Annotated in this window: 200 protein-coding genes and 14 pseudogenes; 95 read left to right on the plus strand and 119 right to left on the minus strand. The window is 71.1% G+C overall.

Annotated elements, in window-relative coordinates; translation table 11 throughout:
* Window positions 1-675: 675 nt before the first annotated feature.
* Together ACF9IK_RS00005 and ACF9IK_RS00010 are read right to left on the minus strand one after the other, a co-directional pair.
* Entirely contained in the window at window positions 676-1296 is a 621-nt protein-coding gene (locus ACF9IK_RS00005; RefSeq protein ID WP_395292160.1) for a hypothetical protein, read from the minus strand.
* On the minus strand, window positions 1297-6165 hold the full coding sequence (locus ACF9IK_RS00010; RefSeq protein ID WP_395292161.1) for a DnaB-like helicase C-terminal domain-containing protein: 4869 nt from the start codon (window positions 6163-6165) through the stop codon (window positions 1297-1299).
* Window positions 6166-7702: 1537 nt separating this feature from the next.
* Between ACF9IK_RS00010 and ACF9IK_RS00015 the strand changes: the two genes are divergently transcribed.
* Complete coding sequence (locus ACF9IK_RS00015; protein ID WP_395292162.1) at window positions 7703-11617, plus strand: hypothetical protein; 3915 nt, start codon at window positions 7703-7705, stop codon at window positions 11615-11617.
* Between the two features lie 90 nt (window positions 11618-11707).
* Here the strand turns inward: ACF9IK_RS00015 and ACF9IK_RS00020 are convergent, their stop codons facing one another.
* The gene (locus ACF9IK_RS00020) at window positions 11708-12595 is read right to left on the minus strand and encodes a DUF6615 family protein (protein ID WP_395292163.1); all 888 of its coding nucleotides are present in this window, start codon (window positions 12593-12595) and stop codon (window positions 11708-11710) included.
* Window positions 12596-12916: 321 nt separating this feature from the next.
* Window positions 12917-16309, minus strand: coding sequence for a hypothetical protein (locus ACF9IK_RS00025; RefSeq protein WP_395292164.1), 3393 nt, complete (start codon window positions 16307-16309; stop codon window positions 12917-12919).
* Between ACF9IK_RS00025 and ACF9IK_RS00030 the strand changes: the two genes are divergently transcribed.
* Window positions 16308-16535, plus strand: coding sequence for a hypothetical protein (locus tag ACF9IK_RS00030; RefSeq protein ID WP_395292165.1), 228 nt, complete (start codon window positions 16308-16310; stop codon window positions 16533-16535). The two genes, ACF9IK_RS00025 and ACF9IK_RS00030, sit on opposite strands and share 2 nt — an antisense overlap.
* A gap of 122 nt (window positions 16536-16657) precedes the next feature.
* Here ACF9IK_RS00030 and ACF9IK_RS00035 read toward each other — a convergent pair whose 3' ends face one another.
* The 8 genes from ACF9IK_RS00035 to ACF9IK_RS00070 form a co-directional block, all read right to left on the minus strand.
* Window positions 16658-17848 (minus strand): hypothetical protein, encoded by a 1191-nt coding sequence (locus ACF9IK_RS00035; protein ID WP_395292166.1) that lies wholly within the window; start codon window positions 17846-17848, stop codon window positions 16658-16660.
* Between the two features lie 70 nt (window positions 17849-17918).
* On the minus strand, window positions 17919-19967 hold the full coding sequence (locus ACF9IK_RS00040) for a tetratricopeptide repeat protein (protein ID WP_395292167.1): 2049 nt from the start codon (window positions 19965-19967) through the stop codon (window positions 17919-17921).
* A 137-nt stretch (window positions 19968-20104) separates the two neighbouring features.
* Window positions 20105-20572, minus strand: coding sequence for a hypothetical protein (locus ACF9IK_RS00045; RefSeq protein WP_395292168.1), 468 nt, complete (start codon window positions 20570-20572; stop codon window positions 20105-20107).
* Window positions 20573-20623: 51 nt separating this feature from the next.
* Window positions 20624-21091 (minus strand): aminoglycoside phosphotransferase family protein, encoded by a 468-nt coding sequence (locus ACF9IK_RS00050; RefSeq protein WP_395292169.1) that lies wholly within the window; start codon window positions 21089-21091, stop codon window positions 20624-20626.
* Complete coding sequence (locus ACF9IK_RS00055; protein ID WP_395292170.1) at window positions 21060-21236, minus strand: hypothetical protein; 177 nt, start codon at window positions 21234-21236, stop codon at window positions 21060-21062. Before ACF9IK_RS00055 ends, ACF9IK_RS00050 begins: the two co-directional genes overlap by 32 nt.
* 203 nt (window positions 21237-21439) lie before the next feature.
* Window positions 21440-22789 (minus strand): AAA family ATPase, encoded by a 1350-nt coding sequence (locus ACF9IK_RS00060; protein WP_395292171.1) that lies wholly within the window; start codon window positions 22787-22789, stop codon window positions 21440-21442.
* The gene (locus ACF9IK_RS00065) at window positions 22786-24261 is read right to left on the minus strand and encodes a hypothetical protein (protein ID WP_395292172.1); all 1476 of its coding nucleotides are present in this window, start codon (window positions 24259-24261) and stop codon (window positions 22786-22788) included. Before ACF9IK_RS00065 ends, ACF9IK_RS00060 begins: the two co-directional genes overlap by 4 nt.
* Complete coding sequence (locus tag ACF9IK_RS00070) at window positions 24258-24470, minus strand: hypothetical protein (protein WP_395292173.1); 213 nt, start codon at window positions 24468-24470, stop codon at window positions 24258-24260. The genes ACF9IK_RS00065 and ACF9IK_RS00070 overlap by 4 nt, the downstream gene beginning before the upstream one ends.
* Window positions 24471-24536: 66 nt before the next feature.
* On the opposite strand from ACF9IK_RS00070, the gene ACF9IK_RS00075 reads away from it, so the two are divergent.
* Window positions 24537-25985 (plus strand): IS1380 family transposase, encoded by a 1449-nt coding sequence (locus ACF9IK_RS00075; RefSeq protein ID WP_395292174.1) that lies wholly within the window; start codon window positions 24537-24539, stop codon window positions 25983-25985.
* Here the strand turns inward: ACF9IK_RS00075 and ACF9IK_RS00080 are convergent.
* Entirely contained in the window at window positions 25961-27136 is a 1176-nt protein-coding gene (locus ACF9IK_RS00080) for a hypothetical protein (protein ID WP_395292175.1), read from the minus strand. The genes ACF9IK_RS00075 and ACF9IK_RS00080 overlap by 25 nt on opposite strands.
* Window positions 27137-27185: 49 nt before the next feature.
* Window positions 27186-28016 carry a hypothetical protein gene (locus tag ACF9IK_RS00085; RefSeq protein WP_395292176.1) on the minus strand — a complete coding sequence of 277 codons (831 nt, stop codon included), beginning with the start codon at window positions 28014-28016 and terminating at the stop codon, window positions 27186-27188.
* 125 nt (window positions 28017-28141) lie between these two features.
* Between ACF9IK_RS00085 and ACF9IK_RS00090 the strand changes: the two genes are divergently transcribed.
* Genes ACF9IK_RS00090 through ACF9IK_RS00100 form a run of 3 tightly spaced genes read left to right on the plus strand, consistent with a single transcriptional unit; the run spans window position 28142 to window position 32551 of the window.
* Entirely contained in the window at window positions 28142-29398 is a 1257-nt protein-coding gene (locus ACF9IK_RS00090) for a metallophosphoesterase family protein (protein ID WP_395292177.1), read from the plus strand.
* Entirely contained in the window at window positions 29395-32076 is a 2682-nt protein-coding gene (locus ACF9IK_RS00095) for an AAA family ATPase (RefSeq protein ID WP_395292178.1), read from the plus strand. The genes ACF9IK_RS00090 and ACF9IK_RS00095 overlap by 4 nt, the downstream gene beginning before the upstream one ends.
* Complete coding sequence (locus tag ACF9IK_RS00100) at window positions 32033-32551, plus strand: hypothetical protein (protein WP_395292179.1); 519 nt, start codon at window positions 32033-32035, stop codon at window positions 32549-32551. Before ACF9IK_RS00095 ends, ACF9IK_RS00100 begins: the two co-directional genes overlap by 44 nt.
* Before the next feature lie 68 nt (window positions 32552-32619).
* On the opposite strand, the gene ACF9IK_RS00105 is transcribed toward ACF9IK_RS00100, so the two are convergent.
* From ACF9IK_RS00105 to ACF9IK_RS00140, 8 genes and pseudogenes are all read right to left on the minus strand, one after another.
* Window positions 32620-33036 carry a hypothetical protein gene (locus ACF9IK_RS00105; RefSeq protein WP_395292180.1) on the minus strand — a complete coding sequence of 139 codons (417 nt, stop codon included), beginning with the start codon at window positions 33034-33036 and terminating at the stop codon, window positions 32620-32622.
* A 4-nt stretch (window positions 33037-33040) separates the two neighbouring features.
* A complete protein-coding gene (locus ACF9IK_RS00110) occupies window positions 33041-33871 on the minus strand; it encodes an IS5 family transposase (RefSeq protein ID WP_395292181.1) in 831 nt (276 codons plus the stop codon).
* Window positions 33872-33973: 102 nt separating this feature from the next.
* Window positions 33974-34417 (minus strand): annotated as a pseudogene (locus ACF9IK_RS00115) (NAD-dependent DNA ligase LigA); the annotation flags it as partial.
* Window positions 34418-34659: 242 nt separating this feature from the next.
* Entirely contained in the window at window positions 34660-35610 is a 951-nt protein-coding gene (locus tag ACF9IK_RS00120) for a hypothetical protein (RefSeq protein ID WP_395292182.1), read from the minus strand.
* A gap of 138 nt (window positions 35611-35748) precedes the next feature.
* Entirely contained in the window at window positions 35749-36342 is a 594-nt protein-coding gene (locus ACF9IK_RS00125; protein WP_395292183.1) for a DUF4291 domain-containing protein, read from the minus strand.
* 97 nt (window positions 36343-36439) lie between these two features.
* Window positions 36440-37726, minus strand: coding sequence for a hypothetical protein (locus ACF9IK_RS00130; RefSeq protein ID WP_395292184.1), 1287 nt, complete (start codon window positions 37724-37726; stop codon window positions 36440-36442).
* Window positions 37727-37728: 2 nt separating this feature from the next.
* Entirely contained in the window at window positions 37729-38064 is a 336-nt protein-coding gene (locus tag ACF9IK_RS00135; RefSeq protein WP_395292185.1) for a helix-turn-helix domain-containing protein, read from the minus strand.
* Window positions 38061-38186 (minus strand): hypothetical protein, encoded by a 126-nt coding sequence (locus tag ACF9IK_RS00140; RefSeq protein ID WP_395292186.1) that lies wholly within the window; start codon window positions 38184-38186, stop codon window positions 38061-38063. Before ACF9IK_RS00140 ends, ACF9IK_RS00135 begins: the two co-directional genes overlap by 4 nt.
* 389 nt (window positions 38187-38575) lie before the next feature.
* Here ACF9IK_RS00140 and ACF9IK_RS00145 point away from each other — a divergent pair, with 389 nt between their 5' ends.
* Window positions 38576-39754, plus strand: a complete 1179-nt coding sequence (locus ACF9IK_RS00145; protein WP_395298423.1) for an IS30 family transposase — start codon at window positions 38576-38578, stop codon at window positions 39752-39754.
* A 108-nt stretch (window positions 39755-39862) separates the two neighbouring features.
* Here ACF9IK_RS00145 and ACF9IK_RS00150 read toward each other — a convergent pair whose 3' ends face one another.
* A complete protein-coding gene (locus tag ACF9IK_RS00150) occupies window positions 39863-41047 on the minus strand; it encodes a methyltransferase domain-containing protein (RefSeq protein ID WP_395292187.1) in 1185 nt (394 codons plus the stop codon).
* A gap of 576 nt (window positions 41048-41623) precedes the next feature.
* Between ACF9IK_RS00150 and ACF9IK_RS37000 the strand changes: the two genes are divergently transcribed.
* A protein-coding gene (locus ACF9IK_RS37000) for an IS630 family transposase (RefSeq protein WP_428846362.1) occupies window positions 41624-42684 on the plus strand; the annotation gives its coding sequence in 2 pieces (ribosomal slippage) (window positions 41624-42071 and window positions 42071-42684; 1062 coding nt in all).
* 417 nt (window positions 42685-43101) lie between these two features.
* Here the strand turns inward: ACF9IK_RS37000 and ACF9IK_RS00165 are convergent.
* The 3 genes from ACF9IK_RS00165 to ACF9IK_RS00175 form a co-directional block, all read right to left on the minus strand.
* On the minus strand, window positions 43102-44364 hold the full coding sequence (locus ACF9IK_RS00165) for an ISL3 family transposase (protein WP_395292190.1): 1263 nt from the start codon (window positions 44362-44364) through the stop codon (window positions 43102-43104).
* 248 nt (window positions 44365-44612) lie between these two features.
* Window positions 44613-44831 carry a hypothetical protein gene (locus ACF9IK_RS00170; RefSeq protein WP_395292191.1) on the minus strand — a complete coding sequence of 73 codons (219 nt, stop codon included), beginning with the start codon at window positions 44829-44831 and terminating at the stop codon, window positions 44613-44615.
* A gap of 249 nt (window positions 44832-45080) precedes the next feature.
* Complete coding sequence (locus tag ACF9IK_RS00175; RefSeq protein ID WP_395292192.1) at window positions 45081-46148, minus strand: IS110 family transposase; 1068 nt, start codon at window positions 46146-46148, stop codon at window positions 45081-45083.
* Window positions 46149-46388: 240 nt separating this feature from the next.
* Here ACF9IK_RS00175 and ACF9IK_RS00180 point away from each other — a divergent pair, with 240 nt between their 5' ends.
* Window positions 46389-47537, plus strand: coding sequence for an ISAs1 family transposase (locus ACF9IK_RS00180; RefSeq protein WP_395292193.1), 1149 nt, complete (start codon window positions 46389-46391; stop codon window positions 47535-47537).
* 191 nt (window positions 47538-47728) lie between these two features.
* Here ACF9IK_RS00180 and ACF9IK_RS00185 read toward each other — a convergent pair.
* Together ACF9IK_RS00185 and ACF9IK_RS00190 are read right to left on the minus strand one after the other, a co-directional pair.
* Window positions 47729-48223 (minus strand): annotated as a pseudogene (locus ACF9IK_RS00185) (ISAs1 family transposase); the annotation flags it as partial.
* Window positions 48224-48278: 55 nt separating this feature from the next.
* Window positions 48279-49499 (minus strand): IS256 family transposase, encoded by a 1221-nt coding sequence (locus ACF9IK_RS00190; protein ID WP_395292194.1) that lies wholly within the window; start codon window positions 49497-49499, stop codon window positions 48279-48281.
* 121 nt (window positions 49500-49620) lie between these two features.
* On the opposite strand from ACF9IK_RS00190, the pseudogene ACF9IK_RS00195 reads away from it, so the two are divergent.
* Window positions 49621-49896, plus strand: a pseudogene (locus ACF9IK_RS00195) (transposase); the annotation flags it as partial.
* Between the two features lie 326 nt (window positions 49897-50222).
* Here ACF9IK_RS00195 and ACF9IK_RS00200 read toward each other — a convergent pair.
* From ACF9IK_RS00200 to ACF9IK_RS00215, 4 genes are all read right to left on the minus strand, one after another.
* On the minus strand, window positions 50223-51458 hold the full coding sequence (locus ACF9IK_RS00200) for an MFS transporter (RefSeq protein WP_395292195.1): 1236 nt from the start codon (window positions 51456-51458) through the stop codon (window positions 50223-50225).
* A 1599-nt stretch (window positions 51459-53057) separates the two neighbouring features.
* Window positions 53058-53897, minus strand: a complete 840-nt coding sequence (locus ACF9IK_RS00205; RefSeq protein ID WP_395292196.1) for an IS5 family transposase — start codon at window positions 53895-53897, stop codon at window positions 53058-53060.
* A gap of 375 nt (window positions 53898-54272) precedes the next feature.
* Complete coding sequence (locus ACF9IK_RS00210; RefSeq protein WP_395292197.1) at window positions 54273-54737, minus strand: hypothetical protein; 465 nt, start codon at window positions 54735-54737, stop codon at window positions 54273-54275.
* A gap of 124 nt (window positions 54738-54861) precedes the next feature.
* Complete coding sequence (locus ACF9IK_RS00215; protein WP_395292198.1) at window positions 54862-56505, minus strand: alpha/beta hydrolase; 1644 nt, start codon at window positions 56503-56505, stop codon at window positions 54862-54864.
* 579 nt (window positions 56506-57084) lie between these two features.
* Here ACF9IK_RS00215 and ACF9IK_RS00220 point away from each other — a divergent pair.
* The 3 genes from ACF9IK_RS00220 to ACF9IK_RS00230 all read left to right on the plus strand — a co-directional run bounded on the left by ACF9IK_RS00220 (window position 57085) and on the right by ACF9IK_RS00230 (window position 59680).
* A complete protein-coding gene (locus ACF9IK_RS00220) occupies window positions 57085-57462 on the plus strand; it encodes a transposase family protein (RefSeq protein ID WP_395292199.1) in 378 nt (125 codons plus the stop codon).
* A gap of 86 nt (window positions 57463-57548) precedes the next feature.
* Window positions 57549-58769, plus strand: a complete 1221-nt coding sequence (locus ACF9IK_RS00225) for an IS256 family transposase (RefSeq protein ID WP_395292194.1) — start codon at window positions 57549-57551, stop codon at window positions 58767-58769.
* Window positions 58770-59092: 323 nt separating this feature from the next.
* Window positions 59093-59680 carry an SMI1/KNR4 family protein gene (locus tag ACF9IK_RS00230; RefSeq protein ID WP_395292200.1) on the plus strand — a complete coding sequence of 196 codons (588 nt, stop codon included), beginning with the start codon at window positions 59093-59095 and terminating at the stop codon, window positions 59678-59680.
* Window positions 59681-59855: 175 nt separating this feature from the next.
* Here ACF9IK_RS00230 and ACF9IK_RS00235 read toward each other — a convergent pair whose 3' ends face one another.
* The gene (locus ACF9IK_RS00235; RefSeq protein ID WP_395292201.1) at window positions 59856-60356 is read right to left on the minus strand and encodes a hypothetical protein; all 501 of its coding nucleotides are present in this window, start codon (window positions 60354-60356) and stop codon (window positions 59856-59858) included.
* A gap of 146 nt (window positions 60357-60502) precedes the next feature.
* On the opposite strand from ACF9IK_RS00235, the gene ACF9IK_RS00240 reads away from it, so the two are divergent.
* Both ACF9IK_RS00240 and ACF9IK_RS00245 read left to right on the plus strand, forming a co-directional pair.
* Window positions 60503-61591, plus strand: coding sequence for an IS630 family transposase (locus ACF9IK_RS00240; RefSeq protein ID WP_395292202.1), 1089 nt, complete (start codon window positions 60503-60505; stop codon window positions 61589-61591).
* A 207-nt stretch (window positions 61592-61798) separates the two neighbouring features.
* Window positions 61799-62152, plus strand: coding sequence for a hypothetical protein (locus ACF9IK_RS00245; RefSeq protein WP_395292203.1), 354 nt, complete (start codon window positions 61799-61801; stop codon window positions 62150-62152).
* A 112-nt stretch (window positions 62153-62264) separates the two neighbouring features.
* Here the strand turns inward: ACF9IK_RS00245 and istB are convergent, their stop codons facing one another.
* The gene (gene istB, locus ACF9IK_RS00250; RefSeq protein ID WP_395292204.1) at window positions 62265-63038 is read right to left on the minus strand and encodes an IS21-like element helper ATPase IstB; all 774 of its coding nucleotides are present in this window, start codon (window positions 63036-63038) and stop codon (window positions 62265-62267) included.
* A gap of 59 nt (window positions 63039-63097) precedes the next feature.
* Here istB and ACF9IK_RS00255 point away from each other — a divergent pair, with 59 nt between their 5' ends.
* A complete protein-coding gene (locus ACF9IK_RS00255) occupies window positions 63098-63376 on the plus strand; it encodes a hypothetical protein (RefSeq protein WP_395298425.1) in 279 nt (92 codons plus the stop codon).
* Between the two features lie 40 nt (window positions 63377-63416).
* Here ACF9IK_RS00255 and ACF9IK_RS00260 read toward each other — a convergent pair whose 3' ends face one another.
* The 4 genes and pseudogenes from ACF9IK_RS00260 to ACF9IK_RS00275 form a co-directional block, all read right to left on the minus strand.
* Window positions 63417-64448 (minus strand): Mu transposase domain-containing protein, encoded by a 1032-nt coding sequence (locus tag ACF9IK_RS00260; protein ID WP_395292205.1) that lies wholly within the window; start codon window positions 64446-64448, stop codon window positions 63417-63419.
* A gap of 142 nt (window positions 64449-64590) precedes the next feature.
* Window positions 64591-66420: a group II intron reverse transcriptase/maturase gene (gene ltrA / locus ACF9IK_RS00265; protein WP_395292206.1), complete on the minus strand. Its 1830-nt coding sequence runs from the start codon at window positions 66418-66420 to the stop codon at window positions 64591-64593.
* A gap of 507 nt (window positions 66421-66927) precedes the next feature.
* Window positions 66928-68148 carry an IS256 family transposase gene (locus tag ACF9IK_RS00270; protein ID WP_395292194.1) on the minus strand — a complete coding sequence of 407 codons (1221 nt, stop codon included), beginning with the start codon at window positions 68146-68148 and terminating at the stop codon, window positions 66928-66930.
* A 294-nt stretch (window positions 68149-68442) separates the two neighbouring features.
* Window positions 68443-68814: pseudogene (locus ACF9IK_RS00275) on the minus strand (IS21 family transposase); the annotation flags it as partial.
* Between the two features lie 310 nt (window positions 68815-69124).
* Between ACF9IK_RS00275 and ACF9IK_RS00280 the strand changes: the two are divergent.
* Window positions 69125-70486 (plus strand): ISL3 family transposase, encoded by a 1362-nt coding sequence (locus tag ACF9IK_RS00280; RefSeq protein ID WP_395292207.1) that lies wholly within the window; start codon window positions 69125-69127, stop codon window positions 70484-70486.
* Here ACF9IK_RS00280 and ACF9IK_RS00285 read toward each other — a convergent pair.
* Window positions 70449-70571, minus strand: a complete 123-nt coding sequence (locus ACF9IK_RS00285) for a hypothetical protein (protein WP_395292208.1) — start codon at window positions 70569-70571, stop codon at window positions 70449-70451. The two genes, ACF9IK_RS00280 and ACF9IK_RS00285, sit on opposite strands and share 38 nt — an antisense overlap.
* Before the next feature lie 87 nt (window positions 70572-70658).
* Here ACF9IK_RS00285 and ACF9IK_RS00290 point away from each other — a divergent pair.
* Window positions 70659-70856 (plus strand): annotated as a pseudogene (locus tag ACF9IK_RS00290) (transposase); the annotation flags it as partial.
* Window positions 70857-72297: 1441 nt separating this feature from the next.
* Here ACF9IK_RS00290 and ACF9IK_RS00295 read toward each other — a convergent pair.
* The 4 genes from ACF9IK_RS00295 to ACF9IK_RS00310 form a co-directional block, all read right to left on the minus strand.
* A complete protein-coding gene (locus ACF9IK_RS00295; protein ID WP_395292209.1) occupies window positions 72298-73491 on the minus strand; it encodes an ISAs1 family transposase in 1194 nt (397 codons plus the stop codon).
* A 394-nt stretch (window positions 73492-73885) separates the two neighbouring features.
* A complete protein-coding gene (locus ACF9IK_RS00300; protein ID WP_395292210.1) occupies window positions 73886-74206 on the minus strand; it encodes a hypothetical protein in 321 nt (106 codons plus the stop codon).
* Entirely contained in the window at window positions 74199-74489 is a 291-nt protein-coding gene (locus ACF9IK_RS00305) for a hypothetical protein (protein WP_395292211.1), read from the minus strand. The genes ACF9IK_RS00300 and ACF9IK_RS00305 overlap by 8 nt, the downstream gene beginning before the upstream one ends.
* Before the next feature lie 180 nt (window positions 74490-74669).
* Window positions 74670-75047, minus strand: a complete 378-nt coding sequence (locus tag ACF9IK_RS00310; protein ID WP_395292212.1) for a winged helix-turn-helix domain-containing protein — start codon at window positions 75045-75047, stop codon at window positions 74670-74672.
* A gap of 361 nt (window positions 75048-75408) precedes the next feature.
* Between ACF9IK_RS00310 and ACF9IK_RS00315 the strand changes: the two genes are divergently transcribed.
* From ACF9IK_RS00315 to ACF9IK_RS00325, 3 genes are read left to right on the plus strand one after another with little or no spacing between them, the layout of a single operon-like run.
* Window positions 75409-77136 (plus strand): replication initiator, encoded by a 1728-nt coding sequence (locus ACF9IK_RS00315; RefSeq protein WP_395292213.1) that lies wholly within the window; start codon window positions 75409-75411, stop codon window positions 77134-77136.
* Complete coding sequence (locus tag ACF9IK_RS00320; RefSeq protein ID WP_395292214.1) at window positions 77133-77321, plus strand: helix-turn-helix domain-containing protein; 189 nt, start codon at window positions 77133-77135, stop codon at window positions 77319-77321. Before ACF9IK_RS00315 ends, ACF9IK_RS00320 begins: the two co-directional genes overlap by 4 nt.
* Complete coding sequence (locus ACF9IK_RS00325) at window positions 77321-78577, plus strand: tyrosine-type recombinase/integrase (protein WP_395292215.1); 1257 nt, start codon at window positions 77321-77323, stop codon at window positions 78575-78577. The genes ACF9IK_RS00320 and ACF9IK_RS00325 overlap by 1 nt, the downstream gene beginning before the upstream one ends.
* 92 nt (window positions 78578-78669) lie before the next feature.
* Here ACF9IK_RS00325 and ACF9IK_RS00330 read toward each other — a convergent pair whose 3' ends face one another.
* Both ACF9IK_RS00330 and ACF9IK_RS00335 read right to left on the minus strand, forming a co-directional pair.
* Window positions 78670-79158 (minus strand): hypothetical protein, encoded by a 489-nt coding sequence (locus ACF9IK_RS00330; protein WP_395292216.1) that lies wholly within the window; start codon window positions 79156-79158, stop codon window positions 78670-78672.
* Window positions 79158-81395, minus strand: coding sequence for a polymorphic toxin-type HINT domain-containing protein (locus tag ACF9IK_RS00335; RefSeq protein WP_395298426.1), 2238 nt, complete (start codon window positions 81393-81395; stop codon window positions 79158-79160). Before ACF9IK_RS00335 ends, ACF9IK_RS00330 begins: the two co-directional genes overlap by 1 nt.
* A gap of 66 nt (window positions 81396-81461) precedes the next feature.
* Between ACF9IK_RS00335 and ACF9IK_RS00340 the strand changes: the two genes are divergently transcribed.
* Together ACF9IK_RS00340 and ACF9IK_RS00345 are read left to right on the plus strand one after the other, a co-directional pair.
* Entirely contained in the window at window positions 81462-81845 is a 384-nt protein-coding gene (locus ACF9IK_RS00340; RefSeq protein WP_395295430.1) for a transposase, read from the plus strand.
* A gap of 20 nt (window positions 81846-81865) precedes the next feature.
* Window positions 81866-82870, plus strand: coding sequence for an IS3 family transposase (locus ACF9IK_RS00345; protein ID WP_395292217.1), 1005 nt, complete (start codon window positions 81866-81868; stop codon window positions 82868-82870).
* On the opposite strand, the gene ACF9IK_RS00350 is transcribed toward ACF9IK_RS00345, so the two are convergent.
* The 3 genes and pseudogenes from ACF9IK_RS00350 to ACF9IK_RS00360 form a co-directional block, all read right to left on the minus strand.
* Window positions 82865-83392 (minus strand): ricin-type beta-trefoil lectin domain protein, encoded by a 528-nt coding sequence (locus ACF9IK_RS00350; protein ID WP_395292218.1) that lies wholly within the window; start codon window positions 83390-83392, stop codon window positions 82865-82867. The genes ACF9IK_RS00345 and ACF9IK_RS00350 overlap by 6 nt on opposite strands.
* Window positions 83281-87246 (minus strand): annotated as a pseudogene (locus ACF9IK_RS00355) (ricin-type beta-trefoil lectin domain protein); the annotation flags it as partial. The pseudogene ACF9IK_RS00355 and the gene ACF9IK_RS00350, both read right to left, overlap by 112 nt.
* A 226-nt stretch (window positions 87247-87472) precedes the next feature.
* Window positions 87473-88465, minus strand: a complete 993-nt coding sequence (locus tag ACF9IK_RS00360; RefSeq protein WP_428846379.1) for an IS256 family transposase — start codon at window positions 88463-88465, stop codon at window positions 87473-87475.
* Between the two features lie 365 nt (window positions 88466-88830).
* On the opposite strand from ACF9IK_RS00360, the gene ACF9IK_RS00365 reads away from it, so the two are divergent.
* The gene (locus ACF9IK_RS00365) at window positions 88831-90279 is read left to right on the plus strand and encodes an IS1380 family transposase (protein ID WP_395292220.1); all 1449 of its coding nucleotides are present in this window, start codon (window positions 88831-88833) and stop codon (window positions 90277-90279) included.
* Window positions 90280-90442: 163 nt separating this feature from the next.
* Here ACF9IK_RS00365 and ACF9IK_RS00370 read toward each other — a convergent pair whose 3' ends face one another.
* The gene (locus tag ACF9IK_RS00370) at window positions 90443-91933 is read right to left on the minus strand and encodes a tyrosinase family protein (RefSeq protein WP_395292221.1); all 1491 of its coding nucleotides are present in this window, start codon (window positions 91931-91933) and stop codon (window positions 90443-90445) included.
* Between the two features lie 208 nt (window positions 91934-92141).
* Here ACF9IK_RS00370 and ACF9IK_RS00375 point away from each other — a divergent pair, with 208 nt between their 5' ends.
* Window positions 92142-92564, plus strand: a complete 423-nt coding sequence (locus ACF9IK_RS00375) for a hypothetical protein (RefSeq protein WP_395292222.1) — start codon at window positions 92142-92144, stop codon at window positions 92562-92564.
* Window positions 92565-93030: 466 nt separating this feature from the next.
* Here ACF9IK_RS00375 and ACF9IK_RS00380 read toward each other — a convergent pair whose 3' ends face one another.
* The 8 genes from ACF9IK_RS00380 to ACF9IK_RS00415 all read right to left on the minus strand — a co-directional run bounded on the left by ACF9IK_RS00380 (window position 93031) and on the right by ACF9IK_RS00415 (window position 100182).
* Window positions 93031-93624, minus strand: coding sequence for a DUF5134 domain-containing protein (locus ACF9IK_RS00380; RefSeq protein WP_395292223.1), 594 nt, complete (start codon window positions 93622-93624; stop codon window positions 93031-93033).
* Window positions 93625-93846: 222 nt separating this feature from the next.
* Entirely contained in the window at window positions 93847-94302 is a 456-nt protein-coding gene (locus ACF9IK_RS00385) for a DUF1775 domain-containing protein (protein ID WP_395292224.1), read from the minus strand.
* Window positions 94303-94604: 302 nt separating this feature from the next.
* Window positions 94605-95117 carry a hypothetical protein gene (locus ACF9IK_RS00390; protein ID WP_395292225.1) on the minus strand — a complete coding sequence of 171 codons (513 nt, stop codon included), beginning with the start codon at window positions 95115-95117 and terminating at the stop codon, window positions 94605-94607.
* A gap of 55 nt (window positions 95118-95172) precedes the next feature.
* Window positions 95173-95757, minus strand: a complete 585-nt coding sequence (locus ACF9IK_RS00395) for an NUDIX domain-containing protein (RefSeq protein ID WP_395292226.1) — start codon at window positions 95755-95757, stop codon at window positions 95173-95175.
* Between the two features lie 844 nt (window positions 95758-96601).
* On the minus strand, window positions 96602-97435 hold the full coding sequence (locus ACF9IK_RS00400; protein ID WP_395292227.1) for a type 1 glutamine amidotransferase: 834 nt from the start codon (window positions 97433-97435) through the stop codon (window positions 96602-96604).
* Complete coding sequence (locus ACF9IK_RS00405; RefSeq protein WP_395292228.1) at window positions 97432-98175, minus strand: amino acid ABC transporter ATP-binding protein; 744 nt, start codon at window positions 98173-98175, stop codon at window positions 97432-97434. The genes ACF9IK_RS00400 and ACF9IK_RS00405 overlap by 4 nt, the downstream gene beginning before the upstream one ends.
* Before the next feature lies 1 nt (window position 98176).
* Complete coding sequence (locus tag ACF9IK_RS00410) at window positions 98177-99295, minus strand: amino acid ABC transporter permease (protein WP_395292229.1); 1119 nt, start codon at window positions 99293-99295, stop codon at window positions 98177-98179.
* The gene (locus ACF9IK_RS00415; protein ID WP_395292230.1) at window positions 99280-100182 is read right to left on the minus strand and encodes an ABC transporter substrate-binding protein; all 903 of its coding nucleotides are present in this window, start codon (window positions 100180-100182) and stop codon (window positions 99280-99282) included. Before ACF9IK_RS00415 ends, ACF9IK_RS00410 begins: the two co-directional genes overlap by 16 nt.
* A 178-nt stretch (window positions 100183-100360) precedes the next feature.
* Between ACF9IK_RS00415 and ACF9IK_RS00420 the strand changes: the two genes are divergently transcribed.
* A complete protein-coding gene (locus tag ACF9IK_RS00420) occupies window positions 100361-101398 on the plus strand; it encodes a LacI family DNA-binding transcriptional regulator (protein WP_395292231.1) in 1038 nt (345 codons plus the stop codon).
* A 118-nt stretch (window positions 101399-101516) separates the two neighbouring features.
* Here ACF9IK_RS00420 and ACF9IK_RS00425 read toward each other — a convergent pair whose 3' ends face one another.
* Window positions 101517-101885 carry a profilin gene (locus ACF9IK_RS00425; protein WP_395292232.1) on the minus strand — a complete coding sequence of 123 codons (369 nt, stop codon included), beginning with the start codon at window positions 101883-101885 and terminating at the stop codon, window positions 101517-101519.
* 325 nt (window positions 101886-102210) lie between these two features.
* Complete coding sequence (locus ACF9IK_RS00430) at window positions 102211-102438, minus strand: hypothetical protein (protein ID WP_395292233.1); 228 nt, start codon at window positions 102436-102438, stop codon at window positions 102211-102213.
* A gap of 460 nt (window positions 102439-102898) precedes the next feature.
* Between ACF9IK_RS00430 and ACF9IK_RS00435 the strand changes: the two genes are divergently transcribed.
* Window positions 102899-103423: a MepB family protein gene (locus ACF9IK_RS00435; RefSeq protein ID WP_395292234.1), complete on the plus strand. Its 525-nt coding sequence runs from the start codon at window positions 102899-102901 to the stop codon at window positions 103421-103423.
* An 887-nt stretch (window positions 103424-104310) separates the two neighbouring features.
* Window positions 104311-105300: an alpha/beta fold hydrolase gene (locus ACF9IK_RS00440; protein ID WP_395292235.1), complete on the plus strand. Its 990-nt coding sequence runs from the start codon at window positions 104311-104313 to the stop codon at window positions 105298-105300.
* Window positions 105301-105474: 174 nt separating this feature from the next.
* Here ACF9IK_RS00440 and ACF9IK_RS00445 read toward each other — a convergent pair whose 3' ends face one another.
* The 3 genes from ACF9IK_RS00445 to ACF9IK_RS00455 all read right to left on the minus strand — a co-directional run bounded on the left by ACF9IK_RS00445 (window position 105475) and on the right by ACF9IK_RS00455 (window position 108396).
* On the minus strand, window positions 105475-105903 hold the full coding sequence (locus ACF9IK_RS00445; RefSeq protein ID WP_395292236.1) for a hypothetical protein: 429 nt from the start codon (window positions 105901-105903) through the stop codon (window positions 105475-105477).
* Between the two features lie 316 nt (window positions 105904-106219).
* A complete protein-coding gene (locus tag ACF9IK_RS00450; protein ID WP_395292237.1) occupies window positions 106220-106858 on the minus strand; it encodes a hypothetical protein in 639 nt (212 codons plus the stop codon).
* Between the two features lie 656 nt (window positions 106859-107514).
* The gene (locus tag ACF9IK_RS00455; RefSeq protein ID WP_395292238.1) at window positions 107515-108396 is read right to left on the minus strand and encodes an SDR family oxidoreductase; all 882 of its coding nucleotides are present in this window, start codon (window positions 108394-108396) and stop codon (window positions 107515-107517) included.
* Window positions 108397-108480: 84 nt separating this feature from the next.
* Here ACF9IK_RS00455 and ACF9IK_RS00460 point away from each other — a divergent pair, with 84 nt between their 5' ends.
* Window positions 108481-109059 (plus strand): TetR/AcrR family transcriptional regulator, encoded by a 579-nt coding sequence (locus tag ACF9IK_RS00460; RefSeq protein ID WP_395292239.1) that lies wholly within the window; start codon window positions 108481-108483, stop codon window positions 109057-109059.
* Between the two features lie 24 nt (window positions 109060-109083).
* Window positions 109084-109290, plus strand: coding sequence for a hypothetical protein (locus ACF9IK_RS00465; protein WP_395292240.1), 207 nt, complete (start codon window positions 109084-109086; stop codon window positions 109288-109290).
* 140 nt (window positions 109291-109430) lie between these two features.
* On the opposite strand, the gene ACF9IK_RS00470 is transcribed toward ACF9IK_RS00465, so the two are convergent.
* On the minus strand, window positions 109431-109964 hold the full coding sequence (locus tag ACF9IK_RS00470) for a hypothetical protein (RefSeq protein ID WP_395292241.1): 534 nt from the start codon (window positions 109962-109964) through the stop codon (window positions 109431-109433).
* A gap of 721 nt (window positions 109965-110685) precedes the next feature.
* Here ACF9IK_RS00470 and ACF9IK_RS00475 point away from each other — a divergent pair.
* Window positions 110686-112221: a hypothetical protein gene (locus ACF9IK_RS00475; RefSeq protein ID WP_395292242.1), complete on the plus strand. Its 1536-nt coding sequence runs from the start codon at window positions 110686-110688 to the stop codon at window positions 112219-112221.
* Window positions 112222-112275: 54 nt separating this feature from the next.
* Here the strand turns inward: ACF9IK_RS00475 and ACF9IK_RS37005 are convergent.
* Window positions 112276-112353, minus strand: a pseudogene (locus ACF9IK_RS37005) (ATP-binding protein); the annotation flags it as partial.
* Between the two features lie 57 nt (window positions 112354-112410).
* Here ACF9IK_RS37005 and ACF9IK_RS00485 point away from each other — a divergent pair.
* The 3 genes and pseudogenes from ACF9IK_RS00485 to ACF9IK_RS37010 form a co-directional block, all read left to right on the plus strand.
* Complete coding sequence (locus tag ACF9IK_RS00485) at window positions 112411-112698, plus strand: hypothetical protein (RefSeq protein ID WP_395292244.1); 288 nt, start codon at window positions 112411-112413, stop codon at window positions 112696-112698.
* A gap of 53 nt (window positions 112699-112751) precedes the next feature.
* Window positions 112752-113222 (plus strand): hypothetical protein, encoded by a 471-nt coding sequence (locus tag ACF9IK_RS00490; protein WP_395292245.1) that lies wholly within the window; start codon window positions 112752-112754, stop codon window positions 113220-113222.
* 139 nt (window positions 113223-113361) lie between these two features.
* Window positions 113362-113622, plus strand: a pseudogene (locus ACF9IK_RS37010) (IS630 family transposase); the annotation flags it as partial.
* Window positions 113623-114874: 1252 nt separating this feature from the next.
* Here ACF9IK_RS37010 and ACF9IK_RS00495 read toward each other — a convergent pair.
* Window positions 114875-116251: an IS1380 family transposase gene (locus tag ACF9IK_RS00495; protein ID WP_395292246.1), complete on the minus strand. Its 1377-nt coding sequence runs from the start codon at window positions 116249-116251 to the stop codon at window positions 114875-114877.
* A gap of 301 nt (window positions 116252-116552) precedes the next feature.
* Here ACF9IK_RS00495 and ACF9IK_RS00500 point away from each other — a divergent pair, with 301 nt between their 5' ends.
* Window positions 116553-116729 (plus strand): hypothetical protein, encoded by a 177-nt coding sequence (locus ACF9IK_RS00500; protein WP_395292247.1) that lies wholly within the window; start codon window positions 116553-116555, stop codon window positions 116727-116729.
* An 84-nt stretch (window positions 116730-116813) separates the two neighbouring features.
* On the opposite strand, the gene ACF9IK_RS00505 is transcribed toward ACF9IK_RS00500, so the two are convergent.
* The gene (locus ACF9IK_RS00505) at window positions 116814-117227 is read right to left on the minus strand and encodes a carboxymuconolactone decarboxylase family protein (RefSeq protein ID WP_395292248.1); all 414 of its coding nucleotides are present in this window, start codon (window positions 117225-117227) and stop codon (window positions 116814-116816) included.
* A 45-nt stretch (window positions 117228-117272) separates the two neighbouring features.
* Here ACF9IK_RS00505 and ACF9IK_RS00510 point away from each other — a divergent pair, with 45 nt between their 5' ends.
* Window positions 117273-117794 carry a MarR family winged helix-turn-helix transcriptional regulator gene (locus ACF9IK_RS00510; protein WP_395292249.1) on the plus strand — a complete coding sequence of 174 codons (522 nt, stop codon included), beginning with the start codon at window positions 117273-117275 and terminating at the stop codon, window positions 117792-117794.
* A gap of 426 nt (window positions 117795-118220) precedes the next feature.
* On the opposite strand, the gene ACF9IK_RS00515 is transcribed toward ACF9IK_RS00510, so the two are convergent.
* Window positions 118221-119480: an alpha/beta hydrolase family protein gene (locus ACF9IK_RS00515; protein ID WP_395292250.1), complete on the minus strand. Its 1260-nt coding sequence runs from the start codon at window positions 119478-119480 to the stop codon at window positions 118221-118223.
* 456 nt (window positions 119481-119936) lie between these two features.
* Between ACF9IK_RS00515 and ACF9IK_RS00520 the strand changes: the two genes are divergently transcribed.
* The 4 genes from ACF9IK_RS00520 to ACF9IK_RS00535 all read left to right on the plus strand — a co-directional run bounded on the left by ACF9IK_RS00520 (window position 119937) and on the right by ACF9IK_RS00535 (window position 124857).
* Window positions 119937-121877 carry a LodA/GoxA family CTQ-dependent oxidase gene (locus tag ACF9IK_RS00520; RefSeq protein WP_395292251.1) on the plus strand — a complete coding sequence of 647 codons (1941 nt, stop codon included), beginning with the start codon at window positions 119937-119939 and terminating at the stop codon, window positions 121875-121877.
* Window positions 121877-123079 (plus strand): NAD(P)/FAD-dependent oxidoreductase, encoded by a 1203-nt coding sequence (locus ACF9IK_RS00525; RefSeq protein WP_395292252.1) that lies wholly within the window; start codon window positions 121877-121879, stop codon window positions 123077-123079. Before ACF9IK_RS00520 ends, ACF9IK_RS00525 begins: the two co-directional genes overlap by 1 nt.
* Entirely contained in the window at window positions 123076-123789 is a 714-nt protein-coding gene (locus tag ACF9IK_RS00530) for a hypothetical protein (protein ID WP_395292253.1), read from the plus strand. Before ACF9IK_RS00525 ends, ACF9IK_RS00530 begins: the two co-directional genes overlap by 4 nt.
* A gap of 339 nt (window positions 123790-124128) precedes the next feature.
* Window positions 124129-124857: an SDR family oxidoreductase gene (locus ACF9IK_RS00535; RefSeq protein ID WP_395292254.1), complete on the plus strand. Its 729-nt coding sequence runs from the start codon at window positions 124129-124131 to the stop codon at window positions 124855-124857.
* A 954-nt stretch (window positions 124858-125811) separates the two neighbouring features.
* Here the strand turns inward: ACF9IK_RS00535 and ACF9IK_RS00540 are convergent.
* Entirely contained in the window at window positions 125812-126804 is a 993-nt protein-coding gene (locus ACF9IK_RS00540) for a hypothetical protein (RefSeq protein ID WP_395292255.1), read from the minus strand.
* 1 nt (window position 126805) lies between these two features.
* Window positions 126806-127198, minus strand: a complete 393-nt coding sequence (locus ACF9IK_RS00545) for a hypothetical protein (protein WP_395292256.1) — start codon at window positions 127196-127198, stop codon at window positions 126806-126808.
* A gap of 110 nt (window positions 127199-127308) precedes the next feature.
* Here ACF9IK_RS00545 and ACF9IK_RS00550 point away from each other — a divergent pair, with 110 nt between their 5' ends.
* Window positions 127309-130980, plus strand: a complete 3672-nt coding sequence (locus ACF9IK_RS00550) for a CHAT domain-containing protein (RefSeq protein WP_395292257.1) — start codon at window positions 127309-127311, stop codon at window positions 130978-130980.
* A 57-nt stretch (window positions 130981-131037) separates the two neighbouring features.
* Window positions 131038-131214: pseudogene (locus tag ACF9IK_RS00555) on the plus strand (transposase); the annotation flags it as partial.
* A gap of 125 nt (window positions 131215-131339) precedes the next feature.
* Here ACF9IK_RS00555 and ACF9IK_RS00560 read toward each other — a convergent pair.
* Both ACF9IK_RS00560 and ACF9IK_RS00565 read right to left on the minus strand, forming a co-directional pair.
* Window positions 131340-131780, minus strand: a complete 441-nt coding sequence (locus tag ACF9IK_RS00560; protein ID WP_395292258.1) for a hypothetical protein — start codon at window positions 131778-131780, stop codon at window positions 131340-131342.
* Window positions 131781-132071: 291 nt separating this feature from the next.
* Window positions 132072-132977: a LysR family transcriptional regulator gene (locus ACF9IK_RS00565; protein ID WP_395292259.1), complete on the minus strand. Its 906-nt coding sequence runs from the start codon at window positions 132975-132977 to the stop codon at window positions 132072-132074.
* 137 nt (window positions 132978-133114) lie between these two features.
* Here ACF9IK_RS00565 and ACF9IK_RS00570 point away from each other — a divergent pair, with 137 nt between their 5' ends.
* Together ACF9IK_RS00570 and ACF9IK_RS00575 are read left to right on the plus strand one after the other, a co-directional pair.
* Entirely contained in the window at window positions 133115-133939 is an 825-nt protein-coding gene (locus ACF9IK_RS00570) for a 3'(2'),5'-bisphosphate nucleotidase CysQ (protein ID WP_395292260.1), read from the plus strand.
* Window positions 133940-133979: 40 nt separating this feature from the next.
* Entirely contained in the window at window positions 133980-134576 is a 597-nt protein-coding gene (locus tag ACF9IK_RS00575) for an NADPH-dependent F420 reductase (protein ID WP_395292261.1), read from the plus strand.
* 153 nt (window positions 134577-134729) lie between these two features.
* Here ACF9IK_RS00575 and ACF9IK_RS00580 read toward each other — a convergent pair whose 3' ends face one another.
* On the minus strand, window positions 134730-135236 hold the full coding sequence (locus ACF9IK_RS00580) for an ArsI/CadI family heavy metal resistance metalloenzyme (protein WP_395292262.1): 507 nt from the start codon (window positions 135234-135236) through the stop codon (window positions 134730-134732).
* Window positions 135237-135384: 148 nt separating this feature from the next.
* Between ACF9IK_RS00580 and ACF9IK_RS00585 the strand changes: the two genes are divergently transcribed.
* Both ACF9IK_RS00585 and ACF9IK_RS00590 read left to right on the plus strand, forming a co-directional pair.
* Window positions 135385-135777, plus strand: a complete 393-nt coding sequence (locus ACF9IK_RS00585; protein WP_395298427.1) for an ArsR/SmtB family transcription factor — start codon at window positions 135385-135387, stop codon at window positions 135775-135777.
* A gap of 66 nt (window positions 135778-135843) precedes the next feature.
* A complete protein-coding gene (locus ACF9IK_RS00590) occupies window positions 135844-136308 on the plus strand; it encodes a hypothetical protein (protein WP_395292263.1) in 465 nt (154 codons plus the stop codon).
* A gap of 100 nt (window positions 136309-136408) precedes the next feature.
* Here the strand turns inward: ACF9IK_RS00590 and ACF9IK_RS00595 are convergent, their stop codons facing one another.
* Window positions 136409-137677, minus strand: a complete 1269-nt coding sequence (locus ACF9IK_RS00595) for an ISL3 family transposase (RefSeq protein ID WP_395292264.1) — start codon at window positions 137675-137677, stop codon at window positions 136409-136411.
* A 453-nt stretch (window positions 137678-138130) separates the two neighbouring features.
* Here ACF9IK_RS00595 and ACF9IK_RS00600 point away from each other — a divergent pair, with 453 nt between their 5' ends.
* Together ACF9IK_RS00600 and ACF9IK_RS00605 are read left to right on the plus strand one after the other, a co-directional pair.
* Window positions 138131-139324: an ISAs1 family transposase gene (locus ACF9IK_RS00600; protein WP_395292209.1), complete on the plus strand. Its 1194-nt coding sequence runs from the start codon at window positions 138131-138133 to the stop codon at window positions 139322-139324.
* Window positions 139325-139583: 259 nt separating this feature from the next.
* A complete protein-coding gene (locus ACF9IK_RS00605; protein WP_395292265.1) occupies window positions 139584-140810 on the plus strand; it encodes a hypothetical protein in 1227 nt (408 codons plus the stop codon).
* Between the two features lie 84 nt (window positions 140811-140894).
* On the opposite strand, the gene ACF9IK_RS00610 is transcribed toward ACF9IK_RS00605, so the two are convergent.
* Window positions 140895-141347 (minus strand): hypothetical protein, encoded by a 453-nt coding sequence (locus ACF9IK_RS00610; RefSeq protein ID WP_395292266.1) that lies wholly within the window; start codon window positions 141345-141347, stop codon window positions 140895-140897.
* Window positions 141348-141589: 242 nt separating this feature from the next.
* On the opposite strand from ACF9IK_RS00610, the gene ACF9IK_RS00615 reads away from it, so the two are divergent.
* The gene (locus ACF9IK_RS00615; RefSeq protein ID WP_395292267.1) at window positions 141590-142258 is read left to right on the plus strand and encodes a TnsA-like heteromeric transposase endonuclease subunit; all 669 of its coding nucleotides are present in this window, start codon (window positions 141590-141592) and stop codon (window positions 142256-142258) included.
* Entirely contained in the window at window positions 142255-143829 is a 1575-nt protein-coding gene (locus tag ACF9IK_RS00620) for a hypothetical protein (protein ID WP_395292268.1), read from the plus strand. Before ACF9IK_RS00615 ends, ACF9IK_RS00620 begins: the two co-directional genes overlap by 4 nt.
* A 106-nt stretch (window positions 143830-143935) precedes the next feature.
* Here ACF9IK_RS00620 and tnpA (ACF9IK_RS00625) read toward each other — a convergent pair.
* Window positions 143936-144293, minus strand: a pseudogene (tnpA, locus tag ACF9IK_RS00625) (IS200/IS605 family transposase).
* 71 nt (window positions 144294-144364) lie between these two features.
* On the opposite strand from tnpA (ACF9IK_RS00625), the gene ACF9IK_RS00630 reads away from it, so the two are divergent.
* Both ACF9IK_RS00630 and ACF9IK_RS00635 read left to right on the plus strand, forming a co-directional pair.
* Entirely contained in the window at window positions 144365-145270 is a 906-nt protein-coding gene (locus ACF9IK_RS00630; RefSeq protein WP_395292269.1) for a transposase, read from the plus strand.
* 15 nt (window positions 145271-145285) lie between these two features.
* Window positions 145286-145813 carry a transposase gene (locus tag ACF9IK_RS00635; RefSeq protein WP_395292270.1) on the plus strand — a complete coding sequence of 176 codons (528 nt, stop codon included), beginning with the start codon at window positions 145286-145288 and terminating at the stop codon, window positions 145811-145813.
* A gap of 144 nt (window positions 145814-145957) precedes the next feature.
* Here the strand turns inward: ACF9IK_RS00635 and ACF9IK_RS00640 are convergent, their stop codons facing one another.
* Window positions 145958-146086 carry a hypothetical protein gene (locus ACF9IK_RS00640; RefSeq protein WP_395292271.1) on the minus strand — a complete coding sequence of 43 codons (129 nt, stop codon included), beginning with the start codon at window positions 146084-146086 and terminating at the stop codon, window positions 145958-145960.
* 25 nt (window positions 146087-146111) lie between these two features.
* On the opposite strand from ACF9IK_RS00640, the gene ACF9IK_RS00645 reads away from it, so the two are divergent.
* On the plus strand, window positions 146112-147326 hold the full coding sequence (locus ACF9IK_RS00645; RefSeq protein ID WP_395298428.1) for an RNA-guided endonuclease InsQ/TnpB family protein: 1215 nt from the start codon (window positions 146112-146114) through the stop codon (window positions 147324-147326).
* Between the two features lie 58 nt (window positions 147327-147384).
* Window positions 147385-147561: a hypothetical protein gene (locus ACF9IK_RS00650; protein WP_395292272.1), complete on the plus strand. Its 177-nt coding sequence runs from the start codon at window positions 147385-147387 to the stop codon at window positions 147559-147561.
* A gap of 168 nt (window positions 147562-147729) precedes the next feature.
* Here ACF9IK_RS00650 and ACF9IK_RS00655 read toward each other — a convergent pair whose 3' ends face one another.
* On the minus strand, window positions 147730-148962 hold the full coding sequence (locus ACF9IK_RS00655; protein ID WP_395292273.1) for an alpha/beta hydrolase: 1233 nt from the start codon (window positions 148960-148962) through the stop codon (window positions 147730-147732).
* Window positions 148963-149065: 103 nt separating this feature from the next.
* Between ACF9IK_RS00655 and ACF9IK_RS00660 the strand changes: the two genes are divergently transcribed.
* Window positions 149066-150109 (plus strand): ArsR/SmtB family transcription factor, encoded by a 1044-nt coding sequence (locus ACF9IK_RS00660; protein WP_395292274.1) that lies wholly within the window; start codon window positions 149066-149068, stop codon window positions 150107-150109.
* Here ACF9IK_RS00660 and ACF9IK_RS00665 read toward each other — a convergent pair.
* Complete coding sequence (locus tag ACF9IK_RS00665; protein WP_395292275.1) at window positions 150043-151455, minus strand: DUF2079 domain-containing protein; 1413 nt, start codon at window positions 151453-151455, stop codon at window positions 150043-150045. The genes ACF9IK_RS00660 and ACF9IK_RS00665 overlap by 67 nt on opposite strands.
* Window positions 151456-151618: 163 nt before the next feature.
* Here ACF9IK_RS00665 and ACF9IK_RS00670 point away from each other — a divergent pair, with 163 nt between their 5' ends.
* The 3 genes from ACF9IK_RS00670 (at window position 151619) to ACF9IK_RS00680 (ending at window position 155267) form a co-directional block, all read left to right on the plus strand.
* Window positions 151619-152299, plus strand: a complete 681-nt coding sequence (locus ACF9IK_RS00670; RefSeq protein WP_395292276.1) for a response regulator transcription factor — start codon at window positions 151619-151621, stop codon at window positions 152297-152299.
* Complete coding sequence (locus tag ACF9IK_RS00675) at window positions 152289-153842, plus strand: sensor histidine kinase (RefSeq protein WP_395292277.1); 1554 nt, start codon at window positions 152289-152291, stop codon at window positions 153840-153842. The genes ACF9IK_RS00670 and ACF9IK_RS00675 overlap by 11 nt, the downstream gene beginning before the upstream one ends.
* Window positions 153843-153998: 156 nt before the next feature.
* A complete protein-coding gene (locus ACF9IK_RS00680) occupies window positions 153999-155267 on the plus strand; it encodes an ISL3 family transposase (RefSeq protein ID WP_395292264.1) in 1269 nt (422 codons plus the stop codon).
* Between the two features lie 611 nt (window positions 155268-155878).
* On the opposite strand, the gene ACF9IK_RS00685 is transcribed toward ACF9IK_RS00680, so the two are convergent.
* Window positions 155879-156952 (minus strand): C40 family peptidase, encoded by a 1074-nt coding sequence (locus ACF9IK_RS00685; RefSeq protein WP_395292278.1) that lies wholly within the window; start codon window positions 156950-156952, stop codon window positions 155879-155881.
* A 379-nt stretch (window positions 156953-157331) separates the two neighbouring features.
* Here ACF9IK_RS00685 and ACF9IK_RS00690 point away from each other — a divergent pair, with 379 nt between their 5' ends.
* Entirely contained in the window at window positions 157332-158072 is a 741-nt protein-coding gene (locus tag ACF9IK_RS00690; protein ID WP_395292279.1) for a dienelactone hydrolase family protein, read from the plus strand.
* A 267-nt stretch (window positions 158073-158339) separates the two neighbouring features.
* Here the strand turns inward: ACF9IK_RS00690 and ACF9IK_RS00695 are convergent, their stop codons facing one another.
* Both ACF9IK_RS00695 and ACF9IK_RS00700 read right to left on the minus strand, forming a co-directional pair.
* Complete coding sequence (locus ACF9IK_RS00695; RefSeq protein ID WP_395292280.1) at window positions 158340-159197, minus strand: class I SAM-dependent methyltransferase; 858 nt, start codon at window positions 159195-159197, stop codon at window positions 158340-158342.
* A 581-nt stretch (window positions 159198-159778) separates the two neighbouring features.
* Window positions 159779-160699: a thermonuclease family protein gene (locus ACF9IK_RS00700; protein WP_395292281.1), complete on the minus strand. Its 921-nt coding sequence runs from the start codon at window positions 160697-160699 to the stop codon at window positions 159779-159781.
* A gap of 272 nt (window positions 160700-160971) precedes the next feature.
* Between ACF9IK_RS00700 and ACF9IK_RS00705 the strand changes: the two genes are divergently transcribed.
* Entirely contained in the window at window positions 160972-161550 is a 579-nt protein-coding gene (locus ACF9IK_RS00705; RefSeq protein ID WP_395292282.1) for a TetR/AcrR family transcriptional regulator, read from the plus strand.
* Between the two features lie 364 nt (window positions 161551-161914).
* Here ACF9IK_RS00705 and ACF9IK_RS00710 read toward each other — a convergent pair whose 3' ends face one another.
* The 5 genes from ACF9IK_RS00710 to ACF9IK_RS00730 all read right to left on the minus strand — a co-directional run bounded on the left by ACF9IK_RS00710 (window position 161915) and on the right by ACF9IK_RS00730 (window position 168600).
* Window positions 161915-162937 (minus strand): TolB family protein, encoded by a 1023-nt coding sequence (locus ACF9IK_RS00710; RefSeq protein ID WP_395292283.1) that lies wholly within the window; start codon window positions 162935-162937, stop codon window positions 161915-161917.
* Between the two features lie 99 nt (window positions 162938-163036).
* Window positions 163037-164302 carry an MFS transporter gene (locus ACF9IK_RS00715; RefSeq protein ID WP_395292284.1) on the minus strand — a complete coding sequence of 422 codons (1266 nt, stop codon included), beginning with the start codon at window positions 164300-164302 and terminating at the stop codon, window positions 163037-163039.
* Between the two features lie 2 nt (window positions 164303-164304).
* On the minus strand, window positions 164305-165201 hold the full coding sequence (locus tag ACF9IK_RS00720) for an alkaline phosphatase family protein (RefSeq protein WP_395292285.1): 897 nt from the start codon (window positions 165199-165201) through the stop codon (window positions 164305-164307).
* Window positions 165202-165354: 153 nt separating this feature from the next.
* A complete protein-coding gene (locus tag ACF9IK_RS00725; protein ID WP_395292286.1) occupies window positions 165355-166689 on the minus strand; it encodes a S8 family peptidase in 1335 nt (444 codons plus the stop codon).
* Window positions 166690-167583: 894 nt separating this feature from the next.
* Complete coding sequence (locus ACF9IK_RS00730) at window positions 167584-168600, minus strand: helix-turn-helix domain-containing protein (protein WP_395292287.1); 1017 nt, start codon at window positions 168598-168600, stop codon at window positions 167584-167586.
* Window positions 168601-168927: 327 nt separating this feature from the next.
* Between ACF9IK_RS00730 and ACF9IK_RS00735 the strand changes: the two genes are divergently transcribed.
* A complete protein-coding gene (locus tag ACF9IK_RS00735) occupies window positions 168928-170271 on the plus strand; it encodes an L-serine ammonia-lyase (RefSeq protein WP_395298429.1) in 1344 nt (447 codons plus the stop codon).
* Between the two features lie 58 nt (window positions 170272-170329).
* Here ACF9IK_RS00735 and ACF9IK_RS00740 read toward each other — a convergent pair.
* Window positions 170330-170518 (minus strand): annotated as a pseudogene (locus tag ACF9IK_RS00740) (hypothetical protein); the annotation flags it as partial.
* 184 nt (window positions 170519-170702) lie between these two features.
* Between ACF9IK_RS00740 and ACF9IK_RS00745 the strand changes: the two are divergent.
* Window positions 170703-171229 (plus strand): annotated as a pseudogene (locus ACF9IK_RS00745) (maleylpyruvate isomerase family mycothiol-dependent enzyme); the annotation flags it as partial.
* A 151-nt stretch (window positions 171230-171380) separates the two neighbouring features.
* On the opposite strand, the gene ACF9IK_RS00750 reads toward ACF9IK_RS00745, so the two are convergent.
* The 3 genes from ACF9IK_RS00750 to ACF9IK_RS00760 all read right to left on the minus strand — a co-directional run bounded on the left by ACF9IK_RS00750 (window position 171381) and on the right by ACF9IK_RS00760 (window position 173957).
* Complete coding sequence (locus tag ACF9IK_RS00750) at window positions 171381-171992, minus strand: helix-turn-helix domain-containing protein (protein WP_395292288.1); 612 nt, start codon at window positions 171990-171992, stop codon at window positions 171381-171383.
* A gap of 111 nt (window positions 171993-172103) precedes the next feature.
* A complete protein-coding gene (locus tag ACF9IK_RS00755) occupies window positions 172104-172571 on the minus strand; it encodes a MarR family transcriptional regulator (RefSeq protein ID WP_395292289.1) in 468 nt (155 codons plus the stop codon).
* Window positions 172572-172646: 75 nt separating this feature from the next.
* Complete coding sequence (locus ACF9IK_RS00760) at window positions 172647-173957, minus strand: SgcJ/EcaC family oxidoreductase (RefSeq protein WP_395292290.1); 1311 nt, start codon at window positions 173955-173957, stop codon at window positions 172647-172649.
* 97 nt (window positions 173958-174054) lie between these two features.
* Between ACF9IK_RS00760 and ACF9IK_RS00765 the strand changes: the two genes are divergently transcribed.
* A complete protein-coding gene (locus ACF9IK_RS00765; protein WP_395292291.1) occupies window positions 174055-174585 on the plus strand; it encodes a MarR family winged helix-turn-helix transcriptional regulator in 531 nt (176 codons plus the stop codon).
* Window positions 174586-174743: 158 nt separating this feature from the next.
* On the opposite strand, the gene tnpA (ACF9IK_RS00770) is transcribed toward ACF9IK_RS00765, so the two are convergent.
* Window positions 174744-175160 (minus strand): IS200/IS605 family transposase, encoded by a 417-nt coding sequence (tnpA, locus tag ACF9IK_RS00770; RefSeq protein WP_395292292.1) that lies wholly within the window; start codon window positions 175158-175160, stop codon window positions 174744-174746.
* Between the two features lie 25 nt (window positions 175161-175185).
* Between tnpA (ACF9IK_RS00770) and ACF9IK_RS00775 the strand changes: the two genes are divergently transcribed.
* Window positions 175186-176400, plus strand: coding sequence for an RNA-guided endonuclease InsQ/TnpB family protein (locus ACF9IK_RS00775; protein WP_395298428.1), 1215 nt, complete (start codon window positions 175186-175188; stop codon window positions 176398-176400).
* 15 nt (window positions 176401-176415) lie between these two features.
* On the opposite strand, the gene thpR is transcribed toward ACF9IK_RS00775, so the two are convergent.
* The 3 genes from thpR to ACF9IK_RS00790 all read right to left on the minus strand — a co-directional run bounded on the left by thpR (window position 176416) and on the right by ACF9IK_RS00790 (window position 178974).
* The gene (thpR, locus tag ACF9IK_RS00780; RefSeq protein ID WP_395292293.1) at window positions 176416-177033 is read right to left on the minus strand and encodes an RNA 2',3'-cyclic phosphodiesterase; all 618 of its coding nucleotides are present in this window, start codon (window positions 177031-177033) and stop codon (window positions 176416-176418) included.
* Window positions 177034-177211: 178 nt separating this feature from the next.
* Entirely contained in the window at window positions 177212-177628 is a 417-nt protein-coding gene (locus tag ACF9IK_RS00785) for a hypothetical protein (protein ID WP_395292294.1), read from the minus strand.
* Between the two features lie 164 nt (window positions 177629-177792).
* Window positions 177793-178974, minus strand: coding sequence for an FAD-dependent monooxygenase (locus tag ACF9IK_RS00790; protein WP_395292295.1), 1182 nt, complete (start codon window positions 178972-178974; stop codon window positions 177793-177795).
* A gap of 152 nt (window positions 178975-179126) precedes the next feature.
* On the opposite strand from ACF9IK_RS00790, the gene ACF9IK_RS00795 reads away from it, so the two are divergent.
* From ACF9IK_RS00795 to ACF9IK_RS00805, 3 genes are all read left to right on the plus strand, one after another.
* A complete protein-coding gene (locus ACF9IK_RS00795) occupies window positions 179127-179717 on the plus strand; it encodes a TetR/AcrR family transcriptional regulator (protein WP_395292296.1) in 591 nt (196 codons plus the stop codon).
* A gap of 365 nt (window positions 179718-180082) precedes the next feature.
* A complete protein-coding gene (locus tag ACF9IK_RS00800; RefSeq protein ID WP_395292297.1) occupies window positions 180083-180238 on the plus strand; it encodes a DUF6131 family protein in 156 nt (51 codons plus the stop codon).
* A 91-nt stretch (window positions 180239-180329) separates the two neighbouring features.
* Entirely contained in the window at window positions 180330-180797 is a 468-nt protein-coding gene (locus tag ACF9IK_RS00805; RefSeq protein ID WP_395292298.1) for a helix-turn-helix domain-containing protein, read from the plus strand.
* 77 nt (window positions 180798-180874) lie between these two features.
* On the opposite strand, the gene ACF9IK_RS00810 is transcribed toward ACF9IK_RS00805, so the two are convergent.
* Together ACF9IK_RS00810 and ACF9IK_RS00815 are read right to left on the minus strand one after the other, a co-directional pair.
* Window positions 180875-181477 (minus strand): ClpP family protease, encoded by a 603-nt coding sequence (locus ACF9IK_RS00810; protein WP_395292299.1) that lies wholly within the window; start codon window positions 181475-181477, stop codon window positions 180875-180877.
* 1 nt (window position 181478) lies between these two features.
* The gene (locus tag ACF9IK_RS00815) at window positions 181479-182117 is read right to left on the minus strand and encodes an ATP-dependent Clp protease proteolytic subunit (RefSeq protein WP_395292300.1); all 639 of its coding nucleotides are present in this window, start codon (window positions 182115-182117) and stop codon (window positions 181479-181481) included.
* A gap of 305 nt (window positions 182118-182422) precedes the next feature.
* Here ACF9IK_RS00815 and ACF9IK_RS00820 point away from each other — a divergent pair, with 305 nt between their 5' ends.
* Genes ACF9IK_RS00820 through ACF9IK_RS00830 form a run of 3 tightly spaced genes read left to right on the plus strand, consistent with a single transcriptional unit; the run spans window position 182423 to window position 184486 of the window.
* On the plus strand, window positions 182423-183178 hold the full coding sequence (locus tag ACF9IK_RS00820; protein WP_395292301.1) for an LLM class flavin-dependent oxidoreductase: 756 nt from the start codon (window positions 182423-182425) through the stop codon (window positions 183176-183178).
* Window positions 183175-183810 (plus strand): NUDIX hydrolase, encoded by a 636-nt coding sequence (locus ACF9IK_RS00825; RefSeq protein ID WP_395292302.1) that lies wholly within the window; start codon window positions 183175-183177, stop codon window positions 183808-183810. The genes ACF9IK_RS00820 and ACF9IK_RS00825 overlap by 4 nt, the downstream gene beginning before the upstream one ends.
* Window positions 183794-184486: an HAD family hydrolase gene (locus ACF9IK_RS00830; RefSeq protein WP_395292303.1), complete on the plus strand. Its 693-nt coding sequence runs from the start codon at window positions 183794-183796 to the stop codon at window positions 184484-184486. Before ACF9IK_RS00825 ends, ACF9IK_RS00830 begins: the two co-directional genes overlap by 17 nt.
* A 266-nt stretch (window positions 184487-184752) precedes the next feature.
* Here ACF9IK_RS00830 and ACF9IK_RS00835 read toward each other — a convergent pair whose 3' ends face one another.
* Window positions 184753-185052: a DUF4193 domain-containing protein gene (locus tag ACF9IK_RS00835; protein WP_395292304.1), complete on the minus strand. Its 300-nt coding sequence runs from the start codon at window positions 185050-185052 to the stop codon at window positions 184753-184755.
* A 351-nt stretch (window positions 185053-185403) separates the two neighbouring features.
* On the opposite strand from ACF9IK_RS00835, the gene ACF9IK_RS00840 reads away from it, so the two are divergent.
* Both ACF9IK_RS00840 and ACF9IK_RS00845 read left to right on the plus strand, forming a co-directional pair.
* A complete protein-coding gene (locus tag ACF9IK_RS00840) occupies window positions 185404-185823 on the plus strand; it encodes a hypothetical protein (protein WP_395292305.1) in 420 nt (139 codons plus the stop codon).
* Window positions 185824-185849: 26 nt separating this feature from the next.
* Entirely contained in the window at window positions 185850-186680 is an 831-nt protein-coding gene (locus ACF9IK_RS00845; RefSeq protein WP_395292306.1) for a polysaccharide deacetylase family protein, read from the plus strand.
* Window positions 186681-186826: 146 nt separating this feature from the next.
* On the opposite strand, the gene ACF9IK_RS00850 is transcribed toward ACF9IK_RS00845, so the two are convergent.
* Both ACF9IK_RS00850 and ACF9IK_RS00855 read right to left on the minus strand, forming a co-directional pair.
* Window positions 186827-188275 (minus strand): IS1380 family transposase, encoded by a 1449-nt coding sequence (locus ACF9IK_RS00850; RefSeq protein ID WP_395292307.1) that lies wholly within the window; start codon window positions 188273-188275, stop codon window positions 186827-186829.
* A gap of 119 nt (window positions 188276-188394) precedes the next feature.
* Window positions 188395-189066: a DUF4097 family beta strand repeat-containing protein gene (locus ACF9IK_RS00855; RefSeq protein ID WP_395292308.1), complete on the minus strand. Its 672-nt coding sequence runs from the start codon at window positions 189064-189066 to the stop codon at window positions 188395-188397.
* 350 nt (window positions 189067-189416) lie between these two features.
* Here ACF9IK_RS00855 and ACF9IK_RS00860 point away from each other — a divergent pair, with 350 nt between their 5' ends.
* The gene (locus tag ACF9IK_RS00860) at window positions 189417-189698 is read left to right on the plus strand and encodes a pyrimidine/purine nucleoside phosphorylase (RefSeq protein ID WP_395292309.1); all 282 of its coding nucleotides are present in this window, start codon (window positions 189417-189419) and stop codon (window positions 189696-189698) included.
* A 99-nt stretch (window positions 189699-189797) separates the two neighbouring features.
* Here the strand turns inward: ACF9IK_RS00860 and ACF9IK_RS00865 are convergent, their stop codons facing one another.
* The 4 genes from ACF9IK_RS00865 to ACF9IK_RS00880 form a co-directional block, all read right to left on the minus strand.
* Entirely contained in the window at window positions 189798-190670 is an 873-nt protein-coding gene (locus ACF9IK_RS00865; RefSeq protein ID WP_395292310.1) for a ribosome-inactivating family protein, read from the minus strand.
* A gap of 426 nt (window positions 190671-191096) precedes the next feature.
* A complete protein-coding gene (locus ACF9IK_RS00870) occupies window positions 191097-191948 on the minus strand; it encodes a patatin-like phospholipase family protein (protein ID WP_395292311.1) in 852 nt (283 codons plus the stop codon).
* A gap of 128 nt (window positions 191949-192076) precedes the next feature.
* A complete protein-coding gene (locus ACF9IK_RS00875; RefSeq protein ID WP_395292312.1) occupies window positions 192077-192373 on the minus strand; it encodes a putative quinol monooxygenase in 297 nt (98 codons plus the stop codon).
* Between the two features lie 67 nt (window positions 192374-192440).
* A complete protein-coding gene (locus tag ACF9IK_RS00880) occupies window positions 192441-193496 on the minus strand; it encodes an aldo/keto reductase (protein WP_395292313.1) in 1056 nt (351 codons plus the stop codon).
* 242 nt (window positions 193497-193738) lie between these two features.
* Between ACF9IK_RS00880 and ACF9IK_RS00885 the strand changes: the two genes are divergently transcribed.
* Window positions 193739-194632 carry a helix-turn-helix transcriptional regulator gene (locus tag ACF9IK_RS00885; protein ID WP_395292314.1) on the plus strand — a complete coding sequence of 298 codons (894 nt, stop codon included), beginning with the start codon at window positions 193739-193741 and terminating at the stop codon, window positions 194630-194632.
* Between the two features lie 43 nt (window positions 194633-194675).
* Here the strand turns inward: ACF9IK_RS00885 and ACF9IK_RS00890 are convergent, their stop codons facing one another.
* On the minus strand, window positions 194676-195650 hold the full coding sequence (locus ACF9IK_RS00890; protein WP_395292315.1) for an EamA family transporter: 975 nt from the start codon (window positions 195648-195650) through the stop codon (window positions 194676-194678).
* Between the two features lie 83 nt (window positions 195651-195733).
* Between ACF9IK_RS00890 and ACF9IK_RS00895 the strand changes: the two genes are divergently transcribed.
* Window positions 195734-196699, plus strand: a complete 966-nt coding sequence (locus tag ACF9IK_RS00895; protein ID WP_395292316.1) for a LysR family transcriptional regulator — start codon at window positions 195734-195736, stop codon at window positions 196697-196699.
* Between the two features lie 182 nt (window positions 196700-196881).
* Window positions 196882-197043, plus strand: a complete 162-nt coding sequence (locus ACF9IK_RS00900) for a hypothetical protein (RefSeq protein WP_395292317.1) — start codon at window positions 196882-196884, stop codon at window positions 197041-197043.
* Between the two features lie 31 nt (window positions 197044-197074).
* On the opposite strand, the gene ACF9IK_RS00905 is transcribed toward ACF9IK_RS00900, so the two are convergent.
* Both ACF9IK_RS00905 and ACF9IK_RS00910 read right to left on the minus strand, forming a co-directional pair.
* The gene (locus ACF9IK_RS00905; RefSeq protein WP_395292318.1) at window positions 197075-197881 is read right to left on the minus strand and encodes an SDR family NAD(P)-dependent oxidoreductase; all 807 of its coding nucleotides are present in this window, start codon (window positions 197879-197881) and stop codon (window positions 197075-197077) included.
* Window positions 197878-198336, minus strand: coding sequence for a hypothetical protein (locus tag ACF9IK_RS00910; RefSeq protein WP_345328029.1), 459 nt, complete (start codon window positions 198334-198336; stop codon window positions 197878-197880). Before ACF9IK_RS00910 ends, ACF9IK_RS00905 begins: the two co-directional genes overlap by 4 nt.
* Before the next feature lie 294 nt (window positions 198337-198630).
* Here ACF9IK_RS00910 and ACF9IK_RS00915 point away from each other — a divergent pair, with 294 nt between their 5' ends.
* From ACF9IK_RS00915 to ACF9IK_RS00930, 4 genes are all read left to right on the plus strand, one after another.
* Complete coding sequence (locus tag ACF9IK_RS00915; protein WP_395292319.1) at window positions 198631-199248, plus strand: hypothetical protein; 618 nt, start codon at window positions 198631-198633, stop codon at window positions 199246-199248.
* Window positions 199249-199398: 150 nt separating this feature from the next.
* Window positions 199399-200001: a DUF4328 domain-containing protein gene (locus ACF9IK_RS00920; RefSeq protein ID WP_395292320.1), complete on the plus strand. Its 603-nt coding sequence runs from the start codon at window positions 199399-199401 to the stop codon at window positions 199999-200001.
* Between the two features lie 172 nt (window positions 200002-200173).
* The gene (locus tag ACF9IK_RS00925) at window positions 200174-200545 is read left to right on the plus strand and encodes a hypothetical protein (RefSeq protein WP_395292321.1); all 372 of its coding nucleotides are present in this window, start codon (window positions 200174-200176) and stop codon (window positions 200543-200545) included.
* 103 nt (window positions 200546-200648) lie between these two features.
* Complete coding sequence (locus tag ACF9IK_RS00930; RefSeq protein WP_395292322.1) at window positions 200649-200993, plus strand: hypothetical protein; 345 nt, start codon at window positions 200649-200651, stop codon at window positions 200991-200993.
* A 25-nt stretch (window positions 200994-201018) separates the two neighbouring features.
* Here the strand turns inward: ACF9IK_RS00930 and ACF9IK_RS00935 are convergent, their stop codons facing one another.
* A complete protein-coding gene (locus tag ACF9IK_RS00935; protein ID WP_395292323.1) occupies window positions 201019-201381 on the minus strand; it encodes a hypothetical protein in 363 nt (120 codons plus the stop codon).
* Window positions 201382-201481: 100 nt separating this feature from the next.
* Between ACF9IK_RS00935 and sigJ the strand changes: the two genes are divergently transcribed.
* The 3 genes from sigJ to ACF9IK_RS00950 all read left to right on the plus strand — a co-directional run bounded on the left by sigJ (window position 201482) and on the right by ACF9IK_RS00950 (window position 204910).
* The gene (gene sigJ, locus ACF9IK_RS00940) at window positions 201482-202414 is read left to right on the plus strand and encodes an RNA polymerase sigma factor SigJ (protein ID WP_395292324.1); all 933 of its coding nucleotides are present in this window, start codon (window positions 201482-201484) and stop codon (window positions 202412-202414) included.
* A 218-nt stretch (window positions 202415-202632) separates the two neighbouring features.
* A complete protein-coding gene (locus ACF9IK_RS00945) occupies window positions 202633-203316 on the plus strand; it encodes a LysR family transcriptional regulator (protein WP_395292325.1) in 684 nt (227 codons plus the stop codon).
* 271 nt (window positions 203317-203587) lie between these two features.
* Window positions 203588-204910 (plus strand): M48 family metallopeptidase, encoded by a 1323-nt coding sequence (locus tag ACF9IK_RS00950; protein WP_395292326.1) that lies wholly within the window; start codon window positions 203588-203590, stop codon window positions 204908-204910.
* 46 nt (window positions 204911-204956) lie between these two features.
* Here ACF9IK_RS00950 and ACF9IK_RS00955 read toward each other — a convergent pair.
* The 3 genes and pseudogenes from ACF9IK_RS00955 to ACF9IK_RS00965 all read right to left on the minus strand — a co-directional run.
* Window positions 204957-205676: pseudogene (locus tag ACF9IK_RS00955) on the minus strand (NAD(P)H-dependent glycerol-3-phosphate dehydrogenase); the annotation flags it as partial.
* Window positions 205677-205895: 219 nt separating this feature from the next.
* Window positions 205896-206894: a hypothetical protein gene (locus tag ACF9IK_RS00960; RefSeq protein ID WP_395292327.1), complete on the minus strand. Its 999-nt coding sequence runs from the start codon at window positions 206892-206894 to the stop codon at window positions 205896-205898.
* 175 nt (window positions 206895-207069) lie between these two features.
* Complete coding sequence (locus tag ACF9IK_RS00965; protein WP_395292328.1) at window positions 207070-207306, minus strand: hypothetical protein; 237 nt, start codon at window positions 207304-207306, stop codon at window positions 207070-207072.
* Between the two features lie 125 nt (window positions 207307-207431).
* On the opposite strand from ACF9IK_RS00965, the gene ACF9IK_RS00970 reads away from it, so the two are divergent.
* The gene (locus tag ACF9IK_RS00970; protein WP_395292329.1) at window positions 207432-208052 is read left to right on the plus strand and encodes a 2'-5' RNA ligase family protein; all 621 of its coding nucleotides are present in this window, start codon (window positions 207432-207434) and stop codon (window positions 208050-208052) included.
* A gap of 15 nt (window positions 208053-208067) precedes the next feature.
* Here the strand turns inward: ACF9IK_RS00970 and ACF9IK_RS00975 are convergent, their stop codons facing one another.
* Window positions 208068-209282: an RNA-guided endonuclease InsQ/TnpB family protein gene (locus ACF9IK_RS00975; protein ID WP_395298430.1), complete on the minus strand. Its 1215-nt coding sequence runs from the start codon at window positions 209280-209282 to the stop codon at window positions 208068-208070.
* A gap of 25 nt (window positions 209283-209307) precedes the next feature.
* Between ACF9IK_RS00975 and tnpA (ACF9IK_RS00980) the strand changes: the two genes are divergently transcribed.
* On the plus strand, window positions 209308-209724 hold the full coding sequence (gene tnpA, locus ACF9IK_RS00980; RefSeq protein ID WP_395292292.1) for an IS200/IS605 family transposase: 417 nt from the start codon (window positions 209308-209310) through the stop codon (window positions 209722-209724).
* 74 nt (window positions 209725-209798) lie between these two features.
* Here the strand turns inward: tnpA (ACF9IK_RS00980) and ACF9IK_RS00985 are convergent, their stop codons facing one another.
* Together ACF9IK_RS00985 and ACF9IK_RS00990 are read right to left on the minus strand one after the other, a co-directional pair.
* Complete coding sequence (locus tag ACF9IK_RS00985; protein ID WP_395292330.1) at window positions 209799-210737, minus strand: alpha/beta fold hydrolase; 939 nt, start codon at window positions 210735-210737, stop codon at window positions 209799-209801.
* Between the two features lie 74 nt (window positions 210738-210811).
* On the minus strand, window positions 210812-211339 hold the full coding sequence (locus tag ACF9IK_RS00990; protein WP_395292331.1) for a hypothetical protein: 528 nt from the start codon (window positions 211337-211339) through the stop codon (window positions 210812-210814).
* Window positions 211340-211516: 177 nt separating this feature from the next.
* Between ACF9IK_RS00990 and ACF9IK_RS00995 the strand changes: the two genes are divergently transcribed.
* The 4 genes from ACF9IK_RS00995 to ACF9IK_RS01010 all read left to right on the plus strand — a co-directional run bounded on the left by ACF9IK_RS00995 (window position 211517) and on the right by ACF9IK_RS01010 (window position 213959).
* Window positions 211517-212059, plus strand: a complete 543-nt coding sequence (locus ACF9IK_RS00995) for an LURP-one-related/scramblase family protein (RefSeq protein ID WP_395292332.1) — start codon at window positions 211517-211519, stop codon at window positions 212057-212059.
* 353 nt (window positions 212060-212412) lie between these two features.
* On the plus strand, window positions 212413-213009 hold the full coding sequence (locus ACF9IK_RS01000) for a choice-of-anchor C family protein (RefSeq protein ID WP_395292333.1): 597 nt from the start codon (window positions 212413-212415) through the stop codon (window positions 213007-213009).
* 120 nt (window positions 213010-213129) lie between these two features.
* Window positions 213130-213738, plus strand: coding sequence for a DUF2975 domain-containing protein (locus tag ACF9IK_RS01005; RefSeq protein ID WP_395292334.1), 609 nt, complete (start codon window positions 213130-213132; stop codon window positions 213736-213738).
* Window positions 213738-213959 carry a helix-turn-helix domain-containing protein gene (locus ACF9IK_RS01010; RefSeq protein ID WP_395292335.1) on the plus strand — a complete coding sequence of 74 codons (222 nt, stop codon included), beginning with the start codon at window positions 213738-213740 and terminating at the stop codon, window positions 213957-213959. The genes ACF9IK_RS01005 and ACF9IK_RS01010 overlap by 1 nt, the downstream gene beginning before the upstream one ends.
* A 46-nt stretch (window positions 213960-214005) precedes the next feature.
* On the opposite strand, the gene ACF9IK_RS01015 is transcribed toward ACF9IK_RS01010, so the two are convergent.
* From ACF9IK_RS01015 to ACF9IK_RS01030, 4 genes are all read right to left on the minus strand, one after another.
* Window positions 214006-214983, minus strand: coding sequence for a DUF389 domain-containing protein (locus tag ACF9IK_RS01015; protein ID WP_395292336.1), 978 nt, complete (start codon window positions 214981-214983; stop codon window positions 214006-214008).
* A 102-nt stretch (window positions 214984-215085) separates the two neighbouring features.
* Window positions 215086-216462, minus strand: coding sequence for a glucose-6-phosphate dehydrogenase (zwf, locus tag ACF9IK_RS01020; RefSeq protein ID WP_395292337.1), 1377 nt, complete (start codon window positions 216460-216462; stop codon window positions 215086-215088).
* A 38-nt stretch (window positions 216463-216500) separates the two neighbouring features.
* A complete protein-coding gene (locus ACF9IK_RS01025) occupies window positions 216501-218081 on the minus strand; it encodes a GMC oxidoreductase (RefSeq protein ID WP_395292338.1) in 1581 nt (526 codons plus the stop codon).
* 140 nt (window positions 218082-218221) lie between these two features.
* A complete protein-coding gene (locus tag ACF9IK_RS01030; protein ID WP_395292339.1) occupies window positions 218222-218779 on the minus strand; it encodes a gluconokinase in 558 nt (185 codons plus the stop codon).
* Window positions 218780-218867: 88 nt separating this feature from the next.
* On the opposite strand from ACF9IK_RS01030, the gene ACF9IK_RS01035 reads away from it, so the two are divergent.
* The 3 genes from ACF9IK_RS01035 (at window position 218868) to cydB (ending at window position 222377) form a co-directional block, all read left to right on the plus strand.
* The gene (locus ACF9IK_RS01035) at window positions 218868-219821 is read left to right on the plus strand and encodes a 2-hydroxyacid dehydrogenase (RefSeq protein WP_395292340.1); all 954 of its coding nucleotides are present in this window, start codon (window positions 218868-218870) and stop codon (window positions 219819-219821) included.
* Between the two features lie 144 nt (window positions 219822-219965).
* The gene (locus tag ACF9IK_RS01040; RefSeq protein WP_395292341.1) at window positions 219966-221348 is read left to right on the plus strand and encodes a cytochrome ubiquinol oxidase subunit I; all 1383 of its coding nucleotides are present in this window, start codon (window positions 219966-219968) and stop codon (window positions 221346-221348) included.
* A 9-nt stretch (window positions 221349-221357) separates the two neighbouring features.
* Window positions 221358-222377, plus strand: coding sequence for a cytochrome d ubiquinol oxidase subunit II (gene cydB, locus ACF9IK_RS01045; protein ID WP_395292342.1), 1020 nt, complete (start codon window positions 221358-221360; stop codon window positions 222375-222377).
* On the opposite strand, the gene ACF9IK_RS01050 is transcribed toward cydB, so the two are convergent.
* Entirely contained in the window at window positions 222378-223316 is a 939-nt protein-coding gene (locus ACF9IK_RS01050) for a cyclase family protein (RefSeq protein ID WP_395292343.1), read from the minus strand.
* 406 nt (window positions 223317-223722) lie between these two features.
* Between ACF9IK_RS01050 and ACF9IK_RS01055 the strand changes: the two genes are divergently transcribed.
* The gene (locus tag ACF9IK_RS01055; RefSeq protein WP_395292344.1) at window positions 223723-224373 is read left to right on the plus strand and encodes a hypothetical protein; all 651 of its coding nucleotides are present in this window, start codon (window positions 223723-223725) and stop codon (window positions 224371-224373) included.
* Between the two features lie 47 nt (window positions 224374-224420).
* Here the strand turns inward: ACF9IK_RS01055 and ACF9IK_RS01060 are convergent.
* Window positions 224421-225320, minus strand: a pseudogene (locus tag ACF9IK_RS01060) (quinone oxidoreductase family protein); the annotation flags it as partial.
* 275 nt (window positions 225321-225595) lie between these two features.
* Here ACF9IK_RS01060 and ACF9IK_RS01065 point away from each other — a divergent pair.
* Together ACF9IK_RS01065 and infA are read left to right on the plus strand one after the other, a co-directional pair.
* Window positions 225596-226393 (plus strand): GNAT family N-acetyltransferase, encoded by a 798-nt coding sequence (locus ACF9IK_RS01065; RefSeq protein WP_395292345.1) that lies wholly within the window; start codon window positions 225596-225598, stop codon window positions 226391-226393.
* 117 nt (window positions 226394-226510) lie between these two features.
* A complete protein-coding gene (gene infA, locus ACF9IK_RS01070; RefSeq protein WP_395292346.1) occupies window positions 226511-226735 on the plus strand; it encodes a translation initiation factor IF-1 in 225 nt (74 codons plus the stop codon).
* Window positions 226736-226864: the final 129 nt, after the last annotated feature.

The following is a 226864-nucleotide window of genomic DNA, read 5'->3' on the forward strand; positions in this document are numbered from 1 at the left end:
GACTGAAGAGGCTGGCTAGAAGGGGGTGATGCCGCTCGGCTGTAACGTTACAGCTTTGTCGGGGGCGGTCTTTGGCCTGGTCGGCGGCTGAGGCCGGCGGTTCCTGTCGGACTCTACCCCGGGCCCTAATACTTTGACCTGGGCTTTTCTGTCCCGCTGGGCTCCCTTGTCCAGGCAGCGAGTGGTGGCCAATGTGTTCTGGCCTCTTCGCCGGGGACGCCCCCCGGGCGCTTCCTCTGTGCTGTTATGTACCCGAGTATGTCACGCTTACCGGGTCTTCGCAAGTCTGTAACGGCTACTCTTTGTGTCGCTGCTTGCTGTCAGTGGTCTGTACCACGTGTGGAACTCTAGCAGTCGATGGGGGATTCGGAAAGCTGTCCGGGCGATTCGTGCGGCGGGCTTTTGGCCCGGCTTCGCGTATTTGCTGTACGGTTCGCCTGGCGTTACAGTATCACGCCGCTGCTGTGGCGGGGAATTGGTTCTGTATCGGCTTTGCGCTGGGCCCTGGGTTCGCGGCCTTTGGGTGCCCAGTTGTTTCTCGGGGCTGCGGTGTTTCGGGCCGGTTGGTGTTTCTCGCGCGCTGGTCATCAGTTTAGCGGAAATTGCCTGCTGGTGGTCGGGAATTCACGGGCGGGCCCGGTCGCGCTGGTGCCGCGCGGCCGGGCCGGCTGCTCGTCAGGCTCCGAGGCCGATGTGGCCGACGTAGGTGTAGGCGCCCCAGTCGGAGTCCAGCTCGGCGATGACGTCGTCCCAGACGCCCTCCAGGGCGCCGAGGTTGCCGTCGACCAGCGCGTCCACGGCGGCGTCCCAGATGTACCGGACCTGCAGCTTGCGCACCCGCAGGTTGTCGCGGCGGCGCGGTGCGTCGACGACGTCCTGGTTGATGGGGTGGATCTCCACCCGGGTGCCCTGCCCGCCGCGGTTGAGGTGCTGCTTGAGGGCGCCGGGGTTGGCCAGCACGTTGGCCGCGCGCTGGTTCCAGTACGCGGTGTCGATGGCCTCCAGGTTGGCCGGCCGCGGGCTCTGCCGGCCCCGGGTCCAGGCGCGCAGCGTGGAGGGGTGGGCAGTGACGCCGGCGTCAGCCAGGGCCTGGGCGCCGCCGGCGGTGCTGTTGAGGTAGTTCATGCGGGCCATGAGGCCGCGGCGGGTGGTGGCCGGGGAGCGGATGCCGCCGTCGATGATCATGCGCTCCAGGGCGTCCTCCAGGGCCCGGGCTAGGGCGACGGCGCCGTGGACGTTTCCCGGGTCGCGGTTGGCGCCGTAGCGGCCGAAATTCTTCCATCCGTCGGTCGACATTTAGCGGGCGGTCTTCCTCGGGAGGGTGTACCGGTCCTTGAGTTTCATCTGGGTCGTCAGGCGGCCTTCCTCGAATACCCCGCCGTCCCTACCCGGGATCTTACGCCATTCTCCGCCGGTCACGTGGAGTTCGTCCGTACCCCGGACCCGGACCACGGTAAGGCCGCTCTGGTGGACCTTGTGCGCCTTGTACCAGAGATTTGCGAAAGCCTGGGAGCGGACAATGTGCATCCACTCAGGTCGGCGGATCTCCAGGTTTGCGCTCGACTCCCCCATCGTGGAGACGAATTTCGAATACATGGCCTTGATGTAATCGACCGTGACCGTGCCGTCAGCGGACCCTTCCTTCTCGCGGCGCAGCGCGGTTTCTCGGGCCTCGGTGAGGACGCGGCGGAGTTTCTCCAGCAGGTTCTCGGATGCGCCGGAGGTCCAGCATTCGGCGATGAGGGGGGCGTCGGCCAGGCCGAGCTTGTGGCAGCGGGCCAGGAGGCGGATGGTGGCGTCGTCCAGGAGGAGTGGGCCTTCCTCGTGGCGGTTGCCGATCGGGTCGGGCAGGTGGGGGTGGTTCCAGGCGGGGCGGCTGGCCAGGAGGTAGACGCCGGAGCGCTTCGGGTCGTAGCCGGGTACCTTCTGCTCGACCAGCGCGCCGATGGGCAGGTGGGTCTTGAGGGCCGAGCAGAAGGCCGCGTTGGTGTCCAGGGCCTCGACGTCGACCGGGGGCCGGCCGTCGCGGAGCTCGTCCAGCAACACGGTGTTGTTCCAGTTGTGGCGTCCCTCCCAGATTTCGTCGACGCCGTCGCGGGTCTTCTTCCTCAGGAATTCGAGGATTTCCGGGTAGACGGTGTGTTCGTAGTTCGCGCCGACGCGGGTCGCCTCGAAAAGCGTCATCGCATTCGGCACGGCCTTTTTCACCAGGGCTTCGGTCGCGGCCTCGATGTCGCCGCCGTGCTCCTCCAGGGCCTGGTCGACCGCGCGGGTGATCATGCCGGTGAAGTACGAGTAGTCCCGGCCCGCGTAGCCCCCGCCCGACCCGGGCGAGGACGAGGTCGAGGCCGGCTGCTGACGGACCGCGGCCCGGGCGGCGGCGAAGGCTTCCGCCGTGGCCGGAGCCAACCGCCCCTCGGGGACGGCCTGTTCGGGCGCAGCGGCGTGCTCCGGGTCGGCGGCGGGGGTCTGGGCCGGCTGCTCGGCGGCCGGGGCGGGGCGGACGTGGGCGGGCCACGCGCCGGGGGTGTGCGGCGCAGCGGCGGGGGCCGGGACGGCGGTGGGAGCGGGCGCAGCGGTGGCCGGGGTGGGCTGTACCGGGGTGGTGGGGTCTGTACCGGCCGGGTGGTCGGCGGGGTCGGCGAAGGTGTCGAGGAAGAGCTCGGCGGGTCGGTCGTAGCCGGGGCTGGCCGGGCGGCGGGCGGCGGCCGGGGCCGGGTCGGCTGCGGGGACGGGCGCAGCGGAGGCCGGTGCGGCCGGGTCGGCGGCGGCCGGGGCCGGGGCCGGGGTGGGCTGTCCGGCGGGTTGTACCGGGGCGGTGGGGTCTGTACCGGCCGGGTCGGCGAAGGTGCTGGTGAAGAGCTCGGCGGGGCTGGTGCTGCTGCGGGCGGGGCGGTGGGGGTGGGTGGTGATCTGGTCGAGGTCGACCGGGGGGATCTCGTCGTAGGGGTCGACGTAGTCGGTGATCCGGGCGTGGGCTGTGTCGGCGTGCAGGGCGATGGTGGCCAGGGTGCCGAAGTCCCGCTCGGTGATGCGGACGTCGAGGTCGCCGTCTCGGCCGTAGTGGCCGGTGTAGGGGGCCAGGGTGATGGTGATGTCCAGGCCGAGGGCGGCGAGGTGGTCGGGGTCGGCGGTGTCGACGGCGGCCAGGAGCGGGAGGTTGCGGGTGCGGGCGAGGTGGGCCAGGGCCTGGGCGGCGTCGGTCAGGCGGGGGCCGGACAGGGGCAGGCGCGGGTCGTCCATGGTCTGGAGGCGGTCGACGACGACCAGGGCCAGGCCGGGCAGGTCGTCGGCGCTCTCGGCGATCGCGGCCGCGGTCAGGTCGGTGCCGTCGTCGATGTAGAGGGGGGCGGCGGCCAGCTCGTGCTGCAGCGCGGTGACGTCGGCCTGTTCGGTGGGGTTCAGGCGGCCGGCGCGCAGCCGGCGGTAGTCGACGGGGAGGTGGGCGGCGGTGATGCGGGCGGCGACGTCCGCGCGGGAGAGGCCGGAGGCGGCGTACAGGACGGGTTGGTGGTGTTCCAGGGCGGTGATCCGGGCGGCGGTGGCCGCGAGGAGGCTGGAGCCGAGGCCGGGGGGTGCGGCGACGAGGTAGAAGCGGCCGGGTTGGAGGCCGCCGAGGAGTTCGTCGAGGGCGCGCAGGCCCATGGCAAGGCCCGGGAGTGGTTCCGGGCCGGTCGGGTTGGTGGCGGGGTCGGCGGCCGGGTCGGGGGTGGGGTGGGGGTGGTGGGGGGTGAGGAGGAGGTCGAGGGCCTGGGCGAACGGCGCGAGGCGCCGCGACACAGACGGCGGCGACGGCGGGGCCGGGACGTCGGAGGCCGGGACGGGCACCGGCCCGGAGGCGGAGGCCGGGGAGGGCGCAGCCGGCACGGCCGGAGACGCGGGCGGCTGCTCGGCGGCAACCGGCACCGGCGCGGCCGAGACTGCGGCGGAGGCTGGCACGGGCGCGGGCGGCTGCTCGGCGGCAACCGGCACCGGCGCGGCCGAGACTGCGGCGGAGGCTGGCACGGGCGCGGGCGGCTGCTCGGCTGGCACGTCGGAGGCCGGGACGGCGACCGGGGCCGGGACGGGGGTGGAGTCGGTGGGCGGGCGCGGGACGCCGCCGGGGGCGGCCGGGAGCAGCACGGCCAGCGCGGTGGTGTGGCGGCGCAGGACCTGCGGGCGGCCGCCGGCGGCGGCCTGGATCAGATCGCCGAGCTTCTTCCTGGCGTCCGCGGTGCCGTGGACGTCCGCGCTGGTCAGGTCCCAGCCCAGACCGGTAGCGGTCACGGGGCTGGTCAGCACCGCGTGGTGGGTTCCGCGGGTGAGTGGGGTCGGGGTTCCGGCGGTCGCGGCCTTGATCAACTGCGGAAGCGCCGCGCGGGCCTCATGCATCGTCGCCGGACCAGCTGCAGCTGACGGAACGACGGGGTTGGCGGCAGCTGGGAGGTCGGCGGTGGGAGGAGTTGATGGCGCAGCCGAGGCGGAGGCGGAAGCAACCATGCCGGAAGCGCCAGGCGCGGCGTCGGCCTGGCCAGGCACCGCAGCCGGAGCAGGGGCGGGCATGGAGGCGCCGGGCGCGGCCGGAGCAGTAGTGGGTGTGGGGACGGCAGTCGGGGCAGGCGGCGCGGCGGCGCCGGGCGGGACGGCGGCGCCGGACACGGAGGGGACAGCGGACGGGGATGTGGAGGGGACGACATGGTGGAGGGTCGCGTGGTCACACAAGCCGGACAGCATGGGCTGGCCGAGGAGATCGCTCAGGCGCTCATCGCCGACTAGGACGAGCGGGTAGGCAGAGTTGGTCCACAAGAGGTGAAGCCAGCGCAGCGCATCCGCCGGCAGGTCGTGGGCTGCCTCGACAACGATCGGGTGGGGAGTACGGCGCATCTCGGCGGTGATCTTGACGACGGCGGCAGCCGGGTCGCGGGGGCGGCGCTTGCCGAGGCTGAGCTGCTTGAACAGGTCGAAGACCAGCCGGTCGAGGGTCGTCGCCTCCACCCTGACGGGCTGGAGCGCCGAGGCTTCGAGTGCTTCGGCGAAGATCGCCGCAGTTGCCGTGTCCTGGCCGATGACGACCAGAACGGACCGGGTCTCGGTGTTCTGGCGGAGTTGCGCGCCCAGGTCACCGGTCGGCGCAGCGGTGTTGTCCTGGGCGGGGAGGGCGGTCAGGGCGGCAGGGCTTGGGACGGGGGACGTGGTGACGTTGTGCTCCAGGTTCGGGGTGGGCGGTTGCGTGGGGCGGGCCTTCGGGACACCGACGACCGCTGGCGTCAGGCGGTGCCGGATGAACACGCACGAATTCAGGCTCGCCAGTGCGGGGCGTGCCAGGACGGTGTGGAGGCGGTCCTCGCCCGCGAGGATGAGGGGGAAGCGGTCCGGTGCCGTGGTGGACCACAGGCTGTAGAGCTGTTGCAGTGCCGCGGTGGGCAATTGCTCGGCGTCGGGCACGATCACCAGGCGCAGGCTGCGCTGGAGTTCGGTGGCGATCAGCTCCACGGCCGTGTTCAGTGCGCGGGGTTGAGGGCGAAGGCGTTCGAGACCGAGCGAGGCGTAGAAGGCGCGGATCAGTCCGGCCCGGTCCTTGGCCGGGTGTGGCTGGAGCCAGACGACGGGCATCTCCTGTCGCTGGCTGGCGGTGGTGATCGCCTGGGTGGTGATGGGTACCGGGCCGGTGACGCACAGGATCGCGCTGTGCTCGACGATGTCGTCGACGGCTTCGGCCAGGCGGTCCGCTGCATGGCTGGGCACAGCATCAGTAGCGGTCGGGGCGGCGGTCGGAGTGGGCGCGGTGGTGTCCGCTGCGGCCGGGCCGGGTGCGGAGGCGGCAAGTTCGAGTCCGGCGGCGAACTGGGCTGCCGCTGCGGCGGTCAGGGCAGGCCGCAGGTAGTCCGTCACCATCGTCTCCAGGCAGGTGTAGGCCTGCTCGGCCCGGCCGCTGGTCGGGCCGCCGAACGCGGATCGCGGGGCGGTCAGCAGCGTGATCCAGTGCGCGCCGGTGACCCGGCTGCGGACCGCGGCCGACAGGGCGGCCTTCAGCTTCCGGCCGGCCGGTGCGGCCAGGTGGCCGCGGACCGGGTTGGTCAGCTGGTAGGCGGGCATCGCCAGAGCCTGGACCAGGTGCGCGGGGGCCGCGTGCCAGACCGGATCGGCGTGGCCGGGCAGCACCAGCCCCGCGGCCGCCCCGGCCACTGCGACATCCGGGCCGCGGCCGGTGTCGGTCGGGCCCGAGAAACCAGCGGCGGCGTGGGACGAACGCGAAGCGGACACTGAGCGACTCCACCACAAGTAGCGGGCGTGAACGGCTGATCGCCCGACGGGTGTCAGCCGTTCCACGAGGGATGTAACGCCAGTGTAGCCATCGGGTACAGAACTCGGGACCGGATTATGTAACGGGATTGGGTGAATGCGGGAGGTGACGGGTGCGGTGCGGGGGTTCGGGTTTCTGTCTGGTGCCAGACGGGCCAAGCGGCGCGGGCTGAGCCTGCAGGGGTACGTCGTCGATCTGACCGAGCCGCCGGCTCCGCCCGTTCTTTCAGCGCCGCCCGACCGGAAGGCGGGTATGCACGGCGTGCTGTTCGGCGGCCCGAAGCCGGCGCTAGGCCGCGACTGCCGCAGGGGCTGACCGTGGGGAGGCGGTCTTCTGAGCGCGGCGCGCTGCCCATGCCCGGGTGCGGGCGGCATCGGCTGGGCGCACACCCGCGCTGACGGGGTTGGTCCCGGCCAGCTCGCGGTGCAGGCGTGCCACGCGCTGGGAGAACGCGATCGTGGTGCGGGCGTGGCGGCCGTCCCGGATTGCTGCCACGGTCCGGGGATTGACGTGCAGTCGAGCAGCGAGGTGGGAGGCGGGCCAGCCGCTTTCCGCGAGGTCCGTGAGGCTGACCGCGGTGGGGGCCGCGTCGATGAGTCCCTGGCCGGTGGGCGGGCGACGGCGCAATGCCTGGTGTGGGAGCGGAACTCCGACGACTGCGTCCTGGGTGGTGCGCGAGACGCGTGCGGGGCGACGTTCCGGGGGCCGCAGGAGGCGTCGGATCAACGTCACTGCGACACCGGAGGCGTCCGCGATGTCCTGAGCGGACATGTCCAGGTCCTGGAGTCGTCAGCGGGCGGCAGCGAGGGCGGAGTCCACCCGCGCGGGCAAGCCGTCGGCCCGGTCACGGTCGCGGCGTGCCTTGCGGGCCACCGCGCGGCACATGGCACGGGTGCATCCGTAGTCCGCGCAGCTCGCCTGTCCGTGGCGGACGGTGCTGCTCGCCGGGCGTCGCCCCGCAGGGATCTGGATCGGCACGGCAACTCCCTCTCCCTGATGGTCCGGTCCGGCTGCCGGTTTGGGACGGTTCATCATGCCGGGCAGCCGCGACCTTTGGTGGGCCCGGCTCGCGCAGCCTGGCCGGTCCGGTGCCCCAAGAGGGTATTCGGTGCCACCGCTCAGCCGCCGGCGCAGCAGTTCGATGATCTGCGGCCGCTACCGCCAGTTCTTCTGCGTCCTGCAGGCTGGTGGCGAGCGGGCGTGCAGCGACCCTGCTGCAGGGGGGGTGGTGCTCGCTGTGCTCCTGGTGCCAGCCGGAGGCTCTGCATTAGCAAGATCAACTGTTCGCGAAGGCGCGGCCGGGGTCGCTGTCGAAGAGCGCCATCGGCGCCGCATAGGCGATCACCTGCCGTGGGGCTCGGACCAGGTCATGATGTCCAGTAGAGAACGGTCGCCTCTCGTCTGTCGCTGGAGGACGTGTTGTACGACAATCCTCGGGTCGCCCTGAAGGAGCTCACCGACAGCCGAGTCTTCGAGCGTGTGGCTTGGCGAGTCTTGCAGCGCCGGTTCCCTGACCTCGTTCTGACCAGCGCGACCGGCGACACGGGGATGGATGCCTACTCACGTCCTATGTTCTCGCAGGCAGAGGAAGTGGTGGTCTGGGCGAGTTTCGAGGCGAAGCGGGCCAAGCTCGACCTTGAGCTGAAGAAGCACCAGAAGGCTGGCCGCCAGGCAAACGCCATCTTCGCCACCAACAAGTCGAGCCCAACAGAGGCAACGGCAAAGAATTGGCGGCGACGTGCCAAGAGCGAGTTCGGAGTCGACCTTGAGGTGCTCACGCTCGACTACTTCGTAGGTGAGCTCGAGACAGACGCTCTGCGATGGGTGGGTGAACTGGAGCTCGGGGTCAGCCCCGTCGCGCCGCGCCGCCTGTTGACCTGGGGCGAGTACCAGGACCGGATGGCTGCGCTCGTTCCCGGTATGACCGCTCCCCTCGTGGGGCGAGAGGCTGAGGTTGAGGCGTTGCGAATGGCCCTGGCCGACGAGACGGCCACCTCTCGGGTCGTTGTGGTCGAAGGCCCTGGCGGGGTGGGGAAGACCCGGCTCTCCATCGAGAGCGCCAAGTCGGTGGCAACCACCCTCGTGGCGCCGCCGGGAGTGGATCTGACTGCCGAGGCGTTCGAGTCCGTGCCTCTCGACGCGCCCCTGATCGTGATTGTCGACGACGCACACCGAAGCCCTGGACTCTCCGGCTTGCCGACGCTCCTCCACGACAGTCGCTTTGACCGCCTTCGCCTCGTGCTGACGGTTCGCCCGAACGCGCGCGACCGCACGCTGTACCGCTGGGGCCTCGAGCGGTGGGCCGGCCCGGTGGTCGAGCTGCAGGCACTGGACAGGGAGCCGATCGACTTGATCGTCACCGATCGGGGAATCCACAACCCGGCGTTCCGGCGCAGCGTCGTTGACCTGGCCGAAGGCAACCCCCTGATCGCCCACACGGCTTGCGATGTCGGGCTGGCCACCGGCACGTTCACCTGGGGCGACGCGTCCTCTCTTCTGCGCGAGATGATCAAGCAGCGGCTTCCGCACGACGAGGGGGAGGACGCGCTCCGGGCGGCCGCCGTGGCCCTCGCCCTCCTTGGCACGGCCAGGGACGGGGGCGGCGGTGTCGGAGAGGACCTCGGCAGGTTGCACGGGGCCGTTGCGAGGCTTCCCCGCGACGCGGACAGGCTGGCCGGTCTGCTGTCGGACCTGGCCGATGCCGGACTCGCCGACGGCCCGCCCTACACACTGCGCCCTGACCTCGTAGGGCCGGTCCTGCTCGCGGACGCACTCGACCCGTCAGCCAGGGTGCGCCTGGACGTCCGCGAGGCGCTGCACCAGCTCTCCGTCCGGGCCGGGGTCGACCAACTCGCCACCGGCCCTGCGGTGCGCAGCGGACAGGTGGAGGCCGGTGCGGCGCAGTTGGGGTCTCAGTTGGCCTCGCTCGCTGTCGCTGCCCGGGATCGGGCGGACGACACGGTCGGGGGCCAGTTGCACGACTTCGTGGTGGGTCTGTTGGCTTCCGATGCCGATCTCGGGGAGTGGGCGGCGGTGGTCGGCCTGGCGCGCGAGGTTGCGCCGGCGGCTCCGGGTCTCCTCGGTGATCTTCACGTCCGGCTGATGCGCCAGTGGCTGCCAGCGGCGTCGCCACGGTGGTGGGGTGGCAGTGCTGACGTTCATCGGCGAAACGAGCTGGTGCGCTTGGGTCAAAGCTTCGCGGGCCTCGCGTCGGTCACCGGCTTGGACACGAGCCCCAGTCCCGTGACGGTCTTGTTGGATCTGGCGTGGCTGATGGAGCCGTACGTCCTGGTGGGGGCTGACCGGCAAGGCGATGTCCTGGGCCCGATCGGCCGGTGGTGCACCGTGCACGCCCAGGCGCTGCCGGCTGGCTACGACGCGTTGCTCGCTCGCCGTCGTCAGATCCTTCGCGCGCTCGCCCAATGGGGCAGCGACCGGACCGCCGCCGCGCCCCTCGGCCTGGCCCCGGGCGAGGCCGCCAACCACGGCCCCGCCTCCATCGCCCGGGTGCTGCTGGCCGCTGTGCAGCCGCTGCTGCGCGTGACCTTCGAGAGCATGAGTGCGGAAACACCGCAGGATGCGGCCACGCTCACCCTGCGTGCCCACGTCCTGCCCGATTCTCCTGAGACCACGGCGCAACTCCGAGACGGGCTCGCCCTGCTGGCGCCGTTCCTGACGGAGCCGCAACTGCGACTGCCGGAGAATCTGCCTGTCCTCCATGCGCTGGTGGGCTTGCCGGGCCAGTTGCGAGGCGAGGGTGCCCGGCCGGTGCTCGGCGACGCGCCGGTGCCCGCGTACGCGGTCGCAGCGCTGGAGGAGGCCGTCGGTGGTTTCGGGGAGCGGATCGCCGGGTGCTGGGCCGATCTTCCGCTCCCGGTGCGGCGAAGCGCCGCCCAGGCATCATTGGGTCCGGCGCCGCGGCCCACCACTCTTGTGGCAGCGGCGGATGCCGGTGACCCGGTCGCCGCAGCTGCCCTCTCGGACGCCCAGCTCGCGCCCCTGCTGGTCCTGCAGCCGCTCGACGGCGACCTGCCGGGGCAGGCGGCCCTCCGCTCACAGCACAACGCCGCGGTGGAACTCGCCCGGCGGTCGTCGGCGCCCGACGCCTTCGCCCTGTTGGAAGAGGTCGGACCGGGAGCCCACGGTACGGCGTCCGCGGCCCTTCCGGCCTTCGCGCACGCGTTCGGCGCGGCGGCAACCGATCCGGAACCGGTGCTCGAACGCCTCGCTGCCGGTCCGGTGACCGCAGGGGATCACGTGCTTGCGGGCCTGGCCGAAGCGCATCCCGACGCGGCGTGGGCCTGGATCAAGAACCACGCGGCGAACACGCGCCTCGCGACCCTGGCGCTCCAGGCCGTGGACCAGTACCCGCATGGTGCGGAACTGGAGTTCCTGGAAGCGACCACGGCCTCGCTGACCACCGACCCGCCACCCGATGACGCCGCCGCCGTCGAACTCGCGCATGCCCTCATCTGGCATCTGTTCGCCTGCCAGCAACCCCTCGACGTCCGTCTGCGGCTTCTCGCGCAGGTCGGCCACCGCGGAGCCGCCGCGGTCGTTCCGAGGGTCCTGACCGACATCGGCCACCTTGTGGGCGACCTCGGCTCCCAGGAACGACCCGACGCCGCGACCCTGCAGCAGTGCGCCGACGTTCTGCGGCGCAGCCTTGAATTGGCCGACAGCGTCAACGGCTTCGGCCACGGCGACGGGGCCGGCTACGGGGCGGCGCAGTTCGCCCGCGCGGCTCCACGAGAATTCGCCGCGATCCTGACCGAGCGTCTGCTCGACGGAAGACTCCAGGTCATCCCCGCTTCCTGGGAGGACTCCATCGCGCGCCTGCCATCACCGGTCCGCGAGCAGTTGGCGGAGGCCTTCCATGATCGGATGGAGGAGGTGCGCGCCGAGGGGCCGGTCGCCGAACGCATCGAGGCGGCAGCCGGTGAGATGCTGACCTGCCTGGGGCAGGGAACCGGGCTGTGGGCCGACCTGCTCGGCCGCTGGGCACACGGCAACGAGAGCGAGCGGCGGCGCGCCGCGGCCGCCGTCACACGGGCGTGGCAGGACCCGGCCTGGGCCGGGATCGTCTCGGACGTCCTGGCGGCCGGGGTCGACGCCGCCAGCAGGCAGGCGCTCCTGCTCGGCATCACCCAGATGTTCGAGCCCGTACGCGACCTCCCCGGCGCGGCAACCGGTAGGCGCGAAGCCCTCGCCCCTCTGCTGTGGAACACGAACTCGACGGTTCAGGCGTTCGCCGGCGAGGCCCTTCGCGCACTCGACGCCATGGAAGAGGCAGACGCCCGAGCAGAGGCTGCTTACCGGCGGGGCTACCGCTGACGCAGCGCTCGCGGGCCGCGCGGCCGTGCTGGCCTTTTCGCCGGGGGAGGCTCCCCCGAGCTCCACGTGCGGACCCGACTGCAAGAGTGATCATCCACTCGGGTCCGCGTTCCGCAGCCGCGTGACAATCAGGCCCGCAGCTCCTTCGGAGACCTCCGTAGGAAGGTCACGGGTGGTGAGGTTCAGGCCCTCGAGTGCCGCCCAGACGTAGTTGGGAGCTTCACGCCGCAGACCACGCAGTACATGGCTGGTGACGGATTCGCTGAAGTGGCCAGCCACCTGGGGCACAGCGGGAAACACTGCGTCGGGCGGCAGAGACTGGAGCTTCTGGCCCTCGTCGAACAAATAGCCTCGGCTGAAGCTGAGGAGTTGCCGGAGGAGTTGCTTCGCCACTTCCGCGGAGCCGTACTGCGGTTGCGTCAAAAAGCGGCGCACTGTCGGCGGGCATACCCCGAACCACGGGTCAAGGAGCGGCCCGCAACGGCCCGACACGGTCAGATCCTCGAGCGGAACGCACGTCCGATAGGAGTCCGTTGCCGCTCGGTCCGCGTCGCCGTACGAGTGCAGGTACTCGGCCGCCAGGGCGCTCAGGACCGACACGCCGGCGCGTGCGCACCGCGGGCACTGGGGCGCCGTGTGGCTGGGGCCGCAACTCAGGTCCCGGCGGTGGGAGGGCGGGCCGCAGTAGAGGACGTAGACGGCCGGGAGATCGAGAGAGCCAGCGCTTCGGAGCAGCGCGGTGAGCTGGCTGCCCTGGGAGTTGCTCTGCCCGTACCCGATGCTCCAGCCGCCCGCGCTCCTCTTCAGGTTCTTGGCCTGGCAGAGCATCCCGAATGCGCGGCCGGTGTCGGCGTCGACGAACCACCACAGCCAGTCCGCGCCGACGTGGCCCTCTTGACGGCGGTTGAATGTGACGGGTCTGAGGTGGGGCGCGGCCCGCCAGCACAGCACGTCTGTGGCTGACTCCTCCCGCCACATCTCACCCTCGTCAAGCCAGAACGCGGTGAATTCATCGACTGCCTCCCTCCCCCTTCGCAGGGCTGCTGCGACGTCGTCAGGCGGACTGGTCAGGGCGCACTCTCCTCAAGACTGATGGTCAAAGGACCGTGTCCCATGGGGCCGCGGAGGGGTAGGGACGGTCATGGTCCGGTCCTTCCCGGGGCGCCCTGGGCTCGGTCCAGGTGGCACAGGACGGTCTCCGGCACCAAGCCGGTCGATCTGACCGACGGTAGGCCGCCGTGCCGTGGGCTGGTGCACTGTTCCTCACCTGGGCGTCGCCTCCCGGTCCGGCTGCGGGTCTCAACCGTCTTCCCGGTCGCGGTCAGGGGCGTGCTCGCCGGCTTCGCCGTGGGCCTGGAGGAGTCCGCGGAATTGGCTGTGTCCGCGGGTCGCCGCGCGGTTGATGATCTCTTCGGCCAGCTGGGCCTGCTTCGGATCGGCCAGACCGGTGCGCAGCAGAGCGCGGATGTCGGCTTCCCGGTAGCGGGGCATCTGGTCGTAGGGGCCGAGGGTCATGATCCAGTCCTTGAGGAGGAGCAGGACCTGCTCGGTGTGGGTGCTGGCGGCGCGGGTGAGATAGGTGAACGTCGTGGAGTCGGTACGCAGTTCGCCGCTGGCGTTCAGCAGGGCGCGGAATTGCTGGAGGGTCCACTGCTCGGGGAAGCGGCCGCTTGCGGCCAGGGCTGGGAGGGTGTCGATCAGCTCGGTGCGTCCGTCCGGCTCAGTCGCGTCCGCCGCTGCGTCCAGGCGCCAGGTCCACCAGGCCTGCACGCGTGGCAGGGCCTCGTCGGACAGGCTGGGCGCTCCGGTGCCGAGGAGGGCGGCGAGTTGCTTGAGAACGCTCGTGCTGGAGCCGCGGTAGTAGGCCGGGATCGGGGAGTCGTCGTTGTCCAGGGTGAAGCGGCCGCTGAGGTGCAGGCCGAGGAGGTGCCGGCCCAGGGCCAGGCGCTGGCGGGCGGAGCGGTCGTCTGCGTGCTCGCACTCGATGGCGTTAGTGCGGTACAGGTCGAGGACCGGGATGGCGGCGGGTCCGAACAGCGGGGCGGTCAGGTAGGCGTGCCAGGCGTCGGCGGCGTGCTCGCCGGTGGACAGCAGCGCAATGGCGCGGTCGGCGGCCCAGGTGGGGTCCAGGTAGGCGAGTTGCGGCAGGCTGCCGCCGAGGGCGGTGGCCTGGACCCGGGGGCCGTCGGCGCCCGGGAGCGGGGTGTCGTCGAGAAGAGCGTCCAGGAGCTGGAACAGCGGGCTGGTGTCCGCGTTCGCCTGGCGGCGCCACATCGCCCAGTCGACGGCCGCGCGCAGGCCTTGCGCGCGGGCGTCGTCGCCGTAGGCGCCGGGCTCCAGCACGGGGGTGGGGGTGTCGGTGGACGCGATCACCGTGGTGATCAGGGACCACAGGGTGTCAGCGTCGGCCGCCTCGGCCGGGTTGACGGGGTGGGTGATCGCGCGGTCGGCCAGGTTGGCGGCCTCCCGGTGGAGCTCGTGGGCGTGGACGGTACCGGTGCGGCGCACGGCTTCGCTGGCCAGAGCCAGGGGGCCCGTCCAGTCGATCGGCTCGCGGCGCGCCGCCTCCTGGAATCCGTAGAGGACCTGGAGCAGGTACAGGTCCTCCAGACCGGTGAACGCGGCGGCCTCCGCGCTGTAGCGGGCGCCCTGCGCGGCGACGGCCTCGCGCAGTCGTCCGGCCAGCGCGTAGTGGTTCGTGCCGCCGAAGCCGGTCGCCTGCGGCACCCAATTGTCGACCCGCTCGACGAGGTCGGTGGCGGAGAGCCTGGTCAGCTGGCCGAGGTCGGCCTCGGGAGGCGTGGTGACGATGGGGGTGAAACGGACCGGCGGCTCGTCCACGGGCCGGGCCGGACCGTACGTCGCCTCCAGCTCGGTCAGACGCTGCCGCTGCGCCGGGCCGAGGATCGGTGCCAGGACGGTCAGCCGGTCGCGCTGCCACAAGCCCGCGACCGTCTGAAGGCGCTCCGGCTCGACCGGCTGGCCGGTGCGCTGCTCCTGATCGGCACTCCACCGGGCGGTGTCCGGGCCTTCGTCGACGGCGGCTAGGAGGGCCTGCTGCTGCTCGTCGGTGAGCCGATCGGCGAAGGCTGCGGCCAGGGCGAGCCACTCGCGCTCCACCGCGAGGTCCTCACGCAGGGCGGGGTCGACGAGCGCTACGGTCGCGTCCTCGGCCAAGGCGTCCGCGTGCCGGGTGATCAGGTACAGGCGCAGCCGACGGAACACCGCCCAGGGCTGCACCTGCAGCAGCGCCAGGATCTGTGCCGCCGCTTCGGGATCGGCGGCGATCAGCCGGTCGGCGGCGTCGCGGATCGCGACGGCGAGCCGACTCTGCGGCGAGGCGTGGACGATATCCGGGGCGTCGGCGATCAACGGGAACCAGAACGCGGACGCATCCATGCCGCGGCGATGCGCCGCCTCGGCCGCGGTTCCCAGCGAGCCGACGAGGGTGTCGGTCAGCAGCCGCACCCACCGGGTGCCAAGCCGGTCGGCGAAGTCGTCGTTGTAGGTCTGCAGCAGGTGACCGCTGTCCGCCTCGCCCAGCTTCGCGTCCGGGCCGAAGCCGGCCGCGAGCAGCGCGGCCAAGAGCGTGGTCGCGGCGTCCGGTTGCTGTTCGCTTGCCAGATGCAGGGCCAGGTCTGCGTACCGGTCCGGGAGCAGCAGGTAGGGGCCGGCCAGAGCACGGGTCAGGGTCGGCAGCAATTGGCCGGCCTTGGCCGCCGGCACCGCGGCGGCGACGGCCACCAGGTCGAGGTGGACGAAGGGGTTCTCGGTGTCCGGGATCGCGCGGGCTACCTGGAGGGCGGCCACGGGGTCGTCGGCGGCGACGCGCGCCAGGTAGGCGGAGGCCGGCCAGCGCACGAAGCTGACCCGGCCCGCGTCGCGGTCCACCTCCGGTGCGGGCGGGTCTGCGAACGCCCTCACGCTGTTGAGCGGGCCGAGCCAGGCCGGATTGACCAGTCCGTCGTAGAACCGCTCTGCGGTGACCAGGTCTTGCGGGAACTCCTTGACCAGCCGCTTCGCGTCGTCCTTCGTCGGCGCGGGCGTGGCGGCGAGTTCTTCCAGCCGCGCGAGCAGGTTGAGGAAGCGGGCGTCGAAGGCGTCGAGGACGGCGTCCAGGAAGACCATGCCCCGCTCCATGTGCTCGCCGACCCGGCCGTCGATCAGCCGGGGCGCGGCAAGGTTGGTGCGGTGGGCGAGGCCGTGCTGGTCGTCGGCGATCTTCTTCCATGCCTTGCCGGCGGCGCTGTCCGGAGCGATCCCGAGACTGCTCAGGACCTCGGCGATCTCGCGCTTGTGGGTGCTGCCCGTGCCGGCCGGCTTCGTCTCGCCCGCGATGTCTTCCTCCGGGGCCGCGGTCGCCAGGCCCACCGCGCGCAGGACTTCCTCGCCCAGCAGGCGCAGCGCAGCAACCACCGGGTGCGGCCCGGCCGGCTCCGGGTCGGGCAGTTGCTCTGCGGTCTCGGCCCGGCGGGGCAGCAGCACCTCGCGTACCGAACTCTCCAGCTCGCGCAGAAGGTGGCTGACCAGCATCGGCCGCGAGCGAAGCCCACGGTCGTCGTCCAGGAGCAGGCACAGGTCGTCGAAGAGGGCGGCCGGGCCCTCACCGAGCTGGTTCAGACGGGCCCGGATCCGGGCCCGCCTCTCGGGCTCCGGATCGGCTGCTGGCGCGGGTATCGGACGGGCCGTCATGCACTTCATGATGGCAGCCCCCGACATGATCCATTACCACGCCGGGAAGCTGCGCCGAGGAGAACAATGCGCTTGGCAGGCAAGCCGGTTCACCCTTGGGCTCGACGAGCACACGATCGACCTCGGCCCAGGCATTGAGGTCCTCGCCGTGCAGCAGATCCTCAACCACGACCGGGCGCGGCAGGGCAGGCGATCCGCGAGCACGGCCGCGCCGACGTCCGGCTGAGCTTGGTCGAGGGCGAGCCGTGGCAGCGCTACCTGGCCACGGAGCTCCGCCCCCGGTAGGCGCGGCCCCAGAATGAGGGCGCGACGCGGCGCAGCCGGAGGCTGCGGTGGAGCGGGGCACGCCTAGGTTGCTGCTTGTAGCCAGCGTCCGAAGAGGGCGGTCAGGTCGGCGAGGTCGGCCGGGGTGATCACGACGAGCGGTATGCCGGTGGTTCGGGCGAGTTGCCGCTTTTGGTGGATCTTCGCCAGGTAGTCGTCGCTGGTGAGTCCGGCGTATTCCACGTAGGTGCCGTCAGCCAGGCGCCAGTCGGCGCGCAGGCGGCCGCTCGGATTCAGCTCCGGGTGTTGAGGCCAGGTGGGTTCCAGTTCGTGGGCGAGGCCGTGGCGGGTGAGCCAGTCGTCGACGGCGCGTTCTCCGAGCGAGCGGCACGGGTGGCCGTCTGCGGCGAGGCAGTAGGTTCCGCGGGCTGGGCGCCAGGCGTCTGTGACGACTTTCGTGTCGAGCAGGACTTCCAGCCAGCTGGCCGCCCCGAGCAGGGCGCGGATGGCGGTGGCCGGCGGACAGGCCGCCATCGCGGCGACCAGCGTGTCGCGCCGGTCGGCGGGCAGGTCGAGGGGGACCGGGGTGCTGGCGTACGACTGGGCCGGGATGGTGCCCAGGGCTGACGCGAGCGCTGTGACCGCTTCACGGGCGGCATCGGGGGTGGAGGGGGCGGGGTTGCCGTTCCGGGCCCGGAGGCAGCACTCCTTGCACCAGCGGGGAGGGCCGAACTGGCGCAGGATCCAGGGGTTGAGCTGCCCGGCGGTGAACCAGTGCCCGCACAGGGGACACGGCTGCGGCTGCGGGTCGGGCCAGGACCGCCGTTGCCGGGTCGCGTGGAACGGTCCGTAGAGGGAGGCGTGCTCGTAGATCGAGGTCGGATTGCCCCGGTAGGTGTGCTGCTGGCCGACAAGTTGCCCCTCCGCGAGGTCGCGCACACGTTCCGCCACGTCCGGCAGCCGCGTCAGCAGGGCCGCCGGGGTCCTCCAGACCCACATCGCACCGTAACGGTCGATCAGTTCGTCGACGAGGTCATCCGCCTCCCGGCACCAGACAGCCGCGAACCTCGCCTGGTCCTGGCTGTTCCACCCGTAGGGATTCCAGCCGCCCTCGGGATCGGAGCAGTGCCATGCCCAGTCCCGGTCACGGCCGGAGTTCATCACGGGCGCGGCCGGGTTGATCGGCTGGGGGGCCGGCGCTTCGCTTCTGACGTCGGCGGCTCGGATCGCGCCGATGATCTTTTTGATACGTCCTGTTCGGCGGGACTTGGGCACCGGACCTCCACGGTGGATCGCGACGGATGGGGCGGCCCCCGAAGGCCCGGCCGCAGGTTGCGGCGGGTCGTCAGGACTGGCCTGGGGATGCTGTTCCGGCGAGTGCCTGCCAGTAGGCGAGTGTTGTGCGGGTGGCGGAGATGTCGGGGTGTTCCGGGCCCAGCATCCGCAGGCGGTCTTCCAGGAGCGCGGCGAAGTCGGCTGCTGCACGGCCCGGGTCTCCCGCGCGACCCCTCATCGTGGCGAGGTTGTGGCGCGTGGTCAGGACGTCGCGGTGGTCGCGGCCCAGCTTGCGCTCCCGTGTGGCCTGGAGCTCTTCGAGCATGGCGATGGCTTCTTCCAGGTGTCCCGCGTCTCCGAGGAACCGGGCGAGGTTGCCCCGGACTTTGAGAACGTCGCCGTGATCGGGGCCGAGGATCTGCGTGCAGTCCTTCAGGAGTGCTCCGAGGTCCGCGGCGGCACCGGCCGCGTCTCCCGCCTGCCCGCGCCACAGGGCGAGGCTGTTGCGGATGACCAGGGCATCTGCGCTCACGGGCTCCGCGGACGCCGTGTAGTCATCCAGCAGCGCTTCGAGATCGGCTGCTGCCCGGCGGGGGCTGCCCGCCTCTCCGCGCCAGTGGGCCAGGTTGTGGCGCATGGCCAGCACCTCAAGGTGGCCTGGCTCCCACACCTGCAAGGCGTCGGTCAGCAGCTCCTGGAAGGCTTCGGCCGCGTCGACGGGGTAGCCGGCTCGTCCGCGCGCATCGGCGAGGTGGCTGCGGACGGTCAGGATGTCGCTGTGCCCGGCGGGAAGGTATCGACGTGCCTCGGCGTGGCGCTTGAGCCAGTAGTCGAGAGCGTCGGCCACGAGGCCGGCGCTGTGGAGGCTGTCGCCTCCCCGGAGCAGCACCGTGGGGCAACCGAACGCCCAAAGTGATCCCTGGGCTTGGTCGGCCAGGGCGGTGACGTTCGCTCGCAGAGCCTGGGCGAGGGCCCGGTCGGGTTCGGTGGTGGGCCATGCGGCGGTCAGGGCGTCGGCCGCCGCGCGGGCAAGGTCGACGCGTTGCTCGGTGGAGAGGGCGTCGCGGGTGGTGCGCTGGATGAGCTGGTGGACGCGGACGGACTGGTGAGGGGTGTCGGGGGTGTGGTCGATCAGGCTGAGCCGGCGCAGAGCCCCCAGCGCTCCGGCCGCTTCTTCGTCGGTGACCGCGGCCAGCACCCCGCCGCCAGGGGTGCGGTGGGCGATGAGGTAGGCCCGGGCCGGTTCACTGGTCAGGACGCTGTCGGGGATGCCGTTGGGGTCGAGCATCGAGAGCAGGTGAAGCATCGGACGGGCCAGGCCCGCCGGGCGGAGCCCGTCGGCGCGCTCGACGGACAGGGCCCAGGTGGCGGCCACGGTGACCTCATGGTCGTCGGGCAGCGCGCCGGGCTCAGGGAGCAGATCGGCCAGCTTCCTGCGCTGGTCGGCCAGCTGCTGACGGTACGCGGCGCAGGTGAGTCCGGCATCGGCGATGTAGGCGGCGGCCTGGGCGAGCGCGAGGGGCAGGTGGCCCAGGTCCGCGGCGAGGCCGGTGATCTGGTCGGCGGGCTCGCTCCGACCGTGCGCGGCCAGAGCGGAGGTGAGGTAGGCGGCGGCTTCGTCCGGGGAGTACACGCCCACGTCCAGCAGGTGTCGGCGTGCTCCGGTCAAGGCGGCGTCTCGGCGGCGGGTGGTCACCAGAGTCCGCCCGGTGGGGCTTTCCGGCGGCCACAGGCCGCGCAGGTCGGCCGGGTCGGCGAGGTCGTCCAGCACCACCAGCCACCGGCACGGCGCCGCGCCCGATTTGGGTTCCAGCCAGGCCAGGAACGCGGCGGCTGCCCGCTCCGGGTCGTCGGGGTCGGCCTGACACAGCTCGGCGCCGGCGGTCGCGTATCCGGTCACCGCGGCCGAGCGGGTGGAGACATTGACCCAGACCAGCACGTCCACCGAACCGTCGTCCCACGCGGTGTGCGCGTAGTCGGCGGCGAGCTGTGTCTTGCCCACCCCGCCCGTCCCGGTCAGCACCTGGCTCAGCACCGCCGCGCCCCCGTCCTCGACAGCGGCGTGCAGCCGGTCAGCCTCGGCGCGGCGCTGGAAGGACTGTGCGCGGGGCGGGATCACGCCGACCTGGTGCGGCCACCGCGCCGGCGGGCGGAGGTCTCGACGGAGGTGAAGCTCGCAGGCGGCAATGCCGCCGCCTACGGCCGAGATGCTGATGTGCCCGGAACCGGACGGTGGCCTGGTTGCGCCGGGTGCGCTCAGTTCTCGGACGGACCCGGCTTCGGAGGGTTTCCCAGGGTCACGTTCCCCATGGTCCATGCGGCGGCCGAACCGTGGTCAGCGCGGATGTCCACGCTTCCGCCGACAGCCACACCTCCGTCCCCTGCCGATACGCCGCCCGCCTCCTGGGACAGGCCCTGCAGTTCCTCCACCGCGCACTCCAGGGCCTCATGAAACTCGGAATCCTGTTCGGCGGCTTCCTCCAGCGCGTCGTGGACACGCCGCCGGGTACGGCCACTCGGAGCGTCCTGCCCTGCCTCGGCTTCCTCCGTCAGTTTCATCAAGGCGGGGTCTTCACCCAGCTTGCGGCTGATCAACTCGTGAAGCCGGTCCATCCCGGCATCCAGTGAGCGATCGACCTCCGCATCCGCCCGACCGGCCACCCGCTTCGCTTTGCGGACCGCCCACGCGAACGCGTACCCGACCGCGAGCTCTATACCCGTCACTGCACCCCTCCAGAAGCCGATCTGACGCCACAGCAGACCGTACTCGCCAGCTCACCCGACAAGGAAACTGATCACACAACACCGGTCGGCCGACAACACGATCGCCCCGCTTGAGGCTCCTCGAAGGAGGCACACCAGCATGGCGGAGGTCGGGTCCTCCGTGCTGCAAGGAGGAACTCGGCGCCGTCCGCCGAAGCGGTGCACTGCGCGGCGCAGATCACCGCAGTCGTGGATCTGCCCGGCGCGGGCCTTGACCAGGGTGCCGGCGCCGTAGGCGGGGTCACCTGCAACGCCCTTGGGGTGGATGGCCAGCCACGGTGCGCGGGCGGCCGCCGGGATGTTGCGGGCGTGGTAACCACCGTGCACCAGGAGGCCGGGCTGGGCTCGCCCGAGGTCCCGGATAGTCGCCAGGGTGGCATCGACCCAGGCGCCGTCAGGCTGTGCGTGAGCTCGTGCCGGTCGCGGTGGAGCAGGTCGCCGTCGGACCTCACTGGCCGGTCGCCTTCGTGGCGATGACAACGCGCTGGCCGAGGTCGGTGAGGTGGATCGGCCTGCCGAGTCCGTGAACGTGGTCGCCGAGTTCGACGACCTTGATCTCCAGCATCTTGTGGAGGGCCGGGCGGCTGACGCCGCCGGGCCGGTCCGGGGAGCGGTAGACGTGCACGGGGTCGTTGAGGAGGTAGTGCAGGCGGATCTTGTTGAGTGGCTATGACGGCGTACCGTGAACCTCGCCAGCGTTGCCCTCGACCAGCTCGAAGTCCTCGTCCGCAACCGCCTCCAGCGACCGCGCTGACGTCCTCGACGGTTTCCTCACTGGCACCGGACTCTCGCTCGTCCTCCCACCGCCATCACCCTGAAGCGCCGAGGTCAGTACCGGGGTTGCCCCGGGCCGACCGCGTGTCGGGCCAGGTGTTCGAGGACGGTGTGGTTGGCTTCCCAGCCGTCCGGGATCGTGGTGGTGGCTCCCAGGTGTTCGGGTTCGTTGGAGGGGTGTGCGTCGAGGAGTTGGGCGATACCGGCGCGGGCGACGACGATGCAGGCGTGTCGGTGGCGTGTGGTCAGGACGCACAGCCGGCCGGCTTCGAGGTGGAAGGCGGAGGCGTCGGAGCGGCCGGAGAGGGGGTGCAGGACGATGGTGACGCTGAACTCGTGCCCCTGGAGCCGGTTGGCGGTGTCGATGGTGACGCCTTGAAGCCGAGGGTAGTGCTGAGCCAGCAGCAGGCGCAGGTGGCGGGCCTGGCCGCGGTGGGCGACGCCGATGGCGATGTCGCGAGGGCGGAGGGGATGTGGCTGCGGTTCGGTTTCGTCGGTGACGTGTGTGATGCGTGTCAGGAGCCGCTCGGCGATGCCGAGGGTGGTGTGGAGGGCTTCGGTGTCGGTGTGCTGGGTGTACCGAGCCGGCAGCTCCATCAGTGCCCATCCGGTCTGCGCGGCGTGTTCGATCGCCGGGTCGTAGGGGCTACGGATGCCGGCGGTGGTGAACGTGAGGGCCCGGTCGGCGTCGCGGGTTCCGGCGTGGAACGGTGTGAACGGGTAGAAGGCGTCGCTGATCAGGGGGATGGCTGATGGGGGCAGGCGCCAGGACACGGGCAGGGTATGGACGGGCAGGTTGGGGTTCTTGTCCAGAAGGACGGCGACGGCGCTGCTCATGGGGTCGTGGGCGAGGCCTTGCCAGCGGTGTGTCTGCACCGTGGAGAACGGGTCAAGCTGCCCGGGGTCTCCGACGAACAGCGCCTTGTCGAACAGGCGGGCGGTCAGCAGCAACACGTCGGAGCGCATCTGGTAGGCCTCGTCGATGATGGCCCAGGGCCACTGCCGGTCGCGGACGGTCGCCCACTTCATGGCGGTGCCGACGATGACGTGCGCGGTTTCGAGGTCGTTGATGCGGGTGCTGATCCGTGTGCGGGGCAGCATGAGCAGGTCGTCGGGAAGGGTGTAGTCCTGGCCAGTGAGCCGTGCGGTCTTCAGGTTGTGGGGGGATGCGGCGAGGCGGCGGACGAGATCGTCGACCTGGCTGTTGGTCTGGGCGATGACGATGCAGGGGATGCCGGTTTGCGCGAGGGCTTCCGCAGCCTGGACGACCAGTGTGGTTTTGCCTGCGCCCGGCGGGGAGTCCACGACAAGTCCTCGGTGGGTCAGCTGGGGTAGTTGGTCGAGGATCGCGTGGCTCGCCTTGTGGGCCAGTTGCTGGGGCGACTGCTGGTCAGGGTTGGTCACGGCTCCTCCTCGACGGCGTCGGGGCGGTCGGGCGGGGGTCCGCCGTGGGTCCAGGGCGTCTGGTCCCGGGAGGGGAACTCCGGCATGCGGTAGTAGTCGGGTGCGATGGTGAGAACGAGGAAGACGCCGGCTTCGGGGATGACGGTGTAGTTGGGTCGGGCTGCGGTGTTCATGCCCTCGAAGACCTCAAGCTCGACGAGGGTGTCGTCGTCGCGGGGGGTCACCTCAAGGATCCTGTAACGAGACTTGCGGTGACCGTGCCAGGCGAGGGCTTGGCCGGGCTCCAGCCGCACAGGGTCTTGGGTGGACATGGTGAACCGCGGGCGCCATCGGGGGCGCCCGGTGGGGCCGCGGGTGATGTGCTCGATGTCGACGGCGGTCACGGAGCCGCCGAATGCGTCGCCGGTGGTCCGCAGCTCCGCCCGTGCGAACGGGTCGTCGGCGGCGAGTTCGGCGTCGAAGACGGCGGTGGCGTGTTCCCTGCGAGCCAGGCCGATCGCTGCGGCGACGGCGCTGTCCCGTGCCGGCTCGGGAGGCCCATCCTGGGCCAGGTGGTTGCTCTTCTTCGTGAACTGGCCGCGTTCGTGGCTCCAGCGGCGCTTGACGCCGTCGGCCTCGGGGAACCCGTGCAGGAGCCCGAAGGCCTGCCACATCTGGTTCCAGGTCGGCTGCAGGTGGTCGGCCAGCAGGTCGTCGAGTTCTTTCAGGATGCCGGCCTTGTCGTGCTTGGATGCCCGCGAGTGGGCCTTGAGGAGGGGCGCCAACTGCTGGTTGTCGAAGGCCGCGTCGGTGACCGGTCCCGCCGAGCGGTGGGTCGCGGCCGCTTCTGCCTCGAGGGCGGCCTGCAGTCCCGAGGCGGCGTGGCGGGGCGGGTCGATCCAGGCCAGCAGGGCGGCAAGGTCCTGATCTTCCAGCGGGCTCTGGCCGGTGATCCAGTGCGCGGCGAGCAGGTCGGTCATCGCCAGCAGGGAGGCTGCTCCCGGGATCTCGGCGCGGTCCGCGAAGAAGGTGAGCCATTGCCCCAGACGGGGGATGGAGTCGGCGGTGGGTGTCTGCGCGTCGGTGGGGCGGAACCTCAGCTTGCGCCCCAGCTTTCGCAGGTAGTTCACGGTCTGCGGGTTGGGCACCAGGATCTGGGGGGCGTCGGTGTATCGGAAGGTTGCTTCCTGGGTGGAGGTGGCGGGCAGGGTCTCTCTGCGCTGCTGGCGGGTGTCGATGTAGTGGGCGAGTTCGCCTGCCAGGGCGGTGAGCATCGGCGTTGCGGTTCCCGAGGGCGACGCCACCAGCAGTTGGGGGCGGGCTTGGTCGGTGCCCAGCATGACGGCCAGGGGGCTTGCCTCGGCGCCTGTCCGGTTCAGCGCCAGCAGCATCAACGGCTGTGCACTGAGGTGGTGGTGGCGCAGGTGGCTGGCTCGCTGGGCGTGGCCGGTGGCGGCTGCTCGCATTCGCAGCAGTGACACGAGCTGGCTCATGCGATGCCCGCCTCGAGGTCTTGGTGGACGCGCTGCGCGTGGCGCAGGGCGTGGACGATGTCGGTGCGGTCGCGTGCGGGGTGCAGTTGTCCGTCGACGAGGGCCAGGGCCGCGGTGAAGGTGTCGATGCCGGCGGTGTCGTCGCGGACGTCTGACCCGAATCCGCAGGTAGTGGAAGCGGTTGGTAGCTGATACGACGACAGGTGCACTGCCGGTTTGAGAAGATCAAGGTTCCTACGCCGTGACCAGCTCAAACGTGAAAGTGCACCTGTCGAGTGAAGACGATATCGCGCCGCCGTACCACCTCCCGCACCCCCGGCCGTCGCTGGAGCCGGTTGCGGGCGCGGGTGGGTGTGCCGGACGGGTCGCTGACGGAGAACGGCGGCTTGGTGCTGGTGGCCGAGCTGGACCGGGCGTTGGGTGTCACCGCCGCGCTGGACGCGGGGATCGGGCCGGTCAAAGCACGTGATCGGGGACTTTCGGGCGGGGAGTTCGCGCTGGCCATGGCTGTGGTGCAGCTGACCGGCGAGGACCATCTGGTCGGCTTCGACCGGCTGCGGGCCGATCGGGTCGGTGAGGCTCTGCTGCCCGCGCCCGTTCCGCCGTCCACGACGGCCGCCACGCTGGCCACCCGGTTCGACCAGGCCCGGCGCGAGGGCATCGAGGCGGGGTGTGCGCAGGTCACCGCGAGCGCGTTGTCCGCGCTGCCGGTCGGCGAGCGGGCCCGGGTGCTAGCCGGGCGGGTGACGATCGACATGGACGCCAAGGACGTCGAGGTCTACTCGGTGCGCAAGGAGCAGGTCGTACGCTCCTACAAGGGCGAGATCGCCGGGCGGGTACACGCCGCGCACTGGGCCCAGACCGGCACCGTGCTGGCCGCCGACCTGCTCGACGGCCGCTCCGACGGACGCACCCACGCACCGGGCCAGGTCGACCGGGCGGTGGACGCGGTGCGCGCGGCCGGCGCGACGGGCCCGGTCCTGTTCCAGGGCGACTCGGGCTACTACGCGGGCAGGGTCGCCGAGAAGATCGCCGTCCGCGGATGCCTGTTCCGACTCGGCGTCCCGCGCAGCCAGCCACTGTGGCGGGCGGTGGCCCGCGTGCACGAGGACGACTGGACCGACGCTCTGGACTACCCGGGCGCGCAGGTCGCACTGCTGGACTACGTGCCCACCGGATGGCCCGACGGCACCCGGGTGATCGCGCGCCGGGTGCGTTACGACGCCGCCGTACTGTCCGCCGACCCGCGCTCGCGCCGCTCGCGCACCGTCGGCAAGGACCAGCTCGCCCTCGTGTTGGACGGCATCGCCGACACCGCGTATGCCTACTCGTTCATCGCCACCAACGAGAACCTGGACCTGGACGAGGAGATCGCGGTGGCGGAGTGGGAGTTTCGCCGCCGCACCCGGATCGAGGAGTTGTTCCGCGACACTGCCCACGGCGCCGGCCTGAACCATCTGCCGTCCGGCTCCCACGCGGTCAACAGCATGTGGATGTGGGGCGCGCTGCTGGCCTACAACCTCACCGCGTGGCTGCAGATGCTCAGCCCGCTGGACACGGCCCGGCGCCGCATCGCGACCGTGCGTCGCCTGTTGATCCGCCGGGCCGCCCGCTGCACGGTCACCGCCCGTCGCCACGAACTCCACTTCACCGCCACGGCAGGTGAGTTGATCGCCAACACGCTCGCCCGGATCCGCGCTCACCGGCACCTCCCAGCCGTCTGACCGGCCCGCCCGACCGGGCCCGAACCACCCGCACCAGCCCTGGAAAGCCGCCCACCCGACGCGCCAGCCGGGACATCGTCCTGCCCGCACGCGCCGGACCCGCGCCGACGGCCAGCACAGAGATCAACTGGCTGGCCGCCGATCACTACCTGCGGATTCGGGTCTGAGCCCAGCACCTCAACCCTGCCTTGGGTGCGCGCCTCCTGGCGGCAGTACAGGGCGAGGTCGCAGTGTTCGCGGCATCCCGGGGTGTAGTGGGGTAGCAGGGTAGTGAGAGCCGCTTCGAGCTCGGTGCGGGGCCTGGTGGGTTGCCCGGTGTGGTCGAGCAGCAGGTCCAGGCTGGTGCCGGTGGGAAACTTGTCCAGCAGTTCCGGGATGCGGCGGAGCCGGTCGAGGTGACGGCGCAGTGATTTGATCTTCTTGCGGGCGTTACAGAGCGTGGCCGTGGGCACGCGGGAGAAGTTGAGGGGATTGATCAGGACGACGGTGTCGGAGACGCGGTCTGGTGGCAGGCCTGCGCCAGCGAGGACTTCTCGCAGGGCCAGCACGTAGGCGGCGGCTTGGACCAGCGCCCAGCCGACCTGGGTTTCGTCGGCTTGGCCGTCGATGACGGGGAAGGACTTGATCTCCACGACGTAGAAGACGCCGTGGTGTTGGAAGGCGACGGCGTCGGGTTCCAGGTGTACAAGGTGTCCGGCGACGGTCAGGCTGAGGACGGGGTGGTCGAGCAGGGTGTGGTCGCCTGACTTTCCCTGCGCTGCGTTGAGGACGAGCTGGCGGGTGTGGGCGTGGCGCAGTTGCTGGGGTGAGGTGTTGTCGTCGGTGGCGACGGAGTTGAGGTCGTCGTAGCCGACCTCGGGAAGGGTGAAGCCGAGGGTTTGCCGCAGGAGCCGTACGAGTTCCGCGCCGCCTTGGGCGGTCACGCTCCGCTCGAAGGCGATGCCTGCGTCGAGGGCGAGTTGGGACTCGCGGAGCGGCGGCGGCGCGCCCAGGTGGGCGGCGAGTGCGTCCTTGTCGATGCCGGACGCGTCCAGCAGGACTCTGCGGTCGCAGCTCGGGTTGGCCGTCAGCGCGGACAGGGTGCGTGCGTTGTGCGGGAGTTGCCGGGGCGTTCCTCGTAGAACGTCCAGCCGTGGGTCGAGCGGACTCAACTGTCTTCCTAGGACGGACAGGGCACAGCCGTGCGGTCGAGAGGGGTGCTTATGAAATGCGGCGCTGGCGCTTGGCGTCGTGCAGGGGGGCGCCGAAGATCTGGTCTGTGGCGTCGAGGGTCGTAAGTGCGCGCCGGGACGCCTCGGCGCGGGTGTCCGCGTCGTCGTCGGCGTGGATCGCCAGTTCGGCGGCCGCGGCTTCGCGCAGCGCGTCCAGGTCGACCTGGCCTCGCGTGTCGGGGCAGCCGGGGATGTTGCGGTTGTAGTAGAGCAGGAGCTGCTGTACGGGCAGCGGCCAGGTGCCGCCGGGGAGTTGCTCGGCGGCGTCCGCGAGGCGCAGTGCCGAGGTGAGGAAGTTGACGCGGGCCGTGAGCGGGCCGACGAGGCGCTGCTCCAGCGGCCAGGTGCTCAGGGCGAGCAGGGCGCGCACTGGGGAGAGCCGGTCGCAGGCCAGTGCCGGGCAGATGTAGAAGGAGCGGCGGTCGGGGGTGGCCCGGAAGGAGCGTTCCTCGTCTCGGCGCAGGGTGGCCAGGCGCGCGGTGTTCAGCGGGTGGAAGAAGAAGGCCTGGTGGACCTGGCTGAGCAGTTTCGGTGCGGCGGGGACGGTGAGGAGTGTCAGTGCCTGGCGGACTTGCTCGCGGGCTGTCGGGACGCCGAGTTGCCGTTCGACGTTGCCGGCCGCGGCCGGGGCTTCGGGGGCCCGGTGGGCGGGCGGGGGTTCTTCGGCGGGGCTGAACAGGGCGTCCCAGGCGTTCTGAGTGCGCCGTAGCTCTTGGCGCAGCGCGTTGACCTGGTCGTTGTCGTGGTGCGCGAGGGCCTGCCGCATCGCGTGCTGCAGCTGCTGCATGCGTTTCTCGAGGGCGTCCAGGTGCTCGTGCATGGGGGCATCCTAGCAGAGACTCAAGGTTCCTATTTTTCCCCTGTTTCTCGTGTACAGTCCCTGGCTCGTAAGGCACCACTGGTGTGCCCTGTGACGCCTCGCTATTGGAAGGGCGCAACGAAGGCATGAGCAAACTGCTCCACACGTCCGACTGGCACCTGGGCCGGACCCTGTACCAGCATTCGCGCGAGGAGGACTTCGACGCCGTCTTGGCGGAGATCGTCGCGATCGCCCAGGAGACCGTGCCGGACCTGATCATTCACAGCGGGGACCTGTTCGACTCCTCGCGCCCCAGCTCGCGGGATCTGATCCGGGCCATGCGCACTCTGGACCAGCTCGCCGCCGTCGCGCCGACCGTGGTGCTGGCCGGCAACCACGACTCCCCCACGTACTTCGAGTTCCTGAACTACGTGAGCGGGCCGTCCCGGGGCCGCGGCCTGTTCTTCGTCGATCAGCTGCGTCCGGCCGAAGACGGAGGGATCCTCACATTCCCCGTTTGCGGGGGTGAGCAGCGGATCCGTCTGGCTGTCATGCCGTTCGTGCATCCGAACCGGTTCTGGCGGCGCTCGTCCGCGTTCGGCCCGGCCCACGCCGACTCCGCCGAGGGGATGCGGGCGGTACAGGCGGAGTTGATGGCCGGCCTGCAGGAGGGCGCCGACCCCGACCGGGACGTCCTGGTGTTCGCGGCCCACGTGTTCGTCGCCGGCGCGACGCTCTCCCACAGCGAGCGCGCCGTGGACGTGGACGAAGCCTACGCGATCCCGACCGCGGACCTTCCCCAGGTCTCCTACGCCGCGCTCGGCCACATCCACGGACCCCAGACCCTGAACACGAACGGGCTGGGAATCGCCCGCTACGCCGGCAGTCCGCTGCAGTTCGACTTCGGCGAGGTCGACGACGTCAAGAGCGTCTCGATCGTCCAGGTCGACCCGGGACGCCCGGCCAAGCCTGTGCCCCGGCCCCTGACCAGTGGCCGCCCCCTGCACCGGTTCAAGGGAACCTTGGACGAGCTCCGGGCCCGCGCGGCCGAGTTCGACGCAGTGTTCCTCAAGGCGGAGATCAACGGCGAGGAGCCCGACGCGCGACTGACCCTCAAGGTCGCCGAGATCGTCCCCAACGCGATCCTGTGCCGGGCCCTGCCGGCAGGCGACGCCGTCGGCGACTCCGTCGTGGACCCCGGCCCGGCTGAGACCCCGACACTGCCGGAAGCCTTCCGCGCCTACCTGGCCGACCAGGGACTGACCGGCGGCGCCGCACAGTCCACCGTCACCGCTTTCGCCCAACTCCTCGGCGAACTCGACGACGAGACACCGCCACCGCCACCATCGGAGCTGCTGCTGCGCGCTGCGCTGGAAGACCGCTGGACGCGGGAGGCGTCATGAAGCCGCGCAAACTCACCTTCGCCGGAATGCGCAGTTACCCCGGCTCGTGCACCGTCGACTTCACCGACAAGCGACTGATCGGGATCCTGGGCCCGACCGGCGCCGGCAAGTCCACGATCCTCGAAGCGATCATCTTCGCCCTCTACGGCAGGACCTCGTGGGGGGCGAGGGGGTACGAGCTGATCAGCCAGGGCTGCACCCGCATGGCGGTGTCCTTCGAGTTCGAGATGAACGGCCGACTGTGGCGGGTCGCCCGGGAGCTGGGCGAGAAGCGCAAACACCCCAAGGCGGTGCTGGAGCCCCTGTTCGACGACGGCGGTGGTCAGAAGTTCGACGACATGACGGCGGTGACCGCGGAGGTCACCCGCATCATCGGCCTGGACTGGGACGGCTTCGTCAGCACGGTCCTGCTACGCCAGGGCAAGTTCGACGTGCTCCTGAAGGCCGGCAACGCCGTCCGCGCGGAGATCCTGCGGCATGTCTTCGGCATCAATGAACTGGAGCGCGTGCGCAAGCACACGGTCTTGCGCGTGGAAGGCCTGCGGGACGGCATCGCCGATGCCGTCGAGGCCCGCAATTCCCTCCTGCGTGATCCGCAGGGCAGTGCCGCCCAGGCGGAACTGGAAATCGAGCAGACCCGTGGCGTCGCCGTACAGCGGCGCGAGCGGCTGGACCGGTTGCGGGACGCGCAAGGCCGGGCGGTGGAGCGCAACCAGCGCAAGACGGACCTGGACAAGTCGGCACGGTCACTGCGGGGGCGTCGGGTCGCAGGCGCGGACACCACGATGGCCGAACTGGCCCGCGTCAAGGCGGACATCGACGCCGAAGCGGCCTTGCAGGCATCGACCGCCATGGAGCTGACCGCCAAGCTGGAGGCATCCCAGGCCGCGGTGGACGCGGCGCAGCAGGCCGGAGACACCGTCAATTCCCTGTCCGCGGCCTCGGTGGTGCTGGCACGCCTGCCCGAACGGATCACCGCCCTGGCCGCCCGCGAGGAGCGGCTCGGGCAGGAGCAGCTCGCCCACGACGAGCAGGTGGAGGAGGACACGCAGGCGCGGGCGGATCTGGACGAGCGTGAGCTCCAGGCCAAGGCGCTCGCCGAGGCGGCCGAGACGGTCGAATGCGCGGCCAACGACGCCCGCGCGGATGGTGAGCGGATCGGTGAGGCGTTGCGGGCGGCGCTGCAGGAGGCCGTCAGCGAGGCCGGCCATCGGGCTTCGGAGCAGGCAGCGCTCGAGTCGGTCGAGGGCCTGAGCGGCCGCCTTGTCGTGCTGGAGGACGACCTGGGTGTGCTGCAGGACGCCTGCGACGCCACGCAGGAGAACCTGATCGCGGTGCAGCGCTGCGAGTCGGCCCACACGGCCGGGGCCGGTCTGGTGGCCGGGGATACATGTCCGGTGTGTGCCCAGCCGGCTCCGGAGGGGTTCACTCCCCCGCCCCCTCTTGACCGCAAGGCGCTGGACCGGGCGAAGCGCGAGGTGCGCAAGCGCGTGGACGCGTTCAACGCGGGGATCTCCGCCAAGGTGGAGGCCGCCACCGAACTGGGAGCGGCAGAGAGGACGGCCGAGAAGCATCGGGGTGAATACCTGGCCGCCGGTGAACGCCGGAGCGCGGCCCTGGTACAGGTGCGGGAGCTGGTGGGGGCCATGCGTTCCGCCTGTGCGCCCGCCGCGGCCGATGCCTTGGACGCGGTGCTGGTGGAGGCGTCCGCCCAGGTGGAAGCGTTCAGCATGGGCGAGCCGAAGAGCCGGGGCCAAGTCACGCGCGCGGTCACCGCGCTGCTCAAGCCGCTGCGCGGAGCCGAGACGGACCTCGTCGCCGCGCACCTGAAGGCCCGCGAGGAGCTGGCCGCGGCGCAGGCGGAGAACGAGGGGGCCCGCACCGAGCTCAAGCGGCGCCGTGCCCGGTTGCAGCGCGAGCGCAAGCGGCTGGACAAGGCGCAGTTGCAGGGCGAGGCCGACCGGCAGGCCCTACTGAAGGAGGTCGACGAGCTCCCGGCTTCGGTCCGGCCCCCACGCTCTTCGCCGGACGAGCTCCCGTCCGAGCAGAGCATCGCCGGCGCGTGGAAGGCCGCGGACCAGCTCCTGGCACGTCTGGAGGAGACAGCGCGCGACCACGAGACGGTCAAGGAAGCCATTGCCGCCCACGCCGAGCTGGGACGGGCGCTCGACGCGCGCCGTCGGCGCGAGGTCGACACGCCCACGCAGAAGCTGGCCGCGAAGCTGGAGCGGTGGGCGGACGCGGTCAGCGAGGCCAGGGACGTCCTCGCCGACAGCACGCTCGCTTCCCCGCCGCCCGCCCTGGAGGTGGGCGAGTTGGCCGACATCGAGGCCTACGCGGCCGCCGTGTCCCATCTGAGAGGACATTCTGAGCCGGTATGCCCGATTCCCGCAGTTGGCTTGGGCCAGGCACCGTCCTGGCGGTCACGTGGTCCTGCGTCGGCTTCTACAGTGTCCCGAGGTAAAGGGGCGGGCGGTAGATCAGAAGGGCTGACTCAAGAACGTGGTGCGGATCGAGCGATTGGCGGACCTGAAGCCCGTCCACCAGCGTCAGGCTGCCGTCCTGGCCCTGTGGCGGTGGCGTGCGCCGATACTCGCGTTCGGGTTGGACGCAGAGTGGGGCGTCGACCAGTCTGTGCTGGAGTCGCTGTTCCGACTGGCGGCGTCACCTGCTGGTGAACGGTCGGATGCCGCATACCGGCGAGCAATCGCCGAGCTGTGCACGGCCCCGCTCTTCACGTCTGAAGTTGACCCGGACACGGTCCAGCTCTTCCAGTTGGAGATCATCAGCAACCTGCTGACCTTCGGCGAACTGCTGGACAAGCCTGGCGTGGACGAAGTCGAGCGAGTGGTCGAAGCCTCGGCCAGCCTGGCGAACTACCTCGACGGTCTCGTTGAGGGCTCCTTCTACTCTCACCCCTCGGAGGAAGCCCACCGCCAATACCTCGCCGACCTGGCGGATCGGGTGAGCGAGGGCTATTTCGCGTCGCGCCACTTCGCTGTCGAGACCGCCTGCCACGGTGCTCTCGGGGTTCTCCCCGATTCCGCAGGGCTGCTCGACTCGTCCACGGGTCACGAGTTGCTCGCGCTCTGCGAGAACTTCGGCGAAGAGCTCGTCACAACGATGCAGTGGCTCCGCATGACGGGTCACTAGCGATCGCGTCGTGAGCCGGATGGCAAGTGCGGCGGCTGTGACGGACGGGTGCCCGGAACGGAGGGTGGCTACGGGCGGCGCCGGATGAACAGGCCCGGTTCGGTCTCGGCGAGGACGCCCAGGTTGACCAGGCGCTTGAGCTTGTGCCGGGTGCTCTCGATGTTCTTCGACTTGAGCGGGAGGTCCAGGGCCTGGCACAGGTCGCGGGCACGCATCGGTCCAGCAGCGTCGGCGAAGACGTCGAGGATCTGCTGGTAGGCCGGGTGGGCTGGCAGGACGGGTGGCTCCTCGGCTGGCTCCGGGGTCGCCGGCGGGAGGGCGAGGAGCGTCTTACGGGTCACCGCCAGGCTCTCGATCTCCTCGTCGAGTTCACGCAGGCGCGCGGTGAGCTCGTCCATCTGCGCGCGAATCCGGGCTGCATCGCCGGCGAGCTCGCGTTCGCGTGCGTCGATCCGCTCCAGAAGCGGTGCGACCTGGTCATCCATGCGGTCACCCGCGCCAGGTGGGCGTGGTCTGGCCAGTGAGGCGGCGCGCCATCACGTCGATCATTGCCCAGCGCACCCTGGACTCCGAGGACTTCGGCCTGCTCTCGTAGTCCCGCACGAGCCGCCGAAACAGCATGAGGATGCCGAGCGTCTGCTCCACGATCCACCTCTTGGCCTGCGGGACGAAGCCGACGCCCTTGTCGGTAGGGTTGCGTTCGACGATCTCGACGTCGATGCCGACCGTGGTGCCGTGCTCGACGACGGTCTTCTTGAAGCCCTGGTCCACCAGCGCCTTCTTGATGGTGCCGATGGGGGCGACCTGGCCGAGGAGCGCGATGCCGAAAGCGTTGTCGTGGGCGCTGGCGGCCAGCACGGTCACGGCGATGACCAGGCCGAGGACGTCCACCGCCAGCCCGCGCTTGCGGCCCGGCACCTTCTTGGCCGCGTCCTTCCCGGTCGTGGTGGCGGGCACGTTCACCGCCGCACGGACGCTCTGCGTGTCGATCACGACCAGGCTCGGGTCCTCCGCGCGCCCGGCCTTCTCGCGGACCTGCCAGCGCAGCAGGTCGTTGATCTTCACGTCCGTGCCGTCGTCGCGCCAGGCCGCGAAGTAGTAGTAGACGGCCGACTTCGGCGGCAGGTCGTGCGGGAGGTAGTCCCACTGGCAGCCGGTCCTGCCCTGGTACAGGATCGCGTTGACGATCTCCCGCATCTCGTACCGACCCTGATGCCCGGTCGGGGACGGGTGGTCGGCCTTCCACGCCGAGATCACCGGCTCGATCAGCGCCCACCGCTCATCGGACAGGTCGCTCTTGTAGGGCTTGCGGTCACTCACCCAGACAGCCCAACAGGACCAAGCCGCCCGACCGGCCCGAACCGCCCAAACCCACACGATCAGGCGACCACAAGACCGTCATACCAGCTCAGAATGACCTCTGATGTCCTCGCCCGCCAGGCCATCGCCCCGGGTGATCAGCCGCTGCAGGCGCCCGGAGCGGTAGCGGGCCGCGACCGCCAGGCCGTCCAGCTTGGGCTCCACGCACCAGGCATTCACCTTACGGTCCAGCCGGCGCTCCAGCCCTGCGGCCCAGGACTCCAGCTCCTCGGACGAGAACACGTTGTCCAGGGATAGCATCGGCACGCTGTGTGGCACATCGCCCACGACCGCGCCGCCGGCGACCTTCCCGGTGGGCGAGTCCGGCAGGACCTCGTCCGGGTGCACCTCCTCCCAGGTCGCGATCGACCGCACCAGCGCGTCGTACTCGTCGTCCCCGAGCGGTGTGGCCCCGTCGGTGTAGTACGCGGCGGCGGCCTGCACGGCGGCGGCGACCGCTTCGGCGTAGGCGGAGGGGGACGACAGCGTCGCGGATGCATCGATCATGGGGACATCATCGCGGTCGGCACCGACAACGGACCCGTCCGCGCTGCGGACGTCGCCCAGGGGTGCGCTAACGATCTCCCAGCGACCGTGGCGGTGATGCCTTGAACCGCAGGCCGTATCCCGCCCTCTCTGACCGGCCCCGCACACGGGCCAGGCGCCGTGAGATCAACGACGTGTTCACCCGGTCCCGTACTACGGCGAGCCTGTTGAACTCCCTGGCCATCACGCCTCGACCAACGTGGTCAGCGGTCCCAGCTTTCGAAGAAGTGACTGTCCAGCAGATAGCTCGGCGCGAAGCCGAGGCCGACGTCGGTGAGCAGCCTTGCGAGGAACTCGCCCAGACTGCAGTCGAACCGCCGCCACTCGCCGTCGAAGTCCGTACGGACGAGCACGGGCCAGTCAGACGGGTCGGCCGCGCCGGTCTGCCAGACGAAGTCAACTTCCCGCTCGGAGCTGCCCCACTGAAGCAGCCCCTGCGGTGCCGGAAACGCCGGCTGCGGAGCGAACCGGTCAGCAGGGGGCCTGGACCAGTCGATGAGGTCCAAGCCGCTGCCGTTCGGGACGAGAAGGTCGACGTATCCGTCGAAGCTACCGGGGCCGAACACGTCGACGATCTCCTTGTACTCCTCCGGCAAGGCCGTCCCCAGTGCGGCCTCCGCCGCCCGCCAGTCGACAGCTGGACGTTCTCTCGGCTGCCAGCCGGTGATCGCGCACAGTCGCTCGATCCATGTGCTTGTTTCAGGGAGCCCGGCCCATGCGGGGTCCGGGCGGTCCGCGAAGACCACGACCGGCTGAGTTCCGGTTCCGTCGCCGACGGCGATCCAGCCCAGGCCGATCCAGTGGGCCCGGTGTCCCCAGCCGGCGAGTTCCACCAGCTCGTCGCCGAACGGCTCCAGCAGCGCGAGGCCCAGCGCCTCGGTAACGGTCGGGTCGACGAACCGGTCCAGGGCCAGGCTGCGCGGCCGGCCCGACCACTGCCCCAGCGTGGCCCTGAGCCCGGCCAACTCGTCCAGGCCCGTGTCCATGGGAAGCCGGAAGACCGTTGGCCGCTCCCAACGTTCCAGAGCATGGCTCTCCAACAGGCTCTGGACCATCGCAACGAGGTCGGTGTGTGACTGCTCTGGCGTCGGCGGCATCGGACCAGTCAACTCGATCCCGTCTCGGTCCGGCCAGTTCGCCCACACGGCGGACACATCAATCTGGGACTCTTCGATTCCCGCCCCGATCGAACATCACAACTACTGATGGCATCGCGTATTGGATCGTCGTGAGTTGCCCAGGCGAACGGCGACGGCACGAGCAGTCTGTGGTCTCAAGCGGGCGGGACCGGCTCAGTGGCTCAGGTGGGCCAGAAGCGTGTCACCCGACGGATAGGGGCGTTCGGCGGGAAGGAGTTGCCGGGCGGCGTCCAGAGCCCCGTCCTTCACATGGGCATGAATCGCAAGCGCGAGTGCGGTGACGTCGTTGATCGAGACGATCCACTGCTCTGCGTAGCGCTCCGCGGCCTCGCCGGCGAGGCCGAGTTGAAGAGAGCGGTGAGGAAGCGGCTGCAGGTGCAGATCGCGTTCGGGATCCCACTGCACTCGGGCCGAGGCTCGCTTCAACTGGCGTTTCCAGGTGGCGCGGTCGGGGTGCAGGCCGTGTTCGTAGTGGGCCAGGCAGGCGTTTCCCAGGGCCCATTCGAAGCCCTCACGGCTGAGTTCGATCGCGAGGACGGTCTCCTGGCCTTCCTTGCTCGCCCATCCGCAGCGGTACATCATCCAGAGGAACGACGGTTTGATCCACGTCATTCGGTCCCTCTTCCATGCCTCCGGAAAGCGACCGTCCTGTGCGGCGGGCAGGCCGATTTCCGGAGCGTATGCCTGGTAGACGGTCACCGTGGAGGCCGTATAGAGGGCGCGGATCTGATGCTTGGGTTCTGGCACGGTGACCAGGGTCGAGGTTCGGTGCGCATTGCGCCATCGAATTACCGGGCCGGATGGGGCTGGCTGGGCTCTGAATGGAGTGGGGCTGGCTTTGGGTTCAGGGTGTCCGGGACTGGCGTCGGTGGGAGGCGTAGGTCGCCCAGGGCGCCCCGGCCTGGATGGCGTGGTCCTCGGCGCATTCGGGCGTGTAGCCGAGTGCCTGGGCAGCGGCAGCGGGCGGCATCTCCAGGACCCGGGCGCGGATGGCTGCGAGCCGGGTGCCGAGAAGGTGGATTCCGTTCTTGGCCAGCTGGTTCATCAGGTAGGTGGAGTGGATGTGCTGCCCCGGGCGGTTGCCGGGGAAGAGCCAGGGACTGGTCGGGTTGGCGATGACGTTGCGGGGGCCTCGGTGCTCGGCGTGCTCGCCGAGCACTTGGCCGAAGGGCTCGGGGACCGGGACGGGGCCGTGCGGGCCGAGAGTGATGCGGACTTCGTCGCTGCTGACGTCAAGGTCGTCCAGGGCGAGCGCGGCGAAGCGGGTCAGTGGCTGGGCGAACAGCGCGAGAAGGAGAGCTGCCGCGCGGTCCCGCAGGAAGTACCCGGCCTCGGGGTTGAGGAGGTCGCGTAGGAGCTGGACCCGCTGTTCCTGCGTGATGGTGTCGCGAGGAGTGCACTGGTGATACGGAAGCCGCAGGTGGCGGGGCATGTTGCCGTTCCTGCTGGCCCAGGCGATGAAGGCCCGGCTGCCCTGACGGCTGGTGTTCCCGGTGCTGATCCAGGTGTCGAGGTGGGCCTGGGTGCACGCCTGCCGGCTGGAGCCGCGCTCGCGCAGCCAGGCCAGGAAGGTGCTCGGGGAGTTGATCTCTCGCCGGGGCCGGGCGGTCAGGCCTGGGGTGAGAGCCTCCCGGGCGGCGCGTTGGCGGAGTTGGCGAACGCTGTGCCAGGTGGCGAAGCGGCGGACGAGCTGCTGGTCCTCGTCGTGGTGGGTAGCGTCGAGGGTGCGGCGGAGCCGGTTCTCGAAGAGCACCAGGTAGCGGTCGCGGTGTTCGAGGATCTGGTGCTGGACGAGCAGGTCGCGCAGGTGCATGACGGACTGCGGAGACAGGTGGTCGTTGAGGCTCTCGTGGCTGAGAGGGAGCCGCCCGGTGGCCAGGTCGGCCAGTAGCGGCGCGATGTGCCGATTGCCGATCAGCCAGACCAGTCCGGCATCCGGATTGGGATGAGTGCAAACGGCTTGGTGCAGGGGCAGGAGCGCGGGGGCAATCTGGCCCGTGCAGTCGTCCAGTACCTTGGTGATCTGTTCGGCGAGGTGGCAGCGTGGGCAGATCACGCCGTCGGGGCGGTGTCCCCACCAGCGGTGCTGTTCTCCATGGTGCCGGCGGCGTGGGCATATCCGTCCTGTCATGGTCAGTCGGTACGGCGGACGCGGGCGCGCTTGGGCCGGATCGTGGCGTTGAGGTCGATAACGGTGGGACCGGCCTTGATCGCCTTGGGCACCGCGGTGGCCTCGACGCGGAAGGCACATAGGTCCTCGACGGTGCACTCCGGAGCGTCGGTCAGGGCGCCGAGGACTGTCAGGGAGATCCTGTCCGGTCGGCTGCCGACAAGGCGGTAGATCTGCGAGGCGGACAGGGTGATGCCGCGTTCGGTCAGCAGCGGGATCAGGTCGGAGATGTTGTGCAGGCCGCAGGCGGCCATGATCTCGCGCAGCCTCCAGAAGTAGGTGATCGTCTGGCGGGTCACGGGGTCTCCTTGCGTGGCGCGGCGATACGGTCCAGCGCGGCGCGGACGGTGCGGGCGCGGTAGTCGGGCGAGACGTGCGTGTAGAGCGAGGACCGGCGCCCCCGCAAGACCGTCGAGAACACCTGCTCCAAGCTGGCCCTGGCCAGCATCTTCGCCCGCGGCAAGGCCGGCGAGGACGGCCTCCCCCTCCAGCAGGCCCACCAGCAGGTCGACGAGTAGGCCCCGGCACGCACAACGAGGCCCCCGCCCACGAGGCGGGTTCTAGCGATCCCCGCAACACCCTGTAGTTCAGGGAGTTGCGGGGATCGTGGATTTCGGGGTGTTGAAGGCGAGGTTCTTCGAGGCGTTGGACCGGGAGGACGGCAGCGTCTCGGGTGCTGCCCGGATGGTCGGGGTGAGTCGTCATACGGCGGCCGGCTGGGCGCGGAAGGCCGGTGTCCGCGGCCGGGGGAAGTCCGGTACGGGCGGGCATCCGGGCCGGGCGGAGTACGAGCGGCTACGCGCGTCCGGGGTGCGACGCCGTGATGCCGCGGCACGGGTTGGGGTCCACGAGCGCACCGCCCGGGACTGGGACCGCGGGATCCGCAAGATCGGCAACGCGCGCCTATACCCCGATGGGCGCAGGATCGACTACACAACGGGGATGACCAGCACCGTTTCCTCCAAGGCCACACCGTCCCTCGCGGCGGTCGAGGCCGAGCTGCATCCCCGGTTCTTGACGGTGGCCGAGCGGGAGCTGATCGCGGACCTGCACCGTGAGGGCCGGTCGCTGCGGGCGATCGGACGGGCATTGGGCCGGCCGGCCTCCACCGTCAAACGCGAGATCGATGCCCGTTCCGTCGACGGCCTCTACCGGCCGCACCGCGCCCAGCGGGCCTGGGCCGGGAGCCGGGCGCGCCCCAAGGACTCCAAGCTCGCCCAGGACGGTCCACTGCGCGAGTTCGTCACGGACGGGCTGCGGAAACGGTGGTCGCCCGAGCAGATCTGTCACGCTCTGGTCATGGAGTTCCCCGACGACGACAGCATGCGGGTGAGTCCGGAGACGGTCTACCAGGCGATCTACGTCCAGGCCCGCGGCGGGCTGCGTCGCGAGGTCGCACTCGCACTGCGCACCGGGCGCACCCGACGCAAGCCGCAGCGCAGCCCGGAGCAGCGCACGTCCCGGTTCGTCGACGAGATGGTGATGATCTCCGAACGCCCTGCCGAGGTCGAGGACCGGGCGGTTCCCGGCCACTGGGAAGGCGATCTGATCGTCGGCACCCGCAACGAGAGCGCGATCGTGACCCTGGTCGAGCGCTCCACCCGTTACGTCCTGCTCGGACACCTGCCCGGCGGGCACACCGCCGAGGAGGTCCGGGAAGTGCTGGTGCCCCTGATCCAGACCCTGCCCCAGCACCTACGCGGCTCGCTGACCTGGGACCAGGGCTGCGAGATGGCCGCGCACAAGCAGTTCACCGTGGCCACGGGCGTGCCGGTCTACTTCTGCGATCCGCACTCACCCTGGCAGCGCGGATCGAACGAGAACACCAACGGCCTGCTACGGCAGTACTTCCCCAAGGGCACCGACCTGTCCGTCCACAGCCCCGAAGACCTCGAACACGTCGCCCAACAACTCAACGGCCGACCACGCAAAACGCTCGACTGGAGAACCCCAGCCGAGCGCCTGCGTGATCTACTAACGACCACATAGCCATCAGGTGTTGCGAGGACCCCAAGAATCCGCCCGAGGAGCGGGGGCCTCGCCGCGTCCAGCACGCGGCGCAGCGGGACCGCCAGTGCCGGTCTCCGGCCGGTGGTGTCAGCCGACGGCTGCCGGGGCCGCTGCGGCCCGGCCCACCGGCCAGCGCGGCCCGGTCGCGGCGTCACCCACCCACACCCACTGCACGCCCGGGGTGACGGTGATGCCGTAGTCGTACCGCGACGGCCGGCCCAGGCCCGTCCACTGGTCCCACGCGGCCAGCACCTCGTCGCCGAGGCGCCGCGGACCGCCCTGGTGCACCACCACCGTCCCGCCACCAGCCGCGGACAGGGCCGCCCACGAGCGGGCGCCGTCGTGCACCCACGCCGAGGTGCCGTCCTCGTCGACTGCCGTGGTGAACACCGCGTCCGGGACGGCGACCCGCAACGCGAACCGCAGATCCCAGTCCTCACACAGCGGCACCAGGTCCCGCTCCACGCGGTGCTCGGTCTCAGGCGGCCCGTCGCCACGCACCTGCGCATACCCCGCGGCCGGCCCACCCGCGCCCGGGCCCGCGCCCGCGGCGGGGCCGCGGTCCGGCATGAACTGCGCCAGGCCCTGCACCCAGCCGGACGCCGACCGGCCGTCCGCAGCAACGGTGAGGGCGACGTGCCCGAGCCGGCCCCACGGGTAAACGATCCGCCCACCCGGCACCGTCGCCTCTACCCACGCCCACGGCACCCGCTCCACCGCGTAGGTGGCGTGCACCCGGTCGAAGCGGCCCGGCGGCCGCCCGGCGGATCCGTCCGCGACCAGCATCTCGACGTCGACGCCGGCCGCCGCGAGCCGGCCGCGCGCGAACGCCGCCAGGGCCGGGTCCAGCTCCGTGGACACCACCCGGCCCGGGCCGGCCCGCCACCCGGCGATCGCCGCACTCCAGCCCTGCCCGGTGCCGACGTCCCACACCCGGTGCCCGGGCTCCAGCAGCAGCGAGTCCAGCATGTCCACCACCACGGCCTGCGCCGACAGCGACGACGTCGGCAGCCCGCCGGTCACCTGCGTCACCGCGGCCGCGTCCTGGTCGGCGTACAGCTCACCCGCCCAGCCCGCCGGATCCACCGCGCGGTCGACGGGCACGTACGCGCGCCCGTCCCACCGCCACAACCGGTCCGGCGCGAAACCGTCCCGCGGCAGCACGGCCACAGCCTCGCGCAGCCACGGCGAACGCTCCGGCCACGCCGAACGCCCGGCCATGGCCGCGTCCAGCCGCTCCCGCCCGGCCACCAGGTGCTGGTGCTCCGTCACTTCTTCTTGTGCTTTCCGTCGCTTGGCGGCGGCGCCGGCACCTGCCCGTCGGCGTTGCCCGGAGGCGGGTCTCCCTTGCCCGGGTCCGGCGGCGGCTTCTCGTGCTGGCCCCGCGACGGCACCATGCTGCACTCCCCTTCGTGTACGGGTCAGGACGGGCCCATCGTGGCGCAGCACGGCATCCCCGGGTAGGGAGCGTGGCGGAGCGTCAGGGGCGCGCAGGACCGGGTGCGCGCCGAAGCGGGATCAGGCGAGGCTCGGGCCGCGCTGCCGCGCGGCGCGCCGGCAGTGGGTGCCTGATGGCCAGTCATTGCCATTTCGGGCGAACCCACTTGAACTTTGAGGCACAGTGCTACCCGATGACCACCATCACCACCGTCAACGCCGCCTCCCTCACCTACCGCGTCAAGCTCCCCGCCCTCCTGCGCCGCCGTCCCCGGGCCGTCACCTCACCGCCGACCTGATGATCGCCCTCGGCGGCCGCCGCTACTGAACTTGAATGCGTGATGTCGCTCGGATGGGTGAAGCAGAAGCGTTCGCCTGCCGGCGGAGGGTCGGTCCCGGTAGTCGTGTGCTGTGAGATACGCACAGGGCGGCGGTTTGACCGACGCGGAGAGGGCCGCACGCGAGCGGATCCGGCAGCAGGCCGTGGAGCGCTTCGAGGGCGGCGAGCAGAACCGGGAGATCGCGGCCGCACTGCGGGTGAGCGTGCGTTCGGTGGAGCGCTGGCGCCGGCAGTGGCGCGAGGGCGGTGCGGCAGGTGTGGCTTCGAAGGGCTCACCCGGTCGTCCGAAGCTGTCCGACGCCCAGATCGGTCGGCTGGAGCGGGAGTTGGAGCGCGGACCGCTGGCCCACGGCTGGCAGGACCAGCGGTGGACCCTGGCACGGGTGAAGACCTTGATCGGCCGGCTGTTCCACGTCTCCTACACCGTGGAGGGCACCTGGGTCCTGCTCAAGCGGCACGGCTGGTCCTGGCAGCAGCCGGCCCGCCGTGCCATCGAACGCGACGACGCGGCAGTGGAGTTGTGGAAGAAGGACACGTGGTCGCGGGTAAGAGCGCCGCGGCAGCCCGCGACGCCTGGCTCGTCTTCGAGGACGAAGCCGGGCAATCGATGAGGCCACCGCGCGCCAGGACCTGGGGCAGGATCGGGTGCACCCCCGTCGTGCGGGTGCGGGGCCGGGGATCGGGCCGGGTCTCCATGGCGGGATTGAGCTGCTACAAGACCGGCAAGCGCTCCCGGATGTTCTACAGCTTCCACGTCTACCACGGTCGCAAGAGCGAGAAGAAGGGCCTGACCTGGCAGGACTACCGGGACCTGCTCATCCGCGCACACATCCAGCTCGGCGGCCCGATCGTACTCGTGTGGGACAACCTCCGTGCCCACCTGATGCCGCCGATGCAGGAGTTCATCCAGGCGAGCAAGGACTGGCTGACCGTCTTCCAACTCCCGTCGTACGCACCGGACCTCAATCCGCAGGAGGGCATCTGGTCGCTGGTCAAGCGCACCATCGGCAACCTCGCCGCCGACCTCGACCAGCTCGCCCGGGCCGTCAGACGCAGCTTGAAGAAGATCCAGTACCGGCCTCACCTCATCGACGCCTGCCTCGCCACCACCGGCCTGATCATGGACGGCTGATCATCTTCAGGCCGACATCACGCATTCAAGTTCAGTAGCAGAAGAGCAACATGGGCCGCGTCTACCGGAGGTGATGGTGACGAGCGACATGGCGGTGATCCTGTCGGTTGGGTGACGGTGGTCAGAGGTTGGCGGCGGCGGTGTTGATGCCGGCGCGGAGACGGGCGACGCGGTCGGCGTAGTCACGTTCGCCGTCGAGGTAGCGGACCTCGACCTGGTCTGCGTCGTAATGGCTGATGTGGAGTCGGCCCTCGGTGACGTCGAACCAGACCTTGCTGATCGAGCCGATGAGCTTGAAGACCCGGCCGTTGGCAATGCCGCGGCCGCCGAGGGTGGCGCCGGAGACGTTGCCGGTCCGGTAGTAGGCGACGTCGAGGCCGGCGAAAGGCGGCTCTTCTGCTGGATCCGTGGGTGTGATCAGGTGAGTTGGCGGCGGGGCAGGGTGGGTCGGTTGCCGTCGAGGGTGAGCATGACGAGGGCGATGACGGCGTCGGCGGTGCGGAAGCCGAAGCCTCGGCGGATGATCAGACGGGTCTTGGTGTTGGTCGACTCGATCAGCCCGTTGGACAATTGCTCGGCGATCGCGGCCGTGATGGCCTCGCGGTGCCGTTTGATCTTCCGGCGCAGGTCCAGGAAGGCGGGGATGCGGCAGCGCTGGGCCCAGGCCAGCCAGCGGTCCAGCGCGGCGACGGCAGCCGCCATGCCCTCGGCCTTCGCGATCCGGTAGACCATGCGCAGGCCCTCCTTCAAGAGGTAGGCGCGGTGCAGACGGGGGTCGTTGGCGGCGATCCAGGCCAGCTTCGCGCTCTGGCGCTCGGTCAGGTCTTCCGGGTTCTTCCACAGCGCGTGGCGCGAGTGCTTCAGCCGGCGGGCCAGGTCGGGGTCGGCGGCCTGGCGCCGGGCCCGGTTCCAGCTCGCGCGGCGTTCCTCGTCGAGGGCGTCGGTGGCCCAGGCGACGACGTGGAACGGGTCCATCGCCCGGATCGCGTTCGGGGCGCGCTCGGCCACGACGTCCGCGATCCACTCCGCGCCGTCCGCGCTGATATGCGTCAGCCGATGGGCCCGTTGCTCGCCGAGAGCGTCGAAGAAGCGGCGCAGGACCTCCTTGCCGTGGCCGTCGGCCATCCACACCACGTGCCGGGTGTCGTGGTCCACGACCACGGTCATGTACTTCTGCCCCTTGCGGTAGGAGATCTCGTCGACGCCGATCCGCCGCAGCCCGGCGAGGCGGTCGATCCCGACGTCGGCGTCGCGCCGGTAGCGGGTCAGGATCGCGCCGACAGTGCGCCAGGCGACCCGCATCAACTGCGCGGTTGCCGACTTGGAGCACTCGGTGGCCAGCCAGGCGACCTGCTGGTCGAAGTCACGGGTATGCCCGGCTCCGTGACGGGCCCAGGGCACCGCCGCGACCACCACACCGTGCCGCGTGCACGACACCCGCGGAGCGTCAGCCTCCAGGAAGAGTTTCAGGCCGGCCGCGTCCAGGTGCCGCCAGCGGCGCCGGCCGTCCCCGGCATCGAAGCGGGGGCAGCGCCTGCCGCAGACCCCGCAGCGGCGACGCGCCCGACCCCGCAGACGCACCGCGACCACGATGACCTGGGACTCTTCCTCGAACCAGGCGTCCTCCGGCGCTGCCTCCCCGCATCCGACCAGTGCCTTCAATACGGTGGTGAACCGCACGCCGTTCTCCCTGCGCGTCTGATCCTGAGCCTCGATACCTCAAGATCTGCACAGGGGACGGCGTGTGCCGTGTCAGGCACTCCGGACCGACCCACGGATGGAGCAGAAGAGCCCGAAAGGCGCCCAGTCGTTGAGAATACGAGACCAACTACTACCTGGCGACCACGAAACCCCTGGTCACAGCCACAACCTGAGATCTCTACCGAACCCGGGGCGGTTCACCCTGATCGTTGACCATGTTCGCGGGCTCACTGCCGAACCTGCTTGGACCAGTCACCCTTGAAACGATAAGCACGACCGTCACCGGCCTGCTTCAGCCCGTCCGGGACGACATCATCATGGTACGGGTACTGCTGTGTCACCGCGGCCAGCAGAAATTCCAGGAAGCCGCCCTCGAACAGATCCCACTCCCGCATCGAGTGGAACTTGACGGCGACCGGCCACCGGTCCGGGTCCGGGTCCCGCATCAGCCAGAAGAAACGGTCGGAGTTGGAGTTGTTACCCCACTTCAGCAGCCCACCCTCGGCCGGGAACAGCGGATACGGGCACTCCCTGAAGTCCCCGTCCCGATCAGGGCTGATTCAAAGTCCTGGCCACGGGTGAACGCGCAGGTCGGGGGCGGTGGTGTCGTGTCGGCCGTCACGTAAGCAACGGAGCTCCGGTTGACGGGGTGACCTACCAAGTCGCCCGTGTCCCGGAGATGCTCCTATCGTCTGTCAAGCGGCCTGCGCAAGGTCGATTCTGGGGGTGTCTGCGCAGGTCAGGGCCCGGAAGACCTCGCGAGCCACGTACCGCTTGAGGCAGCGGATGATGTCCTTCTTCTGGAGTCCCTGCGCGGTGCGCCGGGCGATGTAGTCGCGGGTGCGCTGGTCGTGCCGCATACGGACGACGACGATGCGGTAGAGGGCGGCGTTGGCGGACCTGTTGCCGCCGCGGTTGAGCCGGTGACGGTCCCGCCGGCCGGATGAGGCGGGGATCGGGGCGACGCCGCACAGGTGGGCGAACGCCGCTTCGGAGCGCAGGCGTTCGGGGTTGTCGCCGACGGCGGCCAGCAGGCGGGCGGCTGTCTCGGGGCCGACGCCGTTGACGCTGACGAGCTCGGGGGCGGCCTGGGTCGCAAGCGAGGTCAACTCGCTGTCGTAGTCCTCGATTTCGCGGCCCAGCTCCTGGTACCGGCGGGCCAGGCGGCGCAGGGTGAATTTCGCCGCGGCAGCCGGAGTGGCCAGGTCGCCGCTCGGCCGAAGGCGGCTGAACGTGGCGATCAGGTCAGCTGCGGCAAGGCCACGTAGCTGGGCGCGGAGCGTGTCCGGGGCGGTGACGAGCAGGCTGCGGATCTGGTTGATCGCCTGGGTGCGGGCCTTGACGGCGGAGGTACGGGCGTTGTGCAGGACGCGCAGCGACTCGGCGGCGCCGTCGTGAGCCTTGGGGACGATGTCGGCGCGTCCGGCGGCGACGGCCTGGGCCGCGGCGTAGGCGTCGATCGGGTCGGACTTACCCTGTCGGTGGCGTATTCGCCGGTCGGGCCGGTTGATGTCGAAGACTGTCAGGCCGGCCGCGGCCAGGACCCGGGCGAGCTGGGTGCCGTACGAGCCGGTGCCCTCCACTCCCACGGCGCACACATTCCCGTGTGAGCGCAGCCAGGTCAGCAGGGCGTGGTAGCCCTCGCTGGTGGTGGGGAACTGGGCATCGGCGAGGTGTCGGCCCAGGGCGTCGACGACGGCCGCGTGGTGGGTGTCGGTGTGGGTGTCGACGCCACCGAAGACGTCACGGGGCTGATCGGTCATGATGGTGGTGCTGTCCTTCCGGATGCGTCAGGAGGCAGCACACGCCGGTCGGGCGGGCGGACAAAGCAGTGACGGGGGCTTCTAGCCCAAGCTCCTATCAGGTCACGAACGCCCGTCCGGCCGTGTGCGTCGTGGCCCTCCGCGGCGAGTCGACAGATCTCCGGAATGACAGCCCGAGGGCGTCAGCTTCGATGCGGGTCAGACCCGGCGGAGGACCACGGCACCATCATCACTGCTCCGATGTGTCGCCAGTCTGCCACCGTCTGCCTGATCAAGTCGCCCGGCCGCGCCGAGCGTGAACTCCCGCTCCTCGCCGACCGGTTGTCTACCCTGCCTGATCCGCGCGACCGGCGGGGTCGCCGGCATCCGCTGGCCGCGGTGCTGCTGACCGCCGCGTGCGCGGTCCTGGCCGGCGCCCGCTCCTACCTCGCGATCGGACAGTGGGCCCGCCACGCACCTCAGCACACCCTCGCCCGCCTCGGGTTTCGTCCGCACGGTGTGCTCGGTGTCCGCACCGCGCCCTCGACCTCCACCGTGCGCCGGGTCCTGCTCGCCGTGTGCCCCGGCGGACTGGCGGACCTGCTCGGCACCGACCCGACCGGGGCCGACCAGGTCGCGGTGGACGGCAAGACCGCACGCGGCTCGCGGAGCCACGCCGCGCCCGCCGCCCACCTCCTGGCCGCCGTGACCGGCACCGGCCGGACCGTCCCCCCGTTACGGGTCCCGGCCAAGACGAACGAGGCGACCGCCTTCCGGCACCTGCTCGCGCCGTTCGACCTCACCGGGGTGACGGTGACGGCCGACGCCCTGCACACCCAGCGCGACCACGCCCGCCACCTCGTCGAGGACCGCCAGGCGCACTTCCTGCTGCCGGTGAAGGGCAACCAGCCCCGGCTGCACGCCGCCCTGCGGGCCCTGCCCTGGCCACGGGTACGGGCACGCTACGACCGCAAACTGGGCCACGGACGTCGCGAGACCCGTTCGCTGCGGGTGCTGACCGTCACCGACCTTCACCTGGACTTCCCCCACGTCGTCCAGGCTGCCAAGATCCTGCGGCACCGCACCGACGCCCGCACCGGCAAGGTCTCCCGGCAGACCGTCTACGCGATCACCGACCTGACCGCCCTCCAGGCGTCCCCGCAGAAGCTCGCCCACCTCGCGCGCTCGCACTGGACCATCGAGAACCGGCTCCACTTCGTGCGCGACACCACCTTCGCCGAGGACGCCTCCAAGATCCGCAGCGGCCACGGCCCCGAGAACATGGCCACCCTGCGCAACCTCGCCATCGACACCCTCCGAGACGCCGGGCACAAAGGCATCGCGGCCGGACTGCGCGAGGTCTCCTACGCACCCCACGACCGCCCACTCGACCTGCTCAACCTGCCCTGAACAGCCCGGATGTTTCCCAACGACGACTATGAATCAGCCCTGGCGTGTTGGCGGACCGGTTCGTAGTAGTGATGAAGCCTCTGTAATGGGGGCGGAGCGAAGGGGCCGGGTCATCCGTGGCTGTGTGTGTCTGGTCAACCGGACGTTCTCCGGGACAGGGCCATTGCATGATCGAGAAGTGTCCGGTTTCGTCAGGTGAGGCCGAGGGCTCGTAGTGGCCGCTGGTGGTCGCGGCCGGTGTGGCGGAGGGCGGCGGCGATGTTGGTCTTGCCGTCCTGGCGGAAGACGCTGATGGCGAGGTTGCGCAGGCTGGCCATGGTCCGGGGCAGGTGGCCGGTGCGGACCTTGGAGTCGTCCTCGCGGAAGGTCCGGTCACGGACGTGGTGCAGCAGGTTCTCGATGCTCCAGTGGCCTCTGATCCAGGCGGCGAGTTCGGCCGGGGTGGCGTCGAACACGTCCAGGCTGGTGATCAGGTAGACCCGCTCGACGGTGAGCTTTCCGGTCGTCAGGTCGCGTCGCCAGCGCACGACCTGGACGGCCTGGCGCGCGCCGGGGTAGTCGATATGGGAGAACGCGGCGACCTTCAGTCGGCGGATCTCGGCGCGGTGGTGGGCCTTGTCACGGGTGCGGTGGTCGAGCGGGATGTCCCGCCAGGGCAGGTGCTTGACCTGGGCGTGCAGGCCGGGGTGGTTGCGCTTGGGTCGTGTCCCTTGACGTGGTGTAGTGGTCGTGCGCCAACGGTCATGAAACGGGCGGGAGTTCGTCGCGGGTGCGCTCGCCGGGGTAGATCTGGTCCATGCTTCCCTCGGGCAGGTAGCGGCGGGGGAAGGCGATCCATTCGTCGTGCATCTCGAACAGCACGGCAGTGACCAGCCGCAGGAGCGCATCGTCGTTGGGGAAGACCTGGACGACGTCGGTGCGGCGTTTGATCTCGCGGTTGATCCGCTCCAGTGGGTTGGTGGACTGGATCTTCTTCCAATGTCGTTCCGGGAAGCCGGCGAAGGCGGTCAGGTCGTCCTTGGCCTCCAGCAGCATCGCTTTGACCTTGGGGAACTGCTTGCCGAGCATCTCGGCGACGGTGTCCAGCTGGGCCCGGACCGCGGCCTCGGCCGGCTGGGCGAAGATCGTGCGGATCGTCGCGGCGACCATCTCACCGGCCTCCTTCGGGATGATCGCAAAGGCGTTCCGCAGGAAGTGAACGCGACAGCGCTGATAGGCGGCGCCGAGCATGACCTTGCGGATCGCCTTGACCAGACCGCTGTGGTGATCGCCGATGACCAGCCGGACCCCGGACAGGCCGCGCTCGCGCAGGGACCGGAGGAACTCGGCCCAGAACACCTCGGTCTCGCTGTCGCCCACCATCACCCCGAGCACCTCGCGGCCGCCGTCCTCGGTGATCCCGGTGGCGACCACCACGGCCCGGGAGGCGATCTGGTGGTTCACCCGGGCCTTGCAGTAGGTGGCATCGAGGTAGATGTAGGGGAAGCGGGTGTGGCCCAGGGGCCGGATCCGGAAGGCGGTGAGCTGTTCGTCCAGGTCCGCGCAGATGCGGGAGACCTCGCTCTTGGAGACGCCGGTGTCCGCGCCGAGGGCTTTGACCAGGTCGTCGACCGAGCGGGTGGACACGCCCAGGACGTAGGCCTCCATGATGACCGCGTAGAGCGCCTGATCGATCCGGCGACGTCGTTCGAGCAGGCTGGGGAAGAAGCTGCCGGTGCGGACCTTGGGGATGGCCAGGTCCAGATCGCCGGCCTGCGTGGTGAGCGTCTTGTCGCGGTGGCCGTTGCGCCAGGTCGTGCGGGCCTCGGTGCGCTCGCCCGGCTCCGCGCCGATCCGGGCGGTGGCCTCGGCCTCGATCAGCTCCTGCAGCATCCGCTGGGCGAGGACCCTGATCAACTCGATTCCGTCCGCCGTACGCAGTGACTCCATGACGCGGAGTAGGTCAGACTGGGACAAGGCCATCGCGTACCTCCCGAGTGAACTCGCCGTTCTACTCAGAGAGTTGCGCGATGGCTGCCCCATGACCAGGGGTTACTCCAAGATCTCTGCTACACCACTCCACGGGACGCCATCACGTTCGGGCCGCCCGGAGATGCACGTGACCCACGAGACCATCTACCAGGCCCTGCACTCCCGGGACCGCGGCGACCTACAGCGCGAGCTCACCAAGCGGCTCCGGACAGGACGTTCACTGCGCCGCCCGCACCGTCTCTCCTACAAGCGGGTCAACCGCCCGATCAAGAACATGACGATGATCAGCGAGCGGCCCGCCGAGGCCGCCGACCGCACCGTCCCCGGCCACTGGGAAGGCGACCTGATCCTCGGCAGGGACGGCAAGTCCGCGATCGGCACCCTGGTGGGGACAGTGACGGTCAGCGAGACGGAGGTGGGCCTGGTCCGGAATCACAGCTGCCGGGGCAATGCAGCTACTGGGAGGCCGAGCCGGGCAACCCCAACGGCGGCGGCACCGTCCTGCTCGGCGTCGCTTGGTACGACCCGGAGTTCTTCGACGACCGGCGCGACGCCTGGTTCGGCGCGATGCACCAGCGGATCTACCAGCAGCTCGGCCTCCCGCTCGAGGACATCACCGTCACCCACTGGTCCCTGATCGCCTGATTTGAGACCCCAGGACGCACGAAGGGCCGGACTCCCCGATGACGTAGGAGTCTGGCCCTTCGTACGTCCTCAGCCGGCCAGGCCCACGGGCGCCGGCTCCGCTTCCGGCAACGGCGTGCGGGCTTTCGCCCACCACACCACCACGGCGCACCCAGCAAGACCCGCCACGGCTGTCGCCAGGCCGCCTGAGGTGAACCCGGCCCTCGGGTGGGCCGCAGCCAAGGCCGGGATCCCCACCATGGCGAGCGTGCCCATGCTCCGGGTGATCGTCTGGTCGACCGTGAGCAGTCGGCGTCGCGCGGCCGGAGGGAACTGCGCGAGGTGCGTGGACAGTGCCACCGCCAGGAACGGTGACACGGCACCGTACGCGGCCGACACCGCCACCAGCTCGGCCACCGTGCGGACCGACCCGGTCACCGCCATCAGCACCCCGGAGACCGCCCACGCGACGCAGTAGAACGCCGGCAGGTACCGCGGCAGCCGGACGTTCCCGGCCACCGCGTTCCCGACGATCGACCCGGCCCCCGTGGCGGCCAGCATCACGCCGTAGGTGCCGACCCCGCCGCCGAGCCGCACCGCCACCAGCGCCGGCATCACGATCGACACCGACCCCGCGAAGATCGCGATTCCGTGGACAGCCAGCACCACCCCGGTCTCCGGATGCGTGCGCACCAGGGCCCGGGCCCGCGGCACCAGCACCGGCGCGGCCGTGGCACCGGCCGGGGCAGCCTCCCGGCGGCGCGCAGTCCCGGCCCCCAAGCCAGCCAGTGCGACGGCGGACAGCGCGAACGTGCCCGCGTCCAACCAGAACAGCCCGCCCATCGGCATCACCGCGAGCAGCACACCGGCCGATGCGGGGCCGGCGACCCGCGCGATCCGAGCGGTCAGGTCCATCAGCCCGTTCACGGCCTGCACCTCACCCGACCGCACCAGGTCCGGCACCAGCGCCCCGAGGTTCGGATCGAACAAAGCCCCGCCGACCCCCAGCAGGCCTGCCGACAACAGCAGCCCCGGCGTGCCGAACACCTCCCACGTCCACGGCAAGCCGGCGACCAGCACCATCCGCGCCACGTCCACCACCGCAAGCGCGCGCAGCGTCGTGAACCGCTCCATCACCCGCCCACCGACCGTCCCGAGCACGACGTACGGCACCGACTCCGCGACGGCCACCAGACCCATCGCCGCGCCACCGGACCTCTGCCACGCGAGCCACATCACCGCCAGGGCGTACAGCCGGTCACCGAACACCGACGCCGTCTGCGCGCCCCACAGAAGAACAACCGGGCCCCGCCGCAACAACCGCACGTACCGCAAGATCTTTCGCCCTCCGGAAAGCACGAAGTCCCGGCAACAGACTCGCCACCGGGAACTCCCGCAACCCTAGGGCAACGTGAAGATCACCCGTCGCAGACTCCCCGATCGCCACAGACACCCGGCCCGGCCCAGACCGCGCCGTATCCGCCGGGGCCACCCGCTCGTTGAACCGGCCGAGCGCCCCGACCAGGGCGCGCGGCTGCGCCTGCTCCACACCGCCCGGCACGTACACCCCCACGGCCCGGGCACCGCACGGTGAAGCCCCCGGGCGGCCGGGCCGTACACAGCCCGGCCGCCCAATGCACCCGCCGCAGCGCCGACAGTCGTGATTCTGCCCCGCGTTCCCGCAGGCATTGCTGGCGATCCAATCCCGATCCCGGTCACCGACGCGCCTGCCGGGCAGGCCACGGCCGCAGCCGCTTTCGCGCTGCGAGTGGCACTGCCACCGGTCCTCGACATGATCAGCAGTGATGGAGCTGCTGTTCCGGGACTTCGTCGTCCGCGGCGACCTCGCCACCAGTCGCGCAGACCTCATCGACTACCTGATGCTTGAGAACTACGAGCGCCGGGACTTCAACATCATCGAACGCGCGCGCGGCCTCAGCGAACTCCTCCAGGCCTGCGACGGGGACGCTGCCGAAGTCGCCCGCCGCCGAGTCAAGGACCGCTCCTGGGCTGGCAACCAGATCGCACTACTCATCCTGCCTGCGAATCCATCAGATGCTGATCGACGGCACCATGGCAGAGGGGTACGCCCGCCGGCTTGCCCGCGCTCTCAGGGACGACGCCTCACTCGGCGTCGCCTCGCTGCTCGCCATGGCCGAGCAGCTGAAGAGTCAGGAGAAGGACCGCCGGGAGCACGAGAAAGACTCCTGGCAGCAGCCAAGGCCAATGTGTTGTCCGCGGACAACACGCCTCAGGCCGAAGCCCCGCTCGATCCGACGAGCACCATGCCGTACCCCAGTTGGAGGGCTCAGCAGGCGCCGCCGCAGGCGCTGCGGCGGCTGCGGACCCGGGTGCTGCGGAACGGCCGACTCTGGCGAGAGCATGTTGTCCGCGGACAACATCCCCGAACAGCGAGCCGCTGTAAGCGAAGCGCCGACGGCCAGCCCGCGGTCGGCCCGCGCCATCGACGGGGACGCGGGCTCCGTGTTGTCCGCGGACAACACGTCCGCTGCATCGGAAGCCGGACAAGCCTCGGTCGCCACCGGCCCGACGCCGGCGGAGCTGGTTCAGGTACTGAGGGCCACCGCCGCGGAGCAGGCGGCCACGCTCCGGGCCGGTCTCGCGGACGCGGCGTTCACCGCTCCACACTAGGAGCTGCACACGAAGCTCTGATCCTCCAGCGCGTTGTCCGCGGACAACACCACGCCGACACAGAGACCAAGGGCATTTCATAGTCCCGGTGATCGTGTGAGTCCGCACGTCGCGGCGATGCGAGGTTTTCGGGCCGGGCTGTCGCTAACGCATCGAAGCTCCGGTTGAACGGGGTGGCCTTCCCAGCTGACGAGGCGTTCCTCGTCCAGTTCGTGCAGCACTGCTCTACTGATCTCAGAGGGCATTTGATGTGAACGGATTGCCCTTTATGCCCTAGTAGGTTCCTCGCCAGGTTGGTGTGGTCTCGTCCGTTATGCGCTTGGTGAGGTTGTCGATCGAGGCGATGTGGATCATGGCTTCGGAGCTGGCCGGTAGGGTCTCGTAGTCGCGTGCGAGACGGCGGCGCAACATGAGCCACCCCAGACTTCGTTCGACTACCCAGCGCCTTTTCACGACGTGGAAGCCGCGGACGTCGGATTTTCTCGCGACGACTTCGACGTCAATTCCGAGGCCGGCTCCGTGCTCGATCATGGCGTTCTTGAAGCCGGTGTCGACCCAGCTCTTGGAGATGCTCGGGTAGGTCTTCTTGGCCTGGTTGAGGAGTCGGATTCCCAGGGCGTTCTCGGACAGGCTCGCGGCGGTCACGGTCACGGCGAGGAGCAGGCCGATGGTGTCGGTGAGGATGCCGCGCTTCCGGCCGACGATCTTCTTTGCGGCGTCCGTTCCCTGGCTGGTCAGGGGCACGTTGGTGGAGGTCTTTACGCTCTGGGTGTCGATCACCGAGGCGGTCGGCTCGGGCCTGCGCCCCTCCTTCACGCGGGCCAGGCCGGTCAAGTCGTAGTTGAGTTCCGCGAACACGCCCTCGTCGCGCCAGGCCGCATAGTAGGCATAGACGGTGCCGTGGTTCGGGAAGTCGTGGGGAAGGTATTTCCAGGGGATTCCCGTACGGTTGATGTAGAGGATCGCGTTGAACACGTCGCGCAGTTCGACCTGTGCCGGCTTGCCGGTGGGCCTGCGGTCGAGCCGGGCTTTCCTCCAGGCCGTCAGTTTCGGCTCGATCAAGGCCCATCGGGCGTCGGACAGATCACTGGGGTACGGCTTCCGCTGGCTCACGACACAGCGTCAGCACGGCCGTGGCGGAGGATGCGGTTCCGCTGCCACTCGGGCGGTTCTATGACTTCTTCAAACCAGACGGACTTCAGTGCCCAGAAGCGGATGAGACGGACCCGGGCTCGCTCTGCCCCTCCGGTGGCGTACTTCGTCTACCGGTCAGATCGGGGCAGATCAGGACAGTGGCAAATGTTACATAGCGGATTACTAATATCAAAATGCCCACTCAGTTCGTGCAGAGTCAGGGAGGCGTCGGGCGCTTCGTGGCCTGGGCCGCTATGGGAGTTTCTGTCACCAGCCTCCATGGTCGGGGCGATGTCTGCGGTGGGTCCCGGCGGAGAGCCCCCTGGGTTGGCTGGGGCCACCGGTAGGGCTGGGCTAGGACGTGGGCGTGGCCGGGCCGGTGGGCGGTTTCAGGCAAGGGGTGGTGACGCCGAGGACCATGCGGTTGTCGCCGGCGGTGCTGGAGACGTCGACGACGTACCTGCTCTCCGGGTGGCGGGCGGTGACGATCGAGTTCGGCTGGTTGGCGGCCGTCTCCTGGTAGGTGGAGATCTTGAGTCCTTCGTTCGTGAGAAGGTCCCGGAGCTTGTGGACGACGTCGTTGTGCCGGGCGTTGGGGACGGTGCTGTGGACGGCGTAGGAGAGTGTGAAGCGGTCGTCGGGTGCGGATTCGCCGTTCTTGCCGACGCATGAGGTGAAGACGGGGTCGGCGTGTTCGTCGTTGATCTGGATGCCGGCGACCTGGGCCAGGTGCTCAGTGAGCTGGCGCGCCCAGGAGAGTGCCTCGTCGCGGGACTTGACAGGCAGAGGCGCATCCTTGCCGTTGCTGGAGTTCGCCATGCAGGCTCCAAGAGTCGAGACCATCAGTGCTGCTGCCACGATCCGCTTCAGGGCGGTGTAGGGGGCAGACCGGTGGATGTGTGGGCTGGGGGTGGCCATAAGGGGGTTCTCCCGGTCGGGCGGCTCAGTGGGGAAACGAGCCCCAGAAAGGATCTTCCTTGGGGGACGTGGTGGGCTTCTGGCCGGCGATGATCCTGCCCTGGTTGAGCACGCTTTCCGTGTTGTCGTCCCAGTAGCCGCCGTGACCTGTGGTGTCGATCTTGATGTTGTTGCCACCGAATCCCGTGATGTGGGGGCTGGGCCCGAGCGAGAAGCCCCCAGCGAGGCGGGTGGCGTCGTCCGTGGCCTCCCCGACCCAGAGGTGATCCGGATTGACGGTCAGCTGGTCCGCGACCAGCACCCCCATGCCAGGGCTGCCGAGAGTCACGATGTCGTCGGCCTGCAGCCCGCCCTTCTCGCTGTCGGCAACCCCGGCGGCGAAACTGCCGTAGCTGTGTGCGATGTAGCTGAGGTGGGTCTTCGGCTCGCCGTGCGCCACCCTGAGGCCCTGGGAGAAGCGCCGCATGTCGTCCGCGGCATCGAGACCGCGCATCGGGTTCCCCGCCTTGAGGATGTGTTCCGGCGTGTCGTAGCCGAGGTAGGAGATCACGGAGACGGTCTCGCCGGCCTTCGCGAACCGCTTCCCGTAACCCTGGAGCTGGCGAACGCGGTCGATCTGCCCGGGGACGCCCGGTAACTCGGTGTTCGTCCCCGGTACGAAGACCGAGGTGTGCGTGGCCTTGTCCGGGTTCCCGGTCGCAACGATTGCGCGTCCGTCACCGCCGTAGGCCTCGGGGTCGATGCCGAGCAGGAACATCTGGTGTTCCTCGTCTTTCGCGTCGGCGGTGTCCTCAAGCTTCTTCTTGATCTCCGCCAGTGCGGCCTTGCGCTGGTCGTAGGTCGCCTGGTCCAGGCCGAGCGCAGACGCAGTGCCAGCCTGCAGGGCATCGAGCTTCTGGTCCAGCACGAGCCGGTTGGCTTCGTCGCGCACGGTCGCGGGCAGGCCGTCCAGGTTGCCGATCTTGGCCGCGTTCAGAGCGAGGTAGGTCTCCTGCTGGTCGGCTGTGAGTCCCTTCCACCACTCGGCGTTCTTCTGCGGATCCTTGCCGTCCGGCACGTAGGCGTCGGTCAGGCCAAGGTCGTTCATCACGTCCGCGGCATCAGTACGCGTCTCGGCCACCGACCCGTTCGCCCGCTGGCCACTCAAGATGTCCCCGCTCAGCCGCCCAAGGGCCGTGTTGCCCTGGTCACTCGCCGTCTGAGCATCCTTCAGCGCCTGGTCGATCCGACCCTGGAACTCTGCCTTGAGGCCCATCAGCTCACGGCGCGCGGTCTGGGCGTCCGGGTCGTTGCGCTCCTCAGGAGCCTCAGCCGGCAGGCGGACCACCCCGTCCGCAGACACTGTCAGACCAGAGTCCTGAGCCCGGTGCACTGCATTCGTCAGATTCGTCTGTGCCTGGAACATCCGGTCGGCGACCGTGTTCAGCGTCAGCGCGGCCGCCTCCGCCTCCACCCGGACAACATCCAGCTGTTGCTCGGTATGCGCCATGAACGGAAACGCCGCCTGCGCGTCAGCGCCGTCCCAATGCTGATGCAGCGGCCCGTTCACCTGATTGCGATGGCGCGAGCCCGCACTCTCTGCGGCGTGGGCAAGGGCCTTCCAGTTCCTCGCGACATCCCGCAGCCCCTGCGGATCGAACTTCACCAACAGTTCGTAGAGACCGCTCACTGCTTCGCCCCCTGCTGGCCCCAAGAGCCAGCCACCGCCTGCTCGTTGCGGCTGTGGGCATCAGCGTTCGTGTCCAGGTTGGTCGCCGTGGACGCGATCCGCTGCTGAAGCGCGGCGAGTGGCGCACTCCAACTGCTCCCTAACTGTCCGACCCCGCCGGCTATCGACCAACCGGCGAGCTGGCCAGACGCCGTTGAAGCCGAGGTCAGCGCCGCCTGGACGGGCTTCCCGATTTCCTCGGCGAGGGCCCTCGCCACCTGAGCCGATGCATGCAGTTCCTGCGGAACAACGCTGACGCCAGCCAACGAATCTCCCCCCAGAGACGACCCGATGCGATACGAACCGCACCGGAGCTACAAGGCCACCATACGCTGCGCATCCAATCGAATACTTAGGCGACACGTATGTTTCCGTCCCACCACGCCGCAGGAGATCGGAGCACTGGCTGAGCGGCATATATGCGCGCCGATCGCGGAAGGGTGCGGGGCTGGCGATCTCGGCGACGGGTGAAAACTGGTTCTGGATCACTTTCCGTGCCAGAGCCACGGAGCGTCACCGAAGCCGCGATCATGAACGGTCGTGACTGACGATCTCCTCCAAGACCTCTGGCTCCATCGCAGCGCCGACGTCGCGGTCAACACCCTGACCATCCGCGCCGACCGCGTCACCGTCCACGCCGCCACAACCGGTGGCGAGGCGGGCTGTCCGTCATGCGGCACCGTCTCGACCCGGGTGCACAGCAGTTATGTGCGGCGGTTGGACGACAGCGCGGCAGGCAGGCGCCGGGTGGTGGTCGAATTACGGGTCCGCCGGTTCCGCTGCCGTGAACAAGCTTGCCCCCGGGCCACCTTCGTCGAGCAGGCGGCGGGGCTGACCTTCCGTCACGGGCGGCGGAGTCAGGGCCTGCAGACCGCGCTGCAGCAGCTCGCCCGGATGGCGTCCCGTGGAGTGGTGTAGCAGAGATCTTGGAGTAACCCCTGGTCATGGGGCAGCCATCGCGCAACTCTCTGAGTAGAACGGCGAGTTCACTCGGGAGGTACGCGATGGCCTTGTCCCAGTCTGACCTACTCCGCGTCATGGAGTCACTGCGTACGGCGGACGGAATCGAGTTGATCAGGGTCCTCGCCCAGCGGATGCTGCAGGAGCTGATCGAGGCCGAGGCCACCGCCCGGATCGGCGCGGAGCCGGGCGAGCGCACCGAGGCCCGCACGACCTGGCGCAACGGCCACCGCGACAAGACGCTCACCACGCAGGCCGGCGATCTGGACCTGGCCATCCCCAAGGTCCGCACCGGCAGCTTCTTCCCCAGCCTGCTCGAACGACGTCGCCGGATCGATCAGGCGCTCTACGCGGTCATCATGGAGGCCTACGTCCTGGGCGTGTCCACCCGCTCGGTCGACGACCTGGTCAAAGCCCTCGGCGCGGACACCGGCGTCTCCAAGAGCGAGGTCTCCCGCATCTGCGCGGACCTGGACGAACAGCTCACCGCCTTCCGGATCCGGCCCCTGGGCCACACCCGCTTCCCCTACATCTACCTCGATGCCACCTACTGCAAGGCCCGGGTGAACCACCAGATCGCCTCCCGGGCCGTGGTGGTCGCCACCGGGATCACCGAGGACGGCGGCCGCGAGGTGCTCGGGGTGATGGTGGGCGACAGCGAGACCGAGGTGTTCTGGGCCGAGTTCCTCCGGTCCCTGCGCGAGCGCGGCCTGTCCGGGGTCCGGCTGGTCATCGGCGATCACCACAGCGGTCTGGTCAAGGCGATCCGCAAGGTCATGCTCGGCGCCGCCTATCAGCGCTGTCGCGTTCACTTCCTGCGGAACGCCTTTGCGATCATCCCGAAGGAGGCCGGTGAGATGGTCGCCGCGACGATCCGCACGATCTTCGCCCAGCCGGCCGAGGCCGCGGTCCGGGCCCAGCTGGACACCGTCGCCGAGATGCTCGGCAAGCAGTTCCCCAAGGTCAAAGCGATGCTGCTGGAGGCCAAGGACGACCTGACCGCCTTCGCCGGCTTCCCGGAACGACATTGGAAGAAGATCCAGTCCACCAACCCACTGGAGCGGATCAACCGCGAGATCAAACGCCGCACCGACGTCGTCCAGGTCTTCCCCAACGACGATGCGCTCCTGCGGCTGGTCACTGCCGTGCTGTTCGAGATGCACGACGAATGGATCGCCTTCCCCCGCCGCTACCTGCCCGAGGGAAGCATGGACCAGATCTACCCCGGCGAGCGCACCCGCGACGAACTCCCGCCCGTTTCATGACCGTTGGCGCACGACCACTACACCACGTCAAGGGACACGACCCAGGTCAGTGGGGAAGTCGGTGTCGGACACCCGCTCATGGTAGATCGCACACCTGTGTGATCAGTGGAGCGGCACCCCGCCCGAGGCACGGCCGGTCCGGGCAGCGGAGTCCAGCGCGTCGGCGAGCGCGGACAGCTCGCACCGGAGGTCGCCGAACACCGTGGCGGTCCTCGTCCCAAACTCGCCCGCTGCAGGCCTGCCTGCGGTGGCAAATGGCCGACGCCTGCCCTCCCGGCATCCTGGCCACGCAGCGGACCTGCTCGTCTGGCAGGCTGCGATCCATGATCGATCTCCCGCGTGTCGGCATCAGCCCGGTGGTCGCTTCGGTGACCGAGTCCTGGAAGCTCATCGACGCCTGGCTGGCGAAGCACGCGCCGACCAGTCTGGCCGAGCTCCGTCCGCCCGCATCGCCCGACGCCATCGGCCGGGTCGAGGAACAGCTCGGGTTCGCGCTTCCCGCCGACCTGCGCGAGTCGTTGCTGTGCCACGACGGAGACGACTCCTACCTCCGGGTCCTTCCGTGCGGCCCCCTGTACTCCACGGAGAAGATCATCGAGATCCGCGACATGCGGATGGAGATCTGGGACGCCGACGATCCGGACGAGCAGGACACCCCGTGGTGGGGATCGCTGTGGGTACCGTTCGCCGGCCGCGACGGCGACGAGCACTTCATCGACGCCGGCCAAGGCCTGTGGCAGAACCACCTCGGGCGGGCCCCGCACGACGACTCCGCCCACTTCGTTGGCTGGCCGAGCCTCGCCGCGTGGCTCCACTCCGTGGCCCAGGCGATGGAGCACCACGACGACCGTGACTGGGTTGGACCGGCCTACCGGCCGATGCTCCGCAGCGACGGGACCGTCGACTGGTAACCCCGCCGCCGGACCAGGATTCACCGCCCCGCGGCGGGCCGGCCCGCCGCAGGGCGGCGCGGACGGCCCGCCTTCTCCAGGGCGTGCTGGAGTTCGTCGCGGCTCATGGGGAGCGGCCCGGGATGTCGAGGTCGGTGGCGCGTTTGTAGAGCTCAGCCTTGGTGAGCTGGGACAGCTACTGCTTGCCCGTGGCGCTCGCGCGCTTCTTGCCCGCTGGCCTACTGACGGTGGGCTCCTTGGCCGAGGTGCTCTTCTTGCCGCCGGTGGCCCTCGGGGCCCTGGCCGCTCCGGCCGGCGCCTTCCGGCTGGCGGACCTCGGCGTCTTCTCGGCGGGCTCGGGCTTGCGGGCGCTGTCGAGGCTGCGGCGCAGGGCGTCCATGAGGTCGATGACGTTGGTGGCCTCGGGGGCGGGGCCGGCGGAGACGGCGATCTCGCGGCCGGCGAGCTTGTCCTCGACGAGCTTCTTCACCTGCTCCTCGTAGGTGTCGTGCCAGTCCTCGGGCCTCCAGTCGATCGACAGCATGCCGATCAGCTGCTCGGCGGTCTTGATCTCCTGCGTGGACAGTGTGACCTGCTCGGGGAGGTTGCCGACCTCTGCGAGGGGGTCGCGGACCTCGTCGGCGAAATGCACGGTGTGAAGCTCCAGCAGGCCGCCTTTCCCGGAGTCCCATGCCACGGGGGGCGGGTTGTGCCGCAGGTTGCCAGCTGAATCAGTGACCATGTTGACCATCGAGTCGCATACGGACTAATTCGTCGGCTGGGCCATGTCGCGCTTCGCTAGTGTCCCGAGTCTCAGGAAGTCTATAGAAGTATGCTGATCTCATGGCACGCATGGGACGGCCGACGGCCGAGGTGGTTCTGACCGACGACGAGCGTGAGACGCTGCTGCGTTGGTCCCGGCGGGCCACCTCGGCCCAGGCTCTCGCGTTGCGCTGCCGCATCGTCCTCGCCTGTGCCGAAGGGCTGTCAAACACGCAGGTGGGAGCAGGCCTCAATATTCATCCGACCACCGTGGCCAAGTGGCGCAAGCGGTTCGCCGCGGACCGGTTGGAGGGGCTGGCGGACGAGAAACGCCCTGGGCCGGCCCGGACGGTGAGCGACGAGCAGGTCGAAGAAGTGGTCGTGCGGACGCTGGAGACCACGCCGAAGGGCGCCACGCACTGGTCGACCCGCGAGATGGCCAAGGAGATGGGGCTGAGCCAGTCGACCGTCTCGCGGATCTGGCGCACCTTCGGTCTCAAGCCCCACCTCACGGACACTTTCAAGCTGAGCAAGGACCCGCAGTTCATCGAGAAGGTCCGCGACGTCGTCGGCCTGTACCTGGATCCGCCGGAGCGGGCCATCGTGCTGTGCGTGGACGAGAAGTCGCAGATCCAGGCGCTGGACCGCTCGGCACCCGTCCTGCCGATGATGCCCGGCATGCCCGAACGCCGCACCCACGACTACCTGCGTGGCGGTGTCACCACCCTGTTCGCGGCACTCAACACCGCTACCGGCGAGGTCATCGGCTCGCTCCACCGGCGCCACCGCGCAACGGAGTTCAAGAAGTTCCTCGCCAAGCTCGACAAGGAAGTCCCCGCCGAGCTCGACGTCCACCTGATCTGTGACAACTACGCCACCCACAAGACCCAGGCGATCCAGAAGTGGCTGCTGGCGCACCCCCGATTCCACATGCACTTCACGCCCACCAGCTCGTCCTGGCTCAACCAGGTGGAGCGCTGGTTCGCCCTGCTGACGGACAAGCAGATACGCCGCGGCGTCCACAAGAACGTCCAAGCCCTGGAGAAGGACATCCGCGACTGGATCGCTCACTGGAACGAGGACCCCAGGCCGTTCACCTGGACCAAGTCCGCCGACGAGATCTTCGAACGCCTCGCCGGCTACCTGAACCGCCTGCCAACCAAACCCTAATTATGAAGTGGTTCTAAGACTCAGGACACTAGGTCGCCTGCTACTGGCCTGCGCTGCGAGGCGCGGGGCGCCCACTCCGGGAGAGGTATTGAACGCGTTCAAAACATGTGCCAGGCTGGCTGCATGACAATTCGGCTGAAGGTGGTGGCACGGGGAGCCGCACTGGGCTCTCTGGTCACTGCTGTACCCACGTTGCTAGGAGGCTGCGTGCTGCTCGCTGGTCTTGGCGGGCTCACACTGAAATCGATCGGTGTCCTTGCAGCCTTAGGAGCGGCACCGGGACTGCTGCCGGGCGCCGCCATGGGGGTTGCACTGGCCTGGTCACCACGGACAGTTTGGGACCGGGACGCCCACCGCAGCCTGCTGGCCGGCACGGTGGCTGCCGGCACCTTCCTCACCGAAACCATCCCCCCCGCCATCGCCACCGATGACGGGCGTTTGATGGGACTGGGGCTGCTCGGCACGCCCGTATTGCTGATCACCGGATGGTTCCTGAGCACCCCGATCACTACACCGCTACGCCGCGCACAGAGGTCAGAGGAGTTGTCCGAGCGCCAATAGGCGACGTCGAGTGTCAACGGCCATGTAGTTGCCCAGGTGGGCGGTCAGGGGTTGTCCGGGCTGGTGGCCATCAGAAATCCATGCTGATGGCCGTGGTGTTCCAGGGAGGTGGTCAGGCCAGGGGGACGACGCCCTTGCCAGCGAGGGCCTCGGCGAGGCGGTGGGAGTCGCCCTTGGTCAGCACCAGGTGAGCGTGGTGCAGCAGCCGGTCGACCGTGGCGGTGGCGAGGGTCTTGGGCATGATCGTGTCGAAGCCCGACGGGTGGATGTTGCTGGTCACTGCGATGGACCGGCGTTCGTAGGCGGCATCGACGATCCGGTAGAACGCCTCGGCCGCGTCGTCGCCAGCCGGGAGCATGCCGATGTCGTCGACCACGATGAGATCGCAACGGCAGATCTTCGCGACGGTTCGGGCGGTGGAGCCGTCGACCTTGGCCTTGTTGATCGTGGCGGTCAGCGATTCCAGGGTGAACCAGGCGACCTTCAGGTCCTTCTCGATCGCCGCGTGGGCCAGGCCCTCGGTGAAGTGGCTCTTGCCGGTGCCCGACGGACCGGCGATCACGAGGTTCTCCGCCCGGCCGATCCATTCGAGGGTGGCGAGCGCGTTCTGGGTTGCCTCGGGGATGGCGGAGTCCTCGGTCAGCCAGGAGGCCAGGGTCTTGCCGGTGGGGAAGTTCGCCGAGGACCGGCGGAGCCGGCGGGTGGCCGCGTCGCGGCCGACGACCTCTTCGTTGATCAGGACGCGCAACACTTCTGCCGGGTCCCAGCGTTGTGCGCGGGCGGTGGCGAGCACGTCGGGAGCGGCCTTGCGTAGATAGGGCAGCCGCATCCGCCGCAGCAGCCGGTCGAGCTCTTCAGGCAGTGCCGGGGCATGGGGAAACATCATGAACGCGGGTTCCTTCATCGTGGTGGTGGCCCGCCGGATAGCCTCGGCGGGTGATCAATATGCAGGTGCGCGAATTCGGGGATGTGGTGTCGCGGGCCGGGTGCGGGCTGGACTGGGATTCCGCGCTCGCCGGCCTTGATCGGGAGGAGTTCCCGATCCTCACGGGCGTGTGCCCGTATTCGGACACGGTCTTCAACAGCTGGCAGCGGCCCAACCTTTTGGCGGAGATCGACCGGTTGCCGGCCGAGCGCGGGGGCCCGTGGGTCCAGGAGATCCGGACGCTGTGTGTGACGGCTGACCAGGCCCCGCACCGGTATGTGTGGCTTCTCGGCGACTGACCATCTCCTGCCCAGCCGCCAACTTCCCTTTGGGAGTTGTCTATTGGCCCAAGGCCTGCCAGCCTCCGGTGCCGGGCTGGACGGAGTGTGCCTCGTCCGCGCGGACGGTGATGCCGACCGAGGCCGCAGCGTCGAGGTGGTCGATGATGGCGGGCAGGTCGTCGTCGGCGAACCGGCCGTGCATCGCGGCGAGTCCGAGGGCCTGGTCGACCAGGCCCTCGCCGACCACAGTGGCCAGTTCGACCGCGCGGGCCATCTTCGAGCGGATCCTTACCGCTCCGGCGGGGCCGGCCTCGATCAGCCAGCGTTCCGCGCCCGGCCCGATCGCGAGGAAGGCGATCTCGGCCTCGGTCCTCGGCTTGGGGATGGGGCGGTGGACACTGCGGCCGTCGGGGTGGCCAGGGTAGTGCTCGTCCAGGATCCGCGGGGCGCCAGGGGTGGAGATGCGGTGTCGGACGAGTTCGACCAGATCCGTGCTCTGACGGGCGGTCACCACCAGTTCCTCGCCGACGATGCGGCACCAGACCTTGGTGCCGACATGACCCGGTGGGGTCGAGTAGCGCACGGAGGCGAAGCTGATCGTCTGATCGTCGTTGACCAGGCGTTCCTCGCCGAGCGCGAGCGCGAACGGCTCCTCGGGCAGCCGGTGCAGCAGACGGCGTTCGATGTGGAGGCGGTCGGCGGGGATCTGTCCGGTGGAGCGGTGGCGGCGGTTGTTGACCTGCTCGCACCACTGGTCGCAGGCCTTGGCGAGGTCGGCGAAGGTGGCGTACTGGCCGCGCAGGTTGGCATCCGTGGGCACCAGGTCGGCCTTGGCGATGCGGACGGTGGCCTCCGCGCCGCCCTTGGACTCGGGGTCGTAGGGGACACAACTCTCCACCTGGCAGCCGTAGTAGCGGCCAGCGGCGATGATCTGCGGATGCCGGACCGCGATCCCCGCGATGTGCTCGACAGTGACCGTCTTCGCGTTGTCGGTCAGCACGTAGGTCGGCGCCCCGCCCAGCCGGCGGAGTGTGGTGTCCAGGCAGGACACCAGAGTGCCGAGCGTGCAGTCCCAGACCGGGATCACCACCCGGAAGCGGGACCAGGCCAGCCAAGCGCAGAACAGCCAGGTCCGCCGCCCGTCGATCTTCGGGCCCTGTCGGGTAGCGGGGACGCATTACTGCGTCCCCGCCCCCTCAGAACCGGGCGAGCGGGTTTCCCCGCACCTCGGCTCAAGCAAGCCCCGAGGGCATTGCGGTGGATGGAACCGAACTCCTGCGCTGCCGGGCCGTCAGGCTCCGGTTGCAGGAGGCATGAACCAGGCGTGTTCGGTTCCCGTCCGATCGGCCGTCCCGCCCGTGGTGGGTGAGATAGTCACCGGCGATCGCCCGTTTGACGACATTCAGCCACCACCGTTCCCAGTCCCGGGGGGACTGCGGGGGCTGGTGGGGGCTGAGCAGGTGGTCCCCGCAGAGCAGGCATCGACCGCCCTGCTCGGAGAGCAGGCGCAGGTTGTAGCCGTCCAGCGGAGGAGGCACCTTGCGTCGTCGGGCGGCCCAGTAGTCGGCCAGGTCGGGGTCATCCGGGGATGCCCAACCGGTCACCAGCTGATGCCGGACGATGGGGGTCCAAGAGAACTTGGTCAGGAAGGCGACGTCCCCGCGATCGTTCACGCTGTGATCGCGGGCGCCGAACACCCACCAGTCGTTCCTGAACCTGTTGAACCGGCCGAAGTAGCGGCGAACGATCCACTTCTTCGACTTCTTGGGGTGGCTGTGGCAGGCCCACCGGTAGGTGAGCTTCCACATGTAGTGGTCCAGCCTGCTGAACAGCGCGCTGGACACCACCCCCCGGTAGTAGGCTGCCCAGCCCCGGATGATCGGGTTGAGCTTGGCGATGACCGCCATCGCGTTCGAACCGCGCAGTGCACGCACCTCGTCGGCGAGCCTCTTCCGGATGCGCCTGACCGCGTCCTGGCTCGGTGTGATCAACAGCTTGCCGGGCCTGTCCCCGCGTCGGTAGCGACGCAGGCTGAACCCCAGGAAATCGAAGCCTTCTTCAAGGTGGACGACCTGCGTCTTGTCCTCGTTGAAGACCAGCCCCCGGGGCGCGAGCCATTCGGCGAGCCGTGCCTTGACCTGCTGGGCCTGCTGTTCGGTATGACAGCAGACCACCAGGTCGTCGGCGTACCGGACCAGGATCGGGGAGTTCGCCTTCGCGATCCCGGCGTGAACGCCGCGCTCGCGATAGCGGACCCCTGCGGCCTCCTCCAGGCCGTGCAGGGCCACGTTCATCAACAGGGGGCTGATCACGCCGCCTTGGGGAGTTCCCTCCTCGGTGCGGATGAGCATGCCCTCCTCGACCACCCCGGCCTTCAGCCAGCCCCGGATCTGATCCCTGGCGGGGAACGATCCGAGGTTTTCCAGAAGCCGAGCGTGGTCGATCTTGTCGAACGCGGCCGACAGATCGGCGTCCAGAATCCACACCCGCTGGGTCCTGGACCCTTTGAGCGCGTTGTAGAGAGCGCCGATCGCATCAGCACAGCTCCGACCGGGACGAAATCCGTAGGAACGGGACTCGAACCGGGCTTCCCACTCAGGCTCCAGCGCGTTGCGGACCCGTGCCCGGTGGCACCGATCCATGATCACTGGGATGCCGAGCGGACGCTGCTTGCCGTTGGCCTTCGGGATGAACACGCGCCGGACCGGCACCGGGTCCCAGGATGAGCGGTCACGGTGCACTCGCTCCGCGACCACCGCCCTGGCCTGCGACGACAAGGCAACCTCGCCGTCGATCCCTGCCGTCCGACGCCCGGCATTGCGCTGGGTCACCTGCCGAACGCTGACGAGCGTGTTCGACCAGGAGCCCAGCATCATCTTCTGCAAGGACCGGACACGGGCCCAGTCCTCGTTCCGCGCCGCCTTGAAGATCCGGTGCCGCAGCCTCGTTACGTTCTCCTCGTGGTGACGCCAGACAACGACGTCCCACTCCAGACCGCCCTCGGGTCCGTTCACCTCAACGGTGTCCAACTTGTCCCTCAGTTCGCAAGGTCGCAAGACCATCTGTTCAAAGGCTCACCTGCCCACGTCAGCGCCCTTTCGGGCCCGGTCGGAAGACCGGCATCCGGTCGGTTCCCCGCGGCGGCCGCCTGGAGCGACGGCCCGTTGCCGCGAGTCCCGCTGCCTTTCGGCCACCGGCATCTGCTTCTTGGGCATCCTGTCCCGCCGGGGGATTCCGCCCCTCTTGCGATCGGCCTACCGAACCGGGTGACCGGCTCGGACCCCGACGGGGTTTCCACGTTCCGCGTACGTGAGATGCGACCGGGGTGGGTGCCTCCTAAACCCCGGGGCCAGCGGTGTTCACGCGACCTATGGGGCCAGGGCAGGTCGCCGCTTGCCGCCTCCACCAGCGGCCAGGCCCTATCACCTGGTGTCCTTCCCGCCTTCCAGGCTTGCGATGACGAGGCATCATCAGAGGTTCACTCACGTTCACCCGTCCGGTCTTCCCCTTGCCCGGTTGCTCCCCCGGGTCGTGTCCCTTGACGTGGTGTAGTGGTCGTGCGCCAACGGTCATGAAACGGGCGGGAGTTCGTCGCGGGTGCGCTCGCCGGGGTAGATCTGGTCCATGCTTCCCTCGGGCAGGTAGCGGCGGGGGAAGGCGATCCATTCGTCGTGCATCTCGAACAGCACGGCAGTGACCAGCCGCAGGAGCGCATCGTCGTTGGGGAAGACCTGGACGACGTCGGTGCGGCGTTTGATCTCGCGGTTGATCCGCTCCAGTGGGTTGGTGGACTGGATCTTCTTCCAATGTCGTTCCGGGAAGCCGGCGAAGGCGGTCAGGTCGTCCTTGGCCTCCAGCAGCATCGCTTTGACCTTGGGGAACTGCTTGCCGAGCATCTCGGCGACGGTGTCCAGCTGGGCCCGGACCGCGGCCTCGGCCGGCTGGGCGAAGATCGTGCGGATCGTCGCGGCGACCATCTCACCGGCCTCCTTCGGGATGATCGCAAAGGCGTTCCGCAGGAAGTGAACGCGACAGCGCTGATAGGCGGCGCCGAGCATGACCTTGCGGATCGCCTTGACCAGACCGCTGTGGTGATCGCCGATGACCAGCCGGACCCCGGACAGGCCGCGCTCGCGCAGGGACCGGAGGAACTCGGCCCAGAACACCTCGGTCTCGCTGTCGCCCACCATCACCCCGAGCACCTCGCGGCCGCCGTCCTCGGTGATCCCGGTGGCGACCACCACGGCCCGGGAGGCGATCTGGTGGTTCACCCGGGCCTTGCAGTAGGTGGCATCGAGGTAGATGTAGGGGAAGCGGGTGTGGCCCAGGGGCCGGATCCGGAAGGCGGTGAGCTGTTCGTCCAGGTCCGCGCAGATGCGGGAGACCTCGCTCTTGGAGACGCCGGTGTCCGCGCCGAGGGCTTTGACCAGGTCGTCGACCGAGCGGGTGGACACGCCCAGGACGTAGGCCTCCATGATGACCGCGTAGAGCGCCTGATCGATCCGGCGACGTCGTTCGAGCAGGCTGGGGAAGAAGCTGCCGGTGCGGACCTTGGGGATGGCCAGGTCCAGATCGCCGGCCTGCGTGGTGAGCGTCTTGTCGCGGTGGCCGTTGCGCCAGGTCGTGCGGGCCTCGGTGCGCTCGCCCGGCTCCGCGCCGATCCGGGCGGTGGCCTCGGCCTCGATCAGCTCCTGCAGCATCCGCTGGGCGAGGACCCTGATCAACTCGATTCCGTCCGCCGTACGCAGTGACTCCATGACGCGGAGTAGGTCAGACTGGGACAAGGCCATCGCGTACCTCCCGAGTGAACTCGCCGTTCTACTCAGAGAGTTGCGCGATGGCTGCCCCATGACCAGGGGTTACTCCAAGATCTCTGCTACACCACTCCACGGGACGCCATCCTCCCCCGGACGGAACGGGGGCCCTTGGGCTTCTTCCTCAAGCTCCGCACCCCCAGCAGGCAGGACCTGTGGACGCACGTCGAGGAGGGGACCGATCTCGAACACTGATCAGGAACTACGCACCCGGCATCGCCGGCCTCCAATCTGCGAGTTCACTCGCCATACGCGACTTCGTGTCGCACCTCCCCAGTCGAACTGCAACCACATGGCCGGCTCGGGTATCCAGGGCCGGTAGGTCCGCCGCTTGCCCGCCCGCCAGGCGGTCTTCGCCGCGTTCACCGCCCGCCTCGTCGAGCGGGCGCTGCCCGCATAGCCCATCGCCAGCAGCCGGTCGTGGGCGACATCAGCGCGGATCTTCGCCTTCGACTGCTCGACCCACTCCTCGATCTTCTCCAGGAACGGGTCGATCAGCTTCGGCCTCGGAGCCCGCTCGAACGGGTTCTTCCCGCCGTCTCGGGCCTGGACATACCGCTGGACGGTCTTCGGGTCGCACCGGGCCAGCTCGGCCGCCGACCAGAACGTCCGGGTGAGGTCGTACGCCTCAAGGATTTCCATGATCTCTCTGTCAGACTTGGTCACGAGGCCTCTCCGGACGGTTGCTAATGCACGCAAACATCAGCAAACCGGACCGGAGGGGCCGCACTCGTACAGGCGTGATCAGGAACACTCCGCTGGCCACCCACCAGGAATTCCGGTGGCCATCAGCCGGGACTCAACTGGCCGCCCACCAGGAGCTTCGCACGGCCGCCGTCACAGATCGCACTCGACCTGCTCGCCTGGTGTCGGCGGCGGCTGAACCGTGGTTCTGGATCACTTTCCGTGCCAGAGCCACGGAGCGTCACCGAAGCCGCGATCATGAACGGTCGTGACTGACGATCTCCTCCAAGACCTCTGGCTCCATCGCAGCGCCGACGTCGCGGTCAACACCCTGACCATCCGCGCCGACCGCGTCACCGTCCACGCCGCCACAACCGGTGGCGAGGCGGGCTGTCCGTCATGCGGCACCGTCTCGACCCGGGTGCACAGCAGTTATGTGCGGCGGTTGGACGACAGCGCGGCAGGCAGGCGCCGGGTGGTGGTCGAATTACGGGTCCGCCGGTTCCGCTGCCGTGAACAAGCTTGCCCCCGGGCCACCTTCGTCGAGCAGGCGGCGGGGCTGACCTTCCGGTACGGGCGGCGGAGCCAGGGTCTGCAGGCCGCGCTGCAGCAGCTCGCCCTGGCCCTGGCGGGCCGGGCCGGCTCCCGCCTGGCCGAGACCTTCGCGGTCCCGGTGAGCCGTTCCACGCTCCTTCGGCTGATACGCGCCCTGCCCGATCCGGTGCACGCGGTGCCGCGCGTGCTGGGCATCGACGAGTTCGCCCTGCGCAAGGGCCACGTCTACGCCACGATCCTGGTCGACATCGAGACCCGCCGGGCAGTCGATCTTCTGCCCGACCGCACGGTCGCCACCGTCCGGTCCTGGTTGGCCGACCACCCGGGTGTGAAGGTCGTCTGCCGTGACCGATCGGCCTCCTATGCCGAAGCCGTCCGGCTCGGCGCCCCGGAGGCGATCCACGTCGCGGACCGGTTCCACTTGTGGCAGAACCTGGCCGACGCGGTGGAGAAGACCGTGCTCCAGCACCGTGCTCTGCTGCCCGAACCGGCCCCTGCGGCCGAGTCGGCTCCGGCTGTCGCCTTGGCGCCCGTCAGCTCCGAGCCCCGCCGGACCGGTCGGCTGTCCGACCGGGTCCGCGAACAGCACGCCGCCGTCCACGCGCTCAAGCAGGACGGGTTCAGCCTGCGCGCCATCGGTCGACGACTTGGCCTGGCCCGCAACACGGTGCGCCGGCTGGCCGGCGCGAAGGACCCGGACGAGCTGTTGGTCGGGCGCTGGACCGGACGCACCAGCATCCTCGACCCCTACAAGCCCTACCTCCACCAGCGGTTCGCCGAGGGTCACACCATCGCCCGACGCCTGTTCGAGGAGATCCGGCAGCGCGGATTCCCCGGTCAGGAGCAGATCGTCCGTGTCTACGTGCGTCGACTGAGGGAGGCGTTCCCCAACCAGGACCCGCCCCGACGCAAGGCCTCCGTCAGGGACGTGACCAGCTGGATCACCCGCCACCCCGACCGCCTCCGCGACGAGGACGCCCAGCAGCTCAAGGAGGTCCTCGCCCGAGTCCCGGTGCTGGCCACCACCACCGAGCACGTCAGGGCCTTCGCCGAGCTGTGGCGGCGCGGACGGTGACGCGGTCGGCGCGGATGGTCAGGGTGTTGACCGCGACGTCGGCGCTGCGATGGAGCCAGAGGTCTTGGAGGAGATCGTCAGTCACGACCGTTCATGATCGCGGCTTCGGTGACGCTCCGTGGCGCTGGCACGGAAAGTGATCCAGAACCAGTTTTCACCCGTCGCCGAGACCTGGATGCCCATGCTCGCACTGACCGGCACCGCCCGTCGGTGGGAGCCCAAACGCTTGCGGCTTCGCCTGTTCTCCGCCGCCGCCCAGCTCGTCACCACCAGCCGCCGCCGCTACCTCCGCCTGGCTCGCCACTGGCCTTGGACCGACCTGATCACTACCGCGTTCGAACGCCTGCAAGCCCTGCCGAACCCCGGCTGACCAGCAACAACAACCCTTCCCGACGAGCACCCGACCACTTCCGGAGCCGTGGAACCCGGCGCCCACCCGACGCGCCAGTCGGGCCACCGCCCTGCCCATCACCAGCCCGAGAAGCCGAAGCGGCCCGTCGGATGAACCGACGGACCGTCATGAAAGATCGAGGCTAGAACCCGCGAATTACTTCGAACCCGGGAGCTACTGCCGTCAACTCACGCAGAAGCCCCGCCAGAGCCATCTGGCGGGGCTTCCGTTTTCTCATTTTACCGATACTGCTGAGGATGTTCCCTTGCCATGTGGTAGTTCAGAATCGAGAACCCATCCACGTGGAATCGACGCTGTTCGCCTGGGCAATTCATACCGCACCTGGCTGCTGGAATGAGCAATAGATATCTGCTATGCGCTCAGCTAGCCGGGCATGACCCTGAGCTAGGGACGGCCATTCATCAGCAGTCTAACGACCAGTCCAATCGAGACTTTGTGGCAGCACTCCGTCCTCCCATAGGCGGTCGAGCCTAGCGAAGAGCTTGTACAAGCTCGCGTCGAACTCTTCCCAAGCCACCGGGTCCACCTCCCGCCAGAGGTCAGAGATGATCAGGCCGGGCGGCAGAGGACCGGTTGAGCCGGACATCCTACGGCAAGCAGCACACCATGTGTAGCTGATCACAGCGGGGCGATTCGCATGCTGTGTCTTTCGGAGGTAGGTGCGAACCGATACCTCCCCACACGCAGGGCAAAGCCACTCTGACTGGTCTCGGAGGAAGTTTCGCTCCCGCCCAAGAGTCTCGATTTCTGAAGGCGTGAAGCGCCTTATCTGAGTCATCAACCTGTCCTTCGCCTGAATACGCCGAGCATAGCTTGCCCGAATGTCTCGGCAGCGGACTCTGTTCCACCCATAGATTCCGGCCAAGTGGCGTACATCTGGTGATGATATATCTCGTGGAAGATTGTGGCCACAGCCGTATCCATGCCGGCAAGCCCCATATTAGAAATCTGGATTACCGGGAGCCCTCGCGGGCCCAGGTTCGGCATTCCGTTGCCGTCATGGGGACTGTTCCCGTAAGCGGGCAAGCCGTCTCCTGCGGTGCTGATCTCCGGCACGTGCACAATGTCGTAATCGGAAACACTCATGCCGGCTCGGCCCAACGCCATCTTCACCTGCTTGATGCTGACGGCAGCGCCATTTTTCCCTCCAGGAGCACTCTGGGGGTCAATCTCACACGTATTGTGCACCAGCACCGGCGTGGTACCCGCCAGCACATAGTACGTGTGCTACGCGGCCACTCTCTACCAGCCTTTTCGCAGGTCAAACGGTGTTCGGCGGTTCCGCTGGGGTGCGGGTTTGGTCGGGGTTGTTCGTGGTTGTTGCCGTCACCGCTGCCGTCAAGGGTCTATACCAATTCTGGTGAGTCGGGGCTCTCTGCCGCCCAGGGCATGAGCTTTCTCAGGTTGTGGGCTTGATCAGGTCGAGTGCGTGGTCGGGGCGTGACCTGTAGTGATCGACTGCCGCGGCGTGGTTGTGCCAGCCGGCGAGCTCGGCGAGCGCGAGGGCGGTGTTGCGCAGACCGGCCATGATGCGGGGTGCGCTGCCGGTGCGGATCTTGGAGGCGTCCTCGCGGAGGGTGACGTCGCGCAGGTGGTGCAGGGCCTCGACGCCCCAGTGTTCGCGTACGTGTTCGGCGAGGTGGGCGGCCGTGGCCTCGTGCATCGTCAGGTCGGTGAGCGCGTAGATGCGTTCGACGGTGAGTTTGCCGGTGCTCAGGACGCGACGGCGGCGCACGATCTGCAGGACCTGGTCGGCGTGGGGGAAGGGAAGGTCGGGGACGGTGGCGGCCTTCAGGCGGCGGATCTCGTCGCGGCCGTGAGCGATGGCGCGGGTCTTGTCCATGAGCGGGACCTCACTCCAGGGGAGCTTCTTCAACTGGGCGTGCAGGGTGGGGTGGTTGCCCTTGATCAGGGCGATGTAGTGCGCGTTCTTCTCCTCGACCAGGAAGCGGGCGTGGTCGTGCTGGGTGAGCAGGGCATCGAAGGTGACGACCTTGTCCGCCAGGTCGAGGGGTCCGAGGAGCGGGCGGAACGCGGTGATCTCGTTGCTCTTGGAGTCGACCTGCCGCTGGGCGATGACGGCGCGGGTGCCGTGGATCGACGCGGCGAGCAGGTGGACGGCCCGGCGCTCGCGGGTTCGCGAGCCGCGCAAGGTCTTGCCGTCGACCGAGACCGCGTCCCGTTTGACCGGTGCGTCTGCCGGGACTGGGCCGGTGAGTGGGTCGGTGTGCTGCAGTTGCAGCCAGGCGCCCAGTGCCGCGTCGAGCGCGTCGCCGTCGAGGCGGGCGAGGAGGCGGGCCAGTGTGCTGGTGCGCGGGATGCCGCGGACCAGGCCGATGCGCTCGCGCAGCACCGGGTCGAGGCCGGCGGCGAAGCGGACGATGGCGGCCCAGGTGGACGCCCCGGCCATTACCGCGGTGGCGCACAGCACGAGCAGGGCGCCCAGTCGGTAGCGGCGCCCCCGCGTGCGGCGCGGGTCCGGCAGGCGGTCCAGGACCTCGGCCAGGGTGATCAGGCGCTCGGCGTCGCCGGTCAGATCGCCCGGCATGTGGTCCTGGTGGCGGGTGACGGTGGAGATCAGGGAGGATGGCATGCAGACGCGGCTTCGGTTGTGATCAACGGCTTCGACACCTTGATCATCCGGAGCCGCGTCCCGTTTCACCACACCGGCGAAGCGGACAACCCTCCCACTTCGTCACAACTGTGACGTCTCGTCACCCGAGAACGCTCGCGCCCTGCTCTGCCGCCGGGGGTGCCCTCGGGCAGGCTCAGGGCCGGGCTCGTGCGTCGGCCAGTCTCGCAGCGCGAGGGCCGGGACGGGAGGGGGTCGGTCGACAGCGAGGCTCCGGGAGCTTCGCTCCCCGCCGGAGGCGAACGCCAGTCACCCGCCGATGGCCGGCTCGGCGACGGGCCTTGAACCTCGTAGAGAAAATCTGGACGCGCGGCCTCGGCCGGTGTCCCGGCGGCGGGAGCGCGCCCGCGCGGGGTCAGTAGAGCTGGACGCGGGTGATGACGCAGTGGGGTTCGGGGGCGTCGGCCACGATGACGTACTCGGCGATGCCGAGGGAGCCTCCGGGGCCGAGCGCGATCCGCCGCTGCTGGGGCCAGCGCTCGGAGGCGGTGCTGCCGGGCACGAGGCCGCGCGCGGCGTTGATCCGCACGGTGGCGGAGACGATGGCGCTGAAGACCGCCCCGGTCACTGCCGGGTCCTGGAACAGGGCCTCGACCTCCGGGGAGAGGTAGCAGGGCCAGCCCTCGTCCTCGCCGCCCTCGCCGTCCTCGTCGTACGGCTGGTCGGCGTCACTCAACGGGCAGCCCCGCCGCGCGCCGGTGCTCGATCACGGAGGCGACGCTGCGCAAGGGCAGCGTGCCGGCCAGGGCGGCGGCGGTCAGCTGGTCGCCGCGGGCCTGCTCGACATCGAGCACCGCCTCGCACCACCAGCGCCGCAGCACCGCCTCCGCGTCCTGCGGCGCGGCCGACAGCAACTCCCGGTAGAACTCCATCCGCCGCGCGCCGGACAGCGCCGCCGCGATCCCCTCGGCGTTGCGCGGCACCGGATCCCCGGCGTCCTCGATCGGCTGCACCGACATCCCAGCTCCCTGCCTCTCCTACTACCCGCCCAGTCTGCCTCCCCGGCACCCCAGGCGTCGACACACCACCGCCACGCCCGGGATCCCGGACCCGGCCGACCCTAACCCGGCCTCACCCCCGACGCGCCGAGAACCGGACAAGTCACCCGATCCAGCGGCCACCGGTCGAAACGTCGCAGCTCAACCCCGCCGCACGCCGCCCTGTTCCAGAGCCTCGACGCGAGCGCGGAGGTCGGCGATCCGCTCGACGGCCTCGGCCAGCGCCCGCTCCAGAGCCTCGACGCGAGCCACTGTCCCGCCGACGCGCGCGGTCCCGACGTCCAGGCGGTCGAGGTCATCGGCGTCGTCGTGATGGGCGACGAAGGCGCCCTTGCCGGGGCGCGAGATCGCCCAGCCGTCCTGCTTCAGCAGGGCCATGGCCTTCTGCACAGTCAGGCTGGAGGCCCCGAACTCGCGCATCAACTCAGCCTGTGTCGGCAGCGCGTCGCCCGGCTTCAGCCCGCCCGAGCGGATCTGCTCCCGCAGGGTCTCGGCGATGACCTCGAACGTCAGCGGCACTCCGCCGCCCGCCGGCCTGTGCCCTCGCCGCGTCGTCACCACGCCTGCTACCCCGCCTTCCGTGCCCACTACCAGCGAATTCCGGCCCGTCCAAACCGGGAAACCGGCCCCACACTACCCGCGTCCCACCACCCGAAGAAAGGAATGAGGAGGGATGTACTTGAATGTGCCCGTGGAACGGTGCTACCTTCACGCACCGCCGGTGATCAACACCGCCCCCGCCGACCGGACCAGCCGTCCCCGGCCTAGCGCCCGCGCCCGCCGCGAGGCGCCCCCGCTCCCCTGCGAGCCGATCACTTCGGCCCGCCGCCCCGCCGCCACCCCTCATCTCCTCACCGCTTCTGCCGGAGGCCTGTCCCGCATGCCCACGCAGCTCCAATTCCCCTCTCCCGCAACCACGTTCACCCTCGCGAACCGGGCGTCCACCACGCCGACGCACGCTGTCACGCCCGGCGCGTCCGCGAGCAGGGATTCGGTGCTGGAACGCCGGGCGCGGCTGACCGCCCGGCTGGCGAAGCTCGCCGCCGCCGGCTACCTCTCACCCCTGGCCCGCCAGGTCGGCGGGCTCGGCGGCTGCGCCCGCCCGATCCGCCTCGTCGGGCACCGCACCCGCATCGACACCACGACGGGCCAGGTCCTCGACCACCTCGACGCCCGGCACCTCCCGGCAGGCGAGCTGCTGGTCCGCTGCGGCAACCGCCGTGCGACCCGCTGCCCGGCCTGCTCAACCGTCTACCGCTACGACACCTACCAGCTCATCGCAGCCGGACTGCGCGGCGGCAAGACCGTCCCCACCATCGTCGCAGCCCACCCGCGCGTGTTCGCCACCCTCACCGCGCCCGGCTTCGGCCCCGTCCACAACCAGCCCGACACCGGCCGCTGCCACTGCGGCCACAACCACCCCGACGACGACCCGCTGCTCGGCACGCCGCTCAACCCCGACCGCTACGACTACACCGGCGCGGTGCTGTGGAACGCGCACGCCCCCTCCCTATGGGCCCGCTTCACCACCCACCTACGCCGCGAGATCGCCAAAGCCGCCGGACTCACCCAGCGCACCCTGCGCCACCACGCCACCCTGTCCTACGCCAAGGTCGCCGAGTACCAAAAGCGCGGCCAGGTCCACTTCCACGCCGTCATCCGCCTCGACGGACCCACCGGCCCCACCAGCACCCCGCCCACCTGGGCCACCACCGAGCTCCTCAACCACGCCGTCCGCACCGCCGCCGCACGCGCCCGCGTCGCGAACGGGGGCCAGCCGAATCAGCCCGCCGAAAACGCGCCTGGGGCCCAGGATGCCGGTCGAGGTGGGCGGTCGGTGTTTCGGTTCGGTCGGCAGATCGACGTCCGGCCGATCCGCGGCACGGACTTCACCGAAGGCGGCCCGGTCGCCGAGCGGCACGTCGCCGCCTACATCGCCAAGTACGCCACCAAGGGCGCCGAGACCACCACCGGCACCCTCGACCGCCGCCTCCGCCTCCTCGCCGAGCTCGCGCAGTACGACATCACCGACCACGCCCGCCGCATGATCCACGCCGCCTGGCATCTCGGCACCCGTCCCCAGCACGCCCACCTTCGCCTGCGGCAGTGGGCCCACATGCTCGGCTTTCGAGGCCACTTCTCCACCCGCACCCGCCAGTACTCCACCACCCTCGCCCACCTTCGCGCCGAACGCACCGCCTGGCGAACCAGTTGGTCCGACGCCCCAACCACGGCCTCGGCGTCGGCCGAGCCGCAGCCCGGTCAGGTGACCGACGGCCGTCCGGTCGGTGACCGGCCCGGTCACTCCACCGGTCTGACCACCGGCCACCGATCCGGTCACGGTCAGCACCCCGGTCACTCCGCCGGTCACCGCGACAGCACCGGTCAGCGCGGGGACTCGGGCTCGACGTTGGTGATCTCCCACTGGCAGTACGCCGGCACCGGCCTGTTGCCCGAACTCGCCCATCTCTCCGAACTCCTCGCCGAGAGGCGGCCGCCACATCGCAAGAGCCCAAACCGGATCCGGCGGCCGCAACAACCCGGTCACTGCGCCGGTCAGCCGGTCGGTCACCCAGTGAGGGCTGTCCGCACGGGAGCAGCCGCGTGACCACCCCCACCGAACTCCTCACCGTTCCCCAGGTCATGGAACGCCTCCAACTCGGCCGTACCGCCGTCTACGACCTGCTCCGCACCCACCAGCTCCCCTCCCTCACCCTCGGCCGAGCCCGACGCATCCCCGCCCACGCGCTCACCGAACTCATCCGCACCCGACTCGAAGAGGAAGCAGCCTGATGACCACACCTCGCAAGAGCCGCGCCAACGGCGAAGGCACCATCTACCAGCGCAAGGACGGCCGCTGGGAAGCCGCCGGCTACGTCCTTGCCACCGACGGCACCCGCAAGCGCGTCCGCGTCTACGGCACCACCCGCAAGGAAGCCGCCGTCAAACTCACCGAACGCATCGCCGCCAGCAACCAGGGCCGACCCGTCGCCGCCGCCGACAGCACCGTGGCCGCCTACCTCACGTACTGGCTGGACAGCGTCGCCGTCCACCGCCTCCGAGAGAACACCCACAGCCGCTACCGCACCTGCGCCCGCCTCTACGTCATACCCGGCCTCGGCCGAAAGAAGATCGCCCACCTCACCGCCAAGGACATCCGCACCTGGCTTGACCGGCTCCGCACCACCTGCCGGTGCTGCGCCCGCGGCCTCGACAAGCAGCAGCGCTGCTGCGCGGTCGGCCAGTGCTGCGGCAAGCGCCTGTCCCCGCTCACCGTCACCTACGTGCACTCGGTCCTCAAGTCCGCTCTGGAGCACGCCGTCCGCGAGGACGAACTCCCACGCAACGTCGCCCGGAACGTCAAGAACAGCACGCCTCGCCCCCGACGCTTCGAACCACTCACCGTCGCCGAAGCCCGCCGCTTCCTCGCGTCAATGGAAGGCCACCGGCTGCAGGCCCTCTTCGACCTCGCACTCCGCACCGGCCTACGGAAGGGCGAACTCCTCGGCCTGCGCTGGGAAGACCTCGATCTGGACACCGGCACCGCCAGCATCCGCCGCACACTCCAGCGCACCCCCACTGCCGGCCTGACAACCCTGCCCACCAAGACGGTCAGCTCCGAGCGCCGCATTGCCCTCCCCACCGAGTGCGCCCACTCGCTCAAGCACCACCGCGAACGACAGGACCGAGAGCGCTTGGGGGCTGGTGACGCTTGGAAGAACAGCGGCTTCGTCTTCACCGCGCCCGACGGCTCACCCACTGACCCGTCCACCGTGACCCGGCACTTCACCGCGCTGTGCCGGGCAGCCAGGCTCCGCCGCATCCAGTTTCACGACCTCCGACACACCGCCGCGACCCTGCTCCTCGAACAGGGCGTCGAGCTCGTCGTGATCAAGGAGCTGCTCGGCCACGCCCACATTGGCGTCACCGCCACGGTCTACGCCCACGTCCGGCTCCGCCTCCAGCGCCAAGCCATCGACACTCTCGGCAACGCCCTCCGATCCGCCGAGAGCGCTGACGGCCCGCCACGTGCAGAACCCGTCCGCTGACGTTGCCGTCGGCGTTGCCGTCAAGATGGTCAAGGCCCCGCCAAAACGTCTGTTTTGGCGGGGCCTTGACCATATTCACAGCAAGTTGAGCGCTACCCTTGCCTCAATCTAGCGAGCAGCAGAATCGGCATATCTTCGTCGGCATGGGCAACGCCCACAGAAAGGTACGACCGCTCGATTTTCCAACAGGCGCTCTCGATGAAGTCAACCGCGTCCTCCTTGACCTCAGGATACGGCTCGACATCGAACTCTCCGGTTAGGGACTCTAGCAGTTCAGCGCTAACTCCGTGAAGCCGCTGGACTTCGGCAGAGTATTCCCCATCGATGGCGTCCGCATACTCCTGGACGCTCCAATCTGGCGGAATCATATGGAAGACGAATTCCAGAAGATCCTCGTCGCCTTCAGAAAGGATCGAAGCCTGCAGCGTTCCATGGCGCCACCTTCGTGGGAAGGGCAGGGTGGTCGAACCGGACGGATTCCAGCCCGACCGCTCGAACACGGCCGCAAGCGACTCGGCCGAGAGTGAAGTGCCAGATCCTGCAACCTGTTTGACAACATCAACTACGGCATCGACTGTCATCACATTCCATTTCCCGGCACATGCCACACGGAAAGAGTGCCGTTAGCTATTTCCTCGGGGAACCATTCTCGGAATACTGCACCAAAGAATGCTGCACCCTCTCGATTTGAGATCGCGTACCGGACGCCGCTTCCGCCTAGGGCGGAGTTCAGCCCAAGAAGTTTCCGAGCCTGATCCACGACGCTACTTTCATTGAAATAGTTTGACGGATTATACGGAGAGCTCCCCCACTGGCGGTCATTGCCCGTCCACTTTGCCTCGACTATGAATCCATCGCTGGTCGGCCCACCGTCGACCTTGATTGTCCTGCCGGCATGCTCCCAGACCTGCTCATAATCTTGCCCCGTGACATGCACCTGATACCTGAAGCCAGGCCTCGCCAACTCTTTAGGGGTAAGGGCCTGAGTCTTAACCAGACTAGGTTCGCCACACGTGTTATGCACCAGTACCGGCGTGTTGCCAGCCAGCACATAGTACGTGTGGAGCTGGTTGACGGTGAGGTTGTGCATCTGCGCTCGGCCGGCTGTATGCCGTACGGCGGCAACGACTGCCAATCTAGCCGAGTTGGTTGAGAGCGTATGTCCGGCCGTGAGCATCCCGGCTGGGACCCATGTGTGGTCCGTCTCATCCCAGAACGGGTGGTTGGCTGTCGTCGCGATGGTGCTTGTCGAACCGTCGATGGTGATGTCGAGATCGACGAGGTCTTCGTCGTCGTGTACCCACGTCGCGGTAACAACCTGGCCGCCCTGGTCCGCGGCTGTCACTTGATCTGCTGCTTCAACCCTGTCACCAGCCTTGATGTCTCCGATGGGCTTGGTCGAGCCGTCGGCCATTAGGACCTGGGTGTCGGGCGTGAAGCTGCAGGCAGAGCCGACCGGCTCATGAGGGGCCGTCGCCTTGGCCTTCGGCGTGGCTGGCGCGCCGGGGCTTCCCTTGGAAGGCTTGGGGCTGTGCTGTTTGTCGGTTGTGGGGACGCCTCCGGGTTGGGAGGGATGGACTTCTGCGGCTGCTGCCTTGGCTGCGGCTTCCTGCTCGGCGCGGCGGGCGGCTGCCTGCTTCTGTGCGCGTGCTGCGGCTGCTTCCTTCTCCAGCCGGATTCCGGGGGCACCGCCGTCCTCAGCTGGAGCGCGGCGGCCCGGAGCGACATGTTCGCTGCCTGGGCAGTCGCCGCCGAGCATTCCGCAGACCGCCACACCGGCGGCTTCTAGCCCGACCACGCACTCGGGGGTCATTGTGAAGCCGCTGTAGAACTCGCAGCCGGTGAAGGCGAGAGCGACGGAACCGATGACGATGCCTGAGACTGCGGCGTTCACGCAGTCCGTGCGTGAACCCTTGCACTTCGGTGCCGGGGGTGCATCGCAGGCGAATGCGCTGGGCTTGTTGCAACCCGGAACGGCCAGTCCGGTGGGGTCGCTCTTGGATACGGGGTTGTTGGCGGCGTAGGTGTAGCCGCTCATCTGGTTGGGGTCGCCGGCCTCAAGAACCGGGTCGACGGTGAGGAACCGTCCGAGTGTGGGGTCGTAGTTGCGGGCGCCCAGCAGGTTGAGGCCGCTGGCTGTATCGACCGGCTTTCCGAGGTAGCCGCGGTTGTCGGCCCATGAGGTGGGAATGGCGCCGCGTGGGTTGCCGTAGGGGTCGAAGGCGCGTCGGGTGATGGCCTTCGTGGCGGCGTCGACCTGGAGGGCGGAGGTGTTCTGTGGGTTGTTGAGCTCGTAGTTGAGGGCTCCGCTGCTGGATCGGACGACGGCGGTGCCGTCAGGGTGGTAGTAGTAGCGCTTTCCGCTGACCGTGGTGCCGTCGGCGGACATGGTGAGTTGTTCGGAGCCACCGAACAGGTAGAGGACGGTGCCGTCGGGGCCGCGCTGGATGAGCAGGCCGCCGTCGGTGTCGTACAGGTACTTGGAGGTTGCGGTGGCGGTGCCGTCCGGGGTGGTGACGGTCTCGGTGCGGCCCTCGGCGTCGTAGGTGAAGGCCTGCGTCGTCCCGGCGATGGGCTTGGAGCTGGCGGGAACCCACTTCTGGTTGGGACCCTGGTTGCAGGTCCATATGGCAATGCGGGTGCCCGGGGTCGTGCTGGCCCACGGTAGGTCCATGCACAGGCCTGATGACTTGTTGACCAGGGCGCCGTTGCCGTCGGTGCGCCACTGTTGGCTTGCATCGGCGGCGTCGCAGGCCCAGAGTTCGAGCCGTGCGCTGGAGCTCGCGTTGCCCCCTATTGGGCGGACCCTCTCTGTCAGCCTTGGGTGAGACGTCCCGCTTTGTCGGGTTAGCCTGAGAGGGCCCGAGTAGGAGTTCCACCCCTGATGACCAGCACCAAGCCGTCCGCGTCCGACCCGGCTCCCCGGCCGAAGCGCCGCACCTTCACGCCCGAGTACAAGCTGCGGATCGTCGCCGAGTACGACGCCGCGCCCGAGGGCGAGAAGGGCGCGGTCCTGCGCCGCGAGCGCCTCTACCACTCCCACGTCACCGAGTGGCGGGCCGCGCGCGACGCCGGGGCCCTGGAGAACCTGGTCGACCGCCGCACGAGCCCGGCCCGCCCGAAGAAGTCCGCCACCGAGGCGGAGAACGAGAAGCTGCGCCGCCAGGTGGAACGGCTGGAGAGGGAGCTCGCCCGGAACAAGGCCGCGCTGGAGGTCCTGGGAAAAGCGTCGGCGCTCTTGGAAATGATCTCCGAGAGCGCGGACTGACGCACGCCGCCGACCCCGTCGTGGACGAGGCGTTCACCGCCATCGAACACCAGTTGGGCACCACGGCCGCGTGCCGGCTGACCGGCCGCTCCCGGGCCACCCACTACCGCAGACTGAAACCGCCACCCCCGCGCAAGCCCAGGTCCCCGCAGGTCCAACCCTCCGCCCTGACGGCCGAAGAGCGTGACGCGGTCCTGAAGTTGATGAACAGCCCCGAGTACGCCGAACTGCCACCCGCGCAGATCTGGGCCCGCGAACTGGACACCGGGCGCTACCACTGCTCGGTCTCCACGATGTACCGGATCCTGCGCGAGCGCGGCCAGTCCGGTGAGCGCCGCCGCCAGGCCACCCACCCGGCCAAGACGGTGCCCGAACTGGTCGCCGACGGCCCCTCCCAGGTCTTCACCTGGGACATCACCAAAGCGGCCGGCCCCCGCAAGGGCATCTGGTACCACGCCTACGTCATCATCGACATCTTCAGCCGCTACATCGTCGGCCACACCGTCGAGGCGGCCGAATCAGCCGAACGAGCCGAGGAGCTGATCCGCGAGACCATCGCACGCAACGGCATCGTCCCCGAGACCGTGCACGCCGACCGGGGCACCTCGATGACCTCCAAGAAAGTCTCCCAGCTGCTGATCGACCTCGGCGTCACCAGGAGCCACTCGCGCCCCAAGGTCTCCAACGACAACCCCTACAGCGAGGCCCAGTTCAAGACCACCAAGTACATGTCCGACTACCCCGAGCGATTCGACTCCCTCGCCCACGCCCGCGAATGGTTCGACGCCTTCATCGCGTACTACAACCACGAACACCGGCACTCGGGCATCGGACTTCACACACCCGCCAGCGTCCACTTCGGCACCGCCGAGGAGATCCGCGACCAGCGGGCCATCACCCTCTCCGAGGCCTACGCGCGCCACCCCGAACGCTTCGGCCGCCGCCCCAGACCACCCGAGATCCCGAAGACGGCATGGATCAACGACCCCGCCAAGCGCAGCCAACCCGCACCACAAACCTCATAGCATCACGACCGTCTCACTGGACTTGAAATCTTCCGGGACGCACGCGCCGAGGACGCGCAGGGTGCCGTCGGTACCGATGGTCCAGTTCTGTGCTCCGGTGCCGTTACAGGTCCAGCTCTGTACAGCGGTGCCGTTGGCGTTGTGCGCGCCGTCCGCGTCCAGGCAGAGCGCGGTGGTGCCGGTTGCTACGGCGGACGGCAGGGTGGTGGTGCTGGTTGTGGTGCGGGAGGTGGTGTTGCCTTGCGTGTCGTACTGCGGGGTCAGGGATGTGGTGTAGCTGGGGCCGGTCGGCGGGTTGGCGGTGGCGGGCCACTGCTGGTTGGCGTTGTTGGTGCAGTACCAGAGGCCGACCTGAGCGCCGGGCGCTTGGTTCCATCCGGGGATTTCGAGACAGAGGGTGGAGTGGCGTGGACGAGTGCGCCGTTGGCGCCATCCTGCCACTTCTGGCTGTCGCTTCCGTTGCAGGTGGCCAGCTCGACCTTGGTACCGACGCCGGCCTGTCCCCCGACGGGTTGGGCGCACTTGCCCAGTGCGCGCAGGGTTCCGTCACCGGGGCGTGTCCATCTCTGGGCGCCGGTGCCGTTGCAATCCCATGTTCCGACGGGGGTGCCGTCGGCGGCCCGTGCGCTGGCGACATCCAGGCAGAGCTGGACGTTGCCTGCACCGGCCATGGCTGAGGCCAGAGAGCTGGTCGGCACGCCCGTGCGCGAGGTCACACTGGTGAGCGCGTTGGGCTTGGGGGTCGGGGTGCGGCCGTCGCCGGGGTAGCTGCTGGTCTGGGTGATGTCGCGGGAGGTGTCTCCGATAGTGTCGTGGCGGACCTGCTGGGTGCGGTCGCCGAGCAGGTTGTACTGGAAGGTCTGCCAGTAGGGTGCGGGTCCGCCCAGTGAGTTGAGGCCGACACTGTTGTTGTTGCAGTGCGAGACCTGGCCTGCGGCTGGTGCGCTGACGCCTCGGGTGTCGGTCCAGGCCTCCACGAGGCGGTTCAGTCCGTCGTAGCGGAAGCACTGGGTGTCGATGGCCTGGTCCGTGCCGCCCGAGGACTGCAGCTCCGAGACGCTGGTGAGGTTGCCGCTCTGGTCGTACCCGTAGCTCGTGGACGACAGGGGGTTAGCGTCGGTTTGCTGGAACTTGACGCTGCTGGTCGTCAGTCGGCCGGTGGTGTCGTCGTACGTGCGGGCGGTGCGCAGTAGCTCGCCGCGGGTGCCGTACTGGGAGAGCAGGAGCTGGCCGAGCTGGTTGTAGTTGGCAACGGCCAGGAGTTGGGCGGTGTCCGTTCCCGAGGAGATGACTTCGCCCATGAGGTCGAGGCCGTAGCCAAGCTTCTCGGCTGGCAGGCCGCCGTCTGCCTTATAGGTGTAGCCGGCGGGCAGGCCGATGTTGTTGGTGTAGTGGGCCGTCAGGGTGTAGTCGCCGGCGAGCCTGCCCTCGGCGGTGGGGATGGTCGTTGTGGTGGAGGTGGGCTGGTAGCGGGTGGTGTAGCCGTCGACCTTCTGCACGTACTTGCTGCCGGTGGCGCCGCCGACGTAGCGGGTGGCCGAGGTCGGCAGGCCCTTGGCGAGGGTGTCGTAGGTGTAGGAGGCGAGCAGTTTGGACTGGTCGCTGGCGTCGCTTCCCTCGTAGCGGGCGGTGACGCGTCCGAGGATGTCGTAGGTGTAGGAGAGGGTCTTGCCGCGGCTGTCGGTCGTGCTGGTCACACGCCCGAGGGCGTCGTAGGCCGTGGCGGAGGTGCCGGCGTCCGGGTCGGTCTGCGAGATGCGGTTGCCTTGGACGTCATAGCTGTACGTCCAGGTGTTGCCGGCGTTGTCTGCAATGCTGGCGAGCTGGCCGCGTGGGTCGTAGGTGTAGCGGGTGGTGACGTCTCCAGTGGTGGCCCCGCCGTGCAGGACCGAGGCGGTGGTGCGGCCGAGGGCGTCGGTGTAGACGGTGCTCGGGGTGCCTCCGGTGGGCGGGGTGGTGTCGGTACGGTCGGGGCCGGGGTAGGCGGTTGTGGTCTGCCACAGCTCGGTCGCCTTGGCGTACAGCTTGGCGGCGGTCTGCCGGCCGGTGCCGTCGTACAGGAACCGGGTCTGCGACGGGACGGTGTCGTCGATTTCCTCGAACAGGGTGGCGCCGGGTCCGCCGTTCGTTCCGTCGTACCAGGCCGCGGTGGACTTCGTGACTTGGCCGTGGCTGTCGTAGCGGGTGTGGGTCAGGACCCGGCCGGCGTCGCCGTTGGCGGGCGTCGACTGAGTCTGGCGGGGCTGCAGGAAGCCGTCGTAGATGGTGACCGAGGTGGAGAAGGTGCCGTTCTCCAGCTGCGTCAGTGCGGTGACGCTCGGTGGATTGGCGCGCGTGGACGGGGCCGGGTCGACGCCATGCAGTTCGTAGCTGAACTTGCGGTCCGCCGGCTTACCGGCATCCCGGCTGTTGCCGGGCAGCCACACGGCGGTACGGCGGCCGAGCGCGTCGTACGTCGAGTCCGTGACCCTGCCGTTGGCGTCGGTTGCCCGAGTGACCAGGCCTCGTGCCGGGGAGACAGCGCTCTTGGCGTTCCAGCCCAGCGGGCTGGTGGTGGCGATCTCCGTGGGCAGGGTTGCGGTGGCCGGAGTGTAGGCGATGACGTTGACGGCGCCGGCACTGTCGACGGTGCGAATGACCCGACCGTAGCCGTCGTAGGCCTGGGCGATGAGAGTCTGATAGGAGGGGTTGCCCTGCGCGTCGTAGGAGCTGAGGGTCTGGGTCGCGGTCACGTAGCCGACCGTCGAACCGTTCTGGCCGATGCTGCCGACGCTACCGGGGTTGGCCGCGTCTGCGTTGCCGTCGTAGACCATCCGGTGGTCGGTGATCGTGGTCGTTGCGGACGGCGCGGTCCCGCAGGGGCCGGCCACGACCAGGGTCCGGCTCGGATAGGCGAGCATCATCGGATTGCTCGCCGGGGGTGCCGCGTAGCTGGTGGTGGTGCAGGTCCGGTCGGCCGAGGTTGCCGTGTCGGGCTGGGTCTCCACCTTGTCGGTGCGCCCCAGGGCGTCGAAGGTGGTGGTGGTGCGCGAGGTTCGCCAGGTTGCCTGGTCGGAGAGCAGTGCAGTGGAGCGGGTGCCGGTCGCGGTGGAGCGGCGTGCTTCCAGCGGCGGCAGTGTCGAGAGCGTGGCCCCCTGCTTGGAGCTCCAGGCCGTGCGCGGCTTGGCCGCAGTCACGGTGACGGCGGGTGCGTCGTTGAACTGCTTGCTCAGGATGGCGCCGTCGGCCTGAGCGTAGCCGTCGCTCTCCTGGGCGCTCCCGGCGAGCCAGGGGCTGTCTGTCGTCTCCTCACCGAGGGAGTTCTTGGGCTTGCTCGTCCGACGGGTGCCGTCGGCCTTGTAGTCGCCGTCCATGCCTTGGAAGAAGGTAACGGCGGTCTGGCTGATCGGGTCGGGCCCGGCTCCGGTGCGGGTAGTGACGGTGCGGTACCCGCGGAAGCCGTTCCAGGTCCGGTACTGGTCGTCCGTCAGGTCGGAATCGTCGCGGTGCCAGGCTGCGCCTCCACCATAGGTGTAGGTGGTTTCGCGGGCCGGGGAGTTGGCCTTGGTGGTGTCGGTGACGGTGACCTTGGCGACCAGGGTCTTGTGGAACCAGTCGGCGATCGGTGTGGCCGAGCCCGGCGGACTCCAGTAGACCGGGTAGCAGGCCATAGTGTTACCGTCCGGCGAGGCGGGCATCCGGCTCTTGGTGCGGGAGCACTCGGGGTCGCGGTAGGTGACGGCGATTGACGTCCCGGATTCGGTGTTGACCCCGATGATGCGGGGCCGGAACAGCGGTGGCGCCGCCGGGGTGGAGCCGTCGACGCGGTTGTCGACCTCGGCGCCGGCGAACGTCACCGGGTCCAGGCTGATCGGGCCGGAGCCGCCCGCGGAGGTGTCGAGGGCGGTGTGGCGGATCTCGGACAGCCACATCACCGATTGCAGGGAACCGACGACCTGCTTGTCCGGGGTTTTGCCGGTCACCGGGTCATAGGTACCGCCAGCGTCCGAGAACAGGTGCTTGAGGTCGTAGCGGTCCACGCCTTGCCAGCCGCCCTGGGTGCGCAGTTCGGTGTTGATGCCGCGCAGGCGCTTGGTGGACCAGAAGGTGGGCGCGGGGACCTGACAGACGTTGGACCCGGTGCCGCTGGTGGTCCAGCCGTCCTGGCACGCCAGGTCGTAGGGAACGTCAGGCCAGCTGCTCGCTGTCGTGGAGGAGAGGTTCTCCGGCCGGCAGACGGTATCGGAGACGACGCAGCGTTCGGCGACGTCGAAGTTCACGCGGGCGCCCGGTTCGCGGCCGGCAAGCGCGTCGGCGAGCTGGTAGCCGTAGGAGACCCGGGTGAGGTAGCCACCGCGGGTGTAGGCAGTGAGGGTTCCGGTGCCACCGGTGGCCATCGCCTGGCCACGGCCCGCGGCGTAGCGATTGGTCTCGTTGGCCCAGTCGTAGCGCTGCAGGTTGCCGTGCGGGTCGACGACGAAGTCGAGGTTGAAGCGCCAGCCGGGCTGCTGGTCGCACTGGGAGTCCTTGCCCTTGGCCGCGCTGTAGCAGGGGTCGCCGGGGTTGGGGTGGTAGACCGGGACGGGGTGTGTCCAGCGACTGGTGTATCTCGTGTTGTGTGAGTTAGCGGCGGCCGATGGAGAGTCGGCCGTCGAAGGCGATGTCGAAGGCCTGGAGCGCGGGCTTCCAGCGCATGGTCCAGCGTTTGCGTCCCTGGCCGGTGGGGTCCAGGCTCATGACGGCCATGTAGACGCACTTGAGCGCGGCGGCCTCGTTCGGGAAGTGCCCCCGGGCGCGGACGGCCTTGCGTATGCGGGCGTTCACGCTCTCGATCGCGTTGGTCGTGCAGACGACCCGGCGGATCTCGGCGTCGAACTGGAGGAACGGCACGAACTCGGCCCAGGCGTTCGACCAGAGCCGAACGATCGCCGGATACTTGGCGCCCCATTCCTCCTGGAACTCCAGGAAGCGTTCCTCGGCGGCGTCGGCGGTCGGCGCGGTGTAGATCGGCCGGTTGGCGACCTGCCCGTCGCGGACCTTCACGTGGATGCAGTCGATGAAGATCACCGGGTAGATCGCGTCGAGCGGGCGGTTCTGCCATTCGGCCATCCCGTCCATGACCTTGTCGGTGATGGTGGAGATGGTCGACTTGGACACGCTCGCCCCGTAGACCTCGGCCAGGTGCGCGGAGATGTCACCGTGTGTCAGGCCCCGGGCGGACAGGGAAAGCACCATCTCGTCGACGCCGGTCAACCGCCGCTGGCGCTTCTTGACGATCTGCGGCTCGAAGCTGCCCTCGCGATCTCGGGGCACCTCGATCTCGACCGGTCCGACGTCCGTCAACACGGTCTTCGCCCGCACACCGTTGCGGCTGTTGCCGCTGCCCGCACCGGCCCGGTCGTGCTTCTCATAGCCGAGGTGGTCGGTGATCTCGCCTTCCAGGGCGGACTCCAGCACCCGCTTGGTCAGCTGCTGCAGCAGCCCGCCCTCGCCGGTCAACTGGAGCCCGCTCGCGCGGGCCCGGTCGACCAGCTGCCCGATCAACTGCTCGTCCAGCAGGTCCGCCGACAGCTCGACCGGCCGGACCTCTTCAACCGCCTCAACCGAGGCGATCACGTCGCTCATCAGGTGCTCTTCCTTGATCGGGAGATACACCGGTCACCGTACAGACCCTGTCGGGGATCTTGGAGCTCCCGGTGTGCCCGTCTGGCAAGCGGGCATGCTCGGAGCTGATCGAAGACCGTGCAGTTGTCGAGGTGTCAGTTGTCGCTCCGTCCCCGCTCCGGTGAGCAAGTCCCTTCTCTGACCGCGCAGATCGCGCGGGCGAGCAACCCGAGTGGCACGACAGCGATGTGGGTCAGACCCGAATCCGCAGGTAGTGGCGGAGGCTGGTAGCTGATACGACGACAGGTGCGCTTTCGGTTTGAGAAGATTGAGGTTCCTACGCCTAATCGACTCGAACGTGAAAGTGCACCTGTCTGGTGAAGACGATATCGCGTCGCCGTACCGCCTCCCGTACTCCCGGTGGTCGCTGGACCCGTCTGAACGCCCAGGTGGGCGGGGTGGACGGGTCGCTGACCGAGAACGGCGGCCTGCTGCTGGTTGCCGAGCTGGACCGGGTGCTGGGGGTCACCGCCGCGCTGGACGCGGGGATCGACCCGGTCAAGGAGCGCGACCGGGGCCTGTCCGGGGGCGAGTTCGCGCTGGCCTGCGCGGTGGTGCAGCTGACCGGAGAGGACCACCTGGTCGGCTTCGACCGTCTGCGCGCGGATGCGGTCGGCGAAGGGCTGCTGCCCGCACCGGTCCCGGCTGCTACCACAGCCGCCACGCTCGCGGCCCGGTTCGGGCAGCCGCAGCGGGAGGGCGTGGAGACCGCGTGCGCGAAGCTGACCGGGCGGGCGCTGGCAGCGCTGCCGGTCACCGAGCGGGCCCGGATCCTGTCCGGGCGGGTGACCGTCGACCTGGACGCGAAGGACGTCGAGGTGTTCTCCACCCGCAAGGAACAGGTGGTCCGCTCCTACAAGGGCGAGATCTCCGCACGGGTGCACGCCGCGCACTGGGCCCAGGCCGGCGTGGTACTGGTCGCGGACCTGCTGGACGGCCGCTCCGACGGCCGCACCCACGCCCTCGGCCAGATCGACCGGGCCGTGGACGCCGTCCGCGCGGCCAACGCCACAGGACAGGTCCTGTTCCAGGGGGACACCGGCTACTTCGCGGGCAGGGTCGCCGAGAAGATCGTGGCCCGTGGCGCGTTGTTCCGGCTCGGCGTCCCACGCAGCACGGCGCTGTGGCGAGCGGTCGCCCGCGTGCACGAGGACGACTGGATCGACGCCCTCGACTATCCCGACGCGCAGGCCGCCCTGCTGGACCACGCACCGGCCGGCTGGCCGGAAGGCACCCGGGTGATCGCCCGACGAGTCCGCTACGACGCGGCCGACCTCTCGGCCGACGCGCGCTCGCGTCGCTCGCGGACCGTCGGCAGGGACCAGCTCGCCCTGGTGCTGGACGGCATCGCCGATCAGGCGTTCGCCTACTCGTTCTTCACGACCAACGAGGTGCTGGACCTGGACGAGGAGATCGCGCTCGCGGAGTGGGAGTTCCGTCGCCGCACCGAGGTCGAGGAACTGTTCCGCGACACCGCCCACGGCGCCGGCCTGAACCACCTGCCCTCCGCGTCCCACGCCGTCAACGCCATGTGGATGTGGGGCGCGCTGCTGGCCTACAACCTCTCCGCCTGGCTGCAGATGCTCGCACCCATCGGCACCGCACGCCGTCGCATCGCCACCGTCCGTCGCCTGCTCATCGCCCGCGCCGCCCGGTTGACCAGCACCGGTCGCCGCCGTCGGCTCCGGTTCACCGCCGCAGCGGCCAGCCTGATCGGCCAGACACTGGCCCGCATCCGAGCCCACCGCCGCCTCCAGTCCGCCTGACCGACCGCCCCGACCGGTCCAGAACCACCCGCCACCGCCTTGGAAAGCCGCCCACCCGACGCGCCAGCCGGGCCATTGGCCTACCCACATACCCCACACTCCAGCCGACGACCAGCCAAAGAGATCAACTGACAGGCCGTCGGCCACTACCTGCGGATTCGGGTCAGATACTGGTGAGGCTGACGCTCTCGAAGCTGGGCTTCGGGGCACGTGTTTCCGGCTGCGGGATGGACGGCACGATCGAGACGGTCAGCGGACCGTCCGGTAGCAGTCCCTGTTCCGTCAGCCGTTGGACCTGATCGGTGACGTCGTAGCTCGCGTCGTGCCCGTTGGCGCCGGCCATCCCGAAGAAGGAGATCCAGCCGACGAAGTAGGGGCCTTCCGGGTCGAGGTCGCCGCTGGGACCGTTGAGGAAGACGTGGAACGGTGTCCCGGGCGGCAGCTCGGAGTGCACGTTGTGCACGGTGAGGATGAGGTTGGTCTGCGGCTCGTCGCTGGCGGCGAGCGAGCGCATGGCCCCCTGGACGCCGCTCGGCTCCAGGGACACCGTCGTCGCAGCCTGGGCGTCGAGCAGCTGCCTGGGGTTGCCGACGGCGGTGGTCGCCAGGACCCGTTCGCCTGTCTGCGGGGCCTGGGCCGGCGGTACGAGCGCCGGGCGGGTGCCCGCCCCGTCGGTCAGCGACTCGTACGTGTAGTCCTGCGCATCCTTCAGGACCGCCTCGGTGGAGGGCCGCTTCTGCTGCCTGGTCTCGTCGAAGAAGATGAACTCGTGGTCCAGCCAGGACGCGTGGTCCGGGTTGTGGTTGCCCTTGTCCAGCCAGCCCGTCCAGAGCCGGTCGAGGTTGGCGTGGTGCAGCCAGAAGATCGGATCACGGGGGGATCCCTCCACCCGGCCCATCCAGCCGCCCACACCGCCGTGCACCTGGTTGTGCGGGACGTCCTCCAGGTCGCCGAAGGCGAGCTGGAAGTGGATCATGTCGGTGTAGGTGATCTCGCTGCCGAAGGTCGGCTGGATCGACTGCCCCTGGCTCTTCGTGGCGGCGAAGATCGTCTCGCTCATCGCTCTGAAGGGATTGATGTCCGGGTATTGGAGGATCTGGTGGGCGGAGTTCTTCTTCTTGGCGCGGTGCGGGGTTTCCCAGAAGTCGGCCTCCGACGCCGGATCGAAGTCGTCCCGGAGGAAGAGCGGGTTGTCGACCGTGAGGTTGGTGCCGCCCGGGCGGTCCGGCATCTTCGGGCTGCGGAAGGCAGCCGGGAGCGCGCGCGAGGTGAAGGTCGTGGGCGGGGTCTTGGTGGGTGCGTCCAGGGCGTAGTTCCAGTAGGGCAGCGCCCAGGTCGCGGAGGGGTCGGGGGTGAGGTTCTCCTCGGCGGCGATCTCCTTGATGGCCGCACGGATGATCCGCTCGAAGTACCAGAGGTAGCCCCGGTGCCACGGCAGGAAGAACCAGCCGCCGTGCGGACACTGGGTGAAGGCCTCATTCTCCTCCGTGACGGTGGGAGGGACGCCGTGGATGCACCCCTGGAACACCCAGCTGGTTGGGTCGGTGAGGGGCCGCTGCTGCAGCCGTCCCACGGCCCGGGCGTACCAGTACAGCGCCGGGTCCCAGTCGTCCATCTTGCTCGCGTCTCGTCGCACGAACGTACCGTTCGACATGTCACTCCTGTGGTTGGGCGGGACGCCCTCGTCGGGCGCCCCGGATTCGTACCGGCGGCGACGGCCACCGCACATGCCTTTCGTCTGCAAACCTTTGGGAGGGTGAACCACACGCGCTATCCGGACGCGCAGCGCTGGCGGAGCGTGGCGGTCACGGGAACCTGGAGCGAGGTGCTCGATGTGCCTCACCTTGTCCAGGAGGGACGACATGAACGTCACGGAGTTGAGCGGGACCTACACGTACCGGAGCTTTCTGGAGCTTCCGGATCCCGTCGACGACTTCAACAAGCTGCGGTTCGCACAAGCGGAGCTGAAGCTGGTGGCCGCACCGGACGGCTCCGTCAACGGTGAGCTGATCCTCTCGGATCCGGGAGAGCAACCGTTGATCGTCATGGATATGACCGGACGGGCATCGGCCTCGTCCCGCGTCTCTTTCACCCTGAGCGGCCGGGGCCGGCCGCCCATCGCGGATTTCCACTACGAGTACGACGGCATCGTCCTGCGCCACTGGGAGACCGGGGTCGACCAGCGGAAGATCCTCGCCGGGACGGTGCTGCGGGCGGAGCCCCACGGGGGCGCGCCCGCCGGTCAGACCGCGAGCTTCCTCGCCGTGCGGCGCGACGGCGTGTAACCCGGTCGACGGACGGCCCGGCCGCCCCATCGGCCGGGCCGCGGTGATCGGGGCGACCCACAGGGCGCCCGGCTCTGCGGGCCGCGCGCGCCGGCCGGTCTCTGCGGCGGGCCGGGCGGTGTCGATCACGGGCTCTTGCACGGGAACCCCCGTTCTGGTGGCCTTACCCCCGTTCTCCAAGGTAGGTCGGGGCGCCGTACGACGCGCGGGGAGCCCGGGCGGGGGCGCTGGCGGTCACTCCCCGTTGCCGCGGCCGCGGCAACGGGGAGTGACCAGGACCACGGTGCGCGACAACTGATGGACGGTCGACGATTCCGATCGGGCTGGACCGGCCTCCCTGCGGCGTCCGTGCGGGCTCTGCGCGGCGTCTGCCCCGCCGGTCCTCGGTCCCTCGCCCTGCAGATTCTCTGCCGGTCGTCCTGCCGGTCGTCCTGCCACTCGTCCGGCGGGAGGGGGCGACGGCTCGTCAGCCCATGGCGAGCAGCATGTAGAACATGCCCATCGCCATCACCGTGCGCCGCGCGGAGACCAGCCCGGACGAGGTCAGGACGGCCGGTCCGCCGGCGCGGGTGAGCCGGGCGCCGGCGGCCGGGCGCGGCAGCAGCGAGCCGACGCCCCGGACGGCGTAGCCCAGGAAGTACGCGGCCAGGGCGAGTAGCGCCCACTCCGGCACGGTCGAAACGACGCCCCCGTGGGCGGCACCGCCACCGGCGTGCTGGTGCGCCGGTGCCACGCACAGCACCAGCGCGGCCATCACAGCCGCACTGAGGACGTGGTGGGGGTAGTGGCTCCAGGTGCCCTCGAATGCGGTACGGGGGTGGCGGCCCAGCCGCCCCGCCAGGAGCAGTGTCGGCCAGACCACCGAAGCGGTGAGCAGGGCCGCCCACAGGACGGGGGACAGGGGGTCGAACGCCGGTGCCATCATCCCGACCATGGCGAGACCCATGACGATCTCGGCCGGTTCCAGCCGACGGTCGGGGCAGCCGCGTCCCACGACGACGAGGACGCAGTGGACCGTACAGAAACCGGTCAGGGCGATCAGCAGCGCTGTGGCGATCACGGGTTCATGCACGGGAGCCCCCCGTTCCACGGGCGCGCCCCGGCCCCGGTGGAGCCGGGGGGCGATCGGGCCGTCGTGGGGACCTTCGCCTGGTGAGCGCCCTGCGGCCCCTCTTCCACGGTAGGCCGGGCCGCTGCACGACGCTCGGGGGAGGCCGACCGAGTGCGGACGCCCGCCACCGCGCGAACCACGCGGGCGGGCACGCGGCGTCCGGGCGACCGGTCAGCCTGCGGAGTCCCGGCTCCGTCCGCGCCGCCACCACCAGACACCGGCGGCAGCGGCGAGCACGCCGAGGCCGACGCCGATGGGGACGGCCGAGGACGAACCGCCGTCGTCGCCGGCGGAGGTGACGGCGACGGGCGAGACGGACGACGAGACGGACGGGGACACGGACGGGGACACGGACGGCGCGGCACTTGGGGCGGCGGTGCCCGCGGGACCGGTGCCCGCGGGACCGGTACTCGGCGCGGTCGTGGAGGGGGCGAGCGGCGTGGCACCCGGCGACGCCGGCGCGAGCTTCAGGACGGGAGCCGGGTGCGCCGGCCCCACGCCGCCCTGCGGCAGTTCGATCCACCGGTCGACGTGGCCGTCGCCGTACGTCTCCAGCGTCTTGAAAGCCACCTCGTCAGTGTTGGGCAACTGCCTGATCGTGATCTTGTGCGTGACGTCCTGGCCCACCGCGAGCGCGGGGCCGCCGACCGTGCAGCCGTCCGCCGTGGTGGCGAAGGTCCAGCCGGCGGGGGCCCCGGCGTCGTCCGACTCGACCTCGACGTGCGCGAGGGCCGCGGTGGCGGTCGGCGCGACGGCGGGCGGCAGCCGACGCGGTGACGGTCGTTGGAGCTGGAACTACGGCGACCTCTTGATCCTTCCGATGGACGCTGACGTGCGGGTAGCGCTCCACCCCGGCTGACGAGCGGGTAGCCCTCGTGGCCGTGGGCGGGTAGACGGTGCGCCAGTGCCGGTGGTCGTGGACGGCTCGACTACTGGAGGCCGAGCACGGTCTGAGCGGCAGCGGCGAACTCTTCCTGCGCAGCGGCGCTCGCACGGCGCTGCGCCCTGACCTCGTCCAGTTGCCTCAACGACTCTTCCGGGGCGGAATGTCCGATCTGCTTGCGGTAGGCCTCCGAGACGTCGTCCAGCGTCATGAGTGCGCTCGTGACGGCCGTCGCCTTCCGACTCACATCCAACGGGCCGATGATCTGAACCGCTGCGGTCTCCTGCTCCAGGTTGGTCCAGCAGACAACAAGCTGGTCCCGCGTCTCTTCCCTGTTGGGCTGATCCAAGCGGTGCCACCAGGTGGTCTGAAACACGGCCGCGGCGTTCAGGAACCTGACGTAGCAGTCCTTGCGCATGTCGTCGACGCGCTGCTTGCCGGCCGCCGCCATCTGCACTCTCGTCTGCCAGCGCTGAGCCCTCGTCCCGGCCAGGGCAAGCACTCCCGTCAAGCCCGAGCCCGCCAGGGTAAAGGCAGCCGTCACCCATTCAGAAGACATGACGCCGATGCTGCCAGAGAGTCGGACCGACCAAGACTCCCATCCCACATTGCAGTCAACGCCACTGGTAGGACGCGCTGGTCATCGCCGGGAGCAGCACCGGGCCGCCCGCGGCCGCGTCGAGCCCGACGGCCTGGCGGAGGACGGCGCCGACGTCCGGGTACAGGTGGAGGCTGGCAGCGTCGGCCACGGGCAGCCACACGACCGGCGCCTGGTCGGGATCGTCCTGCTCGACCGGCGCGACGGCCTGCGCCAGGTGGTCGGGTAGGTGGGCGGTGAAGACGAGGTGCTGGCGCCGGAACGGCGCGCTCTCGCCCGGCTGCTCGGTCTCCTGGTCCTGAACGAAGCGCAGCACTGGCGGCGCGGGCAGCGCCGCCAGGTCGAGGCCGAGTTCCTCTAGCAGTTCCCGGCGCAGCGCGTCGGCCGGTTCTTCGCCGTCCTCGTCCTCGACCAGGCCGCCGGGCAGCGAGTGCTGGAGGCCGGCTTCCCGCTGACGGCGGATCAGGCAGACGCGGCCGTCGTGGACCAGGACCGCGCACACCCGTACCCTCATCGGCCCGGCCACCGTGCTGGCGGTCACCGCCTGGCCCAGGTCCGGCAGCACCCGGCGCTGCCCGGCCGGGCCGGGGCCGGCGGCCATCCGGCGCGGACCGGGAACGCGGGCGCGGACGCGGTGGGCGCGGCCGGGTGGCGGCGACGGCGGCGCCTGGTGATGGGTGTCGTCATGTCGCAGGCTCTGCCCACCCCGCTGCCGGGACGAACCCCACCGCCACCCGGACGGCGGTCCGGGCGTCCGGCCCCAGAACGGCGAGGCGGGTGCCCCCGGGCACCCGCCGGACCGGAGCGGGGCGCAGCCGGGCCGGTGCCCGGGGGCGCGGGTCGGGGCCGGCGGCCTTCCCGGCAGTGGGAGCGGGGCGCTGCGGGCTGGGGCAGGTCTGGTACTTGGGGGCCGTGTCCGGGCTGCTCGGGGCGGTGGTGGAGTGCACGGTGGGCGCTGTCGGGAAGTCGAGCGTGTGTGGGCGGATCCGAATCAAGAACCGCAACGCATTGGCCTTCGGAGGGGCCCGTACGGAAGGCTTGGAGGCGCCGCGGGGGACGCCCGGCGGCCGCCGAATCCGGTGCGGCGACGGCGCCCTGGCGGGCGCTCAGACCCACCACGGACTTCCCCTTCTTCGACAGGAGCTCCTCAGCCATGCCCGCATCCCGTACGGCCCGCCTGTTCTGCGTCGGCTTGGGAGACCGCGCCCGCGCTCTCCCCGCGCCGACGGCGTCCCGAAAGACGGCGCAAGGTCCCTCGCCTTCGGGCGGCCGGAAGGAGACGGACCCCGAACGGCGGACGGCCACTCGCTGCTCACCGGCGATGCCGGGGCCTCCTGGAGGGCTTGTCGGCTGTGACACCGTTCGAGCTGCCAAGGGGCCCTGCTCGCCTGCGCGGCAGTCGGCAGCCACCCGATGAAGGCTCCCGGCGGCTCGCACGTGCCCGGTCAGGCGGTGTCGTCCGATGCCAGTTCAGGGATTCGTGGCGACGGCCGTTCTCCTGTGCCCTGGGCCGTGGTGGTGTGCCGTGCGGCGGTGCCGGCTTCGGGGGTGGAGGGCCTCGCGGGGCGGGAGGCGGTGACCACCGCCGCCCATCGGTCGGCCATCGCGCCCCAGTGGGAGCGCAGCGTGTCCTCTGCGCGGTCGACCTCGCGGACCACCTGCGCCGGGTCGAGTCCGAGCGCGCGTAGCGGGGCGTCGTCGTCGCCCCACCGGGCGATCTGCGCTGCGAGGACCTCCGGGTGGAACTGCACGCCCCAGACGCGGTTTCCCAGCCGGTACGCCTGGTGGGTGCAGTGCTCGCTCGTGAGGAGCGGGATCGCGCCGTGCGGGAGCGTCATGGTCTCCTCCCAGTGCCACTGCACGGCCGGCGGGCTTCCCTGCAGAGCTGTGAAGACGACGTCGGTTGAGCACGCGGGCAGTGGCGTCAGTTCCACGAGGCCGACTTCGGGGTGGGAGGCGTGTTCGACCCTGCCGCCGCAGGCGACGGTGAGGAGTTCCATCCCGAGGCAGATTCCCAGGGTGGGAACGTCGCGTGCGACGGCTTCCCTGAGCAGATCGCGGACGGCCGGCAGCCAGGGTGCCCGCTCGTCCTCGCAGGGGCCCATCGCTCCGCCGAGGACCAGCAGGCCGTGGTGGTCGGTGAGGTCGTCCGGCAGCGGGTCTCCGTTCCAGGCCCGGCGCAGGTCGAGCCGCAGGCCGGCCCGGAGGAGCCGCTCGCCCACCAGGGCGGGCCCGGTGCCGTCTTCGTGCTCGATGACGAGCACCACGGGGGCGCTCACAGGCGTCCCGCCTCGACGATGCGGCGCAGGAAGGCGCGTGTCCGCTCCTCCTGCGGGTCGCCGAAGATCTGCTCCGGAGGGCCTTCCTCCAGCAGGACGCCTTGGTGCAGGAAGCACACCTTGTTGGACACCTCCCGGGCGAAGCCCATTTCGTGGGTGGCCAGCAGCATGGTCATGCCGTCCTCGGCCAGTTCCCGGACGATGGCCAGGACCTCGGCGACCAGTTCGGGGTCGAGCGCCGAGGTGATCTCGTCGAGCAGCAGGGCCCGCGGTCCGCAGGCCAGGGCGCGCACGATGGCGACGCGCTGCTGCTGTCCGCCGGAGAGGCGCTCCGGCAGGCTGTCCGCCTTGTCGCCGAGGCCGACGCGCTCCAGGAGGGCGCGGGCCCGGTCCTCCGCCTCCTGGCGGGGGACGCCGCCGACCCGCATCGGGGCGAGCGCGACGTTGCGCAGCACGGTCATATGGGGGAAGAGGTTGAAGTGCTGGAAGACCATGCCGACGTCGCGCCGCAGCCGGTCGACGTCGGTGCCGCGGCCGGAGGCGACCTCGCCGCCGACCCGGATCTCGCCAGCGCTGATGTCCTCCAGGGCGTTGATGCAGCGCAGCAGGGTGGACTTGCCGCTGCCGGAGGCGCCGATCAGGGTGACCACCTGGTGCTGTTCCACCTCCAGGTCGATGCCGCGCAGAACGGGGGTGCTCCCGTAGCTCTTGTGTACCGCGTCGATCTCGATGAACGCCACGTCAGGCCTCCTTGGCGCGCTTGTGCTCACGGGCCACCAGCCGGTCGACGAGCCGGGCCTGCGGAATGGTGATGAGGACGAAGAGCAGCGCGACCACGGTCACCGACGAGAGGTTGAAGTGGTTGGAGGCGTAGATCTTCGACTGGTTGAAGGCGTCGATGGTTCCGATGACGTTCACCAGTGCGGTGTCCTTCTGCAGGCTGATGAAGTCGTTGAGCAGGGGCGGGACGACGCGGCGGGTGGCCTGGGGCAGCACCACGTGGCGCAGGGTGGCGCTCTGTGAGAGGCCGAGCGAGCGGGCGGCCGCGGTCTGTCCGGGGGCGATGGACTCGATGCCGGCCCGGAAGACCTCGGCCACGTACGCCCCGTAGGTCAGGGTGAGGGCGAGGATGGCGAACCAGACCGGGCTGAGTGAGCTGAGCAGCGGCACCTCGGCGAGCGGCAGGCCGAAGCCGATCAGGTAGATGACGATGACCGCCGGTACGGCGCGGAAGCCGTCGATGTAGCCGGTGGCCAGGAGCCGCAGGGGGCGCCCGGCCCGGCCCGGGGCCATTCGTGCCAGTGCGAGGGTCAGTCCCCAGACGAGGATGAGGATCTGGGCGACGACCGCGATGAAGAGGTTGGTGCCGAAGGCCGAGGTGATCTCGGTGACGCTGAGTCCGATCACGTCGCCGTCGAAGAAGGTGCGCTGGACGGCGCGGTCGTTCGCCAGGACGAACCACAGTCCGCCGATCAGGGTGAGCGCCAGCAGGGACCAGCCGAGCACGGTCCGGGCGTCCTCCCGGGCCTCTGCGGTCAGGCGCCGGGCGTCGGCCCTGCGGTCCTCGGCCCATGCGGTGGCGGCGGCGCGGCCCGCGTGCAGTGCGCGGAGGGCGGGCCGTATCAGCGGCAGGACGGCGGCGCTCACGGCGAGTGCCCCGGCGGCGGCCGTGGCGCTGGTCCCGGGCACGGAGTCGTGGACGGACCAGGCGGCGGCCGCGGCGGCCGCGACGACGAGCAGGACGCCGGCCGTGGCGGCGGTGGCGAGCGGCAGGACGGTCGGGGGCGGGGTGGCGGCGCGCTGCGCCTGCGACCGCCCGGGCGTGGACAGGTCGGAGGTGAGGCTCACTTCGTGCTCCACACGGGGATCGTGGCGGGGTCGCCGCCGAAGGCCTTGGCGAGGTAGGTGGTGGAAAGCGCGTTCAGGGTGCCGTCCTTCTGCATGTCGGCGATGGCGCCGTCGAGCGCGGCGGCGTTCTTGCTGCCCTTGGGGTAGAGCGCGCCGTAGGACTCGCCGGTGGCGTACTGGCCGGCGACGGTGAGCGTGCCCTTCGACTCCGTGGCCTTGCCGAGCACGATGGCGACGTCGGTGAGCGCCGCGTCGATCTGGCCCGCCTGGAGCGCCGCCTGGAGTTCGACGTCACCGGCGAAGACCTTCGGCTCCTGCCGGGGCTTGAGGACGTCGCGCACGAAGTCGGCGCCGGTGGTTCCCTGCTTGACGCCGAGCCGCTTGCCGGCGATGTCGTCCCGGGTGACGGGGGCTCCGGTCCTGACGAGCACGCCGATGTTGGAGTCGAAGTAGGCGGTGGAGAAGTCCACGACCTTGCGCCGCTCGTCGGTGATGGAGATCTCGGCGAGCGCGATGTCGAAGTCCTTGGACTTGCCGGCGACGAGCGCGTCGAAGGAGACGTTTCGGACGGTGAGCTTGTCGAAACCGGCACGGTAGGCGATGTTCGCGGCCATGCAGTACTCGTAGCCGCTGTCGATGTCCCGGACGGTGTCGCCGTCCCACCAGCCGGGGCTGGGCAGGTCGCCGACGACGGTGAGGGTACCGGGCGTGACGGTGTCGAGCTCGACGGAGCCCCTGGTCCCGGTCACCGTGCAGGAGCCGTAGCTCCGCGAGCCCTTGGCGTCGGTGGTGTGGGTGGTGGCGTCGCCGCCCACACCGCCCTCGCCGCTGCAGGCGGTGAGAGCGGCCAGCAGGACGGAGGCGAGAACGGGCACGACGGGAAGACGGAAGCTGCGCACGAAGAGCTCCTCGGGGGGCGGCGGTGGCGTGGCACACACGGTGCCCAAAACGTTTTGGTCCCGTCAAGACCCGCAGATCAAAGGAAGCAAAACGTTTTGGTATCGAGGTCTTGGACCGGCGCCCGACATCTGCCAGCCTTGATCCCGCACCACACGGAACGGAGGGGGAGATCAGCCGATGACCACCGGGGGAACCTCACACAAGGCCAACGGGCAGCGCCCCGGCATCCGGGACGTGGCCCGGGCGACCGGCCTGTCCATCACGACCGTCTCGCACGCCCTGAGCGGAAAGGGCAAGATCGCCGCCGCCACCCGCGACCGGGTGCTGCGCGCCGCGGAAGAGCTCGGCTACCGCCCCGACCCGGTCGCCCGCGGACTGGTCTCCGGACGCACCGGCATCCTCGGTGTGGCCGTCGGCCACATGGAGGACAAGCCCTGGGAGGGCACCTACCGGCCGTACTACGCAGCGTTCACCGCGGGAGCCTCGGTCACCGCGGTGGAACGGGACTACGCGCTGGTCGCCGTCCCCGGCGACCCGGTCTCCGGGCTGTGGGCCCGCGTCCCGATGGACGGCCTGATCGTCGTCGACCCCGTGCGCAACGACCCGGTGCTGGCCGAGTGCGCACGCCGCCGCCTACCGGTGGTCACCGACGGCCGCCCCATCGACCCGGGCTACGAACACGTGCCGACCGTCGAGAGCGACCTGGCCAACGGCATGGCCGAAGTTCTCGGCCACCTCGGGGAGGCCGGGGCCCGGCGGGTGGCCCTGCTGTCCGGCTCCCAGGCCGACGCCTACACCCAGGACAGCGAACAGCTCTACCGCGACTGGTGCGCCACCGTCGGGCAGACCCCGCTGATCGAGGCACCGGCCCCCACCGAGGATCCGGTCGAGGCCGCGCTGCGCCTGCTCTCGCTGCCGGGCCGCCCCGACGCGGTCCACGGACTGAACGAGACGTACGGCCAGGCGCTGGTGGCCGCGGCACGCCGCCTGGGCCTGGACATTCCGGGCGACCTGATGATCAGCGTGATGCGGGAGACCGACCAGACGGGCGCCCTGGGAGACTGGGACGTGCCGCTGACCACGCTCAGCCTCGACGCCTACCGCCTGGGCGCCGAGGCGGTCGGGTTGCTGATCGATCTGCTCGACGGCCTGCCCGCCCGCGAGGTGACCGTCCCGTGCACGGTGATCCCGCGCGCCTCGACCCGACGCCGCTGAGAGGATGTCCCGCTCGCCTGCGGGACAGTTCACGGATTGTACCGGGTCATGACGGTTTCACCGGTTGCTCACCTGCCGTGGGGCAGCCCGTCAGCGCGTCGGGCTGCCCCACCGTCGGTCAATGGAGGTAGCTGGCGACCTTGTCCACGAGCATCCTGGCGAGCTCGGGCTGCTGCCCGTTGTAGTAGCCGATGACAATGGCCTCGCTGGTCCTGGCGAGGGCGACGCCGGTGTCGCCGTTCTCGCCGTAGATCGAGCGCTCGCCGGCCTCGACCACCGTGTACGTGACGCCGTTGACGGCGACGCCCTCGACGCGCGCCTTGAAGGGGATCTCGAACTTGTCGATGATGGCCGCGCCCTCGCCGGCCTTCAGGTCGTACCCGTTGCTGTGGGCCAGGGTGGCGCCATCGGTGGCGTCGATGATGACCGCGGCCGTGAGCAGGTCCCCGCCCAGGTCATCGTCGACGTACGACTGCCAGTCCGTCATTTCGCGTCCTCTCCATTGGACAGCGCCGCGCTGATCGCGGCCGCTGCGCCCCCGAGCCTTCCCCTCCGCCGCCATAGGAAGTCGCATACGCGCTCAACTGGCTCGAATCCCGCGAGATTCGTCACCCTCGTGGGAGTACATCGCGTCAAGCCCGTCAGCCGGCGTGGTCGACAGCGCGTCCGGCACTGACCTGCCCATGGCGGGTTGGTGAGCATTACGCCCCGAGGACCCTCCGGACCTGGTTGCTGTTGGCTTGCAGGCCGTGGTGGCACAGCTTGGCTCCGTCGGAGGAGGAGCAGCGCGGTGGAGGAGTCTTGGCCGCCGGTCAGGCGACCGTCTGGTGCTGGGGTGTCCTCCGCGTCTTCACCCCTGCGACGATGAGCGCCAGCCCCACGGCGACGATGCCGAGGTAAGCGGTGGACGGGAGGTCGACGACCTTGTGCATCCAGCCCCACTCCGTGCCGAAGAGGGCCTGCGAGGCGAAGCTGACAAGCCCCTGGCCTCCTACGACGTAGCCGATGCTCTCGACGGTGTATCCGATGGTTGTCCGCACGGATCAACCCTCTCGCGGCGGTGTCGCAAGATCGTCCTCCGCAGGACCGAAGACGCAGTAGTCCAAAGGATGCAGTCGCGTGCGGAGAGCACCGGTACAGCACCCCGCCACGGCAGAGGGGTGGTCGCCACCGGACGGCTCGGAGATCACGATGCCCGACCTGGCCTCCGTCACCGGGGCGGTCGAGGACACGTTCCCAGGTAGCTCGGGGTGTCCCACGCGTGGCACAGCACCGTGCTGATCCGGCTGGTTCGTCGACAGGCTCCAGCACGCGGCGTCTCGGGGCGGGCGGCGAGGCGGCCGGGTCGAGGGGGTCGGGAAGGCGACCTCGGCCGTCCGAGGCGACCAGGCGGGTGCAGCGCGAGGGCGCCGAGCGCTTGCCGGACCGCCTCGTCCGACGCCGCCTGCAGGCGCAGCGGCCGCTGGAGTGGGCCGGCGGGCGCGATGACAGGATGACGGGATGGTGATGAATCAGCCGTGGGCGGGGCTTCACGGTGACCTGCTGGCGGCGAAGGCATTGGTGTACGACCCGGGCTGTTTCGCCTACTCGCTGCCGATGGCCGAACCGGAGGGCGCCGAATACGCGGCTTGCGGATTCGCTGTCGACGGCCGCTCGGTACGGTTCCGCGTGGCCAAGACCACCCCGACGAAGGTGGGCCAGTTCGTCACCGTGTGGCAGCGGTCCGAGGAGGGGCCGATCCGGCCCTTCGACGCCGCCGACGGGGTGGATCTCTTCGTCATCAGCAGCCGCGACAAGAACGGCTTCGGGCAGTTCGTGTTCCCGCGCGAGGTGCTGTGCGGGCGCGGCGTCGTTTCCCGCAACGGCTCCGGCGGGAAACGAGCCTTCCGCGTCTACCCGCCGTGGGTGGCCACGACGAACCGGCAGGCCCGCGGCACACAGGCGTGGCAGGTCGACTACTTCTTCCACATCGGCAAGGACGGGCCCGCCGACGTGACACGCGCCTACGCCCTCTACCACCCGTAGGTGCCGCCCCCTCTGGTCCTACTGCTCCCGCCTGACCCGCAATTGAATTGTCCGCGCGGACGGGCCGATCCGTCCTGGCCGGCGTCGCGCATGCCTCCGCCGAGCAGTTCGAAGGAGACTCGGCCATGTGGCCGGGCGCACCGCGTCCGTGTCGGCGAAGACCAGCATGGTCGGGGCGTTGATCGCCGCGACCTCGGCGGTCCAGTCGTACGGGCTGCGCAGGCGGGCCCCGGCCTTGTCGAGCGGGACCGGCCGGTCCTGGGCGCGCGGGGCAGTGCGGGCGCGGCTCTCGTACTCGGGTGCGCTTCGGCTGCTCGGCGAAGTGCGCGCTCATCCGGCTCATCGGCGCCGGGGACCCGGAGGACCAGCCGACGAACGGATCCGGGTGGCGGGCCGCGGTGCACAGCGCAGCCAACCCGCCCGCCCGCCCGCCCGCCCGCCCGCCCGCCCGCCGGGCGAGTACCCCATGACGTCGGCGTGCTTCAGGCCGAGGTGCTCGATGGGAGCGGCGGTGTCGTCCGCCAGGCGCTCCGCGCGCGGGCGGTCGATGTCGGTGGTGCGGCCGTGTGCCTGCAGGCCGCCTGTGCTGACCAGCCGGTGGGCGGCGAGTGCGGGGATGACCGGGCGAACATGTCGCTGGAGCCCAGGCCGCCGTGGTGCGGGGAGAGGCCGTTGATGTCCGCGTGGGGCAGTGGGGGAACGTTCTCGTGGTCCTGTCGGCTATGCCGGCGTCGCGTCCGTCACCGTCTCCCCCGCTCCCTCCGGCCGTGCCGCCTCCACCGCCCTGTCCTGCCGGTTTGCCGAGACCGCAAGAGTGCTCGCGTCGCGCGGCCGCCGCGCCGCATGCTCGGCGGGTAACCGCGGCCGCCCGTGAACCGAGGAGAACGATGCACCAGCCCACGCCGTCCGCCGACCTGCGCCACCGCACCATCGAGGCACCCGCCGGGCGCCTGCACCTGGTCGAGCAGGGCACCGGGCCGCTGGTCCTGCTCGTCCACGGCTTCCCCGAGTCCTGGTACTCCTGGCGCCGCCAACTCCCGGCCCTCGCGGCGGCCGGGTACCGGGCCGTGGCGCTCGATGTGCGCGGCTACGGCCGCTCCTCCAAGCCGGCCGCGACGGACGCCTACCGGATGCTCGACCTGGTGGAGGACAACGTCGCCCTGGTGCGCGCCCTGGGCGAGGAGAGGGCGGTGGTCGTCGGGCACGACTGGGGCTCCAGCATCGCGGCGGCCTCCGCCCTGCTCCACCCCGAGGTCTTCCGCGCCGTCGGTCTGCTGAGCGTCCCCTACGCGCCGCCCGGCGGCCCTCGCCCCACCGACGTCTTCGCGCAGATGGGCGGCGACCAGGAGTTCTACGTCTCGTACTTCCAGGAGCCCGGCCGGGCCGAGGCAGAGATGGAGCCCGACCTCCGGGGCTGGCTCGCGGGCTTCTACGCGGCCATGTCCGCCGACACCATGCCCTCCCGGGGCGAGCCCGACCCGCACTTTGTGGCCCGCGCCGGCGGCCGGCTGCGCGACCGCTTCCCCGGCGGCAAGCTGCCCGCCTGGCTGACCGAGGACGACCTCGACGTGTACGCCGGGGAGTTCGAGCGCACCGGCATGACCGGGGCCCTCAACCGCTACCGCAACATGGACCGCGACTGGGAGGACCTCGCCCAGTACCGCGGAGCCCCGATCAAGCAGCCGTCCCTGTTCATCGGTGGCGCCCTGGACGCTTCCACGACCTGGATGGCCGACGCGATCGACGCCTACCCCGCCACCCTCCCCGCCCTGGCCTCCTCCCACGTCCTGGACGGCTGCGGGCACTGGATCCAGCAGGAGCGTCCCGAGGAGGTCAACCGTCTGCTGACCGCCTGGCTCGCCTCCCTCCGGGGCTGAATCGGCGGGTGTGCCGGCCGGCCTCCGCCGCCCCTTTCCGGCTCCGCACCCAACACCTCGGTGCCGGCCCGGACGTACCCGGCGGCGACGGTGCCGACTCCGCCGCGGCCGCCGGCGGTGCATCGGGCCGCACGCGCGGCAGCTCAGCACCGGGCCGTTGCACGCCGACCCGGGCTACTGGCGGGATGACGCCTTGATGGACCACGGTTCGGCCCGGGCACTCCCCCGGTCAGGATCACCCGCCAGCGGGACAGCACCGGCGTCGGTGGTCGGGGAGGGCTGCGTCTGCAGGCAGGTGCGGGCGCGCGCCAGAATCGTGGCGGCGCAGCGCAGGTGGTGGTTGACGGCCGGGATCAGTGCGCCGCGGAAGTGGTCGGCGGTGTTCGGTGCGGCGGCGGCCTGCTCCAGCAGGCCGCCGGTGCGGTGGACGGCGGGGCCGCGGCCGCCGGTGCGGTAGTCCGCGGCGCGGGCTTCGGCGGTGCGGGCGGGTTCACCGGCGCCGGGGTCCTCGACCGGTTCGGCGCCGAAGAGTTCCAGGGTGTACGCGAGTTCCGCCAGCCGGACGTTGCGGCGTCTCCCCCAGCCTGCGCCCCTTGCCCACACGGTCCCCTGAATGAGTCGGCGCCCTACCACGTGTGTGACAAGGCCGGCGGTTCGACAGACCCGGCGAGACACGATCGATCTTCCCGTCCCCGGAACGGGAACGCTCGCCGCGTTCGCTTGACCCCTCACGCACTCGCAAGTCACGGCCGAGCTCGACGCGATGGACTGCCGCTTCAGTCCCGTGACACTCGAACGCGAGGAGACCGCCGCCGCGTTACGGGCCCGGGCGAACGAGTTCTCTCGCTTCGCCGGGGCGTCGCACGTCGGTCGGCGTGCGCGCGGTCGTGGCGGGTGGCCGTCCGGTCCCGCCGGTCGGTCAGCACCCGTGCGTTCGTCCCCGACCGGTGGCCCGTTTGCCGGCGGCCGTGCGGCGGCGCCAGTAGGCGACTGTGACTGCTGCCAGCAGCGGCCCCCACAGGAGCAGCGGGCCGTAGCAGGCGGCGAGGACTGCGGCGTGCCAGTCGTGCATCGCCAGCGGGTTGTCCGTGGAGAGCGGGTGGCCCTGAAGGGTGCGCCTGGTGGTAAAGATGACGAACACTGCCGTCCACAGGAGCGTCAGGACGGTCGCGCCGAGGGCTGCGGGAACCACGGCGGCCGGTATCGGCACGCGCCGTCCGCGCAGCAGGGGGAGCCAGCGCGGGAAGACCTCGCCCCAGCCGGCGATCAGGCCGACAGCCGTGAACGCCAGAAGCTCGGAGACGGCCGACAGCAACAGCACGTATACCTCGATCGGCAGCCAGAAGGGGAGACTCCCGGTGTCCTGCACGGCGCCGCCGTCGAGGGGGACATGAAAGACCACCACCGCGATCCGCCATGCACTGGCCGGGAGCGCGGTGAACGGGACGGTGTACGCGGCGATCCGGGCCCACCGCGGTACGCCGGGCACGGGAGCGTGCGCCGCTCGCCAGGTGGCACGCAGCCGTTGTGGTGTCATCGTGGCTGAGAGGGTGCTCATGCGAGGAGTTTCGCAGTCGGCGCGGTCGGCGGGCATCGTCTGTGGGGCGGGCCCGTGGTCCCCCGCGTGGGGGACCACGGAGGACGACGAGGCGCCCCGTCCGGAGGCCGCCACTCGGCACAGCGGGCGCTGTCGTCGCAGGCCAGAAGGTTTCCGGTGTGGTCCGGCCGACTCGCCGGGCGCGATCAGTGCGTCGCCGCCGGCGGCGACTGACCCGCCGGATTCGGGCCCTGCTCCGCCGGCGAGCACAGCCTCGGCTCCGTCGCAAGCACTCGAGTGCTCCCAGAACTCGGCGGCATCGATTCCTCGCGGAGCGGGATGTTCTCGCCGTTGAGCAACAACCGCTCTCGGTACTCGCCGGCAGAACCAACTGTCGGCATGACGGAACCTCCTAACGTGTTGTGGACATGAATTGCCGCATTGGTGCGGGTAGTGCGAGATGTGTCGCTGCCACGCGGGCGGCGGACCGGCACCGGTGGACCTGGTTGTTGGCGACGGTGCGGGGAACGCTTCGGGAACAGGAGCGCATTGACCGCGGGATGTGCGGGTACGAGACGTCGCTGCACGAGACGGTCGGTCGTGAGTGACATAGGTGAGGGTCTTCCGCCGTCGAGGTGAGCGCCGGCAACGGGCCCGCCCCGATCGCCGGTCACCGATCAGGGCCGGATGTTCTCCAGGTCCTCCAGGAGGCTGGGGTGCTTCGGCACCCAGCCGAGCGCCTGGCGGGTGCGGGTGCTGGACGAGGGCTGGTCGGCCTTGAAGATCGGGCCGAGCGGGCCGTAGGTCTCCTCCGGCACCGACTCGACCGGCAGGCCCAGCCGTCGGCCGATGACGGCCGCGATGTCCCGCACCTCGTCCCCCTCGTCGGCCACGGCGTGCCAGGCGGTGCCGGCCTCCGCCTGCTCCAGGGCGAGTCGGAAGAGAACGGCCGCGTCGAGCGCGTGGACGGCGGGCCAGCGCTGTGTGCCGTCGCCGGGGTAGCCGGAGATCCTGCTCCGGCGTGCGATGTCGGTCAGCAGACCGGCGAACCCGCCCGTGCCCTCGTTGTGAACCGTGCGCGGCATGCGTACGGACGTGCTCCGGACCCCGCGCGAGGCCAGGCCCAGGACCGCGGTGACCGTGCGGCCGCGACCGCCGACCGGCCCGTCGGTCGGCACCGGGTCGGCCTCGGTGGAGGCACGGCCCGGCACCCAGGGCGTACCCGAGACGGTGACCAGGGGACGGCCGCTGCCGACGAGCTCCTCGCCGAGGGTGGTGAGGGCGGCGGTCTCCTCGGCGACGTTCCGGGCGAGGGCCTCGGGGCTGCTGAAGTCGTTGCCGAAAGCCAGGTGGATCACCCCGTCGGCCCGGGCGGCGCCGGAGCGCAGGACCTCCGGATCGGCGAGGCCTCCCCGCAGCGGCTCGGCGCCGGCTGCCTCGGCGGCCTGCGCGGAGGCGTCGGAACGGGCGAGCGCGAGGACGGTGTGGCCGTTGCCGAGGAGTTCGGCGACGACGGCGGAACCGATCAGACCGGTACCGCCGGTGACGAAGACGTGCATGGAACCCTCCCAAAGTGATGGGACTCTTGTCCCATCACCTTAGCAGGGTGACGGGACAAGAGTCCCATCGCATATGCTGAACCCATGGGTCGATGGGAACCAGGTGCGCGTGAACGCCTCGTCGTGGCTGCGGTCGACCTGTTCACGGAGCAGGGATATGACGCCACCACGGTCGCGCAGATCGCCGAGCGTGCCGGGGTCACCAAGAGCACCTTCTTCCGGCACTTCCCCGACAAGCGCGAGCTGCTGGTCGCCGGGCAGGAGACGCTGAGCCGCCTGCTGGCCGAGGGGATCGCCGACGCGCCCGGTGACGCCAGCCCGCTTGAGGCGGTCGCTGGCGGTCTCGAACGCGCCTCGGCCGCGATGGGCCCCAGGAGCCGCGAGCTCGCCCCCCGCCTGAAGGCGGCCGTCGCCGCCAGCGCCGAGCTTCAGGAACGTGACACCCTCAAGACCGTCAGTCTCGCGGCCGCGATGACAACCGCTCTGGTCGCCCGCGGCGTACCCGATCCGACTGCGGCTCTCGCGGGCGAGCTGGGCGTCCTCGCTTTCAAACGGGGGTACGCCGCATGGGCCGAGGACGACCGTGGCGCCGAGGACGGGCTCGCCGGGTACACCCTGGCGGCCCTGGACGAACTGCGCGCGGCGAGCGCATCGCTGGGCTGACCGGACGAGCATCGTCCAGCGCCGGTGCGGCGAACGAGAAGCCCTCGCTCCACGGCCGGGGCCGACCCGCTGCTCCCCCTGACCGCCCTCGCCGCTACCGACGGCGACCTGGGCTTCCTCTTCCAGTACCACGCCGGCAGTGTCCCTCCGGCGGGGCCACCCGACCCCGACCCCACCGCCCCCGATCCGCTCGCAAGCCGGCTCGCCCTACGGCTCACCGAGCACCGTTGAGGCCCACCTGCGGCCGTGCAACCGCCGGCCGGGGTGTTCTGCCCCGTGAGGTCGGGGACGCGGCCGGCGGGTGGCTTCGCCTGCGAGTGCGGTGACGGGCCCGGCGACAACGCCGGGCCCCGTGTGCTGCGTGCGAGCCCTTACGGCCGGGTCCACGGGATCTGGTTCACGTTCTGCCAGTCGTTGCACCCTGCGTAGGGGCCGGCAGTCTCCGAGCCGTTGCCGTAGTAGTGCTGCGAAGACCATGCCGCGCATCCGCTGAAGTCGAGCTCGGCACCCGCACGCCACGAGTCCGGGTCGGCACTGTGAATGTCCATCCACAGTGAGTCCACCTTGTAGGTGGTGGTGGCGGACGCCCTCTCCACGCTGAGCGGGGTGACGGGAGCGCCGCCGCGGTATCCCGCGGAGGCGAGCGCGACCCGGATGAAGGAGTCGGGGTGCGCCTGCACGAATGAGTAGTTCCAGATCCACCGTGCCACCACGGCCCCGCAGCCGTTGTAGATCTGGGAGATGTTTCCGGCCGTCATGCCATAGGCCGTGTAGTTCTGGGAGACGCCGACCTGCCGCCCGCTGCAGGAGGCCGTGGCAGGAGACGCGGCGTTGGCGGTGCCTGCCGTCCCGACACCCATACCCAGGGCTGCCGCTGTGGCGATGGCGATGGTGCGAAGTCGCATGGAAGGACCCCCTGGGGGTGAACGGGCCCCTGCTGGATTGCGGGCCGGCAAGCATCCTGGCGATCGACAGGGTGTTCAGTCCATGACGTTGACCGACCTGGCCTGTTCACGTCGCATCAGTGACCAACTGGAGCAGAGCGGCCGCCGCCACTGAGGCGGTGACGCCGACCCGGTCGAGAAGCCCTCGGCACGGACCGCCGGCGAGGCACAGGATCCCGCAGGTCGTACGTGCGGGCGCTCCAGCGGCGAGAGGCCTCGATCGCGGTCCTCACCGCGCCCACAAGCTGAGGAAGCTCACGAAGGCCGGGCATCCCGATCGCCGGTCGACGGGGCAGGAGCCGTGCCCCTGTTCCTCGACGGCCCGCGACCGACTGCACGAGGAGCCGGAAGGGTCTCACCCACTCCACCTCTCCGACGTCGCCTGACATCAGTCCAGCTCTGGAGCACCGCGCGGCGGTCCGCGCTGTCCTGGGGGAAGAGCGTGGTCGCCAGCCCGAGCAGGGTGGTGCAGACGATCCCAAGGGCAAGGCACCACCACGGAGCCCCTATGAGGACCGGTGCGGCTCCAGCGGCCCGCACCAGCGTCGAAGGCGCGGAGGTTCGGCGCCACCGGCGCCTTGATTCACTCTGACTCATAGTCACAAGAGAATCTGAGCAGCGGAGTTGCGGGCAGGGGCAAGAGTTGTCGAAGCTTGGGCAACCTGAATTCCTGGGAGCGACCGTGGGACAGAATGACCCTGGCAGCAGTGTGTCCGAGGCGGACCTCGCCCTGGCAGCCGCGCTCAAGCACTGGTCCGGGCAGCTCAAGGCAGCCGGGATGCTGCAGAAGAACCAGGCCGAACGGCTCCACTGGTCGGAGGAGAAGTACAGCAAGTACCTCAACGGCAAGCTGCGGATCACCGCTCCCCGGCAGATGGTGCCCGGCTTCCTCACGATGGTCGCAGAGCGGCTGGGCGGGCAGGCGCAGGCCCGGGCGCGGGCGGAACTGGAGGGGCTGGCGCAGGCCGCGCATGCCGCTCGCCCCTTGGCATGGGTGGCTGACGAGCTGGCGCGGCTGCGGACCGAGATCGGCCGGGTCCGGGATGACCGCGCCGCCGCCGAGGTGCAGCGGCGGCTGGACGCGGCGCTCGACGCTCTGGAACGGACCGAGGCCACGCTCGCGGGGCACGGGGAGCAGCTCGCGGAGGATCAGTGGGAGCTGGGGGCGCTGCGGTGGGAGGTGGCCGAGCTCCGGGGACGCGCGACGAGCAGCGTCTCAGTCCGGTACCGCGCCGGCCGGGACGTCAATGCGCCGGTCACGTACTACAACGGTCCCGGCAGCGGTCCCGGGCGCCGGATCACGCCTGCCCGAGCCGCCGGTGGTTCCGTCCTCGCGCTGGCACTCGCGGCGGCCGTGGTCGTGGGCCAGCACTGGTACAGCGGGCGTACTGCGGCGGGAGACACCGCACTCCAGCGGCAGGCGGAGAAGGACCTCGACCGACAGACCGTCCCGTTCCAGGTGGTGGTGGACGGACCGGACCTGCGTCGCTACGGCGTCTGGACCTTCGTGCTGGACCGGCCGCTGACCCAGGCGGAGCAGGCGGGGCTCGCACCGTTCAAACCGGAGGACCTCGCGGGGGTGCGGGCATACTTGGAGCCGCTGGGCGCCCGGCTGCTGCCCGCGGGCGACGCTCCCAAGGTCTCGCCCAACACCGATGACCCTGCCCTGAAGCTGATCCAGCAGCGGGAACGCCAGGGCATGGCAGGCGGAGACAGCTACCGCCTGCACTTCACCAGCGACCGTTCGTCCGTGACCATTGAGAGCATCGGCGTGACCGACGTTTCCTGCAGACCCAGCCCGGTCGTGTCCTCCGTAGTCGCCCCGTCGGCGGGTGAGGGCAGCGTGCCGAACGTCTTCCTGTCCGTCGCCGTACCACCGGGCACCGCGGCGGTGGAGCTCGACGACGAGGGCTTCGCAATCAGCACGGACTACTTCGCCCACCACAAGCTCGACCTCGGCCAGGCCACCACGCCCGGGGACATCGCCGTCCAGGTCGGCGGCATCGCCGGGCAGATCTGCTCCTGGGCGTTCCGGGTCGACTACCTCACCCCCGAGGGGAAGTTCACCGCAAAGGTGGACAACGGAGGCAAGCCGTTCACGGTCGAGGCTCTGCCAGCCCACGTGTCGCAGCGAACCAGTTTCGACCTGGGTGGAGCGACCGATCCCCCGCACTGGGTCGACTGCGACAAGGAACCCACCCCGTGCGGACCGGCTTGATCACTCCAGGACTGTCGACGGTCAGGTAATTCCCCATGCCCTGCCCGCGGGCTTGAGGACCTGGAGGAAGTCCAGGTGTCCGAGTTCGCCGCCGTGGGCCTGGGCCAGGCGGGCGTCGATGGTCTCCAGCATGCCGGAGAGGCGAAGCGCCTTGTCGGCGTCCACCCCACCACTCCGAGCGGTCAGGGCATGCTGGCCGAACTTCAGAAGCAGGACACCGCCGGCTCACGGACCAACCCCGGCTACCGCGGCGGGAGCCTCCAGCCCACGGTCTTCCACGGCACCGCCGACGCCGCCCTATGGCTGTGGACCTGGAACGGCTACCCGGAGGACGGCTTCGGTGCCCGGAGCGTGCAGGACATCTCCTGGACCGAGCAGGGCCGCAGCTACGACTTCCGGGTCTCCGCTCCGACCGGTCGGCCCGATGAGGCCGACCGCTGCTTCCAGATCGTGTCGGCCACCTTCCGGATCGGCTGAGGCCCTGTCACCTCTGCGGTTACCTGCCGGTGCGCGCCCACCGCGGCTCGGCGATGTCGAACTCCGTCATCGACTCCATAGCCCGTTTCGCCGCGGGGTCCGTGCCGGCCGGCAGGCTGAAGCCGGGCGGCGCGCTCGACTACACCGCCGCGCACACCTTCCTGTTCGCCGGCCGGACCAACCAGTCCACCGGTGACTTCACCTACTACGCGGAGAGCAACCCGAGGAACCCCGCCCACGGTCCGACCCGCGCCGGCATCAACAGCAGCAGCCTCGAAGGCTGGCCCACCAGCCACTACACCGCCCTGCGCTACAACAACATCGTCGACGACGTGGCGCCGTCCCAGCCGGCCAAGCTCCGCCTCGACTTCAACGGGGACGGCACGGCGGACATCGCCGGGAAGCTGACTAACGGGAGCCTGCTGCTGTGGGCCGGCAACGGCGACGGCTCACCGAACACCTCCTCCGGGTACGCCATGTGGCCCGGCACCGGCTTCAAGGCCGTCAACCCCCTCATCGGCTGACCGCCGCCTACCCGCAATCGGTTTCGCGCAGATCGTCGAGCTCGTATAAGGCCCAGAGCAGTCGATGCGACCGGGATCCCGCCGCACCACGGCGGGATCCCGGACTGTGACCGCCGTTGACGGTTCGCCAGAGAGCCACAGCCGGGAGATCGCCGCCGCGCTGCGGGTGAGCGAGCGGTCAGTGGAGAGAAGGCGCCGCCAATGGGCGTGAGCGAGGTGAGGCCGGGGCCTGTCGACGGGATCGCCGGGGCGCCCCAGGCTCAGCGAGAGGGCAATCGCCAAGATGGAGAGCGAGTTGGAGCGAGGACCGCTCACCCATGGCTGGGAGGAGCAGCGCTGGACGCTCGCCAGGGTGAGGACTCCGATCGGCGGGCTGTTCCACGTCAGCTACACCGCCGAATCAAGGGCGCCCAACCAGACATCGCAGAAGGGCACAGGCACGGCATCTCCAGGAGATCAGGGCCGGACAGTCGGTCAAATCCGAACCTGCCGCGGATTTGGGGCAGCAGCGGGGTTCCGCGGCGAATGAACATACGTCGGAACGTGAACACTCGGCGAATCTTCCCAGCGGGGCCTCCATTTCCGGTCCTCCGCCACTGGGGCTCAACGGCGGAGGGACCACCGACTGGCACACGTCTCGTATCGGGCATAGCGTAGAACAGGTCGAGTGCCGAATCCGCCGGCGCCCGCTGTTGCAAGAAATGCAACAGGACGGGAGGCGCCGCTCAACTCGTCTCCAATGACGGGGGCGCGTCGCAGAGGTCATCGACAGAGAAGGGCTGCGGGGCAATGTTATCTCCGGATGAGCAGCGTCGAAAGCTGGAGAGGGATCTCCGCCAGCATGCGCATCGCGTCGACCGCATCAATGAAGAGATTCGAAACCTCAATAACGAGCTGAGGATCCACAATATCCCGTTGTCGCTCGGGCAGGACGAGAAACTTCTGGCCTTGCTCGATCAGCTGCGCGACGACGAGGTCCTGGCGCGCAAATCACGCGAAATCGGCAGCTCGTTCTTCGAACAGCAAGGTGTCGAGCTCCCTCCGGAGATTCAGGCGGTGACCGGCGCCCCGACAGACCAAGGGGCGAGGATCCGTGGTGTCTTCCTCGACGATGCCGGGCGCGAGTACGAAGTGGTGTGGGACTCGCAGCGGGGGTTCGACGTGCATCCCGAAGTCCGAGCGAAGAATCCGCTGGACCTCACCCTGTCCCACACGAAGGAACGGACCCAGCAGAGCACAGACTTCACCCTCAGGGGGACGGGGTTCACCCCCAATGGGCAGGTCGCCGTGAACATTTTCATGGAGCCGGGGCTCAACGTCCCGAACAGGGACATCGGAAGTGTGTCCGCCAACCATCTCGGCGAGATCAGCAAGTTTCACCGCGCCTGGTACCTTCACGGTCCGGATCCTCAGACGAGAAACCCGGCGTTCATCGCAAGGGACGTGACAGAGGATCAAGCCGCGATCGATGAGGTTTCCAGCGCCTCTTGGCCTCGATCTTTCGTGACGGTCCGTCGGTTCATCCGCCGGGCCGTTTCGGCTTCTCGGGCTGGTGATGGGCAGGGCGGTGGCCCGACTGTCGCGTCGGGTGGGCGCCGGGTTCCACGACTCCGGGGGTGTGGTTCTCGCTGGGACAGAGGCGTTGTCGCTGGTCAGCCCGGCTGCGGCAGAGCTTGGAGGCGGTCGAACGCGGTGGTGATCACGTCGGTCCAGGGCCAGTGGCGGGCGAGGCGGAGCCAGCGGCGGCGGCCGGTGGCGACGAGCTGGGCGGCGGCGGAGAACAGGCGAAGCCGCAGGCGCTTGGGCTCCCAGCGTCGGGTGTCGCCGGTCAGGGCGAGCATGGGCATCCAGGCGAGCAGGTCCAGGGCGATCTGAACGATCTCCAGCCAGACCTGGTTCTGGGCGGCGTCGTGCAGAGGCAGGTTGCGCAGGCCGGTGTCGCGGGCGGCGCGGATGCGGTCCTCGGCCCGGGCGCGCCGTCGGTGCCGCAGTTCCAGGACGGCGATCGGGGTGTGGGTGGTGTTGGTGGCGAAGCAGGTCAGCCGCATGCCGTCGGCGTCGGTGAAGCGCAACTGGGCGCCGGGGTGCGGGCGTTCTTTGCGGACGATCAGCCGCATGCCCTTCGGCCAGCCCTTGAGGACGTCGCCGGCGAGTTCGGCGACCCAGGCGCCGTCGCGGATCTTCCCGTCCGGCTCGACGGCCGCCGTCCAGGCAGAGGCGGGAACCAGCAGCACGGCCTGGTGGATCGCTTCCGTAATGGTCATCCCGATGGAGTAGGACAGCCATCGGCCGCGTGCGGTGAGCCAGTTGAGGAATTCGTGGGTGCCGCCGCCGGAGTCGGTGCGGATGAGGGTCCGCCGTCCGCGTCGGTGCTTCTTCGGCAACTGGGCCAGAGCCAGGCGGGTGGCGGCGATGTGGTCGGCTGCGGTGTTGCTGCCCGCGTTCCCCGGCCGCAGCAGGCCCGCGACCGGCTCGCCGGACCCTTCACAGCCGTGGTCGACGAACGCGAACAGCGGGTGGTGGCCGAAGGTCTTCTTCCAGGTCGCAGCCGCGTGCTCCTTCTCGGAGTGCGCCAGAACCAGCACTCCGTCGATGTCCACGATCACCTCGCTGCCGGTGTCCGGCGCGGCCTGACCGGCCAACTTCCATACCCGTTGCCGGACTTCGGACCGTGCCCGCCGGACGGCCGCGAGCGCGCGGGGACCGGCGGCGGCAAGGGCGTCGACCAGCCGGGACACCGTCGGATCCGAGGCCACCGGGCCGAACACGGCAGGCTCGGCCCGCAGCACGCCGATGTCGGACAGGCAGTCCCCGCCGAGTGCGACGGCCAGGGCGAGGTCGAGCAGGACCTTGCCGGGATCGTGTACCGCCCGGGGCTTGCGCCACGGCTCCAGCGCCGCCGACAACGCGGTGTCCAGGCCGATCCGGCGGGCGGTCTCCACCAGCAGAACCCCGCCGGCCTGTGAGACCGCCCCCTCACCGTCGCCCCGGACACGGACACGCGGATACAACCCACTACGCTTGTTCACCTGAGGAGTGCAGCTCTCTTGAGGATGATCAGGACCCTAGACAAGTCCCATCGTCCCAGGTCAGTGGCACTCCTCGTTCTCTTGATCAAGCCTCGGACAGCGCCGCTCGTGAAAGCGCGAGGTTGGTATCCCCTGTTGTGAACGCGGACCGGGCGGACCCCTCATCCAGCCTCCGCCGGACACCGGGCCGTGGGCCCTCGGCGAGCCCCTGCGAGCCCCTGCGACCAGTTGCTCCGAAGCCGCTGCGCCGTCGAGCTTCCACTCGCGCAGGCCCCCGGTCCGGCGTCCGGAGGCCCGTCGGGTGGCGCCGCCGGCCCGCACCTGCGACGCCGTCACGGCCCCCTCTGAGCAGCGTCTCGACGACGGCGCCATCGAGCGCGAGTCCACCCTCGGCGAGATCCCCGGCATCCCGTGGATGCCCGCACTCGGCTCTCTGCACCGCGGGCCCTGCCGAACCGGCAGGGCCCGCGGCGACTGAAGGACCTGCGGCTCGCCGCCTGCAACGGCGCCGTCAGGACGTCGCCGGCCCCGCGGGCCTCGCGCGCCAGACGGTTTGCCTGCATCAAGCGGCCCGTGTGAGCCGGTTCGCGAACGTCGACACGGTGTACGTACCGATGCCCAGAACCACCTCCAGGGCGTTCTGGCGCGTGTAGCCGAACCCCTGGAACCGCGCCAGCTCCTCGTCGCTCACCGCCCCCGAGCCGGCGAGGACCTGGAGGGTGAACTGCCGCACGGCCTCCAGGCGCTCCGGGTTCGAGGCCGGACCCAAGGAGGTGAGCTTCTCCTCGTGCATGTCCACGCACAGGTGGCACTGGTTGCGGGCGGCGACGGTCAGGATGACGGTCTCGCGCGAGTGCGCATCCAGGGTCGTGGACTCGAAGATCTCGCTGAGCTTCAGGAAGCCGTCCAGCGTGTGCGGGGAGTCTTTCAGGAGGGCGACGGCGTTGGCGGTGCGGGCGGCCAGATCGTTGGACAAGGGAGCTCCAGGCAAGGTGGGCCAGAGTGGACTACGATAGACAACATGGTTGACCATATCGACAGAGAGAACGTAAACCAGGTTGTCGATGATGGCAAGGGGCACGAGCCGGGATACGAGCTGCCGCTCCTCCTGTTCGCCGGATTCCGCACCCTGATCGATCGGCTCCACGCCCGCCTCGCCGCCGAGGGACACCCCGACCTGCGCCCCGCGTACGGCTTCGCCATGCAGGCCATCGGCACGCAAGGGGCGACCGCCAGCGACATCGGGCGCCAACTCGGCGTCTCGAAACAGGCAGCGGGCAAGACCGTGGACCGCCTCCTCACCATCGGCTACGCCGAGCGCACCGACGACCCCGCCGACGCCCGCCGAAAGCTCGTCCGCCTCACCCCCCGCGGCTACGACGCCCTGGCCCGCTCAGCCGCGATCTTCGACGAGCTGCGGGCGGAGTGGGCCACGACTCTGGGCGCAGACCGAGTACGGGACATGGAGGCCGCGCTGCGGACCGTCGTACCGGCAGAGACCGCCTACCGGCTGGACGCCACAAGCTGGCTCGGCGGGGTGTGACGGGGCGAGCGCCAGGACGGCAGCGACGGCTCTCGTCCTCGGCGGTCCTGCGGGGCGGCGCCGGCTCCCGGGGTTCCGTCCCCGCGTGTTGTCCCCGTGCGTCGCCCTCGTGCGGGTGTGCCGGATCGAGCTGGGACGTGCACGGCGAGCTGCCCCCTCCGGAAGTCCGCGAGCGCCGCCGCCGCGGGCCCGGGACCCCGCTCGCGCTCCTCGGCGGTGAACCGGCCCGGGAAGGCGAGCCGGTCGTCGGCCGCCTCCGGCGGCAGTTCCCCGCGCGTAAGCAGGTTGGGGGGAGGTAGTCGCCGGCCGCTTCGGTGCGCCGGCGGGGAACGGCGTCGCGAGACTCCCGGCGGGCGTGCCCCTGTGTCGTGGACGGCGCGCCGGTCGCCGGACCGCCCCCGCGGGCGGGGACGGTCCGGCGGACTCTCAGCGCAGGTGGCTGAACCAGCGCACGACGGCCGCCGTTCCGGCGACGTTGGAGCCGAGGTGCCTGGAGCCCGCGAAGTCCGGGATGCCGAGGTCGACGACCGCCGCGTCCACGCCGCGCGATCGCAGCGTGGCCCGGCAGCGGTCGGTGTTGGCGTTGGCGGCCTGCTCGTCAGCGCCGGCCACGTACAGGCGGACCGGGACGCGTGGCGCCCAGTCGCAGGTGCCGTCGGCCACCCCGAGCGCCTCGGCCAGGCGGCCGGTCGGGTGACGCAGCATCTCGAAGCCGTACGGGGTGAGCAGCGCGTCGATGGTGTCGGGCGTGCCGGCGAAGAGCTGCGGGCCGGTGTGCGACCCGTCGAACAGCGCCTCGATCGTGCTGCTGTAGGGCGCCCGGAAGACCTCGTCCGGGGAGTCGTACAGATGGTGCAGCCGGTTCCAGGCGACGAGGAGGTAGGCCGAGTACAGCACGCTCGACTTCGGGTCGAGGGCGCCGTCGAGCAGCGCCGGCAGCTCGGCGTGCCGGAAGTCGTAGGCTCCGCTGACCGGCGCGACGGCTTCGAGTCGGAACCACCGGTCGTCGCCGGCCTGGAGTGCCCGTGCGAGTCCCATCGCCGCGGAGGCGCCCTGGGAGAACCCGGTGACCAGCACGTCGTGTCCCAGTGCCCGGCCCGTGCGCGGAACGAAGGCGCGGGAGGCCCGGAGCATGTCCAGGGAGGCGGTCGTCTCCGACGGCACATCCATCCAGGGATGAAGTCCCGGACCGGCGCCCAGACCGAGGTAGTCCGGGGCGACGGCGGCAAACCCTGCGGACGCGTACGTGATGGCGGGCGAGGACACGAACCCGGCCCGGGTCATGGAGGACGGGGCGTCGGACCGGTAGCTGACCGTGCCGTGCGTGAATGACACCGTCCGTAACTCGCGTCCGCCGCCGCGGGGCAGCACCAGCAGTCCGCTGGCGGCGATCGGCCGGCCGCCGGGGTCCACGGTTCGGTACACCAGCCGGTAGGCGTCCACTCCGAACCGGACCGTACTCGCGTCGTACCTCGCGGCGGCCAGTGCCGCGGCGACGTCCTCCTTCGCGGCCAGGGTGGTCAGCCGCTGGACGGACACCAGCCGTCCGCGATCACCTCGGTGCGCCGTGTCCGCCGAGGCGGCTCCCGCCGTCACGGTCGCCGCGGCCAGGACGGCCAGGACCGTCACGACGTTCAGCCGGCGAAGCACGGCCCGCAGCCTGCCTGCCAAGTAGGTGGATTTCATGTCGCCGACGTTACGGACGGTCACCCTCGTGGCACAGCCCGGCCAGCGGGCGCATCCGTCCTGCGGCTGCCCCTACCACGACACCGGGTGCGGGCCGGAGGACCGGCGACGGTCGGCCGACCGAGAAGGCTGCGACTCGACGGCCCTCCGCCCCCCGCCCTCCGGGCGGAGCCGGGGTTGCCGGTCACACCGCCCGGCATCCGGCCGTACACCCCGCACGGGGAGGCGGCCGCATCGAGCCCACGGGCGGGCGCCGACCTGCGGGGCACCGCCGCGCGGAGCACCACCCCCACAGAAGTACGACAAGTCGCCCATCATCAGAATTCGCCCTCGCGAGTGATTGATCGTGTCCGTCCGATCGGAGCACGCCCGCCTGCCCTAGCGTTTCGCCGACGAACCGTCCCCCTCCCCGGAGGGACGGGGTCCATGCCATCGCCATCGCTGGAGGCAGGCCAGATGTCCGACGAAATCGTCCGCGCAGCCATCCATCCCGCCATCGGGTTCGCCCGGGTCGGCAACTCCCCCGAGGAGTACTACCTCGCGCCCGAGGTCCCCGACCCGCACCCCCAGGAGCCCGGCTACTACAAGGACGCCGCTGGCGCGATCAAGCGCGAGGCGGCCCGGTTCCGGATCTACGGCTACAACGCCCGGGGCGAGGCGGTCGCCGAACTCACCGCCGACAACGCCGACATCCACTGGACGGCGCACCTGGCGAACCAGAAGGCCGCCTGGTACCAGTTCCAGCTCGCCCTGGACATCCCGGACGCGGCGCTCGCCAGGCCGTCTGCACTGCGCAACGCGGACATCACCGGGGACCGCCGCAAGGACCTGGTCATCGACGCGGGTCCGCTGTCCATCACCGGGCGCCGCACGGTCGGCCCGGACTACCAGTTCCGCAACGGCACGTTCATGAGCAAGGAGGTCTACCTCGGCGAGCTGCGCACCGACGAGGACGGCCGCCTGCTGGTCCTCGGCGGCTTCGGCGCGTCCGCCTCCTACGACGGCCGGCCCGTCAACACCTTCGCCAACAACGATGGCTGGCACGACGACACCGGCGACGGCCCGGTCACCGCGACCGTCACCCTCGGGGGCCGCGAGATCCCGGTCGACCCCGCCTGGGTGGTGGTCGCCCCGCCGAACTACGCGCCGGCGCTCAAGGGCATCCGCACCCTCTACGACCTGCTGTTCGACGTGTTCGTCGGCAACGGCTCGCTGCCGTTCCCGGAGCGGGTCTCCTTCACCCGGGACATCGCCCCGGTGCTGCGCCGCTTCGACGAGCACCAGTGGGTGAACCAGGGCTTCGCCGCCCACTTCGGCCACGGCGGCGTGGGCCACTCCTTCACCCCCGAGCTGCTCGCCCGGCTCAGCGACGCCGGCCTGGCCCGCCGCCCGCTGCGCCAGGTGGTCTTCGACGCGCTGCGGGACTTCGCCACCGACGGCACCTCGCCGGTCCCCTGGCCGTGGCTGTACGGGGACGGCATGACCGTGCCGCCGCGCACCGAGCTCCAGCACATGGCGCTCTCCCCCACCCAGTACAAGATGTTCCAGCTGTGGGCGCAGGGCGAGTTCGAGGACGACTGGGACACCCTGGGCTCCGTGCCGCCGCCGTGCGAGCTCGACGACCTGCCGCTCGGCGAGCGGCCGGACGCCCTGGACCGCGCGGCACTCGACTTCTGCCTCGCCGACGCCTTCCACCCGGGCTGCGAGGTCACCTGGCCGATCCGGCATGCCACGATGTACATGGCGCCGTTCCGGATCCGCCACCGCTCCCCCGACCAGCCCGAGCCCTCGTACGGCACGGTGCTCACCCCGGAGGAGGCGCTGTCGGTGAACGGGCCGCTGTACGCCCAGCTCCCGGGCGCGCTCACCCGGTGGATGGCGGTTCCCTGGCAGGCCGACACCGCCAGCTGCCGCTCCGGCTACGAGCTGGCCCTCAACCCCCGGCACGACCCCTACCTGCCGAGCTTCTGGCCCGCCCGGGTGCCCAACCACGTACTCACCGAGGACGACTACCGGATCGTCGTGGACCAGGGCCGGCCGCCCGCCGAGCGCGAGGAGGCGTTCGAGCGGCGGGCGGTGTGGCTGCGCGGCCTGCGCGGGCAGAACAACGAGCAGCTCAACCAGATGATCGACGACTGGTTCCGGCTCGGGATCGTCGAGGTCCGCGAAGGCGCGCCCGGCTTCCCCGAGCGGCTCCAGGTGGAGTCCACGCCGTCCATCGACCTGGCGGGCGTGCCGCACACCCAGAACCTGGTCACCCTGCACGTCCCGCAGGCCGCCGACCCGGCGCTCGCCACGGCCGCCATCGAGCAGGCGATCGCGGTCAGCGGCTACACCGCCGCACAGGTCACGGCCGGCTACATCGACAAGGTCGCGCGCTACCGCGACGACGCCTGATGACGGCCCGCCGCACTGGCGGGAACGGCCGCTACGACGTGGTGGTCGCGGGCGGCGGCCCGGCCGGGTCCGCCGCCGCGCTCACCCTGGCCCGGGCCGGGCGGCGGGTCCTGCTCGCCGACGCCGGCACCGGGCCGCCCAAGGTCGGCGAGGCCCTGCCCTCGGTGGCCCAGGTGCTGCTGCGCGACCTGGGCGCCGGTGAACTCCCACTCGCCACCGGCCACCTGGCCTGCTACGCCAACCTGTCCTCCTGGGGATCGGCCGCCCTGCACGGCACGGACTTCATCCGTGACCCCAACGGGCCGGGCTGGCATCTGGACCGCGCGCGCTTCGACCGGCGGCTGCGCGAGGCCGCCGCCGCGTCCGGCGCCGAGAGCGCCGCCCGGACCACGGTCCGCCCGGCCGCCCGCCACCCGGACGGCGGCTGGCTGGTCGCCCTGCGCGGACCGGCGGGCGGACACACCGTCCGATGCGACTGGCTGGTGGACGCCACCGGCCGCCGCCGGGCGGTGGTCTCCGCCTGCCGGGCCGCCGACGCCCGGGCCGGCCACGGGTCGGCCACGGCCGGCCCGCCGCAAGGACGCCCGGCCGACCGGCTGCTCGCCACCTGCCTGGAGCTCGACCCCGACCCGCGCGGCCGGCCCGGCGAGAGCTCCTCACTGGTGGAGGCCGCCGAGGACGGCTGGTGGTACACCGCGCTGCTGCCGAGCGGCCGGCGCCTGGTCGCGTACTTCACCGACGCCGACCTCGCACCACCCGAACTGCGCACCCGGGACGGCTTCCTGCGGCTGCTGGGCACCACCGGGCACATCGCCGCCCGCGCCGCCGCCCACCCGCCGGCCGGCCCGGGCCGCCCCCGCCGGGCGCCCGCCCACTCCGCCCACCTCGACCGGTCGAGCGGCCCGGGCTGGACCGCCGTCGGGGACGCCGTCGCGGCCTTCGACCCGGTCTCCTCGCAGGGCATCCTCACCGCCCTGCACACCGGGACGACCGGGGCGGCCGCCGTCCACGCCCACCTCGGTGGCGACCCGGGCGCGCTGGACGCCCACCACGCCGGGGTGGCCGCGGTCCTGGCCGCCTACCGGCGCAACCACCACGCGGTGTACGCCGCCGAGCGCCGCTGGAGCGAGCGGCCGTTCTGGCGACGCCGCCGCACCGCCTCTCAGCCCCCGCAGAAATCACCACGGAAGGAAACGACATGACGATTCGCCACGAGCACGAGGACCCCTCGGTCCACTCCTTCATCCTCGCCGGCAAGGACACCGTCTTCGGGCACCACCTGGCCATGTTCGGCATGGCCGAGCACCGCTACCAGGTGCTGGTGGAGTACGACCTGCCCACCGACATCGTCGACATCTACCTCAAGGACCGTGCCGACCGCCCCGGGAGCTGGCACGCGGTGCGCAACACCGAGAACATGGTGCTGCCGCCGATCGGCGACGGTTCGGTGACCGAGTACCCGGCCCGGCTGGACCGGGTCACCCAGACCGGCAACGGCGAGGACCGGATCTGGGAGCCCATCTCGGGCGGCTTCACCGCGCGGATCCGTCAGGTGCTGAACTTCCGCCGCTTCAGCGACGAGCCGTTCCCGGCACACCTCACCTACCTGCTGTTCGGGAAGGGCGAGGAGGCGCACCTGACCCACCGCCTGGTCCAGCGCCCGCACTTCGAGCAGATCATCACCCTGCAGCAGGTGCCGGACGGGGTCACCCAGGCCGACCTGGCGAGCGCCCCGGAGCTGACCGTCCCCGCCGTCCCCGACGACGGCCACGGCGGTCTGCCCTGGACCACCCGCCCGCTGCCCGCCCGCAGGTACGACGCGCTGCTGCACCGCACCACGGGCGCGCCGGCACCCGTCACCCTCGACCTCGGCGACGAGCGCTGGTGGAACATCACCACCCTGAACGCCTGAGCCAGCCATGACGGGCAGCGGCTCGGGGGGCGACCACCCCCGGCCGGGCGCCGGCGGGCGGCCCGGGCCGCCTCCCCGGGCCGCTGCACGTCCTGCCCGGCGAACTCCACCACACCAGGCGCGCGGCGTGCGGCCCGGCGCGCCGATGCCGGTGCCGGACGCACGGCTCCACGGCCGCACCGGGACCCCATCGGGACCCCGCCCGCACGGGGCCGCAGGCAAGCCGCTGCGGGCGGCTCCACGCCCGCGGCGATCAGCCCGTTCGGCTCGGGTGCGTGGCGCACTCACAGGGGGGGTCATATGCCATATTACGGACATGATCCCGACGGAAGGAGCGTCATGAAATTCGCAGTCATCGGCGGTACCGGGCTGATCGGATCGCAGGTCGTCAAGAAGCTGAACGCCGCCGGGCACGAGGCGGTACCGCACTCGCAGGCCACCGGAGTCGACGTCATCAGCGGCCAGGGACTGGACGAGGCGGTGGCGGGGGCCGACGTCGTCGTCAACCTGACGAACTCCCCGACCTTCGACGAGGCCTCCCTCGCCTTCTTCCAGACCTCGATGGACTCCCTCCTGGCCGCAGCCCGCAAGGGCGGCGTCGGCCACTTCGTCATCCTGTCGATCGTCGGCGCGGACCAGGTGCCGGAGCTGGACTACTACCGCGCCAAGGTGCTCCAGGAGAACATCCTCGCGGCCGGGCCGATCCCCTACTCGATCGTCCGGGCGACGCAGTTCATGGAGTTCATGGAGGCCGTCCTGTCCTGGACCGCCGACGACGACACCGTCCGGCTGCCCGCCACGCCGATCCAGCCGATCGCCTCCCGTGACGTGGCCGACGCGGTGGCGGAAGTCGCCGCGGGTGCCCCGTTGGGTGGCATTCGCAACATCGCCGGCCCCGAGATCTTCCCCCTGGACGAGCTGGGCCGGATCACCCTGTCCCGCAAGGGCGACCACCGCACCGTCGTCACCGACCCCACCGCCGGCATGTTCGCCGTCGTCAGAGGAGACGTCCTCACCAACAAGAACGCCCGCCTCGCCCCCACCCGCTACACGGACTGGCTCTCCTGACCCGCCCGCGCCCACTCGGCGCGCACCCCGCGGAGCGCTCGTCCACGCACCGCCGCCCGGGCACGGCACGCCGTCACCGTTCGCCGGAGCCGTCGGCGCAGAGGCCTGGTCCGGACCGGGTGCCCTTCCGGGTGAGGGGGTTCCCGTCGCCGTTGAAGTCCCCCACCGTCACGTCTTCCGGGCAGCCGTTACCGCTGGGATAGTCGACGTGCGGGGCGAAGACGACAGGCGACGGTGTGGCGGCGTGAGCCGGGCCCGGCCGCCACCACGGCCGGCAGTAGTACCGAGGCGGCGCACGCCAGGGCTCTCACTATCAATCCGAGACTGCCCCCGGCCGCCTCTCCACCACTGATGCCGCCTCCGATGGGCTTCTGTGTCACAGCGTCGCACTCCAGAACCGAGATGTCCCGGAGTCACAGGGTGGGACCCCTGCGCGCAGGCGGTGGTGCCGGGTGGCGTCGCCCGCGAGCACCCGGGACACCGGTTTCTCACCCACCGCGGTACCCCTGATCGTGGCACGGTTCGCCAAGAGCCAGTGCCAGCCGTGTCCCGACCGCCCCCGGTGAACGAGCTCCAGCGACGCCCGGAACATGGGCATTCCTCCGCGAGAACTCCGCGACCTGCCAATCCGTGCCCGTACCGAACAGTAGACACCCGACTGAAAGGCCCGCTACGCGGTCCGCTCCGGCATCAAAGGCGCCATCAACGAGTTCGCCAACGGACACGGCATCGCCACTGCCGCTACCGAGGCCAGCCGAAAGCTCACCTGCAACACGCAGTCACAGCCGTCGCCGTGAACATCGAACAACTCAGCGGCCGGCCAGCCACCGAGGAAGTCCCGCCATCGAGACCTACCTGGACGAGAACGACATCGCCCGGCCGAGGTCCTGGCGAACCCTCGGCACCTGACCCCCATCGTCCAAGATCCCCGGCAGAGTCAAGCTCAGGCAACGCTCATCCATCCGACCTGGCTGCGGGGATCGCCCGGGTCGACCCCTCGCCGTCCCGCATCGGAGCTTCGGGAGGTGGTAGGAGCCCGGTCCGGAGATGGTGGGTCAGGCGGGCACCAAGGCCTTCGGAGAGGGGCTCGGTGTGGCTGAACCCTAGCTGCGCGGCCAACGCACAGACATGGAGGCGGGCGGCGACCTCAAGCAGGCGAGCATAACTGTCGACGCAGCTACGGGTGCGGTGCCGGGCGACGCCGGCCAGCACAAGGGCCAGCGGGGCGGCAGGCCACCACCACAGGACGAGCGGCGCGTACAGCAGGGCCCAGCCGGCGAGAACCGTGGCGCGGGCCAGCGCAGCGCGTGCGTCGGCGATCCGGTTGCCCATGGCCTCGGGGAGGACGACTTCCAGGTGGGGCCACACGACGGCGAGATCCAGTTTGTGATCACGGTCCAACCGCACTGCGGCGGCCTGGATGCGGTCGCCACTCCAGGTAGGGCGCTCGGGTCGTTCGAGTGCGATCCGGCTCCGCCGGCGAGCGGCGGCGCGCCACACCGCAGGGTCGGGACGGTCCTCGGCTTCGGGAGCCATGGCACCCGTCCACCCCTCGTGGTACGCGCTGTGCGCGTCGTCCCACGAACGCCGTCGGCGCTCTGTCCACCAGCCGGCGAGGGCTGAAAACGGGGCCGGCCAGGTCCGCCAACCCGCGGCTATGACCAGTCGTTCGACGAGTGAACCCGCCGCCTCGGCGACGGTTCCAGCTACGGCAGCAGCGAGCACGATCGCCCCCACGAACACGATCTGCCCGCCGATGCCGGTCACGGCGGGGCGGGCGGCGACCGCATCGACCTCCCGTACGAGCCTGGCGGCGTCCAGGGCGTGGCGCTGGCCGAGCGTGTGGGCAGCCGCGGCAACGGCGAGGTAGAGCACTCCGGGCAGCACCAGTACGGACAACCACCGTTCGGCAAGCTTCTTGCCGAGTTCGCTCCAGAGCCCACCCACCTCAGAGGAGCCGTTCCCGGACGAGTTCCCGGCGGCTGATCGAGCAGACCGGACGCGCCTCGGCCACCTCGCCGCCGGGCCGGCCGGTGCACCGGCGCAGCGGACACCGATAGACGATCTCCATCGGTTCCAACCCGCTCCAATCCCCTCCGCGGCCCGTGCCGAAGCCGTGGAGGCCCACCAAGCCGTCGGTCATCTCCCTGAGAGCGGCGTCCACTTCGGCCAGCAGTCCGGTGAGATCGAGGCCCTCCGCCGCCACATGGCCGGAGCCGCAGGCGGCCAACAGCCGCCCGAGTGGCGTCGATTGATCGACACCGTCATCGGCCAGGACCTGCTGGACCTCGCCAAGATGCAGACACACATACTTCAGTGCTGCCGCAGCGTCAACCCCCAAGTAAACTCCCGATGTTATTGCCGTAGCGCCGATCTTGAGATTCGCCGCTCGGCCTGGCAGCGCCAGGCTAACGTGAACACGGCCGACGTTAGCAGGGGGCGGAGGAACCGGTGGAAGCATTCGAGGACGACGGCAGTGTCACGCCGTCGGGGAGTCAGGCAGAGAGCTTCATTCGCCTTCACGATCAGGTCACGCAGTGGATCGACAGCCGCGATCCGCAGATCGCCCTGGACCCCACGTCGTTGTGCACGGCTGCATCCCTGATCGGCCTTGTCGCCGAGGGGCTGTACGCCGTGCCCGTGCCGGAGACTCACCTCCATGCCGCGCACCTGGTCGGTGTTCTGCTCCAGGCACGCCTGGAGGCACTGGGTGACGACCGGTCCGAACACGACCACCTGGCATGGGTGTCCGTGTTTGCCGTGGTGCACTCCATCGACCCGGCGCTCATACCGGAGCCTCTGGCCAGCGCCTTTGCCGCCGACCCGCCGGCTCGGTCACCGATGTACGAGCTCCCATATCTCATGGCCCTTGTCCTGCTCCATGACCACAGCCGGGCCGGGGGCCTCGGGGTGCTCGGCACGGCCGTCACTCTGCTCCAGGACGCGGTTCAGACCGCGCCCGAGGAACAGCGGCCGGCGATTACCTTCGACCTCGGCGGCGCTTGGAAGCGGCTGGCCGACGAGACTCCCGGCCTGCCCAGGTACCTGGACCTGGCCGCCCACGAAATGAGCCGAGCCGTGACGGCCGCCGTCGGCCATCCGATGCGGCCGCGCATGTGGTACGAACTCGCGCTAGTCGAAACGGAACGGTTCGACCGCACCCACGACATCCGGCGCCTGGACGTGGCGATCGACGCCCGGCGGGCGATGGTGAGCGAGGGCTCCCCGGAGCCCGGATGGTGGTTCCTCCTGGGGTCCTCCCTGTGGCAGCGTTTCCGTGTCACCCGGATCCGGAAGTACCTGGACGAGGCGATCGACGCGACTGCCGAGGACATCAGGCTCGCACCGGCCGACTACCCGATGCTCCCGGACGTCATGGGGAGTCTCGGCAACATGCTGCTCGCGCGGTACGCCGCCACCAAGGACGCCGAGGACATCGAAGCCGCCCTGCACACCACGGCCGCGGCCGAGCGGATCGCACCGCCCGAGCATCCGCAGCGTGCGGCACTGCACCACAATGTCCGTGTGCTGACGCTGATGCACGCCCAGGCCGCGAGCGGAGCCGGCGCGCTGGAGCCCGGCGGGGTGGATGACGAACCGACCGACCCAGCCACTCTCCCGGGTCTCGCCACCGGTCTGGTCGAGCGGTTCGTCCGCGTGGGAGACGTCGACGACCTGGAGGCGGCGCTGCGGATCGCCCGTGAGGCGGTCGACTCCCTTCCCGGCGACGCCGCCGCCCTGGGTGCCCTGGCCGCCGCACGGTTCTGGCAGAGCCGTTACTCCTCCGAACCGGGCGAACTGACCGAGGCGGTGGCTGCTGCGGCCGCCGCCCTCGACACCACCCGCGAGGACGACCCCGCCCGTGCCGAGCGGCTGGGCGGTCTCGCCTTCATGCTGCGGATCCGGTTCGAGAACCAAGGCAACATGGAGGACCTGGACGCCTCGCTCTCCCTCGCGAGGCAGGCCATCGCCCTCACCGATCGCGACGGTTCCGTCTACTTCACGGCGCAGACCAACCTCAGCGCCGCCCTGCTCGCCCGGTTCGTCGTCCTGCGCGAGCCCCAGGACATCGACGACGCCGTGTCGGCCGCACGCCACGCCGTGGACTCATCGCCGGACAGCGCGGAGGCAGGCCGCGCCCGGACCCACCTCGCCGCCGCACTGAACACGCGCTACGACGTCCGCAGACAGGAGGCGGACCTCGACGCGGCGATCGACGCACTCCGATCGGCGACGACCGAAACCCCGCCCAGCCACACCGACTTCCCCGTCATGCGGCTCAAACTCGCCGCCGCACTGCGCGATCGGGGTGCCCCCGGGGACCTCGATGCCTCGGTCGCCATCCTCCGCCGGACGGTCGAGGACCTGGACACCCGCCACGGCGACCCGAACATCGCCCACGCCCGCTCGGAACTCGCCTACTCGCTCGTGCAGCGGTTCGAGGCCGGCGGCGGTCCCGAGGACGTGTACGAGGCCGGGCACGCATTCCGGCAGTCCGCCGAGACCGAGACCGCCACGACCAGGACCCGGCTGTTCTCCGCCTCCCGCTGGGGCGGTCTGGCCATGGTACGAGGTGACGCTGCGGAGGCCCTCGCAGGCTACCGGACGGCGGTCGAGGACCTGCTGCCCCGGCTGGCGGACCGCGGTCTCTCCCGGGACTCGCGCCTCGCACAGATCGCACAGGTCCCGCTGCTGGCCAGTGACGCCGCCGCGGCCGCGATAGCGGTCGGCGACCTGCCGGGCGCCGTCCGGCTGCTGGAGCAGGGCCGCTCGGTGATCTGGTCGCAGTTGCTGCAGACCCGTACCGACCGGACCGAACTGCGGGACAGGCATCGGGCGCTGGCGGAGGAGTTCGACGCGGTCTGTGCCGCGCTGGAGATCGGCCGACCGGGTACCGACGGCGCACCTGTCCCAAGCTCCGGGCGGGGCGCGCAGCCCTGGCAGCTCAGCAAGGAGTTCGACGCCGTCCTGGCCCGGATCCGCCGGATCCCCGAGTTCGCCCGCTTCCTCGAACCGCCGACCTTCAACGAGCTGTGCCGGGCTGCGGACGACGGGCCGGTCGCCGTCATCAACATCAGCGCCCACCGCTGTGATGCCCTGATCCTCCGGTCCGCCCCCGGCGACCCGCCGGTGACGTTGGTCCCGCTGCCCGGCGTCAGTGCGTCCGAAGTCGATCGCCGCGCCGCCGAGTTCCTCACCGCCGTCGGGGAGCTGTCGCAGCCCAGGCCCGAACTCGGCCCCGTCGAGAAGGTCAAGCTGGCGCGCGGGGTCGGCGACACGCTGAGTTGGCTCTGGGAGAAGATCACCCGACCCGTGCTGGCCGCGCTCGGGCTGGACCAGCCGGGGCAGACACCGCCCCGGCTCTGGTGGTGCCCCACCGGTCCGCTGACCCACCTGCCCCTGCACGCCGCCGGGTCCAAGGACGGCCCGCGCGTCATCGACCTGGTCGTCTCCTCGTACACGCCGACCCTGAGCTCCCTGATCCGAGCCAGGTCGCGGCCTTCGACTCGGCGACCGCGCCTGCTCGGCATCGGAGTCGGACGGCAGACACCCGGCGACGGTGGCACCCGGCCGCAGAGCGACCTGCCGGGAGTGAGCACCGAACTGGCCGTGCTGGCCGAGATCTTCGGCGATCGGCACACTTGCCGAGTCGACGAAGAGGCGGTCCTTCCGGCGGTCCTGTCCGCCCTGCCCTCCCATCCCTGGGTGCATTTCGCCTGCCACGGCGTACTCTCGCCGAGCGACCCTGGCAACAGCCATCTCGCCCTGTACGACGAGCCGCTACCCGTCACCGACATCGCCGAGCAGGACCTCTCGGGAGCGGAGCTCGCCTTCCTGTCCGCCTGCCACACCGCCCTCGGCAACAGCCGACTCGCCGACGAGGCGATGCATCTCGCCGCGGCCTTCCAGCTCGCCGGCTACCAGCATGTCGTCGGCACTCTCTGGGCCCTCGACGACGGTCCGGCGCCGAATGTCGCCCGCGACTTCTACCGGGCCCTGGAGGCAGACGACAGTGCGAGTGGTAGCGCCCATGCGCTTCACCACGCCATCCACAGACTCCGCCGCAATCCCGACCACAGCTCACCGTTGCATTGGGCCAGCTACGTCCATCTGGGCCCGTAGTGATACTTCGTTAGATTCATTTGATCTTGGTGGTCGTGGCGGTGGATGCTGCGGCCTGTGGATCTTGCTGAGGTGGAGAAGCTTCGTGGGAACCTCGGTGACTTCGTGGCCGAGGTCTTCGCATCGCTCGCGCTTAAGGACCAGCGCCGGCAGAGGGATTGCTATCTGCGCGGGTTGATGCTGGATGGGCGGCACAAGTCGGTTCAGCCGATGGCCGAGCGGCTAAGGAACGGGACCTGCTCGCTCGCGCGGGCACGCTGCTCGTTCGGATGGGGTGTTCACACGGCGACCCGACCGACCTCCTCGCTTATCGCGACGCGCTCCGCGTGAGTCGCGGACGGCCTGGGATCAGAGCAGCGTCACCCGACGCCGAAGCGTCCCTCCCGGGTCGCCGACGGGCCCGGGCCCTTCGTCGGTCGCCCTCCGGCGGCTGGAGCCTGCCCGGACAGGGAGCGCCGGCCGGCCTCCTCCAGGAAGAGGCCCCGGGCTTGCTCCAACGCGAACGCGGCGCAGCGAAGGTGATGGTTGACCACCGCGACCGCGGTGCCGCGCAGACGGTCCGCGGCATGGAGGGCGATGGCCGCTTCCCGCAGCAGATCGCCCGCGCGGTGGACTGCGTGGCCCCGGTCACTGGCCTGGTACTCCCCGGCCAAGGCCACCGCGGTGTGGGCGAGTTCACCCGTTCCCGGATCGTCCAGCGGATCCGCGCCGTAAAACGCCAGCAACGCCGCCAGCTCCGTCAGTCGGGCATCGCGCCGGTCGTCCCACCATGTCGCACTCACGCTGCGATCATCCACCACGACACCCTCCGGAAAACGGCGAACCGGCCAATTCCTTCGCAGCGGCCGGGGGAAGGGGGCTTGACGCAGTCCGGAATCCGGCTGCGGGGGCACGGCCCCGCGGGCCGGCGGCGCTCCGCCCCGCCCGCCGGTTCCATGGTGCCGCGCCAGCGTGCTGGACCGCCCGGAACCTCTTCCAGGGCGTGTCACGGGTGGTGGGGAGACCGGTGCCCCGCCTTCCGGTGGCGATGCGGTGTTCGTCCGGTCGGCCGGGCGCGGACCTGCGGGTGGTGATGCGGCCGACGGCGCCGGCTACGACGCTCCGCAGGTGGCCAGTGCGGTTCGTGCCAGTGCGCGCAGCCAGGCGTGGGCGTGGTCGGTGTCGTAGCGCTGGTGCCACGACAGGAATACCGGTGCCGGGGGCAGTTCGAGTGGGAGGGGGAGCACGACCAGGCCGAGGCCGGCGGCCGCGGTGCGGGTGGTGGCTTCGGGGACGGTGATCAGGAGGTCGGTGCCGCGCGCGAACTCCAGCGCGGCCGCTTCGGTGGGCGCGGTGGCCACCACGCGGCGGGTGAGGCCGAGCGGCGTGAGGGCGTCGTCGAGGGCGTTGCCGAGGTTGCCGCGTCGCGAGACGGTGACGTGTTCGGCGGCGGCGTACTGCCGTGCGGTGACGGTCCGGGCGCGGGTGAGGGGGTGTCCCTGCCTCACGACGATGACGAGGCGGGTCTCGCCCACCTGCTCGGCGCGGATGTCGGGTGCGCCCGGGCGGTTGGCGTTCGCCTCCAGATCGACCTCGCCGCGCCGCAGTTCGGGGGTGTCGGTGCTCGATTCCGCGACGAAGCGCAGTCGCACGCCCGGCGCCTCTTCACGCACGGCCGCGAGTAGCGCGGGGCCGCTCAGGGCGACCAGGGAGTCGTGCCAGCGCAGTGTGAAGGTGCGCTCCAGCGTTGCCGGATCGAGTTCACGGCTCGGTGCCAGCACCCCCTGGACCTGGTGCAGCAGCTCGTGGACGTGTTCCCGGACGGCGATCGCATAGGGCGTCGGGGTCATGGTGCGGCCGGTGCGCACGAGGATCTGGTCCCCGGTCGTGCGCCGGATCCGGCCCAGGCTCCGACTCATCGCGGGGGCGGTGACGTGCAGGCGTGCGGCCGCCCCGGCCACGCTGCCCTCCTCCAGCAGCGCGTCGAGCGCGGCCAGCAGGTTCAAATCCAATTGCATGTGAGTAATCCTAGCCGTGCTTTACATGCATTTGAAGTTAATCAAGGGGCTGTATACCTTCGAGACCAGAGCGCCGAACAGAGCGCACGGTCGGCCCGAACAGCCCCCATCACCTCTTTCTCACAAGGGAGTTCACCGTGTCCGAAACGCTTCAGACCACTGAGGCCACTGTCACCGTCTCCGACGCCGAGCTGCTCGACCGGACCGCGGCCGCCGTGCGTGAGGCCGGTTCGGCGCTGCGCGCGCGTTTCGGCGAGGTGGTCCCCTACCGGAGCCGCGACGAGCTGATGCGCGCGCTCGCCGCCAACGACGACACGGCTCTCGACATCCTGCGCCCCCGCCTCACCGGCCTGCGCCCGGAGGCCGGCTGGGTGGAGGAGGAACTGGACGGCGGGGCGCTGCCGCCCGGCGAGTGGTGGGTCGTGGATCCGGCCGAAGGCAACGTCAACCACCTGCACGCCCTGCCCGAATGGGCGGTGACCGCCACCCTCGTGCGCGACAACCGGCCGGTGCTCACCGCGGTCCACCTGCCGCTGACCGGCGAGACCTACACCGCGCTCGCCGGCGCGGGCGCCCACCTCGACGGCCGGCCGCTGCACGTCTCCCAGACCGCGGACCTCGGCCTGGGCATCGTGGCCACCAGCCAGGCCCGGCCGGACGAGGACGGGAACGTCGTGCGGCGCGTCGGCTCCTCGATCACCGCCATGCTCTTCGACGCGCTCGTCGTCCGCACCGCCGTGCCCGCCACCCTGCACCTGCTGAACGTGGCCGCCGGCCGGATCGACGCCTTCTGGCAGTTCGCCGGCGCCCGCGCGGACCTGCTGCCCGGCGCCCTGCTCGTCACCGAGGCCGGCGGACGGATCTCCGACGCCGAGGGCCGCCCCTGGACCCCGCAGAGCGAGAGCTTCCTGGCCGCCGCGCCCGGCATCCACACCCAGGCCGTCGCCACCCTCTCACGCTGACCGACACCACAACCCGTACACACGGAAGGACCGGATCATCATGACCACGATCGCCATTCTCGGAAACGGCCGCGTCGGCGGCAGTCTGGCCACCGCCCTCGCCCGCGCAGGACACGAGGTGACCGTCGCGGACCGCACCCCGGGCGCCGCCGCCGACGCCGCCCGCAGCGCCCGGATCGTCATCAACGCCACCCCGGGAGCCGGCTCCCTGGAACGGCTCGCCGCCCTGCGCGAGGAACTGCGCGACACCATCCTCGTCGACGTCTCCAACGCCACCACCGACGGACCGGACGGACTGCCCGCCGACCTGCTCTACCCCGGCTCAAGCCTCGCCGAGCGACTCCAGGAGGCACTCCCCGAAACGCGCGTCGTCAAGACCCTCAACACCATGCTCTTCCCGGTGATGACCGCCCCGGCCGCACTCGCCCAGACGCCCACCGCCTTCCTCTCCGGCGACGACCCGCAGGCCAAGCAGACCGTCCGCGAACTCCTCACCGACCTCGGCTGGCACCACGAATGGACCACCGACCTCGGCGGGATCGAAACCGCCCGCGCCACGGAGGCCGCGATCCTGTTCGTGCCCCACGTGATCCGCACCAGCGGATTCACGCCCTTCGCGATCTCGATCACCCGCTGACCCGCTGACCCGCCACACCCGTCGGCGCAGCCGAGAATCCGGCGGCACCTGCGCCGGGCGGGGCGGCGCCGGCGGACTCCCGGCACCGATCCCCCGGTCCTGCGACGGGAAGGAATCCCGTCGGTGCGCGCTCCGGCCCCGGCTGGAGCGGCGTCAGCTGCCGCACGCGCAACCGGCGTCGGCCTTCGCTTCGGCCGGGCTCCGGGCGGGGTCGAGGGCCTGCTCGTCGGGGGTGCAGCAGGCGGTGGTGCCGCAGCAGGCGTCCGGCGCGGCGGTGCTCTTGCCGAGGGTGTCGGCGTCGGCCTTGACCACGTACACCTCCCACGGCTCCCGGCCCGGGGCGGTCACCCACACCTTGTCCTGGAGTGCGTAGCAGCAGGAGGTGTCGTTCTCCTCGAAGGTGGCCAGGCCGGCGTCCTTCAGGCGGACGGTGGCCGCGGTGACCTGCTCGGTGGAGTCGACCTCGACGCCGAGGTGGTCCAGGCGGGTGTCCTCACCGGCCTCGCCCTCGATCAGGACGAGCTTGAGCGGGGGCTCGGTGACGGCGAAGTTGGCGTAGCCGGGGCGGCGCTTGGCCGGCTCGGTGTTGAAGAGCTTGGAGTAGAAGGCGATGGAGCCTTCGAGGTCGGCGACGCGCAGGGCGAGCTGAACGCGGGACATGGTGGTCTCTCCGATCCGAGGTCTTGTTTCGACATCTGTCGATACAGCGAGCTTGCCTCCTGGATTAGATGGCTGTCAACATAGACGCATGTCGAATCTGGAGTCGCCGGTGCTCGGCCGTGACGACGCGGTGGCGTGCTGCTCGCCGATGGTCCGCGGGCCGCTGGGCGAGGAGGCCGCCGCCGACCTGGCGAAGATGTTCAAGGCGCTGTCGGACCCGGTGCGGCTGCGGCTGCTGTCGTTGATCGCCTCGCACGAGGGCGGCGAGGCCTGCGTCTGCGACCTGACCGGCCCCTTCGACGTCTCCCAGCCGACCATCTCCCACCACCTGAAGGTGCTGCGCGAAGCCGGTCTGGTCGGCTCCGAGCGGCGCGGCACCTGGGTCTACTACCGGGTCCTGCCCACCGCCCTGGCCAAGCTGTCCTCCCTGCTCGACCCGGTCTCCGGCGCGCACTTCGGCCCCGCGGCCGACTCCAGGACGCGGCGGTGCGGCGGACCGGCCGCACCCGGCGCGCCGAGCCGCTCCCGGGTGTGCATGTGATCCACTTGGGGGGGTCGCGACGGTCGCGACGGTCACGGTGGTCGCGTCGGAGTGGGGGCGTCGGGGATGGCGGAGATACGACTGGTCGGCGGATTGAACCCGGCGGACCCGGCGTCGGTCGTGGTCGCCGTCGTCGTCGAGCACGACGGGCCGCCGGCCGAACGCGCGGTCGCGCTGCTCGGCCAGCTCTCCCACGAGGTCGACGGCGCCTGGTACCTCCTGCCGACCGACGGCTGGGCCGAACGGCACTACGAGGACGGCTGGTTGACGGTCGATCTCTGTGCCTACCCGGAGTCGTTCCGCTCCGACGCCGTCGACACGGACGCCTTCGAGCAGCTCGCCGACACCGAACCGCGGGCCGTCCGGCTGCTCCGGGTCCGTACCGAAGCCGCCCCGGAAGCCGTCGCCCGGGCCGTGCGGCCCACCGCCGTGATCACCACGGCCGCCGGTACCCCGGCCGACACCGCAGTCCGGGAACTGATCGCCGGCACGGCCGAGCCGCTGATCCTCGGCCCGGCGCGCAGCGCCTGAGCCCGGCTCCGTCGGGGATCCCGGTCGCATCGGCCGTCCACGCCCACCGGCCCCGCCGCGACGCACCGGGTTTTTCGGGCTCTTCTGCCTGATGTGTGGATCATGCTGGAGCGGGTTGGCGTCCTGGCAGTGTCGGGCGTTCGCCGCCGAGGGTGAGCATGACGAGGGCGATGACCGCGTCGGCGGTGCGGAAGCCGAAGCCCCGGCGGATGATCAGTCTCGTTTTGGTGTTGGTGGACTCGATCAGCCCGTTCGACAGCCTCTCGACCAGGGCGTTGACGATGGCCTCGCGGTGGCGGCGGACTCTGCGGCCGAGCTCGACGAACACCTCGATGCGGCTGCGCTGCGCCCACGACAGCCACCGGTCCAGGGCGTCGACGGCCGCGCCGGCGTCCTGCTCGCGAGCGATGGCGAAGACCGTGCGCAGGCCCTCCTTGAGCAGGTAGGCGCGGTGCAGCCGAGGGTCGGAGGTGGCGATCCAGGTCAGTTTGGCCTGCTGGCGGTCGGTGAGGTCCTCCGGGTTCTTCCACAGGGCGAAGCGGGAGTCCTTCAACGCCCGGGCGGTGGCGGCGTCCCGGGCCTGGCGGCGGGCCCGGTTCCACGCCGCGCGGCGCTCGGCGTCCAGCGCCTCGGTGGCCCAGGCGACCACGTGGAACGGATCCATCGCGCGTACCGCCTGCGGTGCGTGCGCGGCGACGGTGTCCGCGATCCACTGCGCGCCGTCGGCGGAGACGTGCGTCAGCCTCGCGGCCCGCTTCGGGCCGAGCGCGGTGAAGAAGGCCTCCAGGACGGCGCGGCCGTGTCCGTCGGCCATCCACACCACCTGCCGGGTGTGGTGGTCGACCACCACGGTCATGTACCGCTGCCCCTTGCGGTAGGAGATCTCGTCGACGCCGATCCGGCGCAGGCCCGCCAGCCGGTCGAGACCGGCATCGCGGTCGGCCACGAACCGCTCCACGATCGCTCCGACCGTACGCCAGGAAGTGCGCATCAGCTGCGCGACCGCGGACTTGGAGCACTCCGTGGCCATCCAGGCCGCCTGCTGGTCGAAGGCACGGGTGTGGCCGGCGCCGTGCCGGGCCCAGGGCACGGCGGCCGTGACCACCCCGTGCTCGCGGCAGGCCACCCGGGGCGCATCGGCCTCCAGGAACACCTGGGTGGTCCCGGCGTCCAGGCACCGCCAGCGCCGCCGCCCCCGCCCCTGGTCGTAGCCACGCCCGGGACGGCGGCAGACCCCGCACCGACCCCGCTCCCGGGTCGTCGGGCGCACCCGGGCGACCAGCACGCCGGAGTCCTGGTCGATCTCGACCTGCTCGACCACGGCCCGTTCGACCGTCAGCAGCTTCTTCCATATCCTGTTCGCAGACACGCCGTCTTCCTGCATGTGGATCTTGACCTCAGAGACCAAGAACCATACGCAGGAGACGGCGTGTTTCGCGTATCAGCCCAGCTCAGAGCACCCACACATGCGGTCGAAGAGCCCCAATCCGGTTGGGTCAGCAGGTAGTCGATCCCGAAGTCACCGATGAGGTTCCGGTAGACGACGACGGCGCTGTGACCGCCTTGGAACGGGATGCGAAACGCCGGCCAGGCTTGGTCGTCCAGGAGGACTTCGGACAGGGCGTCAGTGTCGGCGCCGTCGTCACCGAACCACTCGGGTGCCGGCCGGGCTTCACCCAGGGCGCGAGCGTTCTCGGGTGACGAGACGTCACAGTTGTGACGAAGTGGGAGGGTTGTCCGCTTCGCCGGTGTGGTGAAACGGGACGCGGCTCCGGATGATCAAGGTGTCGAAGCCGTTGATCACAACCGAAGCCGCGTCTGCATGCCATCCTCCCTGATCTCCACCGTCACCCGCCACCAGGACCACATGCCGGGCGATCTGACCGGCGACGCCGAGCGCCTGATCACCCTGGCCGAGGTCCTGGACCGCCTGCCGGACCCGCGCCGCACGCGGGGGCGCCGCTACCGACTGGGCGCCCTGCTCGTGCTGTGCGCCACCGCGGTAATGGCCGGGGCGTCCACCTGGGCCGCCATCGTCCGCTTCGCCGCCGGCCTCGACCCGGTGCTGCGCGAGCGCATCGGCCTGGTCCGCGGCATCCCGCGCACCAGCACACTGGCCCGCCTCCTCGCCCGCCTCGACGGCGACGCGCTCGACGCGGCACTGGGCGCCTGGCTGCAACTGCAGCACACCGACCCACTCACCGGCCCAGTCCCGGCAGACGCACCGGTCAAACGGGACGCGGTCTCGGTCGACGGCAAGACCTTGCGCGGCTCGCGAACCCGCGAGCGCCGGGCCGTCCACCTGCTCGCCGCGTCGATCCACGGCACCCGCGCCGTCATCGCCCAGCGGCAGGTCGACTCCAAGAGCAACGAGATCACCGCGTTCCGCCCGCTCCTCGGACCCCTCGACCTGGCGGACAAGGTCGTCACCTTCGATGCCCTGCTCACCCAGCACGACCACGCCCGCTTCCTGGTCGAGGAGAAGAACGCGCACTACATCGCCCTGATCAAGGGCAACCACCCCACCCTGCACGCCCAGTTGAAGAAGCTCCCCTGGAGTGAGGTCCCGCTCATGGACAAGACCCGCGCCATCGCTCACGGCCGCGACGAGATCCGCCGCCTGAAGGCCGCCACCGTCCCCGACCTTCCCTTCCCCCACGCCGACCAGGTCCTGCAGATCGTGCGCCGCCGTCGCGTCCTGAGCACCGGCAAACTCACCGTCGAACGCATCTACGCGCTCACCGACCTGACGATGCACGAGGCCACGGCCGCCCACCTCGCCGAACACGTACGCGAACACTGGGGCGTCGAGGCCCTGCACCACCTGCGCGACGTCACCCTCCGCGAGGACGCCTCCAAGATCCGCACCGGCAGCGCACCCCGCATCATGGCCGGTCTGCGCAACACCGCCCTCGCGCTCGCCGAGCTCGCCGGCTGGCACAACCACGCCGCGGCAGTCGATCACTACAGGTCACGCCCCGACCACGCACTCGACCTGATCAAGCCCACAACCTGAGAAAGCTCATGCCCTGGGGCTTCACCTGAGGTGAACCGGCACATGGCCAGCAGGTGATTGGACCAGAACCCGCCGCGCTCAAGCAGCCACTCACCCGCGACCAGCGGCCCGAAGTCGTATCCCTTGATCAGCACGGACCATAGTCTCTCAGGCCCCACCGACACGTCTCCGCCATCGGTTTGTCCGCAGTAGCGGGACCGATTACGGTAACCTCCCGTCAGGGCTTCTCGCACTGCCGCTGCGGTTTGGAGATGAGTTAATGGCCGGGATTACGCAGGCAGACCTTGAACGTCGGCTCCACATAGGGACCGTTGACGATGCCGAGCTTGATGGCCTGCTTTCCGGCATCTTTCCCCTTGGCCAATACATAACAGACCGAGAAATGGTGCGAACAAACGGCTCGGCCACCCTGGCAATCCGGTACAGCAAAAAAGGAAGGATCTCCGGACTTGTCCCGGGTGGAGCCTTTACCGAAGAGCTGGCCACACAAATTGAGCGGGACGTGGCCGACAAACTGCTTGTTGCATCCGTATCGAGGGCTGCACGGGTTGTGCTGTTTGCTCATGTGCCAGTCGCGGGCTACTGGCGCTACCGTAATCGCATCGCACTGCGTCCAGTGCCCGAAGGATCTCCGCGGCCGCCAATCGAGCTGGCCGATCACCCACTTGTTTGCGAGATCCTGTTCGACGGCGCCGTCGATCCATGGGTCAACGCCTATCGAAGCCAGCGAGAAGTCCGCAAGCTGACCCTCCTGCTTACATTGCTTGTGCCTGGGCTGAAGATTCCCAATCAATCAGCTCAAGGATGGGTTCTAACACCTTCTCTGAGTGGGCATGACTTCCAGGGACCGGCCCCCGTATTCAAGAGTGAATATGCCCAGCACGGATACGTCCCTAACCCGATCATCGGCCCAAATGATTCACTTGCCCCACAGGGCGAACTTCCCGATATGGAGTTGGGGCCGATCCCTATCGGCATCGTAGCCGGAGCGGTCCTCACTCTTCCCGAGGATATCGAAGCCTGCCTTGACGCATACTTCGGGCTGAGCCCAGAGGATCAGCGAGTTCTCCTTCGTGCAGCGTATTGGCTGAATGCCGCGACCGACGTATTTCACACATCCCGATCTGCAAGCTTCCAATTTCTGATTCAGGCCGTCGAGGCCCTCATCACAACCCCTAAAGATCAGCCGAAGTGTTCTGAGTGTGATCGCACCATAGGCGTTGGCCCCACTGCCCTCTTTCAGGACTTTGTTGGCACGTATGCTCCGCCCACCGGCGACTCGGCCGATGCGGGAGCACACAAGTTGCTATACAACAAGCGATCACAGTTGACTCATGGACACAGTCTCCTGATGACCGATGAGGAGACCGGCTTCATGGGACCGGGCCCCGCGAGCATGGCTGAGATGCAGCTTCACGGGCAGGCGGCGCAGGTCTGTCGCTCGGCAATCGTGGGGCGGCTACGCGCGCACGGGCGCGACAGTTAATATGCCGAGATGCTGCTGGTGAGCGCTGCCGCCACCTGATCATTGATTGTCCAAACACGCCTACCGATCAGCGGCGGCCTCACCTCAGCTGCCTGGACGCCACCGGAACCAGTAATCAAGTCCGTCGATCCGATAGCGGGCGCCAGCGTCGAACCGCAGCTCACCCACAAGCCTCCTCACGTCGTCCGGCACCTGGCGGTGCGGCTTCAGCAGCAGTGCCAGTTCGTCGTAGCGGGCGTCGATTCCGCCCTGGCCCGGGTGGCTTTCCGGCCCCACCGTCCCGGCCTGGTAACGCTCGTTCCACCTGACGAAGATCGCCCACTGCTCGCGTTCCAGCACTACTGCCGCCTCGCTCGCGGGCCAGACGAGATACTCGTCGGCTTCGTCGGCGTGGTCGTAGTTGTGGCCCTGGAAGTAGTGGGGCATGCCGTGGACATCGGCGAGGCCGGCACGCGGTCCGTCGTGCCACTCCGACTCGGCGTGCACACGCTCGAAGCCGTCCACGACCAGCTGCTCTTTGTCCCAGGTCTCAGCCACCCGGGCAGGCTACCGACGAGGGGCGGTTCACGCATCTGGGATTACGATCTACGGCTGGAGATTGGACGACCCCAGTCACGTGCCTACCAGCGACCGCTACCGCAATGCGGCCCGACAATCACCCGATCGAGATCTTGGCCGTTGTCGTTTCGGCTCCTAGTGTCAGCAACGTGGGTGGGTTGAGGAGTACAAAGGTCCGCGTCCGGTATCGCCAGATCGACGGTGAGGTCGTGGAGTCCTCGTTGGACCGGCTGGTGGTCTCCGAGGTCCTGGCGGGAATGCCAGTGCGCGAGTTTCGTTCGTACCGCGGACGGCGGCACTACTCGGGCTGGTACTGGGCGGCCACCACCCAGGAGCTGGTGGCCTACGAGAGCCGCCTGGAGTTGGCACGGATCCTGCTGGCCGACTTCGATCGGTCGGTGGTGGCGATCGCGGCCCAGCCCTTCCAACTGGTCGGCGCGGACGGATCCTCGGTGCGAAGGCACGTCCCCGATCTCTTGTTGGCGCGTGCGGACGGCTCGGTGACGGTGGTCGACGTGAAGGCGGCCTGGCGGGCGAAGGCGCCCGAGGTGGTCGCACAGTTTGCCTGGACCGAGCAGGTCTGCGCGACGCGGGGCTGGGCCTTCGAGACGTGGTACGGGGCGGATCCGGTCCTGGTGGAAAACGTCCGGTTCCTGGCCGGCTACCGGCGGCCGGAGGTCATCGATCAAGACGCAGTGGGTCAAGCCGCCCAGGTGGCGAGGACGCACCGCAGCATCGCCGCGATCGAACGGGCCTTGGCGAGCAGGTTTTCTTCGGATCTGGTGCGGCCCGCAGTCCTGCATTTGCTCTGGTCCGGGGCACTGACCTGCGACCTGAACCGTCCGCTCGGGGCATGGAGCGGGGTTCGGCTAGCCGGGGAGGACACATGACCAGCGGCGCGATGGTGGTCTTCGCCGGGTCGCGGTTGATGTTCGACGGTGACCTGGTCGAGGTCGTGGAGTTCGACGGTGCGCGCATCACGGTGCGCAACATCCGTACGGGAGCGTTCAGCGCGGTGTCCTTCGCCCGGCTCGCGGCGGGGACTCGCATGGAGTCGGCCGCCGAGCTGGAGGAGACGACCGGCGGAGTGGCCCTGGCAGGCCTGTCGGATCGGCAGCGCCAGGAGGTTGAGGAGCGGGCCGGGCACATCCGCGAAGTGCTCAGCGGCTTCCGCAGTGGCTTTGCCGGGATGGCGGCGGCTGGTGAGCCGCGCCCGCAGTTCTCTCCGGAACTCGCGGTCGTCGAGCGAATCGAGGCGAAGGCCGCGGAGCTGGCGATGTCCACGCGCACCCTCCAGCGCTGGATCGCCGCCTACCAGCAGGCCGGGGTCGCGGGCCTGGTGGACCTGCGGCTGCTGAGAGGGCGCGACAGTCGGGTGGACCCGCGCTGGGACGAGGCGGTGCGCGACGTGTTCGCGTCGCTGGTTGAGGCTTCCACGCCGACGCGGTCGGCCGTGATCCGCAAGGTTGAGGCCTTGTTGGAGGAGCGGCATGGGTCCGGGGTGGTTCCGTTGCCGGCACGGTCGACGGCCTACGCCCGGCTGGAGGCGTTGGGACGGGGCACGAACGCGCTGACGGGCAGTGCGAAGGCCCGCCGATCGATCGCCGAGCGTCCGAAGGGTGTCTATGGCCGGCTGCGGGCGACGAGGCCGGGTGAGTTCGTGGTGCTGGACACGCAGGACCTGGATGTCTACGCGATGGAGGAGGTCACCTGCCGTTGGGTGAGGACCCAACTCACGGTCGCGCAAGACCTGTTCACGCGCTGCATCGTCGGCCTGCGGGTGACTGCAGTGTCCACGCGCGCGGTCGACGTCGCCGCCGTGTTGTTCGAGGCGATCGCGCCACCGGCTGAGGAGGATGAGCCGAAAACACTGGCCCCGTTCCACGGGCTGCCGGACTGGCTGGTCTGGACCGAAGAGGAATCGCCGGGCCGGGGCCTCTGCCCGCCCGAGACCCTGGTGGTCGACCACGGACGCGCGTTCCTGTCCACGCAGGTGATCGGCGTCTGCACCCGGCTGGGGATCTCCATCCAGCCCGCGCAGCCGAAGAAGCCCACCGACAAGCCGACCGTCGAGCGATTCTTCAAGACCCTGCGCGAGGGCCTGATCCAGCACCTTCCCGCCTACAAGGGCCCAGACGTTCACAGTCGCGGGCTGGCGGTCGAGGACCAGGCGTTCTTCTTCGTCCACGAGCTCGAAGACGTGATCCGCGAGTGGCTCCGGGACGTCTACCACCGCTCGAAGCATGACGGGCTGGTCGTCCCGCAGTGGCCCGGCATCGCTCTGTCGCCGCTGGAGATGCTGCGAATCGGCATTGCGAAGGCCGGGCGGCTGCGGATGGTGCCGAACCCGGACCTGGCCTACGACTTCCTGGAGGTGGTGCCGCGCACGATCCAGCACTACGGGGTCGAGGTCGGCGGACTCCGCTACAACGGGGCGGTGCTGGACGGCTACCTGGACTAATCGCAGTGCACCGGGCTTCAGCCCGGTGGTGAAGCGATTCTGAACCCTGCTCTGACCTGTGCGGTGGGCACCCTCCCGCACTGTGGACGGTGCCCACCGCAGACCGTCAAGCCGGACGGTTCTGCTGCTCGATGTACTGCCGGACTATCGACAGCGGCGCGCCGTCGACTGATCCGGCGAAGTACGAACCGGACCACAGACGCTGTGCGCGCCAGTAGTGCTTGACCAGCTCGGGGTACTCCTGCCGCAGCCGGCGCGAGCTGACGCCTTTGAGCGAGTTGACCAGCTTGGACAGGGCGACCTTCGGCGGGAAGTTCACCAGCAGGTGGACGTGGTTGTTCTCGCCGTTGAACTCGACCAACTCCACCTCGAAGTCGGCGCACACGTCCCGCATGATCTCTTCGAGCCGGGTCAGACCCGAATCCGCAGGTAGTGGTGCGGTGTAGCGGCTGATACGACGACAGGTGTCCGTGCCGGTTTGAGATGATCGAGGTTCTCTACGCCTGATCGCTCTACCGGCAAGGACACCTGCCAGGTGAACAAGATATCGCGTCGCCGTACCGCCTTCCGTGCCCCCGGTAGGCGCTGGACCCGGCTGAACGCCCAGCTGGGCGGGGTGGACGGGTCGCTGACCGAGAACGGCGGCCTGGTGCTGGTGGCCGAGCTGGACCGGGCGCTGGGCGTCACGGCCGCGCTGGACGCGGCGGTCGGTCCGGTCAAGGAGCGTGACCGGGGCTTGTCCGGGGGTGAGTTCGCGCTGGCGCTGGCAGCGGTGCAGCTGACCGGCGAGGACCACCTGGTCGGCTTCGACCGGCTGCGGGCGGATGTCGTCGGTGAGGGGCTGCTGCCTGCGCCCGTCCCGCCGTCCACGACGGCCGCCACGCTCGCCGCGCGGTTCGACCAGGCCAGGCGGGAGGGTATCGAGCGGGCGTGTGCGCAGGTCACCGCCCGCGCGCTGGCCGGACTCCCGGTCGCCGAGCGGGCCCGGATCCTGGCCGGGCGGGTGACGGTCGACCTGGACGCCAAGGACATCGAGGTCTACTCGACCCGCAAGGAACAGGTCGTCCGTTCCTACAAGGGCGAGGTCTCGGGCCGGGTGCACGCCGCGCACTGGGCCCAGGCCGGCACCGTCCTGGCCGCCGACCTCCTGGACGGCCGCTCGGACGGCCGCACCCACGCCCCCGGTCAGATCGACCGGGCGGTGGACGCCGTGCGCACGGCCGGAGCCACCGGTCCGGTCCTCATCCAGGGCGACACGGGTTACTACGCCGGGAAGGTCGCGGAGAAGATCGCGGCCCGCGGATGCCTGTTCCGCCTCGGCGTCCCGCGCAGCCGGCCGCTGTGGCGGGCGGTCGCCGCCGTGCACGAGGACGACTGGATCGACGCCCTGGACTACCCGACCGCGCAGGTCGCCGTGCTGGCCTACGCTCCGCCCGGCTGACCCGAGGGCACCCGCGTGATCGCCCGTCGGGTCCGCTACCAGGCCGCCGAGCTGTCCGCGGATCCGCGCTCGCGCCGCTCGCGCACCGTCGGCAAGGACCAGCTCGCCCTGGCCCTGGAGGGTCTGGAGGACCAGGCATACGCCTACTCGTTCTTCGTCACCAACGAGGAGCTGGACCTGGACGAGGAGATCGCGGCCGCGGAGTGGGAGTTCCGCCGCCGCACCCGGATCGAGGAACTGTTCCGCGACACCGCCCACGGCGCGGGACTCAACCACCTTCCCTCCGGCTCCCACGCGGTCAACAGCATGTGGACGTGGGGCGCGCTCCTGGCCTACAACCTCACCGCGTGGCTCCAGATGCTCGCCCCCATCGGCACCGCCCGCCGCCGCATCGCCACCGTGAGACGCCTGCTGATCCACCGCGCCACCCGATGGACGGTCACCGCCCGCCGCCACGAACTGCGCTTCACCGCCGCGGCCCGTGCGCTGATCGCCAACACGCTGGCCCGGATCCGTGCCCACCGGCACCTTTCAGCAGCCTGACCGACTGCCCCGACCGGGCCCGAACCACCCGACACCGCCCTGGAAAGCCGCCCACCCGCGCGACAGCCGGGCCACCGGCCTACCCGGCCACGCCACAACGGCGCCGACGGCCAGCAAAGAGACCAACTGACTGGCCGTCGGCCACTACCTGCGGATTCGGGTCAGATGCCGCTCGGCGAACACCTTGTGACGGTACTTCGTCACGAAAACCAAGTGCGCATGCAGGGCGAAAGCGCAGTGCCGACCAGTGCGGATGTTCTGATACTCGGCCATAAACCAAAATGGTACGGTGCTGACCGTGCAGCTCAGGTACAGCTTCCGCGTGTACCCGAACGGGCCTCAGCGTTCCGCGCTGGCCAGGGCGTTCGGGTGTGCACGGGTGGCCTTCAATGATGCCCTCCGGGCACGTGAGACCGCCCGCGCCGCCGGGCTGCCGTTCATCCCGTCCGGCGAGCTGTCCAAGCAGCTCACGGCCGCGAAGAACACCCCCGAACGGGCATGGCTCGGCGAGGTGTCCGCCGTGGTGCTGCAACAGTCCCTCCGGGACCTGGACACCGCCTACCGGAACTTCTTCGACGGCCTCAAGGGCATGCGCCCGAAGATGGGACCGCCCCGGTTCAAGTCCCGCAAGGACACCCGGCAGGCGATCCGCTTCACCGCGAACGCCCGATGGAAGATCACACCGGGCGGCGACCTATCGCTGCCGAAGATCGGCGACGTGCGGGTGAAGTGGTCCCGCGCCTTGCCGTCCGTGCCATCCTCGGTGACGGTGATCAAGGACAGCGCAGGCCGGTACTTCGCCAGCTTCGTTGTCGAGACGGACCCCGAGATCCTTCCCGAGACCGAACCGGTCACCGGTCTCGATCTCGGCCTCGGACACTTCGCCGTCCTCTCGGACGGGCGGAAGATCGACGCCCCGAAGTTCCTCCGGCGCGCAGAGAAGAAGCTCAAACGCGCACAGCAAGCCCTGTCCCGTAAGGCCAAGGGCAGCAAGAACCGCGAGAAGGCCCGTCACAAGGTCGCTCGCAACCACGCACGGGTGGCCGACGCCCGGCGCGAGTTCCACCACCAGGTCTCCACCGGACTGATTCGCGAGAACCAAGCAATCGCGGTGGAAGACCTGGCGGTCAAGGGACTCGCCCGCACACGGCTCGCCAAGTCCGTGCACGACGCCGGATGGTCGGCGTTCGTCACCATGCTGGAGTACAAGGCCGCGAAGTACGGCCGGAACCTGATCAAGATCGGCCGCTTCGAGCCGACCTCCCAGGTTTGCTCCCACTGCGGCGTCAAGGACGGCCCCAAGCCGCTGAACATCCGCGTCTGGCAGTGCCAGGCGTGCGGCGTCTGGCTGGACCGGGACGTCAACGCCGCCGTCAACATAGCCACGGCCGCCGGACTGGCGGTGTCAGCCTGTCGAGCGCGGGTAAGCCGGGGACCCGTCCCCGCACAGCGCGAAGAAGCAGGAACCCACCGAGACGGTCAGACGACCGTGGTAGGAATCCCCGCCCTTTAGGGCGGGGAGCGGAAGTCAATTCTTTCAGCCCAACGACCCGCGCAGCTGTGAGACGTGCGTGCAGTACGGCATCGTCAACCTCGACTTCCGGCTGAGGCAGGAGCAGCTTCTCGACCGGACGCTGACGGTCCGCATCGACGTGCCCGGACGGTCCGAGCAGATCGGTACGGCGTTCCCGCTCTCGCGAGCAGGCAATCCCACCATCAACGCGCGGCTGTTGGTGGGGGAGGCGTAGGACCCGCCGGCCGCCCGCCGACCAGCGCCCGCCGCACCCGACGGCGGCCCCTTCCCGCGGCAGCTGCTGGTCGGCGGGCGGCGGGCGGCGGCCCGGGGGACCGGTGGCCCAGGGGTCGGCGCCCGCCCACCGCAGGCCGCGTCCCGTTCACGGGCTGTCGCCTGCCGATCAGCGGCCGGCCAGGTGTCGTGCGAAGAACCTGCGGATCGTGTGGCGGAGATTGGGGACCGAGACGGTCGGGTTGACGGTGCCGATCAGCGCGTTCCTCTCCGCTGCCGTCATCAACCCGGCTGCCTGAAGCCGGGGGAGCATCGCAGCGAAGTCGGTGAAGGTCCAGTGGTTGGCGTCAGCGACGCGCGCGCGGTGGACCCACCGATCCGAGAGCGCGGCGACGGCCGACCAGGAGCGGTCCAGTTCCTCTCGCCGGTTGAACCCCTCGCTGCCGAGCAGGAGCAGCGGCCGGTCGATCCCGCCTGCCGTGACCGGGAACGGTTCGGCGTCGCCGCCGGGCGCGGAGGGCGGGTAGTCCAGGTAGCCCTCCAGGTTGATCCCGGCGCGCACCCGACGGTCCCGGTACATCACCTCGGTCACGGCGCTGCCGCCCGCGGAGTGTCCGTACACGCCGAGGCGGCGCAGGTCGAGCGTCTCGGCGAGGCTGCGCGGCAGCGGCAGGTCGGCCGCTCTCCCGAGCCGGTCGAGGACGCAGTGCAGGTCGGCGATCCGCGCGTCGATCATCGTGCGCACCACAGCCGGCTGGTCCCGCGGGTCACCGCGGAAGACGGTCGTCCGCACGGTGTCCGCCCGGTACGGCCGGGCGTCCGGAAACTCGACCGCTGCGGCGTCGCCGGGATGGTCGACCGAGAAGACGATGGCGCCGTGACTGGCCAGGTCCTCGGCCAGGGACGTTCCCAGGCCGCGCGGATCGCCGCCGCCCGGGCTGTGAACCAGCACCGGCCGTCGGCCCGGCAGCGGCGAAGCGCCCTCGAACGCGTGGGACCGGGTAGCGGCCCAGTTCACGCCCGCGGCAGGCAGCTGGAGCGGCGTGTGCGGGGCGATCCGTCCGAACCAGGTCGCGGCCTGCGGCGGCATCTGCGGAGCCGGGGCGAGGCCGGTGACGTCGCGGGCCGGGTAGAAGACCGTCAGCACGATTTCCCTCACGGGGATCGCGGGATCCCACGGGTCGCGCCGGGAACCGTCGACGAGGTAGACCGGCTGGCACCCCACCCGGTGGCGGCCGGTGGGCGCGGGCAGGGTGAGTACGACGTCACCCGGCGCCCGGGCCGCAGCGGTGGCCCGGGGGTCGGCGTAGGCGCGGCCACCGGCACCGAGCAACAGCGCGGCGGAGCCCACCAGCAGGGACGTGGCGGCGGTACGTCGGCTCATCGAGAAGTCATGGGTCATGCAGCGCATGCTGTCCCGCCCGGACCGACGCACGCGATCGTTTAGGTTTGAGGCTCAAAGATGGCGCCCGCACACCGGTAGGGCTGACGCGCAGGGAGACACCGTGCTCCGGATCCACTTCACGCCGGACGACTTCGCCCGAGTCGGCCTCGCTCCTCGGCCGGCGCCGCTCCAGGAACTGAACGTGGCGCTGACGATGATGTGCCGCCAGGACGGCGAGCTTCTCCACGGCCCATGGCGGCGCAGGGCGCTGCGCGCCCTGCCGAAGGCGGCCCTCCCGCTCGCGGACCTCGTCCCGGCCGGGCGGGCGCCGAGCTTTCTGGACGTGCTGACGGACTCTCTCCCGGACGCTCTGGAACAGGTCCGCTCGGCCCCGGCCGAGCTGGTCGGTGCCGAACTGGAACGGGTCTACGCACCCGCGCGCACGCCCGCCCCGGCGTGGATCCACGAACTGCACCGGGGTGCCCCCGAGGCGTGGCGCTTGATCCGTCGTGCGCAGCATGAGGCGTTCGAGGTGCTGCTCGGCCCGGTCTGGGCGCAGGTGCAGGACCTGCACCACGCCGAGTTCGTGAGTCGGGCCGTGCAACTCGCCGAAGACGGCGTCGGCTCGCTGCTGGCCGGGCTGCTGCCCGGCGCCCGGCTGCACGCTGGTGTCTGGGAGCTCCCGGGCAGGCCGCGGGAGGTCCACCTCGACGGGCGCGGGCTGCTTCTCCTGCCCAGCTTCCACTGGACCGGCGGACCGTTGTTGTCCGACCTCCCCGACCTCCCGGTTGCCGTCACGTACCCGGCGGGTGCCGGCACTCTGCCGCAGCCCGATGGCTCCGCCGGTCCGGAGGCGCTGGTCAAGGTGATCGGGAACACCCGCGTCGAGCTGCTGCACCTGCTGGCCGAGGAGCGCACCACGACCGAGCTGGCCCGTCGGCTCCGCGTCAGCGCCGCCACGGTCTCGACCCACACCGCAGCTCTGCGGGGCGCCGGGCTGATCTCCACTTCGCGTGCCGGCAAGGCGGTCCTGCACCGGCGCACCACGCTCGGCAGCCTGTTGCTGCGGCAGGATGCCCCGCCCGGCGGACAGCCGCGTCACCCCGCCGGGCGCCCGGCCCACCGGTACACCGTGACCCCGCCGCCGGCCGCCGCCACCTCGTAGCCGGCCGCCGGCAGCGCGGCCTGCGCCGCCAACTGCTCGGCCTCGGGCACCGGGAAGTCGCCCGGGTGGTCCGTCACCGCCACCCAGCGGGCCTCCGGACGCCGGACCGAGGGCCCGGCCGACGCGACGGCGTCCGGCGTGCTGAGGTACGGGAACAACGAGACCGTGCACCGGTCGGTGAGCTGGGCGGCCAGCCGGTTGGCGGCGGCCACCGCCGAGCCGTCCGGGATCACCGCGAGCACCTGCCGGGCCGTGCGCACCTCCGGCCCCGGCCCGGACAGCGACGGCACCGGTGCGACGGCCAGGGCGAAGCCCAGCGCCGCCGCGGGCACACCCCGGGCCGCGTACCGCAGCACCTGCGCGGCGCCGGTGGGCCGGCCCGGCCCACCGGCCCGCCCGCCCGCGACGCGGCTGCGCCCGCCCGACAACCGGTGCAGGCCGTCCGCCAGGGCCACGAAGAGCACCGGCATCAGCACCGCGTTGTAGTGGTACCCGGTGTCCCAGTACGTCGGGCTCGGCGTCCAGAACCGGCCCGCCAGCGGCAGCACCAGCACCAGGCTCAGCGGCGAGCGCAGCGCCACGAAGACGGTCGGTGCGAGCAGCGCGGCGACGGTGTGCCACTTGACGGCGGGCAGCAGCAGCCGGGTGACCGGATCGCCGTGCCAGGAGCCGTTCGCGCCGTAGGCGTACACCCCCTCGGGGTTCATGGCCGGGACCACGACCAGCACCGCCAGCAGCGTCGCCGCGACGGCCGCCAGCACCGTCGCGGCGCCCAGCCGGCGCCGGCCGCGCCACCAGACGTACAGGCCGATCCCCGCCACGATCAGCCCCTGGTCCTCCTTCACCAGCAGCAGCGGCAGCGCCCAGCCGGCCGCTGCCCCGTACCGACCGCGGGCCAGCGCCGCCACCGCGCCCGCGACCAACGGAACGGCCAGCGCCACCTCGTGGAAGTCGAACGAGCTCGCCCGCCAGAGCCCCCAGGACAGCCCGTAGGCCGACCCCACGGCCAACCCGCCCATCCGGCCGAGCAGTTCCACGGCCAGCCCGGTGACCGGCACGCAGGAGAGCGCGAACAGCAGGGCCTGGAGCACCAGCAGCGTGGTGGCGCCGGGGAATATCCGGTAGAGCGGCGCCAGCGCCGCCAGCAGCGGGCTGAAATGGTCGCCGAGCAGAGGGAATCCACTCCCTTTCAGCGTGGCCACCGGGGCCGCCTGCAGCGTGGCGTAACCGCGCACCCCCTGCTCGAAGATCCCCAGGTCGAAGCCGGTCGACTCCATCCGCCAGTGCCGGGGGACCGACAGCAGCAGGGCGTACCCGCCGACCGGAAGAACGGGAATCCAGGACAACACGCGAGGGGAAAGGCGGAATCGTTCACTCATCACCCGGCGGACGCTAGGAAATCCCCGCTGAAGGAATTCTGAACGAACCTGAGGATCCGTTCAGGGAGGACCTTCCCGGCACATCGGTCAACCGGATCGTGCAAAGCGGGAATTGACTTATCCTGAGGCGATGCGCCTTTTGCTGGTCGAAGACGAGGAGCGGCTCGCACGGTCGCTGAGCCAGGGCCTGCGGGCCGAGGGCTACGTGGTCGACGTGGTCGGCGACGGCCTGCTCGGCCTGGAACAGGCCCGTGCCGGCGACTACGCCGCCATCGTGCTCGACCTGATGCTGCCCGGCCTCAACGGCTTCCGGGTCTGCGAGGCACTGCGCCGCGAGGCCGACCCCGTCCCGATCCTCATGCTCACCGCCAAGAACGGCGAGTACGACGAGGCCGAGGCGCTCGACTGCGGAGCGGACGACTTCCTCAGCAAGCCCTTCTCCTACGTCGTCCTCACCGCCCGGCTGCGCGCCCTGCTGCGCCGCAGCGGCACGGCCCGCCCGCCCGTCCTGGTCCTCGCCGACCTGCGACTCGACCCGGCCGCCCGCCGCTGCACCGTCGGCGACGGCGAAGTACGCCTGACCACCAAGGAGTTCGGCGTCCTCGAGTGCCTGCTCCGGCGCCCCGACCAGGCAGTGCCGAAGACCGAGATCCTGGACGCCGTCTGGGACTCCGCCTTCCGCGGCGACGTCAACATCGTCGAGGTCTACATCGCGGCTCTGCGCCGCAAGCTGGACCGGGCCGGGGCGCACTGCCTGATCGAGACCGTCCGCGGCATCGGCTACCGCCTGGCGGCACCCGGTGCGCGCTGACCCGCTCGGGCAGCCGTTCGGCGCATACCGCCCCTGGCGCTCGTGGCGCCCCGGAGTCCGGCTGCGGGCGGCCCTGGCGGCGCTGCTCGCCTCGGCGGTGGCCTTCGGCTTCGCCGCGTTCCGGGTCGGCCACACCGTGCAGGAGGAACTGGAGCGCGGGGCCGTAGCCCGCGCCGGGCTCACCGTGCAGGACGTCGCGCACAAGATCCCGGACAGCTCCGACGAGCCCTTCCAGGACGGCGCCTACGCCGTGTTGGCCGAGGACGGCCGCTGGCTGCGCTCCAGCAGGCTGTCCGACGCGTTCCACGACGAGGCCCCGCGCCTCGGCCTGCTGCCGATCGACCCGGGGGCCAAGCGGAGCAGGATCGAGAGCGAGCTGACCTCGCCGCACTGCTGCGAATCCGTCGACGAGGTCGCAATCCGCCTCCCGTCCGACGTCGTCCCGAACCTGGGATCCTGGCGGCTCAGGGGCCTGACGGTCCGCTTCTACCGCACCCTCGCCGGCCCGTTCACCAGTGACCAGCTGGCCAAGTACTCCGGCGTCACCGGTCTGCCACCGCAGTGGCTCACCGTCGTCGTGCTGATCGACACCCAGGAGGCCGAGCAGACCACCGAAACCGTCACCTGGGTCCTCGGCGTCTTCCTGGCCCCCGGCGCCTCGCTGTTCGTCGCACTCACCGCCTGGCTCGTCACCGGTCTCGCGCTGCGCCCGGTCGAGTCGATCCGGCGCGGGATGGCCCGGATCGGCGCCGGCGCCTTCCACGAACGCGTCCCGGTGCCGCCCTCCCGGGACGCCGTCGCCCGGCTCGCCGCCACCACCAACACCACGCTCGACCGGCTGGAACGCGCCCTGGCCGAGCAACGCCGGCTGGTCGCCGACGCCTCGCACGAACTGCGCAGCCCGCTGGCCGCGCTGCGCAGCACCCTGGAGGTCCCGCTCGCCCATCCGGCGCAGGCCGACTGGCCCGCGGTGGTGGCCGGGGCGCTGACCGACACCGAACGCCTCCAGGACCTCGCCGACGACCTGCTGTTGCTCGCCCGCACCCAGGAGGCCGGGGCCGACGGCACGAAGGAGGGCACCGTCGAGCTGCACGACCTGATCACCGAACAGCTCGCCGAGCGCGGCCACACCGACCCCGGTCTCACCTTCCGCTTCGAACCCCTGGAGGACCCCGGGGAGCGGGCGGAGGTGGTGGTGCCCGGCCGGGAGGCCCTGGTCGGCCGGATCCTCCGCAACCTGCTGGACAACGCCGCCCGCCACGCGGCCGGGACCGTCACCGTCAGGCTCGGTGTCACCGACGGCTGCGCCCGGCTGGAGGTCGACGACGACGGCCCGGGCATCCCCGCCGAGGACCGCGAGCGCGTCTTCGACCGCTTCGTCCGCCTCGACACCGCCCGCAACCGCGCCGCCGGTGGCGCCGGCCTCGGCCTCGCCCTGGTCCGCACCATCGCCACGTCCCTCGGCGGTACCGCGACCGCCGAGCCCCCGCCCTACGGGCACGGCGCCCACCTGGTGGTACGCCTGCCGCTGGCCGACGGCTGACGCCGGCGTCCGGCCGGGGCGGGTGAGGCGGCCGGCGAAAAACGGCTCTTCGACCGCATGTGTGGGTGCTCTGAGCTGGGCTGATACGCGAAACACGCCGTCTCCTGCGTATGGTTCTTGGTCTCTGAGGTCAAGATCCACATGCAGGAAGACGGCGTGTCTGCGAACAGGATATGGAAGAAGCTGCTGACGGTCGAACGGGCCGTGGTCGAGCAGGTCGAGATCGACCAGGACTCCGGCGTGCTGGTCGCCCGGGTGCGCCCGACGACCCGGGAGCGGGGTCGGTGCGGGGTCTGCCGCCGTCCCGGGCGTGGCTACGACCAGGGGCGGGGGCGGCGGCGCTGGCGGTGCCTGGACGCCGGGACCACCCAGGTGTTCCTGGAGGCCGATGCGCCCCGGGTGGCCTGCCGCGAGCACGGGGTGGTCACGGCCGCCGTGCCCTGGGCCCGGCACGGCGCCGGCCACACCCGTGCCTTCGACCAGCAGGCGGCCTGGATGGCCACGGAGTGCTCCAAGTCCGCGGTCGCGCAGCTGATGCGCACTTCCTGGCGTACGGTCGGAGCGATCGTGGAGCGGTTCGTGGCCGACCGCGATGCCGGTCTCGACCGGCTGGCGGGCCTGCGCCGGATCGGCGTCGACGAGATCTCCTACCGCAAGGGGCAGCGGTACATGACCGTGGTGGTCGACCACCACACCCGGCAGGTGGTGTGGATGGCCGACGGACACGGCCGCGCCGTCCTGGAGGCCTTCTTCACCGCGCTCGGCCCGAAGCGGGCCGCGAGGCTGACGCACGTCTCCGCCGACGGCGCGCAGTGGATCGCGGACACCGTCGCCGCGCACGCACCGCAGGCGGTACGCGCGATGGATCCGTTCCACGTGGTCGCCTGGGCCACCGAGGCGCTGGACGCCGAGCGCCGCGCGGCGTGGAACCGGGCCCGCCGCCAGGCCCGGGACGCCGCCACCGCCCGGGCGTTGAAGGACTCCCGCTTCGCCCTGTGGAAGAACCCGGAGGACCTCACCGACCGCCAGCAGGCCAAACTGACCTGGATCGCCACCTCCGACCCTCGGCTGCACCGCGCCTACCTGCTCAAGGAGGGCCTGCGCACGGTCTTCGCCATCGCTCGCGAGCAGGACGCCGGCGCGGCCGTCGACGCCCTGGACCGGTGGCTGTCGTGGGCGCAGCGCAGCCGCATCGAGGTGTTCGTCGAGCTCGGCCGCAGAGTCCGCCGCCACCGCGAGGCCATCGTCAACGCCCTGGTCGAGAGGCTGTCGAACGGGCTGATCGAGTCCACCAACACCAAAACGAGACTGATCATCCGCCGGGGCTTCGGCTTCCGCACCGCCGACGCGGTCATCGCCCTCGTCATGCTCACCCTCGGCGGCGAACGCCCGACACTGCCAGGACGCCAACCCGCTCCAGCATGATCCACACATCAGGCAGAAGAGCCCGGATTGGCCCAGGACTGAGGACCTGTCCAGCTTCGACGGCGACTGGTCCGGTCCGGGCCTGTCCTGGCGCGACATCGTGCACATCGCCGAGACGTCAGACCTGACCGCACCCGGCGTGCACGACACCGCGGCCCGACTCCTGCTCCTGTTGCCGTTGCTCGCCGCCGACGAGTTGCCGCCAGAGGCGCCAGCACGGGTGAACGCCGCTCTCACGGCCATCGGAGCACCTGACTTCTCTGCTCAGGACGCGGCTGACCATCTCCTCCGGAACAGGCGGCCTGCAGCCAGGCGCTGTGGTGGTGCCGACTCCCCTCTGAGCGGAGGCGGCCACCGGAACACTGAGCCGGACTCAGATGAGTCGGCAGTGTTGTGGGCACTCAACCTCACTCGATCCCAGAGCGATGCGCTGGCCGGCTCCCTGGGAAGTAGGCCTCTGCCGGCGTCGGCGTCTTGAGGGCCGCGGGCTGGCTCCTGAAGCAGGTGGCGACGATAGGTGTCCGGACGAGTTGTCGCCATCGACAAGTTGATGACAACTCGTCCGGAATGTGACAGGTCTACCTGGAAACTACACCGCGTCCTGGAGGCCGCTACGGCCGGACGGCGCCCATGTAGGGCATGACGCCGATCGGGAGGACCTCGATGTTCTTGCCGGTACGGGGGGCGTGGATCATCTTGCCGTCGCCGATGTAGATGCCCACGTGGTGCAGGTCGTTGTAGAAGAAGACCAGGTCACCGGGCTGGAGGTCGCCGCGGGCGATGCGGGTGCCGGCGTTCCACTGGTCCTGGGACATGCGGGGGAGCTTGATGTCGGCCGCGCGGTAGGCGGCGCCGGTGAGACCGGAGCAGTCGAAACTGTTGGGGCCGGTCATGCTCCAGCCGTAGGGCTTGCCGAGCTGGGCGTAGGCGAACTGCACGATGGCGGCCGCGCGCCCGCCGGCGGCCGGCGGGGCCGGGGTGTTCGTGCCGGGCCGTTCGGCGGAGCGGGAGGCGCGGTCGGCGGCGGCAGCCTGCTGGGCGGCGGCCTTGGCCTTGTCGGCGGACTCCTGGGCGTTGATCTTGGCGCGTTCGGCGGCGCTGAGCTTGTTGAGCATGGTCTGGGCCTGGGCGAGCTTGGTCTGGATCTGACTCTTCTGCGCCCCGAGCGAGGCGCCGACGGTGTCGAGTTCGGCAAGGGTCGCGGCGGCCTCGGCGCGGTCCTGGTCGAGCTTGCGCTGTTCGTCCTGGGCCTGCTTGAGCAGGTTCGCCTGGGAGCCGGCGACCTGGTTCTGCACCGAGGCGCGCTCCAGGTAGGCGGCCGGATCGGAGTCGAGCATGAGCTGGATGCCCGGGTCCATGCCGTTGCTGCGGTACTGGTCGGCGGCCACCGCGCCGAGCCGGGTCCGCAGCTCGTTCATGGCCTCCTGGCCGCGGGCGACCTTCTCCTGGATCCGGCTGGCCTCGCCCTGGAGCTTCTGCTGCTTGGCCTGGAAGCCGTTGTAGCGCTCGATGGACTGCTCGGCCTCCTCGTTGAGCCGGTCCACCTGCTCCTTGACGGAGGCGAGGGTGGGGGTGGGTTCGGCGTGGGCCGTGCCGGAGGCCAGTACCGCGCCGCCGGCCACGGCCGTAGTGAGGGCCGCCAGGCGGGCCCGACTCGGGGGGCTGAGCTTGCGACGCTTTCCCATGATGGTGGGCTCTCCTTCGGGGCCGGGATGGACACTTGGGAAACGCTCGGGGGTTGTTGTCGGGTTTACCTCGAAGCGCGGGGAAATGGGGAAGGAACGGTGAAGGCATCCGGGTCGACCGTCACCGTCGAGGGGAGGGTGCTACGCGCCGCCACCTCGACGCCCCACGAGTTTCGTCTCGCTCCGTCACCGCCTGCCGCGCAACAACCCGTTTGGCGGACCACGGCGGCCGCTGCTACGTTCCCGGAGGCCGTGCGAGAGAACGAGGAGGTGGTACCCGTGAACGCAGTACCGACACGGGTGCTCCCCTCCGGGGTCACGGTCGGACGGTAGACAGGTCGTCCGGGAGCGCCGCTCTGCACTCCCGAAAGGCACGACCATGCACGTCACTTCCGAGCAGCGTCTCGACGACGGCGTCATCGAGCGCGAGTTCACCCTCGGCGAGATCCCCGGCATCCTGTGGATGCCCGCATCCGCATCCGTGTCCGCACCGGTACCGCTGATCCTGCTCGGCCACCCTCCGCTCGGGCTGCGCAGGATGTACCCCCGGCTGGCGGCCCGGGCCCGGCACTGCGCGGCGGAGGGGTTCGCCACGGCCACCATCGAGCTCCCCGGAAGCGGCGACCGGCCCCGTTGGGACGCCGCCGAACGGGCCCGCGCCGACCTGCGCCGGGCGATGGAGGCCGGCGAGCCGGTCAGCGACGAGATCGTCGACGCCCTCGTCCTCCCGCTGGTCGACAAGGCGGTCCCGGAATGGCAGGCCGCACTGGACGCCCTCCTCTCGCTGCCCGGGATCGGCGGCCCGGTCGGATACTCGGGGGGAGTGATCTCCGTCGGCATCCGGTTGGCGGTGGTCGAGCCGCGCATCAAGGCCGCCGGCCTGTTCGCCGGGAGCCTCGTGCCCCGCGCCATGGTCGAGGAGGCCCGTCGGGTCACCATTCCGCTGCACGTCCTGCTGCAGTGGGACGACGAAGGCAACGACCGGCAGGCGGCCCTCGAACTGTTCGACGCCTTCGGCTCCAAGGAGAAGACGCTGCACGCCAACATGGGCGGGCACACCGGCGTCCCCCAGTATGCGGGGGACGCCGCGGACCGGTTCTTCACCCGCCACCTGAAGTGAAGCCGGACCGTCAGGCCACCAGCAGGCGGTAGGCGGTGCGGCCGGAACGCCGCTCGTCGAGGACAGGCCGAGGACAGGCCCCGGCTCTCCTCGACCTCCACACCGCGGACCTGCCGACCTACCCGGCGGCCCTCGCCTCGACGGTGGACGCCGTGTCCGGGCCGTTCCGCCCGGAGGCCGGTCCGGCGCGTGCCGCAGCCGGAAGACGAACACCCTGCGGGTTCTCCTGCTCGGGTCGAGCCGCTCGGCCGCCGGCACGTACCGCGGCTACCGGGTCGGCGACACCCGGCCCCCTCCGGGGTGGTCCGGTCTACGGCCCTTGACCGCCCAGGCCCGCGCGGTGAGCGTGATCGATCCGTCCGCTCCCTGCGGAACGGCGGCACTGAACAGGCTGCGCAGCCGGTCGCGCTCGACCGGAGGGAGGGAGGCGACGTAGGCCGGTGCCGGGCCCTGGCCCGCGAGGAACGGGCCCCACAGGTCGTCGAAGTCGGCGAAGACGGTGGGCACCTCGATCGCGGTGGTCGAGATGTCGGCGAGCCCCGCGCCGGCCCAGAGCGCGTACAGCGCCTGCGGCCGGCACAGGGGGAAGCGGCGGCCCTCGTCCAAGGCGGCCGCGGACGGGTCCGCCTCGGCGGCGGCGTCCCACAGACGGCGCAGGAAGCCCATCCCGTCGGCGTAGTCCCAGACGTACGCCGCCACTGTGCCGCCCGGCCGCACGGAGTCGGCCATCCGGGCCACGGCTGCCGCAGGATCGGGGAGGAAGTTCAGGACGAGGGCGCTGGCGGCGACGTCGCACGACTGCCTGCGCACGGGCAGCGCCGTCGCGTCGGCCACCACGAAGCGGCGCGTCGGCGCGGCTCCCGTCGTGTCCGGGGCCGCCTCCCTGGCCGACCTGACGAACCGCTCGGACCGGTCGATCCCCACCACCGTACGGGGGCGGCACCTTGCGGCCACCACCGCCGACATCACACCGGTACCGCAGCCCACGTCCAGCCACTGCAGGCCGTCGGCACACCCGAGCCACGGCACGAACTCCTCCGCCACGAGCCGGCTCCACCGGCCCATGTACCGGTCGTAGGCGGAACCGAGTGCCCAGACGTCGGTGTTCTCCGCATCCGTTCCCATGGACACCACGATCCCTCACCGGCCGTCGCGAATCGACTCCCGGGCCCGGGGGCACGGCAGGGCGGTGGTCGGCGACCATCACAGCTGACGTTCCGCAGAAGAGGGCGCGATGCCGTCGTCGTCCTCGGCTGTCGGGAACCGCGGAGAGTGCGGCTCATCGGATCCCCCCGACGGCTGGTGGCTGACGGCATGACGACAAGCCAGATTGGAACGATCGTGCAAGACAAATGTCTCATTCGTTCGTCTGATGACGCTCGGGGCGCTCGCCGAGACCCCCCGGGGGGGGCGGGCGCGGCACCCCGCCCCCGGCACCGATCCAGGGGCGCGGGCGCGCGGCCCTTCACCCCCCGGTGGGCCGAGGCCGGCGCACGCCGCCCGGGCACCTGTCCGACCGCCGGCTACCGGCCCTGACACTCGCCGGAGCGGGAAGTCGGCCGATCCGACTCCCGCTCCGGGCCACCGCACCCCGCTGCTCCGCGCGCCGGTGCAGGGCAGGGCGCGGGGCAGTGTGCGTGCGGGCCGCCGGGCCGTCAGGCCGTCCGTCCGGGCAGGCGGGCGGGCGGCCGGGCGCCGGACGGTGCCTACGGGTTGCGGGTGACGCCCGCCGGGGCGGGGTCGGGGCTGATGATGAAGTCCTCGGGCCAGACGGTGAGTTGGATGTCATGGCCGACGGCTTCGATGACGTCGTGCAGGTTGCCGTGCTCCCCTCTGTCGAGGAGGAAGATCGGGTCGTCACGGTGCACCGGGTCCTGCCGCAGCCAGGCGTCGAACCCGCCGAGGTCCGGAGCACCCGTCGCGAGGAAGGGAACCAGCCGGCGGAACAGCTTGGGCCACATGACCAGCTGCTGCAACGCGGCGAGACCGGGGACGGTGGCCTTGCCGTTCGGGTCGGCCTTGGAACGCGGCCACAACCCCGCCTTCGCCGCCCGCGCGGACCGCGAGACATCGGCGAGGTGGGTCCGCAGCGCGGCGGGCAGCGTGGCGTAGAACGCCGGATAGGCGTGGCCCTCGGCGAGCAGGACCGCGTTGGCCGACAGGTCGACCCTGGCCTCGTCCAGGAAGACGGGCGTCCCGTCCGGCTCGGTGGGCTCACCCTCGTAGACGAACCCGATCAGGCGGCCGTTGGCGTCGATGCCGTTGGAGAGCACGTGGCCGCGGACGCTGTCCTGGTCGGCGGACTGGACCTTGGCGGGCTGGTCGTCGAAGAAGACGACGTTGGTGAATCCGAGCAGTTCCAGGAGTCTGTCGCGGCCGGCGTCGGCACCGGCCTGCTCCTGGTGGGTCTCGTTGAAGTGGGTCTCCAGTGCGTCGATGGCCTCCAGTCGCACCGAGATGCCCCGGCCGTTGATGTTCGGCGGGGCGCCGGACGGGCGGGGCAGGCCCTCGACCAGGGCCGGCGCGTCCGGCTTGAACTTGATCGTGTCACCGTCCGGCTCGGGCCCCTGCCGGGGCAGGTCGGGGTAGCGGATGACGAACGTGCCGCGTAACAGTGTGTAGCTCACGGTGATCTCCCGTATGCAACGGTGTTTCTCCGATACGTCGGCCTACTTCGACCGTAACTCGCCGGGGCGGGGCGCTGAACCCTCTCCCCCGCCCCGTCGCCCTCCGCTCCGTCGCCGGAGGGCGTCCCCCTCGCGAGGCGATCGGCCTGTCGCGAGGCGATCGGCGGACGGCAGCGGTGCGTGCTCTACACTCCGAAGCGGGGGCTCCGCCGGTTCATCGGACGGCACGTGCGGGGGCCTCCACTTGCCGGCGGCGAGGAAGGGGCCATCGCGTGACCACGGGCACCGGGCGACCATTGCGGGCCGACGCGCGACGCAACCGGGAGAAGATCCTCTCCGCGGCCGTGCGCGTCTTCGCGGAAGACGGGCTGGAGGCACACCTCGAACGCATCGCCAAGGAGGCGGGCGTGGGCTCCGGCACGCTGTACCGGAACTTCCCCACCCGGGAGGCCCTGATCGAGGCCGCCTACCGCAACGAACTGAGCCGGCTGTGCGACGCCGCCCCCGAGCTCCTGGCGACCATGCCACCGCGCGAGGCGCTGCGCGCCTGGATGGGACGCTTCATCGACTACGCCACCGCGAAGCTGGGCATGGCCGACGCCCTGCGCGCCGTCGTCGACTCCGGCGTCAACCCCTACGCCCACAGCCGGGAGCTGATGATGACGGCTCTCACCTCGCTTCTGGACGCCGCGACCGCGGCCGGAACCATCCGATCGGACACCAGCCCAGGAGACATGTTCGCCGCTCTCACCGGCGTCGCCCTCGCCTCGGGCAAGCCCGACCAGCGCGATCAGGCCGAACGCCTCCTCGACCTCGTTCTGGACGGGCTCAGGTACGGCACGGCGGGCTGACGCCGGCCCCGGCGGGCCGGGGGGAGAGCCGCCGGGGTCGCCGGGGTCGCCGGGGTCGCCGGGGTCGCCGGGACGAGGACGCGTCCGAGGATGGCGCCAGTGAGCCGGGCGACCCGGTTTCTTTTCACGGCGCGGACTCTCGGCAAAGGGGTCACCGGGCCGGCACCCGATCGCCGCCCGCAGCCGTCTCGAAGCACATCGACGCCCCGGCCCTTCCGGGCGGGCCTGCGCAGTCGGCGAAGGAGCGGCCGGAGCGGCCGGGGCCGCCGGCCTGCCGCCGGTGAAGCGGCGGCGGGCTGGTGAGGAGGCGTCGGCGTCGGGTCGGCGTCAGTGCCACGGACGGTTGTTGTTCTCGCCGGTCCCGTCACCGCACGACGGCGGCGGCGAGCGCGGCGGCGGCGAGCAGGGCCGGGGTGCCGGTGCCGTCGGCGGGGACGGTCCACAGGTCGGTGCCGTCGTCGCTGGGGAGGGCGTAGGCGAGGGTGCGGTCGTCCAGCCAGAGGGCCTGGTCGTCGACGTTGCGGTCTTCGGTGGTCGCCGTCTCGGCCATGGTCTTCAGGTCGAGGACGTAGAGCCGCCACGGGGCGTCCTCGGGCAGGCCGGGGACGCGCTTCTTGTAGGCGACGCGGGTGCCGTCGGGCGACAGGGACGGGCATTCGACGTTGTCGTGCAGGGTGGCGAGCGTGTGGTGGACGGCGTCGCCGGCGACCAGGTGGGTCTTGCCGCCGGTGGCGAGAGTGGCGTAGAAGTGCTCGTCGTCGGCGAAGGTGACGCCCCAGATGTTGGAGTCGGCGGCGCGGTAGGGCTTCCCGTCGAGGGTGACGGCGTAGCCTTCCAGGTTCTCCTGCAGGGTCCAGGTGGTGGTGTCCAGGATCGTGGTACGGGTGGAGAAGTCTGTGCCGGCGTAGGAGTCGCCGCCGACGAAGACCGTCCAGGCGACGAGGTGCCCCGAGGGGGACACCCGTGCCCGGGTGGGGATGCCGGCGAGGTCGTAGCGGCGCCGCTCGTGCAGATCGGCGTCGAGGACGACCGCGCGGTAGGTGTCCTCCAGGACACCGTGCACGGCCTGGAGGCAGATCCCGGTGCCGGCCGCGGCGTGGAAGCGCAGGCAGGCCGGCGCCGCCACCGTCCGGGTCGCCGTGGGATCGGCGAGCGGGACCGCGGCGAGATGGTCACGTCGGGAGCCCCAGGTCATGGAACGGAAGACCAGTTGCGCTCCGTCGGCGTACGGTCGCAGCGTGACGGCGCCCGCCCTGGCCGGCGGCCCGTCGCCCGTCCGGTCGCCGTCCCGGCTCGCGTGGCCGGCGCGCAGGACGGTCCAGGCGCCGGCCGCGACGAGGACGGCGACGGCGGCGAACAGGACGAGCAGACGGCGGCCGAAGGTCATACGGGGTCCTCTTCCGGTGGGTACTTCGACGGACGGACAGTCAGGCGGACAGACAGGCGGTACGGCGGGAGGAACGGACGGGCACCGGCGGTGGGTCGGTCAGCCACTGGCTGGGCCCCGGTCATCGGTGAGCCGGCCCAGCAGGCGGGCGGCGGCCGCGAGGGCCACCGTGAGTGCGGCGGTCATGACGGCCAGGGCGGCGGTGTCGCCCCAGCGGCTCCAGAGCGCGCCGACCGCGAGCGAGCAGGCGAAGCGTCCGGCGGCCTGGCCGGTGCCGACGAGCGCCAGGCCGGCGCCGCGCCGTTGCTCGGGCACGGCGCCCGCCACGGCGGCGGCGAGGACGCCGTCGGTCGCGGCGTAGAAGAGCCCGTGCAGGGCGAGGACCGCGGCGGCGAGGCCCGCACCGCCGCCGGGCCGTGCGAGCAGCAGGCCGTAGCCGGTCAGCAGGGCGGCATGGCCCAGCACGAACATGCGTCGACGCCCGGTCCGGTCTGCGAGCGCGCCGAACGGGACGGCGAGCAACAGATAGACGGCGGCGGTGCCCAGCGGCAGCAGGGGGAACCAGCCCGCGGAGAGCTCGAACCGCCGCTGCAGCAGCAGGTAGACGAAGGAGTCGCTGACCGTGGCGAGCCCGAGCAGGGCGGCGCACGCGGTGGTCCGGCGCAGGGCCGGCAGGCGCAGCAGCTCACGGAGGCGCAGCCGCGCCGTGGGGGCGGGCGTGGAGCGCAGGCTGCGGCCGGGGACGAGGAGGACCAGGACGAGCACGCCGAGTGCCGCGACGTAGGAGCTGACGGTGAAGACGGCGTGGTAGCCCCCGGGGGCGGTGCGCAGGATGAGGAAGGCGAGCAGGGGGCCGGCCAGCGCGCCGAGGGTGTCCATCGCCCGGTGCAGGCCGAAGGCGCGGCCGCGCCGTTCGGGCGGGGTGGCGAGGGAGATCATGGCGTCGCGGGGCGCGGTCCGCAGCCCCTTGCCGACCCGGTCGACGGCGAGGACGAGGCCGATCAGCGGTGTGGTGCGGACCATGAGGAGTGCGGGCCGGCAGAGCGCGGAGAGACCGTAGCCGGCGGTGGCGACGGCCTTGTGGCGTCCGCCGCCGCGGTCGCCGAGGAAGCCGCCGAGCAGCCGCAGGACGGCGGAGGCGCCGTTGAAGACGCCGTCCAGCACGCCGAAGCCAAGCGGGGAGACGCCGAGCGCGGTGACGAGGTAGAGCGGCAGGACGGCGGTGACCATCTCGGAGGAGACGTCGGTGATCAGGCTGACCGTGCCGAGGGCGAGGACGGTGGGGGCGATCCGCGCGGACCGCCCCGGCCCGCGGGCCGGGGCGGCGGCGGACGCCGCGGGACGTCGGCTGTCCGCGAGGTACACGGTCAGTTCCAGACGCCGGCGATGTCGGAGGCGCCGGCCGCCTTGCCGGCGTGCGTGGTGAGCCCGGCGAGGTCTTCCAGGGTGCGGAGCATGTCGTAGTGGTTGTACTTGGTGGTCGGTGCGGAGCCGGCCTTGACGGGCTGTCCGTACAGCACGGTGGGGATCTGGTTGCCGCTGTGCTTGTCGTCCTCGTCGTAGGTGATGACGAGCAGGCTGTTGTGGGTCTTGGCCCAGACGGCGTACGCGTCGAGCTTGTTCTTGATCCAGCTGTCGCCGGTGCCCACGGAGCAGTCGTGCATGTCGTTGCAGAGGTTGGGGACGACGAAGGAGACCTTGGGGAGTTCGGTGAAGTCGGTGGGGAACCGGTCGAAGGTGTGGCCGCTGCTGGTCGGCACGTTCTTGAACGCGAACCAGGGGTTGTGCTTCTGGGCGTACTTGCCGCTCTTGCAGGTGGTGGAGCCCTCGCTGGGCAGTGACTCGTTGTAGCTTCCCCAGGTCTTGCCGGCCGCGATCAGCTCGGAGGCCAGGTTGGGGGCGGACATGGAGCCGGGGTTGTAGCAGTCGTCGCCGGTGATGCCCTGGGTGCTGCCGGAGAAGACGGCGAAGTAGTTCGGCTGGCTGGGGTGGGTGATGCCGTAGGAGGCCCTGAGGACGGCGCCGCCCTTGGCGAGCGAGTTCAGGTACGGCGCGCCCTTGCTTCCGATGATCTGCTTGTAGGCGTGGTTCTCCATCATGACCACGACGACGTGGTCCGGCTTCGGCACGGCCACCGCGGCCGAGGCGGAGCCGATGCCCACCGCGGCGGTGGCGGCGCCCGCCGCCAGGGCCGTCGGCAGGGCGACGGCGAGCAGGATCTTCTTCCGGGAACGGCGGTGACGGCCGGGGGTACCGGTGGACATGTTGTCTCCTGTGTCGGGGGGGGCGGAACGGTGGTCCGGTACCTGGGCGGTGGCTCTGCCGCCGGTCCGGACGGGGATCGACGGGCGGCTGGGGCACCTCGGGTGCCGGCCGGCCCGGGCTGGTCGGGGGGGCCCGACCCCGCGGGTCCGCGGTCACCCGGTGGGGTGGTCGCCCAGGCCCGCGACGTAGAGGAGCCGGTTGGGGGTGTTCGTCCCGGCTTTGCCGATCCTGCCGGTCGTGGCCGCACTGGTCAGCGCGTCCTGGACCTGGGCGGGAGTGGCCGTGGGATGGGCCGACAGGTAGAGGGCGGCGGCGCCGGTGACGTGCGGCGCGGCCATCGAGGTGCCGGTCAGCTTGCGGCTGTCCTTGTCACTGCCGTTCCAGGCCGAGGTGATGCCGGTGCCGGGGGCGAACAGGTCGGTGCACGCGCCCCAGTTGGAGTCCGAGCGGCGCTGGTCGTCGGAGGTGGAGTTGTTCACCACGACGGCCTCGGCGATGTCGCCGGGCGAGTTTCTGCACGCGTCGGCGCCGCTGTTGCCCGAGGAGACCACCCACGTGACGCCGGAGGCGATGGAGTTCCGGATCGCCTTGTCCTCCGCGGCGCTGACGCCGCCGTTGATGCTCATGTTGACCACGGCCGGCTTGACCGCGTACTTGGTTATCCAGTCGGCGGCCGAGACGATGGCAGACGTGGGGATGGAGTCGTTGCACGGGGTGACGCGGACGGCGACCAGCTTCACGCCCCTGGCCACCCCGTAGTCCTTGCCGCCGATGGTACCGGCGACGTGGGTGCCGTGGCCGATGCAGTCGGCGCCGTTGCGACCGTCACCGACCAGGTCCACCCCGACGCTCGCCCGCCCCCCGAACTGGGTGTGTGTGGTGCGCAGTCCGCTGTCGACCACGTAGACCGTGACGTCGGAGGCGGTGTTCGGGGCGGTGTAGCTGTTGTCCAGCGGCAGGTTCCGCTGGTCGATGCGGTCCAGGCCCCAGCTGGCCACCGACGCCGCCTGGGCGGCCTGCGGCGCCGAGCCCGAGTGCTGGACGCCGTCCTGTTCCACGGACTCGACCGCCGGATCCGCCGCCACCGCCTTCGCCTCGGCCGGTGTCATCTCCGCGGCGTAGCCGTGCAACGCCGTGTCGAAGACCGTCCGGACGGAGCCGCCGTGGGCCCGGACCAGCCGGTCCGCGACGGACGTCACCGGCGTCTGCCCGGCCTGTACGCCTTCGGCGGCGGCTCCCTGCCCGGCCGGCGGGGCGGCTCCCTGCGCGGCGCCCGGGGACGGCACCGCGTCGTCCTTGAGCACCACCAGGTAGCGGCCGGCTATGGACTCCGCGGGCGGATGCGCCTTTCCGGTGGCGTGCGGGGCGGCGTTCGCCGGGCTGATCACCACCGCGGCCGCCGCGGCGGCGACGGCGGTGGCCGCGACGAGGACGGTGGTCGGCCTCGCCCTACGGGCATGACGGTGACGTGCGTTCTGCTGGGACAAGGATGACCTCCTGGGAGGGTGCGGCGAGGCTTCGCCGCCTCGGATTCGCGGCAGTGGTCGCGTGACGTTGCGGTGGAGGGCGCCGGTCGTCGGCACGGATCGACGGCGACGGGCTCATCCGGGGCGCGGCACGCGGGAGGGAGGGTCGGCGCACGGGTGACGACGGGGCGCGTGGGCCCCGGCGGACACAGGGGTGCTGCCTGGACGGGAGGCCGGATCGCCATGGCGGCTGGTCGCCTCCGCCGTGGCCGGTTCACCGCGCGGGGATCGCACGGACGGTGGCCGCGGCGCTCGTGGGTTGCCGGCTTCCCGTGACCGGTCGTGGTTCTCAGGGAAACTCACCTGACGGGACGTGTGTCCGACGGACAGTCAATCGACGCTTCGGCAGGAGCTCGCCGCTCCCGGTGCGGGCCACGACGCCGGTGCGATACGACCCCGGTCTGCCCGTTGGGTGTCGGTCGTCGGTTCCGGCGGGTGTGTCTCGGGGAGCTCGAAGCTCTCCGCGCCGTGGCCGCCCTTGACGTCGGTTTCGCGGCTTCCGTCGTCGGCGAAGGGCGGTGGAGACCGGAGCGGGACGAGCGCGGCGGCGCGGACAACGGGTGCCGGCTGCGAGGACCAACTTCCCGGCATGGACAGCTCCTGGTGTGGGGGCGGGGAGATCGGGCGTCGCGGGGACGGCCACCCGCGGTCGCGATCGACCCCGGGGGACCGACCCTTCCCGTCGGGGCGATTCCGCTCCGGCGGTCGGCCCGGTGCACTAGAAGTACCGTCAGGGAATCTTCGACGGGAGTGAGTTGACGCCATTGGCGCGCTTTGGCCACAAAGGTCGGACACGGTCGGATGCGTGTGTGTCATGTCGCGGATCGCGCTCGTGAGGGAGCCGCCCGCTACCTGTCAGATCCAGCCGTTGCGTGCCGCGTGCAGCGCCATCTGGAAGCGGGTGACCGATCCGGCACGGGAGTTGAGCTGCTCCAGATGGCGGGAGAGAGTACGGCGGCTGACGCCCAGCAGCTCGGCGATGGTGTCGTCGGTGACCCCGGTGGCCAGCAGCTCGACGATGCGCCGGTGGATCGGAGTGAGCGCCGACGGCACGCGGCCGCTCAGGTGCATCGGCAACGCCGACCGCCAGGACGCCTCGAACAACCCCGTGAGCGCGGACAACAGGCTCGACGGGCGAACCAGGAGTAACGAGTCGTTGACCTCGGCCTCGACGAACGACATCGACACGATGGCCAGTCTGCCGTCGAAGATGGTGAGCTTCACGGGGACGGTGGGCAGGATCCGGGCCTGCTCCCCGGCGGCGATGCAGGGTTTGATGTTGACGGCGTAGTACGCGGCGTTCTGGACCGCCGACCGGGAGTACACGACCCGGTACTCCACGCCCTGCCGGAGCTTCTCGATCTGGATCGGGTTGGCCGTCCCGTGCGTGTGGTACGGCGGCGAGTCGAAGCGCAGGACCTCGCTCTCGGCGGCTGCTTCGATGGTCTCGATGCGCTCGATGATGGAGGCGCCGGTGACGACCTCGACCAGGTTCTCGGTCGGTTGGGGGCTGACGGTGCGCCGGTACCCGCTGTAGGCGTTGACGGCGGCCTGCTGGGCCTCACGGAGCTCGGCGGCGCGGCTGTGCGCCAGGAACTCCAGTGCGATGGTGGGCTCCACCGGCACGTGCCGGCCACCGTCGGCCTCCGAGACGGTGACCAGGCCCAGCCTGCGCAACTGCGCGAGGTCCTCCTCCCGCGCCCGGCCCTCGTCCGGGCCGCTGCACCCGGGGGCCTCCCGGTCGCGCCCCGGATTCCCGACCGATGGTTCGCCGTCGTCGGCGCGGACAGCGAGCAGCGCCGCGTAGGTGTCCGCCTCACGGCGCGTCAGCCCCAGGCGACACAGGTGCGTCGGCAGGTCCTCGTCGGTCATCAGCGTTCCTCCCGGTGAAGGGCAGGCCCGGCTCGGGCGTGCGCCGGAGGCGGCACGGCCGCTCCAGCCCCGTCGCTGCCGGCTGCGTGCGGTGTGCCGGGCATCGTGGCACGTACCCGTCGGTAGGTGACGGGCCGGGCCGCCTCGGGACCAGGATCGACACCAGGCCCGCCGAAGATCCGCACCGCCCGGGCCGGGGCCGGGCCGGTGCGGCACCCGGGAGGGGCCGCGCCCTCGACCGGGCGCCCGTCCACGCCACTGGCGGTCCGTCGCCACCACGCGGGTCCGGTCGGCGGTAGACCGAAGGCTCCAACCCCGGCCGCTCCCCTGGAGTCCTCCTTGATCAGCGTGTTCGACCTGTTCCGCGTCGGCATCGGGCCGTCCAGCTCCCACACGGTGGCACCGATGCGCGCCGCCCACCACTTCGTCCGGGAGCTCGACCGGGAAGGCGTGCTGGCCGAGGTCGCGACCATCGACGTCGAGCTGTACGGTTCGCTGGCCGCCACCGGTATCGGCCACGGCACCGACCGGGCCGTCCTGCTCGGGCTCGCCGGCGAGCGGCCGGAGACGGTCGACGTCGCCACCGCCGACGAGCGCTTCCGCCTGATCACGGCCGAGCGCCGGGTCCGGCTGCCCGGCGTGCAGGCCGTCGGGTTCGATCTGGTCCTCCATCACCGCTTCCTGCCGGACGCCCACCCCAATGCCCTGACCTTCACGGCCCTGGGCCGGGACGACGTCGTGCTGGGCACCCGGACCTTCTACTCCGTCGGCGGCGGCTTCCTGCTCCACGAGGCCCTCGGCGCTCCGCACGAGGTGCCCCGTCCCTTCACCGACGCGAGGCAGCTCATCGACCTCGTCGGGAACGGGCGGATCAGCGACCTGATGCTGGCCAACGAGAGTGTCCGGCGGCCCGAGGGCGAGGTCCGCGCCGGGCTTCTGCAGCTGTGGAAGGTCATGCGCGACTGTGTCGACCGCGGCTGCCGGACGGACGGCACACTGCCGGGCGGCCTGAACGTTCCGCGCCGCGCCCCGGCACTGCACCGCCGGCTCCGGCAGCAGGGGAGTCCCGGGGATCCGCTGCACGCCATGGACTGGGTCGCGCTCTACGCGCTCGCGGTCAACGAGGAGAACGCCGCCGGCGGACGGGTCGTCACGGCACCCACCAACGGCGCCGCGGGCGTCCTCCCCGCCGTCCTGCACTACTACCACCGGTTCGTCCCCGGCGCCGACGACGACGGCACCGTGCGCTTCCTGCTCACCGCCGCCGCCATCGGCATCATCGTCAAGCGCAACGCCTCCGTCTCCGGCGCCGAGGTCGGCTGCCAGGGAGAGGTCGGCACCGCCGCCGCCATGGCCGCCGCCGGCCTGACCGAGCTCCTGGGCGGCACCCCCGGCCAGGTGGAGAACGCCGCGGAGATCGCCCTGGAACACCACCTCGGCCTGACCTGCGACCCCGTTGCCGGACTCGTCCAGATCCCCTGCATCGAACGCAACGCCATCGGCAGCCTCAAGGCCATCGCCGCAGCCCGCCTGGCCCTCAACGGCGACGGACGGCACCTCGTCCCCCTCGACGCCGCCATCCGCACCATGCGCGACACCGGGGCCGACATGAGCACCAAGTACAAGGAGACCGCGCTCGGCGGCCTCGCCGTCAACTTCCCCCAGTGCTGAGCACGGTGTCGGCACCGGCGTCGACGGGACTCCCCCACGGCTACGCGGCGGGGCGGTGGGCGGTGACCACCTGCTCGGAGGACTGCGCCGCGCGGCCGTGCTCCAGGCGCACGTAGTGGGCGGCGCTGACTCCGGACAGGTGCGCGGCCTCTACGCGGCGCAGCCCGGCGACGCGGCGACGGCTGTCGGCGGGGATTCCGGCGGCTGCCGGGTCGACCCGAGGAGACCCGGAGGTCGCCGAGGCCAGGGAGCAGCGTCTGCTCACCCTCGCCGGCTCGTGCGCCTCGGACGGGGCGGCCCGGGCGACTCGTCCTGCCGGGTGGGTGGGGTCGGCAGGGCGTCGCGCATGCGGTCGAGGAGCGCCCGGGCCGCGGGGCTCGCGGGTCCGGTGGCCGGCCAGGCGAGGACGATCCGGGCCCGGATCCGGGGGTCTCTGCGCGGGATGGCGGATCCGTGAGGTCGCCGCGCACATGTCGATGGGGTTCCGGCTCTCCCTGCCCGCGACGATCGGCGAGTTGGCCCGGGCCCGGGGGAACCTGCACCGCTTGACCGACCGCGTCGCGCGCAGGGACGCGGCCACCCGTTCCGCCGCCGAACTCGCCGCGTTCCTGCGGGAGGGCGCCCATCACCCCTGGACTCCGCCGGTCGGGGGGCTCCGGGCCGCGCTCGGCCACGACGTGGTGCACGGCCTGGACATCACGGTCGCCCTCGGCCTGGACCGGCGTGTCCCCGAGGACCGGCTGCGGGTGCTGCTCGACGGGATCCGGCCCAGCGGCTTGAGGTTCTTCGGTGCCGACGTCGGCGGAGTACGGCTGTGTGCCGAGGACCTGGGCTGGTCGTACGGATCGGCTCCCCGGTGTACGGCGCCGCCCAGGACCTCCTCCTGCTCGCCTTCGGCCGCGGGCTCCCGCCCGGCCGCCTCCGGGGCGAGGCGGCCGGCCGCTTCACCGCCGTCTGAGCGAAAACGCCCGACTCCCCCGGGGAAGGCCCCACGTGCACACCCGACTCCTCCGGGGGCTGTCCCTGCCCTCCGCCGGGCTGCTCGCCTGCGCCTTGGGCCACGGTGCCGCAGGGCGCCGCCTCCCCCACCCCTGCGCCGCGGAGGTCGGTCACCGGGAACGCTCGCGTCCAGCGGTTCTCGCCGGTGCCTCCGATCCGCTGGTCGTAGGGCCATGGGATTCGGACGGTCCGGCGAGGGCACGTGCCCGGTGCCTGGTGGGGGTGGTGCCGTAGGCCTCGCGGAAGGCGCGGGTGAAGGTGGTGTGGTTCGCGAAGCCCCAGCGGGCGGCGATCGCCTGGACGGGGCGGTGTCTCAGGCCGGGGCGGGCGAGGTCGGCGTGGCAGCGTTCCAGGCGTTGGCGGCGGATGGTGCCCGCGACGCCGGCGGGGCGGTCGCGGAAGAGCGTGTAGAGGGTGCGGAGCGAGATGTTGTGGCGGTCGGCGATCCTTCGGGGGGTCAGGTCGGGGTCGCCGAGGTTGTGTTCGATGAAGGCGTCGATCCGTCGGAGCACGGCCCGGGCACGGGTCTCGGGCGGTGGCTCCTCGGCGGCCCCCAGGTGCTGGGCCAGACAGGCGGTGGCGACGCCGAGGGCGATCGCTCCCGTCCGGGCCAGTTCGGCGGGCTCGCAGTTCGCGCCGTGGTCGACGAGGGTGCGCAGGAAGCCCGCGACGATCCGGTCGACCCGGTCTGACCGCAGCAGCGGGCAGGTCTGCTTGTCCATCGAACCTCCTGATTCATCGCGAGAACGGGCGAGAGTGCAGGGCCGGGGCCGCCTCCTCGGCGGTATTCCGCCGAGGAGGCGGGGAGGCCGGCGCCGGGATCTGCCGCCCTGTCAGGGCATCGTTCCGCCGGCGTTGCGGATCAGCTGACCGAGCACCTTCAGCGTGGTGACGTAGTCGGCGTCGTCGATGCCCTCGTGGAGGGCGGCGCGGATCGCGGGGGCGTTGCGCGCCAGGTCGACGCGGGCCTGCTCCCCCTGCGCGGTGAGCCACAGCCGGTCGTCCGCGTCCCGCCGCAGCCAGCCGCGCTCGACGAGCACCGCGGAGTCGGCCGCCAGGTCGTCCTCGGGCCGGATGTAGGAGCTCATGGCCTCCCGCAGCTCGGGCAGGGTCATCCCCCCGCCGTCGGGCGAGATGTCGTTCGCCGACAGGTTGCGCAGCAGCCAGAACTGCGGCTGGGTGTAGCCCTTCTCGACCTGCCGGGCCCGCGTGAAGGCGATCAGTGCCTCGTAGGCGACACCGGTCCAGTAGGCGGCGGGCTGGCCGGCGAGTTCGGCATCGGTCATCTGGTGGGTGGTCATGGAATGGTCCTCCTCGTGGTTCTTCCGGCTCGGCGTCCCGCGTTGCAGGCGGTACGGGTGGCCGTCGGCGGGTCGTCAGTCGACCGCGACGGTGTTCTGGGCGGCGCCGACGCGCCAGGCGCCGTCCTCCTTGACCAGGATGTAGAACGGACGGCCCTCGGGCCGGTCGGTGATCCGGGTCCCGTCGTGGCGCACCGGCTGCTGGCGGACGTTCACCGCGGCGACGTCGGAGCGCAGGAACAGCACCCGCTCGACGTCGTAGACGGCGGTGGACTCGACCGCCGCCCCGGGCAGCACCTTGCGGGTGAAGGCCGCGATCTCCTCGAAGCCCGACAGCCGCTTGCCGTGGCCGGTGGTCCACACCGGGTCCTCCCGGCGGAAGAGGCCCAGGAACCGGTCGACCAGCTCGTTCTGCTGGGCGTGCTCGATCTCGGCGACCAGCCGACGGATCGCGGTCACCTCGGCATCGGTCTGCGGACCGCCCGGAGCGCCGAACACCTCGACCGGCCGGTACGAACCCGACACCAGCTCGGCCACCACGCCCGGCCGCTCCGGCCGCCAGCCCAGGACGGCACGGGCGGCGCCGCCGCCGACGCTCTGGTCCAGGGCGAGCGCGTCCGCGAAGAGCGGGCCGAAGACCTCGGCCGCCTGCTCCACCGGCACCACGCGCGGCACGGCGAGCACGCCGGCCGCGCGGCCGGCGGCCCGGGCCAGGTCACGGACCGGGACGGCCGACTCACCGACACCGTGCCAGACGGTGCCGGCCCCGGCCCGCTCGACGACGGCCACGAACAGCTCGGCCAGGTCGTCCACGTGGACGGTCGGCCAGCGCACACCCTCCTCCCCGTAGTACTCGGGCACCCCCTGCACACGGGCCCGGTCGACCAGGACGGCGGGGATCCCGCCACCGCGGCCGTACACGATGCCGGGCCGCACGACGACCGCGCGCACGCCCTCGGCGGCCTCGGCCAGCACCCGCTGCTCGATCCGCGGGCGGTAGCCGACGATGTCGATCGGGTCGGTCGGCGCCTGCTCGCCGACCTCCTGGGCCCCGCCGGTCGCGCCGAGCACCCAGACACCGCTGGTGTAGACGAAGGGCCGGCCGGTGCCGCGCAGCGGAGCGGCGAGCGCCTCCACGACGGCGGTGTCGACGTCGACGTCCCCGCTCGGGGGCGCCAGGTGGATCACGGCCTCGATGTCGGGCGTGACCACGCCGGCCAGCGACGCCGGGTCGGCGGTGTCACCGACCAACCGGGCGTGCCAGCCCCGGCCGGGCTGCGGCTCGGCGCCGCGGGTGAGCGCCACGACCTGGTGACCGGCCGCGGCGAGGTGGTCGGTGACGGCGGAACCGATGTAACCGGTGGCCCCGGTGAGCAGAACCTTCATGATGCTCCCCCTACGTCAAACATTTCGATGTCGAAACTATAGGCAAGTGCGATCCGCGATGTCAAACACTTCCATGTCGAAATGTTAGACTCGGGGCATGACCGAACAGCAGCCGCAGCACGACGGCGTCGACCGCATCACCGCACAGTGGCGCGCGGTCCGCCCCGACCTGGACACCTCCCCCATGGCCGTGATCGGCCGCCTCTCCCGCGCCTCGCGCCTGCTGGAGCGCGGGATCAAGGAGAACCTGGCCGTCCACGGCGTCGAACCCTGGGAGTTCGACGTCCTCGCCACCCTGCTGCGCTCCGGCCCGCCGCACGTCCTCACCGCCGGTGAACTCAGCTCGGCCGCGATGGTCAGCTCCGCGGCGCTCACCAACCGCATCGACCACCTCGTGGACAAGGGCCTGGTCGAACGGGCCGTCGACCCCGCCCACCGCCGCCGGGTGCTGATCTCCCTGACCGACACCGGCCGGGAACTGACCGACCGCCTCGTCGAACACCACCTCGCCGGCGAGGAACGCCAGCTCGCCGGACTCACCGCCGCCGAACGCGACCGGCTCACCGGCCTGCTGCGCCGCGTCCTGCTCACCCTCGGCGACCAGAGCGAGGACACCGCCCCGCGGTGACAGCCGGCCGAGCCGGGCCGCTCCACCGGGCCGGGGCGGCTACCTGGACTAATCGCAGTGCACCGGGCTTCAGCCCGGTGGTGAAGCGATTCTGAACCCTGCTCTGACCTGTGCGGTGGGCACCCTCCCGCACTGTGGACGGTGCCCACCGCAGACCGTCAAGCCGGACGGTTCTGCTGCTCGATGTACTGCCGGACTATCGACAGCGGCGCGCCGCCGACTGATCCGGCGAAGTACGAACCGGACCACAGACGCTGTGCGCGCCAGTAGTGCTTGACCAGCTCGGGGTACTCCTGCCGCAGCCGGCGCGAGCTGACGCCTTTGAGCGAGTTGACCAGCTTGGACAGGGCGACCTTCGGCGGGAAGTTCACCAGCAGGTGGACGTGGTTGTTCTCGCCGTTGAACTCGACCAACTCCACCTCGAAGTCGGCGCACACGTCCCGCATGATCTCTTCGAGCCGGGTCAGATGCCGCTCGGCGAACACCTTGTGACGGTACTTCGTCACGAAAACCAAGTGCGCATGCAGGGCGAAAGCGCAGTGCCGACCAGTGCGGATGTTCTGATACTCGGCCATAAACCAAAATGGTACGGTGCTGACCGTGCAGCTCAGGTACAGCTTCCGCGTGTACCCGAACGGGCCTCAGCGTTCCGCGCTGGCCAGGGCGTTCGGGTGTGCACGGGTGGCCTTCAATGATGCCCTCCGGGCACGTGAGACCGCCCGCGCCGCCGGGCTGCCGTTCATCCCGTCCGGCGAGCTGTCCAAGCAGCTCACGGCCGCGAAGAACACCCCCGAACGGGCATGGCTCGGCGAGGTGTCCGCCGTGGTGCTGCAACAGTCCCTCCGGGACCTGGACACCGCCTACCGGAACTTCTTCGACGGCCTCAAGGGCATGCGCCCGAAGATGGGACCGCCCCGGTTCAAGTCCCGCAAGGACACCCGGCAGGCGATCCGCTTCACCGCGAACGCCCGATGGAAGATCACACCGGGCGGCGACCTATCGCTGCCGAAGATCGGCGACGTGCGGGTGAAGTGGTCCCGCGCCTTGCCGTCCGTGCCATCCTCGGTGACGGTGATCAAGGACAGCGCAGGCCGGTACTTCGCCAGCTTCGTTGTCGAGACGGACCCCGAGATCCTTCCCGAGACCGAACCGGTCACCGGTCTCGATCTCGGCCTCGGACACTTCGCCGTCCTCTCGGACGGGCGGAAGATCGACGCCCCGAAGTTCCTCCGGCGCGCAGAGAAGAAGCTCAAACGCGCACAGCAAGCCCTGTCCCGTAAGGCCAAGGGCAGCAAGAACCGCGAGAAGGCCCGTCACAAGGTCGCTCGCAACCACGCACGGGTGGCCGACGCCCGGCGCGAGTTCCACCACCAGGTCTCCACCGGACTGATTCGCGAGAACCAAGCAATCGCGGTGGAAGACCTGGCGGTCAAGGGACTCGCCCGCACACGGCTCGCCAAGTCCGTGCACGACGCCGGATGGTCGGCGTTCGTCACCATGCTGGAGTACAAGGCCGCGAAGTACGGCCGGAACCTGATCAAGATCGGCCGCTTCGAGCCGACCTCCCAGGTTTGCTCCCACTGCGGCGTCAAGGACGGCCCCAAGCCGCTGAACATCCGCGTCTGGCAGTGCCAGGCGTGCGGCGTCTGGCTGGACCGGGACGTCAACGCCGCCGTCAACATAGCCACGGCCGCCGGACTGGCGGTGTCAGCCTGTCGAGCGCGGGTAAGCCGGGGACCCGTCCCCGCACAGCGCGAAGAAGCAGGAACCCACCGAGACGGTCAGACGACCGTGGTAGGAATCCCCGCCCTTTAGGGCGGGGAGCGGAAGTCAAGGCCGGGTGGGAGCGCCCTCTCCCCCGCTCCGGACGGCGGCGCCGAACCGCCACGCCTCGATGTCGCGGTAGCGGATCGGCCCGGGGCCGCGGCCGATGTTGCTGCCGACCAGATGGAGACGTTCGGTCCGCCACAGCCGGCCCACGAAAGCGCTGAGCCCGGCCGCGGCCGCCGGCACGCTGGCGGGATCGTCGCGGCGGGACCGGGCCAGGGTCAGGTGCGGGCGCAGCGGGCGGTCGCGGAACTCGATCCCGCAGGACCTGACCAGCTCCCGGACGTCGGCGGCGAGCGCGTGCAGCCTCTCCAGGTCCCCGTCGATCCCGCTCCACAGCAGTCGCTCGTCGAAGTGGCCGCCGCCGCGCAGGCCCAGCCGCAGGGCGGAGTGCGACGCCGCCGCACCGGCCAGCACCGACCGCAGCGACGGCACTGCCGTGGAGGGCAGTTCACCGAGGAAGGCGAGCGTGATGTGCCAGTCCTCGATCCGGTTCCACCGCAGCCGCGGGTACGCGGCGTAGGCGGGCCGCAGGGCCCGGGCCAGCTCGTCCTTGGCGTCGTCGGGCGGCGCCAGTGCCACGAAGACACGCAGGGTCGAGGGCTCGGGGGGAACGTCCACGAGGGGCGAGGTTAGCCGAGGGCGGGTCGCCTGCGCCCAACGTCTCGCCGAAGGGCCCGGCGCGGGCGTGGAGCGAGCCGATCTCCTCACCGGGACCGTCCTGAGCGCCCGGCCCCGGCCGCGTCCCCGCCGGGTTGCTCGGTGCGCCCGAGCTTGTTCGCCCGCACGGGCGCTGCGCTCAGGCGGCCGGTGCCGGGGCGGGGGTCGCCGAGGTCGGTCGGCTCGGGGCGGGAGCCGCGTCGGGCCGGGCGGTGGCCGCGGGTGCCGCCGGCTTCGCCGCGGCCGGGGAGGCGGTGTGGCGCATCATCAACTCGGCTCCCTGCCTGGCCTGTTCGACCTGCGGGGTGGCGGCCGCAGCGGGCTGTTCCACGGCCGGGTTGCCCAGGGCCCGCGGGAGCGCGGCGGATTCCGGCCGGGCGCTCAGGACGTGGCTGGCGGCCTCGTCGAGGCTGACCGCGCGCTGCAGGCGGGTGGCCAGCCGGCCGGCCTCCCGCCCGAGCGAGGCGACGTCGTTCCAGCTGAGCGTGAGGACGACGCGGAGTTCGGCGTTCCCGTCCGGCAGAGCACGGAGGGGCGGTACGGACAGATCGTTCACGGGACCATCCCAGGGTTTCGGTGCGGACGACCGGTGCGGCCGGTGCGGCCGCGCGTTCACAGGGAAAGAGGGGCGATCCGCTGAACCATCCCGCCGCTTTGCGCAACTTTTACCTTCGGGCGGCCGTTCTCGCCGGCTTCACGGGCTCCCCGGCCGTCGGAGGCTCAGGCCGGTACGCCGAGGGCCGGGGGCTGCCAGTCGTACGTCGGGGCGGAGCGGCCGAGCAGGGTGCGGGCCGGAAGGAGGCCGGCGAGGGTGAGGGCGGCGGTGCGCAGGAAGGTGGCCGCGGGGGTGTGGAGGGCGACGAGGTCGCCGATGCGGCGGGAGCCGGTGACGACGGCGGTGGCGCGCGGCAGGCGGGCGGCGGTGTAGGCGGGGAGCGCGGCGGCCGGGTCCGTGGACGGGGTCAGCGGGGCGGCGAGGACCACGGCGTCCTCGATGGCCTGGCAGGCGCCCTGGCCCTGGAAGGGGCACATCGCGTGGGCGGCGTCGCCGAGGAGGGCGACCCGGCCGCGGTGGTAGGCCGGCAGCGGGTCCGCGAGCTCCCAGACGTCGTGACGCAGGACGCGTTCGGGTTCGGCGAGCGCGAGGAGCTCGGGCACGGGCGCGCACCAGGTGCCGTACCTGCGCAGGAGTTCGGCCTTCTCGTCACCGTCGGCCGCGCGGGCGCCGGCCGGGGCGAGGGCCGCGCCGTACACGTAGACCCGACCGTCCGCGAGCGGGACGACGCCGGCGAGCCGCCCGCGCCCCCAGACCTCGCCGACGGCTTCCGGTCGGCGGGCGGGGGACACGACGGTGCGCCAGGTGGTGAAGCCGCTGTAGCGGGGGCCCGGGTGCTGCGGGAAGAGCAGGCCGCGGGTGGCGGACCGGATGCCGTCGGCGGCGACGACCAGCGCGGCGGAGCGCTCGCCGTCGGGGGTCCGGACGACGGCGGGTTCGGTGGTGCTTCCGGGAGCGACGAGGGCGGCGGGCGAGTCGGTGCGGACGGTGCCGTCGGGGAGGGCGTCGGCCAGGGCGGCGATGACGTCGGCGCGGGCGACGGCGGCGATGGTGTCGCCGAAGCAGGCCTCGAAGGTGGCCGTGTCGGTGCGGGCGAGCCAGCGGCCGGAGGGGTGGCGCAGGCCGATGGCGGGGTGCGGGGTGGCGAGGGCGCGCAGGCGTTCGCCGACGCCGAGCCGGTCGAGGGCGCGCAGGGCGTTGGGGGCGAGGGCGAGGCCGGCCCCGACGGGTTCGAGCGAGGCGGCGCGTTCGTGGACGGTCACGGGGACGCCCTGCCGGTGGAGGGCGAGGGCGGCGGCGAGCCCGCCGATACCGCCGCCGATGACGATCGCCCGATGAACGCCCATGCGTGAACCCCTCTCCTGACACTACGGATGTAGTGAGCACTGCTCTGCACCGTACTACAGATGTAGTCGCCGTGGGCTACCGTTGCCGCGAGGAGAGGGTTCGGGCTCACCCCGGGTCGGAATCCCCGAAGAGGAAGGCCATGATCGGATCCATGACACCCCCACGCCCGACCCTGATCGCCGACGCCGCCATCGCCCTGATCGCCGAACGCGGCCTGCGCGGGCTGACCCACCGCGCCGTGGACCAGGAGGCCGGACTGCCCGCCGGCTCGACCTCCAACCTCGCCCGGACCAGGGCCGCCCTGCTCGACCTCGCCCTCACCCGCATCGTCGAGCAGGAGACCCGGGACCACCCCGTCCTCACCGGCGGGCCCCCGGCCGGCACCGGCGCCTCACCGCAGGACCTGCTCGCCCGGGCCGGTGCCGAGCTGCTGTACCAGGCACTCACCACCGGACGCACGCTCACCCTGGCCCGTCTCGAACTCGCCCTGGAGGCCACCCGCCGACCCGAACTGCGGGCCGGGTACGACCGGTTGGGGGCACGCTTCACCACCGTCGCCGCCACCCTGCTGGCGCAGTGCGGCTCCGCCGACCCGGCAGCCGACGCCCGACGTCTGATCCGCTGGTGCGACGGGGTGCTGTTCAACTCCACGGCGGGGAGCGGGCACGGCCACACACCGACGCCGGAGGAACTGCGTGACGAGACGACGCGGTACCTGGCCGCGCTGCTCGACCGGGACTGAGGGCCGGGAGCGAGCGGCCGGGAGCGAGCGGCCGCCGCCCACGGTGACGTCCCCGCCTCCGGGCGGGGGCGCCCACGGGGTGCACCGACGCCCGGTGCGGCCGGGAGAGCCGACCGGGCACGGCCCGCCACAGCCTGCCGGGGCCCTGTGCGCAGCCCGGCCGGCCGGGCCCGCATCCGGACGTGACCGCGAGTTTGCCGGGACCGTCCCGCGGTATACGCAGCCATGCGCATGCGCATGCGCATGCGCAGCAATCAGCGGGCAGGGGGCCGGAGGCCGTGCCGACCGGCTACGGGGATCCGGTCCGGTGCGAGCCCTCGGGCCGTCTCCCACCCCGCGGCCCCGCCGTCCCAGGGAGGACAGTCGTGATCATTCTCGGAGTCATTCTGCTCGTCATCGGCCTCGTCGCCGGGATATCGATCCTGTGGACCATCGGCGTCATCCTCGCCCTCATCGGCCTCGTCCTGTGGGTCGCCGGCCTCATGGGCCGCGAGATCGGCGGACGCCGCCACTACTACTGATCGCCCCGCACCTACGGTCCGTCCGTACGGCTTCACCCAGGGCAGAACGCCGCCCTCTTCCCCCGGCACCCAGGATCCCTAGGCTGAGGGAGTGAGCACTCATGCGCCGAACGAAGCCCGCGTCATCCCCCTGCGCCCGCAGGCCCCGCCGCCCGGTTCCGCAGGGGCGGGCCGTGCCCCGCAGGAGCCGGCAGGCTCCCCGCGGACACCCGCACCCGCGCCGAGGGAACCGCTGTGGCGCGACGTCGTCGGCGATGTGCTGCGGCGCGAGCGGATCGCCCAGGAGCGCACGCTGAAGGACGTCGCGGAGGCGGCCCGGATCTCGATGCCGTACCTGTCGGAGCTGGAGCGAGGACGCAAGGAGGCCTCCTCCGAGGTGCTCGCGGCCGCCGCCCGGGCGCTCGGGCTCGGCCTCGCCGACCTGCTCTCGCTCACCCAGGACGAGCTGGCCCGGTACGCCGGGAGCCGGGTGAGCGGGACCGCGCGCACCGGGAGCCGGACGGGACGGGGCCGCATGTCGCCCACGGCGCGGTACGACGGCCTCTGCCTCGCTTCCTGACCGGAACCGGCGGCCGGTACGACGGCGCGCACCGCCCGCCGTACCGGCCGGCCCGCCGGCGCCGCGGCCGCGCGGGGTCAGGCGAACGCGAGCCGTCGGCTCAGCACCTCGTCGGCGAGGCCGTAGGCGACGGCCTCCTCGGCGGTGAGCACCTTGTCCCGGTCCATGTCCGCGCGCAGCGTCGCCACGTCGTGGTGCGTGTGCCGGGACAGGACCTCCTCCACCTGCGAGCGGATGCGGACCATCTCCTTGGCCGCGAGGCTGAGGTCGGAGACCGTCCCCTGCCGGCCGCCGCTGGCCGGCTGGCCGAGCAGCACCCGCGCGTGCCGGAGCACGAACCGCCGCCCGGGGTCTCCGCCGGCCAGCAGCACCGCCGCAGTGGACGCCGCCTGACCGACGCAGAACGTGGAGATCGGCGCCTGCACGAACGTCATCGTGTCGTAGATCGCCATCAGCGAAGTGAACGATCCACCGGGCGAGTTGAGGTAGATCGAGATCTCGCGTTCCGGGTTCTCCGACTCCAGGTGCAGGAGTTGTGCGATGACCACGTTGGCGACCCCGTCGTCGATCTCGGTGCCGAGGAAGACGATCCGCTCGTTCAGCAGCCGGCTGAAGACGTCGTAGGACCGCTCGCCCTGCGCGGTCCGCTCGATGACGTAAGGAACCGTGTACGAGCCCATGTCACAGCCCCATCCGTCGGCGGGACGCGGCCGGGCGGATGTCGGTGACCGACTCCACCACCCGGTCCACGATCCCGTACTCCCTGGCCTGTTCGGCCGTGAACCAGCGGTCCCGGTCGCCGTCGCGCGCGATCGTCTCCTCGCTCTGCCCGGTGTGCTCGGCGGTGATCCGCTCGATGGCCTTCTTGGTGAACTGGAGGTTCTCGGCCTGGATCTCGATGTCCGCGGCGGTGCCGCCGATGCCCGCGGAGGGCTGGTGCATCATGATCCGCGCGTTCGGCAGCGCGAACCGCTTGCCGGACGCCCCGACGGTGAGCAGGAACTGGCCCATACTGGCGGCGAACCCCATGGCCAGCGTCGAGACGTCGTTCGGGATGAGCCGCATGGTGTCGTAGATGGCCAGACCCGCGGTGACCGACCCGCCGGGGCTGTTGATGTACAGGCTGATGTCGGTGCGCGGGTCCTCCGCCGACAGCAGCAGCAGCTGTGCGCAGACCCGGTTGGCCGAGACGTCGTCGACCTGGGTGCCGAGGAGGACGATCCGCTGTCCGAGCAGCTGGGCCGCGAGGTGGTCGTCGAAGCGGCTGGGCGGGGTGTCGCCCTCCTCCGCACGGAGCGGGGGCGTGGTGAGTGGAGTCATCTGGTCTCCTCGTCGAGGCGTGGATGCCGTCGACTCCACTCTTGACCTCGCGAGGCCCCCGGATGCGGCTTCTCTGCCCGCCGCAGATTCGCCACGGGCAGAGGGACGGTCAACTCCTCTCGTGGCTGAGCGCCTTGTCCCGATGGCACGGCCGCGCTCCGGGGCGGCGCGGGTAGTCGTCGACGGGGGCGGGCGGAGCCGGGGGCAGGTCGGGTGCAAGTTCCCTGCAACCGGGCTCCGGAGACTGGCTGCCATGACTTCGAGCGACACCTCCCACTCCCCCCCTCCACCCCTACACCCGCGAGATGGCGATGATCCACCAGGTGTTCCGCCGCGAGTCGCGTCTGCTGGCCGAACTCGTCCAGGGCGTGCACCCCGGCGACACCGCCCGTTCCCGGATCCTCGCCGAGCACCGGCGGCAGTACGCCGTGGGTCTGCACGCCCACCACACCGGCGGGGACGAGATGCTCTGGCCGGTGCTGCTGCCCCGCCTGGACCTCGACGCCGAGCAGGTCCTGGCGATGGAGGCGCAGCACCGCGAGCTGGACGAGGGGATCGCCGCGGTCCAGGCGGTCATGGACCGGTGGCAGGCGCAGGCCCTGCGCGAGGACCGGGACGAGCTCGTCCAGTTCGGCCCGTTCGCCGATCCCGACCGCAGTGCCGCGATGTGCGCGGCGCTGGAGGCGCCGGGCTGCCACAGTCTCTGGGTGGCCGACCGGCTCCTGGCCCCGCTCGCCCCTCCCGACGGCTACCCCGGCGGGAAGCCGATGCCCGTCCGGTACGGCACGCACCTCGACCCGCTGCTCGCCCTGGGTGTGGCGGCCATGGCCACGGAGCGGGTGCGGCTGGGCAGCAGCACGCTCAATGCGCTGTGGCAGCCGCCCCTCGTGCTCGCCCGGGCGCTGACGACCCTCGACTCGGCTCGACGTCCTGCCTCGGCTCGCCTTGGCGCGGAGATGCGGCCCGGAGGAAATCCGGTACCCGGGCGTCCGGGGGCTGGGCTAGGTTCGGACACCGCGGGCCGAGCGCCCGGACCGAGACGGGAACGGGGAGCGGCGTGAACGACACCGGCACATCGAGGGAACTCCGGACGGCCGCCGAGCTGTTGTCGGAGTTCCGGCCGCGCAGCGAGAGGGAGGCCGCGGATGTCGCCCGCATCGTCCCGCTCGCCACAGCCGGTGACCCCTATGCCCGGGAACGGCCGCTGCACCTGACGGTGTCGGCGCTGATCGTGCACCCCGCCGGGCGGGAGGTGTTGCTGCGCTGGCACGAGCGTCAGCAGGACTGGCTGCAGGTCGGCGGGCACGGCGACCCGGGCGAGGAGTTCCCGGCGCAGGTCGCGCTCCGCGAGGCCCGCGAGGAGAGCAACCTGCCCGACCTCGCGTTCTGGCCGACCGCTCGGCTCCTCCACGTCGTGGTGCTGCCGGTGCCCGCGTCCGACCGCGAGCCCGCGCACGAGCACGCCGACCTCCGGTTCGTGCTCGCCACCCGCACCCCGGCCGCCGTCCGCCCGGAGCGGCCGTCCGCCCGGGTGCGGTGGCTGCCGATCGAGGAGGCCTGCGAGGCGGCCCGGGGCGAGGCGCTGAGGGAGTCGCTGGCCCGCGTGGTCGAACTTCTGGAGAACGAAGGCCCGGCCGCCGCGTCGGCCGAAGGGCCGTCATGGACGGGTGGAGTGGATGACAGTGACCGGTGACCAGGTGCTCGTGTTCGACGCCGACGACACGCTCTGGGAGAACAACGTGCTCTTCGAGCGCGTGATCGACGGCTTCCTCGACTGGGTGGCCTCCACCGCGGAGGACCGGCCGGCCGCCCGGGCGCTGTTGGACCGGGTGGAGGCGGCGAACGCGAAGACCCTCGGCTACGGCGCCGCGGTGTTCCGCCACAACCTCACCGAGTCCCTGGAGCAGTGGCACCGGAGGACGCCGACCGCCGAGGACCGGGAGCGGATCGACGAGCTGCTGCTGCCCCTGACGAGCCGGACGGTGGAGCTCATCCCGGGCGTCGCCGACACCCTGGCCCAGCTCGCCGGCCGGCACCGGCTGCTCATGCTCACCAAGGGCGACGAGGACGAGCAGCGGCGCAAGGTCGAACAGTCCTCGATCGCCCACCACTTCGACGGCATCCACATCGTGGCGGAGAAGGACGTCGACACCTACCGCCGCCTGGTGGTCGGGGCGTCGCTCCCCGCCGAGCGCACCTGGATGATCGGCAACTCGCCCAAGTCGGACATCATCCCGGCCCGCCGGGCGGGTCTGAACGCGGTCTTCATCCCGCACGAGCACACGTGGGTGCTGGAGCACGAGGAGTTCGGCGAGCACACCGCCACCCTGCAGCTGCCGGCCTTTCCGGAGCTGCTGGTGCACTTCTGACCGGGGCGTGCGGCAGCCGGGCGGGCGTTCCCGGGCGCACCCCCGGGCGTTCGGTCCGGGCGCGCGAGCGCGAAGGGGCGGCTAGGGAACGCCGGCCCCGGGCCAGGGACGGTGCCGTCGTCGTGATGCCCGGAGTCCCACGGTCGGCGAGCCGGGGCGGCGGCGTGCACCGGGAGCCGCCGCGGGCCCGCCCCCGAGGTCCGGGAGCGGGCCCGCGGCGGTGCTGCGGCGGACTCCCGAACGGGACACCGCCGCTCCCGCAGCCCTCAGGACGCGCAGTCGAGGCAGATCGGTTGGCCGTTCCTGTCCTCGCCGGCGAGCTGCGCGCGGTGGTGGACCAGGAAGCAGGTCATGCAGGTGAACTCGTCCTGCTGGAGGGGCACGACCCGGACGGTGAGTTCCTCGCCGGACAGGTCGGCGCCCGGAAGCTCCAGGCCTTCGACGGCTTCCGGGTCGGAGTCGACCGCGGAACTCTGCTTGTCGTCGCGCTTGCTCTTCAGCGCCTCGATGCTGTCGTCGCTGCTCTCGTCGCTGCTGTCGCGGGGGGCGTCGTAGTCGGTTGCCAAGGCCGTGCCTTCTCCTCAGTGGTCGCTTCCGGCGAGCGGGGCGCGCCGCCTGGCGGGCGTGCGACTGGCAGGCACGCCGGCCGGCGTGCGATCCCGCCCGTGGCGCACCACCATGCCATCTGTCGGGCGTTCCGGCCGCACGAAGGGCCGACACGCCACCCGGCGCCCCGTCCGCGCACCCCCGCCGACGTCACGATCGGCACCGAGACGCATCGGCGCGCCCCGGAGGTCCGGATCCCCGGGGGCTGAATTGAACGCGTTCAAAGTGCGTGCCATGCCGGCTCCCGAGGAGAGAAGGGGAGCCGTGACGGCATCGCCGAGGTGGGTGTGGCGTGCGCCCTGGGATGGGTCGTGCTGATCGGGGTGGGCCCGTGGCTCCTGCGAGGGGTGCGGAGCACCGCGCCGGCCGACGGGGCGCCGGCGATGGAGTACGTGGCGTGCGCGGCCGCCTCGGCGTTCGCGCCGGGGACGGCACTCGGACGGGTCCGCGCGTGGGCGCCGCGCCTGACGGCGGGGGGCGTCGCCGTACCGGCCGTGCCGGCCGCCTCCGGTGCGTTCGGTGGTCCGGCCGGGGAGTTCGGCGACACGGCCGGGCTCCTGTCCGCCGCGCTCCTCCTGCTCGGACCGGTGATCCACTTCTCCCTGCCGATCGGGTCCTGCATCGGGTGGCTCATCGGTTCGCTGCGCGAAGGCTGGACCGGCTCGCGGGGCCGGTCCCCGCGCCCTACCCGGTGGACCGGCCCGACCACGGGCGTGTCAGGCCGCGGGTGACGCGGAGGCGGCCGGACACTGTGGCGGTGACCTCCCCTCAGCGGCGGCTTCGGCGACGGACGTTCCTCGCGGCGGGCGCCGCCCTCGCACTCCCCCCGTCCGGCGGCTCGGCGGCCTTCCGGCACCCCGCTGCCGGTGCCGGGCCCGTCACGGGCCGCCGCGGACCGGCCGACCTCTTCGGCAAGGAGATCCGGCTGGTCCCCACCGGCGACCCGGTGGTGGCCCTCACCTTCAACGCGGCGTGGAACGACGACGGCATCGACGCCGTGCTGGACGAGCTGCGCAACCGCGACGTCCCCGCCACCTTCTTCCTGACCGGCCGGTTCGCCGAGGCGAACCCGGCGGCGGCCGAGGCGCTCGCCGCCGAGCACGGCGTCGCCAGCCACTCCTACAGCCACCCCCGGCTCGCCGACCTCGACCGGGCCGGGCTGCGCGAGGAGGTGGAACGCGCCGACGAGGCGATCCGCGGCGCCACCGGCACCGACCCTCTGCCCTTCTACCGCTTCCCCTACGGCGAGACCAGCCCGTCCGCCATCGCCCAGGTCAACGCGCTCGGCTACGCCGACATCGAGTTCACCGACGACACCCTCGGCTACCTCGGCGAGGGCGGCGGCGTGAGCGTCGAGGACGCGGCGGACCGGGCCGCCCGGGCGATCCGGCCCGGCATGATCCTCCAGATGCACCTCGGCTCCACCGAGACCTCGGGGCCCAACGTCGACTCCCGCGCGCTGCCCGCCGTCGTCGACGCCGTCGAGTCCCGCGGATACACCGTCATCGACCTGGCCTCACTCGCCCGACGGCCCGGCGGATCCCGCAGCCGCAGGCACGGTGGTGCTCAGACCCGAATCCGCAGGTAGTGGCCGACGGCCTGTCAGTTGATCTCTTTGGCTGGTCGTCGGCTGGAGTGTGGGGTGTGTGGGTAGGCCAATGGCCCGGCTGGCGCGTCGGGTGGGCGGCTTTCCAAGGCGGTGGCGGGTGGTTCTGGACCGGTCGGGGCGGTCGGTCAGGCGGACTGGAGGCGGCGGTGGGCTCGGATGCGGGCCAGTGTCTGGCCGATCAGGCTGGCCGCTGCGGCGGTGAACCGGAGCCGACGGCGGCGACCGGTGCTGGTCAACCGGGCGGCGCGGGCGATGAGCAGGCGACGGACGGTGGCGATGCGACGGCGTGCGGTGCCGATGGGTGCGAGCATCTGCAGCCAGGCGGAGAGGTTGTAGGCCAGCAGCGCGCCCCACATCCACATGGCGTTGACGGCGTGGGACGCGGAGGGCAGGTGGTTCAGGCCGGCGCCGTGGGCGGTGTCGCGGAACAGTTCCTCGACCTCGGTGCGGCGACGGAACTCCCACTCCGCGAGCGCGATCTCCTCGTCCAGGTCCAGCACCTCGTTGGTCGTGAAGAACGAGTAGGCGAACGCCTGATCGGCGATGCCGTCCAGCACCAGGGCGAGCTGGTCCCTGCCGACGGTCCGCGAGCGACGCGAGCGCGCGTCGGCCGAGAGGTCGGCCGCGTCGTAGCGGACTCGTCGGGCGATCACCCGGGTGCCTTCCGGCCAGCCGGCCGGTGCGTGGTCCAGCAGGGCGGCCTGCGCGTCGGGATAGTCGAGGGCGTCGATCCAGTCGTCCTCGTGCACGCGGGCGACCGCTCGCCACAGCGCCGTGCTGCGTGGGACGCCGAGCCGGAACAACGCGCCACGGGCCACGATCTTCTCGGCGACCCTGCCCGCGAAGTAGCCGGTGTCCCCCTGGAACAGGACCTGTCCTGTGGCGTTGGCCGCGCGGACGGCGTCCACGGCCCGGTCGATCTGGCCGAGGGCGTGGGTGCGGCCGTCGGAGCGGCCGTCCAGCAGGTCCGCGACCAGTACCACGCCGGCCTGGGCCCAGTGCGCGGCGTGCACCCGTGCGGAGATCTCGCCCTTGTAGGAGCGGACCACCTGTTCCTTGCGGGTGGAGAACACCTCGACGTCCTTCGCGTCCAGGTCGACGGTCACCCGCCCGGACAGGATCCGGGCCCGCTCGGTGACCGGCAGCGCTGCCAGCGCCCGCCCGGTCAGCTTCGCGCACGCGGTCTCCACGCCCTCCCGCTGCGGCTGCCCGAACCGGGCCGCGAGCGTGGCGGCTGTGGTAGCAGCCGGGACCGGTGCGGGCAGCAGCCCTTCGCCGACCGCATCCGCGCGCAGACGGTCGAAGCCGACCAGGTGGTCCTCTCCGGTCAGCTGCACCACCGCGCAGGCCAGCGCGAACTCGCCCCCGGACAGGCCCCGGTCGCGCTCCTTGACCGGGCCGATCCCCGCGTCCAGCGCGGCGGTGACCCCCAGCACCCGGTCCAGCTCGGCAACCAGCAGCAGGCCGCCGTTCTCGGTCAGCGACCCGTCCACCCCGCCCACCTGGGCGTTCAGACGGGTCCAGCGACCACCGGGAGTACGGGAGGCGGTACGGCGACGCGATATCGTCTTCACCAGACAGGTGCACTTTCACGTTCGAGTCGATTAGGCGTAGGAACCTCAATCTTCTCAAACCGAAAGCGCACCTGTCGTCGTATCAGCTACCAGCCTCCGCCACTACCTGCGGATTCGGGTCAGAGGCTGCGGGCGGTGATGTCGCCGTAGGCGGTGGTCGCGGTGACGGCCAGCGCGGCGGTGGCGCCGTCGGCGTTGGTCAGCGCGTTGTGGATCCGGCCGTAGGAGGTGCCGGCGTCGAGGGTGGCGGACACGCCGCGGGCGGCGCCGAGCGCGATGTCACCGTGCTCGGTACGCAGTTCGACCGTGCCGCCGGTGGCCTCGGCGACGGCGAGGTCGCCCTTGCGGGTACCGAGCCGGGCGTCGCCGGTGAGGCGGCCGACACTGATGTCGCCGGCCTGGACGGTGAGGCGGGCACTCGCGGCCTCGTCGAGCGTGACGGTGGCCTGCGCGCCCTCGAAGGCGACGTCGCCGAGGCGTCCGGTGCCGAGGAGTTCCGCGAGGGCGGCCCTGGCCTCGACGCTGGAGCCGGCCGGCAGCCGGACGGTCACCTCGACCCGCCCGGAGTCGCCGAGGATCCGGTTCTTCGCCTCCGGGGCCTCGATCCGCAGCACGCCGTCGGTGTAGGCGACCCGGATCCGCTCCGCCGCCGTCACGTCCCGGCTCTTCGACGCGTCCTGCGGGACGACCTCCACCACGGTGTCGCTCCGGTCGGCGGCGACGAGCCGGATCAGGCCCGCCGGGACGTCCAGGACGACGGCGATGGGGGCGAGGGTGTCGAACTTCTGCATGATGCCTCTCCTGCGCTTGGGCTCGGCGTTTCTGACAACGGAAAAGCTACGTTGCTTTCCACTCTTCGACAACCGACGCGTTGCACAGGACGACCAAACCTGCAGCTAGACTCAGTGAAATCGTTGCATCGACTCTAGATATAACGCAACGAAGCCACTCCAACCCATTGCAATGGATTGCGGGTGAACGCTACGCGTGAAGACACCGGCGGACCCGGGACGGGCCGAACGCGTTCGCGGGGCGAGACGGATCGCCGGCTTCGGCCGTGCCACCGGTAGCTTTCCCCCGCCACACCCAGCACGCGGCGAGCGGCCCGCCCGTTCCCGCCCGTTCCCCGAGGGGGATGCCCATGTTCACGGTCAACGAGTACTTCGACGGCACGGTCAAGTCGATCGCCTTCAACCAGGAGAACGGGCCGGCGACCGTCGGCGTCATGGCCCCCGGCGACTACGCGTTCGACACCGCCCGCCCGGAGACCATGCACGTGATCAGCGGCGCCCTGACCGTCCGGCTGCCCGGCGCCGACGGCTGGGAGACCTTCGCGGCCGGCACCCGGTTCGACGTCCCGGGCGACAGCACGTTCCACCTCAAGGTCGACGGCGAGACCGCCTACCTCTGCGAGTACCGCTGACCCGTCCGGCCGCGCCTCCGGGGCCGGACGGAGTGCGGACGGCGGCTCGTCCCCGCGCGGGTCCTAGCCGCCGCCTCCGCCGCGTGACCGCGTGAAGGTTCACGACCGTTCGTGCATGATGCGCCCGTTCAGCTCGACGAAGCCGACGTAGTAGAGCAGCGCCGCGATGCTGCTGACGGTGTGCCCCATGATGGTGATGCTCCGGCCGGACGGGTTGGCCCGGAGATCGCGCACGAAGCTCGTGATGGTCGCCCACTGGTTCTCGACGTTGGCGGCGAGGATGTATCCCCGCTGGTCGTCGAAGTAGTTCAGCTGCCGCCCCTGGTTGGGGTTCCTGATGTTGCCCCGGACGACGTCGAAGATGACGCCGAACCGGGCCGCCTCGGAGAAGATCTGGGTCGAGACGAGCAGCGCCCGGCCGACCGTGTCGTTGTACGCCGTGGCGCGGCCGAGGGTCCGCATGGCGGTGTAGATGCTCTCGGGGTTGAGGACGAGCGAACCCCGCTGGCTGCCGCCCGGGATGTCGTTGTAGTTGCTGCTGGCGATCCGGCGGTTCTCCGGCACCCGCACGCCCAGCGCGTTCTCGAACTCCTGCCGCCGGTCGTTGAACGCCCAGTGGGAGTTGCCCTGCGGGGCGTAGAAGCCGGCGACGTACAGGTCGTTGGCCCACAGGTAGACCGAGACCAGGTGCACGTTGTTGGTGTCGAGGACCCGCACCTGGATCAGCCGGCCGCGCTCGGTCGTCGTCTCCGTGACGTTGTTGACGCCGGTCGGCTCCCCGTAGGTGTACCGGTGGATGGCGTCGATCAGGTTCCAGTAGTTCTGGTGGTGGATGCTGCCCCCCGCGGTGATGTTGGAGATGTGCCAGTCGATCACCTGGTAGTTCGTCGCCGATGCCGTGCCGCTCAGGGCCGTCACCAGGCCGAGGGTCATCGCCAGCGTCAACAGGGCGGAGCAGATTCGTTTCAGCATGCTTCTCGTCGTCTCCGGTCGAGGTTCGGGTGCCGTGCAGACGTCAGGAGACTACGAACCGGGCCGCCCACCGACTGTGCTGCCGACGCCACACCCCGCGCCCGGGAACGCACCCCTCACCGAGGGCCCCGACCTTTCCGAAGAGCCGCGGCAGGACGTGCCGAGCCGGATCGGATCCGTGGTGGCCGCGCCGGCGGCTCCGAAAGGCTCGCACGGCGCGATGACGCCCCCCCCCCGGCAGGAGCACGCGGAGAACGCCGAACTCGGCCCCGACGAACTGGAGTTCCAGGACCCCGACCGGGACGGAGAAGCCTGAGTCCACCGGGGGCGGAGGGACGTACGGCGCGCCAGGAACCCGTGTCCGGCCACGGGCCGGGCCGGGGCCCGCCCGCGCCGGCCCCACCATGGAGCGCAGCACCCCGGAGGTCAGCGGCGGTCGGTGACGGGCCGCCAGAACGGGCGCAGGGCCTCGGCTGCGTCGCCGGCCTGGTCGAGGCCCGCCTGGTAGGCCGCCGTCCACGACTCGCGGTCGCCCGGGTCCTCGTCCAGGAGCCGCACGGCGGCAGCCGCGGGGGCCAGGACGTGGGCGGACCCGGCGGCGGGACGGGGGTGGCGGTGGGCGAGCGGGTCGACCACCACCACCGTACGGGCGCCGGCCGCCAGGTCGATGTTCGTCCCGGCCCGCAGAGCTCCGTCGAAGTAGTGGCGGCCGTCGACGGCGACGGGCGGCTCGACGCCGGGGAACGCGCTGGACGCGGCGACCGCGCGCACCAGCGGGACGCCCGCGGCGGCGTCCCACACGACAGGCTCGCCGGTCTCGGCGTCGACGGCCGGGATCAGCAGACGGCGCCGCGGCCAGGTGTCGGCGGCGATCAGCGCGGCGCGCTGGGCGATCAGCCGCTCCTCCGCCGCCGCGTCGACCGTGTCCAGGGCGATGCGGCCGACCCGGCGGCGCGCCTGCGCCGGGTCCACACCGGGCTCGCCCAGGACGGCGAACACCGCGCCCGTCACGGCCGGATCGGGCCGGCGCGGCGCAGGCGTCCCGTCGGCGGGACGCCGGGCGGGAAGGGCGGCGAAACGGGCGGGGTCCTGCCCGGTGGCGAGGACGGCGCCGACGATCGCACCGGCGGAGGTGCCCACGATCAGATCGGCCTCGCCCAGGTCCGCCCCGGCTCGGCGCAGCCCCGCGGCCAGTCCGGCCGTCCACGCGGTGCCCAGCCTCCCGCCGGGTCCCAGGACCAACGCCCGGTCGAGATCGTGTACTTCGTTGCTCCCCATGACGCCCCCCGTTGTTGAAACACCTGTGTCATATGTTCGCACACCAGGGGCGGCGGGAGGTTCCGGGGGCGCTCGATCCCGGCCGGCACCCCCGGGCATCTGCGTACGGAGCCCGGGCCGCACCGGCCTCACCCGGTCGGGGCGGCCACCAGGCGGCGCAGGGCCATCGGTTCGGCCAGGGTGACGTCCAGGACCGCGCCGGCGTGCCGGACGTGGCCGGTGGACAGGTGCGCGTCCAGCGCCCGGTCGTCCGTCCACTCCTCGACCACCGCCATCCGGGCGGGGTCGTTGGGGTCCGCGTACAACCGGTAGGCCAGGCAGCCGGGTTCGTCCAGCGACGGTTCGATCAGTGATTCCAGGGCGGTGCGCAGCCGGTCCTCGTGTCCGGGCAGTGCCCGGCACTCGGCGATGACGACCAGGGGCATGACGGGGTTCCTCCGTGGGGAAGGCCGGGGCGGTCGGTCAGGTGCGGTCAGGGGCGGTCAGGGGCGGTCAGGGGCGGTCGGGGCCGGTGCCGGCTCCGGTGCGGGCGATCGCGGCGGCGATCTCGTCCAGGTCGGTGGCGGTGAGTTCCAGGGCGCCGGCGCCCAGCCAGCCGTCCACCTGGTCGGGCCGCCGGGCGCCGACGATGGCCCCGGTGACGCCGGGCCAGGCCAGCGCCCAGGCGATGGCTGCCTCCGCGACGGTGGCGCCGTGCCGGGCGGCGACCGGGCGCAGTGCGTCGGCGAGGGCGAGGTTGGCCGGCAGGCCGGTGGTGAAGTCGGCGTGGTCGCGGCGCCAGTCGTCGGCGGGCAGGGCGGCCGCGCGGTCGGCCGAGAAGGCGCCGGTGAGCAGGCCGGACTGCAGCGGCGAGTAGGCGATCACGCCGGTGCGGTTGTCGGCGGCCCAGGCGATCTCGGCGGCGGCGGAGCGGTTGACGGCGGAGAACGGCGGCTGGACGACCTCGACGTGGGTGATCCGTTCGGCGGCCCGCAGCTGCGGGAGGGTGTGGTTCGACAGGCCGATCGCGCGGACCTTGCCCTCGGCGCGCAGGTCGGCCATGAGCTGCCAGTACTCCTCCAGCGGGGTGGCGTCCGCGCCGGCCTCGCCGGTACCGTCACCGGCGACCTCGATCGAGCCGCCGGTGTCGGGCCAGTGCACCTGGTAGAGGTCGATGCGGTCGACGCCCAGGCGGCGCAGCGAGTCCTCCAGCTCGCGGCGGACGCTGGCGGGCTTCATGATGCGTCGGGGTGCGGCCTGCGGGTCGGCCGCGTCCCAGACCAGGCCGGCCTTGGTGAACAGGAAGGGGCGTTCGGCTTCCGGGATGCCGGCGACGGCCCGGCCGACCAACTCCTCGGCGTGGCCGAGGCCGTAGACGGCGGCGGTGTCGATCCAGTTGACGCCGGAGGCGACGGCGTGGCGGATGGTGGCGATCGACTCGGCGTCGTCGGTGGCGCCCCAGCCGAACCGCCAGCCGGTGCCGGAGACGGCCCAGGAGCCGAAGCCGACCCGGGTGATGTCCATGCCGGTGGTGCCGAGGGGGTGGGTGGGCAGGGGGGTGGCGCTCATGCGGTGGTGACTCCTCGTCGGGTTCCCGGGCTGCGTCGCGGCTGCTCGGGGGGCTCGTCGGTGCTGGTGGGCCCGGGCTGGACGTCGGGGCGGCGGGAGGGGCGTGGTGCACGCCGGCCGGCGCCGGGAGGCCCGGGCCGTCCGTCACGGTGCCCGCCCGCGGGCGGGGCGGCCAGTGGCAGCCGGTGCCTGGGCACGGCGTGACCAGGCAGGACGGGACGGCGCCGTGGGAGGGTGTGGGCATGGCTCTCGACCGACGTACGGAACTCGGCGCGTTCCTCCGCTCGCGCCGTGCCCGGCTGCGCCCCGACGACCTGGGGCTGACGCACTACGGCGGGCAGCGCAGGGTTCCCGGGCTGCGTCGTGAGGAGTTGGCGCGGCTGGCCGGGGTGAGCGTGGACCACTACGTCCGGCTGGAGCAGGGGCGGACCCTGCACTTCTCCGAGGCCGTGCTGGACGCCGTCGCCCGGGCGCTGCGGCTGGACCCGGTGGAGCGCGACCACCTCTACCGGCTCGCCCGCCCGTGGCCGGAGCCGGAGCGGGCGGGACGGGCGGAGGGGCCGGAGGGGGTCGCGGGGCCGGCCCCGCAACGGGTGCGGGCGGGGCTGCGGCGGCTGCTCGACTCCATCGCCGACGTCCCCGCGTACGTGGTGGGGCGCAACACCGACGTGCTGGCCTGGAACGCCCTGGCCGCCGCGTTGATCACGGACTTCGGCGTGCTGCCGCCCCGGCACCGCAACCTCGCCCGTCTGGTGTTCCTGGACGAGGGGATGCGCGGCCTGTACGCGGACTGGTCCGGGAAGGCCGCCGACGTGGCCGCCTACCTGCGGCTGGACGCCGGGCGTCACCCGGACGATCCCGGCACGGCCGCGCTGGTCGACGAACTGTTGGCCGCCAGCCCCGAGTTCCGCCGGCTGTGGGCGGCGCACGAGCTGCGGGACAAGACCCACGGCCGGTACGTCTACCGCCATCCGGTCGTCGGCGAGCTCGATCTGGGCTTCGAGACGCTGCGCCAGCCCGACGATCCGGACCAGGCGCTGGTGGCACACACCGTGGAGGAGGGTTCGCCGTCCGAGACGGCCCTGCGGCTGCTGGCCGCCTGGGCCCATCGCTGCCGGCCGGGCGCCGTGTCGTGACCGCCGGGTGGGTGTTCCGCGTCCTCCTCGCCGGCGGGGGGCGTCAGTGGGTCGGCTCCCGGGTGGCCGCCGCCGCGACGGGCTCGGCGCCCCCTCCGGTCACCGGGGCCGGGGGCGAGGTCGGTGCGGTCGGGGCGGGGACGGCCGGGGTGCGGGCGCCGGCGCGGATCGCGGCGATGCCGGCCGTGACCACGCCGGCGACGCCGAGGACGCCGACCGGCCCGGGGAACTGGCCCAGGACCGCGGCTCCGATCGTCATGGCGATCGCCGGTTCGAGGCTCATCAGGGTGCCGAAGGCGGCGGTGGTGAGCCGTCGCAGGGCGAGGAACTCCAGGGTGAACGAGAGCAGCGGCGCGAAGGCGGCGAGCAGCAGGCCGGTGAGCGCCTGGGACGGGGTGACGGAGCCGATCGCGGCGGGGCCGACGAGGAACGTCGTGACGAGGGCCGCCGTCGCCAGCGAGACGGCGAGCCCCTTGAGGCCCTCGACCTGGTCGCCGGCGCGCTGGGTGAGGAGGATGTAGCCGGCCCAGCCGGCGCCTGCGGCCAGGGCGAGGGCGATGCCGACCGGGTCCGTCCCGCCGCGCCAGGGCTGGGTGAGGAGCACGACCCCGGCCGCGGCGAGCAGGCTCCACCGCAGCAACCCGGCGCGGCGCCCCGCGTACAGGGAGACCGCGAGCGGGCCGAGGAACTCCAGGGCGCTCGCCGTCCCGAGCGGGATGCGGGCGATGGCGAGCGTGAAGAGGCTCATCATGCCCGCGGTCACCACGCCGAGCGCCAGGCAGGCCCGCAGCCCGCTGCGGGTGAAGTCGGAGCGCCGGGGCCGGGCCAGGACGAGCAGGATCAGTCCGGCCCAGACCAGCCGCAGCCAGGCGGTGGTGACCGGGCCGATCCGGTCGAACTGTCCGACGGACAGCGCGAGGCCGGCCTGGATGGAGGTCATCGCGGCGATCGCCATGGCGGCGCCGGCGCCGGCCCGGTGGCCGTCGGAACGTGGGATGGGCTGGCCGTGGGGCGTCATGTGGATCAGTAGACCGCCCGGAACCGTTGCCGTCCACGTGTCATTTCTGGACAGTCCGTTCATGAATCGTGAACGATGCCCTCATGGACACCCGCCGCCTCGCCCTGCTCTGCGAGCTGTCGCGTCTCGGTTCGATGCGCGCGGTCGCCGAGAACTGCCACGTGACGACGTCGACCGTGTCGCAGCAGCTCGCCGCGCTCGCCAAGGAGGTCGGCCAGGTGCTGGTGGAGCCGGACGGCCGCGGGGTGCGGCTGACCCCGGCGGGGCGCCGGCTGGTCGAACACGGGGCGCGGATCCTGGACACGGTCGAGGCGGCCCGGCTGGACCTGAGCACGGGGGCCGAGCCGAACGGCACGGTGCGGGTCGCCGGATACCTGACGGCGGTGCGCGACTTCCTGCTGCCGCTGGTCGTCCGGCTCTCCGAGCAGTACCCGCGGGTACGGCTGCTGGTCCGCGAGCACGAGCCCCCGGAGTCGCTGGCACTGCTGGCCGACGACGCGGTGGACCTCGCGCTGACCTACGACTACAACCTGGCCCCGGCGCCGGCGGACCGGTCGGTGGAGGTGACGCCGCTGTGGAGCGCGGACTGGGTCCTCGCGGTGCCGGCCGGCCTGGACGTGCCCGCGGCCTCCTCCACCGAGGTGTTCGCGGCCTGCGCGGGGCTGGACTGGATCGCCAACTCGCGGCACACCGCCGACGAGACGGTGGTGCGCACGCTCGCCTCGATGGCCGGCTTCACCCCGCGGGTCACCCATCGCGCCGACAGCCTCGACCTGGTGCAGCACATGGTCGCCGCCGGGCTGGGGGTGGCCCTCCTGCCGGCCGACCGCGCCCCCCTCACCGGGGTGCGCATCGTCCCGCTGGCCGATCCGCCGGTGGTGCTGCGCGCCTACGCGGTGGCCCGGCCCGGACGGCTGCAGTGGCCGGCCCTGGCCCTGGTGCGCGCCCTGCTGCAGGAAGGGGCCGGCCGCACCGGCCGAGTGCGGCCGGGCCCGACCGCGGGTGGCGTGGGGAGGCCCGCACCCACTGCCCGGTTTGCCCCGGGGTGAGTGGGTAGGCGTGGGCGGGACGGGAAGAACTCCTGGCCGAACTCGACGAGGTCCGCCGCCGCTGGGCGGCGGAACAGGCCCGAGAGCTGCCGTCGTGCCGGTTTCGGGTTCCGGCGCCGGGCCGGCGATCAGACGCGAGGCACTGCCGGCCCGCCGGCGGACGAGGGCAAAGGAGGCCCGCCATGGCCTGGATTCTCTTCCTCATTCTGGTCGCGGTCATCCTCGGGATCATCGGCGTGGCCGCGGACGGCCTGCTCTACCTCCTGGTCATCGGCATCGCCGTCTTCCTCGTCGCCCTCGTGCTCGGGGGCTCACGCCTGCGCAACGGCCGGTCCCTTCGCTAGGACGTGACGGTCCGCCCGCGACTTCACCGCCTCACAGGGCGTCGACGAGGCCGCCGTCGACGACGAAGTCGGCGCCCGTGATGTTGGCCGCGCCGGGGCCGGCGAGGAAGACGACGAGATCCGCGACCTCCGACGGGCGGGTGAAGCGGCCGGTCGCCGCCTGGGCCTCGGCGGCGCGGGCCACGGCGCCGGGGTCGACGCCGCGGGACTGCCCGACCGTGGCGGCGACGCCGTCCGCGCCCCGCCACAGCGCCGTCTCCACCGGGCCGGGACCGATCGTGTTCACCCGCACACCGCGTGGCCCCACCTCCTTGGACAGGGCCTTGCAGAAGTTGGTCAGCGCGGCCTTCGCGGCGCCGTAGTCGATGACCAGCGGGTCCGGCAGGCGGGCGTTGACCGAGGAGACGGTGACGATCCGTCCCCCGGCGGCGGCGAACAGGTGCGGCAGCGCGGCGCGGGTGGTGCGGACGGCGGCCATGAGGTTGACGGTCAGGGTCCAGTCCCAGTCCTCGTCCGTCACGCTCGCGAAGCCGTCGACCCGTGGGCGCACCGCCCCGACGTTGTTGACCAGCACGTCGATGCCGCCGTGGAGTGCGGCGGCCTCGGCGACCAGTGCGGCGGGGCCGTCAGGCGTCGCGAGGTCGACCTCCACGACGGTGAGGTCCGCGCCCTGTTCCACGTGTGCGTCGAGGGCCTCGGTGCGGGTGCGTGATCCCGCGACGACGTGGCATCCCGCCGCGAGGAACGCCTCGGTGATCGCGAGGCCGATGCCGCGGCCGGCTCCGGTGACCACGACGGTCTGTCCGGCCAGGCCCGGCTCGGAGGACGGTGGTGTCATGCGCCCGCGTCGGCCTGGTGGCGGGCCTCGATGGCCTTGCCGGTGTCGGCGAAGGCCTTCGAGAGGTGGCGTTTGCCGACGGTGCCGACGACCGCGCCGAGCACGCGTCCCTTGAAGTTCTTGCCCTCGCGGACCACGACGGCGTCCACCTCGGTCGTCCCGTCGGCCTTCGGCGTGAACGTGTAGGTGTGACCCGACCTGCCGCCCCACACGTTGGAGTCGGTGGTCGTCATGACGACGCGGCGCGGGTCGGACCAGTCGTAGTGCAGCCGTTCCCAGATTCCCGTCGAGCCCTCGGTGACGTCGGCCTCGTGCGGTCCCCGGTCGTGCACCTCCAGGTACTTGTCGGCGCTGTTGCCGAAGAGTTCCGAGCGCCCCGGCCCGAAGTCGGTGAGCCCGGCGACGTACTCCTCGGGTGTCGCGGCGATCGTCTGGTGCATGTGAATCGTGGACATGAGCGCTCCCTTGCCGTGAGCAGGCCCGCTCCGAGCGTCTCTCCTCGCCGTACCACCTGCAACAGGGGCCGGTCACCGGCCCCCACCGTCCGATCACGGCGGGTGCGAGCCGGGCACCGGGCGCGGGGCTCGGCAGCCGGGCGCGGGGCTCGGCAAAAGGAGTTCGGGGGCCGCCGGCGCGCGTGTTGTACTGGGCGCATGGGGGTTGACGACGGTCGGATGCGGTTGCGGGTGACGAGCCATCCTGTTGTCGGTCCCGGCCCCGGGCTCAGCCGGATCCTGAGCACCGGTCCCATGCTCCGCAACACGCTCGCCTACCCGCCCGACCACCGGGTCGGATATCTGAAGGCGAGCCGCGCCGATCTCCTCCGGCTCGGCGCTCTGTTCCGCATCGCCGCGACGAGCTCGCACAGCGCGATCCACATCCCGGTCCCGCCGGACGCCCCACCGGTGCCCTTCGTCGGCGGCGGCATCCGTCCGCTGCCCGTGCTCCTGGCCCGTGAGGACACGGGACTTCGGCCCTCCGACTGGCCGGATCTGCGGCGCAGGATGCGCCGCGCCTCGGCGCCGTTGACGGTGACCGCCCCGGCGGCACGGCCTCCCGACCGTCCCGAGGACGTCCGTCGCCGGGCCGATCGCCACCCCGCCCGCTATGCCGAGCACGCCGCGACGATCGTCCTCACCGCCCGTGCCGAGCTCCTGTTCCGGATCGGCGACCGGCTCACCGCCGCCGGCGACCTCGTCGCCCAGGACCGCCACGTCCATCGGCACGGCGAAGGCTTTCTCGACGACATCGTCGACTTCTTCGACCCCGAGGGCACGGACCGGCCCATGCACGCCTTCTGCGTCGTCGCCGTCGATCCGATCTTCCACAAGGCCCGCTGGCAGAAGCAGCGAACGCCGGTCGGATGACCCGATCTCCGGTACGACACGGGGGCGGCCGGGAGGGGGCGGTCACCGGCCGGTGGCCGTTTTGATCATGCTTCACGCCTCCGCTAGGTTGATCCCCGCATCCGCGTACGGACGCCGCAGCACTGCGTGAGGCCAGGAACAGGAGACGTCGTGCAGCCTGGGACAGTCGACCTCGCCACCGCACCGGCTGCGCCGAGCACGCCGGTCCTGCGCGATCCACGTGAGCTGGCGGCCGGTCTGCAGGTCGCGGTCGGCGGGGAGTTGGCGCTGCAGCTGGCGCTCACGGCGACCGGGGGGACCCGAGGGCCACTGGCGTGGGCGAGGCCGCTTCTCGCCCTCTTCGTGCTGATCGCCTGCACCGTCATGCTCTGCTGGCTGCGCCGCTGCCGGCTCAACGCCCAGGCCCTCGCACCGGACGCCCACCGCTACTCCCCCGGCTTCGCGGTGGCCGGATGGTTCATTCCGGTGGCCATGTGGTGGATCCCGCGCCGGGTCGTCCTCGATGTTCGCCGGGCCAGCGGGCTCGGCGGCCGGACGTGGCTGGTCGAGGGCTGGTGGTGGACACGACTGGCCAAGATCCCGGTCGCCGTCGCCCTGGGCGTGTCGGGGACCACCTCGGGCTACATGCTGGCCCCCCAGTTCGTTCCCTTCAACGTGGTGTCCGCGATCCTCCTGGTCCTGACGGTCCGGGAGATCACCGCGGCCCAGGCCCAGCGCCTCGGACCGGGGGCGAGACCATCGCGAGGGACATGACCGGACGGGCCTCGGGCGCGCCGCCGTCGCGTTCACCCTGACCGGCAGGGGCCGCCCGAACAGCCCCATCGCGGACTTCCACTACGAGCCCCGGGCCGGCGCGGTCCCGGACGGCGGATAATGTCCGGGGCCGCGGGCCGGCGGCACCGATCGACGGAGAGGCGGAGGACGGATGACCCTGGAGGAAGGCCGACGCGTCAGGTTGGCCGAGGACCTCGGGATCGGCGAGGCGGTCGCCGGGGAGCCCGGGGCGGTCGTCGGGTTCCTCTCCCTGGGGGCCGGGATCGAGGGCACCGTCGAGCGGGTGGCGGAACTCCCGGAGAGCCACGAGGTCCGCGAGTACCAGCGGCTCAAAGCGCTGTTCGAGGACTACGGGCACACCATGCCGGTGGCGAGCCGGGAACGTCTGGAGGCGGAGATCGCCGCGCTGGAGCCGGAGTGGACCGCGCACCGGGAGCGGGGGAACCGGGTGACGGTCCGGGTCCGGCTGGACAACGGCCTCGTCCTCGACGGGGCGCACCAGGGCATCCTCACCCCGCTGTGATGCCGGCGGCCGCGCCGTCCCGGCCGGACACGGCCGGGACGCCGGCTGGTCCGGATGCCACCGTGCGGGTGCGGTGGCCCGGGACCGCGGTCACGTTGAGGGGATGGACATCATCGTCGTGCTGGAACTGGATACGCCGACCAACGTTCGGGTCCTTCAACCCGACCGGACGCCGGCAGAGCCCGCGAAGGCGGTGCGCCGCGCGCACACCGCCCCGGCGGAAGCCTCGGGCGTCTGCGGGCCCCTGACACTCTGCGGTCTGGACACCTCCGAGATGACCCTCGCCCCGCACCTCTCCGCCCACGACCGGCCGCGCTGGCATACCTGCAGCACCTGCCGGACCACCGGAGGGAGCGGCGCAGGAAGCCCCGAAGGGGCTACCGGGGAGGGCGCCGTGCCCGGCGCCCCCGCGCCCGACGCCCGCCCGGCGCAGGCCCCCGCGCCCTGAGCAGCCTCCGACGGCCGGCGCGGCCTCAGGAGCGCGCCAGTGCCAGGACGCTCAGCCCGAACATCAGGACGCCCAGCGGGAGGTGGACCGACGGGACGTGCGCGATGCCGAGCACGACCTGGGCCGAGGCCAGGACGAGGAACCCGGACGCGTACAGGATCGGCCGGGGCGATCCGCCGCCCGGCTTCCACGCCAGCACCGCCGCGAGCAGGTACAGCATCGACGCCGCGTACATCACGCGGGCGCCGGCACTGTGCAGCGTCTCTCCGTAGGACGCGGTCAGCAGCAGTCCGGCGGAGGCCGCCTGGAGGAAGATCGTCAAGGTCTGCAGGCCGACGGCGATCCGAAGGAACGGAAAGCTGCGCCGAGCCGTCACCTGGGTGGTCATGTCACGGTCCCCCTTTCCGCCCGCGGGCGGTAGATCGATAAGGTCTCACCAGCCCGACGACGCGGGCCGGCGAAAGGTAAGGCGAGGAGGGCTCGGAGGCGTGGGGGCGGCTGTGCGGGGTACCGACGAGGTGGCCGGTGAGCGGGGGCAACTGATCAACGTGGCCTACCGGTTGCTCGGCTCGCTGGCCGAGGCCGAGGACGCCGTACAGGACGCCTACGCGCGCTGGTACGCGCTGCCGCGCGGCCGGCAGGCGGAGGTCGTGTCCCCCGGTGCCTGGCTGACGACGGTGACCGGGCGCATCTGTCTGGACGTGCTCGGCTCGGCGCGGGCCCGGCGGGAGCGCTACGTCGGGGCGTGGCTGCCCGAGCCGCTGCCCGACCGCGGCGAGTGGAACAACGGCCACCAGGGCGCCGACCCCGCCGACCTGATGGTCCTGGACGAGTCGGTGACCATGGCCTTCCTCGTCGTCCTGGAGTCGATGACGCCCGCCGAGCGGGTGGCGTTCGTCCTGCACGACGTCTTCCGGTACCCCTTCGCCGAGATCGCCGGCGTCCTCGGCCGCACCCCGGCGGCCTGCAAGCAGCTGGCGTCCTCCGCCCGGCGGCGGGTGGACCTCGCGCGGCTCCCGGCCGGGGCGGCGGGGGCCGCCGGACAGGCCGAGGCGGTGCGCAACGTCAAGGAGGCCTGGGAGACCAGGGACATCACGGCCCTCGTCCGCCTCCTCGACCCCGGCGCCGTGATGACCGCCGACGGCGGCGGCATGGTCGGTGCCGCCCTGCGTCCGATCGAGGGCGGCGCGCGCATCGCCGAGTACATGGTCGCCATCGCCGACAGGGCTCCGGGGCTCACGCTCCTGGAAGGCTCGGTCAACGGCGCGCCGGGCCTGGTGGCCCAGCGGGCCGGTGTCGTCCTGACGGTGGCCTCGTTCGACGTCGTCGACGGCCGTGTGACCAGGATCTGGGCCGTCCGGAACCCGGAGAAGCTACGGCCGTGGATGCGGGAGGACCAGGTGCTCCGGCAGAACAGGTGAGGGCACCTGCCGCCCGGTGGCGGGAGCGCCGCACGGTTTGCACGACGTCACGAGAAACCCTGCACGGAATGCTGACTACCCGGGCACCCCGTGGGCCTAGATTCGAGTACCGAAACAGCACCCCGCGAGCGCTCACACGCCTCAACGGCGTTGCACGGCGGCGTCGGCGGAACGCCTCCGACCAGTGGGTTGTCGACGGAGCAGGGCGTGGGGGCTTCATGGAGCTGCGGGACATCGAGATCTTCCTGGTGCTGGCCGAGGAGCTGCACTTCGGCCGGACCGCCGAGCGGCTCCGGCTCTCCCAGGCCCGGGTCAGCCAGGTCATCAAGAAGCAGGAACGGCGCATCGGCGCCGCGCTGTTCGAGCGCACCAGCCGCACCGTGCGCCTGAGCGACGTCGGCCGCCAGCTGCGCGACGACCTGCGGCCGGTCTACGCGGGCCTGCACGAGTCCCTGGAACGCGCCCGGCTCACCGCCCGCGGCGTCACCAGCCGGCTCCGCGTCGGCATGATGCCGTTCAACCTCGTCGACCTGCACTTCTACTGGAAGACGTTCCGCTCCCGGTACCCGCAGTGGGAACTGGAGATCCGCCAGATGACGTACCTCGATCCGTTCGGCCGCCTCCGCGACGGCGACCTGGACGTCCTGGTGGTCTGGCTGCCCGTGGAAGAGCCGGACTTCACCGTCGGCCCGGTCCTGTTGACGGACCCCCGGATCCTCGCCGTGACCGCCGACCACGAACTCGCCCGGCGGACGTCGGTGCGACTGGAGATGTTCGCCGACTTCCGCCACCCCATGCCGCCCGACCTGCCGGACTACTGGGAGGACCGCTACATCCCCTTCCACACGCCCCGGGGCCGCACGATCGAGCGCGGGGGCAGATCACCCACGCGGAGGACCTGATCAACCAGGTCGGCATGGGCGAGATCATCCACGGCTTCCCCAGCCACGTCACCCGGCACTGGGGCATGCCGAACATCCGCTGGATACCCGTCCCGGACCTCACCACGCTGTCCTACGCCCTGGTCTGGCGGACCGACGCCGAGAACGAGCCGATCCGCGCACTCGCCGACACCGTCCGCGAACTCGGCACCTACCGGTTCTGCCACACCGTCGCGGCGCCGCCCGAATTCGCCTTCCGCCCGGCCGCCGCGGCATGGCATGATCGGCCGCCGTGCCGAACCCCACCGCGACCACCGCCCGCCCGCAGACCTGCCCCCACTGCACGGCGCCGCTCGATCCCGACCCGCGCTTCACCGTCTGGTGCCCGGGCTGCGAGTGGAACCTCGTACCGGAGCAGGAGGCCGCCGAGGAGGCGGCCCAGGACGCGAAGGCAGCCGCGCGCGAACGGGCCGCGGCCGAGCGCACCGAGCGGCTCTTCCAGGAGGTCGCCGCCGGACGGGCCGACACCACCCGCCAGGACTGGCTGGCCGCCTCCGCCGTCGCCACCGCCGTCCACCTCAGCACCGCCGCGCTGGCGGGCTGGGGCATCTGGCTGCTCGTCACGGGCAACACCCCGCTGCGTTGCCTGGGCGCCGCCGTCCTCGCCGTCGTGTTCCTGCTGCGCCCCCGGCTCGGCCGGGCGCCGCGCGGCACCGGGGTGCTGACCCGCACCGAGGCCCCCGCCCTCTACGGTCTGACCGACCGGCTCGCCGAGCAGCTCGGGGCGCCGAAGGTCGACGTCATCCGGGTCGACGGGGAGTTCAACGCGAGCATGGGGGTGGTCGGGCTGCGCCGCACGTCCGTCCTGACCATCGGCCTGCCGCTCTGGGAGGCGATGGACGACCAGCAGCGGATCGCGATGCTGGGGCACGAGCTCGCCCACCGGATCAACGGCGACCACCGCAGCGGCCTCTGGCTCGGCTCGGCCATCCGCACGCTGGCGCACTGGTACAACCTCGCCGCGCCCCGCCGGCGCGCCGGTGGCGGCGGCGTCGGGGCGATGAACCTGCTGTTCATCTTCGCCGACTACATCAGCAACGCCGTCCTCCACGCGGTCGCCTGGCTGCTGCTCCGGGTGCTCCTGCTGCTCCACCGGCTCACCGCCCGGGCCGGGCAGCAGGCCGAGTACCGCGCCGACGAACTCGCCGCCCGGGCCGCCTCCAGCGAGGCGGCGAGCGGGATGCTCACGGCGCTGCTGTTCGACGAGGCCGTGGGGACGGCGGTGCTGCGGGTGCGCGCCAGGATCCACTCCCGCCCCCGGAGCACCCGGCGCGAGCCCGCGTCCACCCTGGACACCGACCTCCTCTGGCAGGAGCTGCGCGACCACCTGGCAGGCCTGCCGGCGCTGGAGCGCGACCGGCTGGTCCGCCGTTCCCGGGCGGGGGGCCACTGTGTGAATGCGACCCACCCGCCGACCCATCTGCGGCTGGCCCTCCTCGCCGGGCGCCCGCCCGTCCCGGCCGCCGTCACCGCCGCACCCGCCGAGTCCGCCGCCATCGACGCCGAACTCGCCCCCCACCGCGCCCGCACGGCCCACACCTTCCTCGCCGGCTGAGCAGGCCCCCCAGGGGGTGAGGAGTCAGACCGTCCCGGTCGGCTCCCTACTCGGCCCGAGGGGACCGGGTCATCGGCAGGTCGACGGCCTGGTCGATGGTGACCTGCCCGTCCAGGATGGCGACGACGATCTCGGTGATCGGCATTTCGACCTGGTGGCGCCGGGCGAGGTCGAGGACGGAGTAGGCCGACTTGGCGCCTTCGGCGGTCTGGCCGGTGGCGCAGGTGGCTTCGGCGACGGTGAGGCCGCGTCCGAGGTGCTCGCCGAAGGTGCGGTTGCGGGAGAGCGGGGACAGGCAGGTGGCTGTGAGGTCGCCGAGTCCGGCCAGGCCGGCGAAGGTCGCGGGGTCCGCGCCCAGGGCTGTGCCGAGGCGGGTGGTCTCGGCAAGGCCGCGGGTCATGAGGGTGGCCTTGGCGTTGTCGCCGAGCTCTAGGCCCGCGGCCAGGCCGACAGCGAGCGCGATGACGTTCTTCACCGCGCCGCCGAGCTCGCAGCCGATGACGTCGGTGTGGGTGTACGGGCGGAAGTACGGGGTGTGGCAGGCGGCTTGGAGCTGCCTGCCGACCGCCTCGTCCGTGCAGGCGATGACGCTCGCGGCGGGCTGACGGGAGGCGATCTCGCGGGCCAGGTTCGGGCCGGACAGGACGGCGACGCGCGCGGGGTCGAGCGCGGCGTTCTGCGCGATGACCTCGCTCATCCGCAGGCCGGTGCCGGCGCCGGCGCCGGCAGGGAGCGGTTGGAGCGAGGCGCGGCATGCGCGGACGGGGTGGTGGACTGCGTCATCGTGGCCTGCCCAAGGAGCGGTGTGTTCGGAGGGCTCTACGGTCCCGCCGACGACCCGTTCCGGTCACGGGCAGCGGCGACCGCCTTTCCGGACGGGCCGTCACCCGACTGACCTGCCATGACCGCGCAGGACCGGGTCACGATTTGGGCGGTGCGTCACTGCGATTTCGCACAGTGTGACCCGTGTGGCGTAGTCGGGTCGCTACCGTGAGGTGGTCAGGCCGCTCCGCACCCCCGACGGGAGCCCTTCATGCCTCCGCGCCCCAAGCCCGGCTCCAAAGCCGACCGTGACGCCCTGCGAACCGAACTGCTCACCATCGGCGCACCGGCGGCGGCGATCGCCGCCGAGATGCGCGCACGCTTCGGTTTCCGCCCCCGTGAGGCCTGGCGGCACGCGCACGGCTGAACGTTGCAGGAAGCCGCCGACCGTCTCAACGCCGCCGGCGGCGCCGGCGGACCGGCCGCCGACGCCTCTCTCGTCGGCAAGTGGGAGAAGTGGCCCGACCCGGCCGGGCGCCGGGTCACCTTGCCCGTGCTCACCGTCCTCGCCGACCTCTACGGCGCCACCCTGGACGACCTCCTCGACCTGGAGGACCGCCGCGCCCTTCCAGAGTCCGACCTTCGCCTGCTGCGCCACCAGCCGGACACCGCCGTGCCCGCAGTCGTGACTCCGGCGGCCCTCGTACCGATGCCGACCGCCCCGCCCACCGGTACCGACCTGGTCCAGGCCGCCGCACAGGAATCCGCTGACTGGGCCCGGTGGGCCGAGCTCACCAACTGCGGCCCCGTCGCCCTGGAACAGCTCACCGCCGACACCCGGTACCTCGCCAGCTCCTACCTGATGGCCGAGGACCCGCTGCTCGTCTTCAGGCAGACGAAGCACCTGCTCACCAAGGTCTGGGACCTCCTGTACGGTCACCAGCGGCCCCAGCAACGCCGCGAGCTCTTCACAACGGCCGGCTATCTGTTCGCGCTGATGTCCTGGATGACCAGCGACCTCGGCCACCGCGCCCAGGCCGAAACCCAGGCCCGCGCCGCCCTGCTGTGCGCCGACAGCGCCGACGACCCGGGTCTTCACGCCTGGGTCGCCTCCACCCGCAGCAAACTCGCCTTCTGGGACGGCCAGTTCCGGCAAGCCATTCAGCATGCCCAGCACGGCGCCGCCAACCAGGCGCCCGGCACCGTCACTGTCCTCCTCCACTGCCAGCTCGCTGACGCCTGGGCCGAGGTCGGCGCCCGCACCGAGGCGCTGACCCGCACTCGGCCAGGCCGAGGAAGCAGCCGCCCACGACCAGGCCGGCATGGTCTACGACCAGGTTGGCGGGCTGTTCAGCTGCCCGGCCGGACGGCATGCGAACTACGCCTCCGCCGTCCACCTACGCGGCGGCTCCGCCCCGCAGGCCCTCGCCCACGCCGACCGCGGACTCACCGCTCTCCAGCAACAGCGTGTACGCGCATATGGCACCGAAGCCCAGTTGCACATCACCCGCGCCGGCGCCCACCTGCTCGCCCGCGACCCCGAAGGCGTCCTCGACGCCATCGTCCCCGTCCTCGCGCTGCCCGCCGAGCACCGCACCGGTCCGCCGCCGCCTTCGCGACCTCGCCCGCGACACCGCCGCCTCCCCCATGGGCGACAGCGCCGCCGGCCTGCGCCTACAGGACGCCGTCGAGACCGCCGTCCGCGAAGCCGCCCACACCCTCTCCCCGGCGGCCCCGACCAGCGCTTGGATCAACGACCATGACTGACATTCCCTCACACATGGCCGACCACTGGTGGTGGAGGCCCGGCTGGACCACCGGCACCCGTAGGTACACCTGGCACCTCACCTTCGACGACGCCACCGACCTCCACGGCCTCACCGCCGACTACCGCCACGCCCTCACCGACGTCCCCGGCCTCGACCTCGTCCCCGACCGCTGGCTGCACCTCACCATGCAGGGCCTCGGCTCCACCGACGAGGTCAGCGAGGCCGACGCCCGCGCCATCGCCGACGCCGCTGCCCACCACCTCGCCAAGATCTCCGCGTTCGACCTCGCCCTCGGACCCGCGATCGTCACTCCCGAGGCCCTGTTGCTGACCGTCGAGCCCGCAGACCCGGTCCACGCCGTCCGTTCGGCCGTCCGAGCCGCCATCGCCGACGTCTGGCCCGAGGTCCCCGAGAACGCCGACGGCTTCCGCCCCCACGTCTCCGTCGCCTACAGCAACGCCGCCGGCCCCGCCCGCCCGGCCGCCGAGGCTCTGGCGAGCGTCGCCTCCTACCCGGCCACCGCCCGCATCACCTCGGCCGACCTCATCGTCCTCGGCCGGGACCGGCAGATGTACGAGTGGGAGACCTTCGAGCACGTGCCCCTCGGTTGACTTCCGCTCCCCGCCCTAAAGGGCGGGGATTCCTACCACGGTCGTCTGACCGTCTCGGTGGGTTCCTGCTTCTTCGCGCTGTGCGGGGACGGGTCCCCGGCTTACCCGCGCTCGACAGGCTGACACCGCCAGTCCGGCGGCCGTGGCTATGTTGACGGCGGCGTTGACGTCCCGGTCCAGCCAGACGCCGCACGCCTGGCACTGCCAGACGCGGATGTTCAGCGGCTTGGGGCCGTCCTTGACGCCGCAGTGGGAGCAAACCTGGGAGGTCGGCTCGAAGCGGCCGATCTTGATCAGGTTCCGGCCGTACTTCGCGGCCTTGTACTCCAGCATGGTGACGAACGCCGACCATCCGGCGTCGTGCACGGACTTGGCGAGCCGTGTGCGGGCGAGTCCCTTGACCGCCAGGTCTTCCACCGCGATTGCTTGGTTCTCGCGAATCAGTCCGGTGGAGACCTGGTGGTGGAACTCGCGCCGGGCGTCGGCCACCCGTGCGTGGTTGCGAGCGACCTTGTGACGGGCCTTCTCGCGGTTCTTGCTGCCCTTGGCCTTACGGGACAGGGCTTGCTGTGCGCGTTTGAGCTTCTTCTCTGCGCGCCGGAGGAACTTCGGGGCGTCGATCTTCCGCCCGTCCGAGAGGACGGCGAAGTGTCCGAGGCCGAGATCGAGACCGGTGACCGGCTCGGTCTCGGGAAGGATCTCGGGGTCCGTCTCGACAACGAAGCCGGCGAAGTACCGGCCTGCGCTGTCCTTGATCACCGTCACCGAGGATGGCACGGACGGCAAGGCGCGGGACCACTTCACCCGCACGTCGCCGATCTTCGGCAGCGATAGGTCGCCGCCCGGTGTGATCTTCCATCGGGCGTTCGCGGTGAAGCGGATCGCCTGCCGGGTGTCCTTGCGGGACTTGAACCGGGGCGGTCCCATCTTCGGGCGCATGCCCTTGAGGCCGTCGAAGAAGTTCCGGTAGGCGGTGTCCAGGTCCCGGAGGGACTGTTGCAGCACCACGGCGGACACCTCGCCGAGCCATGCCCGTTCGGGGGTGTTCTTCGCGGCCGTGAGCTGCTTGGACAGCTCGCCGGACGGGATGAACGGCAGCCCGGCGGCGCGGGCGGTCTCACGTGCCCGGAGGGCATCATTGAAGGCCACCCGTGCACACCCGAACGCCCTGGCCAGCGCGGAACGCTGAGGCCCGTTCGGGTACACGCGGAAGCTGTACCTGAGCTGCACGGTCAGCACCGTACCATTTTGGTTTATGGCCGAGTATCAGAACATCCGCACTGGTCGGCACTGCGCTTTCGCCCTGCATGCGCACTTGGTTTTCGTGACGAAGTACCGTCACAAGGTGTTCGCCGAGCGGCATCTGACCCGGCTCGAAGAGATCATGCGGGACGTGTGCGCCGACTTCGAGGTGGAGTTGGTCGAGTTCAACGGCGAGAACAACCACGTCCACCTGCTGGTGAACTTCCCGCCGAAGGTCGCCCTGTCCAAGCTGGTCAACTCGCTCAAAGGCGTCAGCTCGCGCCGGCTGCGGCAGGAGTACCCCGAGCTGGTCAAGCACTACTGGCGGGCACAGCGTCTGTGGTCCGGTTCGTACTTCGCCGGATCAGTCGGCGGCGCGCCGCTGTCGATAGTCCGGCAGTACATCGAGCAGCAGAACCGTCCGGCTTGACGGTCTGCGGTGGGCACCGTCCACAGTGCGGGAGGGTGCCCACCGCACAGGTCAGAGCAGGGTTCAGAATCGCTTCACCACCGGGCTGAAGCCCGTGCACTGCGATTAGTCCAGGTAGCCGTATGGGCGAGGAGGGTGGGGACGACGGTGTCCCAGGTGTGCTCGGGGAAGACCTCGTGGCCGGTGCCCGGCAGGGCGAGGAAGCGGGCGCCGGGGATCTCCGCGGCCAGGGCGCGCCCGTGCTCCACCGGGAACATCGGGTCCTCCTGTCCGTGCAGCACCAGGGTCGGCGCGGTGATCGCGCCGAGCCGGTGGCGCCAGGGGCTGCCGGCGTCGAGCAGGTAGGGATTGGTCGACTGGGCCGCGATGTCGCGGGCGTGGTCGACGACCCGGGCGGCCAGCCGGCGCACGCCGTCCTCGTCGAACGGGCGCGACACGGCGGCGAACGGGCGCTCGCCCTCGACGATCGAGTCGATGACGGCCTCCCGGTCCGACCAGTCGACCCCGCCCGCGCCCGCGCCCCCGTCCTCGCCACCGGCGCCCTCCGCGGCCTGCGCGAAGTAGGCGGCGAGCCGGTCCGCCACCGGCGGCAGGTCCGGCTGCTCGCGCCCGGGGACGCCGGGCGTGGCGGAGGCGAGGGCGAGGGTGGCCACCCGGTCCGGGTGGTCGAGCGCCAGGAGCTGGCCGACCGCGGCGCCCTGGGACATGCCGAGGACGTGGGCCGCACCCAGGCCGAGGGCGTCGATCAGGGTCGCGGCGTCCTCGACCAGGTCGGGCAGGGCGTACGGCGGCGCGCCCACCGGGAAGGTCGTCGAGGCGCCCGCGTCGCGGGAGTCGTAGCGGACGACGCACCGCCCGCCCGCGACCAGCCGGCGCACGAAGCCGTCGGCCCAGTTGAGCAGGCAGTGCCCCGCGCCGTGGATCAGCAGGACGGCGGGGTCGGCGGGATCGCCGTGGAGCTCCACGCACAGGTCCGCGCCGTCGACCTCGACCGTGCGCCGGTGGTCCGCCATCGGGTTCCGCCTTCCGTCCGAGCATTCGCCGCCGCCCGCGCCGCCGCGCGCGCCGTCCCCGCCGGACGGCGCGGTCAGTGCCCCAGGGCCGCCTTGGCGGCCACGATGACCAGACCGAGCAACAGGTTGACGACACCCTCGCCGAACGCCATCCGGCGGGACGCGCCGGCCCGGATCGCCCCGAGGGTCGCCCAGGCGACCTGCTGCGCCACCGCGACGCCGAGGGCCAGCCAGGCGGTCCCGGGATGACCGAGGCCGAGCAGCGGGCTGATCGCCACCGCGACCGCGGGCAGCACGGCTGCCTCCACGATGGACCACTCGTGCCTGGCGACCCTGCGCACCTCACGGCGGTCGACGGACCTGCCGACGGTCCGCTCGCCGGCAACCAGCGCGTACACGTGCGCCGCCCAGAACACCACGCCGGTGACCAGCAGCAGGCCGATCAGCTGGAGGCGGGGGAAGTCCCCGGCGCTCCCGGCGGTCGCCACCACGGACGCGGCGAGCAGGGACCCGTACACCGCGCCGGCGTAGTCCGTCCGGCCGGCACGGCGCCGCTTCGCAGGCGCGGGCCGACCCGCCGGGGCGGCCGGGGAAGTTTTCACCGACCCAACATAGGGCTCCGCGGCGGCCGCCCCCACGACCGACTCCGCCGACCGGGCGGGCCTCCCCCGTGCCCGGCCGGGGTGGGCGGACCATACTTGAAGAGGCCGGGGGGGCAGCCAGCCGGACACCGGAGCACCGCCGGGGGGTGGCGGCGGAACCCGAAGGGACGTGGAACGATGTTCGACCGGGACCGCCGGAAGGCCAACCGCGCCTTCGACCACGGCGACGGGGTCACCCGCTACCGCATGCGACAGAAGCTGGTCGCCATCGGGGACGACTACTGGATCGACGACGACTCCGGGGAGCACGTCTACCGCGTCGACGGCAAGGTGCTGCGCGCCCGCAAGACCTTCGACCTGGAGGACCCGCAGGGCCACCGGGTCGCGACCGTCCAGAGCCGGCCCGTACGGGTCAAGGAGTCGATGGCGATCGACGACGCCGAGGGCCACCGGGTCGCCGTCGTCAAGAAGGCCGTGATCACCCCGCTGCGCAACCGGTGGAGCATCGACCAGGAGGACGGCCCGAAGCTGAGCGTCGAGGGCAACGTCGTCGACCACGAGTACACCATCGAGCGCGACGGCTACAAGATCGCCGAAGTGTCGAAGAAGTGGTTCCGGATCCGGGACACCTACGGCGTGAGCATCGGCCAAGGGGCCGACCACACGCTCGTCCTCGCCGCGACCGTCGCCATCGACTCCATGGCCCACCCCGGCGACTGACGCCCCCGCAGCCGGGACGACACCGGCCCACCGGCCCGGGGCGACGCCCGGGCCGGTGCCGGTGCGATGCGGGGTCCGCGGATGCCGGGGGGGCGTGCGGGGTTCGTCCCGCTCCCCCGCGCGGGACCGCCGGCCGACGGCGGTTCGGGGCGAACCGGCCGTCCGGAATGGCCCGCTCGGCCCGGTGCGGCAGGTCCGGGCCCGTCGAAACCGGCGCGCGGGAGCCCGCCCGCGGGCTGCGCGCGACACCGGACGCCACCCGGCCGGCCTTGGCAGGGATCACCGCGACGGCAGACGCTCTGTGCACAGCCGATCATCCGCTGATCCCGTCCCCAGCCCCAGGAGGGCCACCCATGTCGTTCGCGCGCACCCGCATCGCCGTCGCCGCCCTGCTCGTCGCCGGCGCCACCGCCCTGGCCACCCCGGCCCAGGCCGCCGGCGGCCACCGCGCCCTCAGTCACTTCGACGACGGCAGCTTCGAGACGCCCAAGGCTCCGGCGAACGCCTTCACCAATGTGACCACCGGTCAGAGCATCGGCCCGTGGAAGGTCACCGCCGGCAACGTCGACCTGATCGGCGCCGGCTTCTGGCAGGCCGCCGAGGGCGACCAGACGCTGGACCTCAACGGCTCCACCAGCGGCACCGTCGCCCAGAGCTTCACCACCGTCCCGGGCACCACCTACTCGGTCACCTACGCGCTGGCCGGCAACCCGGACGGCGGGGTGGCCCTGCGGACCGGCCGGGCGCTGATCGACGGCCAGGCATTCCAGGACTTCTCCTTCGACGTTACCGGCAGGACGCGGGCCGCCATGGGCTACGTGGGGCGCCAGTTCACCTTCGTCGCGCAGGGCACGTCCACCACCTTGAGCTTCACCAGCACCGTCGCCGGGGCCTACGGTCCGGTCGTCGACGACGTCCAGGTGAAGGAGTGCAAGCCCTGCTGCGGGTGACCGTCCCGGTCGCCGCCCCCGCCACCGACCCGAGGGGCTGGGCCGATTGGCCAGGCATATCGTTTTTCGATAACATCGAAAAACGATATGCCGCTGGGCATGGAAAGACGGGGGAACGACATGAACGACACCACCTGGTGGACGCGGGCGACGGACCACATCCTGGAGCTGGCCCTGGGGCTGGCCCTCCTCCTGGTGGGGCTCGTCCGGATCCTCCTGCCGATCCTGGGGGTTGCCACCCCGTTCGGGCCGGGAGACACCCGTGAGGTGCGCGTCGACGGTGCCGCGCGACTGCCCGGCGACATGTCCGCCGGAGCCGTGACGCTCCGCGGCTCCGACCACGCCGAGCTGGCCTTCACCGACCCCGGCCTCGGCCAGCGGCTGCTCCTGGCGCTGCCCGCGGTGGTGAGCGGGCTGCTGATCGTCGCGATACTCACGGTCCTCCTCCGGGTAGCCCGCACCTTCCGGGACGGCGACTTCTTCGTGCCGCAGAACACCCGGCGCATCACCGCGGTCGCCGCCGCCCTCACGCTGCTGGGAACCGTGGTCCCGCTGCTTGAGATGATGACGACGAACCTCCTGGCCCGTGAACTGCCGATGGCGGATGCGATCACGCCCGCCCACGGCTTCGCCGTCCAACCCGTCTTCCTGGCGCTGCTCGTCGGTGCCGCGGCCGAAGCGTTCCGCGCCGGCACCCGCCTGCGCGCCGACACCGAAGGGTTGGTCTGATGCCGCCGGAGGAACCACACCAGATCGAGTGCCGGCTCGACCGTCTGCTGAACGAACGCGGCATCACACTGGCCGAGTTGGCGGCCCGGGTCGGGGTGACCGTCGCCAACCTCTCCATCCTGAAGAACGACCGCGCCAAGGCGATCCGCTTCAGCACGCTCAGCGCGATCTGCCGCGAACTGGACTGCCAGCCCGGGGACCTGCTCACGTTCTCCGCCTGACGCGCCCGCCGCGCGCCGCGGTCATACGGTATGACGGACGGTCACCTCACGGCCGGGACGGCGCGGGGCCACCCGGCGGGGCCGCGCCCGCGGCACGCCGGGTCACCCGGGCCCAGATCCGGCGCTGCGCCCGCAGGACCAGCACGCCGACGATCACCAGGACGACCACGTTGAGCAGGAGTTGGAGCAGCGATCCCCACGCCTCGCGCCATTCGGAGAAGGCGAGCGAGACGGCGACGTCCGAGGCGGCGGGGATCGTGGTCACGGAGATGAAGACGCCGAGCAGCGCGGTGCGCCGGGCCTCGGCGAGGGAGACGATCCCGACGATTCCGGCGAGGACGGCGACCACCACGGAGAGGGCGTTCGGGGTGTCGATCAGGTTGGAGACGGGCCGCAGTCCTGCCTGGAAGGCCCTGGACTGCAGATCGGCCGCCCGGGCCAGCAGGGCGAAGCCCAGGGTGGTCACGATGGCCAGCAGGAAGCCCGCCGCCAGCGCGCGCAGGCCCTCCTCCACCCGGCGCCGGTTGCCGCGGTCCAGGCCCAGGGCGACGCTGGTGATCGCGCCGTACTCGGGGCCGACGACCATCGCGGCCACGATGAGGATCTGGGAGTTGGTCATGATGCCGACCGCGCCGATCAGGCCGGCGATCACCAGGAGCAGGTAGAAGGACGGCAGGTAGGTGCCGCCGGCGCGGATGCCGGCCTCGACGGCGGCCCACAGCGGGGCGTGGGCCAGGACGCGTGGCTCGGTGGCTTCGAGCCGGTCGGCGCGGTGCGAGAGCAGCAGCTCGACGTCCTCGATCGAGATCGACCCCTGCCGGTCGATGCCGAGGCCGCGCAGGCGGTGCAGCAGCGTGTTCGCCGCGCCCCTCACGACGTCGCACTCCAGGACGTCGCCGTCCGGCGCGCGGGCGGCGGATTCCAGCACCGCGAGGTTGAGGACGTGGCGGTCGGCGGTCAGCAGCGCGAGCGCCGGCCCGGTGAGCGCGGGCGGCGTCAGCAGTCTCAGATGGACCAGATCCATCAGCCAAGCTGAGCACTTCCGGGGCGCGGGGGGCAGGAGGAGCTCGCCCGTCGTGGCGCCGTTCATCCGGTTGCCGCCGGGCCCGGGCGGTGGGCGGTGTGCTCAGCCGGCCGGGTCGTACCAGGTGTCGTGGTCGGGCAGCAGGGCGTCGGCCTCCTTGGGCCCCCAGGTTCCCCTGGCGTAGGGGTGGACCGCAACGGCGTCGTCCAGCACCGGGTCGACGATGCGCCAGGCGGACTCCACGGTGTCCTGCCGGGCGAACAGCCAGCGGTCGCCGTCGAGGGCGGCGCCGATCAGGCGGTCGTAGGGGCGCATGTCCGAACCCGGGATCTCGCTGAAGGCGAGTTCCTCGTGCTTGGCCTGCCAGCCGCCGCCGGGCATCTTGCCGGCGAGGGTCAGCCCGACCTGGGTCTCGGGCCAGATGCGGAACCGCAGCCGGTTCTCCGCGGGCGCCGGACGCAGGTCGAAGACGTCGTGCGGGGCGCGGCGGAACTGGATGCTGATCTCGGTGGCGGTCACCGGGAGGCACTTGCCGGCCCGGATGAGGATCGGCACGTCGGCCCAGCGCCAGGAGTCGGCGGCCAGCCGGATGGCCGCGAAGGTCTCGACGGTGGACTCCGGGTCCACACCGTCGACCTGGCGGTAGCCCTCGTACTGTCCGCGCACGATGTGCTCGGGGGTGAGCGGCCGCAGGGAGGAGACGACCTCGGCCTTGGAGTCCAGCCAGGCGGACAGCCCGCGTCCGGAGGGCGGGTCGGCCAGGACGGTGGCCAGCACCTGGAGCATGTGGTTCTGGATGACGTCGCGGACGGCGCCGGTGCGGTCGTAGAAGCGGCCGCGGTCGGAGACGTCGAAGGCCTCGGCCATGGTGATCTGCACGGACTCGACGTGCGTGCGGTTGAGCAGCGGCTCGACCACGGAGTTGGCGAACCGGGCGAACAGGACGTTCTCCACCGGGTCGAGCCCGAGCCAGTGGTCGACGCGGTAGATCGCGTCCTCGGGGAAGTGCCGGTGCATGGTCTCGTTGAGTGCGCGGGCGCTTTCGAGGTCGTTGCCGAAGGGCTTCTCGACCATGATGCGGGCGCCCTCGGCCCGGCCGGCCGCGGCGATTCCGTCGGCGATCCGGCCGAAGAGCACCGGTGGCACTTCGAGGTAGTACAGCGCCCGGCCGCCGCTGCCCATGGCGTCGGACATCGCCGTGTAGGTGGCGTCCTCGCCGAGGTCTCCGTCCACGTAGCGCAGCAGGCCGAGCAGCTTGACCGCCGCGGGGGACGCGGGGTTCATGCCGTTGAGGGTGAGTGAGGCCTCGGCGTAGGCGCGGAACTGCTCCAGGTCCCAGCCGGCTTTCGCCACGCCCACCACCGGGACGTCCAGGACGCCGCGTTCGACCAGTCCGACCAGAGCCGGGAAGGTCTCCAGTTTGGCCAGGTCGCCGGTTGCGCCGAAGATCACCAGCGCGTCCATCTGTCGTGTCGTCATGTCGGCTCTCCTGTGGGCGCCGGGGATCTGGCCGGGGTTCAGCGCAGCCGGTCGGCCAGGTGGTCGCCGACGCGCAGGGCGTTGGCGATGGCCGTCAGCGACGGGTTCACCGCGCCGATGCTCGGGAAGAAGCTGGTGTCCACGACGTAGAGGTTGTCGAGGTCGTGGGCCTTGCAGTTGACGTCGAGGGCGGAGGAGGCGGGATCGGTGCCGAACCGGACGGTACCGGCCTGGTGGGCGGTGGCGCCGATCGGCATGCCCTTGTGCAGGTAGAGGCTGTGCGGCAGCAGGTGGTGCTGGTGCAGGCCCAGCTGTCCGAGCATGCCCTGGAGCTTGTGGCGCAGCCGTTTGAGTCCGGTGACGTTGTTCTTCTCGTCCAGCGTCAGGCGGACGTTGCCGTCGGCGTCCAGGGTGACCCGGTTGTCCGGGTGGGGCAGGTCCTCGCTGCACAGCCAGAAGTCGACCGCGTGGTGGGCGAGTACCTCGAAGGGCATGTCGGGTGTCACTGCTCCGGCCCAGCGGGGCGCCTCGCCGTGGATCTGTTCGGCGTCGGACTTGCCGAGCATCTGGATGCCGCCGAGGGGGTGGTCCCAGTCGTCGGCGCCCAGGTACCAGTCGTGCAGGGCCAGGGTCTTCTGGAAGGCGGTCGGGTTGGGTTCCTTCGAGACCGCCATCAGGGCCAGGTTGTTGTGCCGCAGGTAGTGCCGGCCGACCACGTCGGAGCTGTTGGCCAGGCCGGCCGGGTGTCGGTCGTTGGACGAACGGAGCAGCAGAAGTGCGGAGTTGACCGCTCCGCAGGCGACCACCACGATGTCCGCGGTGAATTCGGCCGTGCTGCCGTCGCCGAGTTCGGTGGCCACGGCCGTGACCGTGCGCCCGGTCGGGTCGGTCTCCAGCCGGCGCACGTTCGCCGTGGTGATCATCGTGACGTTGTCGTTCCGCAGGGCCGGGTCGACGCAGATCACCTCGGCGTCGGACTTGGCGCCGAGCAGGCAGGGGAAGCCGTCCACCCGGTCGCAGCGGATGCAGGCGCTGCCGTGGACGGCCCGGCCGTGCTCGTCCTGGGTGAGGTTCACCCCGATCGGCAGGTGGAACGGGTGCAGGCCGTGTTTCTCCAGGTCGTCGCTGAGCTGCTGGATGCGCGGCTCGTGCTCGACCGGCGGGAACGGGTACTGGCCGCTCGCCGGGCCCTCGGTCGGGTCCTCGCCGTGCCGGCCGTGCACCAGGTAGAGCTGTTCCGCCCGGGTGTAGTAGGGCTCCAGGTCCTGGTAGTCGATCGGCCAGGCCGGTGAGACGCCGTCGTGGTGGCGCAGTTCGCCGAAGTCCTCGGGGCGCAGCCGGAACAGCGCGGCGCCGTAGAACTTGGTGTTGCCGCCGACGTAGTAGTTGACCTCGGGCGGGAAGGCGTTGCCGTCCTTGTCGTACCAGTATTCCGGGGCGCGGTACCTGCCCTTGACGAAGACCGCGGTGGAGTCCCAGTTGTCCCGCTCTCGGGGCAGGCGGTCGCCTCGTTCGAGGAGCAGGATGCGCTTGCCGGTCGACGCCAGCCGATGGGCCAGGGTGCCGCCGCCTGCGCCGGTGCCGATGATGATGACGTCGTAGTGCTGGTCGCCGGCCACGGGGTATCCGATCTGGAGTCGATCTGGAGTCGTTGCCTGCCCGGCGGCGGCGCCCGGCTCGTCCGCCTTCGGGCACTCGGCTGCGGGTGGCGTCCTGGGGGCGGCCACCGGTGTGCAGGACAAGTCCTGTCACTTGCAAGCTACAGCGGGGGCGGCGGGACGGCACCTCCGTGGTCGGGCAGGGCCTGTTCGAGTGCCCTCAGTGCCGCGGCCGTGGTCGCGGCCGGGGTGCCGGAGGCGTCCACGGCGGTGCCCGGTTCGTCGGCCCGGAGCGGTTCGAGCAGGGCGTACTGGGAGGCGAGCAGTGCGGGGGGCATGAAGTGTCCGGTCCGGTGGGAGATCCGCCGGGCGGCGAGCGCGGGGTCGAGCGACAGTTGGAGGAAGTACACGTTCGCCCCGGTGGCACGGAACCGGTCCCGGTAGGTGCGCCGGAGGGCCGAGCAGGCCAGCACGCCGCCGTGGTCGCGTGCCGCGGCCGTGCGGATCCATGCGGTGAGCGCGGCGAGCCAGGGAGCGCGGTCGGCGTCGTCGAGGGGGTGTCCGGCGGCCATCTTCGCCCGGTTCGCGGCCGGGTGGAGGTCGTCGCCCTCCTGGAACGGCACGCCGAGCACCGCGGCGAGCCGTGCGCCCACCGTGCTCTTCCCGGAGGCCGACACGCCCATCACGATCACTACGGGTCCGGTCCACACGTTGGTCATGATGCCTCCGGCCTCCCGTTGCGGCGCTTCCGGCGGGACGCCGGTGTGCTTGCGCCGTCGTCCGGAGCACACGAGAGGAACCTGTCCGATGACCTCCGCGAAGCCGTCCGCCGGTGCCCGGCTGCTGCTACCGTTCACTCCGGCCGAGTTGGGCGGGCTGCCCGAGGGGTGGGAGGCGGCCGTCTGGGACGGCACGGGTGGGGAGCCGAGCGGCCCGTGGCTCGCGGGGGTCGAGCTCTTCGTCGTCCCGTACACCTTCACCCGACCGGCCTTGGGTCTGCTGCCCGGGATGCCCGGCCTGCGGGTCGTGCAGTCACTGAGCGTGGGGGTGGAAGACCTCCTGCCGCGCCTTCCGCCCGGCGTCACGCTCTGCAACGCCGCGGGCGTGCACGAGGCGAGCACCGCCGAGCACGCGGTGACCCTGCTGCTGGCGGCGCTGCGGCGGATTCCCGACCTCGTACGGGCCCAGTGGGCGCAGCGGTGGGAGGCGGGTTTCCGGCCCGCGCTGGCCGACCGCACGGTGCTGCTGCTCGGGTACGGTGCGATCGGCGCGGCCGTCGAGGCGCGGATCGCACCGTTCGAGTGCCGGGTGCTGCGGGTGGCCCGCAGGGCGCGGCAGGCGCCGCGGGGGCCGGTGCGGCCGGTGGAGGAGCTGCCGTCGCTGCTGCCGCAGGCCGATGCGGTGGTGCTGACCCTGCCGCTCACGCCGGACACCCGGGGCCTGGTGGACGCGGCGTTCCTGGCCCGGCTGCGGGACGGTGCGCTGGTGGTGAACGTCGGGCGGGGCGCGGTGGTCGACAGTGCCGCGCTGCTGGCGGAGCTGCGCGGCGGGCGGCTGAGTGCGGCGCTCGACGTCACCGACCCCGAGCCGCTGCCGCCGGCGCATCCGCTGTGGACGGCGCCGAACACCCTGATCACCCCCCACACCGCGGCCACCACGTCGGCCTTCCGGCCCCGGGCGCTGGCGCTGGTGCGGGCGCAGGTGTCCCGCTACGCGGCGGGTGAGGCGCTGGTGAACGTCGTTTCGGCGGAGGCGGGCTGACGGTCCGCCGGTCGGGCCGCGTCCTTCGGAGCGTGTCCTAGGCCGATGGGCCGACACTCGATGGGGTCGCCCTCGGTCGTGCCGTCCCGCCGCGGCGCCGGCGGCGTGGTTGGCTGGGGCCGATCTTCCCGCGTGAGGAACCACATGAGTCAACTCGACCTGGCCAGGCTGCAGTTCGCCATGACCTCGGTCTACCACTTCCTGTTCGTGCCGGTCACGATCGGCCTGGGTTTCCTGACTGCGCTGCTGCAGACCGGCTGGCACCGCACCGGGCGGGCCGAACTGTTGCAGCTGACGCGGTTCTTCGGCACCCTGCTGGTGATCAACATCGCGGTGGGCGTGGTGACCGGGCTGGTGCAGGAGTTCCAGTTCGGGATGGACTGGTCGGAGTACTCGCGCACGGTGGGCGACGTGTTCGGCGCACCGCTGGCGATGGAGGGGCTGGCCGCGTTCTTCCTGGAGTCGACGTTCCTCGGGCTGTGGTTGTTCGGGTGGGACCGTCTGCCGCCGCGGGTGCACCTGGCGACGATCTGGGCGGTGGCCCTGGGCGGTGCGCTGTCCGCGGCGTTCATCATGGCGGCCAACTCCTGGATGCAGCATCCGGTCGGCTACACGATCGACCAGTCCACCGGTCGTCCGCAGCTCAACGACGTCTGGAAGCTGTTCACCAATCCGGTGTTCCTGCGCGGGTACCTGCACGTGATCCTCGCCTCGGTGGTGACCGGGGCGGCGGTGATGCTGGCGGTGTCGGCCTGGCAGCTGCGCAAGGGGACGTCCCCGCTCGCCTTCCACGCCACCGCCAGGCTGGCCCTGGTGGTGCTGGTCCCGACGATCCTGGTCGCGATGCTGGTCGGCAGCGAACTCGGCGTCACCGAGGGCAAGTACCAGCCGATGAAGATCGCCGGCGCCGAGGCCCAGTGGGACACCTGCCAGCCCTGCTCGTTCTCGCTGTTCCAGGTCGGTGGTGGCAAGAACGACATGACACCGACCAAGATCATCTCCATTCCGCACCTGCTCTCCCTGCTGGCCACCAACCACTGGAACGGGCAGGTGCTGGGGCTCAACGCCGTCCAGGCCCAGTACGAGCAGCAGTACGGGCCCGGCGACTACGTCCCGAACATCTTCATCCAGTACTGGTCGATGCGTGTGATGGCCTACCTCGCCCTCGTGGTGACGCTGGTCGGGCTGTGGGGTCTGTGGCTGCTGTGGCGCAAGCGGCTCAGCAGCTCGCGCTGGTTCCTGCGGGTGGCAGTCTGGACCGCGGTGCTGCCGTTCCTGATGAACACCGCCGGCTGGCTGCTCACCGAGAGCGGCCGCCAACCGTGGATCGTCCAGGGCATCCAGCTCACCCGCAACGGTGTCTCCCCGTCGGTGAGCACGACGACCGTCGCGATCAGCATCCTGGTGTTCTTCCTGCTCTACGCGGTGCTCGCGGTGGTGGAGGTCGTGCTCATCACCCGGTACGCCCGCAAGGAGCTCTCCCCGCCCCCGGCCGAGGACGCCCCGGTCCCGGCCCTGAGTTACTGAGGCCGCCCGATGGCGCTCGCCACGTTCTGGTTCATCGTCACCGCCGCCCTGTGGACCGGCTTCTTCGTCCTGGAGGGCTTCGACCTCGGGGTGGGCATGCTGCACACCGTGGTCGCCCGCGACGAGGCCGGCCGTCGTGCGGCCATCAACACCATCGGCCCGCTCTGGGACGGCAACGAGGTGTGGCTGATCGTCGCCGCCGCCGCGATGTTCGCCGCGTTCCCCGACTGGTACGCGACGATGTTCTCCGGCTTCTACCTCGCGCTGATCCTGCTGCTGGCGGGTCTGATCGTGCGCGGGGTCTCGTTCGAGTACCGCGGCAAGGTCGACGGCGTCCGGTGGCGCCGCACCTGGGACACCCTGCTCACCTGCGGCAGCCTGCTGGTGCCGCTGCTGATCGGGATCGCGTTGGGCGACCTGCTGCACGGGGTGCCGATCGACCAGGACCACGAGTTCACCGGTGACTTCGGCGACCTGTTCTCCGGCTACTCGGTGTTCGCCGGGATCACCCTGGTGCTGCTCTGCCTGCTGCACGGCGCGGCCTTCATCGCGCTCAAGACCACCGGCCCGATCCGGGGCCGGGCCTCGCTGCTCGCCCGCCGGATCGCCCCGCTGACCGTCCTCGCCGTCCTGGCCTTCCTGCCCTGGACCCACTCCGTCGCGGGCAAGGGCGTCCTGCCCGACATCCTCGACCTCGTCGCCATGCTCGCGGTGCTCGCCGCCGGCTGGCTGCTCCACGGACGGCACGAGGGCTGGGCGTTCGTCGCCACCGCGGTCACGATCGCGACGACCGTCCTGTCGGTGTTCGTCGACCTCTACCCGCGGCTGATGGTGTCCAGCACCGATCCCGCCTACAACCTGACCGTCCAGAACAGCGCCTCCGGCAACTACGCGCTGAAGGTGATGAGCGTCGTCGCGATCGTCTTCTTCCCCGTGGTGCTCGCCTACCAGGGCTGGACGTACCACGTCTTCCGCCTGCGCATCTCCGCCGACCAGTTCGGCCCGTCCGCCACCCGGAGCGAGCCGTAGTCAGAGCACCGCGATCGGGTTGACGGGGGAGCCGGTGGCCCGCGGCAGCCGAAGCGGGGCCACCGTGCACAGGAACGACCAGCGTCCCTCCTGCTCGCACAACGGAGCCAGTTCCTCGAACTGCAGCCAGTCCAGCAGGTGCACCCCCATCGCGTGGACCGCGAGCACGTGGACGGGGTAGTCCACGCCCTCGGCGGCGCTCGGCGCGGCGTCGTTGTTGCCGTCGCCGCCGAGCACCGCGACGCCGCGCTCGGCCACGAACTCCATCGCACCGGGGTGCAGGCCGGCCCGGGCCGTCGCGGACTCCCAGGCGCCGAGTTCCGTCCGCCGGCGCCGGTGGCCGACCCGGACGAACAGCAGATCGCCCCCGCCCACCCGGACTCCCTGGGCGGCCTCGGCCTCGGCCAGCTCGGCGGCACTCACCTGCTCGCCCGGCTCCAGCCACGGCACCCCGCGCAGCCGGGGAATGTCCAGCAGCACGCCCCGGCCGACGATCCCGTCCCGGACCAGCGCGACGGACAGCGCCTCGGCGCCCTGCGGCGTCACGCTGGACGCGTCCGTGCCGCCGTACAGGGTGCCGTCGTAGATCACGTGGCAGAGCGCGTCGAGATGGCTGTCCGCATCGCCGTGGATGTTCATGTCGAAGTGGTCCCGGGCGAACTGCAGGCCGCTCGGGTCGATGGCGCCCGCGACCGCCCCGGTCATGCGGTGGCCGGCCGGCTCCGGGTTGTCCGGCCCGGGGTACGTCTCCACGGGGGCCGCCAGGCTCACCCGACGCCCGGAGCGGACCTCGCGCGCCGCGGCGACCACCCGCTCCGGTGTGATCGTCTCCAGCGCGCCGCGACCGACCCGGCCGCCCGCAGCCGTACGGCGGACCCGCTCGTACAGGTCACGGAACCCGGCTGCGTCCAGCCGCGGCGTCTGCGCCCGCCCGTCCATTCAGCGGCCCCGCGGCGCGTCGCGGGCGTCGCGCGGGGAGGACGCCGGCGCGGCGGGCACGTACCGGCCGTCGGCGCGGCCACGGACGTTCGGCGGGCAGCGGTCCATCGTCGACCCTCCGTGCGGTCCGGGCGGCTCCCGGCGAACGCTATCCGAGCGCCGGCCGTCCGGCGGGCGACCCGCTGCGCGTCGCCCGCCGGGTCCCCCACCCGGCCCACGGCCGCTGGCCCCGGGTGCTCGCCGCCGCGGCGCGTGAACGTCGGTCCCCGGGCGGGGATTCGCCCGGCTGACGGTCCGCCGGTTCTGGAACGAGATCGGGATATTTCCCGCACCGGCCCGTGAACGACTCCCGCCTACGGTGATGACACCGGTGAACCGCACCGGCCGAACGACAGCAGGAGACCGCATGCGCACCCGCCGCCTCGCCCTCACCGCCGCCGCCGTCGCGGCGCTCGCCGCCACCGCGACGGCCTGCGGGCCGGACAACAGCGGCACGGGCTCCACGGCCGCCGCCCCGGCGACCAGCACGGCGGGTGCCACCGCCACCAGCGCCCCGGCCGCAACCGCCACCACCGCCGCCACGCCGACGAAGGCCACCGCCGCGCCGCCCAAGGCCCCCGCGCCCTCCTCCCCCGCCGCGTCCGGCAAGAGCGGCAACGGGCAGACCTGCGGCGCCGACGACCTGGTCCTCAGCGCGAAGGCCGAGTCCCAGGCCGGCGGCTACATCCTGATCACCGCCATGGCCAAGCCGGGCGTCTCCTGCACGCTCCCCGCGGCCCACCCCACCATCGCCTTCGGTTCGGGCGGCATCGAGGCCGCCAACGCCGAACAGGCCACCGGCACCCCGATCCCCCTGAGCGGCGCCAAGGTCGCCTACGCAGGCGTCATGGCGAAGACCACCAAGGGCAACCAGGCCGTCGAGTTCACCGACGTCATCGTGGCCATCGGCAACGCCGACCCGAACCCGGCCGGGATCCCCGTCGGCAGGACTCCGGTCGACAAGCCGATCGTCACCAACTGGCACACCGTCCCGAAGGACGCCGTCCCGGGTCTCTGACGACCCGGCGCGGGCCACTCGCCCGCCCCGGGTGCCGTCCGGGGGCGTCAGGGGACGAGGACGATCTTGCCGAGGTTGCGGCGGGACTCGACGAGGGCGTGCGCGCGGGCGGCTTCCGCGAGCGGGATCCGGGCGTGGACGTGGGTGCGGAGCACCCCCGTGCGGTGCAGCTCCCACAGCTCGCCCACCCAACGGGCGTACAGCTCGGGCTCGTTCCTGGCCAGGGCGGCCATCTGGAAGCCGATGACCGAGGCACTGCGGACCAGCAGCTCGAAGGCGTCGACCGTGCCACCGCCGGAGCTGAAGGCGACCAGCCGGCCACCGGGGGCCAGCGCCCGCACGGCGGGCCCGAGGAGGTCACCGCCGACGCCGTCGAGGACGACGTCGACCGGCTCGCCCCAGCCCTCGTCCCCGTAGAGCACGACCTCGTCGGCGCCCAGCGCACGGACGAACTCCGCCTTGTCCGGGCTGCCGACGGCCGCGACCACGCGGGAGGCGCCACCGGCCTTCGCGTACTGCAGGGCGAGGGTGCCGACCGCGCCGGCCGCCGCGGTCACCAGCACCGACTCCCCCGCAGCGGGACGGCCCGCCTCGTGGGCGCCGCGCGCCACCAGGCCGCTGCGGACCAGGGCGACGGCGTCGACGGCGCTCGCCCACCCGGGCACCCGCGAGGCGAACGCCTGCTGGACCAAAGCCAGTTCAGCGTAGGAGTGGGCGAAGCAGATGCCGGTGACGCGGTCACCCGGCGCGAATCCGGTGACACCCTCGCCGACGGCGGCGACCACGCCCGCGACCTCGCCGCCGAGCGCGCCGGCCTGACGGCCCTCGCGTACCTTCCGGACGGTGGGCAGCGAGATACCGATCGCCTCGGTGCGGACGAGCAGTTCCCCGGGGCCCGGGGCGGGGGCGGGGGCCTCCTCGACGAAGAGGACCTCGGGACCACCGGTAGCCGCGCCGCCGGGACGGACGGGGCGCCCGCGCCCGCACCCGGAAGTGACGACGCGTCGAGGTGCCCCGGGCCGCGCAGGAGGGCCGGCACGGAAATCGGGTTGGGTGGCCGGGACAAGGCTGGTAACGTCCGGGATGCCGTGAAGGAACGCGAGGAGGTGAGACCCATGAAGGCTGTATGCGGGTGGGTGCTCCCCCTTGTCGTCACGGCGGGCGATTGACGTAGGTGTCGCCGGGAGCGCCTTGAACGAGGCTCTCCTGAAAGGTAACACCGATGAATTCCGTGCAATCCAACGAGCGAACCGGCGACCGGTCGGTCACCGTGGTGCGGGTCGCGGACACGCAGTGGCACGCCGTGGAGGACGACCGGGTGGTCGGTCGCGGCGACGCCTCGCACCGGCCCGACGGGCGACTGTTCGTGAGCGTCGACGCGTGGCACGGCCCGGTCTTCGACCGTATCGCCGCCGCGCTGGTCGCGGATCTGCCGACACCGCTGTACACGGTGGTCGACGAGGCGGACGACGAGTCGACCACCGCCTGGCAGCGGACCGGCTTCACGGCCGGACGCCGCGAGTGGGGCTACCTGGTGCCCACCGATCCCGAGGTCACCGGCCTCGGAGCGGTGCGTCCCCCCACGGGCGTGACCATCGTCCCCGCCGGCGAGGCGGCGCAGGCTCCGCTGCGGGCCCTGGACCACGCCGTCCGCGCGGAGGTCGAGGCCGGTGCGGGCTGGCGGACGATGCCGGCCGAGGTCCTGCCCAGGCCGGCGTGGTCCACCATGGCCGACCCGTCGAAGTACGCGGTGGCGCAGGAGTCCGACCGGTACGTGGGCCTGGTCCGGGTGGCGCCGCTGACCCGGCAGCCGCGGATCGGGCTGATCGCCGTCCGGGCCGACCGGCAGCGCCGGGGCATCGCCCGCGCCCTGCTGGCCCACGCGCTGGGCTCGCTGCACCGCGGCGGGACGGCGTCGGCCTGGACCGAGGTCGACGAGACCAACGCGGCGGCCACCGCCCTGTTCGAGGGCATCGGCGCCCGGCGCGCGGGTACCACCCTGGAGCTCGTCCGCCGCTGACGCCGCGCCGCACACCCCGGGAGCGGACCGGCCCCGTGCCGGGCCCGTTCCCCGTTCCCCGTTCCCACCGACCGTCCCCATCCAGAGCACCGTCACCCGACGGAGAAGCGAGACGACTTGACCAAGACAACAGGAGGCATCGAAGTCGAGGGCACCGTCCTCGAATGCCTGCGCAACGCCACCTTCCGGGTGGAGCTCCAGAACGGACACACCGTCCTGGCCCACATCAGCGGGAAGATCCGCAAGAACTACATCAAGATCCTTCCGTACGACCGCGTCCTCGTCGAGCTCAGCCCCTACGACCTCAGCCGCGGCCGGATCCGCTACCGGTACCGGTCCTAGCGGCGTGACGCGGCGCCCGTGGTGTCCGTGCCCGGTGGCCCGTCCGTTCCGGCGGGCCTGACACGGACGTCACGGGCGCCGGATGTCCGGATGACGGTGTGTCGCGGGACCGGGACATCCGGCCGTGCG

The organism is Kitasatospora hibisci (assembly GCF_043950205.1).
Lineage (GTDB): Bacteria > Actinomycetota > Actinomycetes > Streptomycetales > Streptomycetaceae > Kitasatospora > Kitasatospora hibisci.

What these genes read in the sequence shown, in the direction of transcription:
- ACF9IK_RS00005 (WP_395292160.1), bottom strand. Translation starts at nt 1,296, where the DNA reads ATGTCGACCGACGGATGGAAGAATTTCGGCCGCTACGGCGCCAACCGC.
- ACF9IK_RS00020 (WP_395292163.1), bottom strand. Translation starts at nt 12,595, where the DNA reads ATGTGGCGGGAGGAGTCAGCCACAGACGTGCTGTGCTGGCGGGCCGCG.
- ACF9IK_RS00030 (WP_395292165.1), top strand. Translation starts at nt 16,308, where the DNA reads ATGCACTTCATGATGGCAGCCCCCGACATGATCCATTACCACGCCGGG.
- ACF9IK_RS00025 (WP_395292164.1), bottom strand. Translation starts at nt 16,309, where the DNA reads ATGACGGCCCGTCCGATACCCGCGCCAGCAGCCGATCCGGAGCCCGAG.
- ACF9IK_RS00065 (WP_395292172.1), bottom strand. Translation starts at nt 24,261, where the DNA reads ATGAGCCAGCTCGTGTCACTGCTGCGAATGCGAGCAGCCGCCACCGGC.
- ACF9IK_RS00085 (WP_395292176.1), bottom strand. Translation starts at nt 28,016, where the DNA reads ATGCACGAGCACCTGGACGCCCTCGAGAAACGCATGCAGCAGCTGCAG.
- ACF9IK_RS00090 (WP_395292177.1), top strand. Translation starts at nt 28,142, where the DNA reads ATGAGCAAACTGCTCCACACGTCCGACTGGCACCTGGGCCGGACCCTG.
- ACF9IK_RS00095 (WP_395292178.1), top strand. Translation starts at nt 29,395, where the DNA reads ATGAAGCCGCGCAAACTCACCTTCGCCGGAATGCGCAGTTACCCCGGC.
- ACF9IK_RS00105 (WP_395292180.1), bottom strand. Translation starts at nt 33,036, where the DNA reads ATGGATGACCAGGTCGCACCGCTTCTGGAGCGGATCGACGCACGCGAA.
- ACF9IK_RS00130 (WP_395292184.1), bottom strand. Translation starts at nt 37,726, where the DNA reads ATGACAGGACGGATATGCCCACGCCGCCGGCACCATGGAGAACAGCAC.
- ACF9IK_RS00170 (WP_395292191.1), bottom strand. Translation starts at nt 44,831, where the DNA reads ATGCGGGACCCGGACCCGGACCGGTGGCCGGTCGCCGTCAAGTTCCAC.
- ACF9IK_RS00175 (WP_395292192.1), bottom strand. Translation starts at nt 46,148, where the DNA reads ATGACCGATCAGCCCCGTGACGTCTTCGGTGGCGTCGACACCCACACC.
- ACF9IK_RS00180 (WP_395292193.1), top strand. Translation starts at nt 46,389, where the DNA reads ATGTGTCGCCAGTCTGCCACCGTCTGCCTGATCAAGTCGCCCGGCCGC.
- ACF9IK_RS00190 (WP_395292194.1), bottom strand. Translation starts at nt 49,499, where the DNA reads ATGGCCTTGTCCCAGTCTGACCTACTCCGCGTCATGGAGTCACTGCGT.
- ACF9IK_RS00210 (WP_395292197.1), bottom strand. Translation starts at nt 54,737, where the DNA reads ATGGCGAACTCCAGCAACGGCAAGGATGCGCCTCTGCCTGTCAAGTCC.
- ACF9IK_RS00225 (WP_395292194.1), top strand. Translation starts at nt 57,549, where the DNA reads ATGGCCTTGTCCCAGTCTGACCTACTCCGCGTCATGGAGTCACTGCGT.
- ACF9IK_RS00230 (WP_395292200.1), top strand. Translation starts at nt 59,093, where the DNA reads ATGATCGATCTCCCGCGTGTCGGCATCAGCCCGGTGGTCGCTTCGGTG.
- ACF9IK_RS00240 (WP_395292202.1), top strand. Translation starts at nt 60,503, where the DNA reads ATGGCACGCATGGGACGGCCGACGGCCGAGGTGGTTCTGACCGACGAC.
- istB (WP_395292204.1), bottom strand. Translation starts at nt 63,038, where the DNA reads ATGATGTTTCCCCATGCCCCGGCACTGCCTGAAGAGCTCGACCGGCTG.
- ACF9IK_RS00255 (WP_395298425.1), top strand. Translation starts at nt 63,098, where the DNA reads ATGCAGGTGCGCGAATTCGGGGATGTGGTGTCGCGGGCCGGGTGCGGG.
- ltrA (WP_395292206.1), bottom strand. Translation starts at nt 66,420, where the DNA reads ATGGTCTTGCGACCTTGCGAACTGAGGGACAAGTTGGACACCGTTGAG.
- ACF9IK_RS00270 (WP_395292194.1), bottom strand. Translation starts at nt 68,148, where the DNA reads ATGGCCTTGTCCCAGTCTGACCTACTCCGCGTCATGGAGTCACTGCGT.
- ACF9IK_RS00295 (WP_395292209.1), bottom strand. Translation starts at nt 73,491, where the DNA reads ATGCCATCCTCCCTGATCTCCACCGTCACCCGCCACCAGGACCACATG.
- ACF9IK_RS00305 (WP_395292211.1), bottom strand. Translation starts at nt 74,489, where the DNA reads ATGTCGGTGCAGCCGATCGAGGACGCCGGGGATCCGGTGCCGCGCAAC.
- ACF9IK_RS00315 (WP_395292213.1), top strand. Translation starts at nt 75,409, where the DNA reads ATGCCCACGCAGCTCCAATTCCCCTCTCCCGCAACCACGTTCACCCTC.
- ACF9IK_RS00325 (WP_395292215.1), top strand. Translation starts at nt 77,321, where the DNA reads ATGACCACACCTCGCAAGAGCCGCGCCAACGGCGAAGGCACCATCTAC.
- ACF9IK_RS00330 (WP_395292216.1), bottom strand. Translation starts at nt 79,158, where the DNA reads ATGACAGTCGATGCCGTAGTTGATGTTGTCAAACAGGTTGCAGGATCT.
- ACF9IK_RS00340 (WP_395295430.1), top strand. Translation starts at nt 81,462, where the DNA reads ATGACCAGCACCAAGCCGTCCGCGTCCGACCCGGCTCCCCGGCCGAAG.
- ACF9IK_RS00370 (WP_395292221.1), bottom strand. Translation starts at nt 91,933, where the DNA reads ATGTCGAACGGTACGTTCGTGCGACGAGACGCGAGCAAGATGGACGAC.
- ACF9IK_RS00375 (WP_395292222.1), top strand. Translation starts at nt 92,142, where the DNA reads ATGAACGTCACGGAGTTGAGCGGGACCTACACGTACCGGAGCTTTCTG.
- ACF9IK_RS00390 (WP_395292225.1), bottom strand. Translation starts at nt 95,117, where the DNA reads ATGTCTTCTGAATGGGTGACGGCTGCCTTTACCCTGGCGGGCTCGGGC.
- ACF9IK_RS00395 (WP_395292226.1), bottom strand. Translation starts at nt 95,757, where the DNA reads ATGGCCGCCGGCCCCGGCCCGGCCGGGCAGCGCCGGGTGCTGCCGGAC.
- ACF9IK_RS00420 (WP_395292231.1), top strand. Translation starts at nt 100,361, where the DNA reads ATGACCACCGGGGGAACCTCACACAAGGCCAACGGGCAGCGCCCCGGC.
- ACF9IK_RS00425 (WP_395292232.1), bottom strand. Translation starts at nt 101,885, where the DNA reads ATGACGGACTGGCAGTCGTACGTCGACGATGACCTGGGCGGGGACCTG.
- ACF9IK_RS00435 (WP_395292234.1), top strand. Translation starts at nt 102,899, where the DNA reads ATGGTGATGAATCAGCCGTGGGCGGGGCTTCACGGTGACCTGCTGGCG.
- ACF9IK_RS00440 (WP_395292235.1), top strand. Translation starts at nt 104,311, where the DNA reads ATGCACCAGCCCACGCCGTCCGCCGACCTGCGCCACCGCACCATCGAG.
- ACF9IK_RS00450 (WP_395292237.1), bottom strand. Translation starts at nt 106,858, where the DNA reads ATGAGCACCCTCTCAGCCACGATGACACCACAACGGCTGCGTGCCACC.
- ACF9IK_RS00455 (WP_395292238.1), bottom strand. Translation starts at nt 108,396, where the DNA reads ATGCACGTCTTCGTCACCGGCGGTACCGGTCTGATCGGTTCCGCCGTC.
- ACF9IK_RS00460 (WP_395292239.1), top strand. Translation starts at nt 108,481, where the DNA reads ATGGGTCGATGGGAACCAGGTGCGCGTGAACGCCTCGTCGTGGCTGCG.
- ACF9IK_RS00470 (WP_395292241.1), bottom strand. Translation starts at nt 109,964, where the DNA reads ATGCGACTTCGCACCATCGCCATCGCCACAGCGGCAGCCCTGGGTATG.
- ACF9IK_RS00485 (WP_395292244.1), top strand. Translation starts at nt 112,411, where the DNA reads ATGCTGGCCGAACTTCAGAAGCAGGACACCGCCGGCTCACGGACCAAC.
- ACF9IK_RS00490 (WP_395292245.1), top strand. Translation starts at nt 112,752, where the DNA reads ATGTCGAACTCCGTCATCGACTCCATAGCCCGTTTCGCCGCGGGGTCC.
- ACF9IK_RS00510 (WP_395292249.1), top strand. Translation starts at nt 117,273, where the DNA reads ATGGTTGACCATATCGACAGAGAGAACGTAAACCAGGTTGTCGATGAT.
- ACF9IK_RS00515 (WP_395292250.1), bottom strand. Translation starts at nt 119,480, where the DNA reads ATGAAATCCACCTACTTGGCAGGCAGGCTGCGGGCCGTGCTTCGCCGG.
- ACF9IK_RS00520 (WP_395292251.1), top strand. Translation starts at nt 119,937, where the DNA reads ATGTCCGACGAAATCGTCCGCGCAGCCATCCATCCCGCCATCGGGTTC.
- ACF9IK_RS00525 (WP_395292252.1), top strand. Translation starts at nt 121,877, where the DNA reads ATGACGGCCCGCCGCACTGGCGGGAACGGCCGCTACGACGTGGTGGTC.
- ACF9IK_RS00530 (WP_395292253.1), top strand. Translation starts at nt 123,076, where the DNA reads ATGACGATTCGCCACGAGCACGAGGACCCCTCGGTCCACTCCTTCATC.
- ACF9IK_RS00535 (WP_395292254.1), top strand. Translation starts at nt 124,129, where the DNA reads ATGAAATTCGCAGTCATCGGCGGTACCGGGCTGATCGGATCGCAGGTC.
- ACF9IK_RS00565 (WP_395292259.1), bottom strand. Translation starts at nt 132,977, where the DNA reads ATGCAATTGGATTTGAACCTGCTGGCCGCGCTCGACGCGCTGCTGGAG.
- ACF9IK_RS00575 (WP_395292261.1), top strand. Translation starts at nt 133,980, where the DNA reads ATGACCACGATCGCCATTCTCGGAAACGGCCGCGTCGGCGGCAGTCTG.
- ACF9IK_RS00580 (WP_395292262.1), bottom strand. Translation starts at nt 135,236, where the DNA reads ATGTCCCGCGTTCAGCTCGCCCTGCGCGTCGCCGACCTCGAAGGCTCC.
- ACF9IK_RS00585 (WP_395298427.1), top strand. Translation starts at nt 135,385, where the DNA reads ATGGTCCGCGGGCCGCTGGGCGAGGAGGCCGCCGCCGACCTGGCGAAG.
- ACF9IK_RS00590 (WP_395292263.1), top strand. Translation starts at nt 135,844, where the DNA reads ATGGCGGAGATACGACTGGTCGGCGGATTGAACCCGGCGGACCCGGCG.
- ACF9IK_RS00600 (WP_395292209.1), top strand. Translation starts at nt 138,131, where the DNA reads ATGCCATCCTCCCTGATCTCCACCGTCACCCGCCACCAGGACCACATG.
- ACF9IK_RS00605 (WP_395292265.1), top strand. Translation starts at nt 139,584, where the DNA reads ATGGCCGGGATTACGCAGGCAGACCTTGAACGTCGGCTCCACATAGGG.
- ACF9IK_RS00620 (WP_395292268.1), top strand. Translation starts at nt 142,255, where the DNA reads ATGACCAGCGGCGCGATGGTGGTCTTCGCCGGGTCGCGGTTGATGTTC.
- ACF9IK_RS00640 (WP_395292271.1), bottom strand. Translation starts at nt 146,086, where the DNA reads ATGGCCGAGTATCAGAACATCCGCACTGGTCGGCACTGCGCTTTCGCC.
- ACF9IK_RS00655 (WP_395292273.1), bottom strand. Translation starts at nt 148,962, where the DNA reads ATGACCCATGACTTCTCGATGAGCCGACGTACCGCCGCCACGTCCCTG.
- ACF9IK_RS00670 (WP_395292276.1), top strand. Translation starts at nt 151,619, where the DNA reads ATGCGCCTTTTGCTGGTCGAAGACGAGGAGCGGCTCGCACGGTCGCTG.
- ACF9IK_RS00685 (WP_395292278.1), bottom strand. Translation starts at nt 156,952, where the DNA reads ATGGGAAAGCGTCGCAAGCTCAGCCCCCCGAGTCGGGCCCGCCTGGCG.
- ACF9IK_RS00690 (WP_395292279.1), top strand. Translation starts at nt 157,332, where the DNA reads ATGCACGTCACTTCCGAGCAGCGTCTCGACGACGGCGTCATCGAGCGC.
- ACF9IK_RS00695 (WP_395292280.1), bottom strand. Translation starts at nt 159,197, where the DNA reads ATGGGAACGGATGCGGAGAACACCGACGTCTGGGCACTCGGTTCCGCC.
- ACF9IK_RS00710 (WP_395292283.1), bottom strand. Translation starts at nt 162,937, where the DNA reads ATGACCTTCGGCCGCCGTCTGCTCGTCCTGTTCGCCGCCGTCGCCGTC.
- ACF9IK_RS00720 (WP_395292285.1), bottom strand. Translation starts at nt 165,201, where the DNA reads ATGTCCACCGGTACCCCCGGCCGTCACCGCCGTTCCCGGAAGAAGATC.
- ACF9IK_RS00730 (WP_395292287.1), bottom strand. Translation starts at nt 168,600, where the DNA reads ATGACCGACGAGGACCTGCCGACGCACCTGTGTCGCCTGGGGCTGACG.
- ACF9IK_RS00750 (WP_395292288.1), bottom strand. Translation starts at nt 171,992, where the DNA reads ATGGACAAGCAGACCTGCCCGCTGCTGCGGTCAGACCGGGTCGACCGG.
- ACF9IK_RS00755 (WP_395292289.1), bottom strand. Translation starts at nt 172,571, where the DNA reads ATGACCACCCACCAGATGACCGATGCCGAACTCGCCGGCCAGCCCGCC.
- ACF9IK_RS00760 (WP_395292290.1), bottom strand. Translation starts at nt 173,957, where the DNA reads ATGAAGGTTCTGCTCACCGGGGCCACCGGTTACATCGGTTCCGCCGTC.
- ACF9IK_RS00765 (WP_395292291.1), top strand. Translation starts at nt 174,055, where the DNA reads ATGACCGAACAGCAGCCGCAGCACGACGGCGTCGACCGCATCACCGCA.
- tnpA (WP_395292292.1), bottom strand. Translation starts at nt 175,160, where the DNA reads ATGGCCGAGTATCAGAACATCCGCACTGGTCGGCACTGCGCTTTCGCC.
- ACF9IK_RS00790 (WP_395292295.1), bottom strand. Translation starts at nt 178,974, where the DNA reads ATGGGCGTTCATCGGGCGATCGTCATCGGCGGCGGTATCGGCGGGCTC.
- ACF9IK_RS00795 (WP_395292296.1), top strand. Translation starts at nt 179,127, where the DNA reads ATGACACCCCCACGCCCGACCCTGATCGCCGACGCCGCCATCGCCCTG.
- ACF9IK_RS00810 (WP_395292299.1), bottom strand. Translation starts at nt 181,477, where the DNA reads ATGGGCTCGTACACGGTTCCTTACGTCATCGAGCGGACCGCGCAGGGC.
- ACF9IK_RS00815 (WP_395292300.1), bottom strand. Translation starts at nt 182,117, where the DNA reads ATGACTCCACTCACCACGCCCCCGCTCCGTGCGGAGGAGGGCGACACC.
- ACF9IK_RS00820 (WP_395292301.1), top strand. Translation starts at nt 182,423, where the DNA reads ATGGCGATGATCCACCAGGTGTTCCGCCGCGAGTCGCGTCTGCTGGCC.
- ACF9IK_RS00830 (WP_395292303.1), top strand. Translation starts at nt 183,794, where the DNA reads ATGACAGTGACCGGTGACCAGGTGCTCGTGTTCGACGCCGACGACACG.
- ACF9IK_RS00855 (WP_395292308.1), bottom strand. Translation starts at nt 189,066, where the DNA reads ATGCAGAAGTTCGACACCCTCGCCCCCATCGCCGTCGTCCTGGACGTC.
- ACF9IK_RS00860 (WP_395292309.1), top strand. Translation starts at nt 189,417, where the DNA reads ATGTTCACGGTCAACGAGTACTTCGACGGCACGGTCAAGTCGATCGCC.
- ACF9IK_RS00865 (WP_395292310.1), bottom strand. Translation starts at nt 190,670, where the DNA reads ATGCTGAAACGAATCTGCTCCGCCCTGTTGACGCTGGCGATGACCCTC.
- ACF9IK_RS00870 (WP_395292311.1), bottom strand. Translation starts at nt 191,948, where the DNA reads ATGGGGAGCAACGAAGTACACGATCTCGACCGGGCGTTGGTCCTGGGA.
- ACF9IK_RS00875 (WP_395292312.1), bottom strand. Translation starts at nt 192,373, where the DNA reads ATGCCCCTGGTCGTCATCGCCGAGTGCCGGGCACTGCCCGGACACGAG.
- ACF9IK_RS00880 (WP_395292313.1), bottom strand. Translation starts at nt 193,496, where the DNA reads ATGAGCGCCACCCCCCTGCCCACCCACCCCCTCGGCACCACCGGCATG.
- ACF9IK_RS00885 (WP_395292314.1), top strand. Translation starts at nt 193,739, where the DNA reads ATGGCTCTCGACCGACGTACGGAACTCGGCGCGTTCCTCCGCTCGCGC.
- ACF9IK_RS00890 (WP_395292315.1), bottom strand. Translation starts at nt 195,650, where the DNA reads ATGACGCCCCACGGCCAGCCCATCCCACGTTCCGACGGCCACCGGGCC.
- ACF9IK_RS00895 (WP_395292316.1), top strand. Translation starts at nt 195,734, where the DNA reads ATGGACACCCGCCGCCTCGCCCTGCTCTGCGAGCTGTCGCGTCTCGGT.
- ACF9IK_RS00900 (WP_395292317.1), top strand. Translation starts at nt 196,882, where the DNA reads ATGGCCTGGATTCTCTTCCTCATTCTGGTCGCGGTCATCCTCGGGATC.
- ACF9IK_RS00905 (WP_395292318.1), bottom strand. Translation starts at nt 197,881, where the DNA reads ATGACACCACCGTCCTCCGAGCCGGGCCTGGCCGGACAGACCGTCGTG.
- ACF9IK_RS00910 (WP_345328029.1), bottom strand. Translation starts at nt 198,336, where the DNA reads ATGTCCACGATTCACATGCACCAGACGATCGCCGCGACACCCGAGGAG.
- ACF9IK_RS00915 (WP_395292319.1), top strand. Translation starts at nt 198,631, where the DNA reads ATGCTCCGCAACACGCTCGCCTACCCGCCCGACCACCGGGTCGGATAT.
- ACF9IK_RS00925 (WP_395292321.1), top strand. Translation starts at nt 200,174, where the DNA reads ATGACCCTGGAGGAAGGCCGACGCGTCAGGTTGGCCGAGGACCTCGGG.
- ACF9IK_RS00930 (WP_395292322.1), top strand. Translation starts at nt 200,649, where the DNA reads ATGGACATCATCGTCGTGCTGGAACTGGATACGCCGACCAACGTTCGG.
- ACF9IK_RS00935 (WP_395292323.1), bottom strand. Translation starts at nt 201,381, where the DNA reads ATGACCACCCAGGTGACGGCTCGGCGCAGCTTTCCGTTCCTTCGGATC.
- ACF9IK_RS00945 (WP_395292325.1), top strand. Translation starts at nt 202,633, where the DNA reads ATGGAGCTGCGGGACATCGAGATCTTCCTGGTGCTGGCCGAGGAGCTG.
- ACF9IK_RS00970 (WP_395292329.1), top strand. Translation starts at nt 207,432, where the DNA reads ATGACTGACATTCCCTCACACATGGCCGACCACTGGTGGTGGAGGCCC.
- tnpA (WP_395292292.1), top strand. Translation starts at nt 209,308, where the DNA reads ATGGCCGAGTATCAGAACATCCGCACTGGTCGGCACTGCGCTTTCGCC.
- ACF9IK_RS00985 (WP_395292330.1), bottom strand. Translation starts at nt 210,737, where the DNA reads ATGGCGGACCACCGGCGCACGGTCGAGGTCGACGGCGCGGACCTGTGC.
- ACF9IK_RS00995 (WP_395292332.1), top strand. Translation starts at nt 211,517, where the DNA reads ATGTTCGACCGGGACCGCCGGAAGGCCAACCGCGCCTTCGACCACGGC.
- ACF9IK_RS01000 (WP_395292333.1), top strand. Translation starts at nt 212,413, where the DNA reads ATGTCGTTCGCGCGCACCCGCATCGCCGTCGCCGCCCTGCTCGTCGCC.
- ACF9IK_RS01005 (WP_395292334.1), top strand. Translation starts at nt 213,130, where the DNA reads ATGAACGACACCACCTGGTGGACGCGGGCGACGGACCACATCCTGGAG.
- ACF9IK_RS01010 (WP_395292335.1), top strand. Translation starts at nt 213,738, where the DNA reads ATGCCGCCGGAGGAACCACACCAGATCGAGTGCCGGCTCGACCGTCTG.
- ACF9IK_RS01015 (WP_395292336.1), bottom strand. Translation starts at nt 214,983, where the DNA reads ATGGATCTGGTCCATCTGAGACTGCTGACGCCGCCCGCGCTCACCGGG.
- zwf (WP_395292337.1), bottom strand. Translation starts at nt 216,462, where the DNA reads ATGACGACACGACAGATGGACGCGCTGGTGATCTTCGGCGCAACCGGC.
- ACF9IK_RS01030 (WP_395292339.1), bottom strand. Translation starts at nt 218,779, where the DNA reads ATGACCAACGTGTGGACCGGACCCGTAGTGATCGTGATGGGCGTGTCG.
- ACF9IK_RS01035 (WP_395292340.1), top strand. Translation starts at nt 218,868, where the DNA reads ATGACCTCCGCGAAGCCGTCCGCCGGTGCCCGGCTGCTGCTACCGTTC.
- ACF9IK_RS01040 (WP_395292341.1), top strand. Translation starts at nt 219,966, where the DNA reads ATGAGTCAACTCGACCTGGCCAGGCTGCAGTTCGCCATGACCTCGGTC.
- cydB (WP_395292342.1), top strand. Translation starts at nt 221,358, where the DNA reads ATGGCGCTCGCCACGTTCTGGTTCATCGTCACCGCCGCCCTGTGGACC.
- ACF9IK_RS01050 (WP_395292343.1), bottom strand. Translation starts at nt 223,316, where the DNA reads ATGGACGGGCGGGCGCAGACGCCGCGGCTGGACGCAGCCGGGTTCCGT.
- ACF9IK_RS01055 (WP_395292344.1), top strand. Translation starts at nt 223,723, where the DNA reads ATGCGCACCCGCCGCCTCGCCCTCACCGCCGCCGCCGTCGCGGCGCTC.
- ACF9IK_RS01065 (WP_395292345.1), top strand. Translation starts at nt 225,596, where the DNA reads ATGAATTCCGTGCAATCCAACGAGCGAACCGGCGACCGGTCGGTCACC.